Origin of the sequence: Candidatus Tisiphia endosymbiont of Oplodontha viridula (assembly GCF_964264865.1) — a bacterium.
Taxonomy (GTDB): domain Bacteria; phylum Pseudomonadota; class Alphaproteobacteria; order Rickettsiales; family Rickettsiaceae; genus Tisiphia.
In genome coordinates, this window is the sequence record NZ_OZ183486.1 from 1,211,102 (window position 1) to 1,441,787 (window position 230,686).

209 protein-coding genes, 5 tRNA genes, 2 rRNA genes, 1 other RNA gene and 2 pseudogenes (2 of these 219 cut by a window edge) are annotated in these 230,686 nt (G+C 32.6%); 116 read left to right on the forward strand and 103 right to left on the reverse strand.

From position 1 onward, the window contains the following. From ACFEL1_RS05900 to ACFEL1_RS05910, 3 genes are all read left to right on the forward strand, one after another. Positions 1–773 carry the 3' portion of a ComEC/Rec2 family competence protein gene (locus tag ACFEL1_RS05900; protein WP_375330798.1) on the forward strand. 322 nt of this gene lie to the left of the window's left edge, so 773 of the gene's 1,095 nt are visible here — the last part of the coding sequence; its start codon lies off the left edge, out of view; it ends in the stop codon at positions 771–773. Between the two features lie 30 nt (positions 774–803). After that, entirely contained in the window at positions 804–1,646 is an 843-nt protein-coding gene (locus tag ACFEL1_RS05905; RefSeq protein WP_375330799.1) for a hypothetical protein, read from the forward strand. 159 nt (positions 1,647–1,805) lie between these two features. Next, positions 1,806–2,396 (forward strand): ribonuclease HII, encoded by a 591-nt coding sequence (locus ACFEL1_RS05910; protein ID WP_341762847.1) that lies wholly within the window; start codon positions 1,806–1,808, stop codon positions 2,394–2,396. A gap of 136 nt (positions 2,397–2,532) precedes the next feature. Here the strand turns inward: ACFEL1_RS05910 and ACFEL1_RS05915 are convergent, their stop codons facing one another. The 13 genes and pseudogenes from ACFEL1_RS05915 to odhB form a co-directional block, all read right to left on the reverse strand. Next, positions 2,533–3,861, reverse strand: a complete 1,329-nt coding sequence (locus tag ACFEL1_RS05915) for a DUF2748 family protein (RefSeq protein ID WP_375330800.1) — start codon at positions 3,859–3,861, stop codon at positions 2,533–2,535. Positions 3,862–3,879: 18 nt separating this feature from the next. Beyond that, positions 3,880–4,503 carry a lipoyl(octanoyl) transferase LipB gene (gene lipB / locus ACFEL1_RS05920; protein ID WP_341761903.1) on the reverse strand — a complete coding sequence of 208 codons (624 nt, stop codon included), beginning with the start codon at positions 4,501–4,503 and terminating at the stop codon, positions 3,880–3,882. A gap of 791 nt (positions 4,504–5,294) precedes the next feature. Further along, positions 5,295–5,672: pseudogene (locus ACFEL1_RS05925) on the reverse strand (IS110 family transposase); the annotation flags it as partial. Positions 5,673–5,723: 51 nt separating this feature from the next. Then, positions 5,724–7,331 (reverse strand): IS1634 family transposase, encoded by a 1,608-nt coding sequence (locus tag ACFEL1_RS05930; protein ID WP_375330801.1) that lies wholly within the window; start codon positions 7,329–7,331, stop codon positions 5,724–5,726. A 224-nt stretch (positions 7,332–7,555) separates the two neighbouring features. Continuing rightward, complete coding sequence (gene dnaQ / locus ACFEL1_RS05935; protein ID WP_375330802.1) at positions 7,556–8,251, reverse strand: DNA polymerase III subunit epsilon; 696 nt, start codon at positions 8,249–8,251, stop codon at positions 7,556–7,558. Next, on the reverse strand, positions 8,239–8,814 hold the full coding sequence (gene coaE, locus ACFEL1_RS05940) for a dephospho-CoA kinase (protein ID WP_375330803.1): 576 nt from the start codon (positions 8,812–8,814) through the stop codon (positions 8,239–8,241). Before coaE ends, dnaQ begins: the two co-directional genes overlap by 13 nt. A gap of 52 nt (positions 8,815–8,866) precedes the next feature. Beyond that, complete coding sequence (locus ACFEL1_RS05945) at positions 8,867–9,589, reverse strand: hypothetical protein (protein ID WP_375330804.1); 723 nt, start codon at positions 9,587–9,589, stop codon at positions 8,867–8,869. 2 nt (positions 9,590–9,591) lie between these two features. Further along, on the reverse strand, positions 9,592–10,530 hold the full coding sequence (locus tag ACFEL1_RS05950) for a DNA cytosine methyltransferase (RefSeq protein WP_375330805.1): 939 nt from the start codon (positions 10,528–10,530) through the stop codon (positions 9,592–9,594). Between the two features lie 502 nt (positions 10,531–11,032). After that, on the reverse strand, positions 11,033–11,605 hold the full coding sequence (locus ACFEL1_RS05955) for a VUT family protein (protein ID WP_375330806.1): 573 nt from the start codon (positions 11,603–11,605) through the stop codon (positions 11,033–11,035). A gap of 301 nt (positions 11,606–11,906) precedes the next feature. Then, positions 11,907–12,021: ribosomal RNA gene (gene rrf, locus ACFEL1_RS05960) — 5S ribosomal RNA — on the reverse strand. A 155-nt stretch (positions 12,022–12,176) separates the two neighbouring features. After that, positions 12,177–14,955: ribosomal RNA gene (locus tag ACFEL1_RS05965) — 23S ribosomal RNA — on the reverse strand. Between the two features lie 198 nt (positions 14,956–15,153). Further along, on the reverse strand, positions 15,154–19,608 hold the full coding sequence (locus tag ACFEL1_RS05970; RefSeq protein ID WP_375330807.1) for a pentapeptide repeat-containing protein: 4,455 nt from the start codon (positions 19,606–19,608) through the stop codon (positions 15,154–15,156). Between the two features lie 21 nt (positions 19,609–19,629). Next, positions 19,630–20,829 carry a 2-oxoglutarate dehydrogenase complex dihydrolipoyllysine-residue succinyltransferase gene (gene odhB, locus ACFEL1_RS05975; protein WP_375330808.1) on the reverse strand — a complete coding sequence of 400 codons (1,200 nt, stop codon included), beginning with the start codon at positions 20,827–20,829 and terminating at the stop codon, positions 19,630–19,632. 193 nt (positions 20,830–21,022) lie between these two features. Here odhB and ACFEL1_RS05980 point away from each other — a divergent pair, with 193 nt between their 5' ends. Next, positions 21,023–21,796 carry a hypothetical protein gene (locus ACFEL1_RS05980; protein WP_375330809.1) on the forward strand — a complete coding sequence of 258 codons (774 nt, stop codon included), beginning with the start codon at positions 21,023–21,025 and terminating at the stop codon, positions 21,794–21,796. Here ACFEL1_RS05980 and ACFEL1_RS05985 read toward each other — a convergent pair. From ACFEL1_RS05985 to fabD, 3 genes are all read right to left on the reverse strand, one after another. Next, positions 21,793–22,785: a ribonucleotide-diphosphate reductase subunit beta gene (locus ACFEL1_RS05985; protein ID WP_342278953.1), complete on the reverse strand. Its 993-nt coding sequence runs from the start codon at positions 22,783–22,785 to the stop codon at positions 21,793–21,795. The two genes, ACFEL1_RS05980 and ACFEL1_RS05985, sit on opposite strands and share 4 nt — an antisense overlap. 344 nt (positions 22,786–23,129) lie before the next feature. Continuing rightward, positions 23,130–24,959, reverse strand: coding sequence for a ribonucleoside-diphosphate reductase subunit alpha (locus ACFEL1_RS05990; protein WP_375330810.1), 1,830 nt, complete (start codon positions 24,957–24,959; stop codon positions 23,130–23,132). Positions 24,960–25,030: 71 nt separating this feature from the next. Further along, the gene (gene fabD, locus ACFEL1_RS05995) at positions 25,031–25,960 is read right to left on the reverse strand and encodes an ACP S-malonyltransferase (protein WP_375330811.1); all 930 of its coding nucleotides are present in this window, start codon (positions 25,958–25,960) and stop codon (positions 25,031–25,033) included. A 35-nt stretch (positions 25,961–25,995) separates the two neighbouring features. On the opposite strand from fabD, the gene ACFEL1_RS06000 reads away from it, so the two are divergent. The 4 genes from ACFEL1_RS06000 to ACFEL1_RS06015 all read left to right on the forward strand — a co-directional run bounded on the left by ACFEL1_RS06000 (position 25,996) and on the right by ACFEL1_RS06015 (position 31,218). Next, positions 25,996–27,957 carry a lytic transglycosylase domain-containing protein gene (locus tag ACFEL1_RS06000; protein WP_375331562.1) on the forward strand — a complete coding sequence of 654 codons (1,962 nt, stop codon included), beginning with the start codon at positions 25,996–25,998 and terminating at the stop codon, positions 27,955–27,957. 93 nt (positions 27,958–28,050) lie between these two features. Continuing rightward, the gene (gene rpmH / locus ACFEL1_RS06005; protein ID WP_341748129.1) at positions 28,051–28,185 is read left to right on the forward strand and encodes a 50S ribosomal protein L34; all 135 of its coding nucleotides are present in this window, start codon (positions 28,051–28,053) and stop codon (positions 28,183–28,185) included. 3 nt (positions 28,186–28,188) lie between these two features. After that, positions 28,189–28,599 carry a ribonuclease P protein component gene (gene rnpA / locus ACFEL1_RS06010; protein ID WP_342278950.1) on the forward strand — a complete coding sequence of 137 codons (411 nt, stop codon included), beginning with the start codon at positions 28,189–28,191 and terminating at the stop codon, positions 28,597–28,599. Between the two features lie 372 nt (positions 28,600–28,971). Further along, positions 28,972–31,218 carry a tetratricopeptide repeat protein gene (locus ACFEL1_RS06015; protein ID WP_375330812.1) on the forward strand — a complete coding sequence of 749 codons (2,247 nt, stop codon included), beginning with the start codon at positions 28,972–28,974 and terminating at the stop codon, positions 31,216–31,218. A gap of 202 nt (positions 31,219–31,420) precedes the next feature. Here ACFEL1_RS06015 and ACFEL1_RS06020 read toward each other — a convergent pair whose 3' ends face one another. The 6 genes from ACFEL1_RS06020 to sdhC are packed head-to-tail and all read right to left on the reverse strand — an operon-like array spanning position 31,421 to position 35,601. Further along, a complete protein-coding gene (locus ACFEL1_RS06020; RefSeq protein WP_375330813.1) occupies positions 31,421–32,065 on the reverse strand; it encodes a histidine phosphotransferase family protein in 645 nt (214 codons plus the stop codon). Positions 32,066–32,069: 4 nt separating this feature from the next. After that, positions 32,070–33,860 (reverse strand): succinate dehydrogenase flavoprotein subunit, encoded by a 1,791-nt coding sequence (gene sdhA / locus ACFEL1_RS06025; protein WP_375330814.1) that lies wholly within the window; start codon positions 33,858–33,860, stop codon positions 32,070–32,072. A gap of 38 nt (positions 33,861–33,898) precedes the next feature. Beyond that, a complete protein-coding gene (locus ACFEL1_RS06030; RefSeq protein WP_375330815.1) occupies positions 33,899–34,489 on the reverse strand; it encodes a HEPN domain-containing protein in 591 nt (196 codons plus the stop codon). A gap of 9 nt (positions 34,490–34,498) precedes the next feature. Further along, positions 34,499–34,792, reverse strand: a complete 294-nt coding sequence (locus ACFEL1_RS06035; RefSeq protein WP_375330816.1) for a nucleotidyltransferase domain-containing protein — start codon at positions 34,790–34,792, stop codon at positions 34,499–34,501. A gap of 21 nt (positions 34,793–34,813) precedes the next feature. Continuing rightward, entirely contained in the window at positions 34,814–35,197 is a 384-nt protein-coding gene (sdhD, locus tag ACFEL1_RS06040; RefSeq protein ID WP_375330817.1) for a succinate dehydrogenase, hydrophobic membrane anchor protein, read from the reverse strand. A 14-nt stretch (positions 35,198–35,211) separates the two neighbouring features. After that, entirely contained in the window at positions 35,212–35,601 is a 390-nt protein-coding gene (gene sdhC, locus ACFEL1_RS06045; RefSeq protein WP_375330818.1) for a succinate dehydrogenase, cytochrome b556 subunit, read from the reverse strand. A 337-nt stretch (positions 35,602–35,938) separates the two neighbouring features. On the opposite strand from sdhC, the gene ACFEL1_RS06055 reads away from it, so the two are divergent. After that, positions 35,939–36,151 (forward strand): hypothetical protein, encoded by a 213-nt coding sequence (locus tag ACFEL1_RS06055; RefSeq protein ID WP_341748051.1) that lies wholly within the window; start codon positions 35,939–35,941, stop codon positions 36,149–36,151. After that, positions 36,132–36,479, forward strand: a complete 348-nt coding sequence (locus ACFEL1_RS06060) for a type II toxin-antitoxin system PemK/MazF family toxin (RefSeq protein ID WP_341748052.1) — start codon at positions 36,132–36,134, stop codon at positions 36,477–36,479. The genes ACFEL1_RS06055 and ACFEL1_RS06060 overlap by 20 nt, the downstream gene beginning before the upstream one ends. A gap of 213 nt (positions 36,480–36,692) precedes the next feature. Here ACFEL1_RS06060 and ACFEL1_RS06065 read toward each other — a convergent pair whose 3' ends face one another. Continuing rightward, entirely contained in the window at positions 36,693–39,263 is a 2,571-nt protein-coding gene (locus ACFEL1_RS06065) for a transporter AmpG 3 (protein WP_375330819.1), read from the reverse strand. 54 nt (positions 39,264–39,317) lie between these two features. Between ACFEL1_RS06065 and ACFEL1_RS06070 the strand changes: the two genes are divergently transcribed. Together ACFEL1_RS06070 and dnaE are read left to right on the forward strand one after the other, a co-directional pair. Next, a complete protein-coding gene (locus tag ACFEL1_RS06070) occupies positions 39,318–40,622 on the forward strand; it encodes a UDP-glucose dehydrogenase family protein (RefSeq protein ID WP_375331563.1) in 1,305 nt (434 codons plus the stop codon). After that, a complete protein-coding gene (gene dnaE, locus ACFEL1_RS06075; protein ID WP_375330820.1) occupies positions 40,612–44,196 on the forward strand; it encodes a DNA polymerase III subunit alpha in 3,585 nt (1,194 codons plus the stop codon). The genes ACFEL1_RS06070 and dnaE overlap by 11 nt, the downstream gene beginning before the upstream one ends. Positions 44,197–44,606: 410 nt before the next feature. Here dnaE and ACFEL1_RS06085 read toward each other — a convergent pair whose 3' ends face one another. Genes ACFEL1_RS06085 through coxB form a run of 5 tightly spaced genes read right to left on the reverse strand, consistent with a single transcriptional unit; the run spans position 44,607 to position 48,871 of the window. After that, positions 44,607–45,368 (reverse strand): gamma-glutamyl-gamma-aminobutyrate hydrolase family protein, encoded by a 762-nt coding sequence (locus ACFEL1_RS06085; protein ID WP_375331565.1) that lies wholly within the window; start codon positions 45,366–45,368, stop codon positions 44,607–44,609. 10 nt (positions 45,369–45,378) lie between these two features. Next, positions 45,379–45,804: an RDD family protein gene (locus tag ACFEL1_RS06090; RefSeq protein WP_375330821.1), complete on the reverse strand. Its 426-nt coding sequence runs from the start codon at positions 45,802–45,804 to the stop codon at positions 45,379–45,381. A gap of 4 nt (positions 45,805–45,808) precedes the next feature. Further along, positions 45,809–47,425, reverse strand: a complete 1,617-nt coding sequence (gene ctaD, locus ACFEL1_RS06095; protein ID WP_375330822.1) for a cytochrome c oxidase subunit I — start codon at positions 47,423–47,425, stop codon at positions 45,809–45,811. Positions 47,426–47,433: 8 nt separating this feature from the next. Further along, positions 47,434–48,051 (reverse strand): CatB-related O-acetyltransferase, encoded by a 618-nt coding sequence (locus ACFEL1_RS06100; protein WP_341762834.1) that lies wholly within the window; start codon positions 48,049–48,051, stop codon positions 47,434–47,436. Between the two features lie 10 nt (positions 48,052–48,061). Further along, positions 48,062–48,871: a cytochrome c oxidase subunit II gene (coxB, locus tag ACFEL1_RS06105; RefSeq protein ID WP_342278909.1), complete on the reverse strand. Its 810-nt coding sequence runs from the start codon at positions 48,869–48,871 to the stop codon at positions 48,062–48,064. Positions 48,872–49,055: 184 nt separating this feature from the next. Between coxB and ACFEL1_RS06110 the strand changes: the two genes are divergently transcribed. The 3 genes from ACFEL1_RS06110 to ACFEL1_RS06120 all read left to right on the forward strand — a co-directional run bounded on the left by ACFEL1_RS06110 (position 49,056) and on the right by ACFEL1_RS06120 (position 51,207). Beyond that, the gene (locus ACFEL1_RS06110) at positions 49,056–49,808 is read left to right on the forward strand and encodes a YebC/PmpR family DNA-binding transcriptional regulator (protein ID WP_341762836.1); all 753 of its coding nucleotides are present in this window, start codon (positions 49,056–49,058) and stop codon (positions 49,806–49,808) included. Position 49,809: 1 nt separating this feature from the next. Continuing rightward, positions 49,810–50,544: a sugar phosphate nucleotidyltransferase gene (locus ACFEL1_RS06115; protein ID WP_342278910.1), complete on the forward strand. Its 735-nt coding sequence runs from the start codon at positions 49,810–49,812 to the stop codon at positions 50,542–50,544. Positions 50,545–50,901: 357 nt separating this feature from the next. After that, positions 50,902–51,207, forward strand: a complete 306-nt coding sequence (locus tag ACFEL1_RS06120) for a hypothetical protein (protein ID WP_341761934.1) — start codon at positions 50,902–50,904, stop codon at positions 51,205–51,207. Between the two features lie 46 nt (positions 51,208–51,253). On the opposite strand, the gene ACFEL1_RS06125 is transcribed toward ACFEL1_RS06120, so the two are convergent. From ACFEL1_RS06125 to ACFEL1_RS06145, 5 genes are all read right to left on the reverse strand, one after another. Continuing rightward, positions 51,254–51,481 carry an HU family DNA-binding protein gene (locus ACFEL1_RS06125; protein WP_341761935.1) on the reverse strand — a complete coding sequence of 76 codons (228 nt, stop codon included), beginning with the start codon at positions 51,479–51,481 and terminating at the stop codon, positions 51,254–51,256. Between the two features lie 3 nt (positions 51,482–51,484). Then, a complete protein-coding gene (gene sppA, locus ACFEL1_RS06130) occupies positions 51,485–52,399 on the reverse strand; it encodes a signal peptide peptidase SppA (protein WP_341761936.1) in 915 nt (304 codons plus the stop codon). Positions 52,400–52,466: 67 nt separating this feature from the next. Further along, positions 52,467–52,925, reverse strand: coding sequence for an SsrA-binding protein SmpB (gene smpB / locus ACFEL1_RS06135; RefSeq protein ID WP_341758213.1), 459 nt, complete (start codon positions 52,923–52,925; stop codon positions 52,467–52,469). Next, positions 52,912–53,808: a 4-hydroxy-tetrahydrodipicolinate synthase gene (gene dapA / locus ACFEL1_RS06140; RefSeq protein ID WP_375330823.1), complete on the reverse strand. Its 897-nt coding sequence runs from the start codon at positions 53,806–53,808 to the stop codon at positions 52,912–52,914. Before dapA ends, smpB begins: the two co-directional genes overlap by 14 nt. 25 nt (positions 53,809–53,833) lie before the next feature. Further along, positions 53,834–54,736 carry a branched-chain amino acid transaminase gene (locus tag ACFEL1_RS06145; protein ID WP_342278913.1) on the reverse strand — a complete coding sequence of 301 codons (903 nt, stop codon included), beginning with the start codon at positions 54,734–54,736 and terminating at the stop codon, positions 53,834–53,836. Between the two features lie 62 nt (positions 54,737–54,798). Here ACFEL1_RS06145 and ACFEL1_RS06150 point away from each other — a divergent pair, with 62 nt between their 5' ends. The 6 genes and pseudogenes from ACFEL1_RS06150 to ACFEL1_RS06175 all read left to right on the forward strand — a co-directional run bounded on the left by ACFEL1_RS06150 (position 54,799) and on the right by ACFEL1_RS06175 (position 61,012). After that, positions 54,799–55,479 carry a response regulator transcription factor gene (locus ACFEL1_RS06150; RefSeq protein WP_341762841.1) on the forward strand — a complete coding sequence of 227 codons (681 nt, stop codon included), beginning with the start codon at positions 54,799–54,801 and terminating at the stop codon, positions 55,477–55,479. Continuing rightward, a complete protein-coding gene (locus ACFEL1_RS06155; RefSeq protein WP_342278914.1) occupies positions 55,463–56,764 on the forward strand; it encodes a sensor histidine kinase in 1,302 nt (433 codons plus the stop codon). Before ACFEL1_RS06150 ends, ACFEL1_RS06155 begins: the two co-directional genes overlap by 17 nt. A gap of 76 nt (positions 56,765–56,840) precedes the next feature. Beyond that, a pseudogene (locus tag ACFEL1_RS06160) lies at positions 56,841–57,682 on the forward strand (IS5 family transposase). A 335-nt stretch (positions 57,683–58,017) separates the two neighbouring features. After that, positions 58,018–58,905: a HEPN domain-containing protein gene (locus ACFEL1_RS06165; RefSeq protein ID WP_375330824.1), complete on the forward strand. Its 888-nt coding sequence runs from the start codon at positions 58,018–58,020 to the stop codon at positions 58,903–58,905. 749 nt (positions 58,906–59,654) lie between these two features. Then, positions 59,655–60,722 carry a recombinase family protein gene (locus ACFEL1_RS06170; RefSeq protein ID WP_375330825.1) on the forward strand — a complete coding sequence of 356 codons (1,068 nt, stop codon included), beginning with the start codon at positions 59,655–59,657 and terminating at the stop codon, positions 60,720–60,722. After that, positions 60,716–61,012, forward strand: a complete 297-nt coding sequence (locus ACFEL1_RS06175) for a hypothetical protein (RefSeq protein ID WP_375330826.1) — start codon at positions 60,716–60,718, stop codon at positions 61,010–61,012. Before ACFEL1_RS06170 ends, ACFEL1_RS06175 begins: the two co-directional genes overlap by 7 nt. A 144-nt stretch (positions 61,013–61,156) precedes the next feature. Here ACFEL1_RS06175 and ACFEL1_RS06180 read toward each other — a convergent pair. Next, positions 61,157–61,244, reverse strand: a tRNA-Ser gene (locus tag ACFEL1_RS06180). Between the two features lie 202 nt (positions 61,245–61,446). Then, positions 61,447–62,085 (reverse strand): endonuclease III, encoded by a 639-nt coding sequence (nth, locus tag ACFEL1_RS06185; RefSeq protein WP_341761944.1) that lies wholly within the window; start codon positions 62,083–62,085, stop codon positions 61,447–61,449. A gap of 50 nt (positions 62,086–62,135) precedes the next feature. Here nth and grxD point away from each other — a divergent pair, with 50 nt between their 5' ends. Then, entirely contained in the window at positions 62,136–62,468 is a 333-nt protein-coding gene (gene grxD, locus ACFEL1_RS06190) for a Grx4 family monothiol glutaredoxin (RefSeq protein ID WP_341747650.1), read from the forward strand. Between the two features lie 79 nt (positions 62,469–62,547). Here grxD and ACFEL1_RS06195 read toward each other — a convergent pair whose 3' ends face one another. The 5 genes from ACFEL1_RS06195 to ACFEL1_RS06215 form a co-directional block, all read right to left on the reverse strand. Further along, positions 62,548–62,949: a response regulator gene (locus ACFEL1_RS06195; RefSeq protein ID WP_341762987.1), complete on the reverse strand. Its 402-nt coding sequence runs from the start codon at positions 62,947–62,949 to the stop codon at positions 62,548–62,550. A 1-nt stretch (position 62,950) separates the two neighbouring features. Then, positions 62,951–63,727 (reverse strand): sensor histidine kinase, encoded by a 777-nt coding sequence (locus ACFEL1_RS06200; protein ID WP_342278918.1) that lies wholly within the window; start codon positions 63,725–63,727, stop codon positions 62,951–62,953. A gap of 278 nt (positions 63,728–64,005) precedes the next feature. Further along, entirely contained in the window at positions 64,006–64,605 is a 600-nt protein-coding gene (gene recR, locus ACFEL1_RS06205; RefSeq protein WP_375330827.1) for a recombination mediator RecR, read from the reverse strand. A gap of 30 nt (positions 64,606–64,635) precedes the next feature. After that, the gene (locus tag ACFEL1_RS06210; protein WP_341762989.1) at positions 64,636–65,121 is read right to left on the reverse strand and encodes an RDD family protein; all 486 of its coding nucleotides are present in this window, start codon (positions 65,119–65,121) and stop codon (positions 64,636–64,638) included. A 103-nt stretch (positions 65,122–65,224) separates the two neighbouring features. Then, entirely contained in the window at positions 65,225–65,875 is a 651-nt protein-coding gene (locus ACFEL1_RS06215; protein ID WP_375330828.1) for an MJ0042-type zinc finger domain-containing protein, read from the reverse strand. Between the two features lie 95 nt (positions 65,876–65,970). Between ACFEL1_RS06215 and dapD the strand changes: the two genes are divergently transcribed. The 6 genes from dapD (at position 65,971) to ACFEL1_RS06245 (ending at position 71,453) form a co-directional block, all read left to right on the forward strand. After that, entirely contained in the window at positions 65,971–66,792 is an 822-nt protein-coding gene (gene dapD, locus ACFEL1_RS06220; RefSeq protein WP_375330829.1) for a 2,3,4,5-tetrahydropyridine-2,6-dicarboxylate N-succinyltransferase, read from the forward strand. 122 nt (positions 66,793–66,914) lie between these two features. Beyond that, on the forward strand, positions 66,915–67,604 hold the full coding sequence (gene uppS, locus ACFEL1_RS06225; protein WP_375330830.1) for a polyprenyl diphosphate synthase: 690 nt from the start codon (positions 66,915–66,917) through the stop codon (positions 67,602–67,604). Beyond that, positions 67,591–68,253: a phosphatidate cytidylyltransferase gene (locus ACFEL1_RS06230; protein ID WP_375330831.1), complete on the forward strand. Its 663-nt coding sequence runs from the start codon at positions 67,591–67,593 to the stop codon at positions 68,251–68,253. Before uppS ends, ACFEL1_RS06230 begins: the two co-directional genes overlap by 14 nt. Next, positions 68,250–68,567: an FtsB family cell division protein gene (locus ACFEL1_RS06235; protein WP_342278924.1), complete on the forward strand. Its 318-nt coding sequence runs from the start codon at positions 68,250–68,252 to the stop codon at positions 68,565–68,567. Before ACFEL1_RS06230 ends, ACFEL1_RS06235 begins: the two co-directional genes overlap by 4 nt. A 14-nt stretch (positions 68,568–68,581) precedes the next feature. Then, entirely contained in the window at positions 68,582–69,193 is a 612-nt protein-coding gene (locus ACFEL1_RS06240) for a ribonuclease D (protein WP_341762199.1), read from the forward strand. Positions 69,194–69,227: 34 nt separating this feature from the next. Next, on the forward strand, positions 69,228–71,453 hold the full coding sequence (locus ACFEL1_RS06245) for an N-6 DNA methylase (RefSeq protein WP_375330832.1): 2,226 nt from the start codon (positions 69,228–69,230) through the stop codon (positions 71,451–71,453). 132 nt (positions 71,454–71,585) lie between these two features. Here ACFEL1_RS06245 and ACFEL1_RS06250 read toward each other — a convergent pair whose 3' ends face one another. Next, positions 71,586–71,747 carry a hypothetical protein gene (locus ACFEL1_RS06250; protein ID WP_375330734.1) on the reverse strand — a complete coding sequence of 54 codons (162 nt, stop codon included), beginning with the start codon at positions 71,745–71,747 and terminating at the stop codon, positions 71,586–71,588. A gap of 15 nt (positions 71,748–71,762) precedes the next feature. Between ACFEL1_RS06250 and ACFEL1_RS06255 the strand changes: the two genes are divergently transcribed. Further along, positions 71,763–72,140: a restriction endonuclease subunit S gene (locus ACFEL1_RS06255; protein ID WP_375330833.1), complete on the forward strand. Its 378-nt coding sequence runs from the start codon at positions 71,763–71,765 to the stop codon at positions 72,138–72,140. A gap of 12 nt (positions 72,141–72,152) precedes the next feature. Further along, positions 72,153–74,228 carry an ATP-dependent DNA helicase RecG gene (locus ACFEL1_RS06260; RefSeq protein ID WP_342278927.1) on the forward strand — a complete coding sequence of 692 codons (2,076 nt, stop codon included), beginning with the start codon at positions 72,153–72,155 and terminating at the stop codon, positions 74,226–74,228. Positions 74,229–74,394: 166 nt separating this feature from the next. Here the strand turns inward: ACFEL1_RS06260 and ACFEL1_RS06265 are convergent, their stop codons facing one another. Further along, positions 74,395–76,038, reverse strand: coding sequence for a hypothetical protein (locus ACFEL1_RS06265; RefSeq protein ID WP_375330834.1), 1,644 nt, complete (start codon positions 76,036–76,038; stop codon positions 74,395–74,397). Between the two features lie 191 nt (positions 76,039–76,229). Here ACFEL1_RS06265 and ACFEL1_RS06270 point away from each other — a divergent pair, with 191 nt between their 5' ends. The 4 genes from ACFEL1_RS06270 to ACFEL1_RS06285 all read left to right on the forward strand — a co-directional run bounded on the left by ACFEL1_RS06270 (position 76,230) and on the right by ACFEL1_RS06285 (position 80,079). Continuing rightward, a complete protein-coding gene (locus tag ACFEL1_RS06270; RefSeq protein WP_341761957.1) occupies positions 76,230–76,952 on the forward strand; it encodes an alpha/beta hydrolase in 723 nt (240 codons plus the stop codon). A gap of 43 nt (positions 76,953–76,995) precedes the next feature. Further along, positions 76,996–79,077: a hypothetical protein gene (locus ACFEL1_RS06275; RefSeq protein WP_375330835.1), complete on the forward strand. Its 2,082-nt coding sequence runs from the start codon at positions 76,996–76,998 to the stop codon at positions 79,075–79,077. A 129-nt stretch (positions 79,078–79,206) separates the two neighbouring features. Next, positions 79,207–79,512: a portal protein gene (locus ACFEL1_RS06280; protein WP_342278947.1), complete on the forward strand. Its 306-nt coding sequence runs from the start codon at positions 79,207–79,209 to the stop codon at positions 79,510–79,512. A 168-nt stretch (positions 79,513–79,680) separates the two neighbouring features. Beyond that, positions 79,681–80,079 carry a hypothetical protein gene (locus tag ACFEL1_RS06285; RefSeq protein ID WP_341761960.1) on the forward strand — a complete coding sequence of 133 codons (399 nt, stop codon included), beginning with the start codon at positions 79,681–79,683 and terminating at the stop codon, positions 80,077–80,079. 85 nt (positions 80,080–80,164) lie between these two features. On the opposite strand, the gene ACFEL1_RS06290 is transcribed toward ACFEL1_RS06285, so the two are convergent. Continuing rightward, on the reverse strand, positions 80,165–81,070 hold the full coding sequence (locus ACFEL1_RS06290; protein ID WP_375330836.1) for an Rpn family recombination-promoting nuclease/putative transposase: 906 nt from the start codon (positions 81,068–81,070) through the stop codon (positions 80,165–80,167). 299 nt (positions 81,071–81,369) lie between these two features. Between ACFEL1_RS06290 and ACFEL1_RS06295 the strand changes: the two genes are divergently transcribed. Beyond that, positions 81,370–81,846, forward strand: coding sequence for a hypothetical protein (locus tag ACFEL1_RS06295; RefSeq protein ID WP_342278945.1), 477 nt, complete (start codon positions 81,370–81,372; stop codon positions 81,844–81,846). A 57-nt stretch (positions 81,847–81,903) separates the two neighbouring features. Here ACFEL1_RS06295 and ACFEL1_RS06300 read toward each other — a convergent pair whose 3' ends face one another. Further along, positions 81,904–83,037 (reverse strand): RNA-guided endonuclease TnpB family protein, encoded by a 1,134-nt coding sequence (locus tag ACFEL1_RS06300; RefSeq protein WP_342278944.1) that lies wholly within the window; start codon positions 83,035–83,037, stop codon positions 81,904–81,906. 50 nt (positions 83,038–83,087) lie between these two features. Here ACFEL1_RS06300 and tnpA point away from each other — a divergent pair, with 50 nt between their 5' ends. The 3 genes from tnpA to ACFEL1_RS06315 all read left to right on the forward strand — a co-directional run bounded on the left by tnpA (position 83,088) and on the right by ACFEL1_RS06315 (position 85,359). Next, complete coding sequence (gene tnpA, locus ACFEL1_RS06305; protein WP_375330837.1) at positions 83,088–83,483, forward strand: IS200/IS605 family transposase; 396 nt, start codon at positions 83,088–83,090, stop codon at positions 83,481–83,483. Positions 83,484–83,511: 28 nt separating this feature from the next. Then, positions 83,512–83,934, forward strand: coding sequence for a hypothetical protein (locus ACFEL1_RS06310; protein ID WP_342278942.1), 423 nt, complete (start codon positions 83,512–83,514; stop codon positions 83,932–83,934). Positions 83,935–84,030: 96 nt separating this feature from the next. After that, complete coding sequence (locus tag ACFEL1_RS06315) at positions 84,031–85,359, forward strand: MFS transporter (protein WP_375330838.1); 1,329 nt, start codon at positions 84,031–84,033, stop codon at positions 85,357–85,359. Here ACFEL1_RS06315 and ACFEL1_RS06320 read toward each other — a convergent pair. The 4 genes from ACFEL1_RS06320 to ACFEL1_RS06335 are packed head-to-tail and all read right to left on the reverse strand — an operon-like array spanning position 85,339 to position 86,700. Beyond that, entirely contained in the window at positions 85,339–86,004 is a 666-nt protein-coding gene (locus ACFEL1_RS06320) for an HD domain-containing protein (protein WP_342278940.1), read from the reverse strand. The genes ACFEL1_RS06315 and ACFEL1_RS06320 overlap by 21 nt on opposite strands. Positions 86,005–86,040: 36 nt before the next feature. Beyond that, positions 86,041–86,262: a hypothetical protein gene (locus ACFEL1_RS06325; protein WP_342278939.1), complete on the reverse strand. Its 222-nt coding sequence runs from the start codon at positions 86,260–86,262 to the stop codon at positions 86,041–86,043. Next, a complete protein-coding gene (locus ACFEL1_RS06330; RefSeq protein ID WP_341763002.1) occupies positions 86,231–86,407 on the reverse strand; it encodes a hypothetical protein in 177 nt (58 codons plus the stop codon). Before ACFEL1_RS06330 ends, ACFEL1_RS06325 begins: the two co-directional genes overlap by 32 nt. Before the next feature lie 23 nt (positions 86,408–86,430). After that, positions 86,431–86,700, reverse strand: coding sequence for a hypothetical protein (locus tag ACFEL1_RS06335; RefSeq protein WP_341761970.1), 270 nt, complete (start codon positions 86,698–86,700; stop codon positions 86,431–86,433). Positions 86,701–87,543: 843 nt separating this feature from the next. Between ACFEL1_RS06335 and hflK the strand changes: the two genes are divergently transcribed. Genes hflK through ACFEL1_RS06355 form a run of 4 tightly spaced genes read left to right on the forward strand, consistent with a single transcriptional unit; the run spans position 87,544 to position 91,844 of the window. Further along, entirely contained in the window at positions 87,544–88,611 is a 1,068-nt protein-coding gene (gene hflK, locus ACFEL1_RS06340) for an FtsH protease activity modulator HflK (protein WP_341763004.1), read from the forward strand. Positions 88,612–88,617: 6 nt separating this feature from the next. Next, positions 88,618–89,475 carry a protease modulator HflC gene (gene hflC, locus ACFEL1_RS06345; protein ID WP_341755183.1) on the forward strand — a complete coding sequence of 286 codons (858 nt, stop codon included), beginning with the start codon at positions 88,618–88,620 and terminating at the stop codon, positions 89,473–89,475. 25 nt (positions 89,476–89,500) lie between these two features. After that, positions 89,501–91,069 (forward strand): Do family serine endopeptidase, encoded by a 1,569-nt coding sequence (locus ACFEL1_RS06350; RefSeq protein WP_375330839.1) that lies wholly within the window; start codon positions 89,501–89,503, stop codon positions 91,067–91,069. 16 nt (positions 91,070–91,085) lie between these two features. Then, the gene (locus tag ACFEL1_RS06355) at positions 91,086–91,844 is read left to right on the forward strand and encodes a rhodanese-like domain-containing protein (RefSeq protein WP_342278938.1); all 759 of its coding nucleotides are present in this window, start codon (positions 91,086–91,088) and stop codon (positions 91,842–91,844) included. 368 nt (positions 91,845–92,212) lie between these two features. Here the strand turns inward: ACFEL1_RS06355 and ACFEL1_RS06365 are convergent, their stop codons facing one another. The 4 genes from ACFEL1_RS06365 to ACFEL1_RS06380 all read right to left on the reverse strand — a co-directional run bounded on the left by ACFEL1_RS06365 (position 92,213) and on the right by ACFEL1_RS06380 (position 97,169). Further along, positions 92,213–93,883 (reverse strand): IS1634 family transposase, encoded by a 1,671-nt coding sequence (locus tag ACFEL1_RS06365; protein ID WP_375330840.1) that lies wholly within the window; start codon positions 93,881–93,883, stop codon positions 92,213–92,215. A gap of 321 nt (positions 93,884–94,204) precedes the next feature. Next, complete coding sequence (rpsD, locus tag ACFEL1_RS06370; protein WP_375330841.1) at positions 94,205–94,822, reverse strand: 30S ribosomal protein S4; 618 nt, start codon at positions 94,820–94,822, stop codon at positions 94,205–94,207. Between the two features lie 275 nt (positions 94,823–95,097). Beyond that, positions 95,098–96,387, reverse strand: a complete 1,290-nt coding sequence (locus ACFEL1_RS06375) for a DNA recombination protein RmuC (RefSeq protein ID WP_375330842.1) — start codon at positions 96,385–96,387, stop codon at positions 95,098–95,100. A gap of 8 nt (positions 96,388–96,395) precedes the next feature. Further along, complete coding sequence (locus ACFEL1_RS06380) at positions 96,396–97,169, reverse strand: LicD family protein (RefSeq protein WP_341763007.1); 774 nt, start codon at positions 97,167–97,169, stop codon at positions 96,396–96,398. Positions 97,170–97,257: 88 nt separating this feature from the next. Between ACFEL1_RS06380 and ACFEL1_RS06385 the strand changes: the two genes are divergently transcribed. The 3 genes from ACFEL1_RS06385 to ACFEL1_RS06395 all read left to right on the forward strand — a co-directional run bounded on the left by ACFEL1_RS06385 (position 97,258) and on the right by ACFEL1_RS06395 (position 99,423). Continuing rightward, positions 97,258–98,313, forward strand: coding sequence for a mannose-1-phosphate guanylyltransferase (locus ACFEL1_RS06385; RefSeq protein WP_375330843.1), 1,056 nt, complete (start codon positions 97,258–97,260; stop codon positions 98,311–98,313). After that, positions 98,310–98,846 (forward strand): NUDIX hydrolase, encoded by a 537-nt coding sequence (locus ACFEL1_RS06390; RefSeq protein ID WP_341761978.1) that lies wholly within the window; start codon positions 98,310–98,312, stop codon positions 98,844–98,846. Before ACFEL1_RS06385 ends, ACFEL1_RS06390 begins: the two co-directional genes overlap by 4 nt. 283 nt (positions 98,847–99,129) lie before the next feature. Beyond that, complete coding sequence (locus ACFEL1_RS06395) at positions 99,130–99,423, forward strand: transposase (RefSeq protein ID WP_342278933.1); 294 nt, start codon at positions 99,130–99,132, stop codon at positions 99,421–99,423. 211 nt (positions 99,424–99,634) lie between these two features. On the opposite strand, the gene ACFEL1_RS06400 is transcribed toward ACFEL1_RS06395, so the two are convergent. Continuing rightward, positions 99,635–100,288 carry a nucleoside 2-deoxyribosyltransferase gene (locus ACFEL1_RS06400; protein ID WP_341761982.1) on the reverse strand — a complete coding sequence of 218 codons (654 nt, stop codon included), beginning with the start codon at positions 100,286–100,288 and terminating at the stop codon, positions 99,635–99,637. A gap of 633 nt (positions 100,289–100,921) precedes the next feature. On the opposite strand from ACFEL1_RS06400, the gene ACFEL1_RS06405 reads away from it, so the two are divergent. The 4 genes from ACFEL1_RS06405 to fabG all read left to right on the forward strand — a co-directional run bounded on the left by ACFEL1_RS06405 (position 100,922) and on the right by fabG (position 105,097). Beyond that, positions 100,922–102,715, forward strand: a complete 1,794-nt coding sequence (locus ACFEL1_RS06405) for a tetratricopeptide repeat protein (protein WP_375330844.1) — start codon at positions 100,922–100,924, stop codon at positions 102,713–102,715. Between the two features lie 2 nt (positions 102,716–102,717). After that, complete coding sequence (locus ACFEL1_RS06410; RefSeq protein WP_375330845.1) at positions 102,718–103,158, forward strand: hypothetical protein; 441 nt, start codon at positions 102,718–102,720, stop codon at positions 103,156–103,158. 170 nt (positions 103,159–103,328) lie between these two features. Continuing rightward, a complete protein-coding gene (gene recA / locus ACFEL1_RS06415; RefSeq protein ID WP_375330846.1) occupies positions 103,329–104,369 on the forward strand; it encodes a recombinase RecA in 1,041 nt (346 codons plus the stop codon). A gap of 2 nt (positions 104,370–104,371) precedes the next feature. Beyond that, complete coding sequence (gene fabG / locus ACFEL1_RS06420; protein ID WP_342278895.1) at positions 104,372–105,097, forward strand: 3-oxoacyl-ACP reductase FabG; 726 nt, start codon at positions 104,372–104,374, stop codon at positions 105,095–105,097. 171 nt (positions 105,098–105,268) lie between these two features. Here the strand turns inward: fabG and ACFEL1_RS06425 are convergent, their stop codons facing one another. After that, positions 105,269–106,087 (reverse strand): YihY/virulence factor BrkB family protein, encoded by an 819-nt coding sequence (locus ACFEL1_RS06425; protein ID WP_342278894.1) that lies wholly within the window; start codon positions 106,085–106,087, stop codon positions 105,269–105,271. 451 nt (positions 106,088–106,538) lie between these two features. Between ACFEL1_RS06425 and ACFEL1_RS06430 the strand changes: the two genes are divergently transcribed. The 15 genes from ACFEL1_RS06430 (at position 106,539) to rpoC (ending at position 125,492) form a co-directional block, all read left to right on the forward strand. Continuing rightward, positions 106,539–106,913 carry a helix-turn-helix domain-containing protein gene (locus ACFEL1_RS06430; RefSeq protein WP_341747243.1) on the forward strand — a complete coding sequence of 125 codons (375 nt, stop codon included), beginning with the start codon at positions 106,539–106,541 and terminating at the stop codon, positions 106,911–106,913. Between the two features lie 139 nt (positions 106,914–107,052). After that, a complete protein-coding gene (locus ACFEL1_RS06435) occupies positions 107,053–107,742 on the forward strand; it encodes an RNA methyltransferase (RefSeq protein ID WP_375330847.1) in 690 nt (229 codons plus the stop codon). Between the two features lie 431 nt (positions 107,743–108,173). Further along, the gene (gene rpsL / locus ACFEL1_RS06440) at positions 108,174–108,557 is read left to right on the forward strand and encodes a 30S ribosomal protein S12 (RefSeq protein ID WP_341747241.1); all 384 of its coding nucleotides are present in this window, start codon (positions 108,174–108,176) and stop codon (positions 108,555–108,557) included. A gap of 19 nt (positions 108,558–108,576) precedes the next feature. Then, positions 108,577–109,065: a 30S ribosomal protein S7 gene (gene rpsG / locus ACFEL1_RS06445; RefSeq protein ID WP_341747240.1), complete on the forward strand. Its 489-nt coding sequence runs from the start codon at positions 108,577–108,579 to the stop codon at positions 109,063–109,065. A gap of 9 nt (positions 109,066–109,074) precedes the next feature. After that, complete coding sequence (gene fusA, locus ACFEL1_RS06450) at positions 109,075–111,150, forward strand: elongation factor G (RefSeq protein WP_375330848.1); 2,076 nt, start codon at positions 109,075–109,077, stop codon at positions 111,148–111,150. 85 nt (positions 111,151–111,235) lie between these two features. Further along, positions 111,236–111,847: a palindromic element RPE1 domain-containing protein gene (locus ACFEL1_RS06455; RefSeq protein WP_341761987.1), complete on the forward strand. Its 612-nt coding sequence runs from the start codon at positions 111,236–111,238 to the stop codon at positions 111,845–111,847. A gap of 209 nt (positions 111,848–112,056) precedes the next feature. Continuing rightward, positions 112,057–112,132 (forward strand) — tRNA-Trp (locus ACFEL1_RS06460). A 21-nt stretch (positions 112,133–112,153) separates the two neighbouring features. Beyond that, entirely contained in the window at positions 112,154–112,354 is a 201-nt protein-coding gene (gene secE / locus ACFEL1_RS06465; RefSeq protein WP_341748453.1) for a preprotein translocase subunit SecE, read from the forward strand. Positions 112,355–112,376: 22 nt separating this feature from the next. Further along, positions 112,377–112,907: a transcription termination/antitermination protein NusG gene (gene nusG / locus ACFEL1_RS06470; protein WP_341761988.1), complete on the forward strand. Its 531-nt coding sequence runs from the start codon at positions 112,377–112,379 to the stop codon at positions 112,905–112,907. 766 nt (positions 112,908–113,673) lie between these two features. Beyond that, complete coding sequence (gene rplK / locus ACFEL1_RS06475) at positions 113,674–114,108, forward strand: 50S ribosomal protein L11 (protein WP_341758590.1); 435 nt, start codon at positions 113,674–113,676, stop codon at positions 114,106–114,108. A 3-nt stretch (positions 114,109–114,111) separates the two neighbouring features. Further along, a complete protein-coding gene (rplA, locus tag ACFEL1_RS06480; protein WP_375330849.1) occupies positions 114,112–114,819 on the forward strand; it encodes a 50S ribosomal protein L1 in 708 nt (235 codons plus the stop codon). Positions 114,820–114,840: 21 nt separating this feature from the next. Beyond that, positions 114,841–115,350 (forward strand): 50S ribosomal protein L10, encoded by a 510-nt coding sequence (gene rplJ, locus ACFEL1_RS06485; protein WP_341761990.1) that lies wholly within the window; start codon positions 114,841–114,843, stop codon positions 115,348–115,350. A gap of 32 nt (positions 115,351–115,382) precedes the next feature. Then, positions 115,383–115,751 carry a 50S ribosomal protein L7/L12 gene (rplL, locus tag ACFEL1_RS06490; RefSeq protein ID WP_341763019.1) on the forward strand — a complete coding sequence of 123 codons (369 nt, stop codon included), beginning with the start codon at positions 115,383–115,385 and terminating at the stop codon, positions 115,749–115,751. 1,405 nt (positions 115,752–117,156) lie between these two features. Continuing rightward, positions 117,157–121,263, forward strand: coding sequence for a DNA-directed RNA polymerase subunit beta (gene rpoB, locus ACFEL1_RS06495; protein WP_375330850.1), 4,107 nt, complete (start codon positions 117,157–117,159; stop codon positions 121,261–121,263). Positions 121,264–121,358: 95 nt separating this feature from the next. Next, positions 121,359–125,492, forward strand: a complete 4,134-nt coding sequence (rpoC, locus tag ACFEL1_RS06500) for a DNA-directed RNA polymerase subunit beta' (RefSeq protein ID WP_375330851.1) — start codon at positions 121,359–121,361, stop codon at positions 125,490–125,492. 493 nt (positions 125,493–125,985) lie between these two features. On the opposite strand, the gene ACFEL1_RS06505 is transcribed toward rpoC, so the two are convergent. The 5 genes from ACFEL1_RS06505 to ACFEL1_RS06525 form a co-directional block, all read right to left on the reverse strand. Next, on the reverse strand, positions 125,986–127,047 hold the full coding sequence (locus ACFEL1_RS06505) for an IS110 family transposase (protein WP_342278263.1): 1,062 nt from the start codon (positions 127,045–127,047) through the stop codon (positions 125,986–125,988). A gap of 138 nt (positions 127,048–127,185) precedes the next feature. Continuing rightward, positions 127,186–127,347, reverse strand: coding sequence for a hypothetical protein (locus ACFEL1_RS06510; RefSeq protein WP_341761148.1), 162 nt, complete (start codon positions 127,345–127,347; stop codon positions 127,186–127,188). Between the two features lie 210 nt (positions 127,348–127,557). Next, positions 127,558–128,307 carry a 4-hydroxy-tetrahydrodipicolinate reductase gene (dapB, locus tag ACFEL1_RS06515; protein ID WP_375330852.1) on the reverse strand — a complete coding sequence of 250 codons (750 nt, stop codon included), beginning with the start codon at positions 128,305–128,307 and terminating at the stop codon, positions 127,558–127,560. Further along, a complete protein-coding gene (locus ACFEL1_RS06520; RefSeq protein ID WP_375330853.1) occupies positions 128,304–128,786 on the reverse strand; it encodes a flavin reductase family protein in 483 nt (160 codons plus the stop codon). The genes dapB and ACFEL1_RS06520 overlap by 4 nt, the downstream gene beginning before the upstream one ends. Then, complete coding sequence (locus ACFEL1_RS06525) at positions 128,771–129,508, reverse strand: ABC transporter substrate-binding protein (protein ID WP_342278886.1); 738 nt, start codon at positions 129,506–129,508, stop codon at positions 128,771–128,773. Before ACFEL1_RS06525 ends, ACFEL1_RS06520 begins: the two co-directional genes overlap by 16 nt. Before the next feature lie 220 nt (positions 129,509–129,728). Here ACFEL1_RS06525 and ssrA point away from each other — a divergent pair. Beyond that, positions 129,729–130,086: a transfer-messenger RNA gene (gene ssrA, locus ACFEL1_RS06530) on the forward strand. Between the two features lie 246 nt (positions 130,087–130,332). Beyond that, on the forward strand, positions 130,333–130,815 hold the full coding sequence (locus ACFEL1_RS06535) for a ClpXP protease specificity-enhancing factor SspB (protein ID WP_341762000.1): 483 nt from the start codon (positions 130,333–130,335) through the stop codon (positions 130,813–130,815). 97 nt (positions 130,816–130,912) lie between these two features. On the opposite strand, the gene htpG is transcribed toward ACFEL1_RS06535, so the two are convergent. Genes htpG through metK form a run of 3 tightly spaced genes read right to left on the reverse strand, consistent with a single transcriptional unit; the run spans position 130,913 to position 134,293 of the window. Next, positions 130,913–132,772 carry a molecular chaperone HtpG gene (gene htpG / locus ACFEL1_RS06540; protein ID WP_341762001.1) on the reverse strand — a complete coding sequence of 620 codons (1,860 nt, stop codon included), beginning with the start codon at positions 132,770–132,772 and terminating at the stop codon, positions 130,913–130,915. Between the two features lie 33 nt (positions 132,773–132,805). Then, a complete protein-coding gene (locus ACFEL1_RS06545; RefSeq protein WP_341762002.1) occupies positions 132,806–133,126 on the reverse strand; it encodes a DUF167 family protein in 321 nt (106 codons plus the stop codon). 21 nt (positions 133,127–133,147) lie between these two features. After that, on the reverse strand, positions 133,148–134,293 hold the full coding sequence (gene metK, locus ACFEL1_RS06550) for a methionine adenosyltransferase (RefSeq protein ID WP_341763054.1): 1,146 nt from the start codon (positions 134,291–134,293) through the stop codon (positions 133,148–133,150). A gap of 205 nt (positions 134,294–134,498) precedes the next feature. On the opposite strand from metK, the gene ACFEL1_RS06555 reads away from it, so the two are divergent. The 5 genes from ACFEL1_RS06555 (at position 134,499) to ACFEL1_RS06575 (ending at position 139,731) form a co-directional block, all read left to right on the forward strand. After that, positions 134,499–135,668, forward strand: a complete 1,170-nt coding sequence (locus tag ACFEL1_RS06555) for an MFS transporter (protein ID WP_342278884.1) — start codon at positions 134,499–134,501, stop codon at positions 135,666–135,668. Then, positions 135,669–136,916: a lipoprotein-releasing ABC transporter permease subunit gene (locus ACFEL1_RS06560; RefSeq protein ID WP_342278883.1), complete on the forward strand. Its 1,248-nt coding sequence runs from the start codon at positions 135,669–135,671 to the stop codon at positions 136,914–136,916. Then, positions 136,909–137,574 (forward strand): ABC transporter ATP-binding protein, encoded by a 666-nt coding sequence (locus tag ACFEL1_RS06565; protein ID WP_341753776.1) that lies wholly within the window; start codon positions 136,909–136,911, stop codon positions 137,572–137,574. The genes ACFEL1_RS06560 and ACFEL1_RS06565 overlap by 8 nt, the downstream gene beginning before the upstream one ends. Positions 137,575–137,589: 15 nt before the next feature. Continuing rightward, positions 137,590–138,345: a tRNA pseudouridine(38-40) synthase TruA gene (truA, locus tag ACFEL1_RS06570; protein WP_341763058.1), complete on the forward strand. Its 756-nt coding sequence runs from the start codon at positions 137,590–137,592 to the stop codon at positions 138,343–138,345. Between the two features lie 345 nt (positions 138,346–138,690). Further along, positions 138,691–139,731: an HlyD family secretion protein gene (locus ACFEL1_RS06575; RefSeq protein ID WP_375330854.1), complete on the forward strand. Its 1,041-nt coding sequence runs from the start codon at positions 138,691–138,693 to the stop codon at positions 139,729–139,731. Positions 139,732–140,027: 296 nt separating this feature from the next. Here ACFEL1_RS06575 and ACFEL1_RS06580 read toward each other — a convergent pair whose 3' ends face one another. The 13 genes from ACFEL1_RS06580 to ACFEL1_RS06640 all read right to left on the reverse strand — a co-directional run bounded on the left by ACFEL1_RS06580 (position 140,028) and on the right by ACFEL1_RS06640 (position 151,327). Beyond that, on the reverse strand, positions 140,028–140,585 hold the full coding sequence (locus ACFEL1_RS06580) for a phospholipase D family protein (RefSeq protein WP_341762010.1): 558 nt from the start codon (positions 140,583–140,585) through the stop codon (positions 140,028–140,030). 9 nt (positions 140,586–140,594) lie between these two features. Further along, a complete protein-coding gene (gene lipA / locus ACFEL1_RS06585; protein WP_342278881.1) occupies positions 140,595–141,506 on the reverse strand; it encodes a lipoyl synthase in 912 nt (303 codons plus the stop codon). Positions 141,507–141,572: 66 nt separating this feature from the next. Further along, positions 141,573–142,568 carry an Mrp/NBP35 family ATP-binding protein gene (locus ACFEL1_RS06590; protein WP_375330855.1) on the reverse strand — a complete coding sequence of 332 codons (996 nt, stop codon included), beginning with the start codon at positions 142,566–142,568 and terminating at the stop codon, positions 141,573–141,575. Between the two features lie 89 nt (positions 142,569–142,657). Beyond that, positions 142,658–143,389 (reverse strand): coenzyme F420-0:L-glutamate ligase, encoded by a 732-nt coding sequence (locus tag ACFEL1_RS06595; protein ID WP_342278879.1) that lies wholly within the window; start codon positions 143,387–143,389, stop codon positions 142,658–142,660. Then, a complete protein-coding gene (locus ACFEL1_RS06600; protein WP_375330856.1) occupies positions 143,370–143,999 on the reverse strand; it encodes a CADD family putative folate metabolism protein in 630 nt (209 codons plus the stop codon). The genes ACFEL1_RS06595 and ACFEL1_RS06600 overlap by 20 nt, the downstream gene beginning before the upstream one ends. A gap of 17 nt (positions 144,000–144,016) precedes the next feature. Further along, the gene (locus tag ACFEL1_RS06605) at positions 144,017–144,538 is read right to left on the reverse strand and encodes a dihydrofolate reductase (RefSeq protein ID WP_375330857.1); all 522 of its coding nucleotides are present in this window, start codon (positions 144,536–144,538) and stop codon (positions 144,017–144,019) included. Positions 144,539–144,542: 4 nt separating this feature from the next. Next, positions 144,543–145,811: a dihydropteroate synthase gene (gene folP, locus ACFEL1_RS06610; RefSeq protein ID WP_375330858.1), complete on the reverse strand. Its 1,269-nt coding sequence runs from the start codon at positions 145,809–145,811 to the stop codon at positions 144,543–144,545. Then, positions 145,811–146,362: a dihydroneopterin aldolase gene (locus ACFEL1_RS06615; RefSeq protein ID WP_341762202.1), complete on the reverse strand. Its 552-nt coding sequence runs from the start codon at positions 146,360–146,362 to the stop codon at positions 145,811–145,813. The genes folP and ACFEL1_RS06615 overlap by 1 nt, the downstream gene beginning before the upstream one ends. Before the next feature lie 411 nt (positions 146,363–146,773). After that, on the reverse strand, positions 146,774–148,957 hold the full coding sequence (locus ACFEL1_RS06620) for a hypothetical protein (RefSeq protein WP_375330859.1): 2,184 nt from the start codon (positions 148,955–148,957) through the stop codon (positions 146,774–146,776). Beyond that, positions 148,954–149,418: a hypothetical protein gene (locus ACFEL1_RS06625; RefSeq protein WP_375330860.1), complete on the reverse strand. Its 465-nt coding sequence runs from the start codon at positions 149,416–149,418 to the stop codon at positions 148,954–148,956. Before ACFEL1_RS06625 ends, ACFEL1_RS06620 begins: the two co-directional genes overlap by 4 nt. Positions 149,419–149,420: 2 nt before the next feature. Continuing rightward, positions 149,421–149,726, reverse strand: a complete 306-nt coding sequence (locus ACFEL1_RS06630) for a hypothetical protein (protein ID WP_375330861.1) — start codon at positions 149,724–149,726, stop codon at positions 149,421–149,423. A gap of 61 nt (positions 149,727–149,787) precedes the next feature. Further along, entirely contained in the window at positions 149,788–149,964 is a 177-nt protein-coding gene (locus ACFEL1_RS06635) for a hypothetical protein (protein WP_375330862.1), read from the reverse strand. 313 nt (positions 149,965–150,277) lie between these two features. Next, complete coding sequence (locus ACFEL1_RS06640) at positions 150,278–151,327, reverse strand: IS110 family transposase (RefSeq protein ID WP_341760906.1); 1,050 nt, start codon at positions 151,325–151,327, stop codon at positions 150,278–150,280. Between the two features lie 686 nt (positions 151,328–152,013). On the opposite strand from ACFEL1_RS06640, the gene ACFEL1_RS06645 reads away from it, so the two are divergent. The 8 genes from ACFEL1_RS06645 to ACFEL1_RS06680 all read left to right on the forward strand — a co-directional run bounded on the left by ACFEL1_RS06645 (position 152,014) and on the right by ACFEL1_RS06680 (position 159,237). Further along, positions 152,014–153,516, forward strand: a complete 1,503-nt coding sequence (locus tag ACFEL1_RS06645; protein ID WP_341762021.1) for an NTP/NDP exchange transporter — start codon at positions 152,014–152,016, stop codon at positions 153,514–153,516. Between the two features lie 97 nt (positions 153,517–153,613). After that, positions 153,614–153,689 (forward strand) — tRNA-Phe (locus ACFEL1_RS06650). A 157-nt stretch (positions 153,690–153,846) separates the two neighbouring features. Further along, entirely contained in the window at positions 153,847–154,875 is a 1,029-nt protein-coding gene (gene lpxD / locus ACFEL1_RS06655) for a UDP-3-O-(3-hydroxymyristoyl)glucosamine N-acyltransferase (protein WP_342278871.1), read from the forward strand. 123 nt (positions 154,876–154,998) lie between these two features. Further along, on the forward strand, positions 154,999–155,433 hold the full coding sequence (fabZ, locus tag ACFEL1_RS06660; protein WP_341762023.1) for a 3-hydroxyacyl-ACP dehydratase FabZ: 435 nt from the start codon (positions 154,999–155,001) through the stop codon (positions 155,431–155,433). Between the two features lie 2 nt (positions 155,434–155,435). After that, complete coding sequence (lpxA, locus tag ACFEL1_RS06665; protein WP_375330863.1) at positions 155,436–156,254, forward strand: acyl-ACP--UDP-N-acetylglucosamine O-acyltransferase; 819 nt, start codon at positions 155,436–155,438, stop codon at positions 156,252–156,254. Position 156,255: 1 nt separating this feature from the next. After that, positions 156,256–157,083 carry an LpxI family protein gene (locus ACFEL1_RS06670; protein WP_341762025.1) on the forward strand — a complete coding sequence of 276 codons (828 nt, stop codon included), beginning with the start codon at positions 156,256–156,258 and terminating at the stop codon, positions 157,081–157,083. A gap of 187 nt (positions 157,084–157,270) precedes the next feature. Continuing rightward, positions 157,271–158,629, forward strand: a complete 1,359-nt coding sequence (locus tag ACFEL1_RS06675) for a PleD family two-component system response regulator (protein ID WP_375330864.1) — start codon at positions 157,271–157,273, stop codon at positions 158,627–158,629. 104 nt (positions 158,630–158,733) lie between these two features. Further along, positions 158,734–159,237: an RNA pyrophosphohydrolase gene (locus ACFEL1_RS06680; protein ID WP_341762027.1), complete on the forward strand. Its 504-nt coding sequence runs from the start codon at positions 158,734–158,736 to the stop codon at positions 159,235–159,237. Between the two features lie 67 nt (positions 159,238–159,304). Here the strand turns inward: ACFEL1_RS06680 and ACFEL1_RS06685 are convergent, their stop codons facing one another. Beyond that, on the reverse strand, positions 159,305–159,808 hold the full coding sequence (locus ACFEL1_RS06685) for a Na+/H+ antiporter subunit E (protein WP_375330865.1): 504 nt from the start codon (positions 159,806–159,808) through the stop codon (positions 159,305–159,307). Continuing rightward, positions 159,795–161,351 (reverse strand): DHA2 family efflux MFS transporter permease subunit, encoded by a 1,557-nt coding sequence (locus ACFEL1_RS06690; protein ID WP_375330866.1) that lies wholly within the window; start codon positions 161,349–161,351, stop codon positions 159,795–159,797. Before ACFEL1_RS06690 ends, ACFEL1_RS06685 begins: the two co-directional genes overlap by 14 nt. 159 nt (positions 161,352–161,510) lie before the next feature. Between ACFEL1_RS06690 and ACFEL1_RS06695 the strand changes: the two genes are divergently transcribed. Then, complete coding sequence (locus tag ACFEL1_RS06695; protein ID WP_375330867.1) at positions 161,511–162,455, forward strand: hypothetical protein; 945 nt, start codon at positions 161,511–161,513, stop codon at positions 162,453–162,455. Positions 162,456–162,560: 105 nt separating this feature from the next. Here the strand turns inward: ACFEL1_RS06695 and ACFEL1_RS06700 are convergent, their stop codons facing one another. The 3 genes from ACFEL1_RS06700 to ACFEL1_RS06710 all read right to left on the reverse strand — a co-directional run bounded on the left by ACFEL1_RS06700 (position 162,561) and on the right by ACFEL1_RS06710 (position 166,110). Further along, positions 162,561–164,183, reverse strand: coding sequence for a hypothetical protein (locus ACFEL1_RS06700; RefSeq protein WP_342278868.1), 1,623 nt, complete (start codon positions 164,181–164,183; stop codon positions 162,561–162,563). A 141-nt stretch (positions 164,184–164,324) separates the two neighbouring features. After that, positions 164,325–165,746, reverse strand: coding sequence for a DASS family sodium-coupled anion symporter (locus ACFEL1_RS06705; RefSeq protein WP_375330868.1), 1,422 nt, complete (start codon positions 165,744–165,746; stop codon positions 164,325–164,327). 97 nt (positions 165,747–165,843) lie between these two features. Next, positions 165,844–166,110 carry a BolA family protein gene (locus ACFEL1_RS06710; protein ID WP_342278866.1) on the reverse strand — a complete coding sequence of 89 codons (267 nt, stop codon included), beginning with the start codon at positions 166,108–166,110 and terminating at the stop codon, positions 165,844–165,846. An 80-nt stretch (positions 166,111–166,190) separates the two neighbouring features. Here ACFEL1_RS06710 and ACFEL1_RS06715 point away from each other — a divergent pair, with 80 nt between their 5' ends. Continuing rightward, entirely contained in the window at positions 166,191–167,405 is a 1,215-nt protein-coding gene (locus ACFEL1_RS06715) for an EAL domain-containing protein (protein ID WP_341763078.1), read from the forward strand. A gap of 274 nt (positions 167,406–167,679) precedes the next feature. Here the strand turns inward: ACFEL1_RS06715 and ACFEL1_RS06720 are convergent, their stop codons facing one another. Together ACFEL1_RS06720 and ACFEL1_RS06725 are read right to left on the reverse strand one after the other, a co-directional pair. After that, positions 167,680–167,952, reverse strand: a complete 273-nt coding sequence (locus ACFEL1_RS06720) for a hypothetical protein (protein WP_375330869.1) — start codon at positions 167,950–167,952, stop codon at positions 167,680–167,682. A 299-nt stretch (positions 167,953–168,251) separates the two neighbouring features. After that, positions 168,252–168,899: an HD domain-containing protein gene (locus ACFEL1_RS06725; RefSeq protein ID WP_375330870.1), complete on the reverse strand. Its 648-nt coding sequence runs from the start codon at positions 168,897–168,899 to the stop codon at positions 168,252–168,254. Positions 168,900–169,081: 182 nt separating this feature from the next. Between ACFEL1_RS06725 and ACFEL1_RS06730 the strand changes: the two genes are divergently transcribed. The 3 genes from ACFEL1_RS06730 to ACFEL1_RS06740 all read left to right on the forward strand — a co-directional run bounded on the left by ACFEL1_RS06730 (position 169,082) and on the right by ACFEL1_RS06740 (position 172,570). Beyond that, positions 169,082–169,825, forward strand: a complete 744-nt coding sequence (locus tag ACFEL1_RS06730) for a class I SAM-dependent methyltransferase (RefSeq protein ID WP_375330871.1) — start codon at positions 169,082–169,084, stop codon at positions 169,823–169,825. 109 nt (positions 169,826–169,934) lie between these two features. Then, a complete protein-coding gene (locus ACFEL1_RS06735) occupies positions 169,935–171,251 on the forward strand; it encodes a hypothetical protein (protein ID WP_375330872.1) in 1,317 nt (438 codons plus the stop codon). 17 nt (positions 171,252–171,268) lie between these two features. After that, positions 171,269–172,570 (forward strand): NAD(P)-dependent oxidoreductase, encoded by a 1,302-nt coding sequence (locus ACFEL1_RS06740; RefSeq protein WP_375330873.1) that lies wholly within the window; start codon positions 171,269–171,271, stop codon positions 172,568–172,570. Positions 172,571–172,618: 48 nt separating this feature from the next. Here the strand turns inward: ACFEL1_RS06740 and ACFEL1_RS06745 are convergent, their stop codons facing one another. The 6 genes from ACFEL1_RS06745 to ACFEL1_RS06770 all read right to left on the reverse strand — a co-directional run bounded on the left by ACFEL1_RS06745 (position 172,619) and on the right by ACFEL1_RS06770 (position 180,312). Further along, positions 172,619–173,101, reverse strand: coding sequence for a transposase DNA-binding-containing protein (locus tag ACFEL1_RS06745; RefSeq protein WP_375330874.1), 483 nt, complete (start codon positions 173,099–173,101; stop codon positions 172,619–172,621). A 270-nt stretch (positions 173,102–173,371) separates the two neighbouring features. After that, positions 173,372–174,316, reverse strand: a complete 945-nt coding sequence (locus ACFEL1_RS06750; RefSeq protein WP_375330875.1) for a hypothetical protein — start codon at positions 174,314–174,316, stop codon at positions 173,372–173,374. 122 nt (positions 174,317–174,438) lie between these two features. Further along, the gene (locus ACFEL1_RS06755) at positions 174,439–175,191 is read right to left on the reverse strand and encodes a YaaA family protein (protein WP_375330876.1); all 753 of its coding nucleotides are present in this window, start codon (positions 175,189–175,191) and stop codon (positions 174,439–174,441) included. Positions 175,192–175,212: 21 nt separating this feature from the next. Continuing rightward, positions 175,213–176,160, reverse strand: a complete 948-nt coding sequence (gene mdh, locus ACFEL1_RS06760) for a malate dehydrogenase (RefSeq protein WP_341762044.1) — start codon at positions 176,158–176,160, stop codon at positions 175,213–175,215. 20 nt (positions 176,161–176,180) lie between these two features. Further along, positions 176,181–177,533: a transcription termination factor Rho gene (rho, locus tag ACFEL1_RS06765; protein WP_341762045.1), complete on the reverse strand. Its 1,353-nt coding sequence runs from the start codon at positions 177,531–177,533 to the stop codon at positions 176,181–176,183. Positions 177,534–178,281: 748 nt separating this feature from the next. Next, positions 178,282–180,312, reverse strand: coding sequence for a hypothetical protein (locus ACFEL1_RS06770; RefSeq protein ID WP_342278853.1), 2,031 nt, complete (start codon positions 180,310–180,312; stop codon positions 178,282–178,284). 636 nt (positions 180,313–180,948) lie between these two features. On the opposite strand from ACFEL1_RS06770, the gene nuoF reads away from it, so the two are divergent. The 7 genes from nuoF (at position 180,949) to ACFEL1_RS06805 (ending at position 188,190) form a co-directional block, all read left to right on the forward strand. Further along, positions 180,949–182,214, forward strand: coding sequence for an NADH-quinone oxidoreductase subunit NuoF (gene nuoF, locus ACFEL1_RS06775; protein ID WP_375330877.1), 1,266 nt, complete (start codon positions 180,949–180,951; stop codon positions 182,212–182,214). A 42-nt stretch (positions 182,215–182,256) separates the two neighbouring features. After that, positions 182,257–182,694, forward strand: coding sequence for a hypothetical protein (locus tag ACFEL1_RS06780; protein ID WP_375330878.1), 438 nt, complete (start codon positions 182,257–182,259; stop codon positions 182,692–182,694). A 42-nt stretch (positions 182,695–182,736) separates the two neighbouring features. Then, positions 182,737–183,243 (forward strand): hypothetical protein, encoded by a 507-nt coding sequence (locus ACFEL1_RS06785; RefSeq protein WP_375330879.1) that lies wholly within the window; start codon positions 182,737–182,739, stop codon positions 183,241–183,243. A 63-nt stretch (positions 183,244–183,306) separates the two neighbouring features. After that, a complete protein-coding gene (locus ACFEL1_RS06790; protein WP_342278850.1) occupies positions 183,307–183,573 on the forward strand; it encodes a type II toxin-antitoxin system Phd/YefM family antitoxin in 267 nt (88 codons plus the stop codon). Further along, complete coding sequence (locus ACFEL1_RS06795; protein ID WP_375330880.1) at positions 183,560–183,874, forward strand: type II toxin-antitoxin system RelE/ParE family toxin; 315 nt, start codon at positions 183,560–183,562, stop codon at positions 183,872–183,874. The genes ACFEL1_RS06790 and ACFEL1_RS06795 overlap by 14 nt, the downstream gene beginning before the upstream one ends. An 81-nt stretch (positions 183,875–183,955) precedes the next feature. Beyond that, on the forward strand, positions 183,956–185,293 hold the full coding sequence (gene miaB, locus ACFEL1_RS06800) for a tRNA (N6-isopentenyl adenosine(37)-C2)-methylthiotransferase MiaB (protein WP_375330881.1): 1,338 nt from the start codon (positions 183,956–183,958) through the stop codon (positions 185,291–185,293). 527 nt (positions 185,294–185,820) lie between these two features. After that, the gene (locus ACFEL1_RS06805; protein ID WP_342279234.1) at positions 185,821–188,190 is read left to right on the forward strand and encodes a penicillin-binding protein 1A; all 2,370 of its coding nucleotides are present in this window, start codon (positions 185,821–185,823) and stop codon (positions 188,188–188,190) included. Positions 188,191–188,192: 2 nt separating this feature from the next. On the opposite strand, the gene ACFEL1_RS06810 is transcribed toward ACFEL1_RS06805, so the two are convergent. From ACFEL1_RS06810 to ACFEL1_RS06835, 6 genes are all read right to left on the reverse strand, one after another. Then, on the reverse strand, positions 188,193–189,260 hold the full coding sequence (locus ACFEL1_RS06810) for a tetratricopeptide repeat protein (RefSeq protein WP_342278847.1): 1,068 nt from the start codon (positions 189,258–189,260) through the stop codon (positions 188,193–188,195). Positions 189,261–189,264: 4 nt separating this feature from the next. Further along, a complete protein-coding gene (locus ACFEL1_RS06815) occupies positions 189,265–189,879 on the reverse strand; it encodes a hypothetical protein (RefSeq protein WP_342278846.1) in 615 nt (204 codons plus the stop codon). Next, positions 189,860–190,555, reverse strand: coding sequence for a uroporphyrinogen-III synthase (locus ACFEL1_RS06820; protein WP_342278845.1), 696 nt, complete (start codon positions 190,553–190,555; stop codon positions 189,860–189,862). Before ACFEL1_RS06820 ends, ACFEL1_RS06815 begins: the two co-directional genes overlap by 20 nt. Next, positions 190,552–191,814: a M16 family metallopeptidase gene (locus ACFEL1_RS06825; RefSeq protein WP_375330882.1), complete on the reverse strand. Its 1,263-nt coding sequence runs from the start codon at positions 191,812–191,814 to the stop codon at positions 190,552–190,554. The genes ACFEL1_RS06820 and ACFEL1_RS06825 overlap by 4 nt, the downstream gene beginning before the upstream one ends. Positions 191,815–191,996: 182 nt before the next feature. Continuing rightward, a complete protein-coding gene (locus ACFEL1_RS06830) occupies positions 191,997–192,530 on the reverse strand; it encodes a DUF1543 domain-containing protein (protein WP_341763098.1) in 534 nt (177 codons plus the stop codon). Between the two features lie 238 nt (positions 192,531–192,768). Further along, entirely contained in the window at positions 192,769–192,942 is a 174-nt protein-coding gene (locus ACFEL1_RS06835) for a palindromic element RPE1 domain-containing protein (RefSeq protein ID WP_375330883.1), read from the reverse strand. A 70-nt stretch (positions 192,943–193,012) separates the two neighbouring features. Here ACFEL1_RS06835 and dapF point away from each other — a divergent pair, with 70 nt between their 5' ends. The 7 genes from dapF (at position 193,013) to ACFEL1_RS06880 (ending at position 201,121) form a co-directional block, all read left to right on the forward strand. Next, positions 193,013–193,969, forward strand: a complete 957-nt coding sequence (gene dapF / locus ACFEL1_RS06850; protein WP_410521686.1) for a diaminopimelate epimerase — start codon at positions 193,013–193,015, stop codon at positions 193,967–193,969. Next, entirely contained in the window at positions 193,962–195,209 is a 1,248-nt protein-coding gene (gene mtaB / locus ACFEL1_RS06855) for a tRNA (N(6)-L-threonylcarbamoyladenosine(37)-C(2))-methylthiotransferase MtaB (RefSeq protein WP_375330884.1), read from the forward strand. Before dapF ends, mtaB begins: the two co-directional genes overlap by 8 nt. Next, the gene (locus tag ACFEL1_RS06860; RefSeq protein ID WP_375330885.1) at positions 195,206–196,162 is read left to right on the forward strand and encodes an NAD(P)H-dependent glycerol-3-phosphate dehydrogenase; all 957 of its coding nucleotides are present in this window, start codon (positions 195,206–195,208) and stop codon (positions 196,160–196,162) included. The genes mtaB and ACFEL1_RS06860 overlap by 4 nt, the downstream gene beginning before the upstream one ends. Beyond that, positions 196,159–196,665, forward strand: a complete 507-nt coding sequence (locus tag ACFEL1_RS06865; protein WP_341763101.1) for a hypothetical protein — start codon at positions 196,159–196,161, stop codon at positions 196,663–196,665. The genes ACFEL1_RS06860 and ACFEL1_RS06865 overlap by 4 nt, the downstream gene beginning before the upstream one ends. Further along, on the forward strand, positions 196,655–198,451 hold the full coding sequence (gene mrdA / locus ACFEL1_RS06870) for a penicillin-binding protein 2 (RefSeq protein WP_375330886.1): 1,797 nt from the start codon (positions 196,655–196,657) through the stop codon (positions 198,449–198,451). The genes ACFEL1_RS06865 and mrdA overlap by 11 nt, the downstream gene beginning before the upstream one ends. A 366-nt stretch (positions 198,452–198,817) precedes the next feature. Next, positions 198,818–200,275: an NADH-quinone oxidoreductase subunit NuoN gene (gene nuoN, locus ACFEL1_RS06875; RefSeq protein WP_375330887.1), complete on the forward strand. Its 1,458-nt coding sequence runs from the start codon at positions 198,818–198,820 to the stop codon at positions 200,273–200,275. A gap of 105 nt (positions 200,276–200,380) precedes the next feature. Then, positions 200,381–201,121, forward strand: coding sequence for a biotin--[acetyl-CoA-carboxylase] ligase (locus ACFEL1_RS06880; protein WP_375330888.1), 741 nt, complete (start codon positions 200,381–200,383; stop codon positions 201,119–201,121). A gap of 255 nt (positions 201,122–201,376) precedes the next feature. Here the strand turns inward: ACFEL1_RS06880 and ACFEL1_RS06885 are convergent, their stop codons facing one another. Next, the gene (locus ACFEL1_RS06885) at positions 201,377–202,105 is read right to left on the reverse strand and encodes a 3-deoxy-manno-octulosonate cytidylyltransferase (RefSeq protein WP_342259988.1); all 729 of its coding nucleotides are present in this window, start codon (positions 202,103–202,105) and stop codon (positions 201,377–201,379) included. 160 nt (positions 202,106–202,265) lie between these two features. Here ACFEL1_RS06885 and ACFEL1_RS06890 point away from each other — a divergent pair. The 10 genes from ACFEL1_RS06890 to ACFEL1_RS06935 all read left to right on the forward strand — a co-directional run bounded on the left by ACFEL1_RS06890 (position 202,266) and on the right by ACFEL1_RS06935 (position 209,878). Continuing rightward, positions 202,266–202,341, forward strand: a tRNA-Lys gene (locus tag ACFEL1_RS06890). A 125-nt stretch (positions 202,342–202,466) separates the two neighbouring features. After that, positions 202,467–202,543, forward strand: a tRNA-Ile gene (locus ACFEL1_RS06895). Positions 202,544–202,559: 16 nt separating this feature from the next. After that, positions 202,560–203,924, forward strand: a complete 1,365-nt coding sequence (locus ACFEL1_RS06900; protein WP_375330889.1) for a hypothetical protein — start codon at positions 202,560–202,562, stop codon at positions 203,922–203,924. 23 nt (positions 203,925–203,947) lie between these two features. Next, positions 203,948–204,520, forward strand: a complete 573-nt coding sequence (folE, locus tag ACFEL1_RS06905) for a GTP cyclohydrolase I FolE (RefSeq protein WP_341762203.1) — start codon at positions 203,948–203,950, stop codon at positions 204,518–204,520. 15 nt (positions 204,521–204,535) lie between these two features. Next, positions 204,536–205,846 (forward strand): proline--tRNA ligase, encoded by a 1,311-nt coding sequence (gene proS / locus ACFEL1_RS06910; protein WP_375330890.1) that lies wholly within the window; start codon positions 204,536–204,538, stop codon positions 205,844–205,846. Between the two features lie 221 nt (positions 205,847–206,067). Beyond that, complete coding sequence (locus tag ACFEL1_RS06915) at positions 206,068–206,754, forward strand: hypothetical protein (protein ID WP_375330891.1); 687 nt, start codon at positions 206,068–206,070, stop codon at positions 206,752–206,754. Between the two features lie 39 nt (positions 206,755–206,793). Then, positions 206,794–207,807 (forward strand): COX15/CtaA family protein, encoded by a 1,014-nt coding sequence (locus ACFEL1_RS06920; protein WP_342278834.1) that lies wholly within the window; start codon positions 206,794–206,796, stop codon positions 207,805–207,807. A 211-nt stretch (positions 207,808–208,018) separates the two neighbouring features. Next, entirely contained in the window at positions 208,019–208,345 is a 327-nt protein-coding gene (locus ACFEL1_RS06925; protein WP_342278833.1) for a transcriptional regulator, read from the forward strand. Next, the gene (locus tag ACFEL1_RS06930; RefSeq protein WP_341755153.1) at positions 208,342–208,620 is read left to right on the forward strand and encodes a helix-turn-helix domain-containing protein; all 279 of its coding nucleotides are present in this window, start codon (positions 208,342–208,344) and stop codon (positions 208,618–208,620) included. The genes ACFEL1_RS06925 and ACFEL1_RS06930 overlap by 4 nt, the downstream gene beginning before the upstream one ends. A 148-nt stretch (positions 208,621–208,768) precedes the next feature. Continuing rightward, entirely contained in the window at positions 208,769–209,878 is a 1,110-nt protein-coding gene (locus ACFEL1_RS06935; protein ID WP_342278832.1) for an RluA family pseudouridine synthase, read from the forward strand. Here the strand turns inward: ACFEL1_RS06935 and ppdK are convergent. Together ppdK and ACFEL1_RS06945 are read right to left on the reverse strand one after the other, a co-directional pair. Further along, positions 209,851–212,496 carry a pyruvate, phosphate dikinase gene (gene ppdK / locus ACFEL1_RS06940; protein ID WP_375330892.1) on the reverse strand — a complete coding sequence of 882 codons (2,646 nt, stop codon included), beginning with the start codon at positions 212,494–212,496 and terminating at the stop codon, positions 209,851–209,853. The genes ACFEL1_RS06935 and ppdK overlap by 28 nt on opposite strands. 329 nt (positions 212,497–212,825) lie before the next feature. Next, a complete protein-coding gene (locus ACFEL1_RS06945; protein ID WP_342278830.1) occupies positions 212,826–214,307 on the reverse strand; it encodes a hypothetical protein in 1,482 nt (493 codons plus the stop codon). A 292-nt stretch (positions 214,308–214,599) separates the two neighbouring features. Here ACFEL1_RS06945 and truB point away from each other — a divergent pair, with 292 nt between their 5' ends. The 4 genes from truB (at position 214,600) to ACFEL1_RS06965 (ending at position 219,317) form a co-directional block, all read left to right on the forward strand. Next, positions 214,600–215,520, forward strand: coding sequence for a tRNA pseudouridine(55) synthase TruB (gene truB, locus ACFEL1_RS06950; protein ID WP_341763111.1), 921 nt, complete (start codon positions 214,600–214,602; stop codon positions 215,518–215,520). A 256-nt stretch (positions 215,521–215,776) separates the two neighbouring features. Next, the gene (gene rpsO / locus ACFEL1_RS06955) at positions 215,777–216,046 is read left to right on the forward strand and encodes a 30S ribosomal protein S15 (RefSeq protein ID WP_341758004.1); all 270 of its coding nucleotides are present in this window, start codon (positions 215,777–215,779) and stop codon (positions 216,044–216,046) included. Positions 216,047–216,112: 66 nt separating this feature from the next. After that, the gene (gene pnp, locus ACFEL1_RS06960; protein ID WP_375330893.1) at positions 216,113–218,359 is read left to right on the forward strand and encodes a polyribonucleotide nucleotidyltransferase; all 2,247 of its coding nucleotides are present in this window, start codon (positions 216,113–216,115) and stop codon (positions 218,357–218,359) included. Positions 218,360–218,519: 160 nt separating this feature from the next. Then, positions 218,520–219,317 carry an N-acetylmuramoyl-L-alanine amidase gene (locus ACFEL1_RS06965; protein WP_375330894.1) on the forward strand — a complete coding sequence of 266 codons (798 nt, stop codon included), beginning with the start codon at positions 218,520–218,522 and terminating at the stop codon, positions 219,315–219,317. 448 nt (positions 219,318–219,765) lie between these two features. Here ACFEL1_RS06965 and ACFEL1_RS06970 read toward each other — a convergent pair whose 3' ends face one another. Continuing rightward, complete coding sequence (locus ACFEL1_RS06970) at positions 219,766–220,509, reverse strand: lysophospholipid acyltransferase family protein (RefSeq protein ID WP_341762076.1); 744 nt, start codon at positions 220,507–220,509, stop codon at positions 219,766–219,768. Positions 220,510–220,604: 95 nt separating this feature from the next. Between ACFEL1_RS06970 and trpS the strand changes: the two genes are divergently transcribed. Beyond that, entirely contained in the window at positions 220,605–221,597 is a 993-nt protein-coding gene (gene trpS, locus ACFEL1_RS06975; RefSeq protein WP_375330895.1) for a tryptophan--tRNA ligase, read from the forward strand. Positions 221,598–221,848: 251 nt separating this feature from the next. On the opposite strand, the gene lpdA is transcribed toward trpS, so the two are convergent. The 5 genes from lpdA to ACFEL1_RS07000 form a co-directional block, all read right to left on the reverse strand. Beyond that, a complete protein-coding gene (gene lpdA / locus ACFEL1_RS06980; RefSeq protein ID WP_375330896.1) occupies positions 221,849–223,246 on the reverse strand; it encodes a dihydrolipoyl dehydrogenase in 1,398 nt (465 codons plus the stop codon). A gap of 94 nt (positions 223,247–223,340) precedes the next feature. Beyond that, positions 223,341–223,739 (reverse strand): PIN domain-containing protein, encoded by a 399-nt coding sequence (locus tag ACFEL1_RS06985; protein ID WP_375330897.1) that lies wholly within the window; start codon positions 223,737–223,739, stop codon positions 223,341–223,343. After that, positions 223,726–223,968 carry an AbrB/MazE/SpoVT family DNA-binding domain-containing protein gene (locus ACFEL1_RS06990; protein WP_375330898.1) on the reverse strand — a complete coding sequence of 81 codons (243 nt, stop codon included), beginning with the start codon at positions 223,966–223,968 and terminating at the stop codon, positions 223,726–223,728. The genes ACFEL1_RS06985 and ACFEL1_RS06990 overlap by 14 nt, the downstream gene beginning before the upstream one ends. A 303-nt stretch (positions 223,969–224,271) precedes the next feature. Beyond that, positions 224,272–225,018, reverse strand: coding sequence for a methyltransferase domain-containing protein (locus ACFEL1_RS06995; protein WP_410521704.1), 747 nt, complete (start codon positions 225,016–225,018; stop codon positions 224,272–224,274). A gap of 62 nt (positions 225,019–225,080) precedes the next feature. Next, on the reverse strand, positions 225,081–225,806 hold the full coding sequence (locus ACFEL1_RS07000; RefSeq protein ID WP_341762082.1) for a lytic transglycosylase domain-containing protein: 726 nt from the start codon (positions 225,804–225,806) through the stop codon (positions 225,081–225,083). 482 nt (positions 225,807–226,288) lie between these two features. Here ACFEL1_RS07000 and ACFEL1_RS07005 point away from each other — a divergent pair, with 482 nt between their 5' ends. The 3 genes from ACFEL1_RS07005 to ACFEL1_RS07015 form a co-directional block, all read left to right on the forward strand. Next, positions 226,289–227,791 (forward strand): Npt1/Npt2 family nucleotide transporter, encoded by a 1,503-nt coding sequence (locus ACFEL1_RS07005; protein ID WP_375330899.1) that lies wholly within the window; start codon positions 226,289–226,291, stop codon positions 227,789–227,791. Between the two features lies 1 nt (position 227,792). Next, positions 227,793–229,460 (forward strand): hypothetical protein, encoded by a 1,668-nt coding sequence (locus ACFEL1_RS07010; protein WP_375330900.1) that lies wholly within the window; start codon positions 227,793–227,795, stop codon positions 229,458–229,460. Positions 229,461–229,733: 273 nt separating this feature from the next. Further along, on the forward strand, positions 229,734–230,686 hold the 5' portion of the coding sequence (locus tag ACFEL1_RS07015; RefSeq protein ID WP_375330901.1) for a polyprenyl synthetase family protein. 31 nt of this gene lie beyond the right edge of the window; only the first 953 of its 984 coding nucleotides appear in the window; the start codon lies at positions 229,734–229,736; its stop codon lies off the right edge, out of view.

Here is a 230,686-nt window from a genome sequence, read left to right on the forward strand (position 1 = left end):
CTGCTCCTGTAGTAATAAACCAATTTTATACATTTCCTACTTATTCTATTCCCATGAACCTTATTGCTGTACCTATAATGTCTTTCTTTCTGATGCCGTTATCTATTATCTCATTATTCTTAATGATATTTGGTATAGATCAATATTGTTTAAAATTAATAGGTTTTTTCATTGATATAATTATTGCAGCAGTGAAATTTACTAATACCTTACCATTATCAGTATGGTATTTTGGTTATATAACCAAAATTAGTTTAATTACTTTCTTATTTGGATTTTTTTGGACTTGTTTATGGAGAACAAAGTGGCATTTCTTAGGTCTGATTATAATGATTATATCTGTAATCTTAATGCTAAATTCTCCTAAACCTAATTTCATATTTGATATAAATTTAAATGCTATTGGTATAAAAAATAACAATGGTGAACTTGACATTTATGTGAATGAGATACCAGAGTTTAAGCGTATATATTGGGCCAACTGGTTTGGTCAACAGGATGCTAAAATATTCCCTATAGAAAAAAATATTTTTACTTCCGATGGATACACAATTTTGATAAACTATAAGCCAATTGTTCCAAATAAAATATGTGAAAATGTCGATATATATATTAACATGTCGAGTAGAAACCAATGTAAAGGTAACAAAATTACTATTACTAAAGAATTTCTAAGAGAGTTTGAAGTAATAATGATATTTTGTAATCAGCACGAATGTACAATTAAAACAAATAATAAAAAAAGATGGCAGGGTAACTGCAAGAGTTTTTAGTGATTGCTAACATTAATTAAAGATATTTTTATGCCCAAGTTAGAGAAGTTTAAATCAGATATAGCTAATATTGTTGGTGAACCAAAGGAAGGCTTTGTACAGGATATAGATAGATTCAAAAGTCTATTCAACTTTAGCTTTGATTCGAAATATACTCCTGAACTTGCTGAAGCTATGGAAAGCATGGGAATAGAGAAAGAAGTAAAAATACAGGTGTCGTTGGATGATGACACAACAAATGTACTTTCACAAACTGTTGAAGCTACTAGCCAAAAATTTGGTGAATTTAAAGGCAATATTAGCACCACCCTTAATGCTCATGGTGAACTTGCTAAAGGATATTCTGCCGAATATGTTAAAGGACAACCTAATTTAGATAAATTCGGTCAACAAGCTAAACAAATGGATACATTGATAGAAGAGTTTCCACATAAATCCTTACAGAAAACTGAACAAATTGATACAATTGCAACTATAGGAGCTGGTACAGAAAAAATGTATTCGGCATTGGAATTTTCACCAGCTGATCCAATGCATGTCAGAACCATTACAGATTTAGGTGCAAAACTGAGGCATTATATTAAATCATTTGTTAAATCACCTGAGGAACAGAAAGAGGCTTTTATTGAAAATGGTGCTGGGACAATCCAAGCTATTGATAAAGCAAATAGAAGTGATGGATTGCAAACTAGTAAGACTGCATTAGAAAAGATATTAAGCAAACTTGAGGGTACAGCCGGATCTCAAATATATCACCGTCTGAGAAAGACTCTCAATAAAAACGATATATCTATGGGAGATGGTAGTAGTACTATTAAACCTAATACCACCCCTTCTAACACAAAGCATTCTAATAAAGATAAGGGACGGTAGATCCCCGCCGTAGCCGTAACTCATGGGTGTCAATTTAAGCATTTTAAGTAACCTGATTTTTTTATTTTGAGTTCATAATGTCTGTTACTACAGTAACAATAGATGATAGCGATGATGAAGAGCTATATATAAGGCGGAAGTACATAGAGTGTCATTTTTATGGGAGGCATGATGTTTAAATTAGAACAAAAATATTCAGGATTAGTAGCTGGAGTAGATGAAGCCGGCAGAGGACCGCTAGTTGGTCCTGTAGTAGCTGCATCTGTTATCATTGATCAAACAAAAATCATACATGGTATCAAAGATTCTAAAAAACTTACTAAAACAATGAGGGAGTTGTTATATAAACAAATAACCCAAAATTATATTTGGTCTGTTGGTATAGTGCATCATGATGAGATAGATATAATTAATATCCTTGAAGCAACTAAAAAAGCTTGTACTATATCAGTAGCAAATCTTGCTGTTAAACCGGATACGGTATTAATAGATGGTAATATGAAATTTCACGATCCAAGATTTATTAGTATAATAAATGGCGATAATTTATCAATTTCTATTGGAGCAGCATCTATTATTGCGAAAGTTACTAGAGATCGCTTAATGCTTGAATATGCCAAAGAATTTCCGGAATATATGTGGCACAAAAACTCCGGTTATGGTACTAAAGAACATCTAAATGCTATAAGCCTTCACGGTCTTTCGCCTTATCATAGAAAAAGTTTTAAGATAAGAAGTTCTACATTATAGGCTATAGAAGGGCTATTTAAAAAAACTTGATTATACTCTTCTGCTCCTACGAATTGTTTTTTGAAAATATCATGGAAAGGAAAAATGCATTCTTACAGCGGTTTTGCGAATGCATTTTAAACCTTTTTAAAGCTAATTATACTTCTCTGATTTGTTTAAATATTAATTTTTTTTTACTAAATATGTTTATTTTACGAAAGAAATTAGTTAGATATCTTGGCTTTGACATATCACGTTTATAGCTTTGCTTAGTCATTAATACATAGTTAGAAATTAAGGAAGGTATAACTTCGGAATAATATACTTTATATAATCCTTGCATTGTTGCCATAGTCGTTAAATATCCCCATTTCATCACCTGTTGGGGTACTCTTGCTAGAGCTTCTATACAGGCAATTGTTTCTTCGATCTCAGGGTCACTATTTTTATAAACATCTGCGACTGGTGCTAAATTAAACTTCATATCTTCAATCATAGCTCTAATCATCAGCCCCATATATTGCTCTTTTATGAATCTCTTAATAAAAAACAATTTTCTTCTATTAACGAAAAATAAAAATTTCTGTTTATATATAAAGCCAAGTAATCTTGCCCAATAAGCCCTTATACCCCGCACCTTGTTTTTATTATAAAATTTTACCTTTTCTTCATAAGTAATCATTTGCCTCATCCCTATAGAGAGAAGCTTGGCTAATAGTTTATCACAATTAATAATATCATCTATTCTAGCCTGTCTTACATGGGGGGTTGCTTTTGTTCCAGAAAAATTTGCTGAATGACGACTAATTTGACTGCCACTTGCATCTCTTTTAATATCAGCAAAATGCCCAAGTTCTTGCCCAGCTATAATTTGCAATCTAGCAGCTGCTGCCCATCCATCACCATAAGTTGGGTGATTTTTATCATTTTCAGCAAATGGATTTCCACCGCAGGAAACAAAGACTGCTACATTCTTACCGTCAGTACTTTGCATACCACTATTAGAACCCGAACGTTGCCAATCAACTATATCCATCATATCACCGATATTATGGGAATAAGTAATAAATACCTGAACCTTATCATGCAATAACCACCTAATAACTATAGGATGGGCTGACTGAACAAAAAGCCTTGTTAATTTTTCAGTAACGGATTGGTCAACTGGTTGTAATTTCTGAATTTGTTTTTTCAAATCTGTATAAATCGATGCCAGTTTTTTATCTGATATAGAAGATTTGTATAGAGATCTTAATAACTGATTAGTTTGTTCAATTAAATTTGGCTCGGTTATTTCCTCTTTACTTATCATCAAACTAATATTGAACTTTGGATCAGAAAATCTTGCAAAATTACAACTATTATCGGTATCTATCCTAAGTTTTCCTGATTTGATTAATTGCTGAGCTAATTGTTCATATTCTATTTGCATGTCCTCAGGATAAATAGCAGGAATCTTATCAAGTATATGATAAATTGAACTCATAGGGGTATACTGAATATTTTAAAAAACCTCAAAGACTTTATCCTTAATAACTTCATCAAACTGATCTAACGTTATATCAATACCAAGTTTCTTAAACGAGGTCACAGGCATATCTCTCAAACCACAAGCAATAATTCCGGAGAACATATCAAGATTTGTTGAAATATTTACAGCAACACCATGATATGTAACCCATTTTTTAACTCTAATACCTATTGATGCAATCTTTGCGGGTACACCGTTTTCTTTTACCCATATCCCCACTATACCACTTATAGTAAAAGCTTTAATCCCAAAATATAACAGGCTATTTATAATCCATTCTTCTAATAGTTTAATATATAGTTTTAAATCCTTTTGCCTTCGTTCTGAGGCTAAATCAAGAATGGGATATATTACTCTTTGTCCGCTACCGTGGTAGGTAAACTTCCCCCCCCTACCAGTATAAATTACCGGTATATCTCTAGGATTTAACAATTCATTTGCCTTAAAACTAGTACCTGCGGTATAAATATCCTTATATTCAACTAAATAAACAATCTCTTGTGAAGATTTATTGATTAAACTTGTAACCTTATCTTCCATCAACTTTATTGTGTCTTCATATTCTGAAAAGCCTGATAAGGTAACAAATTGAACCATAATATTAACCAAGGGTGAGCGAACGCAAGCAGTACATGAAGTACATAAGTACGCGAAATCCCCGCAATTATTTGCAAAAACCAATTCTTCAAAGCAGAAGAGTATATTATAATAACCTAAGTTCGATATAAGCACCAAACAAAATGCTACGCATTATGTAAAAACATAAACAAACTATTAGAACAGTTTGTTAGAAGAATTATTAATTCTTCTATAGAACTGGCTTTGTCATAAGGAAAAATGCACTCTTGAAGCAATTCTGCGGGTGCATTTTAACTTTTTTCATCATTCAATATGTGATTTTAATTATTAAAATCACATATTGAATGGCTCAGTACAGGACAAAGAGATTAAGGAGAGAATAAAAAATAGTAGATAACGCGTAGACAAAGCTCTATTAGTTAGGTTGTTAAAGACTTAAGAGGCAAGAGAATGATTACAGCGTTATAACAATTAATAGGAGACTACTTTTTTAATAGTTTTGCAAGTATAAAATTAATAGAACAAATAATATTAGGATTACTGCAAGTGAGAGATGTAAATCTTACACAACTTGCCTTAACGATAAAAGGAGACAAGCAAGAATCACGCTATAAGAAATTACAGAGATTTTTTGCCAAATGTGAATTTCATACACATCCTTAGCCAAGTTACTGGTTAGGTTGGCTGGAATTGATGCTGAACAATGGTTATTAGTGCTTGATCGGACAAATTGGAAATTTGGTAAGCTTGACATCAATATTTTAGTATTATCTATTTGCCATAAAGGCATTGCTATACCAATTATGTGGTAGACCCCTAATTTCATTAGCAAGGGCAGTACGATTTTTTACCAATCTCTCTCTTACTCGATGAATTGATAAAATATCTTGTTGTTCTACAGTTCTAATTGGTACAAACCTCATATTTGGTCTTGTTACCGCTTCACATATAGCTTCTGCATCAGCTTGATCATTTTTATTAGTTTTAACATACGGTTTGACAAATTGTGCTGCCATTAGTTTTACTGTATGCCCCAATTTAGTTATTTCTCTTGCCCAGTAACTAGCTCCGCCGCAAGCTTCCATCCCTACCAAACATTTTGGTAAATTAGCCATAAATGTTAAAACTTGATCTCTCATTAATTTTTTCTTTAATACCGTCTTACCATTTTTATCTACACCATGAATTTAGCAACTGCTTTTCATTCTGTATATCAGGAGGTCCATACCATTATTTTATCATTTTGCAGATTTTGTCATTTGGGGCATCGTTAAATCAAATAAATTGAATAAATTTTGTTGAAACTCGCTTAATTTTGGTAATCTTGCAACTTTGCAACCCTTGATTGTGTAATATAAAAAACATACTTTATCCAGCTCTCTTAATGCTTCCTCAATGGTCACATTATATTTACCATCCTTGGTTACGCCACAACCTTGTTTCAACTTATTTTTCATATAGTGCCATATTTTTAATGCCAACATACAAACAAATACATGTCCCTTCGTTCTGTTGCTTTTCCTTAAAAAGATCGGTCTTACCTCGAGTAATCCTGTCTTCATACTGCTAAAATTCAATTCTACTTCATGTAAATTATGGTAAGCTTTATCAACCAATTCTTTACTCATCAGTTTAATTTCAATCTGTGTTTCAATCGCATAACAACCATCAAGAGCAAACAACTCTTTTTTCTTATCTTGATCAATTTCAACCACTATTTGGTTGCCATCTAATTTTAGGTTGATAAATTTATCTATCCGCCATTCTTTGGTAATTTTTTGAATATTATTTAAACCAAGTTCTAGCTTTGCTTTCTTATGGGTTGATACATATATATTACGCTCTTCAATCTTTGCAACCAATTTTTCAACTCGGTTATTCCTATCAAACTCAACTTTTCGGGCTATAGAACCATTCTTCCTTAAAATATATCTTTTGCCATTATTGGTTACTTCGCATAGCTGTTCTTCAAAAAAACTATATTGCAAAACTCCGCTTTTCTTTAAGCTTTCAATCTCAACTTTACTTAAGGTTGTAATATAGTCCCATCCTTCTTTGCTCAGGGCTTCTTTGCCTGTCCTCTTAATCATTCCTTTATCACCAACAAAGACGATATTCTTAATACCAAAATTAGATTTTACTAGCTCAATCTGCTCATAAATGGTAGAAGGATCAGCACTATTACCCTTAAAAACTCTAACAGCCAAAGGTTCGCCATGATCATCAGTTAATAGACCAATCACTATTTGCTTTTTACCCTTCTTTTTATCCCGATTGTACCCATATTCCGCAAGTTCATTCTCTGTTCCTTCGAAATAGCTGGAAGTGACGTCATATAAAAGCATAACAGGCGGCTTGTTATTTTTCTTTTGATAAGTTTTAAATAATTTTAATTCGATCTTTTCTTGGTTCTCTTCTAACCATTCTAGAGCCTGATATAAATGGTTTTCATCAAATGAATCGACAGATAATACATCAGATATCGCATGCGATTTCGCCCATTTCACGCTGGAAAGTCTAGACCCTTGGTGAGCAAAGCGTGCTAAAACCAAAAATAGACTCAATAAAGCTTCTTTGCTTCTAGTACCAAGAGCCTTAGTAATACCAATTTCATCAGCAATTCTTTTTAGTAGAAAAATAGTCCCAAAACTTTCACCAACCTCAGGAACACCATCTAAACCATCAAATTCACCTTTAAGCATCTTCTTAAAAGCCTCAATGCGTAAATCATCCCAGTTAGTTAAGTTAGCTAGGGTTTTATTTAATACTTTCCCGTCTTCGCGATAAGAGGTACGAAGCAATATTGCAGGACGAGAATTTCTATTTGGAACAGTTGTAATATACATGAAAGAGATTATATCTCTAAATTCCAGCATTGTCAAATAAAAAATATCATTTACATGACTACAAATCTTATAGCAAAATCCTTATAAACCTTATTCTTTAGGTGTTTTAAGCACTTTTTTGTCTAGAAGATGAGACGTGAGTACGCGAATACCACGCAGTTTTGCGAAACCAATTCTTCAAAGCAGAAGAGTATATATGTCATTCTCACTTTCACACACTGGTTCTACAACCAAATTGGAGAAAGAATTTTTGACAAAAACTCTTTATGTTTTTGTAACTCTTCCTTAGTTGGTTTGATAACTATAGTATTCTTTTTATTTGCCATAGTAGTTTGAACCAATAACTCGTCTATATTTTGTGCCTTTTGGCTATTAATATTGAAACTTATCTGCCTACCTCCAGTAAGTTCAACATAAACTTCTGCCAGTAATGCCGCATCTTTAAGTGCCCCATGCAACTTACGTGAGGAATTGTCAATTTTATATCTTTTACATAATGCGTCAAGATTAGCTTTCATTCCAGGAAACATCTTCCGAGCTAAAGCAAGAGTATCGATAATATTGGAAAGTTCTAAATACTCTGTAGAAGGTCTTTTGAGCAGAGATAACTCATAATTAATAAACTTAATATCGAATGCTGCATTATGTATAATAAGCCTGCTATTGCTAATAAACCCTAAGAACTCGTCAACAATTTCTTCAAAAGGTGGTTTGTCTTTTAAAAATTCTCCCGATATGCCATGTATTCGATAAGCTTCCGTCGGCATATCTCGCTTTGGATTAATATAAAAATGAAAATGTTTGCCGGTTAAAACTTTATTAACCATCTCAATAGCACCAATCTCAACAATTCGGTGACCATCTTTAGGGTCTAAACCAGTTGTTTCAGTATCTAAAATTACTTCTCTTAATTGCTGCATTTTAATTTTTCTATTAGTTGAGTTATTTGTTTATCTAAATCTACTAGATTAACATCAGTATTAATAACAAAATCTGCTTTTTCTATTTTAATCTGTTGTGGCAATTGAATTTGTGCTATTTTATTATAAGATGTTAAATTAAAAGCCTCTCTAGACATTGCACGTTTTAATCTAGATTCTTCTGAGCAGAATGTTGTAACATAAAAATCAAAATATTGATCAAATCCAGCTTCAAAAAGTAATGGTATCTCAGCAAATGTAATCTCTGATTTACTATTTTGCTGTTTAAAAAGAAACAAACTTTCCACTACAAATGGATGAATAAAATTTTGCAGTTTGTTTCTTGCTGAATCATTAGCATAGATTAGCTCTGCAATTTTTCTTTTATCAAAGCTTTTTAGATCAGGTAGTAAGTTAAGAACCATATTTTGTATTTCTGACTCTTCGTATAGGTTCTTAACATATTCGTCAGCAGAAAAAGTTATAAATCCTAGATTAGCTAAATAATTTAAGACAAAAGTTTTCCCTGAAGCATAACTACCGGTGATTCCTACCGCGATCATTCTAATAAATATTTTATTTTTTCTAAGTAATTTTCACTTTAAGGGATTTAATTTAGATAACGTAATTACCTAACTCATAATTTTTCATTTCTTTTATAAATTCATACATTCTCAATTGCAATTGAATGTTATTACTTGGGTGAGTTGGGTCGGTTTTTATTTTATGCGAACATAATTTACCATTCCCACCTTTTCTTTTAAAAGTTATCAAATTCCCCATAAGCAAATTACCACCTTTAAGTGTAAAAGGTATGTCATATTTTAAATGTTTTAAAATATTTTTCATTGAATAAATATGCATGACTCTTTCTTTTCTATCGTATAGTACTAGTATTTCTCGAGCTTTCTTATAAGATATAGACCATTCCACTATATCTTTTAAAATAGGTTTAAATATTAATACTGCTTTCTCTTTTTCACTTTTTGGAAAAAAATCATATTTTGTAGCTCCTCTTTTGGCTTTTTCAACAAGTAGATTTTGCAACCACGTTAAGCAATCCAAATTAAATTTTTCGCAGAACTTTTCAGGTGTGGTTCTTGTTAGTTGATTTAAACCAGTCTTAAAAGCCTTTATATTGGCATCAATATTTCTCCCACAAGAAAATTCCATTTTTACATCTACTTTTTCATTATGTACTCCGCTACAAATCGCAGTTATGAAGTTTCCTTGTATTTTAAAGTTTTCTTGAATTTTTTGTATGATTTTCTGATGATCTCCTATGCTATTTTTAAACAGAACCTCAACATTTTTTCCTATATAAGCATTTCTATTCATAATTATGATATTCCAATTGAATCATAAATATTACTAATCATCTTTGGTATAACAGCATTACCAAGCTGTTGATAACCTTTTATCCCTTCTATAACATGGTGATTTTTTGGAAATCCCATTAAGTTTTTACATTCATTAATTGATAATCGTCTAATTCTATTATTAATTAAATATAAACCTGTTCTTGCACCTACTCTTCCACCAAAAGCGGAAAGAGTTATTGCATATCCCAAGGGGCTATAGATTCTTTCTCCTTGACCGCCTTTATTAACATAACCAATTCTTAGAGGTCTTAAATTTCTTTCAATTTCTTTATTGCCATCTATTACTATGTCATCTCTTTTAATATATAAACTATCATCAACTTTTTCTTCTAAAATATCATCCAAATAAACTTTTGCAAAAGTTTCTTTTGGCGGTAAATATTTAAATTTTAGATCATTATCGTAATCTTTACGTAAACAAACAAAATAAACCCTTTCTCTTGATTGAGGTATACCAAAAAAAGAAGAATTTAGAATATGCCTATAAACTTTATAACCAATTTCATCCAATTTTATATCTATTGTTTTAATTACCGATCCATTATCAATATTAATTATATTTTTGACGTTCTCAAGCAATAAAACATATGGTTTATGATATTGGGCGATTCTAATTATTTCATAAAATAATCTTCCGTTACTGCCTTCTAATCCCAATTGCTTATCAGAAATACTAAAGGGTTGACAAGGAAAACCTGCACATAGAATATCGTGTTTTGGTATTTTTTTTTCTGAGATTTCATTTAAATCGCCATAAGGTCTTTCTCCGAAATTTTTTACATAAGTTTCTTGAATATCCTTATCTATATCTGAAGAAAAAACACACTCCATTCCTTTTCCTTCTAAAGCAATCCTAAATCCACCAATACCGCAAAACAAGTCTATAAATTTATACACATTATTCCTGTTTAAATAAGTTATGATATAGTTAATTCCGTTAGATTTGATCAGGGCAATTTAAGAACCGTACCAATAGTTGGTATAAATATAATCTTAACTACTATCGATGTCATTCCTGCAAAAGTGGAAATGACATCGCTTTTAGCTAAGAGATCATTGGGTTAGGTATATAGGATGTTAGCAAAGTCATATAAATGCTATATAAAGCAAATTTTTAAGTAATTCTTTAGTTAAATTGCCAACAAAATAAGTAAAAAAGTAAAATTATATAATATATTCTCAAAATATGACGATAATTTTACTTTATTACTACTTTGCCAACACCCTTTAATATCATTTGAGTATATATACTCTAGAATAGAAATCAAGAATTGCGTCATCATTATCTAGCGGTACTCACCAACCTAGTCCCTCGGTAATTCCCGCTACTATCATGATTTTGATTACATCGTCTACCAACTCTTGAAATCATAGCAGTATACTCAGCTATATTTCTTACTCAAAAATTCTTCAGTTCGCGGGTACTCCTATTATTGCAATATATTTTTTGGACTAAAAATGATCCTAAAAATATACATATATAAACTGTTAATGAATATGCACATTTAAATAATACTTCTTTTAAAAACATCGACAAAACTCTACTTGTAGAGAATATATTTACAAAAAATCCTGACATCACAATGCCATCTACAACCGCACCCATCATTAAACCAGCAAAATTTCTTGTATTCAAAGAACATGTTGACTTGAGTAGTACAAATACACTTGTACTACAATATGTTGATAACAATATAGATACAAAAGATACAAGTATAATTCCATTAATAACACGACCATGAATATAATAATTGAAGTCCCATAACAAACAAAAGCTTACTATTATACACAACGTTACAGCAATCCAAGCTTTTTTCCTACCATATAGTTCAGATATGATATTTGCAGTTACAGCTAAAAACACAAATACTAAAGAACACTGAGATATTTTATTAAAAAGATTTAATGAATAAGTGAATATACCAAGTAGTATTACTAGTAGTATGTAAAACTTAGTGTTAATATTGTTCATATTACCTCCTTCTTTTTGTTCTAATTTTATCAAATAATATGGATTATTGTTAGTAGATAATTTAGTTGATTTTTTAAAACTTACTTTTTAAAAGACTTGCTTGCAAGGGTAGTTAAATGATTTGGAGAATTGGAACACAAAACAAATGTCTAATGACAATTTGTATACTCTTATGCTTTTAAGAATTGTTTTTTAAAAACATCAGGAACTCACGTATTACTTTAGTTTACCCCTCATTTTCAAATCCAATTCGTAGAATCATTTGAGTGTATATGGTCTTCATAAAAAATTTGCATTGCAAGCTTGGCAGCAACTTACTCTCCCATGCCTCAGGGCATAGTACCATCAGCACTACGAGGTTTCACGTTCGAGTTCGGTATGGGATCGGGTGTTTCACTCGTGCTATAACCACCAAGCTAGCAATACAAATTTTTTTGTATAATAGACTTTTTTAGACATTTATTCATAGAACTCTAATTTCAAAATAGGTCTAAAATTTGAGTTGTTGATAAAACTGAAAACCTTTTTATGTTTCTTGCAGAATTAATGCTGTACACAAGTACAACCTCAGCAAAGTAAAACAATCGAGCTATTAGTACCAGTTAGCTACACACGTTACCGTGCTTCCACACCTGGCCTATCAACGTGGTGGTCTTCCACGGCTCTGATAGGGAAGTCTAGTTTTGAGGTGGGTTTCCCGCTTAGATGCATTCAGCGGTTATCCCTTCCGTACTTAGCTACCCAGCTATGCCGCTGGCGCGACAACTGGTCCACCAGAGGTACGTCCACCTCGGTCCTCTCGTACTAAAGGCAGATCCTCTCAAACTTCCTACACCCACGGCAGATAGGGACCAAACTGTCTCACGACGTTCTAAACCCAGCTCACGTACCACTTTAATCGGCGAACAGCCGAACCCTTGGGACCTTCTCCAGCCCCAGGATGTGATGAGCCGACATCGAGGTGCCAAACGATTTCGTCGCTATGGACGCTTGGAAATCATCAGCCTGTTATCCCCGGAGTACCTTTTATTCGTTGAGCGATGGCCCTTCCACTCGGGACCACCGGATCACTATGACCGACTTTCGTCTCTGCTCGTCTTGTCAGACTCGCAGTCAGGCTAGCTTATGCCATTGCACTCTAATAGTTGATTTCCGACCAACCTGAGCTAACCATCGCGCGCCTCCGTTACTCTTTGGGAGGCGACCGCCCCAGTCAAACTACCCACCATGCATTGTCTCGGATCCTGATTCAAGGATCGCGGTTAGATATCAAGAATCAAAAGGGTGGTATCTCAAGGATGACTCCACAGTGGCTTGTGCCACCACTTCATAGTCTCCCACCTATCCTGCACATCTAATTCCTAATACCAGTGCAAAGCTATAGTAAAGGTTCACGGGGTCTTTCCGTCTAACCGCGGGAACTCCGCATCTTCACGGAGAATTCAATTTCGCTGAGTCGATACTGGAGACAGCGGGAAAATCGTTACGCCATTCGTGCGGGTCGGAACTTACCCGACAAGGAATTTCGCTACCTTAGGACCGTCATAGTTACGGCCGCCGTTCACTGGGACTTCAATTCAGAGCTTGCACCCCTCCTCTTAATCTTCCAGCACTGGGCAGGCGTCAGACCCTATACTTCGTCTATTGACTTTGCAGAGCCCTGTGTTTTTAATAAACAGTCGCTACCCCCTAGTTTGTGCCACCTATAAATGGTTGCCCATTTACAGGTCATCCTTCTCCCGAAGTTACAGATGCAATTTGCCTAGTTCCTTCAGCATCGTTCTCTCAAGCGCCTAGGTATACTCTACCTGTCCACCTGTGTCGGTTTAGGGTACGGTCTTTAATGAGGGTGTTATTTCCTGGAAAATATTCACTGCACACGCAATCCAATAAGCGTATACAATTTACTATCTCCGTCACATCCCTCAGGTTCAGGAATATTAACCTGATTCCCATCGATTACGCCTTTCAGCCTCACCTTAGGGGCCGACTAAGCCTGCGCAGATTAACTTTACGCAGAAACCCTTGGACTTTCGGCGAGAATGTTTCTCACATTCTTTATCGCTACTTATGTCAGCATTCTCACTTCCGATACCTCCAGCAAACTTCACAGTTCACCTTCACAGGCCTACGGAACGCTCCGCTACCATTTGCACTATTAAAGTGCAAATCCGCATCTTCGGTACATGACTTGAGCCCCGTTACATTGTTGGCGCAAGAAAACTTATTTAGACTAGTGAGCTATTACGCTTTCTTTAAATGATGGCTGCTTCTAAGCCAACATCCTAGTTGTTTTGGTTTTCTCACATCCTTTAACACTTAGTCATGATTTAGGGACCTTAGATGGCGGTCTGGGCTTTTTCCCTCTCGACTATGGACCTTAGCACCCACAGTCTGTCTGCTATGCTGTACTCGTCGACATTCGGAGTTTGGTTGAGTTTGGTAAGTCTGTAGGACCCCCTAGCTCATCCAGTGCTCTACCTTCGACGGTAATCGCTATAACGCTCTACCTAAATAGATTTCGCGGAGAACCAGCTATATCCGAGTTTGATTGGCCTTTCACCCCTAGCCACAACTCATCCCCTACTTTTTCAACAGTAGTGGGTTCGGTCCTTCAGCGGATATTACTCCACCTTCAACCTGGCCATGGCTAGATCACTCGGTTTCGGGTCTAATTCATCTAACTAAAGTCGCCCTATTCAGACTCGCTTTCGCTACGCCTACACCTAACGGCTTAAGCTTGCTAGATAAACTAAGTCGCTGACCCATTATACAAAAGGTACGCCGTCACAGAACATATAAACGAGCTTTAAAACTCAATGTCTGCTCCGACTGCTTGTAAGCATTCGGTTTCAGGTCTATTTCACTCCCCTTATCGGGGTTCTTTTCACCTTTCCCTCACGGTACTTGTTCACTATCGGTCACTAGAGAGTACTTAGGCTTAGAGGGTGGTCCCCCTATGTTCAAACAGGATTTCACGTGTCCCGCCTTACTCAAGGACTCCAAAACTTTTTACCTATAAGGGGCTATCACCCTCTATGGCCAACCTTTCCATGTTGTTCTAGTTTTTATTCTGAAGCCACTGGCCTAGTCCGCGTTCGCTCGTCACTACTAACGGAGTCTCGGTTGATGTCCTTTCCTCCAGCTACTGAGATATTTCAGTTCACTGGGTTTGCTTCGCATAGCTATGTATTCACTATACGATACCTGCTAAGCAGGTGGGTTTCCCCATTCGGAAATCTTCGGATCAAAGCTTATTCGCAGCTCCCCGAAGCTTATCGCAGCGTATTACGTCCTTCATCGCCTTCTAGTGCCAAGGCATCCACCAAATGCTCTTATTTTATTTACTTTGATTCTTTTAAAGCTTGAGATTGTACGATGTGTACAGAACTAATTCTGCTATTTTACAGTATCCACTCACGATCATAAATTTTTATTATCGTAGTAGGTATTTAGTTTTCAGTTTTATCAACTTTTCAAACAGCTACAGGATTTTTGCCCTGTGTGAAGTTTTATACCGATTATTCAGAACAATGTCAAACATTATTTTATCTGATTAACAGATTTGTTTGTCTTTCTTTGTTAGCATTTCTATCATATCTTTCTCTATGTTCATTTGACGATATTGTTTGACTTGCTTTAGGTACTGGTGGAACAACTTCTATTTTTTTTATAGTAGCTTTATGCAAATCTACATTTTTTAGCAAAGGATTTGATTTAACTTCTTCGCTTATATTCCCAACAACTCTTATATTATCTAAATTCATTGTTTTTTCCGGATGTTTTTTATTATATTTTTTAATTTCCGGAAGAAGTGTAGTTAAAGTATTACCATCAATGGTAGCTCCTTCAAAGTCTATATGTTCTTTAAAAGTAACTCTCTTAAAAGAGCATTCTTTCAATTCAGCATTTTTCAGAGAACATTTTCCTAATGTCACTTCATTAAAATTAAATCCTTTAATTTCAAAATCATCTAATTTCATATCTACTTTTTCAAAAGATAATCCTCTCAAATCTTTATTATTTAAGGAATAATCAAGTATCGGTGAATAGTCAGATGAATTATTTCGACTATATTTCTCAGCCTGCTCCTGAAAGATGGAAGATAAATCTATTTTCTTGTCCGACTTAGCTATCACAAGAGGATTTGGCAAGACATCTTCAATAATTTGGTTCATTTTTTCACCAATTACTTTTTCACGTGTTGAATTAGACACAAAATGTTTTTGAAAATTATACTTCCAAAGGTTAACAGTAGCTCCTACAGCTAAACTTAGAACTTTTGTATCAGATAACAAATTAATCAATGGACGAACCATTGCACTATATTCTCCCTTCTTATATGAAGCCGTTATTGTTCCTACTTCCTTAGCATGATCCCCTAGCGTTTTAACAATTGCTTCACCTTTTAGTTTTAGTTTTTTACCCATCTCGGTTTCGTTTAAAAATTTCTCAACCACAGGACCAAGGTCTTTAGCATGTTTTATTAAAAGCTCAGGTATTTTTTCTTGTAAAACTTCTTTAACCTTAGGATTATCCTTATTAAACTTAATAAGAGAGTTTACTAATTTACCAACTTTTTCTGCTTGTTTGGATTCAGGTACGTTCATAACATCTTTAGTTTGCTCAATGATTCGCTCTAACCCCTCTTTGTCTGCTAAACAATTTTCAGTAAGTTCTGCTATTATCGGTAAAACATCAACAATAAATGGAATAGTTGCTGCTGTTGCATCACGTACAAATTTAGGATTCAGACCAAGATATCTTATATTTTGCTGCACTTCTGTTTTATCCAAAAATTCTAAAATATTCTTTTTATTATCAGCAAAATATTGTGGTAGAGTTGATTTTAAGGCAGGAGCTATATCTTGAACAACCTTACTAGTATTATCTAAAATAGACAATATCATGGCTTTTTGCGTTCCTATTATTTCTTCTTTTCGAGTTGGAGATAAATTTTTATTAGTCAATAATTCCAAGCCCAAATCTTGATGTTTCATATAGAACTCATAGATCATGACCATTTCAGGAGTATGCTCTAATATCGTGCTACTTGCATTAGTTGCCAGTGATACAGTATCCCTAAAAAATTCTTTTGACACAAATCTAGTAAATTTATCGTCTAGAACATTCTCAGCAATTTTAGTAATTTCCTTTTGATTAGCTGGATCACGTAAAAACTCAACTAAATCTTTCTTAACTACTTCTGCTACTTTAGGGTTAATGAAGATTTCCAAAGCATTTTTAATGATATCACGCCCTGAATTTTTGTTAGAAATTATTAGATTCTTATAAATTTCTTGTACTTTTTTATTTGATTCTCCTTCTAATATGCCACCTCCTAATTTTAGCACCAACGGCACTATCCTTCTAATAAAATTTTTATCTACTCCATCAAATATATCAGGATTAACTCTACTAGCTTCTGTAGGTGAAATCATTGGAGCGGGATTTAACACAGCTCCTAAAACTGGCAACAAAACACGCTGAGCGATCTGATCTTTTAATAGATCAGATCGTGCTTCATTCAGAGCAGGAATATATATATCAACCACTGAACCAGCTCCTTTGATTAGATTAGATACATGCTCTACTTGTTCTTTTTGTAATTTTTGCCTTTCTTCAATTAGCAACTTATCACTTAATAATTTTTCACTCACTTCTTGAAATTTCAGGAAATCAGCATATAGCTCATCATATAATAGCTTCTTTGTATCCAGCGGATTCCTAATAGCTGAAGGTACTATAGTAGCAATATCAAGAAGAAATGTTCCTGTCTCTTTTAATAAACCTACAGCGATGTGAGGTAAATTCTCTAATGTTAATTCTAATTGCTCCTCTTTTTTTACTTGCTCCAATTGTTTTTGCTCTTCTTGAAACTTCTGCGGGATAATTTCTTGACCATTCTGAATGAATGTGCCTTGTAAACCAATCAAATTTACGTCCACAATATCAGTATCAATATCGACCATAGCTTTAGACAAATCAGCCTCAGCTAACTTTGCCGCACGTAAATTAACTCCTTCTAACTTAACCTTTTCTGCTTGTACTTTTTCCAATATCGCTTGCTGCAATTTTGATTTTGTAAGATCACCATTCATGAATATTACTTCGGTAAAATCACCTTCCTGAGCGTCAATACTCCTCATTATACTATTCGAGAAATCAGCCTTTTGTGCATGAACTTTTTTTAGTATACTATAACTTGCATTGATTCCTTTAGCCTTCGCTCCTTCCAAAACCGCCTCTGTTAAGTTAGCAAATTTGACCTCTACTCCTTCTAAAATTGCATTTCTGAAATTCGCCTTTTGTGCTTCCACCATATTTAGATTGGCATTAATAAAATTCACTCCTTCAGCATTAATCCTTCTTAGAATAGCTGCTTCTAAATTCGCTCCATCCAGCTTAGTCAAACCACTTAACTCAGCATCCGACAAATCTAATCCTTTTGCTTCTATGTTCTGCAATATAGTATCTTTAAATTTTGCTTTATGTGCTTCAGCCTTTTCCATCAAAGCATTAGATAAATCACTCTCTATAATTTGACACTCTGTTAAAACAGCTTTATCTAATATTGCATGCTGCATTTGTATTCTTCGTAAATCTGCTGAGATTAAAGAAATACCTTGCAAATCTGCCTGATTAAATGTTGAATCAGTCAATTTTGCGTTATTCCATTTACCATTTTTTATATTCGCATAATCAAAGTTGGAGTTATTTATCACAACCTCTTGACCATTAGAACGAGCCATAAAAGCATGTGTAAACTGACTATTATCAACGACTGCCTGACTTAAATTACTATTAAAAAAATTCGCGTTATCTGCTTTAGAGCCTAAAAAATTAGCTCCTACAAGTTCTGCACTCTCAAAACTCGCTTCACTAATATTAGCTTCCTTAAAAATAGCTCTAGATAAATCAGCTCCTGCAAATACAGCACCCCGCAAGTCTGCTCCTGAGAAATCTAAACCAGATAAATCAACTCTGCCAGGCAATGCATTATTGTTAACAACAGCTCCCCTCATGAAAGAAGCACTAACTTTAGGTGAACAATCTGCAACAATTCTTGCTGTTAATTTTATCTTCGATGGCTCTAATTTGGTTTTAGCAAAATCATTTAAACTTAAATCCTTATTGCTTTTCCTTATTTCTAAATACTCCACTACATCATTGCGAGTAAGACGCACATATTGTACTTCTCCATCTCTCTGACTCTTAGTTGACCCACGTATGTAAGCTGGATCAAAACTACACCTACTACCAAAAATATTCTTAAATGTTTCGTGCATTGGATTATCTTTTTTAGGAAATGTCTTTTTCTCAGTCATTAACGTTAGTTCTTCTTGTAACCTATCATATTCCTGGTTTTTAGTTTTAAATCCCGCCTTAACCAATATAGCTTGTGGATAACTCAAGCTCTTATATGCATTGTCTAATTCTGTTTTTTTATTATCTATAAGATCTTGTTGTTCTTTTTCTCGTACCGAAGTACTTTTTATATCAGCATATTTCCTACCTAAAACATGAGTAGTACTAAATTTTATACCATCAATATCTTTCGATTTATCTGTTTGAGAGTATCCTTTATAGCTATCAGAAAACCTACAATTAGCAAGGTCAGCTCCTCTGAAATCTACGCTTCTTAAGACAGTATCTTCGAAATAAGCATTGTCAAAATCAACATCACAAAACACCGCATCAGCTAAATTACATCCTGTAAAAGTAGTATTTTTAAATATACAACCAGTAAAATCTCCTCCGCTTAGGTCTATTACATTATCAGATATACTAAAAGTCCTATCTGATAAATCTGCTACTACTACTACATTATTATCTGAAAAATATTTTTCCTTTAAATACTGGTTAAGGCTTAAACCTCCCTTGGGATCATCTGCTAAAACTGCATGCTGAGCTGTGATATAATCCTTTATATCCTCGCTAGTAGGACGAAATTTTTCAATCTTAACAGCGAGATCATAGAAAACAGGTTTATTTTTCACCATAACTTATACTCCTTCTTTGTATTAAAGATTTAATAACAATTTCTCAGGATTCTCAATCAATCCCTTTATTTTTACAAGAAAAGTAACTGCTTCTTTGCCATCAATAATACGATGATCATAAGATAAAGCAATGTACATCATGGGACGTATTTCTATCTTACCATTAACCACTACTGGTCTTTCTTCGGTCTTGTGAAGGCCTAAAATACCGGATTGAGGAGGGTTAATAATCGGAGTTGATAATAGTGATCCATAAACACCGCCATTTGAAATGGTAAATGTTCCACCTGATAAATCAGACATAGATAATTTTCCTTCTCTAGCCTTTTTACCCAAACCAGCAATTTCTTTCTCAACCTTAGCAAAACTCAATTTGTCAGCCTGCCTAACTATTGGCACTACTAGACCTTGCTCTGTCCCTACTGCAACACCAATATCATAATAATTCTTATACAAAATCTCATCCCCTTCTATCTCGGCGTTTACCGATGGAACTGCTTTAAGAGCTTCAATAGTAGCTTTTACAAAAAATGACATAAATCCCAGCTTAACGCCATGCTTCTTCTCAAACTCTTCACGATACTGCATACGCAAATTAATAACTTTCAACATATCAATTTCATTAAAAGTAGTTAGAATAGCTGCAGTATTTTGTGATTGTTTCAAACGATCTGCTATAGTTTTACGAAGACGTGACATTTTAACACGCTCAACCATCCCTTCATTTGCCCGTACAACATTGGCTATAACATTGTTTATAACAGGTAATTCTGTTTCTTTTGCAGGCGGGGTATTTATGAACTCTAGTACATCTCCCTTGGTCACTCTGCCTTCTCGACCAGTACCTTTTATGTCAGCTAATTGCAGTTTATTTTCGCTCACTAATCTTTGCACCGAGGGCGGAACATCAATCTTGTTTATACTTGCAGGTTGCTGTTGTATCTCTTTGTCTAGTGTACTAGGTGAAGCTACACTAGAAACTGCTCCTTCGGTAATTTGTCCTACGCTCTCACCCATATATACTGTATCGCCCTCATTCTTAAGTATTTTGCTTATTACACCAGAGGAAAGTGCATGTACTGCTAACGTAACTTTCTCTGTCTCAAGTTCTAAAAGTAGCTCATCCACTTTTACTACATCTCCTTGTTTTTTATGCCATTTAGCAATAGCCGCTTCTGATACAGACTCTCCAAGAGATGGAACTATAATTTCAATACTCATAATTATTTTATTCTCCCAATTATATTCTATTATACTATTATTTATATCTTGCACTAATAACAAAAATTGTTTTAACACTCAAATGATGTTAAAAACATCTATCTATAAAACATTTATTTTTTTGCAGTCATTTTAATATACTATTATTTTATTTACCACTAATATATATCCATAGAATATTATAGGGAATGAAATGAAAGATCGGAAAGAAATTGAGCCATACATGGTATATAAGCCTACTCAGGTATATAATGTCTTGAAAGATTTATCTAGAAAGCAAGGATATACACTATCAGCAGAGACGTATGAAAATCCGGGTAATCCTGAGAATAAAATCAATTATTATCTTAAAAATGACAATAATTATATCACTGTCCCATCTCATGATGCTCAAAAAGGTAGTACGCTTACAACAACTGCAGCCCCATTAAAGGATACACTTGGAGTATTAAACCAAAATCCTAACTGGAAGAAAGCAATAATTCCTATTTGTCAGTCTAACAAATATTTTTTTGGACTTCTGACAAGGAAACACTTCACATATTTAGAACTTAATAAAGATAATGCTGGCAATATAACATCTCATCATCAGGATTCCAAAGGATGGCTTAGCCGTTTCTACCCACTAAAACCAATTAGAGACTCACTAGAAGAAACATTTGGAAAAGATAGAGTTACCTTTAAATCATCATATCTAGGTCATCAAAAAATAGCTGATAATATAAATTGCGGTCGATTCATCCTGTCTTATATAAAAAACGTTATTACTGGTGATCCTGCTAAAAATAAAATAAATCCTCAAACTCAGACAAGTTTATTTAGCGATTTTGACACAACAATTAACAAACCACCTAAGGAGGAAAAGATTTTACCTAAAGCTAAAGTCCCAACACCAAAACCCCCAAATATGGTAGACCACGTATCACGCATTAGTAGAAAACCTAATAATCCAGCAAGAACACATTAAGAAGTCGTACCACTCTTCCTATCATCCATCTCAGCAAATACATCTTCCCACGATCCAGTAGTTGCAGCTTTGGTATATTCGGTCACCCTTCCTTCAAAGAAATTAGTATGTTCAGCACCGTTTAAGATTTCATCAAGCCAAGGCAACGGATTAGTATCAATTAAATAAATCTCTTTAAGTCCAAGCTGCATTAATCTGCGATCGGCAATATAACGAATATATTGTCTTACTTCTCTAGCTGTCAGCCCTTCAATACCACCAACTTCAAACGCCAGTTCAATAAAGGCATCTTCAAAATGCACAATAGTAGCACACGCTTCATAAAGACGGCTACGAAGCTCTTCAGTCCATACTTCAGGGTTTTCTCTAATAAAAGTTTTAAATAACATAATGATAGAATCAGTATGTAACGTCTCATCCCTTACTGACCAACTAATAATTTGCCCCATACCTTTCATTTTATTAAAACGAGGAAAATTAAGTAAAATAACAAATGAAGCAAATAGTTGTAATCCTTCAGTAAATGCCCCAAATACTGCTAAAGTAGTAGCAATATCTTCTTTAGTTTCTACACCGAAACGCTGCATATAGTCGTATTTATCTTTCATTTCTCTATATTTGAGAAATGCTGAATATTCAGTTTCTGGCATACCTACGGTATCAAGCAGATGAGAATAAGCAGCAATATGAATTGTTTCCATATTAGAAAACGCTGATAACATCATCAGTACTTCCGTTGGCTTAAATACCCTGGAGTAATGTTTCATATAACAATTATTTACTTCAATATCAGCTTGAGTAAAGAAACGAAATATTTGAGTTAATAAATGTTTTTCTCCTGGACTTAAATTATATTTCCAGTCTTTTAGATCATCAGCTAGCGGCACTTCCTCTGGTAACCAATGAATTCGTTGTTGAATATGCCACGCTTCATAAGCCCATGGATAAGAAAATGGTTTGTAGATTGGACTGGCATTAAGTAAAGACATATTATATTTCCTTTTTAAGTATACTACTATAAAACGTCTATTAGCGAGGAGACCGTAGCACAACTGTTGAAAGTTAGTAAATACAGCTTTCCTATGCGTCTATTAGCGAGGAGGCTGTAAGGCCGACGAAGCAATCCAGTAACATCATTTATCTATAGATTGTTTCCTAGATTGCTTCGCTTACGCTCGCAATGACGGTTTAAGCCTTACAACAGTGCTTCGCTAATAGACGATTTTTTAACTTTCAACAGTTGTGAAGACCGTAGGTCGACGAAGCAATCTATAATTTCACCGAATTTGGGATAAGAATTGACAAATTCTTATCCCGAATTCGCGTATATTCATTACTGACAGGATAAACATTCATCATAAGACACAACTTCTTTTTCTTGTTTTTTCTTATTATCTCTTTCAATATCTTGAAAATCCGCTTTCTTGACATCGTGTGATACTTTATCAGCTCTTTGAATTGAGGTTGATCTACAATAATATAAACTCTTAACCCCTTTTTTCCAAGCTCTAAAATGGATATTATTTAAATACATCTTACTTACATTACCTGCTAAGAAAACATTTAGAGATTGAGATTGTGAAATATGTGGTGTCCTATCTGCTGCTAGATCAATAAGCCAATTTTGATCAATCTCATAAGCAGTTCTGAAAACATCTTTTTCATGGTTGGATAAAAAGGTTAGATGTTGAACTGAGCCTTCATGAGTTGCAATTGATGACCAAACCTGCTCATTATTAAAACCTTTGGTGCTTAACAGCTTTTCTAAATATTTGTTACGTACATTAAAAGATCCAGTAAGAGTCTTTTGGACAAAACTATTAGCAGCAAATGGTTCAATTCCAGGCGAACTATTGCCAGCAATAATAGAGATTGATGCCGTAGGAGCAATAGCTGTTTTATTACTAAACCGTTCGTTAATACCTACTTCAGCTGCATCGAGGCAAGCACCACGTTCATCAGATAGAACTACTGAAGCTTTATCAACTTCTTTATGAATATGTTCAAATATTTGATTATTCCAAACCTTTGCCATTACCGACTCTATTGGTACATCCTTTAATTGTAGGAATGAGTGAAAACCCATAACACCTAACCCTACGCTACGTTCACGCATTGCTGAATATTTAGCTCGCTCCATGGTACTAGGTGCTTTAGTAATAAAATCTTCAAGTACATTATCTAAAAAACGCATTACAGTAGGAATAAACTCGGGGTCATTTTGCCAATCATCAAAATATTCCAAATTTACAGAAGACAAACAACACACAGCGGTTCTAACCTTACCCAAATGATCAATGCCAGTTGGCAGGGTAATCTCGCTACAAAGATTAGAAGTTTTTACCTGTAACCCAAGTTTTTTATGATGCTGCGGAATATATTTATTGACAGTATCAATAAATAAAATATAGGGTTCTCCAGTTTCTATTCTAGTAGTTAGTAACTTAACCCACAAATCTCTAGCCTTAACTTCACGTACAACTTTTTTAGTAGCAGGGCTGATTAATGGAAAATTTTCATCACTCTCAACTGCTTGCATAAATGCATCTGTTACAGCTATGCCGTGATGCATGTTTAAAGCTTTACGATTAGTATCACCACCAGTATGGCGTCTTAAGTCTATGAATTCCTCAATTTCAGGGTGATCAATTGGTAAATATATAGCAGCACTGCCACGTCTAATTGACCCTTGAGAAATAGCTAAAGTCATAGAATCAACAACCTTGACAAATGGAATAATGCCAGAAGAAGTACCTTTGCCTTTAATTGCCTCATTAATAGAACGAACATTGCCCCAATAGCTTCCTATACCACCACCACGTGAGGCTAACCAAACATTCTCCGTCCAAAGATCTACAATACCTTCTAAACTATCATCTGTTTCATTTAAAAAACAAGAGATAGGCATCCCTCTGTCAGTTCCACCGTTACTAAGAACCGGTGTAGCTGGCATAAACCACAACTTGCTTATGTACTCATATAATTGCTGGGCTGACTCTGCATTATCAGCATAATAGCTAGCTACTCTAGCAAATAGATCTTGAAACCCCTCTCCGGCTAGTAAGTACCTATCTTTTAGCACTGCTTTGCCAAAATTAGTCAGTAAATCATCTCGTTTCTTATCAATCTTTATAGGAAATTTAGTATTAGCTTGCGTTGCCATTATTATATTATCTTATTTTTTTAATTTAATTGAGATCATAGCAGATTTTTGTCTTAGCACTAATACCATAATCACATAATTTTTAAAAATTTTTCTAATTCTACAAGACTCGAAATATTAATCAAATCAAATTTATGGTCAGTTTTTTTTAGCATATTAGTTAGAACCTTACCTGCACCTATTTCAACTATTTGCTCTATTTTCAGATTTTCCAATTCGTTTAAGGTTTGACGCCACCTCACTCTACCGCAAATCTGTGAGATTAAGTTTTGTTCTATCTCTATAGGGTTAGTGGTTGGTTTGGCTGTAACATTTTGTACCACCGGAACAAATGGTTTATTAATTACTACTTTGTCTAAAGCCTTTGCCATTTGCTCTTCTGCTGGCTTCATCAAACTACAATGAAAAGGACTACTTACATTCAATTTAATAGCTTTATAGCCCAAATCTTTTACGATAGATATTACCTGCTCCACTGCTATAGTTTCACCACTGATGACTATTTGTCCGTCTATATTATCGTTGGCTATATCAAGGTTAGTAAACTCTTTTACGATCTTTTCAAGCTTTTCTAGAGGAATACCTATACACGCCGCCATTGAACCTTCACCTACTGGATAAGCCTCTTGCATAGACTTACTACGTATTGCTAGCAATTGTGTAGCTACTTGTAGATTGATACTTTCCGCTGCACATAATGCACTATATTCTCCTAAAGAATGACCTGCAACATATAAACACAGGTTAGTAATATTTCTATTTGTTTGTTGTTTAATGACATTCAATATTGCCATAGACACTGCCATTAGTGCTGGTTGAGCATTGATAGTCAAAGTTAAATCTTCACTTGGTCCATTAAAAACAATATGACTTAATTTTCTTCCAAGAGTATTATCAACAATTTCAAATGTTTCTTTTGCCACCTGAAAGTTATCGTAGAATTCTTTTCCCATACCAACTATTTGTGACCCTTGACCTGGAAAGACAAATGCTCTATTCATAATAATACCATAATAATTTAATTTATCCACTGCCGATTATGAGAATTCCAACAATACTGTCAATAGTTTTAATCATTCTAAATTTATTAATATCAGAGTCAATGGCATTAGACTGTATTAAAGAAACTTTTATACATTTAGACAAAAAAGCATGGCAAGATTGTGAGAAGATGGCAAAGTCTTCAAAAGATAAAGCCTTAATCAAAATTATTATGTCTCAAAGATTCTTAGACCCGAATTATAAGAAAAATAGCTTTGAAGAGATAATAAAATTTATACAAAACAATCCCCACTGGCCACAAGTCGATAAACTAAAAGAGATGGCAGAACAATATTTAAACTATGACACAGACCAAGCTTTAATTGTAAACTGGTTTAGTGAAAACGAACCAATTACTGCCTTAGGCTACAAATTTTATGCTTTAGCCAGTAGAAAATTAATAAAAGATCCACAAAAATTAACAAAGATTATAAAAAGTGGTTGGATTTATGGGGTCTTCACGCAAGCAGAAGAAAGCAACTATTTGAGTAATTTCAAAAATATATTGTGTGAAGAAGATCATGTAAAAAAAATGGATGAATATTTATGGGCAGGGAACACGTGTAGTGCAAAAAAATATATGCATTATGTGAGTAATGGCTATAAACAAAATTTTATTGCTCAAATTGCTATATTAAATAAATCCAGTGATAGTGAGAAACTGTTTCAAGAAGTATCAGAAAAATATTATACCCCAGCTTTATTATTTCACTATTTGGATTCCAAGAAACAACAGGTTCCTACCAGCCAAACTATTGCTCTATTTAAAAAAGTAAAGCAAGATAAAATACATTCCGCCTGTTGGGCTCGTGTGCAATCTTATTATGCTAGAGAATTTATTGATCAGAAAGATTTTGCTAGTAGTTATAAGATAATTAGCATGCCAATTACTGTTGATCCCGAACATGTAAGAGAAGCAGAATGGCTTAGTGGCTGGCTTGCCCTTAGATTTTTGCATAAGCCTGACATTGCTTTAAGTCATTTTAACAAATTTATGAAAGTTGCAGCCAAGCCATTAAGCGTATCAAGGGGGCAATATTGGTTAGCTAGAACCTACGAAGCCAAAGGGGATAAAGAGCAAGCGAATAAATTTTATCATATGGCGAGTAAATATTCTTATACTTTTTATGGGCAATTGGCTAATATAGAAATTAACAGGCATCACCCTATTTTACCACAAAAGCCTACCTCCACTAAGCATAATAATGAAAATAGTGAAATTATTAGAGCCATAAAATATCTAATTAAATATGGTAAGCATGATTTAGCTCTGTTATATGCTAAAACGGCTATTGAAAAATCATCAAAACCCTCTGAGATTTTATTAATTACCGATATAATTAGTACAAGGGGCAATACTTATCATACAGTAGAGGTAGCAAAAACTGCTTGTCAATATCATACTTTTATTAAGGATTATGCTTTCCCTACCCCTTATACTAAGGCAGTAAAAAATAGCCCCCTAGAACCAGCTTTAACATACAGTATTATGAGACAGGAATCGGTTTTTAATCAATACGTAATTAGTACAGCCAACGCTAAGGGTCTAATGCAAGTTTTAGAAAGACAAACTTGTGATATTGCTAAATCTATTGGCTGTAAATGTCATATTAAAAAATTAACTACTGACCCTAAATATAATATTATGCTAGGTACTAATCATTTTAAAGAATACTTACAACTATATAATGGTAATTATCTTTTAGCCATTGCAGCTTATAATGCTGGTCCTTGTAGAATCACAAGATGGATTAATCTGTTTGGTGATCCTCGTGATTTTAAAAATTTACGACAAATAATTGATTGGATTGAACTAATACCATATTATGAAACTAGAAATTATGCTCAACGTGTTTTGGAAAATCTGCAAGTTTATAGATCTATTATTAGTAAAAATAATAACTTAAAATTAAAACAAGATCTTTTAAAGACTAAAGATAATAAGAGAGAAATATAGCTATACCCTAGTTTTAAATAATGTTATTTAAGTTGACAGTTTAACATTATCTGACTATAAAGAAATATATTATTTCGTATTGGATATGAATTTATGAAACGTACATTTCAACCTAGCAATTTAGTAAGAAAAAGAAGACATGGATTTAGGGCAAGAATGGCGACTGTCGGCGGTAGAGAAATTTTAAGGAAACGCCGAGCAAAAGGCAGAAAAAAATTATCAGCGTAGTAAGTGCTTATCTCATCCCTAAAAAATCAGAAAGAATTTGACCTAGTTAATAAGTTAGGAAAAAAGTTCCATAGTCCTTATTTTATCACAATAATAGCAAAGAATTCTACTAAACTCTTTGCAAAACTAAATGTAAAAGGTAATATTGACAACCTATGTAAGAAATCTAGTGAGATTTTATATAATTCGTCAAATACATTACTCTTTGGCATGAAAGTCGGAAAAAAGTTAGGAAACGCTGTTATTCGTAATAAAATCAAAAGACGCATTAGGCATTTAGTTAGACTGCTAAGCAAGGAATCAAAATTCAAACAAAATAGTTGGGCAATGATAGTCATCCCTAGGAAAGGTTTTGAGCAAATTGAATTTGCAACTTTATTCAGTGAACTATACAAGATAGTCTCACAGGTGTAATCCTTACTGCATAAATTACCTCCTGCAATCAAAAGTTATCATTCGTATAAAAATATCATCCTAGCCTTGATGCGGAATCTAGCCCTTATTCAACCACCATCAAGTTACCCCAATTAGGGATAAGAATTAGTTAATTCTTATCCCTAATTCGCGTAAGTTAAGTTGAAAATAATTTAGATTGCATAATACTGATACTAGGCTAGTGGAATTTAGGTTCAGAATTAGCAAACAAACTTTCCTACTTTTTAATGATTTTTATTATTAATATTCAAACTTAAGTTGCGTTATTTTTGCTTATTCTTTATAGTTATTCGTATAATATGTTTTATACGTACCGTTAGGGCATAATTTATTTTTCGACAGTTTCATTATATGAAAAAATTTTTAACATTATTCATATTACTAATTATTTATAGTAATACTTTTGCTCAAAAACAAGTATCTAATTTAATCACCCCAGTTAGTTATTTTGTCAATCATGAGCAACAACTTAAAATCCTTGATGAACATTTAAGTAAATATAGACAAGCAAGTATAGTTGGTATTAGTGGTATAGGTAAAACTCAACTGATTAGGATGTATAGTTATGAGAATAAAAATAATTATGATCTAATTTGGTTTTTTGATTGTAACCTTGATTTTGATGAACAATTTGTTAAATTAGCAAAACAACTCAATATGGTTAAACAAACTAATATATCTGAAGAAGTTGCTTTAGCAAAAAAAGAAGTAATATCATATTTAACTGCTACTAATAAGTGGTTATTGGTGTTTGATAATTTAAAAGTTAATGAAAATAAGAAAGTGCAAGATTTAATTGATTGGGAGCATAATGGTCAGGTCGTGTTTTGTTCGCAAGATAATGAAAAGTTATCTAATATTATAGCAATGCCCCTACTTGATGTGTCTACTATTGTAGCTTTAGCTAATAACTTATTAGACAATAAAAATAACAATAATATCGAATTTTTAACGCAATCTTTTAGTGGTTATCCAATATTGATAGTGCAAGGAGCTCAATTACTTAACAAAGTTAAAGGTTTAGATAAAGAGGAATATAAAAAGAAAATTTATCAATCGACTGATAAAATAGCAACGAATATTAACATGGTTATTCAAGAATTAAAACCAAGTGCAATAAAGTTGTTGAATAAAATAGCTTTATTAAATAACCAAAGCTTCTTGAAACAGCTTCTTAGCACCATTACTGATCATAAAGATACTTTAGATGATGATATATATCAATTATCTAAATCTATGCTAATCAGTAATATTGATCCTAACAAAGATAACCCTATTTTTGAAATGCATGATATAGTTAGCAATAAAATAATGGAACTAAATGGTGATAATAATAAAATATATTTAGAAAATATGATTAGCAAATTACCTAAATTTAAAGGGTCTTACTCAGGATATGTGTGGAAAAGAGCCAAGACTATACTAGAAAACTTAGAAATTCTTTTAAAAAACTCTGAGAAATATAATATTAATCTATACTCAATACTTACCTTAAAGGCTGAGTTATTCTCTCTGTATATCAACCTTCATAATGCCAGCAAAGCACAACAAATGTTTGATTGGTTTAATCAAAAAGATAAAGAATTTAAATTGTGGAAAATGTCTGAAACTCAAAAATTTTATTATGCTAAGTACTTAGGACTAATAGGAGTGTGTCATATTGTGATATTCAGGAATTTTGAAACAGCGATTTCTTATATTACTAAATCATTAAATATTTTAGACAAGCTTGATAACGATGAAGCTACTTATTCCTGTAAATTTAATTTTTTTGTTTATACATCTACAGCTTATATATTTTTAGGTGAAATAAAACTAGCTAAAGAATTTCTTAAAGAGATGGAAAAATTAGCAAAACAAGGAATAATACAAGAAGCTGATATGTCTGCAATAGATTATATAAAAAGTGTATTATGTTGGCTACAAGGCAAATATAAAGAATCTTTAGACTTGGAAGGTGAAGCTACTGCACTACTTATAAAAAATGGATTGCATATTGATGACCTACTCATTATGGAGCTATATATATATAAAATAAATATATTGAATTATCTTGGTAGATATCAAGAAGCTTATACTCAAGCTCAACAGCTATATGATATACATAAGCCCCTAAAGCATAAGGATAATAAAATATTTGCAGATATTTATATAGAAATGGCAAGAAGTCAATTAGGTTTAGGTAAAATAGATAAAGCTTATGAATACATTAATAATGCTATTTCTATATTGTTAGTACAGGAAAACTTAACCCCTGAGAGAACAAATTATTCTAAAAATCCGAGCTTAGCAGTAAGTTACGTAGTACAAGGTGATATCTTGTTTGCCCAAGATAGCCTTAAGCAAGCAATAGAATCTTATAAAAAAGCGTTTGTTATATATCATTATTTATATGGAACTAGAAGTAAAAATGTTGCTCAAGTAAGTTATTTGTATAATCATGGAGCAAGAGCTGGCTGTAAAAGTAAAGATTTATATAATTATAAATTTTTTGGCAAGCCACAAATTAAGGAGTTTGGCATACACCATCCTAATACCGTTGATATGCTTGAATATTGTAAACAATATGACATGTATCTGTGGATCAAGAACAATTAAGCATTAAGGTTCTTAAATCGTTGGAATTTTATATTAAGTGGCAGCTCATCGCAACTACCTTAACACTGGTTCTATCTATGTAATTGCTAATAGAGATTTCCAACGAGTATACTCTTCTGCTTTGAAGAATTGTTTTTTGAAAATATCATAGATTCGCATGCTCACGTACTATATGTACGCTCCGCTTGCTCACCATTCATTTTCAAATCCAATTCTTCAAATCATTTGAGTATATATACTCCACTGAATCGGTTGATGGAGTAATAGCTAATTTATAACCATATTCCGTAATTAAGTAGTAAGTGTAATATTCATGAACATTTTCTATACTTACATCATCAATAGTTCTGTTTCCAAGCAAAACATCTGCTCTACCCTGATCAAGCCTGAGGTTTGGAGCTGTTACTACAATTTTTATACCAGTAAAATTGTCATTTTGCATCTCTAGTTCAACCTTAATAACAGCATCTCTATATATATTGCTAGATGCTGTAACAATTAAACACATAATAATCTGAGCTATATTGTCATCGATATTTGTGCTGATTAACCTTGTGAACACTAGTTCAATATTATGATTTTTTGATTTTAAAAAATCAGTACTTAATCTATTAATTTCTGCAATAGCAATTTTGTTCCCCTCAGAAGGTAGAGAGTATACATAACGATGAAACTTTAAATAGCTCATGATTCTATTTGTACTATCCTGAACCAGTTTAGTAGCTTTCTCTTGATACTCTATAGTTTTTATTAACCCAATGGCGTTATCTATAGCACCTATTGATCCTGCAAAATCATGACATATTTTTTCATTTAAAGCTTGGCATAATTTTAGTGAATTTAGCATATTCTTAATAAACTCGTTTAGCTGGCACAATGCTATCTACTTCATCTGTCAAAGTTGTAAGAGTTACAGGTTTGTAATCTAACTTCACCTTACCTTGCTCATCAATCCAAGCAAGTGTATGTTTCATCCATTCTTCATCATTACGCTCTGGGTAATCTTCCCTAGAATGAGCCCCCCTACTTTCTTTTCTAGCCGCTGCAGAATGTACAGTAATTACCGCTTGATCTAATAAATTAGCTAGTTCTAATGCTTCAACCAAGTCGCTGTTCCATATTAATGATCTATCATTAACCTGAATATTTGCATATTCCTTTCTTACCTGGTCAATCATTTCTATTCCTTCATCTAAAACCTCTTGAGTTCTAAATACCGCTGCATGATTTTGCATGATTTTTTGCATTTTAAGTCTTAAGTCAGCTACTGGTAGGCCTCCTTTAGCATGACGTATATTATCAAATCTGCTAATTATTTTATCTAATATAGATTCCGGCAAGCTTTTATGCTTTTGCCCTACTTTAACAATTTCAGCAGCTTTTTGTGCTGCGGCTCTACCAAATACTACTAAATCAAGCAGAGAGTTTGATCCTAACCGATTGGCCCCGTGTACTGAAACACAAGCAGCTTCACCGATTGACATTAACCCAGGAATAATCTTATTATGATTATCCTGACCTTTATCAATCACCTGACCATGATAATTTGTTGGTATTCCCCCCATATTATAATGCACTGTTGGTAATACAGGTATTGGCTGAAGGGTTACATCAATACCAGCAAAAATTTTAGCCGTCTCTGAAATACCGGGCAAACGTTCGTGAAGAATTTCCGGCGGTAAATGATCTAAATGTAAGAATATATGATCTTTATGCTCACCTACCCCCCTACCATCTCTGATTTCCATGGTAATAGCCCTTGATACTACATCTCTTGAAGCAAGGTCTTTAGCAGCGGGAGCATATCGTTCCATAAATCGCTCTCCATTAGAATTTACCAAATACCCACCTTCTCCTCTAGCACCTTCGGTAATTAAGCAACCAGCACCATATATACCAGTTGGGTGGAATTGGACAAATTCCATATCTTGCAAGGCAATAGAACTTCTTGCCGCCATGCCACCTCCATCACCAGTACAAGTATGAGCACTTGTCGCAGAAAAATAAGCTCTACCATACCCGCCAGTAGCTAGTACCACTAAGTGAGCATGGAAACAGTGAATTGTTCCGTCATCAAGATTCCAAGCAACTACCCCTACACATTCTCCATTATTCATTAATAAATCAAGGGCAAAATATTCGATAAAAAATTGGGCTTTATTTTTTAAAGCCTGTTGATATAAAGTATGTAATATTGCATGACCAGTACGATCTGCTGCAGCACAAGTCCTTTGAGCTGCTTGTCCCTTACCATAATTTGTTGTCATGCCACCAAAGGGGCGTTGATAAATTTTGCCTTCTTCTGTTCGAGAAAAAGGTACTCCATAATGCTCAAGCTCTAGCACTGCTGCAGCTGCATGTTTACACATATACTCAATTGCGTCTTGATCACCCAACCAATCCGAACCTTTTACTGTATCGTACATATGCCAACGCCAATCATCTTGCCCCATATTACCAAGAGAAGCACTAATGCCACCTTGGGCAGCCACAGTATGACTCCTAGTTGGGAAAACCTTGCTAATGCAAGCAGTATTTAAGCCCTCTTTTGCCATACCAAAAGTAGCTCTAAGACCAGCTCCACCTGCTCCAACTACCACTACATCAAATTCATGGTGGATAATATTATAAGATTTAGACATTTATATAAATTCCTTTTGTTACAGAATATATCATATATTTATTCTTGACTAAGCTTTTCCAAACAAATTTTTTCAGTAATTTTTTGCAATTGCTCTACTCGACCAATTAAATAAAGCAACTGCTCCTTAGTAATCCTGTAATGTTTGTCATATCTTGCTCTAACATAAGCATCACGAAGTAATGTAAAACATTCTTTTTGCTCTTCACTTTCATATGGAAATATTCGACAAAGGTCATGATAAAAAATCCGTGCGCTTTGGTTTAGTTCTAATAAATCATGTAATTTAGGTTTATAACCATCAAATACTAACAAAATAGCATTATAAAAACTCTCAGTAGCTTGATGAAGCAAAAAAGCTGATTCGCGATAATTGTCATCTTCAAAAAAAGCCTTGATTCCAATAAATAGTTTTTTTCCTCTACCAAACCAATTTTCATATTCTTCTGCAGCTATTGGTCTGCGATCGTGCCATGGCAAGTCCTTAGCTTCCGATAGTACAAATTCATCACTATCATATAGTAGAATTCCTTCTGTTCTAATATCACGAAAAAAATACTTACCTTTTTCAAGTTGGTCATTTACAAAGTGGATAGACTCAACTATTAGTGTCACGGATGGTTGTGTCATGGTCACTAATCAGTCTGTATTAATATCTATTGGGAATTTTCTTTCTAATCTTTTTTCTATATTATGTTTTAAGTTAATAGCTTGATATCCAGCATATTTTCTTTTCTTTAAGACCAATAACAGATCTATATCACTCTGATAATACTCCCTTGAGGATAGATCTTGTACCCAATCACCTCTAGCATAGGAGCCAAATAAAATTATCATTGCTATTTTTGATCTTCCAGAAGCTAGAATTTCTTGGACAATAATGTCTAATCTTTCTTTAATAACTAATGAACGTTTAGGTAATGTGGTTTTCATAAGATTATTTTTATTAATCCATCAGATTACTATAACATAAAATAATGCTACCACTAAGAATGCAATCGTTATAATGCAAAATATTTTAAGTAATATAATTAACCCTGTGCGGAGCTTAATACAACTAATATAATCTTCAATTACCACACACATACCAAGCATTGAATGATAGAAAGCGGTAATAAGCAATATTCCTAAAGGGACAATATTGTAAGGTCTTTGTAAAGTACTAACAAAATGAGTAAAACCCTCTCTAGTAGTATATTTAATAAAAAATATTAGCCAAATAGAACAAATTGCCAAAATAATAGCTGTTATTCTTTGATGCAACCAGTGACTCGAACCACTTTTTGCCGAACCAACCCCTTTAGCTTTCGCCAAATCTGTCCTTAAATTATTATTCATATAGAGGCCATAAGTTAAATTAACAACCAAAAAACTAACGTCATCAATATCGAAGCTACTACCACAAACCAACCTGTGAAGTTAATAGCCCTTATTGAAAAGCAATGCCCACTATCCCAAATTAAGTGACGCACTCCATTACATAAATGATAAAACCATGCAAAACTTATGAATATTAGAGGAATTCTAAGTAAATTACATTTAAAGCACTGTAAATATTCAGGATCAAATTTGCTAAAAGCTAATAAAATAAAGCACCACGACAATATTGATAGTCCAAAAAATAAGCCTATCCCCGTTATACGATGCAAAATAGACAAAACGGAGCTTATCTGCTTTTTATATATCGTCAAATGAGGAGAAGTAGGCCTACTATTATAAATTTCCTGCTTTGTTTTTATCATAAGTTTCTGTCATAAATTATCTATAGGTGTAATAGACTTCTTTCGAAACTCGCTTATGCTGAGGGATTTGAAGGAGACGCGGAACGCAGAACCGCAGCGTACTCTAATGTACGTGAGGATTCGAGTACCGCATCGACGTACAAATCACCAGCAGAAGTAGAGTTTCGAAAGAAGTCTAATCTATATCCTGAAATAAATTCAGGATGAAGCCCCTATAACTCTAAATAGCAACAGTATAAACGCTAGTTAGAAAATACTCAAGTTTTCATATTGTATTGTGTTGTATTGTATTGTACAATAACTATTATACAATAATGAAGTTAATTTTATGAGAACGATGAGTATTAGTTTAAACGAGACCTTATATGATAAATTAAAATATATGATTCCTTCTAAAAAAATTAGTAACTTTGTAAGCAATGCTATTGCTAAAGAATTAGAAAAAAAGGAACTGGAACTTACTTTGGCATATAAAGATGCAGAGCAAGATAATGAACGTCAAAATTTGCTAAAAGAGTGGGATGCAATAGATGACATTAGTAAAAAATAAAGAAATAATACGAGGCAATATTTATTGGGTAAATCTTGATCCAACAATTGGAACTGAAATTCAAAAAACAAGACCTGCAATAGTTATATCTAATAATATTCAGAATAAAATATCTAGTAGAGTAATAATTATCCCCATTACCTCAAATATTAATAATATTTTTCCTTTTGAAGTAAGAGTTACAGTTAACAACAAAACTGCAAAAGCGTTAACTGATCAAATTAGAACCATAGATAAATCTAGATTGGGAGAGTTTATAGAACAGTTGAATAAAACTGAGATTATTAATATTGAAAAAGCTATTAAAGTTACTTTAAGTTTGACTTAAGTAATACCATTTCCCAAAACTAAATTGCTACTCGGAGTACGAGTGTCGAACACCGGAGCGTATACTGCTATGATTCCAAGAATTGGGTAGACGATAGTATAACTTCAAGAAGAGCTAGGAGTGTCAAAGTCGAGCTGCTAGGCGTACATTAGTACGTGAGCAGCACAGATATTTGGTCGCGGGAACGCCAATTCTTGAAGTTCACCGAGTATATTACTCCTTATACTTCATCTCCATAGAGTAAGGCACAACCTTTGAAAATATTTTACCAATTATTGGTACTTTAGTGATAACGTTACTTGCAAAAAAGAAAGAAGGTATTACATTACCTTTAAGCTTCATTTGATGTTTACTAGTATCAATTGTACCTTGCATTGTAAAATCAAAAAATGGTCCGGTAGCTGATGTATCAGCAATATTTATGGTATTACCTATATAACTAAATCTACCTGTCATGTTCCTAAACATAATATCCTTATTATTTAATATAAAACTCATAAAACCTGGGAAAGAAACAACCGATACCATTCTAGTAAGAAAAGGCACATCGGTAGTAACAAAGTGCTTGATATCAAATGTTCCATCTACGATTGGTATCACTTCTCCCTTTTTGGCATCATATCTTTTTGTATCAAGTGTCAGATTTATAATACCAGATTTCATTTTATTATACATACCAATACCTCTAAATAAAGCTCCAGCATTATCACAGGTAACTATCCATTGTTCTAGATCTTTTTTATCTGTAAGTAGCATTTTAAAAGATCTAGTGCCAATTTTTGAATTTAAAGAACCAGAAAAACATTTTATTTTATTACAATCAATTTGTAAATTAAGCTTATCAAGCATTATATTATTTTTTAACCTTACCCTATCTACATCAACTGTTAAATGAATATTTTTTGCATCTCCTTCTTTCTCTAAGAATTGCATCATATTAGATTCAGACAAATCTAGTTGTCTTCCCTGAATTTTAGCATTCAAGCTATCTTTACCTAAAAGCAAATTCCCCACTAGATCAGTCGTATTATACTTTATTACAGGTAAAGTAACATCATACTTATCTTCTGCTACTTTAACCTTACCAACTATTTTTAAGTTATTTTCTCCCGAAAGATTAAAATCAATATCACCATTTAGGTTATTATATAACTTGCCAGTTAAAGTAAAGTTAGCTTCACTACCAAGTTTTTTATGTATAGATATTTTATCAATATAAAATTCTAAGTTTTTGAGGTTAGTGTTGGCTTTAATTAAGCTTTTCCCATCTTTTTGCTCTTTATATTCAAAATCTAGGACACTATTACCTGAGATTAACTTTAATATACCAACCTTTTGGTTATTACCCACAATGGTAGTTTTTACTTTTAATAGATTCTGATAATCATCTTGGTTATTATCAGTGACATTAACATCGATAAGTAAATTACTGTCATAGCCATTAATTTTACCTATACCGATCAAATTTACCTTATCGCCATTAAATGTTCCAGTTATTTTAGCATTTTTTAATATGACATTGTCACTAAATGCTTTGCTATTTACTCCCGTTATTATTGTAGAAATGTCATAAGTATTCTTGATAACTGGGCTAATCGGTATTATTATGCCAATTTTTGAATTAGCAATTCCAGTAATCTTTTTAAGATCGATCCCTTGTTTTTTTACCTTGTTATAATCCTCACTTGATATGAAATCAATTAAATCGTTAACACTCCCCTTAGCATTAGCATTAACGATAAAATTTGATTTATCCATCCCTTGCCAATCAAAAGTTATCCCACCCGAAATAAGACTATTACTACTATATGCTTGATTTAATATGAACTTAACAGATAGCCCAAATATAGTAACATCAGTATCAATTTTTCGTAAAGGGGGATAGTCCTTATCATATTGATATTCAAGATCTACAACATGCAGCTTGGCCTTCAATGCAGTTTCTAGGGAAATATTCTTTTCTAAAGAATTTTTATCAAAATTAAAATTAAATTCTCCATTTCTAATATAACCACCTTTCATATATTCCTGTAGAAATAAAATTACTTGATTATCAGGAATAATTTTCTCAACAATTTGATAAATCATTATAGGAATATTCTGAGCATTACCAGTTGCTTGAATTATGCTACCATCCAATACACTATTGAATAATAGATAGGCTTTATCACCAAACTCTAGTTTGCAATTGATCGATTTCTTAGAAGCTCTAGAAATTTTACTGTTATAGGAACAAAATCCTTCACCATCAGGTAATTTTTCACCATAACTATCAAGCAAAGAAATATTTTTTATAGGACCTAAGTTTAACTGTGTTTCAATCTTATTTTTAAAAAAATCCACAATGGATCTAGCAGATATTTGAGCATTTATTACTGGTTGATTATCTTTAGAGATTAAGGAAAAACTATCTATATCAATAGTACTAAGAATTAAAGGCTTGGTTGTTATATCATCAATAATAAAACTGATTTTGAAATTAGTAATTTCACCTTGGGCGTTATTTGCTAAATCCATAAAGATTTTATCGATTGATAGAATATTATTTCTTACTTGTAAATTCTTAATCCGTATTTTCATAGCTTTTTTATCAAGGTAAAATTCTATTACCTTCTTAATTGGCTTATCTAAATATCCCTTACTACTACTTAATATTAATAAAGTTAAAATTACTACAATTGTGCAAACTATTATGCTTAGGTTAATAAAAAATCTTTTAATGAGCATCATCTTGTTATTTAGTACTTGATCAGTTAATATATACTTTGCAGCAATATAGCACAACAAACTTGTTGCACTAAGTATATACTGAAAAAAATTTGAAAATTATTTATGAATATTAGACTTCATTTTATAGGTACTGGTTACGTTGGATTAGTATCTGGCGTAATGATGAGTTACCTAGGACACGACGTTACTTGCTTAGATACCGATATTTCTAAAATCGATCAGCTTAAAAAAAATATTTTACCAATTTATGAACCAAAATTAGCGAAGTACCTACCGCCATTAGTAAAGTCTAGTAAGTTGAAGTTTACAGCCAGCTACTCGGCTGAATTAAGAAATGCCCAAGCGGTATTTATTACAGTAGGAACACCACCACTACCTTCAGGGGAGGTAGATTTACAATATATTTTTACTGCTATAGATAATTTATGTGAATGGATCAACGATGATTGTTTGATTGTTATTAAATCAACTGTACCTCCAAAAACATGTAACCAAATTATTGATTATTTAAAAAAAAGAAATCTTAAATTTCCTGTTGCCTCAAATCCTGAATTTCTTAGAGAAGGTACTGCTGTAGATGACTTTTTAAACCCTGATAGAATATTAATTGGCACAAATAATAAACACGCAGAAGATTTATTAAAAAAGATATACTTGCCTTTGACTACAAAGAATATATCTCTTATATGTACTGATTTGGTTACTGCAGAACTTACCAAATATGCCTCAAATGCTTTCTTAGCAACAAAGATTGCTTTTATTAATGAAATGGCAAATTTATGTGAGAGAACTGGGGCAAATATCAAAGAACTTTCGATTGCTATGGGACTCGACAAGAGAATAGGTAAAGAATGTTTAAATGCTGGACCTGGATTTGGTGGTTCATGTTTTCCTAAGGATCTCTTAGCACTTTCACAAATAGCAGGGCATTATCAATGTAACTTACAAATAGTTAATTCTGTTATAAGTAGTAATGATCAGAGGGTCTATGACATGGCGGATAGGATTCATTATATCATAAATGATAATTTGACTAATAAAAATATTACTGTATTGGGTCTTACTTATAAGGCTGGTACAGATGATATTAGAAGCAGCCCTGCCATTAAAATCATCAAAATCCTAGTTGATAAAGGAGCTAATATCAGGGCATTCGATCCAATAGGTATGGATAATGCTAAAAAAGAGCTAAAAAATATATTTTTTGCCGATTCAGCACTTAGTGCTTGCCAAAATAGTGATATAATTGTAGTGGCAACCGAATGGTCGGAGTTTAAAGATTTAGATTGGTCGCTTGTTCGCCATCAAGTTAAATCTCCTATAATTATTGATTTCAGGCATATTCTTAACGGAGATATGCTAAAATCTCTTGGGTTTAAATATTATACTATTGGTACGCAATATGAAGTTTGATTTTATTCACTTAAGAGTACAAAGCTCATACTCATTTCTTGAGAGTGCCTTAACAATTGATCGTATAGTAGAACTAGCACAATTACACAAAATGCCAGCGATTTGTTTAGCAGATAAGGGTAACTTATTTGGCTCACTAGAGTTTGCTTTGAGTAGCTGCAGGGCGGGGGTGCAACCTATAAATGGGGCAATTGTAAACGTTGCTTTTACTAAAGATAACTTTTGTGAAATGGTGCTGATGGCTAAAGATGAGGTAGGTTACAAAAATTTACTAAAAGCAGTTAGTGCTAGTTTCACTGAAAATGATCGCAAAATTTGTAATCATATTACTTTTGATGATTTAGTTAAGTACCATGAAGGTCTTATTATCTTATCTGGTTATACTGATGGGATAATTGGCAAAAGCCTGATTGATGGAAACGAAGAATTAGCCATTTTTTGGGCCACTAAGCTACAAAGCATTTTTGGTGATCGTTTCTATTTTGAGATTATGCGGCATAATTTAGCAATAGAACAATCTATAGAAGCAAATTATATAAAAATAGCCGATGACCTTGGTATTCCACTAATTGCTACCAACAAAGTATTGTTTAGCGATGTTAACATGCATGATGCACATGATGTATTATTATGTATATCTGCTGGTGTTAGCAAAGAAGAGGAGAATCGTAAAAAGGTTAGTACTGGATGTTATTTTAAATCACCAAAAGAAATGCTAGAACTTTTTAGTGATTTACCTAATGCTGTACAAAATACCGTCCATTTAGCCCAAAGATGCCACTTTATGGCACATGCTAATCCACTAATGTTACCAAATTTCTCTAGTCTAGATATTAATGAAATAGATCTAATTAAGCAAAACTCCACAGCAGGGTTACTATCAAGACTTGATACAAAATTTAAATGGGAGAATATTGCCATAGATAAACAGCAAGATATTAAACAACAATATCTAACTCGTCTTAATTATGAACTAGATATTATTTGTCGAATGGATTTTGCTGGCTATTTTCTTATAGTCTCTGACTTCATAAAATGGAGTAAAGAGCAAGGTATTATGGTAGGACCTGGTAGAGGCTCCGGGGCGGGATCAATAGTTGCTTGGAGTCTTCTTATCACTGATCTTGATCCTATTAAATTTGGTCTACTATTTGAGCGTTTTTTGAACCCTGAACGTATATCAATGCCAGATTTTGATATTGATTTTTGTCAAGAACGACGAGAAGAAGTTATTAATTATGTACGTTCTAAATACGGGGATAATAAAGTTGGTCAAATCATCACTTTTGGTAAGATGCAGGCAAAAGCCGTTATCAAAGATGTATCACGAGTTCTTGGCTTGCCTTATAAATATGCCGAATATCTAACTGAGCTTGTGCCATTTAATGCTGTTACTCCCGTTACATTAAATCAGGCTATAAAGGAAGTAAAGGAGTTGAAAAACGCCGCCCATGGCAACGGTCTATATAATTTAGATGGTCAAGATGAGCTAATAAAACAAGTATTGGATACATCCTTAGTGCTTGAGGGACTTAACAGGCATGCTTCTACACATGCAGCGGGAATCGTTATAGCTGGCAAAGATTTAGTAGAAATATTACCAGTTTATAAAGACCTAAATTCGGATATGTTGGTAGTACAATATTCCATGAAATATGCTGAGATTGCTGGTTTAATTAAATTTGATTTTTTAGGTCTGCAAACTCTGACTGTTATTACTAAATGTCTAGAATTATTAAAACAGCAAGACATAAATATTGATTTTAGTAATATGCTATTTGATGATCAAAAAACTTATGAACTGCTGTGTAGTGGTAGAGCTACCGGTGTTTTCCAGTTTGAAAGTAGTGGAATGCAGGATGCTTTAAGACGTCTTAAACCTGACTCCATCCAAGATATAATAGCGTTAGGAGCATTATATCGCCCTGGTCCTATGGATAATATCCCAACTTATATTGCTTGTAAGCACGGTTTGCAGCTACCAGATTACTTGCATGAGATGCTTAAACCAATTTTAGAAGAGACTTATGGAGTTGTTATATATCAGGAACAGGTCTTAGAAATTGCCAAAGTAATTGCTGGCTATAGCTTAGGTGGAGCAGATTTACTTCGTAAAGCCATGGGCAAAAAAATAAAATCTGAAATGGCAGAGCAAGAAGAAACTTTTATTAAAGGTGCGATAGCTAACAATATTTCACGCCAGCAAGCAGAGTCTATTTTTACAACAGTGGCTAAATTTGCTAGCTATGGCTTTAATAAAGCACACGCATCAGCTTATGGTGTAATATCTTATCAAACCGCCTATCTGAAAGCAAATTTTCCAGCCGAATTTTTGGTAGCTTGCTTAAATCTTGAATTAAATAATCATGATAAAATCAATCTATTCATGCAAGAAGCTAGAAATAACAACATTACTATTATTCCTCCTAATATCAATCTTTCCACTGGTTATTTTAGTACTACTCATGAAGAAGGAAAGACATTTATCATCTATGCCCTAGGTGCTATCAAAAGTGTCACAGCTACTTTTGGCAAAATATTAGCAGAAGAAAGAGTTAAAAATGGTAAGTTTAAAAATATTATAGATTTTATTGAGAGGCTACCGCTTAAATCTATTAATCGAAAATTATTAGAGAATCTTATTAAAGCCGGGTGTTTTGATACGTTACATTCTAATCGTAATCAGTTACTGTTAAGTATCGCTAAACTTTTAGCTTATGCCTCTTCCTATCATGCAGAAAAAGTTTCTGATCAATTTAGCCTGATTAAAGTAAATTCTGCAAGTCAACAAGTGTTAATTGAAGCAGAACCACTTGATAATAATACTGTCTCTTCTTATGAATTTGAAGTATTAGGACTATTCATTACGCTACATCCATTATCAAGATATCAAGATTTGCTAGCTAGGCTTAATATTGCAACATCACTTGACTTACAAAATGATAGTGGTTCTACTTCTAGTAGGCAGATAAGGATAGCTGGGGTAATACAAAAAAAAGATTCACGTATGTCATCTCGTGGAAGGTTTGTAACCTTACAACTATCCGATCAATTTGGTATTTTCGAATTAACTATTTATAGTGAAGAAATACTTAAAAATTTCGTTCACTTACTTGACATTCAATGTTTAGTTGTAGCACACTGTGATTTGTTTAAGGATGCTGGGGGAACAAGGTTAATCGCTAAAAGCTTCACAACTATTGACGATATAATGAATGAAGAACGACTAGAGATAAAACTCTATCCACAAAATCATTATGAACTATGTCAAATCGTTGATTTGCTTAAAAAGCGTATTAGCCCTGAACGTAGTAATACAAGAATAATTTTATTGTTTAAAGTAAGTATACAAGATGAATTTCAAGAGTTGGCTAGGTGTACGAGTGGTGAGCGGACTAGACGTAGTCAAACCGTTGTTCCTACGCGAAGTCCCATCGTGCCACAACGCCAACACTTGAAAGGCAAAGGGTATATAAATAATAACTTTACTGCTCGAGTCCATTTACCAGAAATTTTATGTCTAGAAACTGAAGATTTTGAATTTTTAAATCGGTTTATGCTAGGTTCTAGTTAATTCCCTAGATTTTACCTCATTCTATGTAAGAGATCATTAGACTTCTTTCGAAACTCGCTTATGCTGAGGGATTTGAAGGAGACGCGGAACCTCGACCCGCAGCGTACTCTAATGTACGTGAGGATTCGAGTACAGACGTCGCGTACAAATCACCAGCAGAAGTAGAGTTTCGAAAGAAGTCTATTTTAACAGTCTCGATGTCATCCCATAACTGTTGAAAGTTAAAAAATCGTCTATTAGCGAAATGCTGTTGTAATGCTTAAACCGTCATTGCAAGAAGCGGTGACGTGGCAATCTTGTGAAGTAGTACTCAAATCACCTAGAGGCTGCCTAACAAAGGCAGATATTACTTCATGAGATTGCCACGTCTGCGATTTCATCGTCTCCCCCGCTAATAAACGGTTCTTTGGCTAAAACTTTTTCGGCTTAGCTGTAGCTTCGATCAATCCTTTAAATAAATTTAAATCTAAATCATTAGGGTTTAAATATTCAGGATGCCATTCTACTCCTATAACAAATTTGTGATTTATTGACTCAATTGCTTCAATTATCCCGTCCGGTGCTGTCGCTGCAACTCGGAGTCCCTCGCCTATTTTTCCTACTGCTTGATGGTGGCTCGAATTAACCATACAAGTTTGCTTATTTCCCGATAAGTTTGCAAGAATAGTGTTTGGTTCTATCGTTATAGAATGCGATAATGTATGTTTGGGGGCAGGTTGCTCGTGGTTAATAGCCGTAGCTACTCCTGCTTGTGACTTTATGTAATCAGGTATATGCTGGATAAGGTTGCCACCGCATACTACATTTAACATCTGCATACCACGACATATTCCAAGGAAGGGCATATTCTTTTCTAGAGCTTTTTGGGTAAGTAGTAACTCAAAATTATCCCGTTGGTCGTTGGTAGCTGTTCTATCACAAGTGAATTCTTGACCATAAAATTTAGGGTGAATATCCTCATCGCCACCGGGAATAATTAGTCCATCGATAATTGACAGCATCACTTCAATTGTATCATATTGATAGGGTAGCATTAAGGGGATTCCCCCAACTTTTATCACGCTATCTGCATAATTTTGCCTAACTGCATACCAAGGAAAAGCAGCATAGGCATATTTTTCAGAATTATTAGCCAAATCTAGTGTTATTCCTATTACTGGTTTTTTTTGTATCATACTAACCTTATCTTTTTACCATCCGAGTACCAAAAATCATGTCATGTAGAAACTTTTTCTTATCAGTACATATCACGCAGAAAACACTTATAATCCCTAATATTACAGTACTACTTATTAGTGCTAATATAATAAATCTAATCAACGCTTTTAAAAAGCTTATTCGTGTACCATCCTCGTTTATGATCTTCATGCCCAATATATAACCGCCAAGAGTTGCTTGCATTGAAGATGACTGAAATATTGGATCATATAGTATTGTTAATGATAGTATTATTAATGTCGAAATGAAAGAATCGGATAGTGTATCGGCTAGTGTAGGATTACTTACTAGTATCATAATTATACAAATTAGAAAAAAAATAATTAAAATTCGATCCAAAACTACAGCAATAGATCTTCGCCAAAAGCCACAATAGATACATTCATTCATAAAATTATTTTCCTTTATGTGATGTTTCAAAAGTATGAAATGGTGGTGGAGAGGAGATTGTCCATTCAAGAGTATCAGCCCCATCACCCCAAGGATTATTTGGGCATTTCTTCCCATATTTCAAAGTATAAATAACAATGAATACAAAATAAAGAGCTGCAATAAATGAAATACTAGCTCCGATAGATGAAACCATATTCCAACCGGCAAAAGCATCAGGATAATCCGGTATTCTTCTTGGCATTCCAGCTAATCCCAAAAAATGCTGAGGGAAAAATGTCAAATTAACACCAATAAAGGTAACCCAAAAATGAATTTTGCCCATCATCTCAGGATATTGCCGCCCGGACATTTTACCAAACCAATAATAGAACCCAGCAAATGCAGTAAATAACGCCCCAAGCGACATAGTGTAATGGAAATGTGCTACAACATAATATGTATCATGTAAAATTCTGTCGATTGCTGAATTTGATAATATTATGCCAGTAACTCCGCCAATAGTAAATAGCAAGATAAACCCTATGGAAAATAACATAGGAGTTTCAAAAGTAATTGATCCTCCCCACATTGTGGCAATCCAGCTAAAGATTTTGATACCAGTAGGTACAGCTATAATCATAGTACCAGCAGTAAAATAGATTAATGCATTGTACGAAAGCCCAACCGTAAACATATGATGAGCCCAAACTATAAAACCAACAAATCCGATAATTACCATAGCTACCACCATACCAAAATAACCGAATATTGGCTTACGGGAGAAAGTAGAGATGACCTGACTGACTATACCAAATCCCGGCAATACTACAATATATACTTCTGGATGACCAAAAAACCAAAATAAATGCTGAAATAATACTGGATCTCCGCCACCATCAGGCTTAAAAAAAGTAGTACCAAAATTTCGATCAGTCAGTAACATGGTTATTGCCCCCCCTAACACAGGAATTGCCAGTATCAACAAGAAGGCAGTAACCAAAATTGACCAAACAAATAAGGGCATTTCAAATAACCCCATACCATCAGTTCTCATATTAAAGATAGTGACAATCATATTAATTGAACCAAGAATGGAGGAAAGCCCTGTAAGATGTAAACTTAAAATAGCCATATCCACAGCAGCCCCAGGATGTCCTACTAGACTACTTAGAGGAGGATAAAATGTCCAACCAGTACCAGCTCCTCCATCAACCAAACCTGACAACATTAACAATATAAAAGCAGGGACAAGTAGCCAAAAACTTATATTATTTAGCCTAGGAAAAGCCATATCCGGGGCACCTATTAAAATTGGTATGAAGTAATTACCAAATCCGCCAAATAAAGCTGGCATAATCATGAAAAATACCATAATTATAGCATGAGCGGTAATTAATACATTGTATAGCTGATAATTACCACCTAGTAGATGCCCGCCGGGTACTGCTAGTTCTAACCTAAAAATAACAGAAAATAATCCACCAACAAGCCCAGCAAATATGGCAAATATAATATACATTACGCCAATATCTTTGTGATTAGTAGAAAAAATCCATCTTTGTAACCCCTTAGGGGTTTCGTGATGATCAGATATTACTTCTGCAAGAGGTCTAGTAGAGGCTTGATCTTTAAGTGTCATAATGGTTACTATTTACATTCTTTAAGTTGATTAATATCTGCCCCTACTATGACCTTGATATTTCTAGTAATTTTATCATAATCCCAATCCCACCATTTTATTTGTACTAACTCATTGATTATATCATCGGAGAATCTTTTTCTAATAATTTTACTAGGATTACCTGCAACGATAGAGTAGGGGGGTACATCCTTGGTAACCACTGCATATGCTCCGATAATTGCTCCATCTCCTATTGTTACTCCTGGCATAATGACTGCATTCGTACCAAACCACACATCATTACCAACTACGGTATTTCTTCTTTTATCAAGAGTTGGCGTATAATTGTTCCAATTCTCGAAAATAAAAAATGGATAAGTAGAAAAGCCATCCATTGGGTGATTCACATCATCCATGATGAAAATGGTTCTCATGGCGATAGAACAAAACTTACCGATAATTAATTTACATTCATGGCATCCTATGATATTATTACGCTCAAAATATTCTGGGTGCTGGTTATCATGATAGTAAGTATAATCACCTACCATTATGTTGGGATTGTGAATAAAATGTTTTAAAAATACGGTTTCTTTAACCTGTTTTGCGTAAAGATGTGGATAATGCTTGTTGAAATGTACCATAGTAACTCTTTTATTTAATTGATTTTAAGGCTAATTTTTTGTTAGTCTTCATATTCATAGAAAATTTTGATTTTGCCATAATCAACCAGTTTTGAAATTCTTCCTTACTTACCACTTCAATGGCAATCGGCATAAAACCGTGATTAACACCGCAAAGTTCTGAACATTGACCATAATACACGCCTTTTTTGCTAATTTTAGTCCAAGTTTCATTGATTCTTCCAGGAACCGCATCGATCTTTATACCTAACGCTGGTACTGCAAAACTATGTATGACGTCTCCCGCCGTAATTAGAAATTTCACAGTAGTATTTTCTGGTATGATAATACGGTTATCGACATCTAATAAGCGTTTTTGACCAAGTTTTAATTTTTCATCGGTAATTAAATAACTATCAAATTCGATATTATCGTGATCAGGGTATATATAATGCCAATACCACTGATAGCCCACGACCTTAACAGTCATATCTATTTCAGGAATTTTTTCTGCAAAACGTAAAATACGAAATGATGGTATGGCAATAATAACTAAAATTATTATAGGGATTATCGTCCAAATAACTTCAATTAAGATATTATGAGAAAATTTTGCTGGAATAGGGTTGGCTTTTGCATTAAATCTAATACAAACATAGACTAGTAAAATGGTAATAAAGACAACTATTCCTCCTGATATTAACAGTAGGAAATTGTGAAACCCGTGAAGCTCTTCCATCAGAGGGCTTGCTGGAGTTTGTAACAACATTTGCCACGCCTGAGGTTCTGAGGCTAAGCAATTGTGAGCAAATAAAAGATATAAAATTACAAATTTTTTCATATTTGGTATTAGTGGGTTTGATTCTATATGCTATAGTTAGACAATATAAGGCGATATATAGTTTTATTAAAGTAAAAAATAGGGTATAGTGCAAAAACTTGAGGAATTTATCATTGACTTTAAGATGCCTTCTGATACGATTCGACCTACTAATAAGTATACTCAAATGATTTAAGATTACAATATGGCAGGTCATTCAAAATTTAAAAATATTCAGCATCGAAAAGGTACGCAAGATAAGAAAAGGGCGAAAGTTTTTACTAAGCTAATTAGAGAAATTATCACTGCTGCTAAAATGGGAACTGATGTAAGCAATAATCCACGCCTGCGGAGTAGCATAGCTGCAGCACGCAGTCAGAATTTGCCAAAGGATCGAATAGATAAGGCAATAAGTGCAGCAAGTGATTCGAATAATAACGAACATTATACAGAGATTAGATATGAAGGCTTTGCTCCGGGTGGTATTGCAATAATAGTAGAGGCTTTAACTGATAATAAAAATCGCACAGCTGCTGAAATTAGGTCGGCTTTTACTAAATTTGGTGGTAATTTAGGTGAGACTGGAAGTAGCAGTTATATGTTTGACCATCTTGGAGTAATACAATACCCAGTGGAATTAACATCGGCAGAATCTATATTGGAAAGTAGCCTAGAGGCTGGGGCAAAAGATGTGATTTCTGAAGAAGATGCGTATTTAATCTATACAGATATTGAGGATTTTGTACAAACTCTTGAATCTTTGACTAATAAATATGGACCTCCTGAGGAATCCTATATCGGTTGGATTCCTCAGAATATCATGATTATAGAAGATAAAGATAAGGCAGAGAAGCTATTAAAATTAGTGGATCTTTTAGAAGAAAGCGATGACGTACAAAAAGTTTTTGGTAATTATGAATTATCTGATGCAATTTATCAAGCTATGAAGGATATTTAATATGGATTGCCAAATTATTGTTCTAGCTGCTGGTAATGGTAGAAGAATGGAATCTTCGTTACCAAAAGTAATGCATGAAGTTGGTGGTAGACCTATGCTTGATAGGGTGCTAACAAATGCCAAAAAAGTGACTAACGATGTTATCTTAGTTCACTCATTGCAATTAGAAAAATATATTTCTTCTTATAAAGAGGTTTGTAAATTTGCATTGCAGATAGAACGATTGGGTACTGCTCATGCGGTATATACTGCTTTAGACTTAGTTGATGACAATAAAATTGTAGCAGTGCTTTACGGAGATAATCCTTTAATCACCGCAAATATTATTAACGATTTATTAGACCACCTAATTTCTACAAATTCAGCCATTACAACGTTATGCTTTAGACGTGATAACCCGGGACAATATGGACGAATAGTTACTGATGAACTAGGAAATTTTTTAAAAATTGTGGAATTTAAAGAGGCAACGAGTGAAGAACAAGCTATAACAATTTGTAATTCTGGTATTATGGCTTTTGAAGCTGGTATATTAAAAAAATATTTACCTACTATTTTTTTAGGTAAGGTTGATAGATCAAAAGAGTTATATTTGACCGCCCTTGTAAAAATAGCTAAGGATAGCGGAGAAAAAGTATCATATTTGCTATCTTCAGACCACGACATAGTGCTTGGAGTAAATACTAAACAGGAGCTAGAAGAAGCTAATAAAACTATTGCTAAGTTAATGGGCTAGGTAATACACACAAAATTCTTCAACGTCATTGTGAGGAGTCGTGAAAAAGCGGCGACGCGGCAATCTAGGATACGCGAAGCGTATTAGAAAAAACAGCTTCTTGTTTACTTGGATCGCCACGGCATCTAACGGTGTCTTGCGATGACGGTTATACAAAAAATGTAGGGTACTATGCCATGTGAGACGCGATACTAAAACATTTTCAATACAAACATATTTCTAAAAAATATAGTTTTTATTGAGTGTTTTAATGTTACAAATTAACCTCAAACGTTAAATTAATTGGCAACTTGGGTTAAAGAATTAGATGTAGACGTTGATTACAGCCTAATTTGAGTAAGTAAAAAGTCAAAAAATATGCCAAACCCAATAACTTACACAATAGAAAACTTAAGCGATGCACGAGAGTTCTTATCCAAATTCCATAATCCGGTTATTTTAACTAACAAAAGTGGTAGCACGAGATATTACGGTATGCTAGTGTGGGATTATATTTTTAAAAAACTAATTGAAGAATTTCCCCAAATCGTAAAAATTATTGTTAATGTAGGAAACGATCACGCAGCTTTATTTACCGCTATCAAACTTAATTACCAAAATATAGTTTATACTGGTAAATCAGCAGAGGCTAGGAAGTTGGCTTTGGCTAATAGTATAACATGAGAACGCGAATTCGGGATAAGAATTATTCCCTCCCTTTTCCAAAAGCCTAGCGATGTCCACGATAATAGACAGTTTTATATGACCGCTCACTATTGGGAAATTTCCGCTCCCTAATTGAGAAGCTACCGAAGCCTCTAATTTCAATACGATTTTGCTCAGCGAGGCTAGACTGTAAATAATCAAATACCAAATCTATAGAATCTTTTATATCTTCCTTAGAAAGATAATTAAGTTCCTTAGATATTTTATCCACTAAATCAGACTTTCTTGCCATAAATTAAAAAATTGCTTTTATCCCTTGAAATTTATTTTTAAAAAAACTTGGTAAAACACTATCAAAATCCTCCATAATAATTTCAAGAAATTTTGATTTCGGTTTTATTTTAAATTCTTTTACCTTCAAATCTTTATTAATTTTTTTGACTTCCTGTAACCATTTAATCGCATCATCCTCAGAACCCAGAGCATCAACAAGTTTTAGTTTCAAAGCTTGGCGACCAGAATATATCCGACCATCAGCTATTTTTTTAACTTCTTCAATTGCTAATCCCCTTCTTAAAGCAACGAGTTCAATAAAATAATCATAAGTATCCTGTACATTAGACATTATAGCCTGACGAACAGCTTCTGTAACTTTCTCAGTAGGATTAGGAGCGGCTTTTAATTCCCCGGATTTAAAATTATTGAAGGTAATACCTAGTGTCTTTGCTAAATCTGTGACTTCTAGAGTTTGGAGAATCACACCAATTGAGCCAGTAATCGTTCCATTATGACTAATTATGTAATCCCCTCCTAATGATATCAAATATCCTCCACTCGCTGCCAATGTACCCATAACAATCACTACCGGTTTTTTTGCTGATATTTTTCTGAGTATATTGTAAATTTTCTCTGATCCAACCACAGTTCCACCAGGAGAATTGACATTAACAATTAGAGCATTAATCTTATCATCATCAATGATTTTCTCCAATCTTTTATCACGTTTTGTATCCTCAAAAATTATATCTTCTATTGAAACTGCAGCTATATAGTTACTATTAGTAGTTACATATTCAGAACTTGACAAATCAAATTTCTTAATCATCACAACAATTAAAACTATAAACATTAAAATTGTTGCTAACTTCCACAGCCTTAATTTTAATTTATTTTGCTTTCTTTCAATTATGTAGTCAGGAGTTATTGTCATTAACTTTACCTATTTGTTTATATGGAAGTATAATGGGTGCTTTAGGCTCTAAGAAGTCAATTTTATCCTACTTCGCACGCATAATCCGTCCCTGATCCCTCTTCCAATCTTGTTCTTTAATAGATTGTCTTTTATCATGTAATTTTTTACCTTTTGCTATACCTAACTCAACTTTTACTTTATTTTTTTTATTGAAATATAAAGAAAGAGCAACAAGAGTGTAGCCCTTTAGGCGAATTTTACCAATTATTTTCTTTATTTCACTAGAATTAAGAAGCAACTTACGAGTCCTTCTAGTCGAATGATTAAATCTGTTAGCTTTGTCATATTCCGCAATATGGCAATTATATAAAAACACTTCATTTGCAGAATTTTCTGCATGACTATCTTCTATACTAGCTTTTCCTTGACGCAGCGATTTAACTTCACTCCCGGTTAATATTATGCCAGCTTCAATTTTTTCTTCAATAAAGTAATTGAAATATGCTTTTTTATTTTGTGCTATTATTTTCTTATATTCCGACATAGTCCATAGCTTTATTTACTTTTTCCTCAGTAACTTTCAACGCTGAAGTTAAAGGAAGCCTTAACTCGTTAGAACATAATCCTAATCTGCACGCTGCATATTTCACTGGTATTGGGTTTGTTTCTGCAAATAATGCTTTATATAAGGGTAGTAACTGCTGCTCTATTCGCAGAGCTTCTTTATAATTACCAGCATGACAATTATCCTGTAATTTCTTGCACAAACTAGGTGCTATATTAGAGGCAACAGAAACGCACCCTACTCCTGATTGAGCATTATAAGATAACGCTATTCCATCATTACCACACAATAAGTTAAAATCTTTGCTTACAGCAGCCTTAATTCTCAAAGGACGTTCTAAATCATTACCTGCATCTTTAAAAGCTACAATACGTGGTAGTTTACTGAGCCTAACTATCGTGTCATCTGAAAAGTCAACCACAGTTCTACTAGGTACTGAATACAGCATTATGGGCAAATTACTTGCCCTATCTATAGAAGCATTATGTATAGCTGCAAAATGTAAATAAATTCCTTCTTGCATGGGTTTTACGTAAGAAGGAATACTACACATAAGCCCATCAACAGGAATTTTTGTACATATTTTTATCATATCTATAGCTATACTGGTAGTAATAGCGGAACAACCTGCTATTATTTGGGTACGGTTTTTAGTAATTTCTACAGCCATTTCTAACAAAGATTGATATTCCTGTAAACTTAAGCTAGGCCCTTCACCAGTAGAACCAGCAATCACTACTCCATCAACTTTATTATCAATTTGATAGTTAAGTATTTTCTCCAAAGAAACAAAATCTAATTTATTATCCTTAAACGGGGTTATAATGGCTGTAATAAGACCTTTAAATATATTATTGTTCATCGCATCAATTCCATTATATCACTATTTATTTACGTACTAAGCTATTATATTCTTTTTTTAACAAATTAGTAATTTTACTATCTTCAAAGATAATATTTTGATCACCACGGTTAATCGATTTAATCCCCTTAACTTCTGCAGCTGTACCAGTCATAAAACATTCATTAAACTCCCCTAACCTATCTAGAGTTATGTACTCTTCCTTAACCTCAAGATTTAACTCTTTAGCAAGTTTTATAACTGTTTGACGCGTTATGCCATTTAAAAAACTATCAGCTATCGGTGTAAATAATTGCTCTCCTTTTACAAAAAAGATATTTGTAGTAGTACATTCAGCAATAAATCCTCGCCAATCTAATAGAACTGCATCACTATAACCCAAAGACTTAGCTTCTTTTTGGCATACTATCATCATATTGTAATGTCCTGATGATTTACACTGTGGCGGCAGTGAGTTTGGATGGCATTTCCGCCAACGTGCAATATGCAAACTTAAATCATCAGAAGGTCTAGGAGTTGATGGAACAGCAGCAATTAATAAATTAACCGATAAATTTACATTAGTTAGATTAAGAGATTCACTACCATACCAAATTAAAGGACGAACATACGCATCTTTAATATTATTTTTTTCTATAAGTAAGTGATGAGCTTTTATAATATCTTCAAAACTATATGGTATTTCCATAGCTAAAGTTTGTGCCGATTCTATCAAACGCTGTGTATGTTCTTCTAATTTAAAAATTTTTCCATCATAGGCTTTTTCTCCCTCAAAAACTCCACCAGAATAATGTAAACTATGAGTAAGAACATGTATGTTAGCTTCTTGCCAAGCAATAAAATTACCATTAATCCAAATATAACCTGATAATTGTTTAAGGTTTCTAGGTCGCTCTTCTACAATTATATTTTCTTGTGTTATTATCATTGTCAACCTTCCATTATTAAGTTAATATATTTTCACTACTTATAAATACCGAAACTTTATTTATGCAAAGCCCTAAGCCTCACATTCTTGTAGTCGATGATGATACTAGAATACAAAAACTTTTAAAACAGTTTTTGTATAAAAACGATTTTTTAGTATCAACAGCAGCTTCTGTCCAAGAAGCTGAGGAACTATTAAAATCCTCTATCTATGACTTAATTATTCTAGACGTTATGTTGCCGAATGTTACAGGACTTGATTTTGCCCATACTATAAGATCAAGTAAAAACCTTATACCAATTGTTATGCTAACTGCACTATCACAACCAAGTGATCGTATCAAGGGATTAGAATCCGGTGCATCTGATTATCTGACCAAACCTTTCGAACCGAAAGAATTATTACTCAGGATTAATAACCTATTAAATAGCTATAATAATTATAAAAAACAAGATAAAATCAAGCGATTCGGCAATAATTATTATAATTTAGAATCAAAGGAATTTATAAAAAATAATCAACCTGTACAATTGAGTTCTACAGAACAAAAATTGCTAGAAGTATTATTAAAACACAATGGACAAGAAATGAAACGTGATGAGTTGTCAAAAATAATGGGAGGGCTTAGCCCTCGTTCTATCGACGTACAAATTGTCAGAATAAGAAGTAAGATTGAAGATGACCCTAAAGAACCAAAATATCTAAAAACCATACGGAATAGCGGTTATGCTATTTATACATAAACTTATACCACAAACTTTACTGGCTAGATTTGTTCTCATTATTATTGTTCCAACATTAATAGGACAAATTCTAGCAGTGTTTTTGTTCTATGATCGTCACTGGTATAATGTTTCTTATTATACTAGCAATATTATTGCTAATGAAATTATTTCCCTTCTTGAACAAAACGACAATAATCTATTAGAAAAAAACACAACAGAGACAAATTATTTAAATTTGTCGTATCAGTTTCATCAAGAATTAAACTTGCCACGCAAACAACCTAGAATTAGTGAAGAATTAGAGATTTTTAAAAATATTATTAACGTAAAAATTAATAAGAAAAATATAGTAAAGATTAATGATTCAAAAAGAATTGAAGTATTACTCCAATTAACCGATGGTTTACTAAAAATAACTTTCCCCGCAAAATTATTGATGAATCCAACTGCTTACATTTTTGTTCTATGGTTAATCTTCTTAACTATTTTACTACTTTCTGTTTCCTTAATCTTCTCTAAAAAGCAAATTAACTCAATTTTAACTCTTGCAGATGCTGCTGATCAATTCGGACAAGGAATTACAAGATTACCAACATTTAAACCTTCTGGTGCAAAAGAAATTAAAAAGGCTGGTATTGCTTTTCTTAAAATGAAAGAACGAATTGAAAAACAAATCACTAAAAGAACTAGAATGTTAGCTATGATTTCACATGATTTATGTACTCCTTTAACTAGAATGAAATTACAACTGGAGTTAATGAACAAATCTGAAGAAACAGAAGGTCTTAAGGAAGATATACTTACCATGCAACAAATGATAAAATCATACCTTGACTTTGCTAAGGGTGAAAATGGTGAAGAAGCTCAAATAATTGAGTTATCTTCTTGGCTGTCTACTATCATAAATAAATGGTCTGTTGCCAATATTGAGCTGCTTGCAACAGAGCAGATAATAGCACAAATCAAGCCTATCAACTTTGAACGTGCAATATCTAACGTAATAAGTAATGCTATAAAATATTCTACAAAAATAAGAATTACTGTATATTCTAGTTCTACTAATGCCATAATAAAAATTGAAGATAATGGTATTGGCATAAAGGATGCAGAAAAATTATTAGTGTTTAAAGCATTTTATCGTTCAGATAAGTCACGCCCACTTAATAATTCAGGTAATGTTGGACTTGGTCTTGCTATTACTAAAGAAATAATCATTGATCATAATGGAACAATATCCTTGCAGGATAGTAAAAATTTAGGTGGTTTATTGGTTGAAATTTCGCTACCTAACCTCAAGTGTTGATGTAAGAGCTTGTCCTCAAACTAAAATTAAGGTATGATGAAGTGAACAAAGTATTATTAGTAAGAAGTATAGAAGAATGAGCAGAAAAAATTATCCAACAGATTTAACAGATGAAGAATGGTTAAGGATAGAGGGGTTGTTTCAAGTATCGTATGTAAAGGGAGGTAGACCTTTAAAACATAGCAAAAGAGAGATTTTGAATGCAATTTTTTATGTATTACGTACTGGGTGTCAGTGGAGATATATGCCGCATGACTTTCCAATTTGGAAGACAGTATATGAACAATTTAGAAGATGGAAGAAGCAAGGTGTATTTGAACGTATGAACCATGAACTTATCAAGGATGTTAGAAGAAAATTAGGTAGAAATGAGTATCCTAGTGCTTGCATAATAGATAGTCAGTCTGTCAAGACAACAGAAGAAGGGGAGCTAAAGGTTATGATGGAGCTAAGAAAATTAAGGGCAGAAAGAGGCATATTATTACCGATACACAAGGCTTTGTGTTAGGTTGTTATGTCGGTTCTGCGAATGAGAATGATCGATACGGAGCTACAGTGCTACTCAGTAACATGCAAAAAGAGTACACTACTATTAAACAAATGTGGTCTGATATGGGGTATCAGTCTAAAGATTTAAAGGATCTCATTAAGGAAAAGTATAACATAGATTTAGAAATTGTTAAACGACCAGTGTGCAGATTTTGGATACCAAAAAATACACCACTAGAACTATTGCCAACAAGGGAAGTTGGGTTTAAAGTACAGCCAAGGTGATGGGTTGTTGAGAGAACCTTTGCTTGGATAAATAGAAATAGAAGGCTCTCCAAGGAGTATGATTTTCTTACTGATTCTAGTGAAAATATAATTTTTTTGGCTATGAGTCGATTACTTCTTCGTAGGATTACTTCTATTACTTAGTTTGCGGACAAGCTCTTAATACAAGTAGCGATACCGCGGAAAAATGCATGTACTATTGTTGGTGAGAACTATGAAGTATATGATTCATAAGGGAGTTTGGGCTTGTGTAATTCATAGACTTTGTTACAAAATAGTAAATATATTAATGTGGTTAAAAAGGTATCTATTACACTAGAAAAGAGCATGTTTTGCTTGCAACAATATCACGGTACTCAAATGCAATCTTAAATGTTATAGAAAAGATTTCTTGTATATAGGTGAATTTGCAAAATTCTTTTTGCAATATCTATGCCGATTGTAGTAATCTACATTATAGATAGCTGCATTACAAATATATGAAAACTGTTTTACCTGAACGCTCCCTGATAATTCAAGAAAGACTTGATAATATCGTCAAAGAAATTCTCGCTGTATCAAAGAACAAGATTGCGATGATTATTTTATTTGGCTCTTATGCTAGAGGAGATTGGGTACAAGATGAGTATAAAAAAGGTCACATTACCTACAGTTATCAAAGTGATCTCGATATTATGTTAGTCATGAAGAAAGGCAAACATGCCGGTCTTGCAGGGTTATCCATAGAAGATAAAATAGAAAAAAGGTTAGAAAAAAAATCATTAAGAAGTCCTTTTGAATTATGGGTAACTTTGGTGCTAGAATCAATTAAGACGGTAAATAGTCAGTTAGAGAAGGGGCATTATTTCTTTTCCGATATAAAAAAAGAAGGAATTCTCTTATATGATAGCGGTGAATTTCAGCTGGCGGAAGCTAAAAACTTACCCTGGGGAGAAAGAAGACAAATAGCTAAAGAGGATTATGAGTATTGGTTTGAAAGAGGTGTAGAGTGTATAGATGCAAGTAATATATTTTTACAAAGAAATAGCCTTAATAAGTGTGCTTTTGAGTTACACCAAGCTACTGAGTGTTTTTATAATGCTATCCTGTTAGTCTTTTCTGGCTATAAACCTAAACTACACGATATAAGAAAATTAGGTAGTATAGCCGGAAATTACAATGAAGAATTATGGCAGATATTTCCTCATTCTAGCGTTGAGCAAAGGCAATGTTTTAGATTACTTGAACAGGCTTATGTTGAGGCTCGCTATAACAAAGATTATAGAATAACTAAAGAACAGCTACTTTACCTTATTGATAGAGTTAAAAAATTAAAAACAGTGACGGAAAAAATTTGCTTGGAAAGGATTAATAAAGAGATAATTTAAGCTCCTTAATATAGACAAAGTAAGTCTATAAACGCGATGACCTATAAGTTTAAGATATTGGGGTGTTAGATGTAGTAGTTTTGTTTATTATTATTTCCAAGTGTCCGTATGACTAACCCATTCCTCAGTATTACCTATCCTTTCATCTGCTAATTTAGCTAATATTTTATCCTCTTGAAGTTCCAAACTAGTTATAATAAGATATTTTGCTACTTATAGATAAGAACTCTTTGTTGATTTTAGCAAGACCTGCAATTTCATCAAATATTTTTTTGTCAAGATCACTCCAATTTATTTGTTATGACTCAATTGTATCATATCTGATACAGAATATCAATAAGGTGATCGATGTAAACAGTGGCATTCGGTTAAGTTTTTAACTTATCTATTTTAAAGCAAACCCATATAAATAAAAAAGCCCATATTTAGACTTGGAGAGTAATAATCAAAAGTACTCCAAAATACGCAAGAATACTAAAAAGCGTTGTGCGAGCCTTGAAATAGCTAAATAAGGGTATCTATGATAAACCACTTCATAAAGTTACTCCTGCTACGAGTTAAAACAATTATTTTTACAATAACCAAAAATTATTAATGCTAAATAAATGTTACACTTGGCTCTAATACTGAAGGAGATGGGGTAATTTAATAATAATTCAACTTGACTTGTGCGGTGCTTGATATATCTCTGCTCTTTGAGTACATACTACTTTCTAATTAAAGCAAAATTTATTATCTAAGGAGAAAATATGACAGACAAAGCAACAAAATCAATAATTTTAGTTCGTGTTTCAACAAGGGAGCAAGAAGAAGGGTATTCAATTGAAGCTCAAAAATATAGATTAGTAGAATATTGCCAACGTAAAAATCTTGAAGTTATCGAAACTTTTGAAATTATCGAATCTTCAAGCAGAGGTGATCGCAAACAATTTAAAGAGATGATCAAATTTGCTAAAAGCCATAGAGAAACAATTGCTATAGTTGCTGATAAAGTAGATCGAGTACAAAGAAGAATCTCAGAAATTTCATTACTAGAAGAACCAATAAAAGCTGGTAAGATAGAATTACATTTTAGAACAGAAGGTTACATAATAGATAAAGATTCTCAGTCTCATGCAAAGCTAATGTGGGGAATGAACGTATTGATGGCACAATCTTACGTTGATAGTTTAAGTGATAACGTTAAAAGAAGCCTAGATCATAAATTGCGTAAAGGAGAGTGGATAGGACCAGCTCCTCTTGGTTACCTAAATAGTCGAGATGAAAGAGGAAACAGTATAGTAATTCTCGATCCTGTAAGAGGTTCTATCATAAAAAAACTCTTTGAAGAATATGCAACAGGAATGTATACTCTTAATTATTTGACTGAAAAAGCTAAGGATCTTGGTCTTAGAAGCAAAAACAATTGCTACGTCAATAAAACAGTAGTGCATCGCATGATCCAACAACCATTTTATTACGGTGAAATGAGAGTAAAAGGAGAGATGTGGTCACATGGTTACCAAGCAATTATAACAAAAGAGACTTTTATGGCATGTAAAGATGTACGTTTAGGGTGGAAGAAGAAGCCTTTTAAATATGGTGGTAAGGATTTTCTTTTTAGAGGATTAATCACCTGTGCAGTAACTGGTAAAGTTGTAACAGCTGAAACTCACAGCAAAACATATTCAGATGGCAAAGTGGACGAATGGACTTATTTAGGTACATGGGATCCAAAGAATCCAAACAAAAAGATTTATGTAAGAGAAGATGAGGTTTTAAAGCAGGTAGAAGAGGTTTTTAAAAGAATAGGTATAAGGGAGAGCCAGAAATGCTAAAAGAGACTCTAGCCTATTTAAAAAACACAAATGAGCTAAAGAAAGATGAGCATGGGCAAGCAACAGCTGCTTTAAAGAAAGAACATACCGAAAATGAGAATAGATTAAATTCATTAATAGATTTGCGACTCAATGGAGAACTTAGTACAGAAGAATTTCAAAGAAAAAAACAACAATTAAAAGATCGCCAATATGAAATCGCTCGTTTAATTAAAGTTTATGAGGAAGCAGACGATAAATTTACTGATACCGCTACAACGCTAATAACTCTAGCATCGCAAGGCCTATGAAACTTTTAAAGGTTCTGAAAGCCCTCAAAAACGCAAAATGATAAATTTCGTATTTCAGAACCTTAAACGTCAGGGGCAAAAAACTTGAGACCTCTCTACGTTTTCCGTTCGATATTTTTGAAAAAACGACGACTTGTACCACAGTGGCGGAGAGGAGGGGATTTGAACCCCTGACACGTTACCGTGAACACGCTTTCCAGGCGAGCGCCTTAAACCACTCGGCCACCTCTCCATCTATAGGAATTCAGAATAACAAGTTACATCAGATTCGGTTAACTACGTAAACAATAGGTTTGGTATACTATTCGTCTTTAAAGTGTTAGCATTGTCTTACTATCGGGACTTTGCGTACTCACATACTAAATATACGATTAGTTAACTTGCCACTCGTACTCCTAGCCAATTCTTTAAAGCAGAAGTGTATCTACAGTTTGCTACTTCAGAAAATTATTAGCATAATACTCACAATATTCTTTAACTGGGCAAGCAGGGCAATTTGGTACTCGTGCTTTGCAAATATACCTACCAAGTAATATCAACCAGTGATGAGCATGTTGTAACCATTTTATATCGATAACTTTAACTAATTCAAGTTCTACTTTTTTGGGAGTATTACTATTTGCCAGTCCTAATCTTTTAGAAACTCTAAATACATGTGTATCAACTGCGATAGTTGACTTACCAAAGAGGCAATTCAATACTACATTAGCAGTTTTTCTTCCGACACCTGGCAATTTAATTAAGTCATCAAAATTGTTAGGTACTTTGCTGTCATACTTATCTATCAAAATTCGACAAAGTGCAACAATATTTTTTGCTTTGGTTATAAATAAACCTATTGATCTTATATAAGTTCTTACCCCTTCTTCCCCGAGTTCTAATATTTTTTCTGGTGTATTATACTTCACAAACAATAATCTAGTTGCTTTATTAACTGAAACATCAGTTGCTTGTGCGGATAATATCACCGCTACTAATAGAGTAAAATTATTAACATATTCTAGTTCCGTTCGGGGAGTAGGATTATTTTGGCTTAAAATTTCAAAAATTTTATCAACTATTTGAGCTTGCATAATATAACATTTAAGAGTAAAAGAAGTTATAATTTTTATCAGGTTTAGGAATGTTAGAGAATAGAAATTTTGATTTTATAAAAAATGAAATTGCTAATCATGATATTGTATTATTTATGAAAGGCACTGCCAATTTTCCTCAATGTGGTTTTTCTGCTACCGTTGTTTCTATCTTAAAAAAACTTGGCGTAGAATTTCGTGATATTAATGTTTTAACCAATCCTAGCTTACGTGAAGATATCAAATCTTTCAGTGATTGGCCTACTATACCACAGCTTTATATAAAAGGGGAATTGATAGGTGGCTGCGATATAGTACGTGAGATGTATGAAAATGGTGATCTTGTTTCATTATTAAAAAATAAACATATAATATCTAAGTAACCTCAATTAGATATAAGAATATTTATCTTATATCTAATTGCTTTATAAATGAGTATACTCTTCTACTTTGAGTATATATCTAGTTATGGAACTGCCTTATGGTTTCAAGTAGTTCTTCGTTTTTATAAGGTTTATGAATTAGGTATGTTGTTTGTTCTTGTAAGAATTCTTGCATTTCTTGGTGATTGCTAGAAAAACCAGTTTGAAAAATTATAGGAATATGTGCAAGGTTATCATCACTTCTTATCTGCTTATGTACTTCATAACCTGTCATATCAGGAAGAGAAATATCAAGAAATATTAACTCTATTATATTAGCATATATTTTAAATAAATTAACTGCTTCTTGTCCGGAATAAGCACTGATAATTTTATATTTTTGTTCATAATGTAGCACTAAATTTATTGCGTCATGGCAAATTGGTTCGTCATCAACAAAAAGTATAGTAAATACTTTTGCAATATTATCCTTTGTAAGCATTTTATGTCTCTTTTTTATCATATACAGGAATCATAAATTCTAATTTTGTTCCTCTTTTATGGTTATTTTCGGCATAAATATAACCATTATGAGCCAGTACAATTTCTCGGCAAATAGATAAACCAACACCTGTACCAAGAAAATTATTATTAGTTCGTGAACTACGAGTAAATACTTCAAAAATAGTCTCAAGTTCTGAGTCTGGAATTCCTATACCTGTATCGATTAGGCTAAAGCACCAATAAGGAATATTATCATGATTTTTTAAATCAATTACCGCTATAATTAATCCTTCCTTAGTATATTTGAGTGCATTATTAAATAAATTATTTAATAATTGGTTAATCCTAATTTTATCTCCATTAATCATTGCTTTTGTAATACTATGATCAATAAGAATAATATTAACTCGATCGTTAATTATGTTTAATTCTGTAAGTTGTTGCACGGTCTCTTTTATAGAAGATAATAGATCCATAGCAACAAAATTAAACTGCATTTTTCCGGTACTAAACTTAGATAGGTCTAGTAGGTCATTAATTAATTTTATAAGACGCTGATTATTTTTAGCTATTATACTGACATACTTTACGTGTTCTTGCTCATCCATTTTATCCCAATTTTCATATAAAAACTGAGCTATACTACTTCCCCCATGTATCGAAGTCCTAATTTCGTGAGTAACGTGATTTAAAATATTATCTTGCTCTGATATCTTTTGTTCTAATTCTAATATTTTAGTTTTTGAATTATTTCTTAAATTAAACCACGAAAACATCTTGTACCTGCAAATATAAAGAACTACAGGAATCAAAAATATGACTAAAATAGTCCAAAAAAGTTGGTACATATGCTTACTTTACTTAAAATAATTATATGCAAGATAAAATATAAAATAACTAATGAAAATATCTAAAAATTTCAAATTAACATTTCATATAAATAATTCTAATTTAGTAATCTTTGATAATTTATTAACAAAATTTAATATAATATATAACCAACAGCTTATATATTATATTAAATTTTTCAACACAATAAATAATTTTTAATAAATTAGTCAAAAGGCTGTCTTAAGGTTATTGCAGCTGATAAAGTTCCTTCATCTAAATAGTCTAGTTCTCCACCTATTGGAATGCCGCTAGCTAATCTTGATATTTTGATAGTATAATCTTTAAAATATTCAGTAATGAAATAAGCTGTAGTTTGACCTTCTAAGGTGGAATTAGTTGCAATAATTATTTCATTAATGTTATTCTCTTGGCATCTAGCTAGTAATTCTGGTAGTCTTAATGCTTTAGAATTATGGCTACTTGCAGTTGATAAATTATGTCCTAGTACATGATAATATCCATTAAAAATACCACTACGCTCTATTGCCCACAATTCTGTCACTATTTCAACAATTGCTATAATAGATTTGTTGCGATCATCAGATGAACATACTCTACAAATATGATGAGAATCTATGTTGCCACAAATATCGCACTTAACAACATTATTATCTACGTAAGAAAGAGCTGAAATTAAACCTTTTAACCTAACGTCTTTTTCTTGTAAAAGATGCAGGACTATACGCCTTGCTGATCTTTGACCAAGACTAGGTAGTTTGGAGAAAAGATAGATCAACTGATCTATTTCATTTAGTTTATTCATTTTAGCATACCTTTACTACTTATAACTGCTTTAACTCTTAATAACCACTGTTCCAGCAATTTTATCATGCAAAGCTTGGCGTTGTTTAGAAAAGAGTATAAACCAAATACCAACTAGCACTAATACATATCCACAAAATCTTTTAATTAATTGCCATTTACTAGGTTTTCCAAGAGTTATTGCATCTACTATTTTCATATGCATAATCATTTTTCCTGGAGTAGCACCAAAATAAATCCAAAAACCAATAAAATATGTTGCAGCTAGGGCAAAATTAATTATAAACATTAAAATAAATAATGTAAGAACACTACTAGCAGTTATATTTTGAACTAACTCCGGTTTCGTGCTACCCATTATTAGTATGTCCGCTATACTAGCTTTAAAAAAAAATAAAGACAGTTTAGATAACATAAAGTGGGTGATCGGAGTTGTAAAAATTGACAACAAAAACGAATCTAGGCAAGAAGCAAAGAGCCTAGGAATTAGTTTAGGGTATATAATTTGTTTATTCATTTTTTTCTATATATATCACGGAAGTTCGATGTAACTGTTACATCGAATTCAGGTTATGTTATGGGAGTATTCGAACTGATTATAAATCTCTTTCAGAAGAAGTCTAATGTAATATGAAATCCAAACTATTACCAAGCATAATATTTAACACCTCACTTGAACGAGGAACTACATCAAGATACGTAGTAATGTCGATATGTTGCTTGGGGGACAGTTTAATATTTTTTTGATTCATTATATAGGATTTTACTGTTACATATTTTTTATTGAGCAATCTAACCCGAATAAGTGGTATTGTCACATCATGGTCGGAAGTATTACTTATCCTGTAGGAAACTTTCATTTGTCCCATTTCTTTATTTTGTTCAACATGTATATTTCTTATAGTTAATATATTATTATTCTCTTTATACAGAGCTGGTATATTAAACTTCTCGTGAAATAACATTAATAATAAGAAGACAATTAAACTAAGCCACAATAATATAGATAAAATATGCGATTGTTCAGGAATTTTAGTTGGTAATAAAGCCGGTAAGTTAGTACCTTTGGTTAAATATATTTTATTATTTTCATTAGTGCTAGCGTTTTTTGTGGTATTATCTGATATAATAGGAGGTTCTTGCTGATCAAACTCTGCCCTTTGATACCATATATGGTGGCATTTTGAACATTTGACCTTCCTACCAGTCATACCTATTTGTTCTCTTGAAACTATAAAGGTAGTGTTACAATTTGGGCAAGCAATACTCATTTACGTGATCTAATTTGTATACTCAAATTTGAGTATATAGGTTGACTTAAAAATAAAGTAAATTATGATTTTTTTAATAGTTTAGCAAGGACGTTATGCAAAAACACATCAATACTATAGAAGAATTGTGGCAAATACGCGATAAATTAACCAAGGATTCAGAAAAAACTAACTACGCCAAACAAATATTGAATAATATTATTGATGGTTTAAATCAAGGATTAATTAGGGTTTGTGAAAAAGAAGGGGCTGGTTGGCGAGTTAATCTTTGGGTGAAAAAAGCAATCTTATTACATTTTATTGTAACTGATTCGCAAATCCATTCTGGCGATTGTATGAAATGGTATGATAAAATTGCTCCCAAATTTTCTACAAATCATAATGAAGAATTATTTAGAACCCACGGCTGTCGTATCGTTCCCGGAGCATTTATAAGAACGGGGGCATATTTAGCTAAAAACGTTATTGTTATGCCTTCTTTTATTAATATAGGTGCATATATAGGAGAAGGAACAATGATTGATACTTGGGCCACCGTAGGATCATGTGCGCAAATAGGGAGGAATTGTCATATTTCCGGCGGGACAGGTATTGGTGGGGTACTAGAGCCAATACAAAATACCCCGGTAATAATTGAAGATAATTGTTTTATAGGTGCAAGATCAGAAATAGCAGAAGGGGTTTTAGTAGAAGAGGGAAGTGTAATTAGTATGGGAGTATTTATTGGTGCTTCTACCAAGATAGTAGATAGGGAAAGTGGAAAGATAATTTATGGTAGAGTTCCGGCCTACTCAGTTGTAGTACCTGGCAGCCTGCCTGCTGATTCGGGAAAACCAAGTTTATATTGTGCAGTAATCGTTAAACAGGTGGATAAAGGAACTAGAAGTAAAGTATCTATAAATGATCTATTACGGTGAAAATTTCCTATAACTGACCGCAAATATATGTCCATTAATGGCATTTCTGTGTTATTATATAGCTAACCTGAGCAATAGTAATTGTGATAACTTCGAGTCATTCCAGCGTATATACAATAAATATGAGTACAATCAACAAAGTAAATCATTTAGCCATTATCATGGACGGTAATGCAAGGTGGGCTTTAGAAAAAGGTTTACCAAAATCTGAGGGACATAGAGCAGGTGCTAATAGAGTAAAGAAACTATTACCAGATTTTATAGAACTTAATATACCTTACGTGACACTTTATACTTTCTCATCAGAAAATTGGTGTAGGTCAAAGACTGAAGTGACCTTTTTACTAAAATTATTACGTTATTATCTAAAAAATGAGACTACACTACTACACGAAAACGGAGTCAAAATAAAAGTTATCGGTAGATTGGATATGTTAGATAATATGTTACAAAAACAAATCCATGATGCTATAGAATTAACAAAACATAATAATAACATAACTCTTTGTATTGCTTTTAGTTACGGCGGGCGAGCAGAGATTGTTGATGCATGTCAGAAAATCATCAATTCTAGTAAAACACAAATTAGCGAGAATGAGTTTGGTAATTATCTATATGATCCAGGAATGCCTGATGTAGATTTGTTAATTCGTACTGGTGGTCTATGTAGAATCAGTAATTTTCTACTATGGCAAGCTGCCTATGCTGAACTATATTTTTTACCTAAATACTGGCCTGACTTTAACAAACAAGATATACTAGAAGCGTTAAACGATTATTCAAAAAGAAAAAGGAATTTTGGTGCCAGATAAGAGGCTTAATATAGTAGTAAGAATATTATCAGCCCTAGTAATAGGACCAGTATTTATTATAGCGATAATGTTTATTAAGTCATTATTTTATATAGTTATGTTATTAATTGCCATAATTATGTTATATGAATGGTATCAAATGACAAAATCGTCCTTTTTTCATATATTACTGGGCTTTATTATTATTCCCATTCCTACTATATCTTTAATAATAATTGCTACTGAAGATAAAAATCGATGGCTATTATTACTATATTTCATTATAATATGGTCAGTTGATATATTTGCTATGATTGGTGGGAAGAATATAGGCGGACCTAAACTGGCCTCCAAGATTAGTCCTAACAAAACTTGGAGTGGATTAATCATAGGGGTATTAGCTAGTGGGCTTACAGCGTTTTTATTAAGTTTAGTACCTAGCTTTGACTTACCAACTGACTATTTATTAAACAAACAGCACTTAATTATAGCAGCTATTTGTTTAGCACTAATAGCACAAATGAGCGATTTATTTATTTCATATTTTAAGCGTAAATTTGCTATAAAAGATACTGGCACTATAATACCAGGTCATGGCGGTGTTCTAGACCGGTTTGATAGCATAATTCTTACCGCCCCAATATTATTTTTTATTATTAAAATATTATGAATTATCGATATTTTATTGATTCAGTTAAAAACTCCAAAAAGATAATATTTAATGTTTTGCTATCTTTATTATTAGCTTATTTTGTCTTCCATTCTATTTGTGGTAATAGAGGGATTATTGCTTATTTTACATTAAATCAACGACTCGAAAAAACCTATAGTGAACTAGAAAATTTAAGGGCAGAACGCATTGAACTTGAACATAAAGTAAAACTACTTAGACCAGAATCTCTAGATAGAGATATGCTTGACCAAGAAGCAAGAAGAGTTTTAGGGGTAGCGTTGCCAAAAGAACAGGTTTTTACCATAAAATAACTTAGGAGGTTATTATCAGTATTATAGTTTTTCAGAATGATCTCCCGGAAGATTTTAATATTGCAGGAGACCTAGCAATCGATACAGAAACGATGGGATTAAACTTACATAGGGATAGGTTATGCCTTTTGCAACTGAGTAATGGAGATGGTAAGGCTTACTTAGTAAACTTTATTGACAAGAATTACGTAGCACCTAATTTAAAAAAACTATTACTTGATAAGAATCGATGCAAAATATTTCACTATGCTAGATTTGATTTAGCAGCAATAAAAAAATATCTTGGAATAGATTTGGAGAACATATTCTGTACAAAAATATCTTCTAAACTGGTTAGAACCTATACTGACAGTCATGGTTTAAAGGACTTATGCCGCGAACTACTTTCAGTCCAAATTTCTAAACAACAACAATCTTCCTATTGGGGAAGGTTGGATCTTACAGCTGAACAAAAAGAATATGCCGCCAAAGACGTCCTTTACCTACATCAACTTCGTGCTATCTTGCAAGATATGTTACTAGCCGAAAATAGGTTAGATATTGCAAAACAGATTTTTAAGTTTTTACCTATTAGAGCTAACTTAGACCTAGTAGGATGGAACGATATTGATATTTTTATGCACTAAGCTCTAGATGCTGCGAACAAATATAGTTACTATTATGAGTGAAGAATTACTGCAACGCAACTTAATTAAAAATCCTCAGAAAATAGGAACTTGGAATTTTTATAATATTGGTGCAACAACTATTAGTGCTTTGAAAAAATATGATATAATAAGAAGTATAGATTATGGAAGTGTTGAACGTAGAAAAGTTGATGCAATTATTGTAAAGCAAAAGGAAGTTATAGCAATAGTTGAATATAAACATCCTAAGCAATTTAATACAGTTGACAAGAAAAATCAGGCTATTTTACAAGGAATTGAAGTTGCAAAGAAGTTAAAAACCAAGCTAATAATTGCAACTGATACTCAAGAAACGCTTTGGATTAATGTTGCAACTGGAAATAATATTAAAGATGCGAATGGTAATGCTTTTAAATATAAATTTAATCCAATAGATGAGAATTTACAAAAAATTATTACAGAAATAATACAATCGATAAATGAAAAAAATGATAGGATTTTACCTAAAAAACTAGTCAATCCAACAGATCTTTCCAAACAAATTTGGCAAGATATTTGGAGTGTAAGTGGTGCAACTCCTGAAAATTGCTTATATAGTTTTGTTGAGTTGTTTATATTCAAATATTTGAGCGATTTAAATATATTAACTGGTACTTATTCGTTTGATAAATTAATAGATATGTACAAATATGATGAATATAACGATGTACTACAACATTATGCAAATATTATAAGACCCAAAATAAAAGAGTTATTTCCAGAAAATCCTATAGATAAAACAACGATTATAAATTGCACTATATTTGTAAGTGAAGATCAAAAAGCCATTACTGGATACGGAACTGTCTTTAAAAAAGTTTTAGAAAAGTTTAGAAACTATGGTAAACTTGAACATATTGATCATGATTTTAAAAGCAAATTATTTGAAAGTTTTTTAAAGGCAAGTACCAGTAAAAAGCACTTGGGACAATTTTTTACACCGATCAAAGTGGTGCGTGCAGTGAATGAAATGGCAGAAGGTACATTAAAAGAAGGCATGACAATTTGTGACCCTGCTTGTGGTGTCGGAAAATTTCCTTTGGAATTTATAAAAGATAAACTTGATAAATTATTCACTATTGAAAATGGTGAAATAAAACAAAAGGTAAAAATAGTTGGTTTTGATAAAGGTTTTGATAAAGATGCACAAAGAATAATTATCTTAGCAAAGGCAAATATGCTGATTTATTTTTGTGACCTTATAAAAGATAATGCAGGGCTTACAAAAGGATTTGCTAATATATTCAATGAAAGCTTTATTTTAAAGAGGGAATCAATACTAGGTACATTATCAGAAATTGTTGAAAACCAGTATGATCTAATTCTGACAAATCCTCCTTATTTTAGTGATGGAAGTAGTAATTTTAAGGAAGAAATTGCCAAAACGAACCTAAAAAACCATTACAAAATCAATGCAATGGGTGTTGAAGGTTTGTTTGTGGAATGGATTATAAAAGCTTTAAAACTAGATGGCAAGGCTTTTATAATTGTACCTGAAGGAATGTTTAACAGGCAAAATGATAAAAATTTAAGACAATATATTTTAGATATTTGCTATATTGATGCAATAATTTCATTGCCTGTTAAAACATTTTTTACAATTAGTAAAAAAACATACATTTTAGCATTAACAAAGAAGAATAATACTACTGAAATACAAACTGACCCAGTATTTACTTATTTAGTAAGTGAAATTGGAGAGAGTAGAGATATTTATAGATTTGATATTGAGCAAGATGATCTAAAAGAGGCAGTCAATTTATACAATGCTTTTAAAGGAAATAAAAAATATTTTGCTAAAATTAATCATGATAAGAGATGCAAAATACTGGAAGTTGAATGGTTTAAAAATAATTTAAGAGATTGGAATATTGATTGCAATTGGAGTGAAGAGGAAAGGATAGAACTTGGAGCAATAGATAAGTTTAATCTAATTTCTACAATAGAGTTTAGCTCTATACTTGAAGACACATCTCAATCATTAAATAATGCATCTATAGAAATAAAGGATGAATTTCATATAGAGACCTACTCTCCTCTTTATAAAGAACTGTCAATAGCTAATATTTTTAAAATTAAAAAAGGGTTAGCAAAATATACAAATATTTTTGTCAAAAATCATAAAGGTGATTATCCCCTATATTCAGCACAAACAATTGATCGAGGTATTATTGGTTACATTGATAGCTATGACTATGATTGCGACTCATCTTCGAGATAAATATGAGCAGAAATTATGCTATAGAACGTGAGTATTATGCGACGAGTGGAGTGTAGAATTAAATTCTCGTTACTGACTACATTTTTTCACCTGTGGAATTTTATAATAAAGAAATACTGATAAAAGTGTACTTTAATGACAAGAGTTTTTATTTGAAACAAAACAATGGTAATACACATAAGAAGCATTATGTTGACTAATTTTTAGTATGTCAAGTAGAAAAGTGATGTTTACATGACTACAAACTTCATACCAAAACCACTGCGAACCTGATTCTTTAGACGTTTCAAGCACTTTTTCGTCTCGAAGATGAGTTGCGAATGCTTAACGTGGACAACAGACGGAATTTATGCTGGCACAGTATTTGTGCGTAACGGTAAATTTTCCATGACAACACATTGCGGAGCATTAATAACCAAAATACCAAATATTTCTTTAGAATATGTATATTCCTATTTGACTGAAAACCTAAAAACTTATGCAAAAGGTACTGATAATAAAAGAGTTACTGTTGAAATTATCAAAAATGTTAAAGTCAAAATCCCAATAACTCAATCAGGAGAATTTGATCTACAGAAACAAAAAGAAATAGCAGAAAAATATCGTAAAATTGAAGAAGTAAAAAGAAATCTGAAAGCAGAGCTAGAAAAAATTGAAAATATTAAAGTTGATATAGGATTATACTAATTAAAAAAATATATGTTAACTATCAGTAAGTTTTTTTTCTTACCAATTAAATCACGTATTAACGTTAGTGATAATATAATTATTGGACTTAAAAGATTGGGAATAATCAATTTAAGAGATTTGTTATTTTATAGTCCTACTTCTTATCAAGTTAAAATAATTTCACCAAATTTATCTTCACTAAAAAATGGTCAGTTAATTCAAACTGAAATAACAATTGAAGAAGTTCTTGTGCCTAAGAACAAAAAACAGCCTTTGAAAATTTTAGGATATAATGAAACTGGCTCAATTCTGCTGATATTTTTTAATAGACCCTCTTATTTTATCCTAAGTAAACTTACAATAGGCAGTAAACATACAATTAATGGTAAGGTACAAGTTTTTTCTAGCTTACCTCAAATATCCCACCCAATATTTATTTTGGATCAAAAACTTACCAGCCCCCTAGAACCAATATATCCTTTGACCTATGGGATAATTAATAAGCAACTTTATTCCTATATAATAAAGGGGCTTGATTTGTTTGAAAAAGAGTGGTGCTGTATTCCTGAGAGTTTTCAAGAAGTAAAGGACTATACTAAATCATTATTAGAAGATTTAAAAACTTTACATTTATATCAGGTTAAAACTAAGAAATTAGAAGAATTACATACTCAAGCCTTAAGACGATTGGCAGAAAAAGAACTTTTTGCTAATCAAATTTCATTACAATATCTCCGCCAGCAAACAAAATTAAAACAAGGTAATTCATTTACAGGGTCTAGTCAGCTACAACAATCAATACTTAAGACATTAGGCTTTGAACTCACACTAGACCAAAAAAAAGTAATCGAAGCAATTGAAAAACATCAATTATCTCCTACAGAAATGATGTGTTTACTCCAAGGCGATGTTGGCTCTGGTAAAACCTTAGTAGCTTTATTGACAATGGTCACTGTAGCATACCATAAATTTCAAGCTGCACTAATGGCTCCTACCGATTTATTAGCAAACCAGCATTACCAATTCTTCGTTAAAGCCTTAAGTGAAACTGGAATAAGGCTTGGTTTACTTACTGGAAAAATATCTAGCAAAGAACGAAACAAAGTTCTATCAAGTCTAGAAAACGGAGATATTGATATATTAATTGGTACTCATGCATTATTTCAAGAAAAAGTAAACTTTAAAAATTTAGGTTATATCGTCATTGATGAACAGCATAAATTTGGTGTACAACAACGGTTGGATTTAATTAACAAAGCCTCGCATCCCGATGTTTTGGTGATGACCGCAACCCCTATTCCTAGAAGTCTTACTTTGACCATGTTTGGAGATATGGATATTGCTAAATTAACAAGCAAACCAAAAAATCGACTACCAATTATTACTAGCATATTGCCAAAGACCAAGCTAAATGATGTAATTTCAGTTTTGGATAAAAAGCTAAAATTTGGAGAGAAAATTTACTGGATATGTCCCCTTATCGATCAAAATGATGAAGAGTTAACAACACAGGCAAAAAATACAGGATTAATCGACATCAATACTAGACTAGTTACCATTGAGAATGCCTACCCTAGCATTACAGGTACTATACATGGTAAAATGAAAAATGAGCAAAAAGATATGATTATGCACCAATTTAAGAATGGTAATATTAAAATCTTGGTTGCTACAACTGTAATTGAAGTGGGTATCGATGTACCAGAAGCAACCTTAATCGTAATAGAAAATGCTGAACAGTTTGGTTTAGCTCAGTTACATCAGATAAGAGGTAGAGTTGGACGTGGAACTTTACAATCTCATTGTATTCTTCTATATGATCCTCAAAAATTAAGTATGGTTGCAAAATCTAGATTTGAAGTGATGAGAAACAGCAATGATGGTTTTTATATAGCAGAGCAAGATCTACTCTTAAGAGGTAGCGGAGAAATATTAGGAACAAAGCAAAGTGGTGAAATAAGATTCTTTTTTGCTGATCTAGCTAGAGATTTAGACCTTTTAACTAAAGCCAATAAATTAGCAGAAGAAGGTTCAAAAGATCATTCTGAACTCTCTCTACTTCAAACAAAATTATTTGCTAGAGTAGAGTTTAATGAATTGAACTAACAGTTCAACCTTTATTCATTCTGAAGTTATATACTTAGGTAGAACTTCAAGAATTGGCGTTGTCGTGTCTAAAGATCGAAGCTGCTCCGTTACTCATGTACGCTCTGCTGCTCGACTTTGCTACTGCCTAGCTCTTCTTGAAGTTATACTATCGTCTATCAACTCTTCATTTACGAGCAGTATATTTAGCAGAATATTCCCACATAGGATTCCAATAGGTTTCCAATAATATTTTACTAGCTTCTATACTATCTACAATAATGCCAAATTGTTGTAATGATGTTGGGTAAAAATTATGACTACCAAAATAAAAAACTTTGTCATCTACTATCCAAAACTTATTATGGCTTCTTGCATTGGTATTAATACTATGATTATAACTTATATAAGCAAGATGGAGATGCTGTTTTAATTCTTGTTCGGCTACTTTACTCTCAACATGATAGTCAGAAACTATCGTATTAAGTATATAATCATATAAATATTGTAAATCTACATGATCTGAGTAATTAAATCTGAATAAGTTGCTGGTCACTATATATGTATCTACTGCATTATTATGTATAGCATATGCTATTGCTTGAATAATATTGCCATTAACAGTACTAATTGGTGGCAGTACTTTATCTAGCAGTGGATAATTACTCTCTTTAAAAAATAGGGCTTGTTGGCTAATTTTGATAGAGCGAGTAGCATTTTTTAGAGCAAATACCCTTGCAATTTCTGATTGATCAGCATCATCACCAATGCCAACTCCATTGTTCAATTTACTAATAAACATTGCCTGTACAGGTAATGAACTATTAATATTAAATTCGTTATTTAAGGAAATAGCTTTAGCACATTTTGTTGAAATATACCCCTTCTTATATGTATAACAACGGTTTACTGCTATATCTCGATGATGTTGTACATATTTCCATAATATATTAGCATAAGTTGTTGCCCCATTTACAACAGGTCCAAATATTTTAATATTGGCATCATTAACTGGCTCTGCTTGAGTGTAATCCTGACCAAATAAATTTTCTCCACCAGTGATTAATGTATTACCATCCACCGCAATAATTTTGCCATGATTCCAAGAGAAATCAAGAGAGATATCATGTTGTTTCTCTTGATTTCCACAATTGGATTTAAATGTACATGACCTAATATTAGCAATTGATATAATTAGTTTATTATTGGCTGGTAATTTAGAAATAATATTATTTAAATAGCTTTTCATCCATTCAGGTGGGACTTCTTTATACGTACCATATAATAAGCGTATAGTTATAAGATGAGGAGAATTAATGCTTTTTTTACCTAGCGTTATTATAGCATTTTTCAACATAGCAGTAAATGCTCCTGAACTAAAGTAATTTCTATCAAGAGTTGTAATATCTACAGATGTAGTAGCATTAATAATTGTATTATACATAGTGTTTAACACATTATATGCATTTGTTAAACATAATGTTCTATTATCCAAAGTAAAATCAGCAGTCCGACAAGTACTGATTCCACGACAATCTGATTGAGTACGGCATGTTGGGACAAAAAATTGTGCATCTATCACGTTATCTGCAACTGACGTAAGCCCTTCTCCATATTCTTCTAAAGCAGCACCCCAAATATTTGGCGTTTGCAGCAACCAATGATTTGGTACTAAATAATTGGTTGAAGGTTTATTATAAGTGATATTATTGTATTTTGGAGATGTTACTAATAAATTTTGATATATGCTATCAATTGACAATGGCTGTGCCAAAGCGGTTTTAATCGTAAATAATAAAAGTAATAGTTTAATAATTAATATATTCTTCATGGTTATTTAAACGTACAAATTTGCATAATAAGAACCTAGCGGAAATACTAATTGATATCTAGGAGAATTTAAAAGTCGGTCTTGTAACATTACTAATATATAGTTATCTTGAAATCTATAAAATGGCATGTTATAATTTTATTTTTTGGTCTTAGTGATCGATATAAATTGATATATTATATGTTATAATTATGGCTAACGTTTTTTTTAATGGTCCTGCCGGTCGGATCGAAGGGCTTTATACTAAATCTAGTAATCCTAAAGCTCCCCTTGCTTTATTATTACATCCGCATCCGCTTTACGGTGGCACTATGAATAGCAAAGTGGTTTATAATGTCTATAAATCATTAGTAGCTAATGGATTCACAGTACTCAGAATTAATTTTAGGGGCGTTGGACGTTCCCAAGGAGAGTTTGATAATGGTATTGGCGAAATGACTGATGCTGCAACAGCACTTGATTGGCTGCAACTTAACAATCCTACTAGCAGTCTAAATTTGATAGCGGGGTTTTCTTTTGGAGCATGGATAGCCATGCAACTTATCATGAGAAGACCAGAGATTAATAATTTTATTGCGATATCTCCGCCAGTGAATAAATATGATTTTTCGTTCTTGTCTCAATGTCCTATTTCTGGCTTTGTAATACAAGGTGACAATGATAGTATTGTATCTGAAGAATCAGTGCTTGAACTAGTAGATAAATTATCTAAGCAGAAACATATAACTGTCGACTATAAGATTATCCAAGGAGCCGATCATTTTTTTCGGAACAAACTTGGTGAATTTACCCAAGCAATTAATGATTATTTACAATTAAGATTATTGAATAATCAGGTTACGCATTTAAAGAAGGATTTTTTAACTGAAGAAAATTTAGCAAATAAACCGCTACAAAAGGTTTTTTTAGATTAACTGCAGTTAACAATTAATTATAAATTATAAAAATTGGATCTTTATGGCAAAAAATCAAGAAGAACTTAAACAATCTTTACATACTCAATTATTTACAACTTTAATAACACTTGCAAAGTCAAAAGGCGAAGATTCAGATATAAATACTAGAATCTCTAAAAAATGTGAAGAGCTTGCTAGTAGCGTGATAGCACTTGCTCAAAAGCCATCAGAATCCAATATTGATTTGTATAGAAAGAAAATGCGGAAACTTACACATTCTAAATACATTGTAGGTGAAGCATTAAAGGTAATAAAAGAAACTTTTCCTGGAGATCAAAACCAATCACTAAGAGAACTAATAGATATTCCGCTTATGGATGCATTAGCTAAAGAAAATAAGCCAGTATTAGCAAAAAAGTTAGAAAAATCAAGAAGGATACCGCTCGAAACTATGCTACGAGATAGAACAAAAGCTCAACAGGGGGATTTTTTACCAAAGGGACATAAGCAAGCTGGTGTATCTGCTGGATATGTTGCTGAAGAAAAAGAAACACAGAATATTTTCATGTTAAAAAGTTTCTATAAACAGCATGATAATTGTTTCAACCTACAAACAAACGAACAGCAAAAGCAAGCTTTAGCAGATCGGAATGATGGTGTGCGGGAGTTAATCGGTTCTTCTATGTATCAGTTTTTATTATATGATCGTACCCCTAAAGAGGCATTAGTAGTATATGATCAGGTCAAGTCACCATTCATTGCTATACGTTCTAAATTTTTTGATAACGTGGTACAGCTTGCAGAATTTGCTAAGGGTACTTATACTACTAGCATTGGAAAAAATGATCAAAAATTAAAAGAATTAGAAGGGTTTGAAAAGGTTATTGCTGCTTGTCATATGTTAGGGGAATTGGATTATCATGCCGGTAATTTGATGGTGCAGGATGGGAAGACTGTAACTAAAATAGATCACGGTAGATCTTTTGCAATGTTTCACCAAGATTTTGGTGCTATGATTGAGGCAACACATAAAATGTTTTCACATAAGGGAGTTAACTATACTGAAGCTATTAAGGCAGGTAATTTATCATTTAACATTGAAAAATATAGTGAAGCATTAAAGCAAATGATAGGTCAGTTAGATGATCAGCAGATAGATGCTATAATTGATCAAAAAGTTGATGAATTGAAAAAACATGGGTTCTCTCCAAAAGGTCTCGTTGTAACAGCTAGATTTGAAGGTGATAAATTTGAAGAAAAGCAAATTAATGATTTTAATGAATTAAGCACATTTTATAAAGAACATATCAAGGAAAACCTCAATAATATGAAAGAGGTAGCAAGAGCAGCAGACATAGTGGCTAAATTTAGTGATGTATCGCCTGAATTTAAAAACGGTCAGTGGTTAGAAACTTTTGCTAAATCTCTTATTAAAGACCCGGTAGCCTATGCAGCTCACTATAATATTAAAATTGAAGGAAAAAGTGCTTTACAGTGGGCTAGCGAACATGATTATCAAATTAAAGTGCCTGCTCAACCTGTAACAACAACTGTTCAAGAACAACAATGGCAAAAGAGTCAAGATGGTAAATGGCAAGAGGTAGAAGTCTCGGTGTCGAAGGTTCAAAAAAGTGTAACAAGTTTGAACCCAACAGAATATGTTGCAGATATAGACAAACGTCTTGAATCTTTTGGAAAGAAAGTTGAGGATTTCATAAAAGAAACAGTAACAGCAAGTAACGAGAATGTTATGGCAAAACTAAAGAATTTTTATGACAAATTATTGACCCATCTTAAAAAAGAAAATTACCTTACTGATGAAGATGTTAAGAAAATAAAGCAAGATCCATATTATCTTAGGGATGTTGCAGAGACAGTTCAACTAATGGTAATGACGACCCCTAATTTAACTAATGTAGAGAAGATATGTTATAAGGCAGCAAATTTTTGTGAAAAAATAGGACTCCCTAGTTTATCGAAGCATTTGATGCATAAAATTACTCCTGAAAAATTGGCTAAGATAGATGACACAGAAAAGGTTGTAGCTGAAAGCCTAAAAATTAAAGAAATATTGTTAGAACCTATAGTAAAACCTGTAGCAGTAAAACCTATACCAACAGCTAGAATGGGTAAAGTAAGATAAACAAAAGACCTTGCAGGGTATACTCGATGAAAATCAAGAATTGCGTTGTCGTCTTCAGGAATCGTAGGTCAGAGCTGTCGAAAGTTCAAAGAGGCAGCGGTTTTAGAATTCATCATGACAGTTTAAAAGTTGCAGAAAAATAACCAAGGTCATTGCGAGGAGGCGATTCCATCGCCTCCTCTGGGTAGTGTTAACTTTTACCATAATGGCATGGCGGATAAAATAATGCCCCTAACTGGTATGGAAAATCTTATACCTACTGAGATAGAACAAAATCAATGTCGCGATGCCATATATAAGGCATTCTATATCGATATATTTAGGATGCAGAAGGAAAATAAAGAAATGACTGCCACTGAGGTGCAAATTAGAACGGAGGAGCAATACCGGTTAATGTCACCAATGGTTGGTAGAATTGAGACGGAATTTCTTTGATTAGGAATTATGAATAAAATACAAGGGTTGTATCATGTATATATAACTCCATTTATTTGTTTGTTCAATATTATGCTTGCAAAACTCTTAAAAAAATAGTTTCCTATTACTTGTAATAATGTTGATATCATTTTTCTATTCCTTAAAGAAATTAAAAATATAAGTACTATGTTTGGTTTTTTAGAAGTAGGTAGAGGAATCCAAGTACTCTATGAATACGCAAAAGCAGAGATATTAGAATCAGATTTTTTTGATCTCCAGCCTAAAGACTATCAAAAATTGGAAGAATCTGAGCGAGACCAAAAATGGTATATGCTTAATCCCGAAAAGCTTAACAAAAAGTATTTTGAGGAAAAGGCTGCTTTTGTTGTAAATGAAAGAGAAAAATATATTTTGCTAAAAGCCGTCCACTTTATTAATAAAACTACTGCAACAATGCCGGTGGAGTCCTCGTTTTTAGAAAGGTTGCTTTATACCAAGAACTTTATACCTTCATGTTTTTTCTCTAGTAAACCAAAAACAATAAATAACGATTCTCGCATTATACAGCTACATGACAAAGTCTAAATTGAATTTTATAGTTTCAATTTAACAAATATTGATTACCTACCAAGTAGCTTCTATCCTTCTAAGGCATTTTTTATTGTTTCTATTATTTCGGACTTTCCCCTTGAATATCCATTTTTAATAGCTCGTTAATTTTACTGATAGGTAAGCCAGTCATTGCAGCTATTTCATTAACAGACCTTCCTTTACTCATTAACATTCTTATTAATTTAGCTTCTCCTATTTGTTCCCAATGTTGTGCCAAACTATCCATAAGACTTGTACCTGTTTCCTGATTTAACTTACTTGTTAATAGCTTTTCTAATTCTAGTTTATCCTCTTTATTTATTCTTGTCAACGTATAGCATAGTAGCAGCTCTATATAGTTATAGCCAATACTTACCTTGACTAGTTCAGGTAACATATCGGCTATTTCTTGCCATCTTGTAAGTAGATCGCGTTCTCTTATATGTTTTGCAAAAAACTCAAATATCCCAGACCACACCCTTTGCTTTAACTGCTCATCAGGAATATCATTAACATTAACTATTTGATAATCATTTGTCCAAATCTCTTTAGCTAGTAGGTTATCTTCAAAAAGTTCCCACAAATTACGAGAGGCATTATAATTCCCCGCACCATTAAAAAATATTAGTGGGTATATTAATGGCAAAGACTTTGCCTTAGAATTTGTAGTTAAATATCTATCACAGATATTTACCATATATCGTAACAAACGGAATGCCATAAAATGATCAGCCGAACTTTGATGCTCAACAAGGCAAAACAGATAACCGTCCTTACCATCAAACTTAGCAGAAAATAACACATCAGAGATAGAATCTCTTAGATTTTGCTCTATAAAACTGGTGTTTTCAAATTTTAAACTAGGAAAATCTATCAGAGCTTTAATATGTTTAGGCAAATGAGCGTTTAAGAATTCATGTGCTACTAGTGGATTTTCCATTACTTTGCGAAAAATTTGGTCATGCTTCAAATGTTTAGTAGTCATTTTACCTACCTAATTTTAGAGAGTTCCTTAATGTGTTTTGACATAAAAACCTTTAACAGGCAACAGTTTTTTTGTTTTGTTATATAGTTTTTGAGTAACAAATATTTGCTAAGTTAAGTTGAAAAACAATTTAACTTATATTAGTGAAAATATGATGTAAAAATATCACAACACTTAATGCAAATTGTGATTTTTTATGATATAATAATTACCCTACAATACAGATACTACAGGGGATTATATGCAAAAAATACGAAAAATTACTGTCAAATTTAACAAGTCATAAGATATCGAAAATCATGAAAAATGTTTACTCAAGTAATAGTGATCATTTACCGGATATCGCTAAATTTCACTTAGGCGATAAGATTTTCATACCGAATCAGGTAGAAAAAGCAGAACTGCATATAATCACTGCGAGCGGCACTGAAATTATAGAATTTTCTAAAGCAGCACTAAGCTTTTATTTGGGTACTGGGCATCCTTTCACTAAAATAGCCATGAGTTCTGAGGACGAGGGTAATTATATAGTCTTGCCTTGGAACTTAGGTAGCCGAGTTGGTAGAGATAATCTGAAGAACCTAATAAAAAGAATTACTTATAATGTTAGAAAGCTAAAATACATCATCTCTGTTAATAGTTCTGACAAACTAAGTAGTCTTGAGAGCAGTAAAGATTTAAGCCAAAGCCTAACCTCGCTAGCTAGTTTGCACCTATCAGATATTACGGCAGAAGATGAAACCGAAAGTTTGCTTAGTGAATTACCAAACGGCTAAAGACCATTTGGCTTCTTGCTTCAATGCTCCTTGTTAGAACGGGCAGCTCCCCAAGCTTTAGACGGTAATCCCTACCGCCTGTAAATTGTTTAGACCTTGATTTAGTATATTTATTGATGCGTTTAAATCCCGGTCTAATTGAGTACCACAACTTGGACAATTCCATGTTCTATCATTTAACATCAGTTGATCATTAACAAAATTACAAAAACTGCACATTTTGCTAGAAGGAAAAAACCGATCTATTATATGATAGGCTCTACCATTCCACTTACTTTTATATTCAAGTTGTCTATGTATCTCATGCCACGCTACATCGCTAATTGCTTTAGCTAACTTATGGTTTCGCATCATACCTTTAACATGTAGATCTTCTGCAATTATTACTTGGTTTTCGTTGATAATTGCTTTAGTAATTTTATGAATATAATCGCTTCTAGTATTTTTAATTTTCTCGTGAACAATAGCCACTTTATGCTTAGCTTTTTTTCTGTTATTGCTTCCTTTTACTTTTTTTGATAATTGTTTTTGCTTATATCTTAACTTGTCCTCTAAATTAGATAATGATCTGATATTGTGATACTTCTTACCGTCAGAACAAATTATTAGGTCTTTTATTCCTAAATCGATACCTATTGATTTTTCTATTAACGAAGAGGTTTGTATTTCTTTCTCAACAATGATAGAAATGTAATACTTATTTGTAGTGCTTTTAGATAATGTTGCTACTACAAATTTACCTTGTAATTTTCTATGTTCTTCAACTTTTATTCCCTCATTAAATTTAGGAAAGTGTATTTTATTATCCTCTAATTTAAAATGTTGTGGAATTGTAAAAGACTGCTTAGCATCTTTATCCTTAAAATTAGGAAAAGCATGAGTCTTCCTAAAGAACATTCTATAAGCACTATCAAGATGCTTTAAGGTTGCTTGTAGACTTTGAGAATTACAATCTCTTAACCACTCTTTTTCTCGTTTTAGCAAGGTTAGTTGTTTGGCATTATCGTAATAATTTAAATTACCTTTTATCCTTTTTGCTTCTATTTCTTCTTTATTTTTTAAATAGTGTTCCTTTCTTTCGTTTAAAAAATAATTCCATACAAAACGCACGCAACCAAAGTGTTTAGAGAGTAATTGCTTTTGCTCTTTAGTCGGATATATTCGATATTTGTAAGCGAAATTAGTTTGCATTATTATTAAATTATACTATCATAGCATATAGTATAATAATTTGTGGTATGATGTCAAACTATATTTCAAAAAACAGATGTAAATACAGCATAAAAATACACTTAATATTTGTTTGTAAATATAGAAAAAAGCTTTTGTCCAAAGCGATTTCAGATAATATTAAACAAATTATTTTTGAGGTATCTAAAAACTCTTCTTTCTCGATCGACATCATCGAAACTGACCAAGATCATATTTATATATTCACTCCTCAATTTGCCATTAGTTCTATTGTTAATCGCTTAAAATCAATATCTACATACAGAATATGGAAGTTACACTATGAATATTTAAAACAACAATTTTGGAAAGAAAATACTTTTTGGTCGGATGGTTATTTTGTTTGCTCGATTGGCGAAGCTAATGCCGATACAATTAGACGATATATTGAAACTCAAGGTAAGTAACGCCTTACATCCCACACGCTAAAGACATATGGGTTTTACGGCGTTCTTTATAAAACAGACTTCCACTACCCCTGAGGTAATACCACAAACTGTGTCCCAAACTATGCCCCAAACTGTTGAGCAGGCAAGGAAACACTACGCTATTTCTAGCAATAATGTTGATAGCCAAAATATTATTGAAGCAAATGATGCAATAGCTGAAAAAGTAAAAGAGCTGAATCAGCTGGAAGAGATACATCAACAGCTACTCTGCAAGGAAGATAGCTTAAAGTTAGAAGTGATGAATTATATGCAATTCCATGTTTACCTAAAAAAAGGTGATCATATTCTTGTATCGTGGAAGCATGCTACCCACAAAACCTTTGACCTACCAAAGTTCAAAGGTGATTATCCTGAAATATATAGTGAATATGTCAAAGAGGTATCTCCTAGACTATTTAGGCTTTATTAAATATTCGGTGATATTGTCAACTGAAAATTATTATTTCACTTTTAATATTATTTTTTCTTGCTATCATTAATAGTCAAGCTATTGATGGTAAGAAAAATGATAGGGTATCCTCAAGAACAAAGAAGTTTAAACAAAGAACAAAAAGAAGCTGTGAGGTTACTATCAATAGGCACATTCCTTGAATATTTTGATTTGATGATTTACGTTCATATGGCAGGGGTTCTTAATGAATTATTTTTTCCCAAAACTGATCCACACACTACTGCTTTGTATTCTGCAGGTGCTTTTTGTACAACTTACCTACTTAGACCATTAGGGGCTTTAATATTTGGATGGATAGGTGATAATATAGGGCGTAAATCAACAGTTATCATCACAACTTTCATGATGTCATCTGCTTGCGTTGTTATGGCTAATCTTCCTACTTACGAACAAGTAGGAATCGTAGCGGTTTGGATAGCGATTATCTGCCGGGCTGTTCAAGGTATGTCTTCTATGGGCGAAATAGTAGGGGCAGAACTTTATTTAACTGAAATGCTTGCGCCCCCAATACAATATGCAAGTGTTGGATTGATAGGGGCTTGTGCTGTCCTAGGAACAGTAGGAGCTTTGGCAATTTCTTCACTTGTTGTTTGTTATGGTATTAATTGGCGTATAGCATTTTGGATTGGTGCAATAATTGCATTTGTTGGTTCTGTTGCAAGAAAAAAACTTAGAGAAGCCCCAGAATTTGCCGATGCCAAACGTCGAATAAAGAAAGTTTTTAAAACAACTAATACAGATATAAATATTTTAAAAAACGATCCTATTTGGCAAGAAAAAGTTAATAACAAAACTGTAATAGCTTTCTTTTTACTACAATGTGCCTTACCGGTATGTGTTTATTTTATTTATATATATTGTGGTAATATTTTAAAAACTAGCTTTGGTTACACAGTACCCGAAATTATTAAGCATAATTTTATTGTTTGTATAATGGAGTTGTTAATCACATTAATATTATGGTATTTAAGTTTAAAAGTATATCCATTATTAATCATAAAAATTACACTGCTAATATTTTCTATTTTTATGATATTTTGTCCGTATTTATTGAATAATGTTAATTCTCCTTATCAGTTATTTTTTATTCAATTTTTTATAGTCTTATGGAAACAATGCTTAAACCCTGCTACTCCTATTTGTTTAAAAAGCTTTCCTATATTTAAACGTTTTACCTATGCTAGCATGACATTTTCTGTATCTCGTGCTATGATATATGTTATTAGTGCTTTTGGTTTTGTCTACCTTGTTGAGTGTTTTGGCAATTGGGGAATATGGTTTATTATAATTCCTATAATCATTGGTTTTACTTACGGATTATTGCATTTTGAAAACCTGACGAAAATAGCTAAAATCATCCACTCAAAAAACTGTATAGTCTAGAGCCGGTATGGAGTTAATAGGCAAATTTTTGTAACATAGATTTACTAATTGTTGCTCGGCTGTTGGTATTTCTAAGCGAATACAAAGAGTTATAAAATATCCTATAGTTTCCTTAACTACCTTCAGTGCCTTTTCAGGTGATCTAGCTCCTAGAGTTTGTAAGTTGTGAATGCGATCAAAAATTTTAATCAATGCTACATCATATTTTTCTTGTTGAATTAATAAATCTAGAGTCTCTTTAGCACTAATCTTGCCATAAGGCTTGATTCTTGTTAGAGCTTCCACTTGGCTAGCAATTAGACTCCCAAAAATTTGAGTAATCATCTCTTCGGTAAGTTTTGTATCTTCGATCGTGTCGTGTAGTAAACTGGTAACGATCATGTTAGTGTTAAACAATTGGTGAACTGCTTGAGCTGTATAGCTAGCAAACATATAAGCTACTTCAATCGGGTGTGAGTAACATGGTTCACCTGATTGCCGCATTTGACTACCATGATATTTCTTAGCATAATAGATAGCTTTGATAATTTCTCTGATATCTACTGGGTGAGTTACTTTTTCATTTAGTGAAATCAATTTACTAAGTAACTTAGCAGAATATTCGCAAGATTTAAACTTTATCTGCCAATTTTCAATATCTTCCATAAAATGCCTCTTTCGTTATTTTAATTCTACATTAAATTAAATAAAATATTTTCTACCCCTAGTTTTGTTATGGCTTTCTAGAGTCTCAGTTAACAGCTCTTCTACTTGATAACTAATATTTTCATTGTCATAATCTGTGAACTCTATTATTATTTTGCTTGTAATTTTATTATTAAACTCTAGAAGTCTCACCAGTGTTATTACTCCTTTATCAGTAATATTATTGCTACCAATATCCACTTGCTTTACAATTTTCATTATTTGTTAGAACTCCTGCCAGTATATCCGCCCCTTCATCACCAATATCATTGCCTATAAGACTTATTTGCTTTATGGTTTTATCACTTGCTAGAAATTCAGCTAGTATGATTAGCCCCTGAACACCTAATATTATTAAACCCAATATCTATATTAATCACACTATGATTATTCTCTAACGGTTTGAAGCATAGTTAGTTCCTCAAGGTCAATATCGTTGTTGCAAAGACGTATTGCGGTTATAAGCTTATTATCTTCTAAAACTTTGCTAAGTATTTCAATTCCTTCTAAACCTATACGAACTGCGATAAATTCTATATAAGTTATATTATTGCTCTGCAAAACTCCTTTAAATATTTGTGCCGCAATATTAATGATATTATTTATTTTTTCATTTGTAAAATTATTTTGTGGTTGATTTTTAACATCGTTAGTCATAAAATTAACTCCTGTTTTTTGTTTTGCGAAAAATAGACACTGAGGTTAGATTGTAATTTGTTCGATTGTCTTCTAACCTCGGTGCTGAACACCACACCACGTAGTATCATCTTGCATGAATACAATTATTTTTCCGCAGAGTAAAGGGAATTTTTTAAGTTTTTTAGAATAATGTTAATCTAGTAACAGTCGCTAAAATTGTTATTATAGTTTTTGATGGTTAATATTTTTGTTGTTCTGAACTTTCAGTGGAGTAGTTTTGGTTATTGTATTTTTAGGAAGATGAAATGAACTGGTGTCATATATCTAGGCTCTGAACAAAATTTAAATTACTCTATTTTAACTTTTTAGCTGCAAATTATAAGATTTTTTTGAAATAGGATTAACTATTATGGCAAAAATCTTACTAACTTTCGACAGTTATGCACTCCGGTGTTCGACACTCGTACTCCGAGTAGCAATTTAGTTTTGGGAAATGGTATAAGTTCATAGTTTAATCCCCACAATCCATACCTCATCAGGGTTTTACTATTGCAAGAGGTAGGTCAGATGTGATTACAATAGAGGATCAAACACTGCTTACAATTTACACTCTACTTACTTCAGGAGTAATTTTAGCATTAATCTAGTAGTAGGTTCATGTAGTTCTAGTACTTCTATATTTTCATAAGCCTCAGATGCTAGAAATGTTATAATACAGGTGTTGATTTTTTAGTAACGAGCCTTGACGCGGTTAGATATACAAGATATAATATATGTACTAAATTTTTTTATCAAATAGTATTAGTGCTAACTATATTTAGTGATATAGTATACAAATTAACAAAATAGCAATAGCAGAAAATGTTTAATCGAATATATACTCAAGTTCTAAAAAAATCCCCTTGGGGAGATTCTGAAGAGGAAGAAAAAAGTGAATATAATATATTTACTAGACCAAGGAAAAAAAATAAGTTTAACCTTAATGATTTCTATAATAAGTTTGGCTTCAACAATAACATAATGGTGTTAGTTTTGTTGTCGTTAGTTGCTGTTTGGTTTGCCTCCGGAGTTTATGAAGTTAAGGAAGGAGAGGAAGCTGCAGTAATGAGGTTTGGTAAGTTCGTTCGTAAAGGATTCCCTGGTTTGAATTATCACCTTCCCTTACCGTTTGAACAGGTAGTAGTTGAGAAGGTAAACCAGTCTCGCCGAATTGAGATCGGCTATAGATCAACAAGTAGCCTTAGGTCTAATATGGACAACACCAAAGCTGTGGCTGCTGAAAGTACTATGCTTACTGGCGATGAGAATATTGTTGCACTAAATTGTGATATAATGTGGCATATTACTGATTTAGAAAAATATATTTTTAATATTGTTAATCCAGAAGATTCTGTAAAAACAGCTGCTGAAAGTGCTATAAGAGAAGTTATAGGCAATACTCCTATCTCTTCGATATTATCAGACCAAAAACAAGAAATCACTAATAAGATTGAAGCTTTAACACAGAAAATACTTGATCATTATAATGCTGGTGTTGGTATTGAGAAAGTGCAGTTACTAAAAGCTGAACCGCCAGCTGAAGTAATTGATGCTTACAGGGATGTACAAACTTCTAAAGCTGATAAAGAACGTGAGATAAATCAAGCACAATCCTATAATAATGATATTTTACCTAAAGCTAGAGGGCAGGCGGCTAAAATTGTTCAAGAAGCAGAAGGTTACAGACAAGAGGTTATCTCAAGAGCTGAAGGAGACAGCAAAAGGTTTGCTGCTGTATATACACAATATGTTGCTAATAAGTCAATAACTAAGGATCGCCTTTACTTAGAAGCTATAGAAAATATTCTAACGGATACCAGCAAAGTTATTATGGGTACTAATGGTGTTTTGCCACATATGGCAATTCAGCAAAATAAAATTAAGGAGTAGTGCTGGATGAAGACAATTTATTATATAAGTTTCGTAGTTTTCGGATTATTATTATCAGTTACCAGTGCTTTATTTACTGTTGATCAACGCCATTCCGCTGTGGTATTTCAATTTGGTGAGGCAATGAGGACCATTGAAAGTCCAGGATTAAATATAAAGATTCCATTTATTCAAAATGTTGAATTTTTTGATAAACGTATCTTAAATGTAGAGGCAGAAGCAAAAGAGCTAACTGCTTCTGATGGAAAAAGGGTAATCGTAGATGCTTTTGCCAAATTTCGTATTGTTGATCCTGTGATGTTTTACAAAACTGTACATAACTACCAAGGTGTTAAAATTAGACTTAATAAAAACCTAGAATCTTCAATGAGAAAAGTTATAGGTAGATTACCTTTGACTAGTCTTCTTACAAGTGCAAGGTCTGACATAATGTCAAATATCTTAAATCAGGTTAATGAGGAAGCAAAGAATTTTGGACTTGATGTAATTGACGTTAGAATCTTAAGAGCTGATTTACCGAAGGAGAATAGTGCAGCAATTTATCGCCGCATGCAAACTGCTCGTGAAAAAGAAGCTACCCAAATAAGAGCTGAAGGCCAAGAAGAAGGGGCTCGCATAAGATCAAGAGCTGACAAAGAAAGTAAAATATTACTTGCTGAAGCTTATATGCAATCTCAAATCATAAAAGGTGATGGTGACATGGAGGCAGCTAAGATATATAATCTTGCTTATTCTGTTGATCCAGAATTCTATAAATTTTATAGATCCTTGGAAGTATATAAAAATACTTTAAAGAAAGATGATACTTCTTTTGTGTTGTCTCCGGAAGCAGAGCTATTTAAATATCTAAATTTGGGTAAATAGGATGACTAGTAATTAGGTAGATGATATGGTTCAAAATATTTGTAAGTTTAACAATTTACTAAGGTATTTAATTAAGTATTTAATTGCCACTTTTCTGATGACTATGTGGTTGGCATCTTCTGTTTTTGCTAAAGATATTCAGTCAAGCAAAATTACTCCTGAGGAATCTAGTAATTTACAGTCAGTGCCAATAAAGATACCTGAATCCCATAATTATAGTTTTGCAGACATTGTTGAGCCACTTATTCCAGCTGTGGTAAATGTGTATACAGTACAATATAACCAAAAATCAGAAGATTCTCATAAAAAGTCTTTCGAGCGTTTTCCATTTGATCATTTTAATGAACTTTTGGAGCGTTTTAATCTACCTTTTGATTTTGATGAGATGTATTCCAATCCTAAATCTGTTCCCCTTGGCTCTGGTTTTATTATAGATCCTACAGGTTTTATTGTTACCAACCATCATGTAGTTGCAAATACAGATGAGATTCACATAAAATTAACGGATAATAGGGAGCTATCAGCTAAATTGGTAGGTAGTGATAAAAAAACTGATCTTGCTCTTTTAAAAATTGAGATTGAAACTCCTTTGCCTTTTGTAAAATTCGGTGATTCCAGTAAAGCTAGGGTAGGAGATCAGGTTATTGCTATTGGTAATCCTTTTGGTAGACTTGGAGGAACAGTAACTGCTGGTATTATATCTTCAAAGGGACGTGATATTGATAACACTAACGGTATAGTAGATGATTTTATACAGACTGATGCGGCTATTAATAATGGTAATTCCGGTGGACCAATGTTCAATATTAATGGTGAAGTTATAGGAGTCAATACAGCAATATTTTCACCTTCTGGGACTAGTATTGGTATTGGATTTGCTATTCCATCTAATACTGCTAAATCAATTATTGACCAACTAAGGCAAAATGGAAAAATTAATCGCGGTAGGCTTGGGGTAGTAATTCAAGAAGTAACTAATGAAATAGCTGAAGGGTTTGAGTTAAAAGAAGCTTCGGGAGCGTTAGTAGTGGAAGTACAAAAAGATGGTCCAGCTGATAAATTTGGTATAAAACCTGGGGATGTGATAATAGAATTTGCTGGACAACCGGTAAAAAATTCTAGGAGATTGCAGGTAATGGTTGCTGAAACTACCGTGGATCAAGAGGTAAAAATTATCGTTGTACGCGATGGCAAAAATCAAGAATTAAGTGGCAAGATTAGTAGTGAAGAGGATATAGAAGCTAAAAAAGTAAACGACAAGGTAAGCGATAAAACTTCTGATAATAAATTTTCTGTTGTGAAAAATAATGTTACTTTTAGCAATTTAACAGATAATCTTAAACGAAAATTTGCCATTAAAAGTAAAGTTGAGGGCATTATTGTAACTGATATCGCAAAAGATGGAAAAAATTATGGTTTTAAAATTGGTGATTTAGTAATAGCGAGCAATCAACAACCTATAGCTTCTATAGATCAATTAAATGTATTGTATGACAATGCCCAATCTATTAAAAAGCAAAATATAATCTTGTTGGTACAGAGACGGGGTGTTTCTATGTTTATAGCCTTGCCAGTTACCAAATCTGAAAATTAGTAGTAATGAAGTCAGTATGGATAATGATTTTAAAATAGCAGTATTAAGTTTTTATAGTTTTACTAACCTAGAAAACCTTGAGATTTTGCTGCCAAAGATTTTACTTATTGGTAAAAAAAGAAGAATTAGGGGTACTATTCTTTTAGCTCCAGAAGGATTTAATGGTTCAATTTCTGGGACAAAAGAAGAGGTAAATTTTTTAGTAGATGAAATTATAAAACTTACATCTGCGGAAGATGTAAATATTAAAATAAATTATTGTGATATCCATCCTTTTCAAAAATTAAAAGTAAAGCTGAAAAAAGAAATTATTGCTATGACAGTTGGGGATCTTGATATTGCAAATCTTAAAGGAGAGTATATTGAACCAAAGGACTGGGACAAGTTTATTAGCCAAAATAATGTGGTATTAGTAGACACTAGAAATGACTATGAGGTTTGTGTAGGTACTTTTAAAGGGGCTATAGATCCGAAGACAGAAACGTTTAAGCAGTTTCCCAAATGGGTAGAGCAGAATAAAGAATTACTTGCTGGAAAAAAAGTAGCAATGTTTTGTACTGGTGGGATTAGATGCGAGAAATCAACAGCCTATTTGAAGAAACTGGGTTTTAATGATGTGTACCATCTTAAAGGTGGTATTTTACAATATTTAGAAGTGACCCATAATCGTAATAGGTTATGGCAAGGAGAATGTTTTGTATTTGATGACAGAAGAGCTGTGGCAAGTGACTTGTCACCAGCTGAAGGGCATTGGTTGGAACGTGGTAATCAATAGATATCTTTGGCAAACTCTACTTCTGTTGGTAATTTATTCATGCTCCCGGTACTCTGCTCCTCACGCACATTTGAGTACGCTGCGGGTCGAGGTTTCGTGGCTTCTTTAAATCCTTGCGCATAAGCGAGTTTCGAAAGATATCTAATAAGCTATTATAGGCAGGATCAGATTTTAATATGAATTGTCATCCCAACATAGGCTAATATCTAAAAAAATAGCCTAGAAGGATGTGTTAAGTATTATAGCCCCCTGCCTACATGGTGATAACATGGCGAGTAAGCTCCCGACTTCCGCATTTTTTAATAAGGCATAAGCTTAGAAGGCTCATAGTGCTAGGATTTTTAAAATTTAGGCACAACATTATTTTGTTATTTTAAATATATTTCAGCATGGTCTGAACGCTTGATGTTAAAGGTTTTATAGATTTTTCTAGCTTCGTTTTTTATTGCACTTGGTAGTCTATAAAGATCACCAGTCTTTGTATGTCTTAAGATTGAAGCCTGTACTGATATTAATAATTCAACGATGTTAGTTACACTGATCTTTTGGGTCAGAGCAACCTTGTATTCTATAGTCTTAAGCACTGCAAAACTCATATAACACATCGCTATGTGTGCTTCTATCCTTTGTTTAGTCCAGTGAAAAATTGGACGCATTTGTAAATTATGTTTATTGATTCTAAATTGCTCTTCAATTACCCATAATCTAGCATATTTTGCTATTGCTTCATGTGGAGTTATAGTCTGGTCATTGGTGATTACCCCATGCATGCCATCCCACAACGCATCCTGCTCTATCTTCTCTGCGTCAATATAGCTCTTGCCATTTTCACTAGAAGTATATTTTTTTACTCCACTATTAGATATAAGTTTTTTAGTACTACCAGACTCACCAATAGTCTTATTAATTTTATCTAAAATTTTTTGTCGCTCCTGTGCATCATTAATAGCCCTTTTAGATTTATAACTGGTAATTAGACGTTTACCATCATGCTCTAGATCGGCAATCCAAGTAAGATCATTGCCTATAACAGTAGGCTTATAGTTTTCCTCTGATAATATTTCTTCTTTCTTTTCTTTCTTGAGTGTTTTAAGCTTTGCTGCCACAATATAACGATAACCACCTTCATCGAGAGCTTGCAAGTTAGCTTTACTAAACATTGCACGATCAGCAATAAAACAGACATCTTTAACTTTAAGATACGCTTGCCAGCTGTTAATTGATTTAATTAAGGTGCTAACTTCTGCGGTATTACCACTAAACAGCTCATAGCCAAGTGGTAATCCATCCTCATTAGTTGCTAGGGCAAGAACTAGTTGGGTAGTATTAAAGCGATGATCTTTACTATAGCCAAAGGCTCTTAGCTCATCTATTTCTACTGATTCAAAGTATAGTGTAGTAACATCAAAAAATACTAGGCTAATCTCTTTATTAGGAATCAGGGTTAGGGTGTTTTTAAAGCATAATTCTTTAATTTTAGGTATTTGCTCATGTAATTTGTCCATCATCCGATAAGTAGCATCTAGATCATGATGCTGGTCAAATTGATCGCTTAAATACTCAACTATCCCTTTTTTACTATCTGGCCTTACCATGCGGGCTAACACTAAATCCTTCAGCATCCCAGCGTCACGTTTCCTTGCTAGTAACTGGTTAAAATGCATTTGATCATAAACATGCCCTCCTATTTGATGCACTCCTTCAACAACTCGCTTGACTTCTACAACCTCATTTAGTTTTACTTCATTAACAGGTAGAATATCTTTTAACTGCTTGTTAGTTGGACGACCTCTTTTAACCTTGTTAGTATCATCAGTAAACAAATTCCCCTGCCCAGTTGCAGCTTCTCTCTCAGCTTTAATCTTGGCAATCAAATCTTGTGCTAGGGCAACTAATTTAGCTTCTTCTACTTCATCTACGAAGACTCCTAAATGACGTACTATACGCTGTTTGACGTTACCTTTACTATCACGATAACCTTCCACTATTTGAATAGATTGCCTTGGACTATTAGGAGTTTTTTTACGACGTATGTACATATTAGCCTATAAAATATGGTGCTATATTCAATTAATTAAATAATAAACAACATCGCAGTTAAAGTCAATAATAAAATATCTACTAGGCACAACAGAACGAGAGTACCACTTCACCTCCTTACTAATGCCACTTATAACAACTAATATCAAAAAATCTGCGGAAGGCAGGATCAGATTTTAATATGAATTGTCATCCCAACATAGGCTAATATCTAAAAAAATAGCCTAGAAGGATGTGTTAAGTATTATAGCCCCCTGCCTACATGGTGATAACATGGCGAGTAAGCTGCACCGAAGCAGGGATGATATTTAGTCTCTTAATTATCTTGAATAGAGTTCAACTACTAAATGTACTTCTGGTTCAAATGGGTACGGAACATCAGAAATTACTGGGATTCTGACAAACTGACCAGACAATGAATTGGAATCAAAAGTTAAATAGCTTGGTACAATTTTTCCTTGTTTACTAGCTGTCTCGAGTATTACAGGGATTTGTTTTGCTGATTCCTTTAGCTCGATGACATCTCCTTCTTTTAGTCTTATACTTGGGATATTAACCTTTTTACCATTCACTTTAATGTGACCATGGGTAACAAATTGTCTTGCAGCAAAAATCGTTGGTGCAATATTCATTCTGTATATAACAGCGTCAAGCCTTCTTTCCAACAGGGCTATAAAATTTTCACCCGTATTGCCTTTCATTTTTTGTGCGAGAGTAAAAGTATTTCTAAATTGCTTCTCGTTAATTCTACCATAATGGCATTTAAGTTTTTGTTTAGCCTTCAAATGTATACCATAATCAGAAGTTTTAACCATACTATTCTGACCATGTTGACCAGGACGATAATTTCTTGTATTGAAGGCATCTTTACTATCGCCCCACAGGCTTACACCAAGTCTTCTGCTAGCCTTATATTTAGAATTAATAATTTTTGTCACGCTCTATGTCTCATAATTTTGATATCATACTGACGTCATTATGACGTTAATTTAAGTATACTCTTCTGCTTTGAAAAATTGTTTTTTGAAAATATCATGGATTCGCATGCGTAACTATACTATATGTACGCCTAACATGCTCACCATTCATTTTCAAATCCAATTCTTCAAATCATTTAAGTATATACATTTTAACAATTAAAGTCAATTCCTCATTTTTTGAAATTATGGAAGTGTCTGCGAATTCCTCAACATAAGCAAATTATACAAGAGGTCTATTCTAATTCCTTGATTTTATCGGATGATTCGAGCAACTGGGCATCAATAATTTCAGATTTTGATGAAACAAGCTGATAACGCTCTATAGGATGCTGAATTGTTTTGTTACCAATATCTATGCCTAATTTTTGAATATTCCTAGCCTTAGATAAAAAATGTCGATTAAAAGAAGCGGCAAATTTATCATAATTATTGACTATATGCTGAATATTATTGCCAAGTTTCTGCGAATGCTCCGCTAACGAAGCAATAGAGGTCAATAATTTTCTTACCTCTTCTATAATTAATTTGTGATTTTCTGACCGTCTATAATCTGAAATTTGGAATTTAGCAAATGATAGTATATTCATAAGTCCTGCTGGACCAACTGGGAAAATATTGCTTTTCCAAGCCTTGTATAAAAAATTATTATCTGCAATCAGAATTTTTTCAATTGCTTGTTCAGTAGGGACAAACATCAAAGTAACTATATTAGAAAAATGTTCTTTTTTATCTTGGAAACTAACTAAAATATTTTCCGCGTAATCTTTACTATTTAAGGATTTTAAATGATTATTCATGGTTTTACTAAGATTAGAACTATCTGGCTCTAAATCTACTAAAAACTTTGAAGCTTTTGCATCTATAACCATTAAGTTACCAGAAGGTAAGAAAACTAGGGCATCTGGTCTAAGTTTTAAATTATCGGTAGTTGTCACAGAATATTGTATGATAAAGTCTAAATTAGAACGTAGACCTGATGATTTTAGAATGTTCTCAAGAGTAATTTCAGCAAGTAATCCAGCTCCAGATGGAGAAAGAAGGGATTGTTTAATAATGTCTACTGTTCCTTTAGATTGTTCGATATCCCTACTTAATGACCCAACCATGTTTATTAAACGTTCAAACTCGTTATTAAATTTGCTTGTTGCCCCCGAAATATTTTTTTCTGATAATTCCCTTGCTTCTTGATTTTCCCGTCTATGAATTTCAATTAATTGTTTAGACAATTCATTACCAAGATCAAATAAAGCATTTTTTGCCGATGCATATGACTCCTGTCTTGCTTTATCTGCTTCAGTTATCAATTGATTCTGATAGTCTACTTTACTAGATAATTGCTCAATTTTTTGGATATAAGAAATTTTCTCTTGCTGCAAAATTTGATTCTGCTTATTTGCTTCTAAATAGTTATTTGATAGAAAGCCTAATTCTGCATTTAATTTGGTTGTCTTATGATAAAACCAAGCAAATAAACCAAATAAAACAACAAGTCCGGTAGTAAGCAATAATGGAATATAACTCATTGATAAGTTTACTCTTTAGTTAGTAATTTCGGAATTACCCGGTCTTCTAAAGGACCAGTTGGCATAGCTGGCTTTAATAATTTGGGAGTTAAAATGAATTTAGTCTTTTGTTCAATAGGCGAAAGAGTAACAAAATAACTATGCGGTTGCTGAATTATCCCGTATTTATCCCATTCTGGATATTGCCTATCTAGGTTAGCTTTAAATTCATGAGGACCATAAACTTCAATCTCACCAAATTGATATTTCCTCAGTGGAAATACTTCGTTAATATAAAAGAAATCATTAGGAAATCTACGTAACGTTCTGAAATTAGCATATATAAACATGTTGTCTTTTGGGCGAAAAATAAAAATATCTATACATACCTTGTTGCATATAGTGTAAAAATCTTGATGAGAAGTTTTATAACCCAACTCGACAAAATCTGTTAGTATATCTTGTAACCTTATTTCATCAGCGTGCATTACGCCAATATCTAAGTCATCATCAAAAGGTATGATGCCTTTATGCCTTGCTGCCCCAAGAAGTGTACCACTTGTAATCCAATATGGTATGTTATGTTTAGTCAATATCTCATGAGTATCTTTCATTAATTGGTACAATCTTAGGGCTTTGTTTTCACTAATTGTATATTTCTGTACTTGTTGGTCGGTAGGAGTTACATATCTCCATTTGTGATCATAAAACTCTACATAGCCTAGGTAAAAACCATAAGTAATTATAAGTACTCCAGCTATTTTAAAGAAAAGCTTATTAGTTTTTTTATGATTTTTGTGCATATATATTTCCCATGTTTATTTTAGTAGACTTTTTTAAAGTTATAAACTATAAGTTGCTTTAGTTAGATAATTATATAATTAATAATATATGAAAGTAAAAGCAGTAATTATGGCTGGTGGTCTAGGAACTAGATTATGGCCATTATCACGACAGATGCAACCAAAACAATTTATAAAAATATTTAATAATTTGAGTTTAATACAAAAAACTTTGATTACAAACAGAACTTTAGGCAAACCAACTTTAATAATTGCTAAGGAATATGAATTAATAGCAAAAGAGCAACTTAGAGAGCTAAATATAGAAGCAGACTTAATAATAGAACCTATACCTAAAAATACAGCTTCATGTGCAATTATATCAGCTATTCAAGCAAAGAATAACGGTTATGATACGATCATACTCCTGCCTTCTGATCATTATATACATGATATTGATAAGTACCTAATTACTATTAATGAATCTTTGAATTATGTCGCAAAATTTGGTATTTGTACTATAGGGGTTAAGCCTAGTTTTGCAAATACCGAATATGGTTATATTAAAATAAATAAGTTATTAGCAGATAGAACTTACAACACCCAACAATTTGTGGAAAAACCTACTTTTCAACAAGCACAAAATTATCTAGCAAATGGCAAATATTTTTGGAATTCAGGAATTTTTATTTTTAATATAGATTTTATTTTAGAGCAAGCTAAATTATGGCAAAAAGCACTCTTTAAACATGCGTATGATGCATATTATTTTGCAACCAAAGATTATAATAATATAACACTTGCTTTAGAACCATACCTACATATTACCCCAATTTCTTTAGACTATGCTATAATCGAAAACATTAGTCAAATGATTATGATAGAAGCCAATTTTAGTTGGAATGATATTGGCAATTGGCATTCTTTATGGCAAATACAAAAAGAAGATATAACGAATAATTACTGCGAAGGCGATGTTATAAACATTGATAGTACAAATTCATATATTAGTTCTAATAATAAGCTTACTGCTGTAATAGGAGTTGATAATATAATAATTATTAATACTGAGGATGCTTTACTGATCGTAAATAAATCAAGAGTTGAGAAAATAAAGCAGCTTGTAATGGAAATGACAGAGATGGGACGAAAAGAGGTATTATGAACTTACATGAAAATATAAAGAATTATGTCAGCAATTTTCAAGAAGAATATGAATATAAAGAAAGGATGTTGGACTTTCTAGATAATTGTAAAAATCCATTTAGTAGGGAGACAAAAGAAGGACATTTTACCGGTTCAGGATTCTTGCTTAATTCTAATAAAACAAAATTCTTACTGATGCATCATCGTAAGTTGGATAAATGGTTGCAACCAGGAGGACATTGTGATGGTAATAATGACATTTTGGCTGTAGCAATTAAAGAGGCACAGGAAGAATCCGGTATTTTAGAGATTGAACCGGTTTCTAGACAGATTTATGATATAGATGTTCATCTAATTCCTAGTAATTCTATAGACCAAGAACATTATCATTATGATGTGAGATTTTTATTAAAAACCGTTTGCAACGACTATTTTGTAAAAAATTCTGAATCAAACGAATTACGATGGATAGAATTTGCTTCTAATTATCAAGAACTTGTGCTAGATAATTCAGTAGAAAGGATGATAAAAAAGTACACTCTTATGCTTTGAAGAATTGGCTTCGTAAATATATACTGCTATGATTTCAAGAGTTGGTAGACGATAGTATAACTTCAAGAAGAGCTAGGAATGTCAAAGTTGAGCAGCGGAGCGTACATGAGTAACGGAGCAGCGGAGATATTTAGACACGACGACGCCAATTCTTGAAGTTCACCGAGTATACTCTAGATTTTGACCATTAAGAAAGATTGAGTCTATAATAGGATTTGTGTAAGTTGCAAAAAAAGCAGTAAGAGATTACTGTAAAAAGAAGTAAATAAAACAAAGGAAAATTATGGCTAAAGAAATAGATAAAGATAAAGAAAAATTAAACATAAATAATCAGCTAGTAGAAGAGTTGTTAGCAAAAGCAAATCCGTCAGAAGTATTTGGTCGGGATGGATTATTCCAAAAATTCAAAAAACAAATAGTCGAAAAAATATTGGCAAGTGAGTTGTATCATGAATTGGGCTACTTAAAACATAGTAAAGTAGAAAAAGTAGATAATAATCGTCGTAATGGTAGCTATGAGAAGACAGTAATTGATGATGATTTAGGTCGACATTCCATCTCCATAGTGTTAGATTAGGTACTTTATCATATTTAAAAAGAAAAACTTTAGTTAATGGGAATATTAAAATAATTACCAAATTCTTATATGATAAATTTGGTATATATCGAACTATAAGTTCTAAGGCTCTTAACAGCAATTATCTTTTTAAAAAAATTAAATATTTTTATCTGTATTTTATATCAATAAAAAATATTATTGTTATACTATTTTCAATAGTCCGTCTTGACTAGTACATATCTAAATCATTAAGTATATGAAAGTACTTATCTAGCATTTTCTTATCTAAGTTATCAGGCAGCACTAATGGCGGTGTAGCAAATGCTTCATCTAATGCCTTAATAATAGACTGAACCATAAAAAGAGATAATGCTTTGGATATACTGTGTGCATCACCTGAATGTTGCTTATATAAATCTTGGTATTTTGGCACTATATCCTCAATTATGACAACTTTAGTACGCGGATAATTTGACATCATCAGATTCCAAGGATCACCCTGGGTTCTTTTATGATCTCCCCCCAACCTAATATCACTTCTATATAATACTGCAGGTTTATTTAAAAATTTACTATGAATAAATTCCACTACTGTACCAGAATCTGGATCTGAACCGTCAAAACTAAATATGCCTCCATCAGCTTCTTTTACAGATTTTAAATCATTATTTTTTATGTGTTGAGCATGGATATCCCTTTGTTCTAAATTTTGAGGTAATATACATTTATACTTACCACTAGATGCCTCCTCTAGGGCTAAAGCCAAATATAAATTACCTATAAGATCCTTATTAGTAAATAAGGGACCTGCGAAATACAAATCATAAGATTTTTTAGTTACATTTTCCTTAGAAGATGCTACTGAATTCACATGATTGATCATATATTAAAGTCCTATGTTAGTTATGAATAAAAAACAATTTATGATCTAGACTGATTTGTCAAGATAAAATTTCCAGTAATTTTTTCAGGGCAGTTTAAAAGTCCCGACTAAAGTTATGACTTTTAAACTGCCCTGTAATTTTTTCCTATTGCATTTGATAGTTTATAACTTACTATAACAATTTACAAGCTGTTAATTGTATCATATATGTTGTAAATATATTCCATCAATTTCAATGTGATAAATTGTACAGCAAGTTTGCAAATCAGAATGCCCTCGTTAAATGAGGAGTTTGACGATGTCATTTACACTCCTGATAAATAATACTGCTCAAATCACTAGTTACGTTGGGATAAGGTTATAATTTAGAGGTCTATCGGCGTTATACATGTCAAAAATCACCATAAGGGATTATTTATACGAACTTTGAGATTGTAAAGATGCTCTACTGATACTAGGCTAGTGGAATTTAGGTTCAGAATTAGCAAACAAACTTTCCTACTTTTTAATGATTTTTATTATTAATATTCAAATTTAAGTTGAGTTATTTTTGCTTATTCTTTATAGTTATTCGTAATAATATGTTTTATACGTACCGTTAGGGCATAATTTATTTTTCAACAGTTTCATTATATGAAAAAATTTTTAACATTATTCATATTACTAATTATTTATAGTAATACTTTTGCTCAAGAACAAGTATCTAATTTAATCACTCCAGTTAGTTATTTTGTCAATCATGAGCAACAACTTAAAATCCTTGATGAGCATTTAAATAAATATAGACAAGCAAGTATAGTTGGTACTAGTGGTATAGGTAAAACTCAGTTAATTAGGATGTATAGTTATGAGAATAAAAATAATTATGATCTAATTTGGTTTTTTGATTGTAACCTAGACCTTAATGAACAATTTGTTAAATTAGCAAAACAACTCAATATGGTTAAACAAACTAATATATCTGAAGAAGTTGCTTTAGCAAAAAAAGAAGTAATATCATATTTAACTGCTACTAATAAATGGTTATTGGTGTTTGATAATTTAAAAGTTAATGAAAATAAGAAAGTGCAAGATTTAATTGATTGGGAGCATAATGGTCAGGTCGTGTTTTGTTCGCAAGATAATGAAAAGTTATCTAATATTATAGCAATGCCCCTACTTGATGTGTCTACTATTGTAGCTTTAGCTAATAACTTATTAGACAATAAAAATAACAATAATATCGAATTTTTAACGCAATCTTTTAGTGGTTATCCAATATTGATAGTGCAAGGAGCTCAATTACTTAACAAAGTTAAAGGTTTAGATAAAGAGGAATATAAAAAGAAAATTTATCAATCGACTGATAAAATAGCAACAAATATTAGCATGGCTATTCAACAATTAAATCCTAGTGCAGTAAAATTACTTAATAAAATAGCTTTACTAAATAACCAAAGCTTCTCGAAACAGCTTCTTAGCACCATTACTGATCATAAAGATACTTTAGATGATGATATATATCAATTATCTAAATCTATGCTAATCAGTAATATTGATCCTAACAAAGATAACCCTATTTTTGAAATGCATGATATAGTTAGCAATAAAATAATGGAACTAAATGGTGATAATAATAAAATATATTTAGAAAATATTATTGCCAAATTACCTAAATTTAAAGGGTCTTATTCAGGATATTTATGGAAAACCTCACAGACTATACTAGAAAATTTAGAAATTCTTCTCAAAAATGCCGAGAAATATAATATTAACATACATGAGATGCTTAGTTTAAGAAGTGAATTATTTTCTCTATATGTAAACATTTGTAATATTAGCAAAGCCGAGCAAATGCTTGATTGGTTTAATCAAAAAGATAAAGAATTTAAATTGTGGCAAATGTCTGAATCCCAAAAATTGTGTTATGCTAGGTATTTAGGAATAATAGGAGCATATTATCATAGAATATTAAAAAATTTTGAAACCTCTATTATTTATTATACTAAATCGTTAAAGGTTTTAGATAAACTTGGTGAAGAAGTGAATTATTATATTAAATTGAATGTTCTCTATAATATATCTATGGCTTATATAGTTTTAGGTGAAATTAAATTAGCTGAAGAATTTCTTAAAACGATAGAAAAACTAGTAAAATTAGGAGGAGTAATACAAGAAGATGAAATATATACAATATATACTGTAAAAGGTATATTATTTGGAAGGCAAGGTCAATATAAAGAAGCTTTAAAGTGGATAGATAAAGTTATTGAAATGTTTATAAAAAATGGATTGCATATTAATGACCCATATGCTGTAACAATTTATGTGTATAGAACAGAGATATTGAGTTTTCTTGGTAGATATCAAGAAGCTTATACTCAAGCCCAACAGATATATGATATGTATAAACCTCTCAAGCATAAGGATAATGAAGTATTTACATAGAAATGGCAAGAAGTGCATTAGGTTTAGATAAAGTAGATAAAGCTTCTGAATACATCAATAAACCTATCCACATGTTGTTAGCACTGGAAAACATAACCCCTGAGAAAACAAATTATTCTAAAAATCCAAGCCTAGCAGCTGGTTATATAGTACAAGGTGATATTTTGTTTGCTCAAGATAGGTTTGAACAAGCCATAGAATCTTATAAAAAAGCGTTTGTTACATATCATTATTTATATGGGGATAGAAGTAAAAATATTGCTCAAGTAAGTACGTTATACAATAAAGGAGCAAAGGCTGCTTGTAAAAGTAAAGATTTATATAATTATAAATTCTTTGGTAAGCCACAAATTAAGGAGTTTGGCATACATCATCCTAATACCGTTGATATGCTTGAATATTGTAAACAATATAACATGGATTTGTGGGTCAAGAACAATTAAACATTAAGGTTGCTGTTGACAGATCAGCTTTAGGTTAAAGAATAGATTCTTTTAATTTTTAGTTGCAATTTTTAAATCACTATGATATTAATATTTGTAATTATTTTACTGGATTTTCCTCGTATGTTACTTTATAAATTTAATTTAATTTTATTAAGCTGATTCTAGAAATGAACGTTATAGACAAAGAAAGAGCATTGCTTGCTGCACTTAGCCAGATTGAAAAAAGTTACGGCAAAGGTTCTGTCATGAAACTTGGTCAACGCCCTGCTGTAGACGTTGAGGCAATACCAACAGGATCTCTAGGGCTTGATTTGGCACTCGGTATAGGTGGTTTACCTAAGGGAAGAATTATTGAAATTTTTGGACCGGAAAGTTCAGGAAAGACCACTTTAACTCTACATGTAATTGCTGAAGCACAGAAGAAAGGTGGTACTTGTGCTTTTATTGATGCAGAACATGCTTTAGACCCAGCATATGCCAAAAAACTTGGCATAAATATTGACGAGCTTATTATTTCTCAACCAGATACTGGAGAGCAGGCACTTGAAATAACTGATACTCTAGTACGTTCTGGAGCTATTGATATGGTCGTTATAGATAGTGTTGCTGCTCTTGTGCCTAAAGCAGAGATTGAAGGGGAAATGGGTGACTCTCATATGGGGTTACAAGCTAGATTAATGAGCCAAGCACTTAGAAAACTCACTGCATCAATTTCAAGAACTAATTGTATAATTATTTTTATTAACCAAATTAGAATGAAAATAGGCGTTATGTTTGGTAGTCCAAAAACTACCACAGGTGGTAATGCTTTAAAATTTTATGCCTCAGTAAGGCTAGATATTAGAAGAATTTCAACAATCAAGGATAAAGAAGATCTAGTAGGAAGCCAAACTAAGATTAAAGTTGTTAAAAATAAAGTCTCTCCACCGTTTAAAACGGCAGAATTTGATATAATGTATGGTAGTGGTATTTCTAGAGAAAGCGAGATAATTGATCTTGGTGTTAAATTTGAAATAATAGAAAAATCAGGTTCTTGGTTTTCATATAATGACACTCGTATAGGTCAAGGTAGAGAAAATGTCAAACATTACCTAAGAGAACACCCTGCTATCTGCTCTGAAATAGAACAACTAATTCGTCAAAAGTCTTCTCATAATACTAGTGTTACTTTTGATAGCGAAACGATAACTATAGAAGAGGAAGAATAGAAATGATAGATTTAACTGCTAAAAAATCTCTAATTACTGGAGCATCTGGGACAATTGGTGGTAGCATTGCTAAGCTATTCCACTCTCTTGGTAGTCATGTGATAATTAGTGGTAGTAACCAAGAGAAATTACAAGAACTTGCAAATAACTTAAAAGATAATTATACGATAGTACCATGTAATCTAGCAAATATTGATGAATGTACTAACTTGGTGTCTAGTCTTGAACAAATCGACATTTTAGTTTGTAATGCCGGAATCACTAAAGATATGCTGGCAATAAAAATGTCCAATGAAATGTTTGATCAAGTTATAGATATAAACTTAAAAGCTAGCTTTATTCTAAATCGTGAAGCGATAAAGAAAATGATGAAAACTCGTTATGGTAGAATAATTAACATATCATCTGTGGTTGCAGTTTCTGGTAATCCAGGACAGGCAAATTATTGTGCTTCCAAAGCTGGTTTGATCGGTATGACAAAGTCTCTAGCAATTGAGGTAGCAAGTAGGGGTATCACAATTAATGTAGTTTCTCCTGGTTTTATTAAATCAAACATGACTGATAAATTAAACGAAGCTCAAAAAGAGGCTATAATGCAAAAAATTCCTCTTAGAACTTTCGGAGAAGCCGAAGATGTTGCAAACGTAGTAGCTTTCCTAGCAAGCGACAAAGCTTCCTACATCACCGGTCAAACTATCCATGTTAATGGTGGAATGTTGATGATATAATTGAAGAAGTGAAATTATGAAATGGAGCGATGCCTATTGTAATAGGCGAGCGAAGACGATGCTACCTACTTCTCATCAATTGACTATAGTAGTAAACTATTGTTCGTGCATGCACGCCTCAAAGTTTTGCGATAGCTTTTCTTGAAAGCGGAAGAGTATACTCTTCTGCTTTCAAGGATATTCTCTTAGTAGGTAATTAAATTCTGCACCATATATAAAAATCATGTTAATAATATAAAAAAATATTAAAGTCACTATTATACTACCAAGTGAACCATATATTATACTTAATTGGTTATAATATATTATATAGGTAGATAATAAATATCCACTTATCACCCATAAAATTACCGTTAATAAAGCTCCAGGAACTACGTCTGTAAAATTTAATTTTGCATTAGGGATTATATAATATAGTGATGAGGAGGTAATAAATAATGAGCAGAAAATGATAACATATCGAAAAAGGGTTAAAGTGTGCTTATGTTCTTCTATCATTTGTAAAATAATCGGTAGTTTTGTTAATATTATTGGTACTATAATGAGAATAAGCATGGCAAAGGTAATGAATATACTGATTACTAAAAACTGTGCTATGCTAAGTAATCTTCGCCTTATGTAGGTAGGAGGAGATTTTATCTCATATACCCTATTTAAAATTGTTCTTAAACATTCAACAAAAGATGAAGCCGTCCAAATACTTCCCATTATCGCTAAGGTCATTAGACTTTGAGGAGGAGTTTTTCCAAGTTCGTTTATCCTAGTTTTTATTGAGTCAGTAGCCAGTTCTGGCATACTCTCAAGAAGAATAGTAATAAAATTCTTTCCCAGTTCTGATGCTCCAACAAAACTTGTTAGTGCTAATAAAAAAACTAAAAAAGGAAAGATTGTTAGGAGTACCATAAATGACATATACCCTGAATGTTCAACACCATCATGTTCAATTGTTCTAAAGGCTGCCTGATATAGGCATTTTATAATTCTTTTCATCAAGTAACTTTCTTTTGTTTTATATAATCATTCAAGTATATATATAAAATTCAACATTATCACTTTTTATATTAAGTATATTTTTTAACATTCTGCAATAATTCTTTAAATATCCTAGTTAATTCTATGATTTTAATTTTTTAGTCTTATTCTATCTAGAATAGTAAAAAAAGGTTAAAAAAATACGATAAAAATGAAATTATAATTTACAAGGTTGCTAAGTATCTATAAGATCAGTATAATTATATAATAGTTAAAAAATATTAAGCACTACTTGTACATAAACAAAAAATATAATCAATACTTACTGATAGTAGACAGTTTACATGTGGGTATTCCTATGTGAATTGTTGGCTTTCTAGGTTATATAATATATGACAGTAATCTTTTTATTTGTTAATAATCTATTATATTCTTAAAATTTAATAGTTCATGCATAAGGGAGTTAATTATGGTACGAAGAAATGACTATATACAAAAAGTTGATCAGTTTATAGGTGGGAAAATCTATTCTCTAAGGCTTGCCAAGGGGTTGTCACGTCAACAACTTGCAGAGGTAATAGAGGTAACACATCAGCAGTTACAAAAATATGAAAAGGGTATTAATAGAATATCAATAGGTAGGTTGGTTCTTATTGCTAAAGCATTAGATAAAAATATCGATTATTTCTATCAAGGTTTAGAAGATGCTGACAATGTCGAGCCTGTACTTACTCAACATCAGCGTATGTGTATAGAAGTGTCAAGGAATTTTATGAAAATTCGTAACTCAGAACATCAGCAAGCAGTTAATGCATTGATACGTTCTTTGATTAAAGAAGATTAGATAAAATAAAAAAATCATTGGCTCATTATGAAACTAATAGTTGACAGAGATGAAAGAGTATAGTAATTATATACGAGTAGTTAGTAGGAATTAAGTAGCTATTTAGAAGAAAATAATTACATATTAATCAAAGATATTTATGCCAATTATTATTTTAGTAGCACCTCAAATGGGTGAGAATATTGGTGCTGCTGCTAGAGCAATGAAGAATTTTGATGTTTCAGAGTTGAGAATCGTTTCACCTAGAGATGGTTGGCCGAATGAACAGGCACGTAATATGGCGGTATCAGCGGTAAATATCATAGATAATGCTAAGATTTATGATAGTTTGGAAGCAAGTATAGAGGATATTGATTATTTATATGCAACAAGTTCAGCAACACGTAATATCAATAAAAACTATGTTCTATCAGAGCATTTAAGTCAGGATTATCCTACAGGTCTTAAAGTTGCCATCATGTTTGGTCGTGAAAATTGTGGTTTGCGAAATAGAGAAATTACTTATGCCCATAAAATTATTAACATTAATACAGGGGGGTTTAGTTCTCTTAACATTGCACAGTCAGTAATTATTATATGTTATGAGCTATTTCGTAATAAACAGCTGAGAATAAATGTTAGTAATGAACAGGACGTAGTATCAAAAGGAGAGTTAGGATATTTCTTTGAACATTTGTTTACTGAATTAAACAAAAAGAATTTCTTTAAAGTGCCTGAGAAAAAATTACACATGACTCAAAATATTATGAATATTTTTACTCGTATAGATAAATTATCTAGTACAGAACTACAAACTTTAAGGGGAATAATTACAACCCTAAGTTCATAAAAATAACTAATCTAGTCAATGTTGTTAAAAACTCGTTGCTTTTATAAAAAAAATAGCTATAGTTCCACTTGTTGCTGCTTAATAGTGAAAGTACCCCAATTCGGGATAAGAATTAGTTAATTCTTATTCCGAATTGACTTTAATAAAGGAAAAATGCATTCATTAAAGCGGTTTTACGAATGCATTTTAAACCTTTCTAAAGCTAAAAACATGATTTTAAAAGATTAAAATTATGTTTTTAGTAAAATATTAATTTAACAATCAGATGCAGAGTCGTCTCAAATCTGATTGTTTCGATAATTTCACCGAATTTGGGATAAGAATTAACTAATTCTTATCCCAAATTCGCGTAAAGTGGTACAGTATATAGTTTCCCCTATAGCTTTAAGGGTTGATAGATAAATATCAAAAGGAAAAATTTGGAGTATTGAATGCCAACAAACAATCAGTTAGTACGTTTTGGAAGACAGTCGAAGATTCGTAGGACAAAATCCCCAGCTTTGGAATCTAATCCATTTTTGAAAGGTGTTTGTGTAATAGTGAAAACTGTTACTCCTAAGAAACCTAATTCTGCTCTTCGTAAAATGGCACGTGTTCGCTTAAGTAATGGGCAGTACGTGAATGCTTATATACCTGGTGAAGGGCATAATTTACAAGAACACTCTACGGTGTTGGTAAGGGGCGGAAGAGTTCCTGATCTTCCAGGTGTTAAGTACCATATAGTACGCGGTGCTTATGATACTCAGGGTGTAAAAAATCGTAAGCAAGGACGCTCACGTTATGGTACATCAGCGAAGCAAGCTGTAAAAAAATAATTTGAAATAGAGAGATAAAATGTCACGTCGTCATGCCGCAGAGAAAAGGGTTATCTTGCCTGATATGAAATATAATAGCCCTCTGCTTGCTAGGTTTATTAATAATATCATGAAGGAAGGGAAAAAAGCTCTAGCCGAAAAGATAGTATATTCTGCTTTTAGTAAAATAGAAAAAAAACATAGGGTAGATCCTTATGAAACTTTCAATAATGCTATGAATAATGTAAAGCCATATCTTGAGGTTACCTCAGTGCGTGTGGGAGGTGCAAATTATCAGGTTCCTTCCCCTGTTGATGAAAGAAGAGGGTATGCACTTGCGTCACGTTGGATTATCAATGCAGCAAATAAACGTTCTGAAAAAATGATGATTGATAAGTTGGCGGAGGAATTATTTGAAGCATCAAATAATAGAGGAGTTGCTATTAAAAAAAGAGAGGACACTCATAAAATGGCTGAAGCTAACAAAGCTTTTGCTCATTTTAGTCCCAAAAAATCGCAACCAAGGTAATTAAATCATATGGCGATTACAGAATTTTCTCTTGCTAATACTCGTAATATAGGTATTTGTGCTCATATTGACGCTGGTAAAACTACTACAACCGAGCGTATTCTCTTTTATACAGGAAAATCACATAAAATTGGTGAAGTTCATGAAGGCGGTGCCACTATGGATTGGATGGCACAAGAACAAGAACGTGGTATCACTATTACTTCTGCTGCTACTACCTGTTACTGGAAAAATATAAGGATTAACATTATTGATACCCCAGGTCACGTGGATTTTACAATAGAAGTAGAAAGGTCTTTACGTGTTTTAGATGGAGCAGTGGCGGTATTTGATGGTGTGGCCGGTGTTGAACCTCAGTCAGAAATAGTTTGGAGACAAGCTGATAAATATAAAGTACCTAGAATGTGCTTTGTCAATAAAATGGACAGAATGGGTGCTAATTTCTACAAATGTGTAGAAATGATTAAAGATCGTCTTGGTGCAAAACCTCTAGTAATTCAGTTGCCAGTTGGTATTGAAGAGAATTTCAAAGGAGTTATTGATTTAATCAAGATGCAGGCAATAATTTGGAAGGATGAATCTCTTGGAGCTGAATATTCGTACCAAGAAATCCCTGCTGATATGTTAGAAAAGGCTGAGGAATACCGTGCTTTGCTAATTGAAATGGTTGCTGAGAATGATGATCATTTGATGGAGAAATATTTATCAGGTGAAGAATTTACTGAGGAAGAAATTCAAGTAGTAATAAGGAAAGGAACGATTGACCGAGTCTTTTTTCCTGTGTTATGTGGTAGTGCCTTTAAAAATAAAGGTGTGCAACCTTTGCTAGATGCAGTTGTTGACTACTTACCTTCACCAATCGATATTGGAATAGTCAAGGGAATAGATATTAATTTTGGAGAAGAAAAAGATTTTAAAATATCAGCATCTGAACCTTTCTCTGCTTTAGCTTTTAAGGTAATGACCGATCCATTTGTTGGATCTCTTACATTTATCAGGATTTACTCTGGTAAGATTAGTTCAGGTGCTACTGTCATTAATACGGTAAAAGACCAAAAAGAACGAGTAGGTAGGATGCTTCTGATGCATGCTAATGAAAGAGAAGATATTAAGGAAGCTTTTGCAGGAGATATTGTTGCTTTAGCTGGTCTTAAAAATACCACTACTGGTGATACTTTGTGTGATCCGGATAAGCAGGTTATTTTGGAGAGAATGGAATTTCCTGAACCGGTTATTGAATTAGCTGTAGAGCCAAAATCAACTGCTGATCAAGAAAAAATGGGAATGGCATTGTCTAGGTTAGCTGCTGAAGATCCATCTTTTAGAGTATCAACTGATCAGGAAAGCGGTCAAACTGTTATTAAAGGTATGGGTGAACTGCATCTAGAGATTATGGTTGATCGTATGAAACGTGAGTTTAAAGTTGAGGCTAACATTGGAGCACCACAAGTAGCTTATCGGGAGACAATTACCAAGCCTTGTGAAATTGATTATACTCATAAAAAGCAATCTGGTGGAGCTGGACAATTTGCACGGGTTAAAATAATATTTGAACCTCAAGAAGCTGGAACAGGATTTACTTTTGAAAGCAAAATTGTTGGAGGAGCTATACCTAAAGAATTTATTCCTGGTGTTGAAAAGGGTCTAAATAATATTAAAGATACAGGTGTAGTTGCCGGCTATCCAATGATTGATTTTAAAGCAACTTTGATAGATGGAGCATTCCACGATGTAGATTCAAGTGTACTTGCATTTGAGATTGCTGCAAAAGCTGCTTTTAGAGAAGGTATGCCAAAAGGTAATCCAAAATTACTTGAGCCAATTATGAAAGTTGAAGTAATTACTCCTAATGAGTATATGGGGGATATTATTGGTGATCTAAACAGTCGTAGAGGACAAATGCAAAGTATGGATCCAAGAGGTAATGCACAAGTTATAACTGCAAATGTGCCGTTGGCCGAGATGTTTGGGTATGTTAGTACTTTGAGATCTTTATCACAAGGTAGATCTCAATATAGTATGGTTTTCTCTCATTATGAGCAAGTACCATTACAGGTGGCCGAAACTATTAAAGCTAAGAAATAAAAAAATTATTAAGATAGCTATTAGTGTATCATATATAATATGCTATAATGTTATTTTTTGTGAATAAATAATATAAGGCGTGAAAATGGCTAAGATGTCGTATGTTGAGGAATTTGTAGGAGACACGGAACGCAAAGCCGCAGCGTACTCAGACGTACGTGAGAATTCAAGTACCGTATCGATGTCCGAATCATCGGTAAAAGTAGAATTTTGCAAAATGTCTAATGAATTATTGCAATTAGTTAAGGGTGATATTGACTTGTATGGCAACTGGGTTTATTCAAAATTAAATTTGATGATGGAAGATATTAACGGAGATATTAATAACCGTGATGAGTTGCAAGAGCTACAAAAAGAACTCTTATATAAGGCGGCATGCCTTAGTAAAAATACTAAAATAATGGATTATTTACTAAGTAGTGTTGCCATACAGAAAGATGAGTATGATACAGTGTTATTTTTGGCAGAAAGCTTTAGTAATAGTGAGATGGAAAAATGTTTACTAGACTACGCAAAGATTAGAGATAAGACATTAAAACAAGAACTAATTTCCGGTGATAGTAAAGATAGTTCTGATGAGACAATATCAGATACGTTATCTAACGTAACATTAACTGATTCAGAACAAGAACAGTTCGAGGAAGTAACTACTATAGGGGATGGGTCAGAAGAAATTACAAATATACTAAGTGTGTAAGTTTAAGTAAGTATAATAGTTCTAAAGGTTGATGTCATTCCCGCGTAGGCGGGAATCTAAAAAATACTATGGATAATGTTGTTAGATATTTTATATCCCGCACCAAAGCGGGGATGACACCGAGGTTACTTAAGTTAATAAAACTTGCACACTTGGTAAATATAGAACTTTATTAAAAAAATAGTTTGATTTTTTAGTAAAAATATGATAGGAGTGTAGCTCAATTGGTAGAGCGTCGGTCTCCAAAACCGAAGGTTGCGGGTTCGATTCCTGTCGCTCCTGCCAACTGTAATGAGTTCGTATAATATGTTAAAGGAAAATAGAGTCTACAAATTTTATGAGCAAGTAAAGCAAGAAGTTTATAAAATTGTTTGGCTTGGTAAGAAAGAGCTGATAACTTCAACTCTTATAGTAGTGGTGGCTGTATTTATTTTTAGTATAATTTGTTTGGTGTTAGACTACGGTATACATAGCATAATGCAGGTTTTACTTAATATTGGGAAGTAAAGAATAGGTTTAGGGAAAAGTTGTGGTACAGTGGTACGTTATTCATACATTATCAGGCTCAGAAAAGCGTGTAAAGCAAATGATTCTCGATCAAATTGCTAAGCAGGGTATGTCGGAGTTTTTTGAGGATATCGTTGTTCCGGTTATTGAAGTACCTGAAGTTAAACGTGGTAAAAACGTTAAGACAGAGAAGAAATTTATGCCTGGTTATATTCTGATTAAAATGAATATGACAGATGATTCTTGGCATTTGGTAAAAAGTGTAACTAAGGTTACAGGTTTTTTAGGTAGTAAAAGTACTCCACAAGCCCTTAGCGAAAAAGAAATACAAAATATTTTTAGTAAACTGGAATCTGAAACCAAAGATGCTAGGATTTCAAAATTATATGAAATTGGTGAGGCAGTAATTGTTACTGATGGTCCATTTGAGACTTTTACAGGGGTTATAGAAGAAATTGATTATGACAAAAATAGATTGCGTGTGTCTATATCTATTTTTGGTAAAGCAACTCCTATAGAACTAAATTTTACGCAGGTTAAGAAAAATAATTAGGGTTTGTTTAGAGTAGGGTGTGTACTCAAATGATCCTATGAATTGGATTTGAAAATGAATGGTGAGAAAGCGTAGCGTACATATAGTATAGTTACACATGCGAATCCATGATATTTTCAAAAAACAATTCGTAGGAGCAGAAGAGTATGCAGTTTATTGTCTCTACCATCCTAGCTAAATGTATGATTGTCAACTTAATGTCATCCCAGCGTAATTTGGGGTCTAAAAAGAGCCTTCTAGGTTGTTTAGACTCTGCCTACGTAGGGGGTAGGGATAATACTAAGCCTAGTATTAATTTGTTACATCGATACTTGAGGTTAAGTTGAATTCGATATAATATTTGTCGTTGATGTCATCCCAACGTAAGTTAGGGTTTAATAGCCTTTACAGGTTATTTTTTGGATTTTCGCTTTTAGCTAGGAATGACCTCGTTTTTGGTTCTGTAAGTACCATTACTTACGTTGGCTTTTTGATCCACGCGTGGGTAATGCCATAACTGTTGAAAGTTAAAAAACCGTTATTGCGAAGTGCCGTTAGGTGCTGTGCAATCTTCGTGGAGTAAGGTATCCTTCACAAGATTGCCACGTTGCCGCTTGCGGCGGCTTTTCGCAATGACGGTTTAAGCCTTACAACAGTGCTTTGCTAATAGACGATTTTTAACTTTCAACAGTTGTGGGCAATGCCTACATGGTAATGACATCGAGAGTGTATTGACAAGGCTCACGTGAATAATGCTATTAATTAAATAAGTAAGGATAAGATTATAATGGCAAAAAAAATAACCGCTTATATTAAGTTAACTGTGCCAGCAGGTAAGGCTAATCCATCCCCACCTATTGGTCCTGCACTTGGTCAGAAGAAACTTAATATTATGGAGTTTTGTAAGGCGTTTAACGCAGCAACTAGTGCTATTGAACCAGGTACTCCTATCCCAGTCGTGATTACTGCTTATGAAGACAATAGTTTTACTTTTGTAACTAAGACTTCTCCAGCATCGTATTACTTAAAACAATTTGCTAAAATTCCTAAAGGTTCTAGTGCTACTAAAAAAGAAGCATTTGTTGGTAAGGTTACCATGTCAGATTGCATTGAAATTGCAAAAATTAAAATGGTAGATCTTAATACTGATAATTTAATAGCTGCCGCTAAAATTATTCGTGGTACTGCTGAATCTATGGGTCTTGAAGTGGTAGGAGATTAATATATGTTAGTTGATAAAAAATTAGTTGGTGGCAAAAAGATTAGAGAAGCAAGAAAAAAAGTAGCTCTAGTTGGCAACCGCACTTTAGCAGAAGGAATAGAGTTGCTTAAGTCTGTGTCTTATACTAAATTTGACTCTACTTTGGAAGTGGTGATGAAATTAGGGATAGATCCTAAGCACTCAGATCAAATGGTGCGTGGTGTTGTCGCATTACCAGCTGGTACGGGTAAAGTTAGTAGAGTTGCAGTGATTTGTAAGGATGAAAAGATAGAAGAAGCTAAAGAAGCTGGAGCAGATATTGCTGGTTCTACAGAAATTATCGATGATATTAAAGCAGGAAAAATTAATTTTGACGTTTGTATTGCAACACCAAATATGATGTCAGCAATAGGTGCAGTGGCAAGAATTTTAGGTCCAAAGGGCTTAATGCCAAATCCAAAACTTGGGACTGTAACTACCGATATTGTAACGGCAATTAAAAATGCCACAAGTGGTCAAGTAGAGTATAGGGTTGAAAAGGCAGGTATTATTCATGCTGGAGTTGGTAAATTATCATTTTCTAAACAAGATTTGCTAGATAATGCATCAACTTTGATATCTGCTGTAGTTAAAGCAAAGCCTTCTGGTGCTAAAGGAAATTATTTAAAAGCAATATATCTATCTTCTACTATGAGTCCATCAGTAAAAATAGATTTAGCAAGTATATCGTAAAATACGACAAGGAGAATTAAGGTGTTAAGATCAGAGAAACATGAATTTGTCGTAGAACTTGAAGAGGTGTATAAACGGTCAAATTCCGTGATAATTACTCATTATCATGGGCTTACTGTTAGTCAAGTAACTCTACTGCGTAGGTCTCTTAAAGCAAAAAATGCGGGGTTCAAAGTAGTTAAAAATACTTTGTCAAAAATAGCAGCAAATAAGGCTGGTATTGGTGATATAGTACATTTGCTTGTTGGTCCGACAGCCTTTGCATATTCTGAAGACCCTGTTGAGGCTGCGAAAGTTGTCGTAGAATTTGCTAAAACTAATGAATGTTTGAAAGTAGTTGGTGGTTTAGTAAATAATCAAATATTAGATGCGAATTCTGTACAACAACTTGCAAAATTGCCTTCATTAAATGAGCTTAGAGGGAAAATTATTGGTGTGGTGCAAGCTCCTGCAACTAAAATTGCTGGTGTGGTGCAAGCTCCTGCAGCCAAGCTTGCTAGAGTTTTTCAAGCTTATGCAAATAAAGAATAATTTAATAAAAAAGTTTTAAGAGGAAGAAAATTATGACAGACCTAGTAAAAATCGTAGATCAATTGTCAACACTTACAGTAATTCAAGCAGCAGAGCTTGCAAAAATGCTAGAAGAAAAATGGGGTGTAACAGCCGCAGCTCCTGTAGCACAGGCGGTGGGTTCTGTAGCATCAGAAGCAGTAGCTGAAAAGACAGCATTTGAAGTTGTTTTAGTCAGTAGTGGTGATAAAAAAATAGAGGTAATTAAGGTAACTAGAGAACTTACTGGTCTTGGTTTAAAAGAGGCTAAAGAGTTAGTAGATGCTGCCCCAAAAACTATTAAATCTGGTGTAAATAAAGAAGATGCTGAAAGTTTTAAAGCAAAATTAGAAGCAGTTGGAGCAAAAATTGAATTAAAATAATTGAGTGTACCATCGGGTAGAAAAAGCCTAGAGTTTACTTTGGGGGTGTATTAAATAGCTTGTTTGTGTAAGTTCATATTAATTAGGCTCTGTGAAGGTTGTTAGGATAACTTTCTAAGTTAATTATAGAGTGTAGTGATCAAAGAATAGGGACAAAGGGATAAAGGATTAAGCGTACATTTGTAAGTATGTGAATCCCCAGCAGTTTTTATGGGTATTAACTTAAGCACAGGGTTTTGTTATTGTTGAGCAGTATTTTAACAAAAAAGATGTCATTCCCGTGTAGGCAGGAATGACATTAACCGTCACAGGGATGATATACTCGAATGATTTGGAGAATTGGATTTAAAAATGAGGGGCGAGTGAATGGAGCGTACATAAGGTACGTGAGTACACGAGTCCCTGATATTTTCAAAAAATAATTTTTCAAAGCAGACAGATTATACTTAGGCTGCTTAAGTTATACCCATGTAGTAGTTTTGTGATAGCCTTTCTTTATAAAGCAAAACAATAATAAATATATGTATACTCGAATGTGATTCCGAATTATTTTTTGAGAATATCAGGGACTCGCGTACTCACGTACCTTATGTACGCCTAGTCTGCTCGCCCCTCATTTTCAAATCCAATTCGGAGTCACATTCGAGTATACCGCAAGATTTAGAATATACATAGATTGGTAGAAACATTTTGGGACTAAATCTAGGTTTGTATTGTTAATAATGGAAATGAACTTGTTGTGTGATATTCTATTTGGTTTACGAGTTATGTTGCTAAATATGTTATCATACCCGTATAAACTATTACATTTTGTACAAAAACTTATAAAACTTTTAAGACAAAGTTCTTTTGCTTTAAGAGGTCTTTGTATTTATTTATCCAAAATTCTGAATCAGATGAAGATAAGAAACAGATTTGTACATTTTAGTATATTTTTCTACTTTAAAGAATTGGTGTGGCAAAATTTCGGGTATTTGTGTATTTACGTACTAGATGTACGCCTAGTTCGCTTAGCCCTTGTTTATTGTCCCCATTCTTCAGATCATTCGAGTATAACAATTTAGTTTATGTTAAGGTAAAGAAATTGGTAATTAAAGTTTAATTTTGAATTAAATAACCTGAATTTGATGTAACAAGTTAGTAGCAAATTTAATGTTATCTTTGTTAGGGTTGATGTTATCCGAGCTATGATACAGGGATAAACAAACTCTATATTATCCCAGCGTGGGTAGTGGAATCTAAAAAAGTAGCCTTCTAGGCTTTTTCTAGACCTTGCTACTTTCGTAGGGGGACATTGAAGGGAATGACATTGAGACTATTGTAATATGTGAGATTCCAAGTTTGAAGTAGATTTTTACTTGGTTTCAAAATAAAAAATTATTAAAAGCATTAATCGGGAGATTATATGACAACGCAATCCTTATCAATTGGCAAACGCGTAAGAAAAAATTTTGGTCACATAAATTTGGTAGCGTCTATACCAAATTTGATAGAGGTTCAGAAAAATTCTTATAAAAAAGGTTTTTTACAATTAGGAGTTAAAGATTCTGAGCGAGAAAACAGAGGATTACAATCAGTATTAAGTTCAATTTTTCCGATTCATGATCCCTCTAATGTTGCATATTTAGAATTTGCTAAATATGAATTTGATAATCCTAAATATGATGTCGAAGAATGTACTCAAAGAGGTCTTAGTTATGCTGCTCCTCTTAAAGTCACATTGCGATTAAGTATTTGGGATATTGATGAAGACACTGGAGCAAAAGAAATCAAAGGTATTAAAGAACAAGAAGTTTATATGGGGGATATTCCCCTAATGACAAAGAATGGTACTTTTATTATTAATGGTACAGAAAGAGTGGTGGTATCACAGATGCATAGGTCACCTGGCGTATTTTTCTATCATGATGATGGGAAAATTCATTCTTCAGGGAAGTTTCTATATTCTGCTAGAGTTATACCTTATAGAGGATCATGGCTAGATTTTGAATTTGATGCTAAAGATATTGTTTACTTTAGAATAGATAGGAAAAGAAAGCTTTATGCTACTACTCTTCTTAGAGCCATTGGAATGTCTACCAATGAAATTATAAAATTCTATTATGATACGGTAACATGTTTTACCAAAAATGCAAGCTGGGCAACAAAGTTTATACCTGAGTCTATAACTGCTCATAGGCTAGTTAATGACTTAGTGGATGCGGATACCGGCAATGTGATACTTGCATTTGGTCAGAAGATTACTCCTCGTTTGGCTAAAAAATTTGCTAAAGATGGAGTGAAAAATATTTTGGTAGAACGTGAATATTTAGTAGGCAAATATTTAGCACAAGATCTTGTTAATCCGGATAATGGTGAGGTACTAGCCGAAATTGGTGAAATGATCACAATGGATATGCTGGACTCTATTATGACTCTTGAAATTCCGTCTGTCGATGTACTTGCTATAAATCCACAATCAAGTCCTTACATAAGGAACACCTTATTTGCTGATAAAAATCAAAATTATGAATCAGCATTGATAGACATATTTAGGGTATTAAGACCAGGAGAACCAGCTAATATTGAAGCTGCTAAAACATTATTTAACAACTTGTTCTTTGACCATGAAAGATATGATCTTTCAGAAGTTGGTCGTATTAAAATGAATGCAAGATTGGAACTTAATATACCAGAATCTACAGCTATTTTAACTATTGAAGATATTAAAAATATTCTTAAAGTTTTAGTAGAGCTAAAAGATGGTAAAGGTTCGATAGATGATATTGATCACCTTGGTAACAGAAGAGTTAGGTCAGTTGGTGAACTAATTGAGAATCAGTTCAGAATTGGTCTTGTTCGTATAGAGAAATCAGTACTTGAAAGAATGTCGGTGGTTGATCTTGATGCCGTTATGCCTCATGATTTAGTAAATTCAAAAGTTTTGGTTTCTGTAGTAAAAGAATTTTTTAGTACTTCACAACTTTCTCAATTTATGGATCAAACTAATCCATTATCAGAAATAACTCATAAAAGAAGATTATCAGCTTTAGGGCCTGGTGGACTTAGCAGGGAGAGAGCAGGGTTTGAAGTGAGGGACGTCCACCCTACTCATTATGGGAGGATATGTCCAATTGAAACACCAGAAGGACAGAACATAGGTTTGATTAATTCCATGGCTACTTATGCTAGAGTTAATAAGCATGGCTTCATTGAGACACCTTATCGAAAAGTCGTGGATGGTCATGTAACTGACGAAGTTGTTTACTTGTCAGCTATTGAAGAAGGAAAATATAAAGTTGCTCAAGCTAATGCAGTTGTCGATCAAAAAGGTTTGTTACAAGAAGAATTAATTAACTGTCGAACTGAAGGTGGTAATTTTGTTATGGTTACCCCTCTAGAAGTGGATTACATTGACGTTACCCCGATGCAGGTTGTTTCCGTTGCTGCATCACTTATTCCATTTTTAGAAAATGACGATGCTAATAGAGCCTTGATGGGGTCAAACATGCAACGTCAGGCTGTACCGCTTATTAGAAGTGATGCCCCTTTAGTTGGTACTGGTATTGAAGGAATTGTTGCACAAGATTCTGGGGTTTCAGTTGTAGCCTTGCATGATGGGATAGTAAAGCAAGTTGATTCAACTAGAATAGTTGTAAGGACTAAGGAGCAGAAAACAGATGGATCACCTAGTGTGGACATTTATAATTTATTAAAATTTCAAAGATCTAACCATAATACTTGTATTAATCAAAAGCCGTTGATTAACGTTGGTGATTATGTAAAAAAAGGTGAAGTAATTGCTGATGGACCAAGTACAGATAATGGTGAAATAGCTCTTGGTAGAAATGTGCTAGTAGCTTTTTTACCATGGAATGGTTATAATTTTGAAGATTCGATTTTAATATCAGAACGTATTGTAAAAGATGATATTTATACCTCAATTCATATTGAAGAATTTGAAATAATTGCTAGAGATACAAGACTTGGCCCCGAAGAAATTACTCGCGATATTCCAAATGTTAGTGATGAAAGTTTACGCCATCTTGACGAAGTTGGTATAGTATATGTTGGTGCAGAAATAAAACCAGGCGATATCTTGGTGGGTAAGGTTACCCCTAAAAGTGAGTCACCTATGACTCCAGAAGAGAAATTACTCAGAGCTATTTTTGGAGAAAAAGCTTCAGATGTTCGGGATTCATCTTTACGTGTTCCTACTGGGATCACTGGTACAGTGGTAGAAGTACGAGTGTTTTCTCGTAGGGGAATAGAAAAGGATGAGCGTGCTATAGCTATTGAAAAACAACAAATTGAAAAATTATCAAAAGATAGGGATGATGAACTTCGAATCATAGAGCATTTTGTTTTTATGCGTTTAGAGAAGATTTTAACAGGACAAATAATTGTTAGCGGCCCTAAATCCGTAAAATCCGGTCAATTGATTAGTGATCAAACTCTTAAGTCATTATCAAAAGGACAATTTTGGCAACTGATTGTTGAAGATGCTAATGTAATGAATGAAATTGAGCAAATTAAACGTCATTATGATGAAAAGCAAGAGAAGCTTAATAAGTGTTTTACTAGCAAAGTAGAGAAATTACAAAGTGGTGATGACTTACCACAAGGTGCTCTTAAAGTTGTAAAAGTATTCATTGCTACTAAACATAAGTTACAACCTGGAGATAAAATGGCCGGAAGACACGGAAATAAGGGTGTTATCTCTCGTATTATGCCAGAAGAAGATATGCCATTTTTAGAAGATGGCACAGTAGTTGATATAGTTCTTAACCCACTTGGCTTACCTTCACGTATGAATGTAGGGCAGATTTTAGAGACTCATCTTGGTTGGGCGGCAGTAAATCTTGGTAAAAAAATATCTTCTATGTTGGATCAAGTTCATAACAACAAAATTGATGTAGAAGAGCTTAAATCTTTTGTTTCCGAGGTATATGGGCATAACTCAACGACAAGAAATATAAAGAAAATGTCCAATCAAGAGATTATTGAGTTTTGTAATAATATCGATAAGGGGGTATATTTTTCAACCCCAGTTTTTGATGGTGCAAAGGTTGAGAATGTAAAAGAAATGCTAGTCCTTGCAGATCAAGACCCATCAGGTCAAATTAGGTTGATTGATGGTAGAACAGGAGAGTATTTTGATCGTGCCGTTACAGTTGGCTATAAATATTTCCTAAAATTACATCATTTGGCTGATGATAAAATTCATGCTCGTTCTATCGGTCCTTATAGTTTGGTAACTCAGCAACCATTAGGTGGTAAGTCGCATTTTGGAGGTCAAAGATTTGGTGAGATGGAGTGTTGGGCACTGCAAGCTTATGGTGCTGCTTATACGTTACAAGAAATGTTAACTGTAAAATCAGACGATGTGGTTGGTAGAATTAAAATTTATGAATCTATTGTCCGAGGTGATAATAATTTTGAATCGGGTATTCCTGAGTCGTTTAACGTGATGATCAAAGAATTCAGGTCCTTGTGCTTAAATGTAAAGCTTGAGGATACTACCACAGATTAAAGATATTTTTTGCAATTGCTACAGAAGTTCCAAGAGGCTTTTTACTAAACTATATCTGAAAAATTTTTTAAGGAAGAATCTTTATGACAACAGGGATGACAAATTTTTACGGACAATTAAGCAGTACTCAGCAATTTGATCAAATAAGAATTAATATTGCTAGTCCTGATCAAGTGCGTTCATGGTCTTTTGGTGAGGTAATGAAACCTGAGACAATAAATTACCGTACTTTCAAGCCAGAGAAAGAAGGACTATTTTGTGCTAGAATTTTTGGACCCGTGAAGGACTATGAGTGTCTTTGTGGTAAATATAAACGTATGAAATATCGTGGCATCACTTGTGAGAAATGTGGTGTTGAAGTTACTACATCTAGAGTCCGAAGAGAAAGAATGGGGCATATTGAGCTAGCAGCACCAGTTGCCCATATATGGTTCTTGAAATCTTTACCATCAAGGATTAGTACATTGCTAGATATGACTATGAAGGATCTAGAAAAAGTTCTATATTTTGAAAGTTATGTTGTTGTTGATCCTGGGTTATCTGCTCTGCAAAAAGGTGACCTTTTATCGGAAGACGGTTTGCAAAAGGCACAAGATGAGTACGGAGAAGATAGTTTTACTGCTTCTATTGGGGCTGAAGTAATTCAGCAGATGCTTACAGAACTTGATTTACCTGAATTAAAGAAGAGTTTGCAAGAAGATTTATTAAATACATCTTCAGAAGTTAAAAAGAAGAAGATTGTTAAAAGACTTAAGTTAGTTGAAGATTTTCTTGAATCTGAGAATAAGCCAGAATGGATGATTATGACTGTTCTGCCAGTTATCCCACCTGAAATTAGACCATTAGTTATGCTTGATGGAGGAAGGTTTGCAACTTCTGATCTTAACGAACTTTATAGAAGGGTTATTAATAGAAATAATAGATTAAAAAGACTACTTGAACTAAAAGCACCGGATATTATCATCAGAAATGAAAAAAGGATGTTACAAGAATCGGTCGATGCATTATTTGATAATGGTCGTCGTGGTAAAGTAGTGAAAAATACTAATAAACGTCCATTTAAGTCACTTAGTGATATGCTAAAAGGTAAACAAGGTCGTTTTCGTCAGAATTTGCTTGGTAAACGAGTGGATTATTCTGGTCGTTCTGTTATCGTTGTGGGACCAGAGCTTAAGTTACACCAATGTGGTTTACCAAAGACGATGGCGTTGGAATTATTCAAGCCATTTATTTATTCAAAGCTTGAATTATATGGAATTGCTACCACTATAAAAGCCGCTAAGAAAATGGTTGAAGCTGAGAAATCAGAAGTATGGGATATTTTAGAAGAAGTTATACGTGAACATCCAGTATTGCTGAATAGAGCACCAACTTTGCATCGTTTAGGTATCCAAGCTTTTGAACCTTTACTGATAGAAGGGAAAGCTATCCAGCTACATCCTTTAGTCTGTGCTGCGTTCAATGCTGATTTTGATGGTGATCAGATGGCAGTGCATATCCCTCTTTCAATTGAAGCTCAGCTTGAGGCAAGAGTACTTATGATGTCAACAAACAACATATTGAGTCCGGCAAATGGTCGTCCGATTATCGTCCCTGATAAGGACATAGTACTAGGTCTTTATTATTTAACAATGGTTTTTGACAATGAACCTAGTGAAGGGATGAGTTTTGCTAGCATGTCGGAGATTGAACATGCTTTGTATAATAAGGTAATAACTATTCACTCAAAGATAAAATTTCGTCGCGATGTGCTTAATGTTGAAGGGGAGGTTGTATCAACTATAGTGGATACTAGCTTTGGTAGGTTAATTATAGGAGAATTATTACCACGTAATCATAATGTTGGATTTAAGTTCGTAAATAAATCCATGACTAAAAAGGATATATCTGCGGTTATTGATTTGGTGTATCGCCACTGTGGACAAAAGGCTACAGTGATCTTTGCTGATCAACTAATGAAACTTGGATTTAAATATGCTTGTTCCTCAGGCATTTCTTTTGGTATGGACGACATGGTTGTACCAAAATCAAAAGATAGTCATATTGATTCAACATTGACTGAGGTAAAAGAATTTGAACAACAATATTCTGATGGTCTAATTACTTACGGTGAAAAATACAATAAAGTGATTGATGCTTGGTCTAAATGTACGGATAAAGTAGCAAATGACATGATGAAAGAAATTGCTATGACACCTGTTAATAATAAGCCTAATCATCAGAAAGTAAATTCGATATATATGATGGCTACTTCGGGAGCAAGGGGATCAGCAGCACAGATTAAGCAATTAGCTGGTATGCGTGGTTTGATGGCTAAACCATCAAGTGAGATTATTGAAACCCCGATTATTTCTAATTTTCGAGAAGGTCTTACTGTTCTTGAATATTTTAATTCTACACATGGTGCACGTAAAGGTCTTGCAGATACAGCGTTGAAAACAGCTAATTCTGGGTATTTAACCCGTAGATTAGTTGATGTTGCTCAAGATTGTATAATTACTGATGAAGATTGTAAAACTACAAAAGGCATAGAAGTTAGAAGTATTATCGATGGTGGTGAAGTTATTGTATCGCTCGCAGAGCAAATTTTAGGTAGAACAGTTGCGATTAACGTATATCACCCAGTTACTAATGCATTATTACTATCAGCCGGTGAATTAATTAATGAAGCAAAATTAGAAGAAATCGAATCTTCTGGTTTGGATGTGGTAATGGTAAGATCTGTTCTAACATGTGAGGTTGTTGATGGAATATGTGTAAGATGTTATGGTAGAGATCTAGCCACTGGTTCTTTAGTATCAGTCGGAGAAGCAGTAGGAGTGATTGCTGCCCAGTCAATTGGTGAGCCAGGTACCCAGCTGACCATGAGAACTTTCCATATTGGAGGAGCTGCAACGAAAGGTGTTGAAATATCTTCAATAGAAGCCTCTCATGATGCAAAAGTGAAGATTTTAGGTCGTAATGTGGTTGTTGATTCTGAGGGACGTAAGATCGTAATGGGTCGTTCATGTGAGTTATTATTATTGGATGCTAATAATAATGAGAAGGCAAGACATAAAGTACCGTATGGTGCAAGATTAATAGCTGATGATTCAGATAAGGTAAAAAAAGGACAAAAATTAGTAGAGAGGGATCCGTACACTATTCCGATTATTACCGAGAAATCTGGAAAGGTTGTATTTAAGGATATGGTAGAAGGAGTGTCAATTCGTGATATCACTGATGAAACAACTGGTATTTCTAGCAAAGTTATAATTGAATCAAAACAATATTCACGCGGAGCAGAGTTACGTCCTCGTATTCAATTAGTTGATGAGAATGGAGAAACTATTATGCTATCCAATGGTTTGGAGGCTAGATATTACATGCCAGTGAATGCTATTTTAAATGTTGAAGATGGTGCTAAGGTGTCAGTAGGTGATATTTTATCACGTATTCCAAGGGAATCAACTAAAACAAAAGATATTACTGGGGGTCTTCCACGAGTAGCTGAACTTGTTGAGGCTAGACGTCCAAAAGATCATGCTGTTATTGCAGAAGTAGATGGTAGAGTTGAATTTGGCAAAGACTATAAGTCAAAAAGGCGTATTGTTATTCAGCCAAGTGATAACACTACACCAATTGAATATATGGTACCAAAAGGCAAACATGTTGTTGTTAATGAAGGTGATTTTGTTAAAAAAGGCGATATGTTAATTGATGGCAATCCAGTTCTACAGGATATTTTAAAGGTAATGGGAGTGGAAGCTCTTACAAGCTACATGGTGGGAGAAATCCAAGCAGTTTACCGTTTACAGGGCGTAAAAATTGACGATAAGCACATTGAGGTAATAATTCGCCAAATGTTACAAAAAGTAGAGGTAACCCATTCTGGGGATACGACATTAATGGTTGATGAGAAGATAGATCATCGTGAATTTGCTGAAATTAATAAAAAAGCTATAGATAACGGTTTAAGACCGGCTGAAGCCCAACCAATCCTACAAGGTATTACTAAGGCATCGTTGCAAACTAGATCATTTATTTCTGCTGCTTCTTTCCAAGAAACAACAAGAGTTCTAACGGAGTCTGCTATAGCTGGAAAAATTGATAAATTGCGTGGGTTGAAAGAAAATGTCATAGTTGGTAGATTAGTACCAGCAGGAACAGGCTTTTACATGAATAGGATGCGTAAACTTGCAGCTAAACTGGACCAGGAAGAGGTCAATTATCAGAAAACTTTAGGATAGATTCTCTTTAATAGGGAGTGTACTCTTCTGCTCCTACGAATTGTTTTTTGAGAATATCAAGGATTCGCGTCTTATCTTCGAGATAAATATGAGCAGAAATTATGCTATAGAACGTGAGTATTATGCGACGAGTGGAGTGTAGAATTAAATTCTCGTTACTGACTACATGTATGAACCTCCTGTAAAATGCAAGAAAAAAATAACATCTAATAGCAAAAATGCAAATGCATACATGTATCCGGCTTATAGTTAATAAATTATGTGTAATTTATCCTACAGCCCTGATGGAATTCGCTGGCTTACAAATTTACTATATACTTATCATTTTATCGGCTTCAAAGAGCCATTGTAGTCATCAGTTTTTTTGTAAGCTAAGGTTTGTCTTATTTACCATCAATATTATTATCTCACGCATATTCCGGGTTGGAATCTTTTACATATTCTTTGTTTACCTATTAATTAATAAACCACTATTTATTTTATTTTATGTTAATTATAATAGCTCTGTGCTACAAACTTTACTCTCTACATAATCATCCCCTGACCTTAGTACTGCAAACACCACTCTTGCCAGTTTATTAGCTACAGCAACTACTGTTTTATTATGTCCATTTCGCTCAGATAAATTAAACATCCACTGCGTAAATTTGCTAAAATCTTTTTTAGATTTTTGTTCTTCCAATGTAAATCTTATCTTGGCATTTAGTACAGCTCTAGCTCCTTGGATCAATAGAGTACGCAAGTAAACATCACCTCGCTTGCTAATTCCAAGCAACTTATCTTTCCCTCCACTGGAATGCTGCCTTGGCACTAATCCAAACCATGCCGATAATTGCCTACCATTCTCAAAACTTGTAGCATTACCTATTGATGCTATTAAAGCAGTAGCAGTAATTAAACCAAGACCAGGTATAGCTGTTAATCGTTGATATTGAGTTAAGTTGCTAGCTATTATTTTTAATCTTTTTTCTATCTCTTTTATTTTTTTGTCATTATCCAAAAATTCCTCTTTCAGTTCACTAAATGTTTGATAACCCAGCTGGCTTAAATTTCCTTCATCTAAAATCTCGGTTAATTTTGTCATAACCTTATTGATCCCTTGAGGAATAATAAAACCAAATTCATGTAGTAGACCCCTAATTTCATTAGCAAGGGCAGTACGATTTTTTACCAATCTCTCTCTTACTCGATGAATTGATAAAATATCTTGTTGTTCTACAGTTCTAATTGGTACAAACCTCATATTTGGTCTTGTTACCGCTTCACATATAGCTTCTGCATCAGCTTGATCATTTTTATTAGTTTTAACATACGGTTTGACAAATTGTGCTGCCATTAGTTTTACTGTATGCCCCAATTTAGTTATTTCTCTTGCCCAGTAACTAGCTCCGCCGCAAGCTTCCATCCCTACCAAACATTTTGGTAAATTAGCCATAAATGTTAAAACTTGATCTCTCATTAATTTTTTCTTTAATACCGTCTTACCATTTTTATCTACACCATGAATTTGGAAAATTCTTTTTGCAATATCTATACCAATTGTGGTAACTTCCATCTTAGCCTCCTGATTGTTATTTTAATATTAACTTTAGAAGATTAGCAACTGCTTTTCATTCTGTATATCAGGAGGTTCATACCATTATTTTTTCACCTGTGGAATTTTATAATAAAGAAATACTGATAAAAGTGTACTTTAATGACAAGAGTTTTTATTTGAAACAAAACAATGGTAATACACATAAGAAGCATTATGTTGACTAATTTTTAGTATGTCAAGTAGAAAAGTGATGTTTACATGACTACAAACTTCATGCCAAAACCACTGCAAACCTGATTCTTTAGACGTTTTAAGCACTTTTTTGTCTCGAAGATGAGTCGCGATAAGAGGTACGAAGCAATATTGCAGGACGAGAATTTCTGTTTGGAACAGTTGTAATATACATGAAAGAGATTATATCTCTAAATTCTAGCATTGTCAAATAAAAAATATCATTTACATGACTACAAATCTTATGGCAAAATCCTTATAAACCTTATTCTTTAGGTGTTTTAAGCACTTTTTCGTCTAGAAGATGAGTAGCGAGAACATATCACGCATTGAATAAAGACCGGCTGGTTTATCAAATAACCAAATGGCAGCCTGAATTGCACCATCAGCAAAGGATTCTTTACTTAATGCTTGATGTTTTATACTAAGAACTTGGTTATTACCTAAAAATAACACTTCATGTTCCCCATGTACCTGTCCTCCCCTAATAGAACTAATACCAATTTCATCAGGCTGTCTTTGACCTTTTTGACTACGATCAAATACTGCATATTCATCAAAATCTAAATTTCTAGCCTTAGCTACAGCCTTACCCAACATTATAGCTGTACCAGAAGGGGCGTCTTTCTTCATACGATGGTGACAATCTAGAATCTCTATATCGTAAGTATTATCTAGAATTTTTGCTGCCTTTTCTGCCAGTACTGTAAGTAAGTTCGCACCTAAACTCATATTAGCTGAATATAATATAGCCAAGCTTTTGGAAGCTGCGTTTAAGTGATCAAGCTGATATTGAGTTAGGTCAGTAGTGCCAATCACTAATTTATTGTTGTAGCTAATAGCATAATCAAGTAATTTTTCTAATATTTCACTGCTAGAAAAGTCGATAATTACATCAGAATTCTGACAAAACTTAGCAAGATCATCTATGCTATTTTTTCTAGTAAATGTTGTAGAAAGTGTACAAGCATTAAATCCATTCATTCTTTGAATTATCATCTGCCCCATTTTACCAGTTGCACCACAAACACCTATACAAACAGTCATTTTAATCCTCTATATTGTCTTAAACAATGTACTAGAGGGTTTAAGTTACTGTTCACTATAGTATTTATCACCTCACCAATCAGTATAACATGATCTCCTGCTTCATATTGACTAAACTTGTTGCATTCAATATGGCAAACTGCTCCCTCAATCAAAGGACAATTAGTAGTACACCCTAAATTATACGAAATACCCGCAAATTTATCAGTGTTAAACTTAGAAAAATGCCTAGAAATATCTTCTTGATCCTCAGCTAGAATACTAACAGCAAAATACTCGCTACTAGTAAAAGCACTCATGCTAAAAGCTTGTTTATCAAGACAAAACGATACCAAAGGTGGTAACAAAGAAACTGAGGTAAAGGAATCTGCAGTAAAACCAAATAGCTTATTATTGTATAAAGTAGTGATAATAGTAACCCCTGTAGGCAAAGTACTAAGAGCTTGTTTAAATCGTTCGGAATTCACTGTTGAAGCCATCTTTTAGTAATACGGCTAATTGTTCCATCTTCTGTCAATTCAACAATAGCTTTATTAACACTCTCAATAAGTTTAGAATTTTTTGGCATAGCGATAGCTAGTTCAGATGAAAACTCTGTTAAACTGAAGCTAGCAAGATCAGGATTATTCTCAATAAATTTCTTAGATTGGGATGCCTCTAGTACCACCGCATCTATAACTTTTGACTTTAACTCTTCGACTAGCATTAAATTATTTGATAAATAATTTATTCTAATATTAAACTGCTTAGCTAAATCCTGAACTATTACCGCCCATGTTGTACCAAGTTGTACACCCACAGCTTTATTATCCAAATCTCCAGTATTCTTTAAATTATCTGCTGATCTATACAATATTGACACATTCGTTGATACATAAGGAACTGAGAAGCTAATATGTTTTTTACGCTCTTCGGTTACTGATAACCCAGCTATCACTATATCAACATTCTCAGTAGTCAAGGATGCAAGTAAACCATTAAAATCAAAATTTTTAATTATAACTTTTTTCCCTATTTGTTCTCCTATAGCATTAATAATATCAATATCAAATCCTACTATTTGACCATTTTGGATAAATTCGTAAGGGGGGTTATCTGCAGAAGTTGCAACTATTAAATTTTGTTCCTTAGATTGATTATCACAACCAGTCATCAAAAAGGAACAACATATAACAAGGAAGAATAGCTTTATTAGTTTCATAAAAATCAAATAACTGTTTTAATTAATCTGAGTTACCCGAATTTGGGATAAGAGTTGACTAATTCTTATCCCAAATTCGCGTGAGTTCGATGTAATAATTATCCTTCTATACTGGGTATAATGCCTACGCGGGAATGACATCGAGGGAATTAGAATCGAACTCATGTTAATTGATTATCGCACTTCTTATAAGTATATACAATAGACTTTTTTAAAATTTGCCCTTTACATCCTATTATAATTGTTGTAGCATAAAATTGCTGATTTTGTAGCTATAGTAATAAACGTGATTTAGAATAGAGGTTGCGGACTCGGGGGCGGTACCCGACGCTTCCACCAAATTAAGTTGTGATAGAAGGATACTACAGGTTTTATCCATAAGCTTTCATGGGGGCGAAATAGGATCGACGTGCTTAATAAAAAAATTATCTTTACTCGGTATAATTCCGCCGGACCTTGTGTCGTTGGGTTAAAAAAAAGAAACGCAAATGATAATGAACGTTTCGTAGGAACTACAGCACTAGCTGCTTAGTCCTACGCGGTTGGGGGCTTAACCGGGCAACAGAAAAAGCCCCGCTAGAATTTTATCTTGCATAACTAGAGATATACTAAACCTCATGTGAATAAGGCTTGAACTAAGACTATTAAAATTTTGTTCAGCCTATAGCTAACCTGAAAAGGTTTTAGTTATAATGTGACCTAGCTAGAAGCTATGTCATTCCTGTTTTTAGCTAGGAATGACATCAAGGTTGTTACTATGGATCAAACATTTTCGGATTAGCTATATCGAGTTTTGTGTTATTTTCTTTGTTTAGTTTATAACTATGAAGACCCCATATCAACAATTTCTTAACGAATGTATGTTGGAATTTGTAAAAAAGATTCTTTCAAAAATTCGTACCGATAAGTTGCAGCTGAATCAACTCTTGTATATTTCTTACAAAACTGATAATCCTGCCGTAGTTTTATCTTCTAGGATAAAAGAGCGTTATCCCAAAGAAATAACTATAGTAATACAATATCAATTTGAAGATTTAACTGTAGGGCTCAATGGCTTTTCTGTAACAATTAGTTTTGATGGTATCAAAGAAACTATCTATGTACCATTTGATTCGCTTATCAGCTTTGTTGATCCTAATAATGGTTACAGCCTAAAGTTTAAGTTAGAAACAATCAAATCTAATGAATTGCCTAACGAGAAGAAAAGAGAAACAATTAAGGTGTCTAGCGATTCTAAAAGTAAATCTAATTCAGCAGATAATATAATAGTTTTGGACAAATTTCGGAAACCCAGTAAACCCGTATAACGCGAATTTGAGATAAGAATTTGTCAATTCTTATCCCAAATCGGTGAAATTATAGAAACAATCAGATTTGAGACGTCTCTGCATATGATTGTTAAGTTTATAAGATAGCTTTTTGCATAATATCATTAAGTCTTTTTGCAAATCCGCCAGTATTATTGACTGGCTCACCTTCTACAATACAGGCTTGGTCATACATTAATCTAACCAATTCTTCATTAGCATAGTCCTTATTATTTGAGATTACATCAGCGTTAATTTTCTCAATAATTTTATGCTTAGGGTTTAGCTCAAGTATTTTAGCAGATGCTGCTATTAATTGTTTTTGTTCAATTAAGAATCTTTCCATACGAATATCCATAGCTCCGTCTCCAACGGCGAGACAAGCTGGGCTTGAAGTAAGTTTTTTAGAAATCCTTACATCTTTTACTAAATCACCTAATATTTCTTTAAAATATTCCGTTAATTTTATATATTCATCATTTTCGTCTTTTACATCTTCTATTTTCTGCTCAGATTTCTCTAAATCAATATCACTTCTAGTAACTGATTTAATGGCATAACCCTTGTAGCTACTATTGACATTAACCCAAAAATCATCAACTGTATCAGTAAAAAGAAGTACATCTATGTTTTTACTTAAAAATCCTTCTATTTGAGGACTAGAAAGTAATTTTGCTGGATCATCACCACTAAGATAATATATAGTGTCTTGCCCTTCTTTAAAGTTGCTAATATAGTCATCAAGACTAATCATCTTATTTAAAAGGCTACTGCTAAATATACATGTCTCAAGTAATTTGTCATGATCACTAGTTGCTTCACACAGTCCTTCTTTTAAAGCAGCTCCAAAATTGGACCAAAATTTGCTGTATTCCTCTATAGACTCGTCTTTTTTCTTTTTAAGTTCACTCAAGACTCTTTTAGTTATAGCTGCTTTAATCTTTTCTAAAGTACTATTATGCTGCAAAGATTCACGACTAATATTTAGAGGTAAATCTTCTGAATCTACTACTCCTCTTAAAAATCTTAGGTAAGAAGGTATTAAATCTATATTTTCATCAGAAATAAAAACTCTTTTGATGTATAATTTTACTCTTCTCTTACGGTCAGGGTGGAATAAATCAAAAGTCTTGGTTGACGGAATAAATAATAAATTAGTAAATTCAACTGTACCCTCATTTTTATTATGAATAGTTAACCAAGGGTCATCAAGCGAATAAGACAGAGTTTTATAAAATTCTTTATATTGCTCAAAAGTCAAATCAGACTTAGGTCTTGTCCACAATGCTGAAGCTGAATTAAGCTGTATTTCATTAGCAGTTGACTCATCAATAAAATATATAGGTATGGCTATATGATCAGAATAACTTTTAACTATATGCTTCAATCTAAAATGATCAATATAACTATCTTCATCTTGCTTGACATGAATAACCACCTCAGTTCCCCTTGTAAAATCATGGTCTAGATCATCTACAGTATATTCTCCAAGACCATCTGACTGCCAAACATAAGCTTTTGTTTCTCCTGCTTTTCTTGAGGTAACGGTGATGCTATCGGCAATCATAAAAGCTGAATAAAACCCAACCCCGAACTGTCCTATTAACATACTGTCTTTTTTAGCATCTCCAGACAGATTGTTTAAGAAATTTCCTGTACCAGACCTTGCGATAGTTCCTAGATTATCAATCAAATCTTCTCGGTTCATACCAATACCGTTATCTCTAACAATAATCTGCCTTTTATCTTTATCAATTCTGACGGTAATTTTAAAGTGAGGATCATCTGCAATAAGCTTTGCGTCACTTTGTGATAAATATCTTAATCTATCACAAGCATCAGAAGAATTAGATATTAATTCACGCATAAAAATCTCTTTATTACTATAAAGAGAGTGAATCATTAAGTTTAAAATCTTACCAACTTCAGCGTCAAACTTCTTTTTTTCTTGGGTCATATAAGTCCTATAAAATACTATACTTCAATGTTATTAGTTATGTATATAATGCTTTAAATGTAAATTTAAATAGTCTAATTCAATATTTTTTATTGCTAAGAGTTTTATACTATTAGTGTGACCTAATATTATCTCAAAATTATTTTTACAAATTTTCCATTCTTTGGATAGAAAATTGACAATAGCATCGTTAGCCTTACCATCCTTTGGAACTGCTTTTATAGATAATTTTAGATGATATTGATTATTAATTATGACAAACTCACTTATCTTATTTGTCTTTGCGTTAGCTTTAACCTTAAGAGCAATAATGGCTAATTTCTTATTGGGGTTATAGTTAAAAATCTTACTCATATACTGCATTATCAACTTATTTTATAGTCCCATTATATTATCTATTCTTTCCCAAGGAAAATCTTGATCTTCCCGTCCAAAATGCCCATATGATGCTGTCTTAAGATAGATTGGATTATATAAAGATAGTTTTTTTATAATACCGCCTGGGCTTAAATCATAATTATTCTTTATTAATTCAATTATTGCTGATTCACTCATTTTGCTAGTGCCAAACGTTTCAATACTTATAGACACTGGCTGGGCAACTCCAATAGCATAAGAAATTTGAATTTCACAACGCTGTGCAACACCTGCTGCTACAATATTTTTTGCTATATATCTTGCTGCATAAGATGCAGATCTATCGATTTTTGTTGGATCCTTACCAGAAAAGCATCCGCCACCGTGGCGTGCTATTCCGCCGTAAGTGTCAACTATTATTTTTCTTCCTGTAAGTCCACAGTCTCCTAAAGGTCCTCCAATTACGAACCTTCCTGTTGGATTCACAAGATATTTAGTATTTTTATCAATCCATTCATCTGGTAACACAGGCTTAATGATTTCTTCAATTACTGCTTCTACTAAATCAGCATGAGAAATATCAGGGTGATGCTGCGTAGAAAGCACAACGGTGTCTATACCAACTGGTTTATTCTCAACATATTTAAAAGTGACTTGGCTTTTAGCATCTGGTCTTAACCAAGGCAAGATGCCCTTTTTTCTGAGTTCAGCTTGTCTCATAACTAATTTATGAGCATAGATAATTGGTGCAGGCATAAATGTAGGAGTCTCATTCGTTGCGTACCCAAACACCAAACCTTGATCACCAGCACCTATTTCATGATCTTCACGATTATCTACACCTAATGCAATATCCGGAGATTGATTGCTTATTGAAGTAATCACACTACAAGAGTCTGCGTCAAAACCTATATCAGAGCTAGTATAGCCTATATCTCTTATAATATTGCGTACTATTTGATCAATGTTAACCCAAGCATCTGTTGTAATTTCTCCAGCTATAAATACTAGTCCAGTCTTTATAAGTGTTTCGCATGCTACCCGGCTCTTTTTTGGATCCTCCTTAAGAATTGCATCCAGTATAGAATCTGAAATTTGGTCAGCCATCTTATCTGGATGTCCCTCAGAGACAGACTCAGAAGTAAATAAATGATAATTCTTCATAATATTATTTCCTAAATTTAGTATTGAGCATTAAGGAGTTATAGAGTATGTATTACAAATTGTGAAGTTTAAGTATATAATGGACTGGAAAAATTAGATAAAAAAGCAGGTAGTTTTGCTTATGTTTATATTAACTGTTGATTATGACGTTTAAATTGCCTTGTTGTTTATCAACTATTCATTTGCAAGGAGTATATATTTTTTTATGAATTTGTTTATTACTATTTTAATTATGGAGGTTTTATGCGGAGCAGAGGTAGATTTATTTGTCCCTAGTTTTCCAGATTTACAAGATACCTTTAATCTTTCTACTTTTAAGGTAGAATTTTTATTAGGAATAAATCTCATAGCCCACTGTGTTACTTCTCTGATTGTAGGAAATTTAGGGGACAGGTTTGGCAGGAAGTTAATTATCATTATAGGTCTTATAATATTTATTATTGGTAGTAGCTTTTGTACTTTTGCCCCCAATTATTACGTGTTACTATTTGGTAGATTTCTGCAAGGGGTAGGTATATCTGGGGTAGCAGTATTAGGCTATGTAGTACTGGCTGATTTATATTCGGTTAAACAACAACAAAAAATGGCGGGAACTTTAAATGGTGCAATTACTTTAGCCATGGCTTTTGCACCGGTAGTAGGAAGTTATGTAAATTTTTTGCTTAGTTGGCGAGGTAATTTTGCTATACTGTTAATATTCGGGATATTTTGTTTGATAACAGGCCTATTATTTATTCCCAAAGGGCAGATAAATTATAATATTAACATATCTTTAAAAGGCTATAGCGTAGTATTTAAATCTAGAAAAGCTGTCTATCATATAGTAACCATGCTTTTTATTATGCAGGGTTATTGGGTTTTTATTGCTATCTCTCCCATTTTGTACATGCGAGATTTAGGAGTGTCTATTCAGCAGTTTGGTTTTTATCAGGGAGCAATGGCTGCAGTATTCTCGGCTGTAAGTTTTAGCAGTGGTTATTTATTGAAGAATTTTGGACAAAAAAAATGTTTTTTCTTTAGTATTTTAGCACTTGTAGCTTTTATAATTGCCGCTATAGTTTTGGTGATATGCAAGACTAATGACCCATTAACTATAACAATAGTAACACAATTAGTGGCTATTGGCATGATATTCCCTTGTAATATTTTATGGCCTTTGGCATTAGAGAGTATACCAAATGCTAAAGGCAGGATTACTGCTATATTGGTATCAGGAAGATTGATTGTTACCGCATTATGTTTGCAGCTAGTTAGTTATTTTTATCAGGGTACTTTTAAGCAATTAGCAATTGTTATGTGCATCACTATAGTTATAGCATTGATTGGTTGTTATAAATTATTGCAAGTAGATAGAATATTTGATGAACCTAAATAAATGATAAAAGATAATTTTATTCTAAAAGTAGCAGATCGATATTTTAGAGCTAAGAAGAATGAGCGATTTGTTTCTATTATTGCTGGTGTTTCTTTGATGGGTGTAACTATCGGTGTTGCTGCATTGATAGTGGTTATGTCCGTTATGAACGGTTTTCATTATGAACTGACTAAAAACATTATTGGTCTTAATGGTGACATTAGCATAACACCAGTATCACGTTCTATCGCAAATTATGATGAAATTAACAAAAAATTAATTAGTCAGAATTATATAAAACATATTTCTCCAAGCATTGTCGGTCAAGCTCTTGCACTAGGTAAAAGAATGAATAGTGGTGCTATAATTAAAGGTATAGATTTAACTGAACTCAAATATAAAAATCAAATTTTACAGAATGTTAATACTGGAGATTTTACCGATTTTTTTGGTACAGATGTGGTAGCAGTTGGTAATGAACTTGCTCGTAACCTAGGAGTTCAAGCAGGTGCAAAAATAAAATTAATTTCTCCCAATTCAATTTCTACTGCTTTTGGTAGTATGCCTAGATCTAAAGAATTCAGGGTTGTGGCTACTTTCACTAGCGGTATGTATGATTATGATTCAGCAACTATTTTAATGCCACTTATTGCTGCCCAAAATTTTCTGTCTTTCAAGGAAGTTATTAATCTAATTGAGGTAACAACCATAGAACCGAATAAAGCAGAAAATTTTGCTTGGGAGATACAAAATCTTTTAGGATTAAGGTTAAAAGTAACAAGTTGGCAGAAATCACATTTACAGTTTCTAAATGCTTTAGCTGTTGAAAGGATAGCAATGTTTACTATTCTCTCTTTGATTATTATGGTAGCAGCCTTTAACATCGTGTCTAGCTTATTTATGTTAGTTAAAGACAAGACTTCGGATATTGCAGTACTGCGTACTATTGGTGCAAGTACTAGGCAGATTATGCTTATTTTTATTTGTAATGGCATGTTTATAGGTTTGCTCGGTACGATTTTAGGTATCATATTGGGTACAAGCTTTGCTTATAATATCCAGTCTATTAGAAATATTTTGGAGAAAGTAACTGGTACTAAAATTTTTGAAGCAGCGATTTATTTTTTATATACTCTACCATCAGAGGTAAGATTAGAAGATGTTATATTAGTATCAACTATCTCTATAGTTCTATGTTTTTGTGCAACAATTTATCCTTCATATAAAGCTGCTAAGTTGAATCCTGTGGATGCCTTGCGTTATGAATAAAGCCGTATTAATGTTAAAAAATATTTCTAAAAAATATAAGCAGGGAAAATCTATTATTGAAGTATTAAGTAATGTTAACTTAACTGTAATGCAAGGAGAGCTAGTCGCCATAATAGGCTCTTCTGGTAGCGGTAAATCAACTTTACTGCATATAGCTGGTCTACTTGATACCCCAAATAGTGGAGAGGTGCAGATAGAGTCAACAAACTATTGCCAAAATCACGCTCATATAATAAGACTGCGTAATATAGGTTTTGTCTATCAACAACATCATTTACTCAAAGATTTTACTGCCTTAGAGAATGTAGCAATGCCAAAATTAATTGCTGGTGATAGTTATAAATTAGCTCTTAAGAAGGCAGAAGAGCTATTAGCAGAGTTAGGGCTAGCTAATAAAATACATAATATGCCGGGTGAGCTATCTGGCGGTGAGCAACAAAGAGTAGCTATCGCTCGTAGCCTAATTAATAATCCTCAAATTATTTTAGCTGATGAACCTACTGGTAATCTAGATCCTAATACTGCTAATGAGGTTTTTAACTTATTACTTAAAACTGCTAAACAACAAAATACCTCTATTATTGTGGTAACTCATAATCATGAAATGGCACATAAGATGCATAGAGTGTATGAATTGCAGTATGGAGAGCTGAAATAGGCGGTAAATAAATTGATGAATCAAATACTTGATTTTTATAGATATAAGATTACCATTGAATATTTAGGAACTGCTTTTGTTGGTTGGCAGAGACAGTGTAATGCTATATCTATTCAACAAATACTGGAAGATGGGATCTACAAATTTACCGGTGAAAAAGCCGTAATTTACGGAGCTGGCAGGACTGATGCAGGGGTTCATGCTTTAGGGCAAGTAGCACATTTCGATTTAGTGAAATATATGCAACCCTATAAAGTTATGCAGGCTATCAACTATTTTGTAAGATCTCATAATATAGGGGTAGTTGATTGTGTTCTAGTCGACGGAGATTTTCATGCAAGATTTTCTGCTGTAGAACGTCATTATGTATATAGAATTATTAATAGACCTAGTCAAGTTATAATAGATTTAAATCGTGCTTGGTGGATAAAACAACCTCTTGATGTTGAAGCAATGAAATATGGAGCTTTCTATCTCATAGGAAATCATGATTTTAGCTCATTTAGAGGTAAATATTGCCAAGCAAAGTCACCTATAAAAACCTTATCTAAGTTAGTTATTACACAAGAAAACAACGATATAAAAATATATGTTTCTGCTCGATCTTTTTTACATCATATGGTTCGAAATATTGTTGGTAGTTTAGTATTAGTTGGACGTAATATATGGCAGGCAGGTGATATACAAAAAGCTTTGGATGCTAAAAAAAGAGAGGCAGCAGGTATAAAAGCTCCAGCATGTGGGTTGTATTTTCTTAGAGTTGACTATTAACTTATGTATGGAGCTTCTGTAAAATGCAAGAAAAAAATAACGTCAATAGCAAAAAAGCAAATGCAGTCATGTATCCGGCTTATAGCAAAGTGAATTTTATTAATATTTTCAATAATACAGATAAAATTTACTCTACAGCCCTGATGGAATTCGCTGGCTTACAATTGCTTTGCTTACGCTCGCAATGACGCTGTGGTATAGGTATTTGTAAACTTTCAACAGTTGTGCTACGGTCTCCTCGCTAATAGACGGTTTTTTAACTTTCAACAGTTGTGGACATCCCCCCTAATGGCGATGATTACTTGAGCTTACTATTAATTTATTACGTAAAACTGAGGTTAATTTATGTTAAAAATCTTTGAACAATATAAGTCTCATCCATTTGCTAAATATTTTCTGATTTTGTTTGGTGTAATAGTCGTTTACCTAGCTTATCATATTTATATTTGGAGTCATACAGAATCGACTGATAATGCGTATATTGAGGCTGACATATCCAGCGTTAGCTCTGAGATTAGTGGAGTGATTAAAAATGTATTTATTTCAGATAATATGAGGGTAAAAAAAGGTGATCTTATTGCTGAGATCGATGATCAGGATTATAAGTCACGTCTTGCTTCACTGGAAGCTTCTATTAAGGCATCTATTAAAAATATAGAAATCATAGAACAAAAGACTTTAATAGCTCAAATTAGTTTAGAGCTTTGTCAAGAGGTTGTTGATTCTGCTAGTACTAATTTGGAGATTAACTCAGTTGATTATATAAGAACTCAAGAGCTTAACAAAGAGAAATTTGCTAGTAAAAAAACATTAGATGAATCTAAAATGTCTTTTACTAAAGCAAAGACTGATTATAATCAGGCAAAGTTAAACTTGCAAATTGCACAGCAGAACTTACTACTTTTAGCTTTACAGAAAACTGCTGAGGAAGAAAAAATGAAAGGGTTACTGGAAGATAAAAATATAGTAGCTAGAAGTTTAGTAAATACCCAAATTATAGCCCCAGTTGACGGAATAGTAGCAAATAGTAGCTTGCAGGTAGGTAATTTTATTAATCTAGGGAGAGTATTATTTTTTGTTGTGCAGGATGAACAAATGTATGTGAAAGCTAATTTTAAAGAGACGCAAATTGCAAAATTGCAACCAAAGCAAAAAGTTAAATTACAGTTTGATTCTTTACCAAAAAAGATCATATACGGCAGAATACGTAATATATCACCAGCTACCGGCTCAAAATTTAGTCTAATTCCGACTGATAATGCAACTGGTAATTTTACTAAGATTGTTCAACGGATTCCTGTGCTAATAGATTTTGAGACTCCTAAAGATATTACTAGTAATTTGATACCAGGAATGTCTGCTATAGTTTCGGTCAGGACTAATTAACCCCAATTCGTATGATTATTCGAGTATACCTCAATTAACCTGAATTCTATGTAACAAGTTACATCGAATTCAGTATTATATATAGAAACAATCAGGTTTGAAGCGGCTGCCCACCTGATTGTTAAAATATAATACTCCATTCAATATGTGATTTTAATAATTAAAATCACATATTGAATGATGAAAAAAGTTAAAATGCACCCGCGTCAGCCGCTTCAAGAGTGCATTTTTCCTTATAACAAAGCCAGTTCGATATAAGAATTAATAATTCTTATATCGAACTGAGGTTCAATTAATTAATTTTTTGCTCTACGACTAAACCAGCTTTGCAAATAAGTTTCTGCAATATCGCTATTCTCTATTAATAAGACGTTTTCGGCATTTCTATTATCAGCTGCATTGGTAAAATTAAAGCTACCAGTAATCACCTTACTTTTATCAATGATCATAACTTTGTTGTGAGCAATACCTGGTACTTTATCTATTGAGACATCAATACCAGCCCGTTTTAATTCATGCATTTTAGAATATCTATCGTGTAAGTTACTACGATCCAATAATACCCTTATTTGAACACCGTTTTGCTTAGCTTTAATTAGTTGATCCACTATATTTTGCGAAGTTAAACCAAATGCTTGAACATAAATGCTATCCTTAGCCTTGGATATTTCTTTTGCTATTAATGATCCGCAGCCGGATGGTGGGGTAAAACAAACATTTAAATTATCAGTTTCGGTATGAAAACTATGCCAAGAAGCTGTTTCTCGTACTTCATTATATCCTATCCCGGTAGTAATGCCGAGTAAGAACGATATTATTACGGGTAGATTAAGCTTTTTAGGTAGTTTTTTCATTTTCTTATACTATGCCGAAACCGAGGCCTTAGCACCCTTTAATTTTTGGAAATCGTCACCAGCATGATAAGAAGAACGGGTTAATGGACTGGCGGAAACCATCAAAAACCCTTTAACCCTTGCTACTCTTTCAAAATATTTAAATTCTTCTGGGGGAACATATCTAGCAACTACTGCATGGTTTTTGGTTGGCTGTAAATATTGTCCTATAGTTAGAAAATCAACTTTAGCTTCCCTTAAATCGTCCATTACTTGCATAATTTCATCGTTTGTTTCTCCAAGACCAACCATCATACCTGATTTAGTAAAAATATCAGAGTCTAATTTTTTTACGTTATGCAAAAGACTTAATGAATTATAGTATCTCGCTCCTGGTCTGATAGTTTTGTATAGAGAAGGCACTGTCTCTACATTATGATTATAAACGTCAGGTTTTGCTAATACCACTATTTCAGCTGCCCCATCTTTCTTAAGAAAATCTGGGGTTAGAACTTCAATTGTGGTATTAGGTGCAACTAATCTTATTTCCTTTATACAATTGGCAAAATGCTCAGCCCCACCATCATCTAAGTCATCTCGATCAACTGAAGTAATTACCACATGTTCAAGCCCTAATTTCATTACGGCTTGTGCTAGTCTCTGTGGCTCGTGAGGATCGAGTAAATCGGGACGACCAGTTTTAACATTACAAAATCTACAAGCACGAGTACAGACAGATCCTAAAATCATAACTGTAGCATGTTTTTTTGCCCAACATTCCCCTATATTAGGGCAAGCAGCTTCTTGACAGACTGTATTTAATTTTAAACTCTCAATTAGTTTTCTTGTATCATGATATTGATATGAATTTGGTGCTTTAACCTTTATCCAATCAGGTCTTTTAAGGGTTTGAGCTTCTTCTATCTTGATTATGTTTGACATATAATCCTACTTTGTTTATGGCCTGCTTTTTTATGAGTTTTATATTCAAATCATTTGAGTATATCATTAAACAAAATTTTTTATTGGTAGTTTAACTATATCTGTAAGTCTAGTGCTGTTATCACAGTTGTAAGATAATTTGGGTTCAATAGGAATCTTACAGATTAAGGGTATATTATATTCTTTGGCAAAATTTTCTCCACTATTACCGTTAAATATGTGAATTGTCTTTCCCGAACTTGGTTCAACTAGATAGCTCATATTTTCTATAATACCTAAAATTGGTAGGTTAAATTTTCTATATAAATCAATCGATCTAACGACGTCTATTGCAGCCATTTTTTGTGGAGTAGTTACTATTATTACTCCGTCTAGTTGGTAATTTTCTAAAATACTTAAGTGAATATCACCAGTACCAGGGGGCATGTCAATAATTAAATAATCTAACTCCTGCCAATGGGTGAGAGATAATAGTTGATAAATGGTCTTGCTGGCCATTGGACCACGCCAAACAATGGCTGAATTATCCTTAATAAGAAATCCGATAGAAATAATTTCAATACCCCGCGATTTTAAAGGGGTCATTTTATTATACACTATTTCAGGTACACCACTAATACCAAATATTTGTGGAATTGACGGACCATAAATATCAGCATCCACTATTCCCACCCTATACCCTTCAAGATTTAATTGCTCCGCTATCAATGCTGTTATAGTAGATTTACCAACTCCCCCTTTACCGGATGCCACCAATATTATCTTCTTTACTCCGTCAATGAAATGTTTAACTTTTGGATTAGTTGATTTTTTAGCTACACCTTTGCTACTAGTTAAAACTATAGTTATTTTCCCAATATTAGGTATTTCATTTAATTTATTAATAGCTTTAATTTTTATTTCATCGATTTCCTTGGAATCTTTACCAAGAATATCAATGGCAAACCCAATATTTTTATCCTTAATTATAATATTAGATATAATACTGACTAATTTTGTATTGTCACTAAAAGTGATATCTGAAATTTTATTTAGTATTTGTTGCTGGTTTATATCAATCATCGTTTTTAAGTAAAATGAAGCTCTTACCGTTAATAATCTTATTTTTCAACGCACATTAACCCATTTACTAGGTCATTATTGCACGCTTTTTAACTCACCCATTTCGCCGATTTTAATAATGGACCATATAAATCTTCTTCCATACTAATGACAATGCTAAGTTTTTCCTCTTCCGATGGAGGTCTGTCAAGAAAGGTTAGACGGGGAGCATCCTTAATAATAGTTATAGGGGTTTGTTCATTGCCTTCCCCCATAACAAAAACAGCTGCTCCTGCTAATGAATCTAATATATTAATTTGTGTGACATTTAAAGATTGATTATAAATATCATGCTTACCAATATAGGAATATAAGGGGCTAAAACCACACCAACCAAGAGCAATTCCAGTTACACCTCGTCTCATAATAGTTGTATGACTATCGGTTATAACAATTCCTAGATCGCAGATATTATGTGTACTGCACAAATATTGCCAAATCCAATAGGCTGTTTTCTGAACATCTTGAGGATATAATACATAAACACCATCGGCATTAGATTCATCAATACCCGCAGATGGAATTAGTAAGCCATTTTTTAGAGTTAAATAAATATTATATCTATTTTCTTCTGTCTCTAATATTTGATCTGCCTCTTGTAGAATTAATGTATATTTATCAATATCACCTTTTTTAACAAACCTTCCCTCTAATACACTAATTACTTTTGAAGTTATAGCTACAACATCACCTTCTTTTAAATCCGCAATATATTGAGTCAATATAGTTTGTAATGACTCACCATATTGGATTTTATGAGTCTTAATAGCATGAATTTGCATATAACTCCATCCCATCAAGAAATTGCCAAAGTAATTTAGCCCCCTTCACAGCTCCATAATGTACTTGTTTTTGTTCTATGTTATTAAGTTTGTTAATCAGCTTAATAAGTTCATTGGTATGCCATATATCAGTTTTTGCATGAACAGCGAAAAATTCTAAGGTTCTTTGATTGTGAATATTATAATGTTTTTTCAGACCATCAATCTTGACTTTTGATACTGTTGGAGTTTGTCTTTCATAAGCATATAAGGCTCCAAGTCCAGTAGGATAATCTGTTTGAGTTAACTCAAAAAAACCATTAACCAATCTTTTTGTTGACTCAAATTTGGGATTCTTATCATTATCTCGAGAAACACCTAATCCTTCGATAAAACGTAACCATAGCTCCGGATGATTATTGTCACCTTGTTCTTCATCAACCAAATTCTCTAATAAGACTTGTCTGGCCTGGATATCAACACATAAAGCGTGAATCTGACTGATATATCTAGGAAAAGCAGCAACATGATTATAATATTCTTGAGCATAAACGTTCAGTGTATTCTTGTCCAAGATACCATTATTCCAAGCTTGATAAAATGGATGTTTAAGTAAAGACCATTTTTCCAATGTATCGTCCAAATTATTTATAAACTCCATGAAACCTCCTCAGGGTTTTTTAATAGATAAATTGTATAATTACTTGATTTCTTTAGAGTATATCTTGTCCATCTTCTGAAATACCGAAGATCCAAATATACATCACCAGAATATAATTTATGTATTTCTGTAAGAATAAAGGAAGAAATTAAATTATGTTCTAGAAATAAATGAGCTATTTGTCCACCTCCGATCATAAAAATCTTATCATTAGTTTTCGATTTTTTAAGATGTTCTAAACATTTTTGTAGAGAGGTAAAAACCTTAGTGCCATTCAATTGCAAGCTGTTATCATTAGATAAAACAAAGGTCTGCCTGTCTATAAATAGTGTTTTCGGCATAGATTGATAAGTATTACGCCCCATAATAACTATACTGTTGTGGGTAATAGCTCTAAAATGCTTGATTTCATCTGGATAATACCATGGTAAGGCATTATTACGTCCTATGACCCCATCTTTTGTTGCTGCCATGATTCCTATAATAGATATAGATTGTTTGCTTATCATGTCATTACTCGTTATTAGATGAGTGATATGCAACCAAAGCCTTCATATGATCTTTCACATTATGTACTCGTAAAAAATCTACTTTATCTTTAATAGCCAAGGAAGCTCCAATTGTTTCTATGTCTCTAGCATAAGCATGGGGTTCTTTAGAAAAAGCATGAATATATGATTTTCTAGAATGGCCTATCATTATCAAAGAACCTAAGCTTTTAAGCTGATCTATACTTCTTAATATTTCAATATTTTGATAAGCTGTCTTGCCAAACCCTATACCAGGATCTAGAACGATATTCTCTAGAGTAAATCCAAGCTTAGTAAGCCTTTGTATAGCACCCTTACCCCATTGAATCAGATAATCAATTGGTTTGACGTTTAAGGGTATAATCTGATTTTTGCTTGGTGGAATAGTAATAGAATGCATAAGACAAAATTTACAACCAGCTTTTGCTATAGCCCTTAATGTATTATCATCAAACCCTCCACCAACATCATTAATCCATCTTATATGATATTTTTCTATAAGATTTACAGCAATAAAAGGATGTAATGTATCAATACTTATATCGATCTTTTTATCAGTAATAATAGGGGCTAGTTCCTCTAACACTTCATCTAACTTAGCGTATTCAGATTCAATAGGTTGAATAGTTGCATTAGGTCTTGTTGATTGAGCACCAATTTCAATAACGCTAGCTCCATCTTCTACAAGCTTTATCACTTGTTTTATAGCTTTATTTGTTTCATAAAAATTTCCGCCATCTGAAAAAGAATCCTTAGTTATATTAACGATTCCTACCAACCGAGGATTTAAGACAGAGCTTTTTATAAAAGAGTTCTCTATACTTGGTTGGAATTTCCATGGCTCTTTACCCATTAATGCTAATAGATGTTTGAGAAAATCACGATTCTCCAGTTTAGGGTGGGGAATAACAAGATACTTTGTGTTTATAATTAGATCGTTATAAAACAAAATATCTAAATCAATAATACGTGGGGTCCATAGTTCATGCTTTCTAGGACGTCCTATGGTTATTTCTATATTTTGCAATGATTGCAATAATTCTGTTGGTGATAAGTTTGTCTCTCCAGCAACTATCATATTTAAAAATGGCTTATCCCAGTCAGTAGAAGCACTGCATGGTAAAATTGCCTTAGTTTCAAGGATGATAGAACATCTAATATTTGATAAACAATATTGCCTAATTAAGTTAACAGATTCCCATAAATTATCGAGGCGATTACCTAAATTTGATCCCAAGCTTATATAAATCATCACGCATCCTCATTAGACCTCTTGCGTAATTCTACTTCTGCTGGTAATTTGTGCGTGATACCGGTACTCTGCTCCTCACGTACATTTGAGTACGCTGCGGGTCGAGATTCCGTGTCTCCTACAAATTCCCTAGCATAAGCGAATTTCGCAAGAGGTCTATTAATAAAATTAATGTAATGCGTCCAACTAATACCCCCATGAATGTTGGGTACAGGAGGAGAAACTTTACGAGTCTCAATTTTAATTGATTGGATTAGATGTTGGAATGAATTTAAATAATCAAAAATTGCCTTATAAATAGATTCTGTCAAATGCTCAACAACATTAAAGCACTTTCCTTGACAAAAAACGGTAATTAACTCAACTATCTTAAGATAACAAACAACATCCTTTAGCTTATCTGTATAAGCACCTTGAGGACACACCTTAAAACACAAGTCAATATTGAAACTAATCATTTGGGGATGAACCTTCTCTTCCTCAGTACATCCAAGATGAAGCCAAATACGAAAATCTATAATAGAAAGCTTAAAAACATTTTTATTGAATATAACCTCATTTTACTGATTAAATGTATTATGAAAAAATTGATCTGTCAACAGTTTTCCGGACAGTTAATACGAGACAATATTAACAGAAAGATTAACAGAAAGGAAGTACAAAAATGACTAATTTATTCGGTCGAATTTAAAGAATCAGCAGTCAAATTGGCAATTGGAGACCATTCAAAAGTAGGGGCAAAGCTAAATTTGAATTAGAAATCTACGCCAAATCATTAGACTTATATCTTTAAAATGTACTTTAAATTGGTAAATCTTAGTATTGTCAGACATATAAAAGCAATTTATCAGTTACTATAAAAAGCTAGGCATATTTTTAGCAAAATTTAGCTTTCCCCCTGCTTTTGAAGGGTCTCCACTCCGTATCAACTAATACATGTAACTGGAGTAGGTTACTCGACTTTATTTTGGCTTTACATAATAATTATAAGGAGTTAATAGAGTATATTTATTATTTTTATAATATTTATGCAACATGATAAAAGCTTCATAAGATGATTTTGGGGCATTATGACATTTTTTACTCATCTTTACACATAAATGCAGCATTTCAGGAATAAAATCTTTATTTTTAAATTTATTGTAACTATCAATACTTGAATGACAAAAATAATCCACTTTATTAGGAAGATTTTTTTTGAAAAAAGACCATTCTTTTTTAGCTAGTTCTTTATCTTCTTTTGTTAAAAATTCCCCATAATTATTTAGCTCAAAATTTTCTAAATCTTGGTCATTCCACCAATTCTCACTATTCATACTCAATTCTGTTAAATTTAGATCCTTTTGATAATAAGAATCGTTGCGCCATAAATATGATTTGATAAATATATTTAAACCAGGAGAACGCATTATAATCAGGTGAGCTAATTTCTGTTTAACTTCTAAATTTTTCTCAGATAAAAATCCATTAATAACATCATTTAATTCCGGATTTAATTTCACCAAAAGAGAAGATATATTTTCAGCTTCTGATATTTCTCCCAATAATATATAGCGTGTCCAAGCACTAGCAATTAGGCGTTTCTTTAACCATTTTGGTATATTACAATCTAGGGATTCAGTAAGCATTTTAGTAGGGACATTTTCAATGAGATTGTTGCTCTGTCCTATTATATCCATAATTTTTCCTGAGATATCATTCGCATATTCTATTGAGGAATCAGTATACATATATAACACAGGTTGTACTATGTAAGTTAAATACTCATGGTAATTTTTTGCAGCATATGAACGTAAGTAATTAAATAAATTTACTTCATAAGGTGCTAAATTAGGAATTTTTAAAACTTTTGTTGTAATATCATCCAATAGTTTGTAATTTTTTTCAGATAAGGCAAGTTTGGCTAAATAATATTGAGTTAATATGTATCCTTGCGTATTTTCAGTAATTTCTTGTGCTTTTTGGATAACTTTTTGAGCTTCCTGCGATTTAATATCTGATAATTTGATCTTTTTTAAAGATAGTATCAGCCAAGGTAATGAATTATAGTTTTGCCATTTTTTATATGTATCTAAAAAATTATCTTGAATATAAAAATAATTTGCCCATTCTAAAAATGGGTGGTTAGTAATCAGCCCATTTTTTATAGTATGATCATTATAATCTGATACTAAATATCTAAAATCATTATAATCTTCTGACCTTATCTCTTTGGAGATTAATTGTTCAGTGAGTTGTATTACTTCTTTATTTATATCTTGTTTAATTATAAAATATTTTAATAATTTATCTATTTCAGCTTTAAAAGGTGATGTATTAATTAAAGGTTGTAATTTTTTATATAATACAAAAAAATCATTATTATCTTTATTTTGATATTTTATTTGCCTAAAAAGAGAACGAAATATTAAATAAAGAGCTAAATCTTTATATTGAGAATCACTCTCTGATATTTTGGTAAATAATTCACTACTAGTATCATAATGCATAGCATAGAAATAAGCTGAAGCAAGTTGGTAGTTATAATCATCTAATTCTTCTTTTGTTGCATTTTCTGACAAAATAGTAGGTAGTATTAATACGTTCTGATCACAGTTATTAAATACTTTATTTTGGTTAGATACCCATTGTTTTATTTGAGAAGCATTATATTTCTTGCTTTTATCATTAAATAATTCTACAGCAAAGGTAAAAGCATTGTTCAAGCAATTCTCAAAATAGAAACTAGTTTGCACCTGATTTTCTTTGTTGCTAACTGATTTATATGACGAAAGATAGTTTTCTTCATTAACTATTTTATTGCTATTTTCTCGCCATATATTTTGTGAGTTAATTTCTTCATTTATTGGTTTAGATAAGTTATCTAGGTTTTCTGTAGTAGGTGGATTATTTGATAAATAACGATATGCTAGAATTAGCCCTAGCAGATTAGTTTTATCAGGCAATATTGCTATGGAACCTCTAGCAAAGGTCTTTAATATTCCTTCTTGTCTTAAAGGTATGGTTATATCGAAGATATCTTCTTCATACGGGAAAGACCTTGTTTCGATTGTAGTCATACAAGCTAAGCTAATATGCATGAAAAAGGTGATTAATATTAGAGTACCTGCATAAATCAGTTTAGTTGGTGTGTTCTTAGATTTCATAATTGAACATTTTTTATAATTTTATAATATGTTTCTTTATTCCATTTATCTTTATTAAATACAAAGACTTTAAAGCTTGTTGGTACAGTAAGCACATCACCTGCCATAAGGCCAATATAATTTTGACATTTTTTGCTACGCCAATTTTTATTATCAGTAAAAAATTTTTTTACTCGTCTTATATCTTGATTTTCTTTTCTGCCTTGATACACCATTGGCACGGCATATTCTATTGAAAGTTTATCTATCCAATTATCAAACATACACCATGAAGATAAGGCAGTAATAGAAATTTTCCTATTGTTTTTTACTAATGTTTCAATTAGTTGAGAGTAAATTTTTCTTTGATTATAAGTGGCATCAAAATCTAATTGTATCAGTTGTCCAGGTTTAGATGCAGATAAAATAATATTACTTAGATCAGTTAAACTTTTTGCGTCTAATTTTCCTTTTGCTTTCATTTCTAAACGAAAAACTGGAATAATAAAACTATTAGCTGAGGTTGTAAGAGTATTTGTTCTTGGTATAATTTTATCTTATCTAGGTCTATATAGATGGTAGCTATTAAGGATGCAACGGCTGTATTATTATCAATAAATAATAAGTCATCTGATCTATGCCAACTCCATAGTGTTAAATTAGGTACTTTATTAGAAAGAAAAATTTTATAATACAAAGCTATAGTTAATGGGAATATTAAAATAATTACCAAATTCTTATATGATAAATTTGGTATATATCGAACTATAAGTTCTAAGGCTCTTAGCATAGCAATTATCTTTTAAAAAAAATTAAATATTTTTATCTGTATTTTATATCAATAAAAAATATTATTGATTAACAACAAATAAGCGTTTTTGTTGAATAAGCTTATGACAAACTTCAAGTAATTTACACATACAAGCTACAATTAGCTTAACTTTTTGCTCTTTTATTAAGTTTATAAATTCTTCATGACCTGATTGCTCATTTAAAAAACAGTGATATATTGGTTTATTATTTAGCATGTATGGACCTACCCAACAATGCAAGAAAAAAATAATATATAACAGCAAAAAAATCGAATGCAGTCATGTATCCGGCTTATAGACAATAAATCAAGCAATTTACCCTATAGCCCTGATGGAATTCGCTGGCTTACAAACTTATACTTATCATATATTCGACTTCTAAAGAGCCATTGCTAAATTCAGTTTTTTCGTAAGCTAAGGTTCGTCTTATTTACCATCAATATTATCATTCTTCGCATATTCCGGATTGGAATTTGTTAAACTTTTATTACCTATAATGTCATTTCATCAATTATTTGGAGCAGTTTTTTTAACTACAAACTTTACTCTCGGTATAATCATTACCTGAACTGAGTAATGCAAATACCACCCTTGCTAGCTTATTAGCTACCGCGACAACTGTTTTATTATGACTGTTTCTCTCAGATAAATTAAACATCCACTCAGTAAACTTGCTATAATCTTTTTTAGATTTTTGTTCTTCCGTGGTAAATCTTATCTTGCTATTCAGAACGGCTCTTGCTCCTTGAATTAACAAAGTACGTAAATAAATATCACCTCTTTTACTAATACCAAGCAACTTATCTTTACCACCACTAGAATGTTGCCTTGGCACTAATCCCAGCCATGCTGATAATTGCCTACCATTTTCAAAACAACTAGCATTCCCTATTGAGGCTATTAAGGCTGTGGCAGTTATTAAACCTATACCTGGTATCGTCATTAGTTGTTGGTGATTACTATACTGGCTAGCTATGATTTTTAATCGTTGTTCTAGCTCTTTTATTTTTTTATCATTTTCTACAAATTCTTCTTTTAACTCACTAAACGTTTGATAGCTTAGCTGGCTTAAAGCCCCTGCATCTAAAATCTCAGTTAATTTTGTCATAATCTTATTGATTCCTTGCGGAATAACAAAACCAAATTCATGTAATAATCCCCTGATCTCATTAGCAAGAGCAGTACGGTTTTTTACCAATCGTTGCCTTACTCTATGAATAAATAAAATTTCTTGTTGCTCTACAGTTTTGATAGGTACAAACCTCATATTAGGTCTTGCTACTGCCTCACATATTGCTTCTGCATCAGCTTGATCATTTTTATTAGTTTTAACATAAGGTTTAACAAACTGCGGGGCCATTAATTTTACTTTATGACCTAATTTTGTTAATTCTCTTGCCCAATAGCTAGCTCCACCGCAAGCTTCCATGCCTACTAGACATTTTGGTACGTTAGCCATAAAAGTTAAAATCTGCTCTCTCGTTAATTTTTTCTTCAATACTGTCTTGCCATTTTTATCTACACCGTGAATTTGAAAAATTCTTTTTGCAATATCTATACCAATTGTGGTAACTTCCATATGGATCTCCTTATTATTGTTTAGGATTCATTTCCTATCCTAGAAGATTAGCATACGCTTCTCATTCTGTATATAGGGTAGGTCCATACCATTATATATACACATATATCAAGCCATTTTTTACTTACACCTAGACCTATTATTTTATTCATAGTATAATTTCCTTCATCTTATTGTACAAGGCTACTGCATTGCAGCATCTTCTACAATTTGTTCAAAGCAAACTTAACGATAAGAGGGTACTTATTCTATGCACGACTATTTCAGTCTAGCTCTTATCAAGTCACCCTCTTATAACTACTTATAATAACCTGAATTCGATGTAACAAGTTACATCGAATTCAGTATTATATATAGAAACAATCAGGTTTGAAGCGGCTGCCCACCTGATTGTTAAAATATAACACTCCATTCAATATGTGATTTTAACAATTAAAATCACATATTGAATGATGAAAAAAGTTAAAATGCACCCGCGTCAGCCGCTTCAAGAGTGCATTTTTCCTTATAACAAAGCAAGTATCGATATAAGAATTATTAATTCTTATATCGAACTGAGGTTATAATATGTTTTTAAGATATAAGAACCTATAATTAGACTTATCTAGCAAAAGGTAATCATTTCGTTTGACTTTTCTTGTATATATCTGTATAAGTCCACTGACTTATAATAATAATAAAATAGTATGAATAAGGTAGAAAATAATAGTTATTTCTCAGAAATGAGAAGAGTAGTTTGGCCAATTGAATGGCATGAAAATAAGAAATTCTTACCTATGGCTGGCATGATGTTTTGTATTTTGCTCAACTATTCCACTCTTAGATCGATAAAAGATGGATTTGTGGTAACAGCTATTGGTCCTGAAGCAATAAGTTTTGTAAAAACCTATGTTGTTTTACCAATGGCAGTACTACTTATGGTTGCTTACGTAAAGCTTTGTGATATTTTAAAACAAGAAAATGTTTTTTATGCTGTAACTAGTTTTTTTCTTGCATATTTTGTCCTATTCACTTTTGTCTTATATCCTTACCCAGAGTTGGTGCATCCCAATCCTGAAACAATTGATACATTAAGTATTGCATATCCAAATTTTAAGTGGTTCATTAGGGTAGTTGGTAAGTGGAGCTTTGCAATCTTTTATGCTATATCAGAACTTTGGGGAAGTATGATGCTTAGCTTATTATTTTGGCAATTTGCTAACCAAATTACTAAGACTGAAGAGGCAAAGCGTTTTTATTCTATGTTTGGTATGTTAGCAAATTTATCTTTACCAGTTACTGCATTAATACTTGGCTATTTTTTAAGCAAAGAAACTCAAATAGTTTCAGAAGAACTGAAATTTACGCCACTATTTGTTATTATGATGAGTAGTGCTGTAGTTATCATGTTATTATATAGATGGATGAATCAGCATGTTTTAACCGATCCTACTTTATATGACTCAACAAGTAAAGCAAACAAGAAAGGCAAGGTTAAGTTATCTCTCATAGAAAGCTTCAAAATGATTTTTAGCTCAAAATATTTAGGACTTATTGCCTTACTAATTATATGTTATGGTGTGTCAGTAAATCTTGTAGAAGGTGTATGGAAATCAAAAATTCAGCAGCTATATCCAACTAAAGAAGAATATACCATGTATATGGGGCAATTTCAGGCTTGGCAAGGTGTGACAGCTATATTATTCATGATTGTTGGTTCTAACATTTTAAGAAGGGTTTCTTGGTTCACCGCCGCTATGATTACTCCTGTGATGATGTTAATTACTGGTATTGCTTTTTTTGTTTTCATTTTCTTTGATAGTACTATTGCGATGTATGTTACTGGTCTATTCACTTCTGGACCTTTGGCAGTAGCAGTGATGATTGGGATGATTCAGAATATTTTAAGTAAGGCAACAAAATATTCACTATTTGATGCTACCAAGAATATGGCATATATTCCTCTTGATAAGGATCTTAGAACAAAAGGTCAAGCGGCAGTAGAAGTTATAGGTGGTAGGTTCGGTAAATCTGGTGGTGGTATTATCCAGTCAACATTCTTTATCTTGCTCCCTGCTTTTACCTTCACTGAAGCTACACCTTATTTTGCTGGTGTGTTTTTTGTTATTGTAATATTGTGGCTATACGCGATCAAAGCACTTAATAAGGAATATCAAGTTCAGATATCTGATGTCAAATCCGAAAGTTAGTTGTAACGAAGTTAGATTGATGGGGCTACAACGCGAATTCGGGATAAGAATTTGTCAATTCTTATCCCGAATTGGGGTACAATAGGTCTGTTCATGCGGCTAGATAGCTCAGTTGGTAGAGCAAAGGACTGAAAATCCTTGTGTCGCCGGTTCGATCCCGGCTCTAGCCACCATCTCTATGATAAATCTCTTATACTATACTTCTAAATTGTATAATAACTATTATACAATAATGAACAATATTCTGAAATATAAATTATTGTAAGAAAACTTGAGTATTTTCTAACTGGCGTTTATACTGTTGCCATTATTTTGTAAAATTAAATAACCATGATAAACTCACGTTTTTATAAAAAATCTGCTCCTTATAAATTATCAGAAATTGTAAAATTAATAGATGCTAAGATAGTATACTCAAATGATTTGTTAATCCATAATGTTAAGTCATTAGAAGAGGCTGATGTTGGTGATATAAGTTTTTTAATTCATAACAAATATATTATTCAATTCCAAAACACTAAAGCTTCATGCTGCATAGTCCCAGAGGATTTTTCGCACGAATCTAATAATGGAACAATTTTATTAAAAACAAAAAATCCGTATTTTGCTTATGCAAAATTAGTAGATTTATTTTATAGTAAAGCAAAAACTTATCCTAACAAAATTATGCCTTCTAGCTATATTGCAGATTCTGCTATTATAGGAAAGAATTGTTATATAGGACATAATGTTGTTATTGAAGATCATGTTATAATAGGAGATAATTGCATTATAGAATCTGGGACGAGTATAGATTTTGGAGTAGTAATAGGTAATAGAGCGTTAATACACTCAAATGTTTCAGTAAGTTACAGTATAATAGGTGATGATGTGGTAATATTAGCGGGAGCGAGAATTGGACAAGATGGATTCGGTTTTGCAACAGATAAAGGAATTCATAAGAAAATTTTGCACACTGGTATGGTAAAAATAGGGAATAATGTTGAAATAGGTAGTAATACTACTATTGATAGAGGATCGATAAATGATACAATAATAGAAGATTTTTGTAGAATAGATAACTTAGTGCAGATAGGACATAATGCTATAATAGGACGGGGGTCAGTTATTGTTGCCCAAGTAGGTATAGCAGGTAGTACTAAGGTAGGAGCATATTGTGCTTTAGGTGGGCAGTCAGGCATATCCGGACATATAGTACTAGGCGATAAAGTCCAAGTAGCAGCCAAATCTGGCGTGATAAAAGATGTTGCACTAGGAGCTACAGTTGGTGGATATCCTGCAGTACCAATTAGAGATTGGCATAAACAATCAGTAATTATGAAGCAACTTGTAAACAAAAAAATGAGTTTAGATAACTAAAAAATCTATGTTTTAAGAATTTAAGATAATAGCATGTCGTCCTTTAAATGATTACAAGCTCGATTTAAGATTTGCTGACCTAAAAATGAAATAGCTTACAGATAAGAAAGAGGAATGTATATAATGACAATTAATATTATAGAAATAATGGAAATGCTACCTCATCGTTATCCATTTTTATTAATAGATAAGGTACTAGAATTTAAGCTTCATGAGTCTATTGTTGGTATCAAGAATGTTACTTTTAATGAGCCGCAATTTACTGGTCATTTTCCTACAAAACCAGTAATGCCTGGTGTACTAATTATTGAGGCTATGGCTCAACTATCTGCTATTTTAGTAGCCAAATCAATGGACTTCAAAGATAAAGATGTTTTCTTTATGACTATTGAAGAGGCAAAATTTCGTAAAGTTGTTGAGCCAGGTGATACATTACATATTTATGCTAAAATAGAACAAAATAGAGGCTCTGTTTGGAAATTTTCAAGTAACAGCAAAGTTAATGATCATATAGTTGCAGAGAGCAAATTTACTGCAATGGTTAAAAATAGGAATTAACAATGACCTTATCAGCTATACACGCAACTGCCATAATAGATACAAAGGCTTCGATTGGTAAAAATGTCAGAGTCGGTCCTTTTTGTACTGTTGGGCCGAATGTGGTTTTGGCGGATAATATTGAGTTAAAATCGCACGTAGTTATAGAGGGAAAAACAAAAATTGGTGCTAATACAGTTATATATCCATTTGCTTCTATTGGTCAGCCCCCTCAAATACTTAAGTATGAGGGAGAAGAGTCAGAGGTTATCATAGGTAATAATAATACTATTAGAGAATATGTAACTATTCAAGCCGGTAGTAAAGGTGGTGGTATGGTTACCTCTGTAGGTAATAACTGTTTATTGATGGTTGGAGTGCATATAGCACATGATTGTATTGTGGGTAATAATGTAATTCTTGCTAACTATGTTAGCCTAGCTGGTCATGTTAAAGTTGATGATTATGCCATTATAGGAGGTCTTTCTGCTGTTCTGCAATTCGTACGTATAGGACAACATTCGATGGTGGGTGGTATGTCTGCAGTGAGCAAAGATGTGATTCCATTTGGGCTAGCTACAAATGAAAGGGCATTTCTTGAAGGAATAAACTTAGTTGGGATGAAAAGACGTGGCTTTGATAATCAGGAAACGCTTGATACTATAAAAGCCGTAGATGAGATTTTTATTGGCGAAGGTATTTTTACTGATAGAATTGAGATAGTTTTAAAGCAATATAAAGGTAATCCTGTTGTAGAACAAATTATCACTTTTATAAAACAGGATCTTAGTAGAGCATTTTGCCAGCCAAGACAAGTTGAACATGATAAGGTAAGTAAATAAAATGTTGCAAATATACCCTTTAAAGCAAAAGAGTATAGTTGGAATTATAGCAGGAAATGGCTTATTGCCAATTTCACTCGCCAATAGTTTCATTAAGCAAGGCGGGCAATGTTATATCGCAGCTTTGGAGGGAGAAGCAAATCCGGTATTGTATAAGGATTTTACCCACCAATTTTTTAAAATCGGTATGGTTAAGCCAATAATTGAATATTTTCGTAAGTATGATGTAAAAAATATAATTCTTGCTGGTAGTGTAAATCGTCCTAATTTGCGATCAATTAAAGTAGATTTAATGGGATCAAGGTTACTTGCACGCATATTGAAACAAAAATTTTTAGGAGATGATAAACTTCTTAGTATAGTGACAGATTTCCTAGAAGAAAAAGGGTTTAAAGTAATTTCTAGTTATGAAATATTAAGAACAAATAATGATGTTATGACCATAGCTGTTCCATCTAAAATAGATAACACAGATATTGAACTGGGGATAAAGCTATTAGATAGTATAGGATATCTTGATGTAGGACAGTCAGTAATTGTTGATAATGGGTATATTATAGGTATTGAAGCGGCTGAGGGTACAGATAATTTAATAGAAAGATGTTCATATTTACGTAAAAATTCTATAGGTGGTGTACTTATTAAAATGATGAAGAAAGATCAAGATACTAGAATTGATATACCTACAATAGGAGCAGAGACAATAAGTAACTTAGCTAATTATGGTTATAAAGGATTAGCCATACAGAAAGATAAAGTGATTATTCTAGAGATAGAAAGAACTATTGGACTCGCTAATGAATGCGGACTTTTTATTAAACTTATTTAGTGTATCTAAAGAATTAGGGCAATTGATCTTTGAAACATCTTCTTCAAATTATTTGAGTAATATTACTTAGTGCTATGAAAAATTCATGCTACAATAAAAAAAATTTTTTTCCAAGAAACATGAGACCTATTACAAAATTCACTTATGTGTAAGGATTTGAAGAGTCTGTAGAAAAATATATTACTTTATGACAGCCAATGTACTAGTAGTTGATGATATAGAATCAAATGTTAAATTACTGGAAGCTAAACTTTTAGGAGAATATTATACAGTCTTTACTGCCAATAACGGCAAAGATGCATTGAATGTTCTTGCCCTTAATAGAATTGATATAGTATTACTTGACGCCATGATGCCTAATATAGATGGATTTGAAACCTGCAAACGAATTAAGTCTAATCCTTACACTATTCATATACCAGTGATTATGGTTACGGCTCTTTCTGATACTGAGGATCGCATAAAAGGTCTTGAAGCTGGAGCTGATGAATTCTTAACAAAACCTATTGATGACACTGCTCTTTTTGCAAGGGTACGATCTCTTGCTAGAATGAAGGCGGTTATTGATGAACTCAAGCTTAGAAACACTACTAATGCTGAATTAGGTGGTGACGTCATAGAGGTAAAAGATAATTTTTCAGATAGTAAAATACTTTTAGTTAACGATGATATAGTGCAGGCAAGAAACATAAATAAAACGCTTCTCAGCCTTACCCCCAATATCAAAATAATATCTGATATCAATGAATTGAAGAAAGATAGCGAATATACCCCGGATTTAGTAATTATCAGCTGCCAATTAGAGCAAGGAGATCCTTTAAGAATAAGCGTAATGCTACGGTCTGATGCTAAATTCCATGATACGGTACTCATATTACAAGCTGAAGAAGAAAATACATCGATAGTTATCAAAGGTTTAGAGCTGGGTATTAATGATTATTTTACATACCCAGTAGATAAAAACGAGCTATTAGCTAGAATCAGAACTCAATTGAAAAGAAAACATTACCAAGATACTTTACGCAATGATTTAGAGTTAAGCGTAAATTTGTCGATCAAAGATGGTTTGACAGGCATATTTAATCGTCACTATTTTGATACACACATAAAGCAAATGGTAAAAAAATCTACTGATAGTAAAAGACCTTTATGCTTACTTATGTGTGATATTGATCATTTTAAGCAAGTTAATGACACTTATGGTCATCAAGCAGGAGACATAGTGCTAAAAACCATTGCTAATGTTTTGAAGAGCATTTTTAGGGTTACAGACTTGGTTGCTAGATATGGCGGAGAGGAATTTGCTATCCTTTTAAATGACATAACGATTGACGAAGCTATGTATATAGCGCAGCGGGCAAGAACAAGAGTGGAGTCTATCGATTTTAAAGTTAAAACGCAGAAAGATCCTATTAAGAAAACTATCTCCATAGGAGTAACTGAATACAAAATTGGGGAATCTATTAGTGATTTTATAGAACGTACCGATAAAGCTCTGTATCAAGCAAAGGAGGACGGAAGAAATAAAGTGATAAGAATAATTTAGATACACAAATGAAGATTCATCAGGTATACTAGACTTATTGTAAAACTAGCTTATGAGAGGGTAATTCTTAAAGAAGTCTACCTTTCATATAAAAACCTAAAATCATGAAAAATGAAACTATTTGTAAATGTTATCGTGAATTGCCATATAGACCAAGTGTAGGCATGATGATAATAGATAGTGCTAATAGAGTATTTGTTGGTAAAAGAATAGATACCAAAATACCAGCTTGGCAAATGCCTCAAGGTGGTATAGATCTAGGAGAAACGCCTAGTGTTGCTGCCCTTAGAGAAATGTTCGAAGAGATAGGTTGTAATAAAGGTTATATTATTGCAGAAAGCAAATATTGGTATAGTTATGATGTACCTAAAATTTTAATACCTAAATTATGGGGTGGTAATTTCCGAGGTCAAAAACAAAAATGGTTTCTAATTAGGTTTACCGGTACTAACGAAGATATTAATATTAATACTCGTAACCCAGAGTTTGAGGAATGGCGTTGGGCTAAGTTTGATGAGTTATTATCAATTATAATTCCCTTTAAACGCAAGCTTTATAAAGCTGTAGTTAAGGAATTTGCCCCTATCGTTCATGATATAGTCAATTGATGAGAATTTGGTGATGTCGTCTTCGATCGCTCGCCTATTATCTATAGGCTTCGCTCCATCGTTCCTGCTATCCAATTCTCCTGAATTGACTATAGTCGTTCTTTGAAATGTGCTGAATTCTTTTACTCATAGTAAAATTACCAAATTTTAGATTGTCGATTGATGATTGTTCTAGAGCATGAACTAATAACATACCATTTGATATGTTAAGTGTTACAGTTCCTGGTGTAAGAGTAATAGAATTACTATATATTACAAGACTTGTATCGTTTTTTTGTTCTGAATTAATCCACTCAAAGACTGGCTGTAGATTAAGATTTCTACGCCATATAATCTTCATTACTCCTAAGCTAGATACAACTATTTCTTTAATTAACCAAATAAAATATAATATAGAACGATAATTTAAATAAATCCTATCAGGGATCAAATTGAGTTTTATTGTTACAAGATAAGATATACTGGGGATAATTAAGGAAAACAATAATGCAAAAATATCAGTAGGTACTCCTGTTAAACCAAACAACACCAATAACAACATAATTAAAGTAAAGATTTTAGTGTGCATCATACTTTCCTCCACCTTTAACAGTTGATGTAAACGGTAGAAAGATCATTACCACAAAAAATAATGCACTTATAATACCAAAAATGCTATTTATCGCAATTACAAATGCTTCCTTATTTATATTACTGGCTAACCAAAAATACGAAGCCTTTTCTGGATCAACCACTTTACCATCCAATAATTGTCCTAGAAATTGTAATTTCATTAGAATAGAGGGTGAAGTGGAAGAAATATTCTCATTTAAATATTGGCTAAAAATCTTAGTTTTATCTGTAAGAAGTAGGCTAATAACTGCAAGACCAACAGCTCCACCAAGATTACGAGTAAGATTATATAACCCACTAGCATTCCCTACTTTATCTTTACTCATGCTATCTAAAGCAATATTATTAGTAGGTAAAAAGCAAAACATTAAAGCAAGCCCCCTAATAAATTGTGGTAAAAAAAACTCGGCAAATTTAGCATCTGATGTTAAAAAACTATTTAGGTAGCAACCTAAACTAAACGTAGCTAGACCGATAGCCAGCATAATTCTTAAATCTAGTCCAGAGCCAAGCATTTTTCCTGCAAGTGGAGCTGACAGAAATTGTGCCATACCAGTAACCATCATAGTAAAACCAATTTGCACAGTATTAAAACCAGCTATTGTAAATAAAAATAAAGGTAATAAATAGACTGCACCATATAGCCCTATACCTATGACAAAAGAGTAGATACAACCAAAAGTAAAATTTTTGTTAGCAAAAGTTGTTATATCTAAGATTGGATTAATAAATGTCAGTTCTCTAATAACTAACATAATAAATCCAACAACAATTAGTATGATAAGGAATAATATCAAATTATCTTCTATCCAGCCTTTCTTATTTCCTTCTTCTAAAACATATTGCAAAGAAGCAAGAGTAACAGTCAGTAAAATAATGCCAACAAAATCAAAGTTCTTAAGTAAATTGTAATTAGGTTGATCAAAATCAGCGTATAAATATACGACCACACAAACAAAAATACCAGGTATTACATTGAGTAAAAACATAAAATGCCAAGATAAGTTTTCAGTAATGTAACCACCCAGTGTTGGTCCAAGTGTTGGGGCTATTGTTACGACTAATCCTACTATCACAGTAACTACTGGGCGTTTTGAAGCAGGAAAAATTATAAATACTGTGCTAAAGACAGTTGGTATCATTGCTCCACCAAAAAATCCTTGTAAAGCTCTAAAAATAATCATTGCTTCTATATTGCTGGCTAGCGAACATAGAATACTCATAACGGTAAAACCAAGAGCAGCAATAAAATAAGAAATTCTAGTGGAGAGAAGCTTGGCTGTAAAACCGGTTATTGGTATTATAATCACTTCTGCTATAAGATATGATGTTTGAACCCAAGATAATTCATCACTAGAAGCAGAAAGACCGGCTGCAATGACTGATAAAGAACTGGCAACAATTTGAATATCCAACACTGCCATAAACATTCCTACTATCATTGCAAAGAATGCAAGTAACTGCTTATTTGATAGTGGGGGAGGGTCAAGATCTTGTTGCATAGAAAATGAAACCTAATTATAGCATATCACTTATATCACAAAAGTAACAATCTTACAAGCAAATATCCTCAAAAAATATATATTTGATAAAATTATTTAGTAGTATCTAATAGAATAAACTATAATAACTTATGTATTTAAATAGCGGGTTAGTTACATATGTCCAAGAAAAAATCTAATGATTTGAGTAAGAAAATACAAAATATTGATGAAAAATTTGAGAAAACACTTGGCGAGTTAGATAAGAAATTGTTTGAATCCGAGGTGGTGACAGGTATGATTAATGACTCATTAGATAGAATGGGTGGTTCTGTTTCTTCTTCGGAAGTAGATAAGTTGATGGAAGAAATACAATCTGAAGTTAATTTAGATAATAAATATGCTGAATTAGGTAAACGAAAAGATCGAGAAATAGAAGATAGACTTAAGGCTCTAAAAGATTCAAGACCTAAGGAAGAAACATTAAAGAATTCTGCAACTCCAACTGTGGAAGGTCCAATTCCAACTGTAGACGATTTGCGAGAAACACTGAAAAAATTAAAAGAAGATGAGAAAAAAATACTTCAGTCAACAAAACCAATAGGTAAAGTAGCCCCACGCCCAAGGAATAATAGCCCAAGGAATAATAATTTAGCAGCTAATTCTCGTAGGGTACAGGAGCAGAAACCATCTAAGCCACCAAAAATTAACAATAATAATAGACGACACGATGTTCCAAAGGAAAACGCTATTTTGGATGATATAAAGCCGGAAAAAAGCTGGTTTGCAAAGATTATAGATAAGGTTGTTGATATTGTTAAAGAACTCTTGAACAATTCACAAAATCAAGATACTCCATCTCCTAAACAACAAGATCTACAGGAGTTCAGGCAGAAAAGACAAGAAATATTAGCACCAGTAATACAGGCACAAAAGAAAGCAAAATTATTAAAAGAAGAACAAAAAGTGAGCAGAGAAGTATCCAAGGCAAAAAAACTAAGGAATAGTTTCGCAAAGCATGATAATAATAAACCTTTGCGTTCTAGTACTTCATCTATTATTTCACCACCTAGTACTCCTCCAGTAAAACCACCAGTAAATAAGAACGATAGGGGTGGTAGGTAACTTACATCTTTTAAAAGCCATACACTTTGAAGATATCGATGTCATCCTAAACTTGTTTCAGGATGACGTCCCACGAGTCCAAAGATGTGGGTAATGGTAGGTGAGTTACATTGAATGTTGATTGTTATCTATAGAATTACTTCTCTGCAGTTTTTTCCGATGAAGAAAGCGTTCTTCTTCTTGTAATAAATTTGGTACAGATTTACTTTTTCGTAACTGTGCTATAACCTCAGGTGTTACGATCTCTTTAGCAGATTTTTTAGCAGCCTCCATAGCTTTCGTTAATGGGCTATAATCCCTTATTACCTTAGGTTGTTTATAAAAAGGATTATGTGTCCTACCTAGATCTTTTAAAAGGCTTAGTGTACCTTTTGCAGCTGCTGTCAGTATATTATTACTTTTGTTCTTTTCTTTAGTTTCAGGTTCAGTTGCTTTTTCATTAGGTTTTTCTTCAAATTTATTGACTGCTGTATGAAGTGTAGCTCGTTTTTGCTCATCGGTTAACTTGTTATAATTTTTGTCAAACATCAGTTCAGTTAAAGCTTGTTGATATATATCAAATTTATTTTGTTTTTGCTCATCGGTTAACTTAAAATAATCTTTATCTTGTATTAATTCAGCCAAAGCTGCAGTTTGGATATGTTGTTTTTGGGTGATCTCACGTAGCTCTCGTAAATTCCTATAATAGGCAACATCATCCTTACGGAGTTCATCATTAATATTGATTTTAAATGCTGTAGTAAGGTTAGCTGAGTCCTTTTCAGTTACACCTGAGCCAATTATAGAAATAGCTGAAAGTGTACCACTTTTTAGTGCTGTAAGAATCTTAACAGGATTCCCACTAGTAGCAGCAGTTATGTTAGACGCTAAATTAGCGGCATTTTGAAGATTATCAACTATGAATTTGCTTGCACTAAATGCCATTTCTACTTTGGGATCTACATAGTGGTAATGTTTATCTTTGCCATTTGGAACATGATTATTTGGGACATGTAATTTCTTTTCCAATGCCTTGGCTAATTTGGGATCGAGTAGTAGTAAGTATTGTTGCTTGTCTATGTCCCCTCGATTTTGCATCAATAGGTCATTTTCTTGTGCAAGTTTACGGAGTCTTCTTGTTTTGATAACATCAGCTACTATTTCGCTAGTTACTCCAGCTAATGCTATTGCAGCCGCGGTCAAAGCTGCTGGAGGGGAGACCCCGGCTAGTGTTACTATTGCAAGTGCAATTGTAACAGTACGACCTATAGCACTACCAAATAGCACCTTCGCCAATTTTGTATCTAACAGCCACTCTATACCCTTGAAAAGTCTTGTACTCTTTGTCCAATCCCCAACAGCTTTAATTTTATTTAAAAATCTCTTAAATTTTGATTCTGTCTTTGGTTCTGTACTTTCCTGTTCTAAAGATTTTGCAAATTCATCTGAAATTTTAACTTCATTTGTTTTAACCGATTTTAATCTTTCACTTTTCTCTTGCTCAATTATATGTAAATCATCTTTACTTTTTACAGATTTTTGAGAGGGAGTACGTTTTAACTTATTTTCACGTTCAAGCTCCATATCATCAAAGCTTTTGGAAAGCTCTGCTTTTCTTTGCTTGGGTTGCACTGTTTGATTGTCTAACGTATTAGCTATTTCTATCTCTTTAGGTACAATTGTAGTACTATCTATCTCAGAACTTTCAAGGTTTTCAAACGGCGTAGATTCTTTTTTGTCATCTGTCATAATATACTACCTATTGGTATTAGACTCCTATCATATTTAATCTTAAAAGAGAGTCTAACAGCAAATTATACAAGATTAAAGACTAATTCTATAATAAATAAAATTATTCAGCAATGATTGCTATATATTCTAGTAGCAATTCTACCACAAACCTAGTGTTTTCCACCACATACCGCCTATAAAAATCCATATAATGCCATATACTAGACTCAAAACTAAACCAAGATACCACCATGTTCTGATCTTCATATATCCTGTCTCAAAATATATTGGAGCACTGCTGAGTCCATAATGAGTAAGACCCGAAGATAATATTGATAAAAAACTAAGTAGCAATGCAGATAGTAAACCAGGCATTTTAGCATGTATAAATAACGCTAGAAAAGTAGGAAAAAGTATAGCAATATGGGTTGTAGTACTGGCAAAAAAGTAATGTATATAAAAATATATTATAGAAAGTATAATTATACCAATCATTGGAGAGAAAAAACATAATAAATTATATCTAAGTTTATCACTAACCCATGATATTAAACCAAAATCAGACAAAAAACTTGAAATCATAACTAAAGTGCCATACCAAATAAAGGTATGCCATGCCCCTTTATCTGCAAGAGTATCTTCAAATTTAATTACTTTGCATAATAATAAAATACATACGCCCAATAGTGCAACTGTAGTAGCTGATAATCCCCATTTGCTGCCAAGCATCCATAAAAAAATTAAAATTACAAAAGTTATTAGCATAATAATCTCTTGCAATGATATATCACCTATTTCTTGCAATTTTGCCCTAGCTATTTGTATAGCAGATGGATCGTATTTAATTGAGGGTGGATGTAAATAATAAAGAATAAGAGGCATGACAGCAAGAGAAATCACGCCTGGCACTATAGCTGCTATTGCCCAGTCACTCCATGAAATTATAATCCCAGCATCAGCTGCGAACTTAACAGCTAAAGGATTAGCGGCCATAGAGGTAATAAACATAGCACTAGTTATCACATTTGATTGAAAGACTACTTTCATGAGAAATCCACCGTTTGAAACGGATGTTTCGTAATTTGTTTTATTAGAGTAAGCAGTGCAGAGTGACTGAGCGATAGGAAAAATTATCCCTCCTCCCCTAGCACATACACTAGGAATGAAAGGTGCGAGTATAAAATCAACAATTACTAGAGCATATGAAAGACCAAGGGTACTTTGTCCGACAAGTAGAATGATGTGATAAGCTATCCGCTCCCCAAAGCCTGTTTTTATAAAACCCTGAGCAATAAAAAAAGCAAGCAGCACCAGCCATATAATGCTATGACTAAACCCGGATAGACTTTGTTCTAAGGAAAGGGTTTGGGTCAGAATACAACAGAGTATGCTAAATAAGGCTATAGCACCCATAGGTAAAGGATTAAGAATTATAGCTGCAATAGTGGTAATAAATATAATAGAAAGATGCCACACCTTAACATCAAGTCCTTCAGGGGCCGGTATATACCATATTACACAAGCTAAAATAACAAGAATTAGAATAGGTAAATTTTTGTTCCAATTACACATATTAGGCATAATAAATTTATTTCAAGATCGAGTAAAAGCTTATTTGAATGAACCTTGTCCATTCTTATGTAATATAATTGATTGTCAAGAAAAAAAGAAGAGTTTATTAATCAGTAGGTGAGTGGGGGTTTTTCGTATCAATTGATAATGCGTGTAGTCCGCTAGCTAGTTCATCTGCTAAAAGATTGTTAATTATTTTATGCTGTTCTAGCAAACTTTTTCCTATAAAAGCTGCTGCAAAAATTTTGATCTTAAGATGACTTTCAGTAATGCCACCATTATGGCTGGCGTGCTTGTAACTTTCGTCAACTATTTCGCAATAATGTGGTTTTAACACATCTAGTTTTCTTTTTATTCTATTTATTTTGGTCATAGTTATATATATATAAAACTTTTACTTGTATCAAGTCTACTGGGATTTTAGTATTTAGTAAATATTATATTTAGTTGGTTATGGCAAAATTAGATACAAAAATTAGAAATTTGCAATCTGAACTTGATAAAGCCGGGCATGGGTATTGTATCTCTTTTAAGTTATTAAATTACGACGAATTGAATGCTATGATGGGAGGAGATATTTATATAATTGACAAACTTAATAAAATTATTTCTGAAGTTTGTAATAAATTAATTACTGCTCCTTCTATATCAGTTTATAAACAAATTGAGCATGATAGAATATTGTTGGTTTTACCCACACTAGACCAAAATCTAGCTAAGGAAGTTGTCCTAAAAATACATTTATTATCTCAACTTTATGTCGATGATCTGTTACCTGCAGTTTATATGAATTGCAGTAGTGCTAGCATAGAGTTTCCCAAGTTTACCAATCAAGCTAAAGAAGTATATAATCTATTAAATTGGCTAGTTTCTTATCAAGGTGACCAAAGTTATTATCGTGAGTATGACCATAAATATTATAATATAGAGTTTGTTAAAGAGTCCAATAAGCAGCTGAATCTCTTAAGAAAAGCTTTATTAAACAAAACAATGGTTTTTGCTTATCAGCCAGTTATTGACCGTAAAACAATGAAGATTCATTACTATGAATGTTTACTAAGGATTCCTGACACAAATAATAATCTATTTTCTGTAGGTGCAATAATTCCAGAAGCTGAAAAGAAAGGTTTAATTTTTATAATAGATCAAATAGTGCTAGAAATGGCAATTAAAGAACTAGATGCTAACCCTAGCTTAGTGCTTGCAGTTAACATTTCAAATATTGGTATATTAGATGTTTCTCTCCTAGAGATAGCAGAAAAACTATTACAAACATATGATGTTTCAGGAAGATTAATTATTGAGATTACTGAGACTACCCTTAATCAGCATTACCAACAAATAAAATTCTTTATGCACAGATTAAGAAAATTTAGTTGTAAATTTGCTTTGGATGATTTTGGAGCTGGGTTTACTTCATTTAAACAATTACAAAATCTACCGATAGATATTATTAAAATTGATGGTAGTTATGTACGTAACATCACTAGCGATATACAAAGTCAAGATTTCATTAAACGGTTAATTAAAATTTCTGAAAATTTAGGTGTTCAAACTGTAGCAGAATTTGTTGAAAATGGGGAAATAGCCAATTTTTTAATCAACTTAAAAATCGATAATATGCAAGGCGATTTCTTCTCACCGGCATCGGTTAACAGAATAAAATAATCATCAGCACGATGTCCCCACAACTGTTGAAGGTTAGAAAAGGGAGCGGTTTTAAAGCTCATCATGGCAGTTTAAAAGTTGCAGAAAAATAACCAAGGTCATTACGAGGAGGCTGTAAGGTCGACGAAGCAGTCCAGTAACATCATTTATCTATAGATTGTTTCCTAGATTACTTCGCTTACGCTCGCTAATAGACGCTGTAGTATAGGTATTTGTAAACTTTCAACAGTTGTACACCGGAGCGTACAACTAGTCACACTACTGAACGAAAAGGTTATATTGGTTGTGCAAAGTGTAACTTAAGCAATTTTATGACTAAGGAATCAAAAAATTGCTTAGAACGACTATAAGCTTGTTTAATTGATCTTATACCTAACTGTAGTACAGAATAACTCCTGCATCCTAACGTTTTCTTCATTTTTATCGGTTGCTCTTGCTCTCCAATTGCTCCTATTTTTATTGCTATTGCATATGCTACAAATAAACATTTTATAAAATTCTCTAATCGTACTTTACTCTTTATATGCGTATTCCATTCTAAAACCATTACTTTTGCACTCTTTAAAGGCAGCTTCAATATCCCATCTCTTGAACGTATTTAGTCTTGAATCTTTCATCTAAAAATGCTTAGGTAGTAATTCGGCTAGTAACATAGAGTTCCACAGATTTTTTTGTATTCAATCTAAAATACTCTATTTTCTAGCTCTTGCAACCACTCCATTTCTTTTGTCCAGTAGTGTGACAACTAGTACGTGAGGAGCGGAGATCATGAAGTACGACGACGTGATGATTAGTTTTCGGAAATGGTATTAGGTGGTTAATTTTTATTAGAGGGTCAAACACTGCTTACAATTTACAGTTACGACCTAATAGGTATTTTAAAGATATATTAATTAATTCGTTTGCTATATCATTCATATTAAGATGCATAGCAAGTGGTACAAAATAACATAAAGTTTCATTAACTGTTTTATCAATTTTTTCAGAGGATTTTGCGTAAAGAGTTCTCATATTATGCAAACGATCAAAAATTTTAATAATCAGTATATCTGACTTTCCTTGAATAAATAAAGAATTAATCATTTCCACGACACTAATCTTTTTTTCTGGTTTTATTCTAGTTAAGTCTTGAACTTGATTAGCAACTTTACTACCAAAGATAATATTAATCGTTTCTTCAGTTATATTTGTATCTTCAAGGCAGTCATGAAGTAATGAGGTAACTATCATGTCTGTTCTAAAAAATCGTGGACGTGTTTGAGCCGTGTAAGTAGCAACTATGTAAGCTACCTCTATTGGATGTGAGTAATATGGCTCTCCTGATTGTCTTTTTTGGTCAGCATGATATTTCCTAGCATAATATATTGCTTTCTTAATTTCAATAATATCCACCTTGTCTTTAATATGTTCATTTAATATTAAAAGCTGGTTTAACAATCTTTTTGAGTATTGACACATTTTGAATTTTATTTGCCAATAATCCTGATCTCTCATAAAGTCTCGTATTTTTATAATAAGTATAAAGAAACCATATATAAACACACTTGGTAAGACTGAAAATAGGGGGCAAGAATAGCATGCTAAAATTATGCTATTGTAATTTAGTGCTTTTTAATTTTAATTCTTATTGTTAAAATAATAAAAAGCAGTTCCTCTAATTGTTCAATGGTAAAATTATGAATAACTGGAAATTAAAAACTATTATTGATTCTTATAGAGAAACTAAGGAATTTAGATTTAATAATTATATTATTAACCCACACGTAAAAAATATTATAGGAAATGTAAGAGACAAGGCTCTATTAGAGATAGGTTGTGGATTTGGTAGATATTTAGAAATTTTCTATGCTGAGAATCCACTGAAATTAGTAGGGTGTGACATTTCTCCTTATCAAGTAGAGCTATGTAAAGAAAATATCAAAAATAGTAATATTGAGTTACATGTATTAGATTTTTCTGATGTTGAAAGTTCTGCAATTTTGGGACAACATGAATACGATATTGTATATAATATCTTTGTGATTTTATATATAGATGTTTTAAGTAAATTAGAAATATTTATCAAAAATTGTTATGAATGCTTAAAACAAGGAGGAAAAGTTGTAATATGCACTTTAGATATTATAAGCGCATATTCTTATCTAGAGGTTTTTGATATATTAAAACTTCCCACGAGGTTTTTGAAAGATGAGTACACGGATGGTTGCCCCATAGAAATTAGTATTACAAATGATTGTGTTGTAACGTGCTATCATATGGATTTTGATACTATAAAGAGATTAATGGAAAAATTGGGCTTCAAGAATGTAAGGAAACATAACTTGTTTTTAAAAGAAAATGCTTTACAGAGATTTACAGAACAAGAATTTAACCTTATAAAAGAATCTAATATACTCTTATTAATAGAGGCAGAGAAATAAATATAATAGACTTATTGCAGAATTCGCTTCTGCAATAAGTCTATTATATTTATTTAGACTCAACAATTTTAATCACTTTCAAGTTCATTTAATTATACGAGAATCTAGTATGGGAGAAGATTTGAATTTTAGTGTTGAAGAAGTCAAATGGTCTGAAGTTAAGGATGAAGTTTATAAGGTTAATCCTGAACTGGCAGAAAAATGTGATAATGTTAATCAATGCGGAAAATATTCTTTATTCAAAATAAAATATCCTTATGGAGCATATATTGTCAATAGGGGGGAGTTTCATCTACCAACTAAAGATGGTAAACTAATTCCTATAAATGACTCAAGAATTCCAGAATTTCTAAAAAAGAAGTTGAGATATAGTCATATTCCCTTATCCTTAATTATTAATAGTTTGAGTGAAGTATTTGTTCAGATACAAAATAGAATTGTTTCTCTTAATGTTCTTTTGACTGGTGAACTTTTTGGTCTATTTGAATTAATGCATATGTTAAACCAAACATCTTCACTAGACATGCCTATTTGGAATGTGTCAGCCGGAGCTCGCTCTACTGTTATGATTCCAAGTATTTCTGATACAGTGGGTCATAATAGAATTAAAAAAAAATTAGGGGTTGATATCTATGCTCCCTATAGTTTGTCAGATCATTGGCAGACATTTGTAGATATTAATAAGTATTCTCATAATTCAAATTGGAATAATAGCATTTTAGTATTTTCTAATGAGTGGTTTCTTCAACCAAATGATCTTGGATATAGTGGTTTTTATAATTATCTAGTTAATCAATGTTGGAAACAATTTCAATTGTTAGAAGATTTTACAGATTTTAGTTTATTATGGTCATTTTTTATTCATGCAATTAATCTACGTAATTTAAAACCACGATCATATTTAATAGACACTGTTAGACATTTAATTTTGATTTCTAAAGGTTCTGCTATAGCGTTTAAGCCATCCACGGATGATACAGGTTTGCCAATGAATTTAATACAGCAAATATATGTAAATGATTATAATCTAAAAGATTATATACCAAATATTATGCAACCAGCAAAATTTACTAAAAATAGTAAAGTCTATTATTCTCTTAGCTTTCCTACTCTATTTAATAGCTCTCCTTATTGTAGAAATCCTCCAAGTATAATTGAAGATCAAAGAGAGATTAAAAGATTATTAGATATTTTAATAAATACTATTCACCAAATTGAGAATCATAGTGTCAACTCACTTAAAAACATAAAATTTGAGTTATTTCATTCTGGAAACGATCCATTTGGTCAGATATTATCTAGTAAAATTATATCTGAAGATGATGCTAGATTTTTAGAGTATAATAGTAATGGTAAGGAAGCAAGAGTATTTTGCTCCTCATCTAGTTTTTTTAATGGTTGTATTGCTATATGCAATGACGAGTAATTTTTTGAGTTTATATTATGAGTAATTTAAATACACCCATATTAGCAACTCTACAAAGTATAATAGATAAATTAAAAGGATGTAAGGATCTTAATTTAAAAAATGTTACCTTTGTTTGTGTACAACATTTGTTATTTACAACAATAGATTTAATAAAATCTCTTATCAAATTAGGTGCTAAGCCGAATAATATTCATATAATGGGTAAAATATACTCAAATTGTCCTATAGTAATTGCCCAACTTATAGAAATGGGAGTAAATTACTACCCTAGTTCCCAACCGCAACAATTTGGCTATTTTAACTATTATTTTAATATAGATATAGCTAATATGTGGGCTAATGTTGCTACTACCATAATGAATGTAAAATCTGACACTATTATCATACTAGATGATGGTAGTAAATGTACAACAAATATTCCAAAGTTACTAAGTGATAATTACAAAGTCTTTGCTGTAGAGCAAACATCATCCGGTGTTGTTAATATTACTAAAAAGAATAATACCACGTTACCTTTTATTGACGTTGCTTATTCTGCTACAAAGCAGATATTAGAACCTCCAATGATTGCTCAGGCCGTCATACAAAAACTTGATAAAATTTTGCCTTTACAATCTCATAGCCTTATTTGTGGAGTAGTAGGTCTTGGAGCTATAGGAAGGGCTGTCGCCCGGAAACTATTATCTTTAAATCATAAAGTAATAATATATGATAAATCTGACAGTAAGTATAATCTTATGAAGAAGATTAAAACTGCAAATAATATTCTATCTTTATTTCAGAAATCTGAGTATATTTTTGGTTGTACAGGAGAAGATATTACTTTATCTCTTGACGTCAATAAAATACGAGGAACAAAGAATCTAATTAGTTGCTCATCACAAGATATAGAATTTCAGTCATTATTGCATATTATTCAAGATAATTCTTCTATTAATACCTCTAACGTATTGGATAATATAGAATATTCTACAGATAGTGCAACGTTCAATATTTTTAGAGGAGGATACCCTGTAAATTTGGATAATTATGGAGAATCTGTGCCAGCCAATGATATACAACTTACTCGAGGATTATTACTTGGTGGAATCGTGCAAGCAGTATTTCATTTAGTTCAAGAGGTTAATCAAAAGCCACAACAATATATGTTACATCCTAAAATACAAAAATTAATAGTGAAAGAATTAGTATATAATCAAAAGTACAAATTTTCTAATGATTTAGTAGTTATGAATTTTTTAGATGAAGAGTGGATTAAAAATAATTCTAGCGGAGAATATGTAAGTAATGATATTATCTCACGATATTTTCTATAAACCTAAATTTCCGATTAAGAGTAAATAAAAAGTTGATGGAAATGAGGTTTAGTTTTCCCACACGCCGCATGATAATCCACTTCTATAGCATAATTTTTGCTCATATTTATCTCGAAGATGAGGAGCGAAGCCTATAGATAATAGGCGAGCGACGACGTCACCAAATTCTCCTGAATTGACTATACCAATGTCAATCTTGGCTTTGTGGTTAGTAAAGTTAAGATACGTACTGTCTTGTATCACTAGCAATAAATTATCATTATTATTGTTAATTCTATCAGTAGTTTGCCTAAAATGCGGCTCTATTAAATGATCATTGTTAACTTTGCTATTAACAAAAAAATCATAAGCTTGTCTTTGATCTTGCGGATTATCAAAAAGATTCTTAATACAGATTGTAAATTTTGCCATTAGGGCTGTAAAAATCTTTAAAGCTTTTGATTTAAGACGTTGATCTTTTAAAACTAAACTTTCAAATTCTGATTCAAAAAATAACTTATTACTTCCTTCTCCTAGTCCCAAACTACCCAATTGCTTACCTCAAATTTTAAAAAATAAAATTTAATATTATCTTATTTCTTTTTAATCCTTGCAATTAAAACTTAAGGCTAACTGTTAGATTTGGTTTCGGCTCGGCGGATGTTTCGCTGTCTACGCTTTACTACTGTGTCGTTACCTTCAGCTGCACAAGACTCGCTATATGGTGGAGCTAGCTACTCCTTCCATAACAGGACTTTCACCTGTAAGATTAATGCACCTTATCTTGACGTACACACAATCAGTTGGACAGAGCCTAGAGCCTTAATAATTCATATTTTTCCAGTCGGAGCGTTTAGTTTCTCCGGTTTTATAAAAAGAAGTTACTTCTTTTATAAAATGTTCAAAATCCGAATTTTCTTTAACTAGCCTATTAGCCATATTCCAATCAATCTCTAATCTTTCTTTAGCAGGAATTAGTATTCGACCTTTTTCGGATTCGTTTATGTTTAATAAAATAAATCCTATACCGTGCCTAGCAGAAAGAATTTCCAGTTCACGAGAAGTGTTACTATCCTTGCTTTCTACTAGAGAGAAAGCTACTAAATATCCATAGTGAGCCCATGAAGAATTTGATAGTGCTTGAAAAAAAGATTCTCGTACATTGGAGTGATTAATTTTTACTTTCACCTCAAAAGACCAAAGTTTAGCTTTTATATCCGCATATTGTTTGACGCAATCTTTGATCGGCTCTGCCCAACCTTTCGTCATAGCCTCCATTCCCACTAGGTCGGGATATAACCATTTATTAGCATTAGTACCACTACGATTTGAAGAACGTTTATCATTAATAGTCATGTTATAAATATTAAGCTCATCCCAAAGAAATTCTGAAAGCTTTAGATACACCTCTTTTTCTTTTATGTTTGACCATTTTTCAGCTTCTTCTATCTCCGCTTGATCAGTTTTTTTAGTAAAATAGTATTTACGTGGACACTCTTGTGTTATTTTAATACCAGGCTCTTGTTTTTGTATGGCTTCATTACGTTCTTTAGTCATTTCTCCACTAAAGAGTACTATAATAATTTGAGCTATTTTTGCTGGATCAGTTACATTGAGTATTGATTTGCATTTACTGTTCTCCGCTTTTCTCTTGACTTCCTCAGGATAAGTTTTTACTAGCCATGCAGCTATTTCTCTAGAAGTAAATTTCTGACCTTCATTGGCTTTAAGGAAACTAATAATTGCTCTGTTACGGTTAAATTGCATAGATACTACTATTTTATAAACTACTAATAAATAATAATCAGAATAGTAAAGAATTTAAAGAACACTAATATATAATTCCAAGTTATTATCTTTAAATTTAAATGTAGTTGTAATATTACAACTTATTCATTTTTAACAAATACCCAATCTTTGTTGGAAGACTCAGTTTCACTATAGTAATAGTTTTGTTTAGAGAACTGTTTTAATTTTTCAGGTACGTCTATAAGATTTTCTGCAATAAAGTTAAGCATGCTGCCCCTAGCTTTCTTGGCGTTTATAGCTATTATTTGTAATTTATTATTTCTTTTTTCTTTAAAATATATATTAATTATTGGATATTTAAGATCATTTTGATTTATGGCAGAGGAATATTCATTAGAGGCTAGGTTGATTAGATATTTATTTTGATGAGTTGCTAATATTTGATTTAGATAATTGGTAATATCAATTTGCCAAAAATTGGATAATTTTTCTAAATTTGGCAATTTTGTTGACATTTCTAGCCTATAGGGTTTTATTTTATCTAAAACTCTTAGTGGTCCATATAAACCTGATATAATTAACGTGTGTCCCTGCAAGAAATCCCATTGCTCTTTAGAGAAACTTCGTCTATCAATATTATCATAAACATCCCCATCATAGGCAAATATCGCTTGCTTTTGGGGATAGTTATCGAAATCTTGAAATCTATAATAATTAAGCTCAGCCAGTTTGCTACTTACATTCATTACCTGCTTGATCTGATTTTGTGATAGGCTTTTACATATCTGTAAGAGATACTGCATTTTAGTAAGGAAATGTGGCTGCGTACATGGTAAATCCGGTATTTCCGAGATGAAATCCTGAGTCTTAGCTGGTGAAATTATACTTAGCATATCTGTAATCTAATAAGAAATTTACAACTTAACTGATTCAATTAATTTTCTAACTCCATCTACTGATTTATTAAATAGATATTGTTCTTCATCATTTAATTTTATTTCCACTATTTTTTCTACACCATTTTTACCAATAATAACTGGCACTCCGACATACATATCTTTTACTCCATATTCCCCTTGAAGATAAGCAGCACAACTTAATATTTTACGTTTATCTTTTAGATAACTCTCTAACATTTCAATAGCAGAAGTTGCTGGAGCGTAATAGGCAGAACCATTTTTAAGTAGTGAAACAATTTCTCCACCACCATTTTTTGTGCGATCTATTATCGCATTAATACGTTCTTTCGTTGACCACCCCATTTCTACTAAATCTAAAACTGGTATGCCGTTAATTGTCGAATATCTAACCAAAGGAACCATTGAGTCACCATGACCTCCAAGTACAAAACTACTAACATTTTCTACGGAAACATTAAATTCATTGGCTAAGAAAAAGTTAAATCTTGATGAGTCAAGTACCCCAGCCATACCAACCACCATATTGCTAGCTAGTCCACTTTCCTTTAACATTACGTAAACCATAGCGTCAAGTGGATTGGTTATAACAATGACAAAAGCGTTCGGTGCATATTGCTTAATGTTGCTAGCCACAGTTTTTATAACAGTAGTATTAACATTAATTAAATCATCCCGACTCATTCCGGGTGAGCGTGGTACTCCAGCTGTAACAATTATAGCATCTGAACCTTCTATGTCTTTATAATCGTTAGTACCTTTGGCAATTATATCTGATCCGGTAATTGTCCCAGCTTGTGATATATCTAAAGTCTTACCCTGCGAAGGACCTTCAGATAAATCAAACATAACTATATCAGCAAGTTCTTTAAAGGCTATCAAATGTGCAAGTGTTCCGCCAATCTTTCCTCCACCAATTAAAGCAATTTTTGTTCTTTTAGCCATACTTCCTCCTGAAAAACATTTTATGAATTCATTGAATCAAAAAATTCTGTGTTAGTTTTAGTGTTTTTAAGTTTATCAATTAAAAATTCTGCTGCATCGATAGTTCCCATTGGGTTAATGATTCTACGAAGAATCCACATTTTGGTTAAAATGGCTTTATCAACCAATAGCTCCTCTTTACGTGTACCAGATTTAGTAATATCAATCGCAGGGTAAACGCGCTTATCAGCTATTTTGCGATCGAGGACTATTTCAGAATTGCCAGTACCTTTAAATTCTTCAAAGATTACCTCGTCCATACGAGAACCGGTTTCAATTAAAGCAGTTCCTATTATAGTCAATGAACCACCACTCTCAATATTTCTTGCCGCTCCAAAGAATCTTTTTGGACGTTGCAGGGCATTTGCATCAACTCCCCCAGTAAGAACCTTACCAGACGAGGGTACAACAGTGTTATAAGCTCTTGCAAGTCTTGTTATTGCGTCAACCAATATTACTACATCTCTTTTATGCTCGACCAACCTTTTAGCTTTCTCAATAACCATTTCAGCAAGCTGAACGTGTCTAATAGCGGGTTCATCAAAAGTTGAGCTAACTACTTCACCACGCACTGAACGTTGCATATCAGTAACTTCTTCTGGGCGTTCATCAATTAACAAAACAATTAAAAATACTTCGGGGTTATTGGTGGTAATAGCATGAGCTATATTTTGCAATAGAACAGTTTTTCCCGTTCTTGGTGGAGCAACAATCAACGCACGTTGTCCTTTACCCATAGGAGCAACCAATTCAATTATTCTTGTACTAAAATCCTTACTATTATCTTCTAGCTCTAGGGATAATTTTTCTTCAGGATAAAGTGGCGTTAAATTATCGAAATGTACTCTATGATAGGCCTTAGAAGGGTCTTCAAAATTAACTTTGTTTACTTTTAACAAGGCAAAATAACGTTCTCCTGGTTTTGGAGCTCTAATTTGCCCTTCTACCGTGTCCCCTGTACGTAGTCCAAAACGACGAATCTGACTTGGGGAAATATAAATATCATCAGGACCGGCTAAGTAATTTACTTCTGGAGATCTAAGGAAGCCAAACCCATCAGGTAAAATTTCAAGTACGCCTTCTCCTGAAATCAAATCACCCTGCTCAACAGATTTCTTGAGTATAGCAAAGACTAGCTCTTGTTTTAGCAAAGCACTAGAATTTTCAATATTAAGATTTTCTGCCTGTATTTGCAATTCTTCAGGTGACTTACGTTTTAATTGTTTAAGATTGATGATAACAATACCATCTTTATTAGGATTATCATACTTGGTACTATTATTATAATAAATATCAGGTGATTCCTTATTGTTAGTAACTGTATTTTGGGTCATACCTATTTTTTTTAGATTAGTTAAGATCAGACTTTTCTAGAAACTTTATTCTTTCTAGGTCATTTTGTTGTTAGAATCAATCGAAGGAATTCTCATGTACACTAGTACTACTTACGATTTTTTGATTAATTTTTTAGTAAAAATTCCTTTCATAGCTAGTTTTGAAATAGGTCTATTGCTTTAAAAACTGGGAGAATCACGAAACCTACGAAAGTCAAGTTACTTAAAGATTAAGGTTAGACTACTACTCGAATGATTAGACTTCTTGCATAATTCTACTTTTGTTGGTAATTTATTCGTCGTGCCTAGGCTCAAATCCGTAACGGAATTTGAGTGTGCTGCAAGTCGAGATTTCGTGGCTTCCTTAAATCCTTGCACATAAGCGAACTCTGCAAGAAATTTATTGAAATTAGCATCACAAAATTTTGACAGCTCAGCTAGACTATGTGAACCTAGAGAGCATTCGTATTTCCGAGTAACTAACTTAATTTGGGAATTGGTATTAATACTAACTTAATTATTTATATTTATCAAATTATTTTGCGGTTGTCAAACAAATTACACATGGTAGGGTAATTTATAGCTAACCCGAAAAGGTTTTAGGTATAGTAATGGTGAAGCCTTGATGTCTCGCGTAGGTAGCGAAATCTAAATACAATTTTACGATGTCATCCCAGCGAAAGCTGGTATCGAAAAAAATAGACAGGAAGGGTACTATACTAGCTTCTATACGACAAAATTGACCAATTTACCATAACCTTCCTTTATTTACTGCTTTAAGAGCAGGTTTAGTAGGTTTAGTAGATGTTGTTAGTTCTCTTTTAATTGTTTCTACATGCCTTAACGTTTTTTTTACTTGTTGAATTTCTATTTTAACATTAGTACTAATAATACTAGACATGCTTGGATTATTTTGTGGCTTCATTGATGATAATTTATCTGTTTGAGTTTCCTGAACTATGGAGGCTTTTGTAGGCATTTCTTCTACCTTTGGGTTGGGTAGACCAGCAGTATCTTCAGCTAGCTCTTGAGATATAGATTTGTCCATCTGAGCTATCGAATTGCTCTGTAACTTATCCACCAAGACTCTGTTATCTAGTTGGTCCGTAGTTAACTCATTTAATCTGTGTGCTTCTATATTTTCTAACTTAGCTTCTGTTGGTGTTGATACCACAAAATTAGAACTACTAGGTTCGGGTATTTGTTTTGTTTCTATGCTAGAATGTTGAGTAAGAGGAGGTGGTGGTGTGGACACTGAAGTTGACATGGTTGGTGCAGTTTGATTGCTATATTTGTCTGTAAGGTGTGTAGCAATATCCTGTAAATTATTTGTAGAAATAGGTAATTTTTTAATCACAGAAGAATACCAAGATTTATCTGCTGCAATTTTATTTGTTATGTCAGATATTATCTCGTCTTTGTGATTTCTTAGTTGCTCAGAACCAAGTTCTATTAAAGTTGGAGATAATTGTTCCGAGATTTTATTATTTTGTTGTTCTGTAATCTTTATATCTGTTTTATTTTGAATTCTGTTAATAGATTCTTTAAGGATTGGTTTTGAGACTAATTCTGCATCTTTATCTTTAATAATTGGATTAATAGAATCGGCAAATCGTTTGATATTTTCTTCTGTAATTTTTGTCTCATCTAAGGTTAGAAACGAAGAATTTTTTTGAGCATTATCTACACTAAAAAATTTCTGAGCTTCCTTGCCAATTAAGCTATGTAATTCTGTTGGTTTCCACTCTTCAAATAACTCAGTTGCTAATTCACTCGGCATATGGACATAAGGTAGCAGCTGTTTACAAAAAGCCTCTTGTCTACTCTTTTGTTCTTCCATAGGACCAGTATCCTGTATCTTTATACTAAGAGTCAATAAAAGCCTTTTGGTTTCATTTGCTCTATAATTAACAAACTCTGGACTTAACCCATTATTCCTACTATCTACTAATTCTTTTATAAAAGAATTAGTAGATTCATTAACTGCATTAGAAAGAGCTGTACGTTCTGTCTTATTAAGTTTTGTGAATTCTTTAGCAAATTTAACAGTTTTATTTCCTTGGCTAATAGTTTTATTAAAAATATTAAGTTGCTCGGTACTAAAATGTCTTGTATCTGCTTGTAAACTTTCCATAGTTTTGTTAATTACTGTACTGGCATAATCTGATTTAGGAATTGCTTGACCTTTTAATTCTAATATTACTTTTTTAACAGCTTCAAGAGCGATCTTATCCTCATCATTGTTACTTTTAATATCATTTAATACAAATCCCTTTAAACTAGCTTCTAAGTTTGCAAATTGCCTATCTGCTTTTGCCTTGTCATTGTCGTTCATAAGCCTTTTAGAACGTTCTATATTTAAACTAAAATTATCAAGAAGTTCTTCTGTCTTTTTATCAGATAAATTACAGTAAAAACTTTCTGTTGCTAATCCAGTCATTGCACTCATAAATGATTCGTTAGTACCAATGAGTACTCCATTAGCTATAAATTCTTTTGATAATTGTGGAGTTGGTTGTTTTAGAAATTTAAGTTTATATGTGTATGCCCTTCCTATTAATTTATTTATATTTTCAATCTCGTTTTTAGTGTTAACTCTAATAATATAATCTTGTTTATCTGCTAAATGGCTATCACTTTCGTACCCAGAATCAACAGATCTTACCGATATATTATCATCTTGATTCGTACTATATTCAGAATGAATAGACTCCTTATCACTCTCAAAATTAGATATATTTAAATTACTGGATTCTATAGTTGCTCTATTGTCTGACATAAAAACCTTTCATTATATACTCGATGAAAATCAACAATTGCGTTGTCATTGTCCAAGACCTGCGGTACTCACGTACTAATGTACGCTGTACTCCTCGGCTTGGACACTCCTAGCACTTGTTGATTTTGATTCTATCGTCTATCAACTCTTCATTTACGAGCAGTATATTAACCACAAAATTGGAAGACATATAATACCTATTGCAAAAGAGTCTCTATTGAATTGATGATTCTTGCAAGCATTTTGATATAGAATAAATATACTTAACGCATTTCAGAGTTGGCGTTGTTGTATTTTTGTAAAAAACCCTGCTAACCTCAGTTTTGGATTAAAATTAAAAATTTTAATCCAAAAATGGCTAGAATATCAAAAAAATGCATTCTTGAAGCGGCTGGTACGAATGCATTTTAATCTATTATCGCTAATAATCTTATTTTTATTGGTACAAAAATAAGATTATTAGCAAATGAAATATTTAACAATCAGGCGTCAAACCGCTTTAAGCCTGATTGTTTACTTTCTCATTCCAATTTCGGATTAATGAAATTAATCCGAAATTGAGGTTGCTAATATTTATTCTTCACAATTGTTTGCCTTCAGCTATAATATCATGTGTAGATATTCTAAGAGTTAATTATGTTACAAATTAGCGATAAAATTTTTTCTAATCTTAGTGGGCAGGAAAAATATGATATAATAAGTAGTAAGCAACGTGGAGATTGGGATAATACAAAAGATTTTATTATTAAAGGTAAAGAATGGATAATTGATGAAGTAAAAAAATCAGGTCTGCGAGGACGGGGTGGTGCTGGATTTTCGACTGGCACCAAATGGTCGTTCATGCCTAAAGACCATCCAAAGCCTAGTTACCTAGTGGTTAATGCTGATGAATCAGAACCTGGTACGTGCAAGGATCGTGATATTTTGAGGTATGAGCCACATAAATTAATTGAAGGTTGTTTGCTCGCCGGCTTTGCTATTAACGCACATACTTGTTACATATATATTCGTGGTGAATTTTATAACGAATCCTCCAATGTACAGCGTGCTATAGATGAGGCTTATGATGCCGGTTTTATAGGCAGTAATGCTTGTGGTACAGGGTATCATCTTGACATTCATTTGCATAGAGGGGCTGGGGCGTATATTTGCGGTGAGGAAACAGCTCTGCTCGAGAGCTTAGAGGGCAACAAGGGCTTCCCTAGATTAAAGCCACCATTCCCGGCTAATTTCGGCTTATATGGTTGTCCAACAACTATTAATAATGTTGAATCAATTGCCGTTGTGCCTACTATACTTCGGCGTGGAGCTGATTGGTTTGCTGGAATCGGTAAGCCTAATAATACCGGAACAAAGATTTTCTGTATTTCTGGTCATGTAAATAAGCCATGTAATGTTGAAGAAGCCATGGGCGTACCTTTAAAGGAGTTGATTGAGAGATATGCCGGGGGTGTACGGGGTGGATGGAGTAATCTGAAAGCTATTATCCCAGGTGGTTCATCAGTACCGTTGCTACCAAAGTCATTATGTCAGGATGTTGCAATGGATTTTGATAGTTTAAGAGCAGCTGGTTCGGCACTCGGGACTGGTGGAATTATTGTTATGGATAATTATACGGATATTATTTACGCTATTGCTAGGCTTAGTAAATTCTACATGCATGAGTCTTGCGGTCAGTGTAGCCCCTGTCGAGAAGGTACAGGCTGGATGTGGCGAGTTATGATGCGACTGGTACGCGGTCAGGCAAAAATAGATGAAATAGATCAATTATTGGACGTTACAAAAATGATCGAAGGACGTACTATTTGTGCCCTTGGAGACGCTGCTGCTTGGCCTATTCAAGGGTTAATTCGTCATTTCCGTCATGAGATTGAAGAAAGACTAGCTAGGCAAGGGGTTTAGTTTAGATTGCTCTGTTATTGTTAGCAAATTAGTATCATATAAATGAAGAAAATAATAAGTCTGAACATAAGTAGAAAATCTCAATTTATTATTGCATTTGCTATAATGGGGTTATTATTGCTTATATCATATCGTAGTCGTTCATCTTGTATTATTTACATGTTGCCATCGGAATATTTAAATAATGGAAATTTAGCATATTTCCAATTTAATAATCATAATAAACTACAAGAATTACTTCCTAAAAATATTAGATATATTGAACAATATAATATAATTGCCAGTGGACAATTTAGTGTCAACCAATTTAAAAATGCTATTGGATCTAAAACAGATATTATTGATGTTGATTTAAGGAATGAGTATCATGGATTCAACGACCTAAACCCAGTGTCCTTTATCAGTTTACCATATGATGACGTCAACGCTAATAAATCTCAAGAGGAAATTATAGTACGGGAGCAATATCTTTTTGGTTAAATATTACCAACTTACAAGCAACTTAGTATATATGTAAATAATTTGAAGACTACGCCAACAAAGAAGGATCCGGCAATCTGTATACCTATTTCTACTAAGACTGAAGCTGATATAATGGCAGGTTTGAATATTGATTATTATAGAATTACCACATTAGATCATCGAGAGCCCAATCGTGATAATTTAGATAAAATGGTAGCACTTTTTGATCAAAAATTAAAATTAAATCCAAGTCGATGGGTTTATTTACATTGCTTAGGTGGAGATGGTCGTACCACGGCAGCTACAGCTGAGCTTATGATGTTAAAACAACAAGAAGCTGGCGAGTTACAACCATTCGATGATTTGGTAACATATGTAGAATCAGTTAGTAATGGTTATAAGTTAATACCAAGTTGTAAGCCTAGTGTTCAAAATTATCGCTGTCAATGGAAGTTGGATCGTTATAATACCTTAAAAATATTCTATAATTTTGTGCGAACAAGAACTGAGAATCAAACTTTTAGTGATTGGCATAATGTAATGTTCCAAAAGAAAAAGACATTGTAATTAACTTGATTATATTAATAATTTATGTTTTAATTAATCATATTAATTAAAATAATTATTATCATGGAAGAATTAAATGCAACTGAAGCAAAACGTGAGTTTGGTGAATTACTTATCAAAGTGCAAACAGAACCTATCAGCATTAGTAGAAATGGCAAGCCTATAGCTGTAATAGTTTCTGATAAAGAGTTTCATGAATTAGAATCTTTTAAAGAACAAGTATTAAAACTTGCAATTTCTGAAGGATTAGATGACTTAGCAAAAAATAAAATACACTCTCATAAGGTTGTTTTTGATAACTTAAAAATAAAGCTTAATGATTCAGTGTAAATTTACAAATAGTGCGAAACGTGATCTTGAAGATATTACAGATTACACACTAAAACATTGGGGAAGGCAGCAAACTATAAAATATTTAGATGAGATACATAACAAAGCTATTGCTTTAAGTCTTAATCCTAATATAGGTACTTTACGAAATGATATATATCCTACCTTATTGAGCTTCCCTACAAAAAAACATATATTGTATTATCTAAAACAAGAGTATGGTATTATTATAGTTAGAGTATTACACAAACATATGTGCTATAAGCTTCATAACTTTCCAAACCTCAATAACCTCAAATAAAATCATTCCCAAAAAAATATGTCATCTTTTTTACAGTATTATATATAATACAACCTAATTTATTTTTGTTAAGTAAAAAACATGGGAAAAAAGCTTTTTATTAAAACTTATGGATGTCAAATGAATGTATATGACTCCATCAAAATGCAGGATTTGCTAGAGCCATTTGGTTATCAGCCAACTGATTCTATGCACCAAGCTGATATGATTATTTTAAATACTTGTCATATTAGGGAGAAAGCTGCAGAAAGAATGTATTCCGAGCTTGGTCGTATCAAACAAATTAAAGATGATAGAAAGTCAAAGGGAGCAGGTAATGTAATCGTTACTGTTGCTGGATGTGTTGCACAAGCTGAAGGTGATGAAATTTTTAGAAGAGCTAGTTATGTAGATATAGTAGTAGGCCCACAATCTTACTACGATTTACCAGAGCTGATAGCAAAGATTGCTAGACATGAAAAACATGTAATTAAATTAGATTTTGTTGAAGAAGCTAAATTTGATAAGTTACCTGAACAATCTAATATACAAGGAGTAAGTAGCCTTATTTCAGTTCAGGAAGGTTGTGACAAATTTTGTACTTTCTGTGTTGTCCCTTATACTCGGGGTGCAGAATTCTCAAGAAATCTAGAACAAATATACAGAGAAATTATAAAATCCGTTTCAAACGGAGCGAAAGAAGTAATCTTGCTAGGTCAGAATGTTAATGCTTATCATGGAAAAACTATTGAAGGCAAAGAATGTAGTTTAGCAGATATAATCAGCTACATAGCAGAAATAGCAAATCTTGAGCGTATTAGATACGTTACTTCTCATCCTATTGATATGACAGAAGATTTAATTCTGTTACATGGGTCGGAATCAAAATTGATGCCGTTTTTACACTTGCCAGTACAGTCAGGTTCTAACAAAATTTTAAAATCAATGAATCGTAAACATAACAGAGATTATTATTTCGATATTATTAATCGTTTAAGAAATGCGAGAAGAGATATAGTCTTTTCATCTGACTTTATTGTAGGATTCCCCGGAGAAACGGATGAAGACTTTGCTGACACTTTAGATTTAGTAAAGAAGGTTGGTTATGGTCAGTGTTATTCTTTTAAATATAGTCCAAGACCTGGTACACCTGCTGCGGTTAAAGAGCAAGTGCCTGAACATATCAAATCTAGGCGTTTAGCAATTTTACAGCAAGAAATATCTCGCCAACAATTATTGTTTAATGAAAGTTGTATTGGCAAAATAATGCCAGTATTGTTTGATCGTGACGGTAAATTGGACAATCAACTGATAGGAAAAACATGTTATATGCAGTCGGTGCATGTAATAAACCCTGCAAAAGATTTGTTTGGTCAGATTATCGATGTAAAAATTACCGAGGCTGGGGCAAGTAGTTTGAGCGGAGAAATGGTGCTGTGACCTGATAATCAGGTTTTTATTGAGTTATATAATTCAGGACAGTTTAAAAGTCATGAAAAGAAGCTGAGAAGATGTCATTCCCGTGTAGGCATTGCCCGCGTGGATCACTAATATGTCATTCCTGCGTAGGCACATAGGCGTCAACTTAAGAGCGTAATGATTGAACATGTATAAACAAATTAAACACAGTCGTCATAGCAAGGCTCGTTAGATGCCGTGGCGATCCAGATAAACAGCGAAGCTGTTTTTTAGAGTAACGCTTCGCGTATCTTAGATTGCCGCGTCGCCGCTTGCAGCGGCTTCTCGCTAATAGACGTTTAGGTTTGATTTACTTATACATGCTCAATCATTACGCTCTTAAGTTGACACCTATGCGCGTAGGCGGGAATGACATAAACTGCCATGAATTGTAGTCTTCAGAAGAAAACTTGATTATCGAGTATTACGTTAGACAAAAAGCTGGTAGCAGAAATATTATCTAAGATAAAACTTTTACTTGAATAAATGTGAGAAATACTTTGTCAAAAATGCTCAAATTTTTTTATATATTTTTTAAATTATTTATAATATCAGGCATAATAGCTCTTAGTGCTTGTATATATTTGTTGTATCATTACTCTAAAGATCTACCTGACTATTCTCAACTTGCCGATTATCATCCACCATCGGTAACAAGAGTTTATGCACAAAATGGAAAATTAATGGAGGAATATGCTTTGGAACGTAGAGTTTTTGTACCTATTAGTAGTGTACCACGTTCTCTTATAGAAGCGTTTATTTCAGCAGAAGATAAGAATTTTTTTGAACATCCAGGAGTTGATGTTATAAGTATAATCAGAGCAGCCATATTCAATATCTCTAATATTTTGCATCATCGTAGAGTAGAAGGAGGGTCAACTATTACTCAACAAGTAGTTAAGAATTTTTTATTAACCTCTGAAGTATCAATAGAACGTAAGATCAAAGAAGCAATTTTATCCTATAGGGTCTCAAAAACCTTTACTAAAGATCAAATTTTGGAGTTATATCTTAATCAAACATTTTTTGGTAGGGGAGCTTATGGAGTTGCCATGGCTGCTCAGAATTATTTTAATAAGTCTATTGAAGATTTAACTGTTGCCGAATCAGCTTTTATCGCTGGCCTACCAAAAGCACCATCAAATTTTAATCCGGAGAGAAATTATGCTAGGGTGAAAGATCGTAGAGATTATGTTATTATGAGAATGTTGGAAGATGGTTATATAACGCAAGAGACAGCAAAAGAAGCAGTAGATACCCCTATTACTTTGCAAAAGCGGGATCGTAACGAAACCGTTACAGCCGGTTATTATGCTGAGCAAGTACGGGAAGAAGTCATTAGTAAAATTGGCAGTAAAGAATATTTCTATACTGGAGGGTTAACGGTTATTACTTCACTTGATGCTGGTTATCAGCAAGCTGCAGAAAATGCTCTTAGGCAAGGCATAAGAGCATATGATAGGAAGCATGGTTTTAGAGGAGTTATAACTAATATTGATTTAAATAACTGGCAAGATAATTTAAATAAAGTAGCAAAACCTCCAGCTATTTTAGAATATCAATTAGCTGTTGTGTTAAATGTTTCAGATAATCAAGCGGAAATTGGTCTTTGTGACTTGAGTAAGTCAAAAATAGTTTTATCAGAAATGAAGTGGGCAAAAAATGATCTTAAATCAGTAAAAACTCTTTTACAAAAGGGTGATGTTATAGTAGTCGAAAAAGTAAATGCTAATTACGGATTAAGGCAAATTCCTACCGTTAATGGTGCGATTATAGTGATGAATCCTACAACAGGTCAGGTACTTGCCAGCGTTGGTGGATATGATTTCACAGTTAGTAAATTTGATCGTGCTACTCAGGCGTTGCGACAACCAGGATCACTCAGTAAAACTTTTGTTTATCTTGCTGCTTTAGAAAACGCAATCCAGCCAAATAGAATTTTTGAAGATGGTCCAGTAGAGATTCCGCAAGGTCCTGGCATGCCAGTTTGGCGACCAAAAAATTATAAAGGAAATTTTCTAGGTTCAATTACTATGCGTATAGGGCTTGAGAAATCACGAAACCTTGTTACTGTTAGGGTAGCACAAGCTATAGGACTAAGCAAAGTTGCTGAGATAATCAAGCGATTTGGTATTAATAATGAGCCGAAGAGATTTTATTCTATGGTGCTTGGTTCGCTCGAAACTACACTAGAAAAAATGACCAATGCTTATGCAATAATTGCTAATTCAGGGAAAAAAGTTACACCGCATTTCGTAGAACTAATTAAAGATCGTAATGGTAAAATAATTTATCGTAGAGACAATAGGGAATGTAAAAATTGTAATGTATCTGATTCCCAGCTTACTGATAACGTATCACTCCCTATCCTACCTCAACCCGACTATCGGATGATTACCGATGAAGCAAGTGATTATCAGATTATCTCATTTCTCACTGGAGCAGTTGAAAGAGGTACGGCAACCGCTGCAAAAAAACTTGGTAAAGTTATAGCTGGCAAAAGTGGTACTACCAACGATAGTATGGATACTTGGTTTATTGGTTTTACTCCAAAAATAGTTGTCGGAACATATATTGGTTATGATACGCCAAAAACACTAGGAAAAACTGCAACAGGCTCAAGTGTTGCCTTACCTATATTTATTGATTTTATGGAGAAGGCTTATTCTGATATTCCATCACTGGCATTTAAAGTACCAGAATCAATTAAATTGTTACCAATAGATCCAACAACTGGTAAAGTTACTTCTGCTAGTAGTATTATGGAAGCATTCAAAATTCATGATATACCAGTATTAGATTATCAGAACCAAGGTCAAGATAATGATGCTTTCCATAATATTCCTCCCGAAAAAGATCCTTCTCAGGAGATATATTAAGCTCAAATATCATGAAAAGGTAATAGTTCAGGTTCATTTTTAAGATTTTTAATCTTTTCCGGTAAGCCTAAATAAGCGGCTATAGCTAAAAATAGCCCTAAATATTGTTTAGGGTTTACTAACATTACTAGATCTTCATAAATTCTTAAAGGGGGTACAGAAGAAAATTGCTTATATAATTCTACAATCTCAAAAGAAGGGTTATTTGCGAAGGCAGCTTTTAATATTTCAATGTTTTTATTATTCCAGCTAGAAGAATTTAGAGGTAGATAGAGATTTAATGCGGAGATATGTGAAGGTATAAGTTTAATAGCTGATTCTAAATAATGGATAGCATCTTTTGTCTCATTAGCTTCTAGCATATTTTTGGCAGCGTCAACATAATAATCAGCTATTTTGTTCTTTATAGACTCTAGTTTTTGTGCGTCAACTCTGTTAAGTTTGGATACCACAAAGATAAATTTTGTCCACAGAGAAAGTTTAGCATAACAATCAAGTAAAATTTCTAAAGTTTCACTATCAAATTCATTTAGGTTAAATGATCTAACAGCATAATTCTCAGCTGTTTCATACATATTATTTTGATAAAATATTTGTGCAAGTCTTTTGGTAACAAAGGCACTATAATGTTTAGATTGCTCTAATTCCTGAAAATATTTTATTCTTATTGAAGTATCTAATTCTGCTTCTGCTAAAAGTAAAGTATGAAATACCTTGTTTTCTTTAGTTAAACGATGAGCTATTTTTTGACTAGTTGCTACTGACTTTGATTTTTCACCAGCAATATATTCTGCCATAGCCTTCATCAGTAGGTAATTATCAGTAGTAGCTCTTTTGGAAAAGAAAATATCTTTTAAATTAGCAGGTAGGTCAATAATTAGAAATATTATTTTTAAAAAAATAGCACTAAAAAGTGTAAATAATATATATAAAATAATGAAAGTAAAAAAGGAGGTTTCTATATAATAATCATATAAATTTAAGGTTAATGTTGAGTCAAGCTGATTTAAGACAGAAAAACCTAAATATAATAACAAAAATGTAATACAAATTATTAATAATCTTATCATTATTTTACTCTACAAATTCTTGTTGTAATTCTTCTGAATAAAAGAAATTAATAAAAAAATCTAGATTGCCTATTATTCTCAACTTTAGTTTTTCTTTATCTTTGGTAAAACTAGATTTTCTTTCAATCTTAATAAATTTCTCAATCCAACAATTTGCTTGTGGAAATATCTTGATTAAACCTAAACTGTTATTAAGTAAATAATTTTCATTATAATTATGTAGGTCTAGCAAAGTATTTTTTATTCTTGTAGGTAACTCTATAGTTTCAATTTGACGAATTTGCTGTGTATAATCTTTATCTTGTAAAAAATTCATCACTAAAAGATTAACGCTAAGTAAATAAATGCTATAATTAAGGGGGGTCTTAGATGGTTCGGGTTGGTGGTTTAATGAGACTTCTTCTTGTTTTGGACTATTATCTTCTTGAATTACATCATGTTCTAACATAGAGTCTGTTTTAGAAATAGTTGTATTATTGGGTAATTCAGAATCGACCTTTTTATTATTGAAAAAAGTCATGTAACCTATTGATATGGCAAATAACACAATTAGAATAATTGTGAGAATAATAGGATTATTACTACGAACTTTTATTATATTAGTTTCTGATTTTTGCATTATAAATTAATAACTCTAACATTTGTTGCGGCTGTCCATTATCACAATAAACCACATTTTTGGCAAAATATCTAATAATATTTGCTACCTTTTCACTTATAGTAATTACTAAACTATTATCTAGTAGTTTTAGCAAATTATTTTTTATTAATAATTCAATAAAAGTCTTAGTGCTGTTCTGTGAATATAGTAAAATAAAATTGATGCCCTTTTCAATCTCTGCTATTTGGTATAGCTGGGTCGCGTATTTTACCCGATAAATAATGTGTCTTTTTATTTTTTGAGGCAAATCTTGAGTAATTTCATTTGACGATAAATATATGGTTTGCTCATATATTTCTTGAGGGATGTTTTCTAGTAGATCTTGAATATTTGTAGCAACATATCGTACTACAAAATTTTTTTGTTCTAGAATTAACTTTGATGAATTGCCGACTATCCATAAATTCTTTTGTTCTAGCTCTTGATGTCCAGCAAGGATTCTAGCAGCAACTTTACTGGTGACAATTATATTAACATAATTATGCAAAATATTATGCAAAGTAGTGCTATTTAATGGCAAAGCTTGATATTCTACTAAAGGAGAACAGATATATTTAAAACTACAATTTTTCTCCAATTCTCTAATGATTTCATCATTATCCTCTAAACTTCTAGTTAATAGCACCGATTTCATAGAGCTAGCTTATGGCATAATTCTTGATAATCTATGGCAAGTGGTTTAGGACCAATAATAGATAAAGTAGGTTTTGTAACAAATATTTTGTTAGCAATATTTATTATATCTTGTTTTGTTATATTCATAATATATTCAATAGTTTGTTTAGTAGGTATATATTTGCCAAAAACAGCAAAATTCTTACCAATTTCTTCTGATTTATAAGAAGATTCTTCTTGAGCTATATAGATACTAGTTTTTAGTTGTACTTTAGCCCTATCAATTTCTGAGTCTTTGATGTCTGTAGAAATTTTTTTTATTTCATTAACTAATTGTTCTGCAAGGAATGGTAGTTTATCGTGATTAGTGGAGGCATATATGCCAAAAATCCCACTATCATAGTAGGAGTTATTATAGCTACCAATTGAATAAACCAGTCCAAGTTTTTCCCTGATTTGTTGAAATAATCTTGATGACATACCACTGCCAAGTATTAGTGAAAGAACTTGCGTATGATATAATTGTTGTATGTTAAAATACGGCACACTCTCGAAACCTAGAACTAGGGTAGTTTGCTCAAGGTCTTTGGTGATAAAGCTATGTCCCCCTGTATATCTAACTTTCTCAAAATGACTATTTTGTTTATTTTTTAATGAACAAAATAATTTTTTGGCAAATTCTACAACTTGCTCATGGGAAATATTTCCTGCTACTGATAAGTAAATATTTTCGGCATTATAATGTTTGTCAACGTAATTACTAAAATGTTCTCTATCAAATTTAGCCAAACTGTCGTGAGTTCCTAGAATTGACCTGCCAAGTGCTTGATTCTCATAAGCACTACTATAAAATTTTTCGTGGATAAGTTCATCAGGGTTATCTTGAACATGAGCAATTTCTTGTAGAATCACCTGATATTCTTTGGCTATTTCTTCCTTTGAAAAAACTGAATTTTGTATGATATCCGCCAGTATTTCTAAAGCTTTATAGCAGTTTTCATTCAATATTTTTGAATAATAAACAGTTTGTTCATGCGAGGTATATGCATTAAAATGTCCTCCTATAGAGTCAAATTCTTCAGCAATTTGTTTAGCAGACCTAGTTTTTGTGCCTTTAAATGCCATATGTTCAAGAAAATGGGATATGCCTATTTCTGAAGATTGTTCATAGCGACTCCCTACATTGACAATGACATTAATAGCTACAGAATTTACATTAGACATATTATAGGTAAGAATAGTTAGACCATTTTTAAGTTTGCTTGAGTTAAAAGTCATTTTATCACTTATTTAGATTCCAATGACCTTAAAATAACTCTTTACAACTAGTTATGCAAGGAGTCATTTCCTATCAAAACAAAGTATACTCGGTGAACTTCAAGAATTAAGGTCGTCGTGTCTAAAGCACAACTCTTGAAATCATAGAAGTATATATGACCTTAATTTAATATTATAACTATTTATTTGAGTTGCTGATAACCATTGATTATACTTAACTTCTTTTTTATGCCAGTATATTCAAGTGCAATATGGTAATTATCAACTTCAGTAATTCTAATGCATTCATCTATATCATAGATATTGTCAGTATGTAACATTTCTGTACCCTTAGACACTTCTCTTCTTGCTTGTTCAATGGCTTGGCTTCTCGATTGTGCAACAACAAAAGTGATAAAATGATTTTCTCCAAATAAGTTTTTCTTATAAGAACCAAGGTTAACAAAATATAAATGATTGGTACTAGATTGAGGTTTTATTTCCGTAATTTTAACATCAAAACCGTTAAGACTAGCTAGTATGAACCAAGAATCAACATGTAAAGATGTTTTTATACCACACCATTTGCTTTTAATTTTTTGAGAAATTTCAATATCAGATTTCCCGACTGCAAATACAACATCATGCATTTCTATATTGCAACCTTCAACTTTTCCTCCTAAATAGAAAACACATAACATAGGTGAGTCAAATACAAATTTTTGCAAATAAGGCATATAAAGCTCTTTTAATTTTTGGCTAACTCAATAAATATCTTAGGAAACATTACCCATGTAGTGGTTTGCATACTTTTGGTTTCGATCACTATTAAATAACTTTACTTCATAGATGATTATCATGTTATACTACTAAGAAAATATTTCATGCATTTATTATGTCAATGGTGCTTGGTAATTTTTGTCATTTTATCTCTATAAAAGTAGGTTTACTAGATATATTTTTAATAGTTATTAGTTAGTTGTTAATATCATTAGACTTCTTGCATAATTCTACTTCTGCTGGTAATTTGGGCGTCGATCCGGTGCTCAAATCCTCACGTACACTAGAGTACGCTGCGGTTTTCCGTTCCGTGTCTCCTATAAATGCCTCAACAGCAGCGAATTCTGCAAGAAGTCTAGATACTAACAAGGAGTCTATTATTTTCTACATAAATTTCATATATTTGGTATAATAACCTCAAACAACTAAAGATATTTCTGTGTCCCAAAAAATCAATTTCGCTAAAATGCATGGATTAGGTAACGATTTTGTGATTATCAACCAGCGTGATTTACCTAAAAATTGTGATTTGCAACAATTATCTCTAAAGATTGCCAATCGCCATACTGGTATTGGTTGTGATCAGTTTATTATTTATGATAAAAAACCAAATTACTATGAGATGATTATATATAACCAAGATGGATCAAGTGCCAAATTATGTGGTAATGCTTCAAGATGTCTTGCCAAGCTGGTATATCTTGATTTAGGGATAAAGGAAATCACTTTGAGGATAGACCCCTTACATAATTCTACTTCTGCTGGTAATTTGTGTGTCGATCCGGTACTCGAATCCTCACGTACACTAGAGTACGCTCCGGTTCTCCGTTCCGTGTCTCCTACAAATTCCTCAGCAGAAGCGAATCCTGCAAGAGGTCTAATATATGGAAAAGAATTATCTTGTAAGATACTGAATGAGCACGAGATTGAAGTAGATAGTGGGATAGTTAGTTTCGAGGAAGATTGGATGCCTTCATCCGAAAAAATTTGGCCGGTTGTAGAGCGTTATATGATCGACATCAAGGAAGTTATCTGTGCCGATATTGGTAATCCACATTTTGTTATTTTTAGTGATCTCGCTATTGAAGATAAAGAAATAATAGGAGAGAAATTACAGGAAAAAGAATTATTTGCTGATGGTGTTAACGTTAATTTTGCTTCAATCAAGGATAATAAAATTTATTTATCGGTTTGGGAAAGAGGTACAGGCTTAACTCTTGCTTGTGGTAGTGGAGCATGTGCTAGTTTTGCTTCTGCGGTCAAGCTAGGATTTATTAGCTCTCCTTGTCAAGTAGTATTTCAATTGGGTAGTCTACAAATGTCAAAGCAAGGTGAGAATATAATAATGACTGGTCCTGCTACTTTAGTTTCACGTGGGGAGTTTTTTTATGACTAAATCACAAGAAGTTGTAACTTTTGGCTGCAGATTAAATATTTATGAAAGTGAAGTGATCAAAAATAATCTAGCTCTTTCTGGTCTTGAGAATGTCATAGTATTTAATACTTGTGCGGTCACTAAGGAAGCTGAAAAACAATCACGTCAAGCAATTCGTAAGGCTAAAAGAAATAATCCTGATGTAAGAATTATTGTTACTGGTTGTGCTGCTCAGAATAACCCAGCTATTTTTGCTAATATGGTTGAGGTTGATAAAGTACTTGGTAATGAAGAAAAGTTAATAGCTGCCCATTATCAATTTACCGAAGAAAAAGTGGTGGTAAATGATATAATGTCGGTTACTGAAACTGTTAATCATATGGTGAGTAGTTTTGATGGTAGGTCTCGTGCCTTCATTCAGGTGCAAAATGGTTGTAATCATCGTTGTACATTTTGTATGATACCTTATGGTAGAGGTAATAGTAGGTCAGTACCGATGGGTGTTATAGTACGACAGTTAAGGGCATTAGTAGAAAATGGTTACAATGAAGTAGTATTTACAGGTGTTGATGTGACGGCTTATGGACCAGATTTGCCAGGAGCTCCAACTTTTGCTCAGATGATTAGACGAATTATTGGCTTGGTTCCAGAACTAAAGAGGCTTAGATTATCTTCAATTGATGTAGCTGAGATCGATGACGATTTGTTCGATCTTATGGCTTATATACCAAAGATTATGCCGCATTTTCATATTAGTTTACAAGCTGGTGATGATATGATACTTAAGCGTATGAAACGTCGCCATAATCGTCAAAATATTATTGATTTTTGTCATAAGTTGCGTAATTTAAGACCAAATGTATCATTTGGTGCAGACATTATAGCTGGTTTTCCGACGGAAACTGATGCAATGTTTGATAATACAAAAAGACTGATCTCTGAGGCAGATTTACAATATTTACACGTTTTCCCATATTCTGAACGTGATGAAACTCCGGCTGCAAGAATGCCGCAAATAGCAAAATCGATTAGAAAAGTAAGAGCAGAAATTCTAAGAACTGCCGGGGAACAACAATTACAAAAATTTTTCCAAAGGAATATAGGGCAGGAAGTAGAGCTACTTGTAGAACAAAATAACATAGCTCATACAGAAAATTTTATTCCGGTAAAGCTTGAAGGTAATTTTGATGTAGGACAAATTGTTAAGGCTCGGCTAGTTGCTATAGAAGATAATCATATGATTTCAGAAATTTTGGTATGAAAAAATTTAAAAATATTGCTGTTTATGGTGGCGGTAGTTGGGGAACTGCACTAGCCTGTCAGGTGGCAAGGTGCTATGATGCTGCTCCCATATTTTTACGTGATAATAATATTGTTGAAGAAATAAAAAATAGTAAAACCAATAGCAAATATTTGGGTAGTGATGTTACATTACCAAGTAATATAGTGCCTTATAGTGAGTTGGCAGCTATTTTAGATCAAGAAGTAATAATTATTGCTGTACCATCTTTTGCTTTTCATGATACTCTGAATATATTAAAAGATACTGGGATATCTAAGGATGTGGCGTTATTAGTTGCAACTAAGGGCTTTTCTAGAGATCCTACAGAACTACTATCCGATAAAGTAAAAAAGATATTACCAAATAATCCGTTGGCGTTTATCGCTGGACCTAACCTAGCTAAAGAAGTTGCCCAAAATTTATTAAGTTCGGTAACTATTGCTTCTGTAGACATTGACCTTGCAAGAAGATTGGCAGTTAGTTTAATATCACAACAATTTAAGGTTACTATAACTGACTATGTGGTAGCAATGCAAGTGGCATCTGCTGTTAAAAATATTGTAGCGATAAAAAGTGGGTGGTATGAGGCAAAAGGTTATGGACAGAATGCTAAAGCAGGTCTGATAACGGGGGGGCTTCAAGAAATAAAAATTTTATCTGAGGCCATTGACGGAGAATTAGAGGATAGCTCTATTTTATATGCTCCAGGTGTATTAGGGGATTTGGTGCTAACTTGTTACTCTAAAGAATCACGAAATAGTAGATTTGGTTATGAATTAGGGAAGCATTCAGATGTTAATAAATTTTTAAATGAAAATTTATACTTAGTGGAGGGTCGAGAATCTGCTAAACTGGTATTGGATCTCATAAGAAAATATGATCTAACATTACCGATTATTTCATCAGTAATTAAAGAACTAAAATTAGTATGAAGTTTTTTGGCAATTTATCACAAATATTTGGTAAAATAATATTATTAGAATTATGTTTGTTATTATTAATTTTTCCGTTAGAAAATTTTAGAATTAATGGAGAATCTATTATTTTCCCAGCTTTTGAAGTTAGTTTACTCTACTATTTTTCCACATTCTATCATATTGGTTTTTGGCTAATATTTTTAGCAGGAATAATTTTTGACCAGTTATATTCCATGCCAATTGGTACAAATTCTTTGGTTCTGATAATTGCTCACATAATTTTAGAATTCACAGGAAAATTTTTTGTACTTAGAAGTTATTTAACAAATTTTATCGTCTTTTGTTTCTATTATTTCTTTATATTACATTTTAGATATTTGCTAATTTTAAGCAAAGGCTTATCTTCGGAGGGGTATTTTATGATGTTAATGCAGTATCTAACTACTATATTCTCATATAATTTGCTACGAATTCCACTTGATAAAGCATTAGAATATTTTAGAAAACATGCTAAATAGTAAAATATTATATAGCCAGTTAATATCAAGAAGGGCTTTTCTCATAGGTTCAGGAAAACTGACATTGCTTTCGTTATTGGCTGGAAGAATGTTTTTTATGGAGTTGCTTGAAAATGATAAATATCGTACTTTATCTGATAAAAATCGTATAAGTTTTATTCTAATTCCACCTTTTAGAGGGCAAATTTATGATATCAACGGTAACATTATGGCTACAAACCAAACTTGTTTTAGGTTGTTACTTGACATACATAATGGCAATGATTACAAAAACGAATTAGCTCTAGTTGCCAATATCCTAGAATTATCCGAAGAAGAACAAAATTACATTAAGCAAAAAATAAAAAAAGCCAATAAACATATTCCTTTGGTTATACTAGATAATCTTAGCTGGCAACAAATGTCACTTATTGAAGAACAAAAGTTAAATTTAAGTTCTATTTTTGTAGATGCTAGTTATGCAAGATTTTACCATTTTTCAGAAGCGACTTGTCATGTGATAGGGTACATTGGACAGATTAATGAGCAAGAAAAACAAGATTTACAAATTAACAATTTAGGGGATTTTAATATTGGAAAATTTGGTGTAGAAAAATATTATGAAGACAAGTTACGTGGGAAATTTGGTTATAAGCAGATAGAAGTAAATGCTTTGGGCAAACAAGTAAGAGAAATCACCAATATTCAAAGCCAGCAAGGTGAGGACTTACATCTAAATATTGACGTGGAACTACAACAAAGAGTGCAACCATACTTAAATAAACAAGGTTGCTCTGCAATAGTTATCGATACCACTAATGGTAATGTGCTAGTGCTGGCTATGTCACCAGTATTTGAGGCTAATAATTTTATAAAATTATCCCAAGATTACTGGCAAAGTTTAGTCAATGATCCCTATAAGCCGTTGATTAATAAGACTATACAAAGTACTTACCCACTTGGATCTATTTTTAAAATTATTACAATTTTAGCTGGATTAGAGAATGGCATTAAACCGACTAAAACTGTTAATTGTACTGGGGCTTCAGTATTAGGTAATAATAGCGCTAGGTGCTGGAATCGTCATGGTCATGGCATCGTTGATATGTATAATGCTATCAAATATTCTTGTAATTCTTATATGTATGAAATAGCTCGCTTAATAGGTCATAAAAGAATATTAGATATGGCCAGAAATTTTGGTTTTGGTACAAAAACTGGCATTGATTTAACTGGAGAAGCATCAGGTTTTGTTCCTTCAGAAGAGTGGAAAATGAAAAAATTTAACTCTAAATGGACGATTGGTGATACTCTTAATTTATCGATAGGGCAGGGGTTCTTATCAGCTACTCCAATCCAGTTAGCTAGATTTGTAACGGCAATTGCCAATAATGGGAAATTGTATAATCCTAAAATTGCTAAAGATATATCAGTAAAAGATGGGTCAGTATTTGATCAGGTTAATATAAATCAACAATATCTAGATATTTTAAAAGAAGGCATGTATAGAGCAGTTAATACGCAAGGTGGGACTGCCTATTATAGTAGAATTTTGACAGAAGGGCATCAATTAGCTGGTAAAACAGGTACGGCACAAGTGCAATCAAAGGCTAATATCAATGATGATTTAAATAGAGAGTCAATTGCTTGGGAAAGGCGTAACCACGCTATATTCGCTGGGTTTGCTCCTTACCTACAACCTCGTTACTCTATTTTAGTTTTTGTAGATCATGGTGGAGGCGGAGGCAGGGCAGCAGCCCCTATAGCTAGTAAGATTATGGCTATGGTACTTGATAAATATAGCTAACCCGTTAAGGTTCTAGATAGCCCCTCCGTCATTGCACATAGGCGTCAACTTAAGAGCGTAATGGTTGAACATGTATAAACAAATTAAACACATTCGTCATAGCAAGGCTCGTTAGATGCCGTGGCGATCTAGATAAACAGCGAAGCTGTTTTTTAGAGTAACGCTTCGCGTATCTTAGATTGCCGCGTCGCCGCTTGCAGCGGCTTCTCGCAATGACGTTTTTTTGGCTAAAACCTTTCCAGTTTAGCTATAATATCAGGAACTTACTAGGGAGCTATATAATTGAATATTTTTTACTATTCGTACTTAGTGCTAGCGATTTTATAGTATATATTAGATTTATATAAAAACTTAGAAGCTCGCAATATGACAGACCCAATTTTTAAACAATTTGTAATTATTTTACCTGAGATAATGCTGACCTTACTAGCTTTGTTTACTCAAACATATGCAGTGTTATTTAGTACAAAAACTAAAACCATTAGCAATACTCAGATATTACTATCGGCAATATTACTTATTGTTGCTTTTCAACAGTTGCAGTATCTTGCTTTACAAGGTTCAGATAATGATATAATAGCTTTTCATAATTCTTTTGTCGTTAATCATTTTACTGTTGCTTTTAAATTCTTTGTTTTATTATTTTCAATAATGACCATGATGATTTATCAGGCATATTGTAAAATCACTAAGGAGGAGTTTAAAACAGAATTTATAACCTTAGTGCTGCTTTCTACTGTTGGTGTTTTTATTACTATATCAGCCCGTAATTTTTTACTTTTATTTGTTGCTATGGAGTTACAGGCACTGGTAGCCTATGTATTAGCTGGCTTTAATCTGAATAATATTAAAGCATCAGAAGGAGCGTTAAAATATTTTATCCTTGGGTCTTTGATTAGCTGCCTAACGTTATTTGGTATTTCCTTTATTTATGGATTTGGCGGTAGTTTAGATTATAGTAATATTTTTGAGAAATTGAATCATTCACCGCAGCCAAATATTGGTTTAATAGTGGGCTTAGTGCTTTTTTTAAGTGGTATCTTATTTAAATTATCAGCTGCTCCTTTGCATAGTTGGACGCTAGATGTATATGAAGGGTCTCCCATTCCTTCAATTACCTATTTCTCTGCTGCCACAAAAATTGGTAATGTGGTGGTATTATTAAATATAATGACTATGGTAATTGGAGATTATAAGCAAATTTCAGTTGATCTAATAAAAATCACTGCGATTTTGTCTATGCTTATTGGGGCAGCTGGTGCTATTAGACAAACCTCCCTCAAAAGGCTAATGGGTTACAGCACTATTCTAAATATTGGCTATGTGTTAATGGCTATTTCTTTTCATACTCCTTACGGTGATAGAGTAGCCTTACTATATATGGTTATTTATGCTGCTTCTGTCACTGGCTTTTTTGCTTGCCTAATTAATCTGCTAGGTAAAAAATCAGATTCGGCAACTTTTGATGATATTAAAGGTCTTGCTTCTACCCGTAAGGCGTTAGCTGCTGGGATTGCGATTATCATGTTCTCTATGATAGGCATTCCACCACTGGCAGGATTTCTTGCGAAATACAGCGTTTTCTATCAGGCTATTATAGAGAAACAATTTACTCTAGCATTTATAGCTATTGGCACAAGTGTTGTAGCGGCTTATTATTATCTGAAAATAGTTAAGTTTATGTATTTTTTTGAGGCGGATAAAAGTTTGAAACGAGTTTTAGTACCAACACCTAAGAGCTTAAAATTTATATGCTATTTGATTATTGGAGTTTTATTGCTACTGTGTGTTTTTATCCAGCCATTTGCTGATATACTCAAATGATTTGAAGAATTGGATTTGAAAATGAATGGTGAGCATGCGAATCCATGATATTTTCAAAAAACAATTCTTCAAAGCAGAAGAGTATACTATGGATGGTTTATAGCTATGTCGTGGCAGGAAAAATATAATCTACTAATTTTTGATGAGATAGATAGTACCAGTTCTGAAGCTATTAGGATGGCTAAGGATTGTCCTGATAAAAATTATGTAATATTGGCAAAAAATCAGACAAAATCGCGTGGAAGAAATAGTAGAATTTGGCATTCTAGTCTAGGGAATTTGCATGTTAGTATATTATTAAATCATAAGATTAATCTTAGCTATATTCCGCAATTATCTTTTGTTATGGCTATTGTTGTTTATAAAACTATCAATTCTTTGACCACTAGATCAGAAAATTCTATTAAATTAAAATGGCCCAATGATGTTTTGATAAATGACAAGAAAGTATCGGGTGTATTGCTTGAGTCTATTAGTATAAATGATAATAATTATCTCATTATAGGTATTGGCATAAACGTTAAGAGAAGCCCTTTAAATATTGATCAATTGGCAACCAATTTATCCAATGAGAATATAGAAGTAAAAGATCTAGAATATTTATTAGAGCTTCTCATGATTAACTTTGAAAAATATTTTAATAGATGGAAACAAGAAGGGTTTAGTAAAATAAGACAATATTGGCTTAAAAGAGCTTATAAGTTAGGTAAGATGGTTACTGTAAATGATGGAAACACAAAAATTTCAGGAATTTTTAAAGACATAGATGAGAACGGGAGCATAAGGATTCAGTTTGCCTCAGGGCAGGTTTGTTGTGTTAATTATGCTACGGAAATAATTTATTAACTGAACCTCAGTTCGATATAAGAATTATTAATTCTTATATCGATACTTGCTTTGTTATAAGGAAAAATGAACTCTTGAAGCGGCTGACGCGGGTGCATTTTAACTTTTTTCATCATTCAATATGTGATTTTAATAATTAAAATCACATATTGAATGGAGTATTATATTTTAACAATCAGGTGGGCAGCCGCTTCAAACCTGATTGTTTCTATATATAATACTGAATTCGATGTAACTTGTTACATCGAATTCAGGTTAACTGATATTTTTTTGATAAAACTCTATAGCCTTGTTTAAATCCTCTATTGTATCAACAGAGATAGGAATATTGTTAACATAACATACCCCTATGGACATGTTATTTTGTAATGCTCTTAGTTGTTCAAGTTTTTCGCTTAATTCTAAAGTTGAAACAGGTAAGTTTATGAATTTAGTTAATGCTTCTTTGCGAAACCCATACATTCCTACATGATATAGAAATTCTTCTGCACCGTGTGGAATGAGATTACGAGAAAAATACAAAGCCTTATCATTATGGTCAGTAATAACTTTGACATTACTATGACCATTTACGGCATCTATACCAACTTTTACTACTGGGGTCATAATATCATGGCTACTGGACTTTAGGCTTTCAATAACTTTGATAATTGATTCCGGTTCAACAAAAGGCATATCACCCTGTACATTCAGGATATAATTAATATGGTGATTGTTAGGGATTAGCTGAAATGCTTCGTATACACGTTCGGTACCAGTTTGACATTCTTGGTTTGTCATAATAAATTGTCCACCGCAATCAGTAACTTTTTTAGCTATAGTTTCTGAATCAGTTGCCACATAAATATTTTTTAGTTTGGTTAAATATACTTGCCTAAGAACACGCTCAATTATTGAGATTCCCCCTACAAGTTGTAGAGGTTTTTTGGGAAGTCTTACAGAATCAAGTCTTGAAGGGATAATAATTGCAACATCAGAATGCATAAGCTACCATATGACTATATTTACTAAAATTTAAGTGTTGACAACACAAAATAATTGTTGACAACATAACCTTTTTAAACGATAAAGTAAAGCTTATTATATATGGCTCTTAAGCATGGACTCCCGCTTTTAGCTAGGAATGACATCGAGAGCGTATTTAGGGCTCGTAGCTCAGCTGGTAGAGCACTTGACTTTTAATCAGGTTGTCCCGGGTTCGAATCCCGGCGAGCCCACCACTTTAGGGTACTTAAAACCATAAACATATCTGCGTATGTTGGGTTTATAATCCCAAGTGAAGCCAGCTAAAAAAGTATATCTGATGCATGACACTGCTAACACTTGAAATGCTAAGGGTATTAATGGGTTTGTAGCTCAGCTGGTTAGAGCACACGCCTGATAAGCGTGAGGTCGGAAGTTCAAGTCTTCTCAAACCCACCATTCGTAAGTATTCTTTATGAATCTTGAGAATATAATTCCACAATTAAGCCGTAATAAGTTAGCTATTTACTGGCTTGGAAATGGTATATTTTCGCTTGCTCTTGCTGGGGTGTATTCAATAATATTGGTAATGCTCCGCACTCCAATGTTAATTAACTTATTTTCAAATACAGAAATTTTTCGTTCAGCTTTGGTTATTCATGTTAATTTATCAATCCTAGTTTGGTTGATGTCAGTTACAGCATGTGTTTGGAGCTATAATTTAGAGTCAACTACTTTCAGCATAGCATGTGTAATAATAGCATTTATTTCTACTGCACTAATAGCTTTATCACCATTTTTTGGTCAAAATTTTCCTGTAATGAACAATTACATACCAATGTTGGAGAATATAATATTTATTCTCGGAATTAGTTTGTTTGGTGTATCTGTATTGTTATTTGCCTTATATACATTATGGAACTGTTGCAAAATATCTTACTTTAACTCCCTCATTAATTTTACTATCCTTTCTACCGTAATAATATGGGTGTTAGTATGGGTATGTTTTATTTGGTCTTATTGCCAATTACAAGAAATTATTAAACTTGTACCAGTCGATATAGAATTTTATTATGAATTGCTTTTTTGGAGTGGTGGGCATTTATTACAATTTATTTACACGCAAATTTTGATATTAGTAATGACAGTGTTATTCCATGCTTGGATAGGTAAGGAATTAAGATTTAAAAAGCTGTACCTTGCACTATTATATTTAAATTTTATTATAAGTATTGCAGCTATTAGTGGACACTTATTATATGATATTATAGATGCTGAATTCAAAGAATATTACACTAAACAAATGAAATATGGGGGAGGAATAGCACCGGTTTTATCTTTGATAGTAATGTTTTATGAGGTAAAATGGTTTCATTCCCGCGAAAGCGGAAATGACATAAAGGGAAGCAAGGACATCAGGGAAGTGCAAATGAGTTTGGTGAAGACAACCATAATTTGCTCCAGTATATTATTTCTGTCCGGGGGATTTATTGGTATATTAATTACAGGCATGAATGTTACTATTCCTGCACACTATCACGGTTCAATTGTTGGGATTAGTGTAGCTTTTATGGGTTTCTGCTTTCTTCTATGTGACGATAAACAGCAGAAGAACTCATATTTCACAACAGCAATTATAACGATAACTATAGGGCAGATGTTACATATTATAGCTCTGCTCTTTGCTGGTGGGTATGGAGTACTACGAAAAACACCTTGGGTAGAAATGCCGGTTACCAATAAGTTACTGATGGGCATCATGGGTGGTGGAGGCGGGATTGCTATTGTTGGTGGCTTGATGTTTGTTATTATTTGTGGTAGAAGGATGTTATTTAAATAATTAGTATAATAAAAATAATGGACTTGCAAAAACCTACTGTAGAAGAAGCCAAAGAGGCAGTTAAAACTTTATTACGATTTATTGGTGAAGATCCAAATAGGGAAGGACTACTAAAAACTCCTGATAGAGTAATAAAAACTTACCAAGAAGTGTTTTCTGGGTATGATAGAGATGTGGAAGAAATATTAACGACTAAATTTTACGATACTTGTAACTTTCAGGATTTCATAGTGCTAAAAGACATACATTTTAATTCATTTTGTGAACATCATATGTTACCGATAACTGGTACGGTAAATATAGCTTATATACCTGATAATTGTATAATAGGTATCAGCAAGCTCGCTAGGATAGTTGATGTTTTTGCTAGGAGACTACAGATTCAAGAAAAGATGACTGTACAAATTGCTGAAACATTACAGAAATATATTAAGCCCCTAGGTGTTGCGGTTAAGATTTCTGCATTACATAGCTGTATGACCCTTAGAGGAGTTATGCAAAATGATAGTATTATGAATACTATGCATTATACAGGTATATATATAGAGCAGCAGAAATATCGCCACGAATTCCTAAATATTATTTCCAAAAAATAATCCAAGGTAAACTTTATGTTACTATCAAAATATTTTTTACCTGTGCTGAAGGAAGAACCAGTGGAGGCACAAGTGGTTTCTCATCGGTTGATGCTTAGAAGCGGTATGATAAGACAGCAATCTGCTGGGATTTATAGCTGGTTGCCGATAGGCTTAAAAGCCCTTAAAAATGTTGAAAATATCGTTCGACTTAATATGAACAAGGTAGGGGCTATTGAAATATTAATGCCTTGTATTCAACCAGCATCTTTATGGGTGGAATCTGGAAGATTTGAGAATTATGGCAAAGAAATGCTAAAATTCCAAGATCGCCATGATAATACGTTATTGTTTGGGCCTACTAATGAAGACATGGTTACTGATATTTTTAGAAATAATATTCAGTCCTATAAGGATTTGCCAAAAAACTTATATCATATTCAATGGAAATTTAGGGATGAAATTAGACCTCGCTTTGGGGTTATGCGTGGTAGAGAATTCTTAATGAAAGATGCATATACTTTTGATATAGATCAAATAAGTGCTGTAAAAACCTATAATCAGATGTATCTAGCCTATATGCAAACATTTCGTGATATAGGTTTAACTGTAATCCCAGTACTTGCTGATAATGGTCCAATTGGTGGCAATTTAAGCCACGAGTTCCATATTCTTGCTGATAATGGTGAGAGTACAATTTTTTATGATAAAAAATTCCTATCTTTAACAGATCAGGAAAGTTTAGATATTGAAAAATTACAAACCTTATATGCGGCAGCAGAAGAAAAACATGACCCTGATAAATGCCTGTTATCAGAACATGATCTTGCCAGTAGTAAGGGTATTGAAGTTGGGCATATTTTTTATATTGGCACAAAATATGCCAAAGCCATGAATGCTTTAGTAAATAGTAATAATGGTAATCTTGTGCCAGTGGAAATGAGTTCTTACGGTATTGGTATTTCAAGACTTCTAGCCGCCATAATCGAATCAAGTCACGATGATAAAGGGATTATATGGCCTACAAATATTGCTCCTTTTCTAGTATCATTAATAAATTTGAACATAAATGATAATTACTGTAATAGCTTATCTAGAAGCATATATGATAAACTAACAGCAAATAATATAGAAGTGTTATACGACGATACTAGTGAACGAGCTGGTAGCAAATTTGCCACTCATGATCTTATAGGATCACCATACCAAATAATCGTTGGTCCTAAAAAAGCTGAAAATAATGTGGCTGAACTGAAAAGTCGTAAAACTGGGAAAATAGAAGATTTGTTTATAGATGCAATTTGTGATAAAATAATATACTCAAATGATCCTACGAATTGGATTTGAAAATGAATGGTGAGAAGGCGTAGCGTACATATAATATAGTTACGCATGCGAATCCATGATATTTTCAAAAAACAATTCTTTAAAGCAGAAGAGTAGATATCCTGATTAAAAATAGGAATTAGTTATGGATAAAATTTTTTAAAAAATAATGAGTATCAGTATTAGTGGGCTAAAAAAATCTGCTATACTAATAAATTATTATTAATTTAATAAGGTACAATATGACAGTCCAAAATTCATCCAATAATCTAATGAATTTTATAAAAGAACATCAGGTTAAAGATTTTACTCTAGAACAATATACATTCCGTTTTACAAACAAATTTGAATCCTATGTTATTTATTGGTATGGTATTCCAGTAGGGAATGCAAAAAATGGCTTATGTGGTGGTATGTCTTTAGCATCAATCTTATACTATAAGTATAAAATTGTAACACCTAAAAACAACATTACTCCAAGTATAAAAACTGATCCTCAACTATTTACCTTTGTAAAAAATTGTCAGGTGGCTAGTCTCACCGTAAAAGCTTTGTTTAATTATTTTAGATTTATGTTTACTGCCAAAAGTACTGATGCAAAAGAATTAAGTAATCAGTATCCTATTATTATGCAAACAATTGATACAGATACTCCTGTCTTAGTTGGATTAATTAGAGCAAAAGCAAGTTTTTTTAATCCTAAAACATGGTTAAATATAATCCAACACCATCAAGTAGTAGCATATAAATATATATTACAAGAAAAAACGATAACTTTTCATATATATGACCCAGATAGTCCTGGATCTGATATGACAATTACCATAGATAGAGATAACTTAGACATCACAGCTATTGGTTGGCTTAACCCAATTTACACCTTATTTGCGATTAGTTTTAATTATAATAAAAAACCGCCTGTTGTATAATAGTCTTCAAAATTATACAGAGCATTGAGTTTATGTTTTATGTCACAAATACTAGTAAAGCGTTGGTTGGTGGTATGCTGCTGCATGGTAATATTTATGATTTTTTTAGGAGGTCTCACTAGGCTTACTGATGCTGGTTTATCAATTGTTGAATGGAAACCGGTTTCAGGTGTCGTTCCCCCGCTGGGTAATGCTGACTGGCAGGATGAGTTTGCTAAATATCAACAATCTGTCGAATATAAGCAAAAAAATACTAATATGACTCTTTCAGAGTTTAAATTTATTTTTTGGCTTGAATTTATTCACCGTTTTGCTGGCAGAGTAGCAGGTTTGTTGTATCTAGTACCATTACTGTATTTTTTTGTACGTGGACGGATTGATACAAGGTTACTGCCTGTATATTTGGCGATATTGTTATTATTTGCAGTCCAAGGATTTATGGGATGGTATATGGTGAAAAGTGGTCTAATTTTGCAGCCATATGTAAGTCATTTCCGTTTAGCTTGTCATTTGGTTATTGCAGTTATTATCTATAATTTACTGTTCTATCAGTTGATGAAAAATAGCTTTGATATTTTACTAGTTGAACGGACAATAAGTTTAAATTTAGCAAAATTCTTTTGTATATTAACTATTATTATAGTTTATATACAGATTTTTCTAGGTGGTCTAGTTGCAGGTCTTGATGCAGGGCTTGTATATAATAGCTTTCCGTTAATGGGGAATAGTTTTATACCTCAAGAAATAGCTTTTAAACTACTGAGTAGAGATAGTTTAAGTGATGCTGTTTTTGTTCAGTTTATCCATAGAATTGGAGCGTATATTGTTTGTACTAGTGTTGGTTTGTTAGTGTTGAGTCTAATAAAAACCAAGCATCCTAAATTAAACAAAGTCGCTTATTATATTGTTGGTGTACTGATATTACAAATGTTAGCTGGCATAATTACCATTTTATATTCAGTACCTATATTAATGGCCTTAGTGCATCAGATTTTTGCTATTATACTATTATCATGTATATTATGGGGGTATTTTTTGTTAAAGAGTGCATAGACCTATTACATAATTCTACTTTTGCTAATAATACCATTTCCGAAAACTAATCATCACGTCGTCGTACTTCATGATCTCCGCTCCTCACGTACTAGTATGTACGCTCCGGTGCTCGACACTCGTACTCCTAGTGCTAATTTAGTTTTGGGAAATGGTATAACTTGGGGTTCAACCTAGCATTTGCTAATAAAATAATTGATTTTATACGGCAATGACGTATTATATAGTGATGGAATATATTGAATCCCCTTTATTTAGTAAGTTATTAAGGTCCTATTTTACTGATGATCAATATGCTGCATTTCAATGGGAATTATCTCTACATCCAAAAGCAGGCGATTTGATACCTAGAAGTGGAGGACTTAGAAAGATACGATGGTCTACTAAAGATAGTGGTAAACGAAGTGGAGTTAGGATTATTTATTATTATAAAATGGAAGAAGAGCAAATATGGTTATTAACCATTTATGCAAAAAATGAAACTGAAAACATATCAATTGGTATTTTAAGAAAAATTAAGGAAGAATTAGAATTATGAAAGCAAAAAAAAGGGATATAGGAGCAGAACTTTTATCAGCTATCAAAGATATAAAAAAAGGAAAAGGTACAATAAAGACAATAAAAAGTAATAATGAGATAATAAATATTAGGAAACAATTATGTTATTCACAAAAAGAATTCTCAGAATTAATGTGCATTAATTTAAGAACATTACAGGAATGGGAACAAGGAAGACGTAAACCCCGTGGTTCAGCTATATCTTTATTAAGAATAGTACAAAAACATCCTGAAATTTTTCTTGATTTAAACTAAGGAGAAGGGAGTGTACTCGTTTAACCATACGCCTCAATTATGTTCGTAAAGCTAATAAATAAAAGGTTATTAAATAGTAGGGTATTAGCTGGTAGAGCGACCAGTTACCTAAATCGCCCTGATTAAATAGCGTATTAATGTTCTCATTATGGCAATATTAAATGTAGATATAGAACTGCCTTGTAGGTTGGATCGTTACTTGAAGAAGTTATATCCTAGCCTTACCCAAGGGATGGTTGAGCGTGCCTTAAGGTTTAAACAGATAATGGTTAATTCTTGTAAGGTAGCGGCAAATTTGCGAATAAAGGCCGGTGATCAAATTTTTATAGAGGATAGTTTAAATTTAGAACCTCAAAAAGCTTCTGATAGGGTTTTTTCGAGTTCGGCAGTTATACTAGCCGGTAAGTTAATGAAGGATTACCTAGTTTATCAGGATGAGTGGCTTATAGCAATTAATAAGCCGGTAGGTCTTGCAACCCAAGGTGGTAGTAAAATAAGCCTATCTATAGATGATGCACTACAATATTTAAATAGCCAAGGGGCAGATTTAAAACTAGTACATAGGTTAGATAAAGATACTTCAGGTATATTACTAATCGCGAAAAATTATGCGAGTAGTATAAAATTAATGAAAGCCTTTAAGGAAAAGAATATTCAGAAAACCTATATTGCCGTAGTTTTAGGTAACCTTCCGCAACATGAAGGAGAAATTAGTGGTATGATAGGGAAGAATAGGGGAGGGGTGTATGAGACTGTGCAAAATGATGAGGAACATGGCAAATTAGCCGTAACTCGCTATAAGGTGCTTAAGAATTTAAATATAGCTAACCCGACTAATATTACTCCCAATTCACAGACGTCATTGCGAGAAGCTACTTTAGTAGCGACGAAGCAATCTAGGAAAGTGATTAGAAATGGATTGCTTCGTCGACTTACGTCTCCTCGCAATGACGCCAGTTTATTATGGCTAAATGCTAATCGGGTTAGCTGTAATGGTTTGACCAATAAGGATTTAATGCTGGTTGAGTTCACTCCTCTTACTGGTAGGATGCATCAACTTCGATTTCATGCGAAAATGCTGGGTTGTCCCATAATAGGTGATACAAAATATGGCACTCAAGAAGCAATAGCTTTATCCAAGGAAATGCTACTACATGCCAAAAGAATAATCTTACCGGAGAAAATATTTGGTAAAGAAATAATAATTAATATAGATTTACCTGGATATTTTTACCCACATCTCTTTATTCCCGCTTGAGCTGCAGCAATCCTTGCGATAGGAATACGGTATGGTGAACATGATATATAATGCAAACCAATTTTATGAAAAAACTCTATAGAATCAGGATTGCCCGCATGTTCTCCACATACGCCAAGTTTTAATGTAGGGTTGTTTTTTAGCCCACGTTTTATAGCAATTTCTATTAACTCACCAACCCCTTCCTCATCCAATTTACTAAAAGGATCAAATGCAAGGATTTTTTTTTCCAAATAGTCTGGAAAAAATGACGCTACATCATCTCTAGAAATGCCGTAAGTTGTTTGGGTTAAATCGTTGGTACCAAAGCTAAAGTAATTTACCTGCTTGGCAATTTCTCCAGCTTTTAAAGCAGCTCTTGGTAGCTCGATCATAGTACCAAGAGTAAAATCAAACTTATATTGGTTAGTATTCTCCATGTCAATGATCACATCTTGTATATGTATCTTTAAAGCTTTTAGCTCATTAACATCACTGATTAAAGGAATCATTAACTCTAGAACAATATTTATATTTTCTTCAATTTGCAATTCTCTGATAGCAGTAAAAATTGCCATTATTTGCATTTGATAAATCTCAGGATAAGAAATACCTAGGCGACATCCTCTATGTCCAAGCATGGGGTTCACTTCATATAATGCATGCAAACGTTGTTCCACAACAGATAAAGGTAGATTCATAATATCTGCTAAGCTTCTTTTATCAATCTCTGTTGTTGGCAAAAATTCATGTAAAGGAGGGTCAAGCAGTCTTATATTTACGGCTTTACCATGCATAATTCGAAATAATGCCTTAAAATCTCGAATTTGCAAGGGCAATAATTTATTTATCGCATGTTTTCTCCGTTCTATATCAGGAGCAATTATCATTTCTCGTACTAATGGAATTTTATCAGGGTCAAAAAACATATGTTCTGTTCTGCATAGTCCAATTCCACATGCTCCAAATTTCATGGAAACACCAGCGTCTAAAATAGTTTCAGCATTGGCTCTAACTTTTAAAGTAGCAAATTCATCTGCCCAATCTAGAATTGTTTGAAATTCCTTAGTAAAACTAGGCTGAATAAGTGGTACTTCCCCTAAAAAGATTTTTCCTGTTCCACCATCTACAGTTATTAAGTCACCATAATTAATAATAGTTTCCCCTATTTTAAAGAGCTGTTTTTTTTCATCTATTACCACATCACTTGCCCCGCAAACACATGGTTTTCCTAATCCTCTAGCGACTACAGCCGCATGTGATGTCATTCCACCTCTAGCTGTAAGAATACCGGCTGAAACATACATACCATTTATATCTTCAGGACTAGTATCATGGCGTACCAAAATCACTTTATGGTGATGCGACATTTTCTCTGCATCATATGGAGAAAAAACTACTATACCAGTAGCAGCCCCAGGAGATGCTGGTAGTCCCTTAGCAATGGGGCTTAGAGTATTGCTATAATCAATAGCCGTGTGCAAAAGCTGAGTTAGCGATTCCGGATCTACACGCATTATTGCTTGTTGTTTAGTAATCAGTCCTTCTTGTACCATATCCGTGGCAATTTTAATACTGGCTAAAGCTGTTCTTTTAGCAGTACGTGTTTGCAAGATATAGAATTTACCGTCTTCCACGGTGAATTCTATATCTTGTATATCTAAGTAATGTAGTTCTAACTTCTTACAAATTCCCTGTAATTGCTCAAATATTTGTGGCATAACTGTTTGCATTGAGCAGTCAAGATTATGATCGTTTGACATAATAGGGCTTGGGGTTCTTGTCCCTGACACTACATCTTCACCTTGGGCGTTTACTAAATATTCGCCAAAAAGCTTATTTTCACCAGTTGCAGGGCAACGTGAAAATACTACACCTGTTGCAGAATTATTGTTTTGATTACCAAAAACCATTGACTGTACATTAATCGCTGTACCCCAATCATTGGGTATATTATGTAGCTTTCTATAAGTTATTGCTCTATCACTTGTCCAAGATTTTAATACGGCTTTTATTGATTCTTCTAGTTGTGTATATGGATCAAAAAACGATTCACCACAATGATTAAAGATTATCTTTTTAAATTCTTCAACTATTATTCTTAGGAAATCCCCAGTAATTTCATTTTCTTGATAAATATTACATTTGCTCTTATGCATTTCAAATGCATTCTTAAATAATCCGTTTGAAACGGATAATACTGTTGATCCGTACATTTCTAAGAATCTTCGGTAGCTGTCAAGAGCAAAAATTTCATTTCCAGTACTGGATAGCACATCGCAAACTTGATCATTATACCCAAGATTAAGTATAGTATCCATCATGCCGGGCATAGAAGCTCTTGAGCCTGAACGGACGGATAGTAGTAGTGGATTTTTATGATCCCCAAAAATTTTACCAGTAGTATTTTCTAAATTTTTAACAGCTACCGCTAAGTCCTTATTAAAATTTTTAGGCAAATTGTAATTATTTTTATAAAAATAATTACAAAGTTCTGTAGTAATAGTAAAACCATCGGGAATAGGTAAATTTAAGTTAGACATTTCAGCAAGACCAGCTCCTTTACTACCGAGTATGTCTTTCATTTGGGCATTGCCTTCCCCGCCGTTAGTACCAAAATAATAGATCCATTTGTTCATAAATACCGAAACAATTTCTAATATATACTCAAATGATTTGGAGAATTGGATTTGAAAATGAATGGTGAGCAAGCGGAACGTACATAATAGTATAGTTACGCATGCGAATCCATGATATTTTCAAAAAACAATTTTTCAAAGCAGAAGAGTATAGCTATTATATAATATGGCTAGATAAGCTGCAATGTTTAAATGCCCTGTACTAGAAGATATCTCATCACTCAAGTCTTTTCCCTCACTCTCTTGATTTCTAGTTGAACAAATTTTGTACCACTCAATAATAATTCATTAAAATCAAGTTTCTGTTTTTTAGCTTTTGGTAATCCTGCCTACTTATAAATACTGGTATATTCAGGAATTTTTATTAATTTCTTTTTAGCATAATATTTTATTAATCTTCCATTAATTAGTTCAATGGTTATTTCCGCTATAGCTTCTTGATTTTCTTGTGAAATATGAATTTTCTTGAATTTATCATTATTACGTAGCCCAGCTTTATATGCTGCACTATCCTTTTTTAAGTTGCTAACTATCTTCTGAAAATTTGTAATATCAAACCCATAATCATTTATGGCAATTTTTTTATAATGTAATTTTGAGTTATTTAAGAAATTACTTAAATCAAAATTACCATATTGTACAAATTTATTAACTGTACGTTTCAAGTTACTTTTGGTAATATTGTTAATATATTGCATCATAATTGTGGTAGTGAATTTCTCTTTTTTATTATGAGTATGATTTGCCACTATTGTTTTTATAAGATTATCCAAACTAAACTGAGTATTAGTTAGGTTTTGTATTTTTAGATCTAGTACAGATGCTATTATATAGCCTCTGTCATATGGTAACTCGCTAGCTAGAGCATTATCCCAATATAATTTTGATATAGTTTCATTATCAAATAATAAGTAAGGAGAGGTATAATATTTTTGTAAAATCTTGTTATAGTTCCCTAAATATTCTTCAAATGTTACAATTCCATTAGTTAAATTAATCTTGTCAGTAAAATACTGTGTAAATCCTTCTGTAAACCACTTATATAGTGTTTCCTCTTTTTCCTTTATCAGAGTATTGCCTATCCACTTATGCAAATTTTCATGTGCCAGTAGGTGCTTAATATTAAAATCATTTACATTAAACTTCTCAGGTAATAGATACAGAACAGTATTACCGCCAATTAAAGTACCATAGAAACTATTATGTTTTCTATGGTTATTTATGAATACAAACAAATTATCATTATTCTTTGTTTCAAAGAATCTCTCTTGAGCATTTATTATTTCATACAAAAGTTTTGTTAAGCTTTCCTGTGATTTGGTATCTATACTAAAAAATATTATGTTGTTACCCTTATAATTTACATTTTGTAAGATACTATGGTTTCCAGATATAGCAAATCCCTTTGAAATTAAGCTATCTGCAGTAAGATTAAGCTTTTGTATTTTATTAGCAGCAATATTGCCAAAATTAGTAAATACATCATTATGACTAGCAAATTTAATATCTACATCTATACTTTCGCCGTTTGTATATAATTTGGGGCATATTAAGGCAAACTTATATAAAAAATAAAATCCTTGGTCGATTATGTAAGTATAATAATTTGATCCAAGTTTTTCTTGAGTATTCAATATATCATACCATACAATAATCTTTTGATTGGGTTTATGCGTTATTTTATTAGCATTTTTTATAAAAACACCATTTTCTACATGAATATTTTTTATTTGATTAGACAAATCATGTCCCCAAACTTGATGAGGAATATATAATTCTGTTTGATTTGAATTAGGAGAAGTAAATTCCAACTTAATTCTAAGCTTCTTATCCTTAGGAAAATGATAAACCTCATATGATAAGCTACCAAAAGCTTTGCTAATAAAAAAAACAAAGATGCATATTGCAAGTATCTTTAAGTTTATGTTTAATATATAGTTAGCCTATCATTTCTATTTTATCATAACATTCTATATATACAATATATATTTTGATATACAAAGTGCTTTTTTGTAAGAAAATATAGTGTTTTTTTCATAGGATAGGATTATTCTAAGATTTAAATTACTCTTATGCTAACAATATTCGTAAATAACCGAACAAATGACGTTTCACCTTAATAATTGCTGGCTTAATATTTATAAACCTAAAGGCATAAGTTCAGCAAAGCTTGTTTCTATCATTAAGAAAAACCTTTTAGGGGCTAAAGTTGGTCATTGTGGGACTTTGGATGTTGAAGCTGAAGGTGTATTACCTTTGGCAATTGGTGAAGCAACAAAATTAGTGCGAGTTCTAGTAGATGCAAAGAAAACTTACATTTTCACGGTGCAGTTTGGTAGGCAAACTGATACAGCAGATGCTGCAGGTAAAATAATAAAGGTTACTGATAATATTCCCACTTCAATTGATTGCCATAATATATGTAAAAAATTCATAGGTACAATAAAACAACGTCCTCCTGCCTTTTCTGCTATAAAAGTTAACGGTATTAGATCTTATAAATTAGCACGAGAAGATTTGGCAGTAGAATTAACTCCTCGAAATATTGAAATATATAATTTAGAATGTCTTAATTTCAACCACCAAAATAATCAAGCTAGCTATAAGGTTGAATGCTCTAAAGGGACTTATGTAAGGACTCTAGCAGAAGATATTGCTTTATCCTTGCAAAGTTTAGGATTTGTGGTAGAATTACAGCGTACTAAAGTTGGAATATTTACAGCATGCAATGCTATTAAATTAACAGAACTTGATATACAAAAGCAAGAAATGCAACAGTTTCTTGCAGAAAAAGCTATAAAGATTGAAGCAGTACTGGACGACATCCTGGTGCTTGATGCTACTATTGACCAAGCTAAGAAAATCATTCATGGTCAGAAATGCTATTTTGATTATCCTGAAAATATTGAATTAATTTGGATTCGATATCATGGCTCTCTCTTAGCAATTGGTAGCTTAAGTGAAAATTGCTTTAATTCTTTTCGAGTATTTAACCTAACATCAGTTCGATATAAGAATTATTAATTCTTATATCGATACTTGCTTTGTTATAAGGAAAAATGCACTCTTGAAGCGGTTCTGCAAGTGCATTTTAACTTTTTTCATCATTCAATATGTGATTTTAATAATTAAAATCACATATTGAATGGAGTGTTATATTTTAACAATCAGGTGGGCAGCCGCTTCAAACCTGATTGTTTCTATATATAATACTGAATTCGATGTAACTTGTTACATCGAATTCAGGTTAACCTAATAAAAATAAACATGGAGATTAATGATGTCGATTACAGCACAGCGTAAGCAGCAATTAATTACAGAATATGCTACTAAAGAAAACGATACTGGTTCTAGTGAAGTGCAATGTGCAATTCTAACCGAAAGAATCAATAACTTAACAGGGCATTTTAAAACTAATCACAAAGATTTTTCTTCGAGAAGAGGATTATTGATGTTAGTTGGTCGTAGGCGTCGATTGTTGGATTATATCAAGAAGCAAAGTCTAAGCAGATATTTGTCGTTGATTAATAAACTAGGAATAAGAAAGTAAAATAAAGCCCGGTTAAAAAATCAAAAATTTTAGCCGGGTTTTTTGTTCATTAAATAAGGAATAAGAATGTTTGAAGAAATAACTAAAACGATAGAATTAGGTGGGAAACTACTAGAATTAACTACTGGTAAAATTGCTCGTCAAGCTGATGGAGCAGTTATGGTAAAAATGGGAGGAAGTGTCTTATTATGTACTGCCGTGAGTAGCAAAGAAGTAAAAGAAGGGATAGGATTCTTTCCTCTTACTGTACACTACAAAGAAATGGCATTTGCTGCTGGTAAAATACCTGGAGGATTTTTTAAAAGAGAAGGTAAAGGGTCAGAAAAAGAAGTATTAGTCTCACGCTTGATCGACAGACCGATTAGGCCATTATTCCACCCAGCCTTTCTTAATGAAACGCAAGTAATCTGTACTGTTCTTTCATACGATCCTGAATGTAATACGGATATATTAGCAATTATCGGAGCATCGGCTGCATTGGCTTTGTCTAGCGCCCCCTATCAAGATATAGTAGCAGCTAGCAGAGTTGGCTTGATAAATGATCAATTCATATTAAACCCTTCATTTAGCCAATTAAAGACTAGTAAATTAGACTTAGTAGTGGCAGGCACTAAGACGTCAGTTATGATGGTTGAATCTGAAGCCGATCTATTGTCCGAAGAAAAAATGTTGGAAGCTATTGAGTTTGGTCACAAGGCATTACAGCCTGTAATTGAATTGATTAATGATTTAGTAAAAAGTGCTGGGAAACCTAAATTACAGCTTGCCGATTTATTCCCTACTAGCTTAAAGGAACAAATTAGAAGCATCGCATCAGAAGATATTCAGCATGCTTTTTCTATTAAATCAAAACAAGAAAGGGTCTTAGCGGTAAAACATGTTTCTGATATAATTAAGCGACATTTTGCCGAAGATATTGCTAATAATAATCTTACTAATGCTCAGGTTGAGTTCGCTCTTAAAGAAGTAGAATCAGAAATATTACGGCAAAACGTATTAAAGAGCAATATTCGTATCGATGGTAGAAAACCGGAAGATATAAGAAACATAGCTTGTGAAGTGGCTTTGTTGCCAAAAACACATGGTTCAAGCTTGTTTACTAGAGGGGAAACACAAAGTTTAGTAGTTGCAACACTAGGTACTGGTCAAGATGAACAAATTGTTGATAGTTTAGACGAGGAATATAAAGAGCGTTTTATGCTTAACTATATTTTCCCTCCTTATTCAGTAAGCGAAGCAACCCCAGTAAGAGCTCCTGGACGTAGAGAAATAGGGCATGGTAAACTAGCATGGAGAGCCATTAACCGCATGCTGCCAACTAAAGAACAATTCCCTTATTCTATTAGAGTAGTGTCAGAAATTACCTCCTGTAATGGTTCGTCATCTATGGCTACTATTTGTGGTAGTTCAATGGCTCTAATGGATGCTGGAGTACCCATCACAACTCCTATAGCAGGTATTGCTATGGGTTTGATAAAAGAAGGTGATAAGTTTGTAGTATTATCCGATATTATGGGGGATGAAGATCATCTTGGAGATATGGATTTTAAAGTGGCTGGTGGTAAACACGGCATAACCGCATTACAAATGGATATAAAAATATCTGGAGTAACGTTTGAAATAATGAAGCATGTTTTAGTTCAAGCAAAGCTTGGTCTTGTTCATATTTTACAAGAAATGGATAAGACTATTAATAAAACCAATAACCATATTAGCCAGTATGCACCTTGTATTCAAAGTTTTAAAATTGATAAAGATAAAATTAGAGACGTCATAGGACCGGGTGGCAAAGTAATACGCGAAATTTGTGATATGACATCGGCTAAAATTGACATAAGCGACGATGGCAATGTAACTGTTTCGACTATAGGCAAAGAGAAGCTAGATATGGCTGTCGAAAAAATTAAGTCAATTGCTTTTGACCCTGAAATTGGTGGCATATTCAATGGAACTGTTGTTAAAATATTAGACTCTGGAGCGTTTATCAATTATTTAGGTAATCGTGATGGATTTATACATATTAGTGAGATTTCAAAAGAACGTATTGAATCTGTATCTAGTGTTTTAAAACATGGAGATATAGTAAAAGTTAAACTTATTGGTTTTGACAATAAAGGCAAAGCAAAATTAACCATAAAAAATATCGATGCTAAAGTTACTCAGGACGTTATAACTAATCAAAAATCTGAGTCTTATAAAGATAACAGCGATAATAATGGTAATAAACGCGAATCTGCAAAGAAATGGCAAAATAACAAAACAGCCTCCTCTAATGAAGATGAAGTTGTAACTGAGCGTAAGTATTTCAACTGATTAAGGTATTGACTCAATAAAAATACAATGCTACAAATATTAAGTACTAGGTTGTTATATCTAGATATAACAACCTAGTGAGTATACACTAAACAATTTGGCTATATATTATTGTTCAGCGTAAATATAATTAGGTTAAAATTATTTAATGGAGGTCGTAATGAGTAAAAATAATGGTGTTAGCACTACTAATGATAGTAAATTTTTTGCACCTAGAGAACCGGGGGTAGAGCCAAGTTGTGTAGTACTAACCTATTCCGTTTGTAATACATTAAATTCTGCAATAGATACTATGCAATATAATGGAACAAGCGTACATTACATAATAGATAAAGAACCAAATGCTAAGAATGAGCAACAATATCAATACCATAATGATTCAAAAGAAAAAGCCTTTTATGCTGGAAAGAGTAGTTGGAAAGGGCAAGAAAAGGTTAATGACCTTGGCATAGGCATCATGTTTATTAATGATGCAAAAAGTGCTTTTACAGATTCTCAAATAACTAAAGTAATAAAATTACTTGAAGATATTAAAGTTAGATACCCAAATTGGGATAATAAGGACAATCTTGTAGGGCTGGGTGAAGTCGCTGAAAGGCACATAGCACCCGGAAAATTTTTCCCTTGGAAACAACTTGCAGATGCTGGGTTTGGTAAATTTATACCTACTACGAAAGAACAAGCAGAACACATATTAATACGAAAAGATGATGAAGGTCAAAAAGTCTCTCATGTTCAAACACAGTTAAAAGAGCATGGTTATGGTATTGAAGTTGATGGAAAATGTGGTGACAAAACCGCAACTTGGTTTGAAAAATTTAATACACGTTATGTTCCAGAGCAATCCCCTCCAAATGAATGGAGTGAGGCGAGTCAACTTGTTTTAGATGGACTTTACCCTAATCATGTAACTTTAGCAGGTGCTGTTGAGTTAGTAAGTGGCCTTGAACATGCTTAATCAGAATTGCTGTAATAAAAAAAGGTGTTCTTAGAGGACACCACCCCATAACTGTTGAAAGTTTACAAGTACCTATACCACAGCGTCTATTAGCGAGCGTAAGCGAAGCAATCTAGGAAACAATCTATAGATAAATGATGTTACTGGATTGCTTCGTCAACCTTACGGTTTCCTCGCTAATAGACGTATAGAGAAGCTGTGTTTACTAACTTTCAACAGTTGTGACCGTAGGTCGACGAAGCAATTGTAAGTTAAAAGTATCTATATGACAAGCTTCATGGATTGCCACGCTCACGTACGTTCGCTCGCAATGACGGTTTAAGCCTTACAATAGTGCTTCGCTAATAGACGGTTTTTAACTTTCAACAGTTGTGGGTGTCATCCCTGTTCCTTCGGAAGTATATTCTTCTGCTTGCTTGCCCCTCATTTTCAAATCCAATTCTTTAAATCATTTGAGTATACCAGCTTGTTCAAATAATATTTGCTTTTCGGTATTGATTACCTGTTCTATCTTGCTTGTCAATTCTCGAACATCAGATTGTTCTATTTCCTCTACAGGAATAACATTAATAATCTTTACTTGGATTACCCCTGGTTTCTTAATCCAAAAACCTTTTGGCCAGTATACCCCTGCGTTGTGAGCCATCATCACGATCGGTACTTTTGCTAGTGATGCTAATTTTACTGCACTAGGTTTAAATTTAGCATTTTGTTCTGGTCTAAATCTAGTAGATTCAGGAAAAATAACCAACCATAAACCATCTTTTATCTTTTCCTGTCCTTCTCTTAAAATTTGACTAACCGAGATATTAACATTACGGTCTACGGCAATTGGCTTAACCATTTGCAGACCCCAACCGAATAAGGGGATATTAAATAACTCTTTTTTTAATACCCAAGAATGTTCAGGTATAATTAATTGTATAAATACTTGTTCCCAACATGATTGGTGATTAGACAATACTAAAGAAGGAACAGAAGGTAATTTATCTAGACCAGAAACTTGGTATTTTAAACCACAAAAGATTCTAGCCAACCAAATAAATACATAGGAAAAAATAACTCCAATCCTATAACGTATATAATAGTTGACATTAAAAAATGTTACGGGTATGTAACATATAAGGAAGAATGTAATGGTAAATATAGCAAGTAATGCATAAAATGTTAATACTCTTAAACGCCAAAACATGGTTGGTTAATCTTAGTTGTTGATAATTAACGGGTACAATAGCATAAAATTACGTCTACATATAGATATAATTAGTAATTATTTGGGGAAATTAAATGAAAAAAACAGCTCTATCTGGAGTTCAAGTGACAGGGGCTTTGCATTTAGGAAACTATCTTGGTTCAATATCTAATTGGCTTAAGATTCAAGATGAGTACAATTGCTTATTCTTTTTAGCTGATTTGCATTCTATTACTATAGATCGCTTACCTCTTGAGCTAAACTCATCCATATTGCAAACTGTTGCTATGTATATAGCAACAGGACTTTTGCCGGAGAAAACCACTATATTTGCACAAAGTATGGTGAAGGAACATGCTGAACTTGCTTGGATATTAAATTGCGTTACCCCACTTGGTTGGCTTAAACGCATGACTCAGTTTAAAGACAAAGCTGGAAAAGACCAAGAAAGTGCTGGTTTAGGATTATTGTCTTATCCAGTATTAATGGCAGCTGATATATTATTATATAATGCTGATTGCGTCCCTGTTGGTGATGATCAAAAACAGCATTTAGAACTTACTAGAGATATTGCGGCTATTATTAATAGAAAGTTTAATCAAGAAGTTCTAAAATTACCTGAGCCATTAATTCAAAGCTCAGGAGCAAGAATAATGAGTTTAAAAGATGGTCGTAAAAAAATGAGTAAATCTGATCCATCTGATTTATCTCGTATTAATTTAAATGATAGCCGGGATCAAATTTACCAAAAAATTAAAAAAGCTAAAACAGATCATTTAGCTGAAATCAGTTATGATCGTCAAAATAGACCAGAAATCAGCAATTTAATTGACATTTATTGCAGTTTATCTGGTATTAATGTTGAGACAATAGTTGAACAATACCAAAATACTGGTTTTGCTAAATTTAAGGATGATCTAGCTGATATTATCATCACAACTCTGACTCCCATTAATATTCAATATATAGAGCTAATGAAAAACCAAGATTATCTAGTAACTACACTACATGAAGGAGCGGATAAAGCTAGAATTATTGCTTCTAAAACTCTTACTGAAATCAAAAAATTATTTGGTTTTGTTGTGTAAAAACCAATTTACCCCACAATTGTTGAAAGTTAAAAAATCGTCTATTAGCGAGAAGACCGTAGGTCGACGAAGCAATTGTATGACAAGCTTCATGGATTGCCACGCTCACGTACGTTCGCTCGCTAATAGACGCTTTAAGCCTTACAACAGTACTTCGCTAATAGACGATTTTTTAACTTTCAACAGTTATGGGGTAACATTGAAGGCGTAAGGGCAACATCTTTTTTACCATGTAAGCTAAAGTAAAAATCCTAAAAATTAATAGCCCTCTTATCTACAGCTAGAGCCGCCTCTTTTATAGCTTCACTTAGGGTAGGATGGGCATGGCAAGTTCTCGCTATATCTTCTGAAGAAGCACCAAATTCCATAAATGCTACAAGTTCTGCAATCATAGTTCCAGCGCAAGGTCCTATTATATGTGCCCCAAGTACTTTATCAGTTATGCTATCAGCTAATATCTTCACCATCCCATCAGTAGAACCTGTGCTTCTCGCCCGACTATTTGCCAAAAATGGAAATTTACCAACTTTGTAATCAATCTTGGCTTCTTTTAGTTGTTCTTCAGTTAAACCAACACTTGCTACTTCCGGCCAAGTATAAATTACACTTGGAATAAGATTATAATTAACATGACCAGCTAGACCCGCCATAATTTCGACGGCAGCGACAGCTTCTTCTTCTGCTTTATGAGCAAGCATAGGTCCTGCAATTACATCACCAACGGCATAAATATTAGGGATTATTGTTTGGAATTGGCTATTCACCGTAATTCTGTTTTGTTTGTCCGTTTGAATTGCTAATTTATCTAGACCTAAATTTGTTGTATGGGCTTTTCTGCCGACAGCTAATAAAACTATATCAACAGTAATTTGCTCTACTAAGGAAGCAGATGTTTGTTGTATATTTAAAGTAACTTTTCCTGCTTTTTTTTCAGCAGATAGTACTTTACTATTCAGTCGCAATTCAATGGATTGTTTTTGTAGGATTTTAGTAAATTGATTAATAATTTCTTTATCTAAAGCTGGGACAATGCTATCAGCATATTCAATAACCGTTACTTTAGAACCAAGCCTATTCCATACCGAACCAAGCTCTAAACCTATATAACCACCGCCAATTACTACCATAGTTTCTGGAACTTTAGGAAGGCTCAAAGCTCCCGTTGATGAAACTATATATTCCTCATCTACAACAATATTGGGTATTTCAATAATATCAGAGCCAGTAGCAATTAAAATATTCTTAGCCGAAATCGACTCAACTGTTTTACCGTTAGTAATTTCCACAAGATTGGCTGAAATAAACTTGGCACTTCCACTAAATTTAGTGATTTTATTTTTTATAAACAAACTTTCTATACCCTTGCATAAGTCTGACACTACTTGACTTTTTTTAGTCATCATTTTTTGTAAATCAAGTTTGGTTGAGGTCATAATACCAATATCAGCACAATGGTTTGATACCTCATTAAATTTTTCAGAAAAATTTAGTAATAGTTTTGAAGGAATACATCCAACATTTAGGCAAGTACCACCAAGCGTTGACCTTTTTTCTATGCATGCAACTTTCATACCCAGCTGTGCTGCTCTTATTGCCCCTGTATAACCAGCTGGACCACTACCAATTACTATTAAATCAAATTCTTGCATATATTTTCCCTTACTTATAATAATTAATGGTATTATAAACCATAAATATACGAACACTAATAGCTAATTTGAATTTAATTTAATTATTTTTTGATTATTTTATTGTAGTAAATATTGGCAGAGTTGATGCTTTATGGTCAAAAGTGAAACTAGTACTACAACCACTTAGTTCATTTAGTTTACCTATTAAAATATCAGCAAAATCTGTATTACAGTTCTCATATTCTCTAACAGTTAGCGATAAAGTTTTGTGATCCTCAAAGCGGAATTCTATAGTAGCAAATATTTCTTTTAGTACATTTATTATTTGGTTTTTTGAATATTTATAACCTCGCCCTAAAACCCAAATTATTTCACAAACTACTATGTTATTAATAAATATAGAATCACTAACACCTGAATATTGCTCAATTAGTTTTGTAGCTTTGCTACTCTGTACTTCGTCATCTTGGATCAAATAACGAATTAAAACATTAGTATCAATTCCGATCATATCCGCTCTTAATGGCTTCATTCATATCTTCGATACTTAATGGTGTTTTTGGTTTGGGTAGTATTCCTTTTAAATTTTTAACTGGCTTATTAATTAGCACTACTATAAAAGAGTCATCTTGCATAATGAACTCTAATTTACTACCAGAAGATAAGTGTAGCTTGTTTCTAATATATGATGGGATAGTAACTTGTCCCTTACTTGTAACTGTTGAACAGTGTGCTTTCATAAGATACCATAATTCCTCAATTTCGGATTAATTTCATTAATCCGAAATTGGAATGAGAAAGTAAACAATCAGGCTTAAAGCGGTTTGACGCCTGATTGTTAAATATTTCATTTGCTAATAATCTTATTTTAAAATAAGATTATTAGCGATAATAGATTAAAATGCATTCGTAGAAGCGCTTCAAGAATGCATTTTTCTGATATTCTAGCCAGTTTTGGATTAAAATTAAAAATTTTAATCCAAAACTGAGGTTTATAATAATGTAAGGAGAAAGTAAGAGCAAGCTATAAATACTTATTTTTCCTACTGTTTTAAATTACGAGTTATTTTTATACTATTCTTACTCGGAGAGGCAATGAAGCTGATTATATTAATTTGTTCGGTAAAAGTGTTAGTATCATTGCTTAGAATAGAAAGCATTTGCTTCGATATTATGTTATGAGAGTTTTTTAATAATGCTCCAGATTCTCCAATATTCTTTAGTTCTCTAATGAAATCTAAAGGGCTTTTATAGCTCAGCTGAATATTTTCATAATCAACGATAATTTCTGTGAATCCTGTCTGTCCTAGTAAAGGTGTTACGTGATCAAAATGGATGAAAGGGGAAACATGTTGGAAGTGAGGGCGACTTAATGCTATTTCAGCTTCAATGAATTTCATTCGTAGTTCTTTTAGGCTGTTACCACCGATAAAATTACCAATAAATAGACCATTTGGTTTTAAAATACGTTTTATCTGTAACAGAAAATTTTGTACATCATTGATCCAGTGTAGACCTAAGGAAAAAGTTATTAGGTCAAAACTAGCTGCTTTAAATGGTAAGTTTTCTTCATCAATTAGTAATTTGGGAGTATGGTCAAACGATTGTAACATAGCATTTGATGTACTAGCCGCTACAATTATAGCATAGTTATAGTTCTGCACTAATAGTTTAGTTAGTATACCAGTACGACATTCTAAATCTAAAATATCAGGAAATTCTTTATCAATAATATTTAGACGCTCAATAATATCGAATGCTGCATATTTAAAAAACGCACACTCAGCGATATTATCCACCACTTTGTCACGATTAGATTTTAACTTCTCACGATCAAATATAATTGTTACCTCTAGCTAGCTCTTGGTAATACTACCATAATATTACTCTTATATTTCCTAATATTACTTTCAAATGAAGCTCTCTGTTTATTCCTCAAAAGCATGTTTGTTGGCAGAGTAGGTGTATTATTATAATAATTGTACCCACTATACATGTTAATAGAGTTTTTATACAAATCCATATTGTTAGCAATTTTGATAACATCTTGTTTATATCTATAGCCAAACTCATGGGTGGCTGAATGGTAATGAGCAATTGCTTTGTGCCAACTACCTAACTGATCATATTTAGCTTTTAGGAATTTAGCAGCATAGGCGACATTTTTCTTAGGATTGAAAGCTTGATTTAAAGAGTTAAATGCATTTAAATGATGTTTTAAGTTGATTTGCATACATCCTACATCAATATTTTCTTTGCCTTGAATAATTTGTTTTTTTACAAATGATATTGCCTCTTTTTTAGTATTAAAATAATAGCCTTTACCTTCAATATTGACAGTCCAAGGCCAAACTACTTTAATTTTATATTCAGTATGTTTTTTGCCCGATTCTTTTAAAGCTATCGAGTGTAACGTATTAGGAGGAATTTTATGTATCTTTTCAAAGTAAGGAAACATCCTTGAGCATTTATGTGATTCAGCAATTTCTACGTCTATATTAGCATATGCCACATTAACATATAAATATAACGGAAAAAGAAACAATAAATATATGGCTAATATTGACCTAATGGACATAACATTATCATTTTACTTTATCTTTTACGCGAATTCGGGATAACAAGTTATCCCAAATTCGGCTGTATATATAGAAACAATCAGGTTTGAAGCGGTTCTACACCTGATTGTTAAAATATAATTTGCATTCAATAGATGATTTTAATAATTAAAATCATCTATTGAACGGTAAAAAAGTTAAAATGTACTCGCAGAACCGCTTCAAGAGTACATTTTTCTTTATATCACAGCTAATTCGGGATAAGAATTATAATTCTTATCCCGAATTAGGGTCTTTTGTAGCATATTAAAAATTTTCCTACAAGGCAAGTTATGTCTCGTTGTCCTATAATTTTGTCACATAAATATTTTGTTAATAGAAAAATATGTTTATTTTCATTGACTTTATTTGCATAGAGCTTTAAAAGGTTTAGTTCGACTTCCATTACGTATCTATGTTAAATAGATAGTGTTAGTTTTTAGGTAATTTTTTGTATAAAATAATGTTACCATTCAAAAGTATTTTTACTAAAATTCAGGAAATCATTTGGCCTATAGAAAGAGAGGAATTGAAACTTTTTTTGCCTATGGCATTAATGATGCTGTGTATTCTTTTTAATTTTGGAACACTTAGATCCGTTAAAGACGGATTGGTCATACCATCAATAGGAGCAGAAGTCATTAGTTTTCTAAAACTTTGGTTTGTTCTTCCTTCCTCTATATTATTTACTATAATATATGTAAAACTTAGTAATCACATACGTTTTGAATATATTTTTTATATAGTAATTTCGAGTTTTTTGCTTTTTTTCCTGATATTTGCTTATATCATTTACCCTAATCAGGACTTTTATCATCCAAATGCTGAGCAGGTAGAACATTTAGTATCATTGTATCCTAATTTTCGATGGTTTATCAAGATAATGGGTAAGTGGAGTTATGCTCTCATGTATATCTGTTCAGAATTATGGAGTGCAGTAATTATTAATCTAATGTTTTGGCAATTTGCTAATAATATTTTTGATACCAGTAAAGCGAAACGTTTCTATCCAATTTTAGGAATGGTAGGTAATGTTGGTTTGATTTTAGCTGGCAATGTATTAGTAGCTTTCTCAAATGTACGAGGGGTAGTCGATGCTCAAGTTATAATAAATGAAGATTTGCAATATAAGTCAGAACTAATGCTACAACCTGTTATTTCTATAATAGTGTTTGCCGGTATAATTTCCATGGTATTATTTAGGTTAATTAATTATTTTATTTTGAATGACAAGGTGCTAAAGGCTGATTTCCAAATAGTTCAAATACAGGCAAAAACTTCCTTATCGCTTATGGATAGTATAAGGTTGGTTATTAACTCAAAATATATTGGACGCATTGCTTTATTGATAATTTGTTATGCACTACTAATTAATATAGTAGAAGGTCCGTGGAAAGCTAAGGTAAGGGAGCTTAATCCCAATACGTTAGATTATATACATTTTATGGGTAGGTTTAATATTTGGATGGGAATTTCTAGCGTTACTTTTATGATAGTTGGTAGTAATGTGATTAGGAAATTTACTTGGTTAATTTCAGCATTATTAACACCCTTAATGCTTTTTATAACTGGCTTAATGTTTTTTATCTTTGTTATTTTCTCAGAATATATAAGTTTTGGTATAAAGGACTTTAATCCAATTTATGCGGCTGTAATTATCGGAGGAGTACAAAATATTCTAAGTAAATCAACTAAATATTCGTTATTTGATTCAACAAAGGAAATGGCATATATTCCTTTATCATTAGAACTTCGAACAAAAGGTAAAGCTGCTGTTGAGGTTATTGGTATTAAATTTGGTAAGTCCTTAGGAGCTTTTATCCAGTCTTTTATATTTATTATAGTGCCTACTGCCACATGTGATTCAATAGTAGTTTATTTACTAACAATTTTTATTATTATAGTTATTTTGTGGTTTTGGAATATAGTACAACTAAATCGTGAATATGTGAAGTTATGTAATTAGCATGCGAAAAACGTTAATATATATATCAGTTATAATTGCTGTAATCCTATTGATTTATACCATCTCATGGTTGGTAATTGTTACTTCTGTAGCTAATAAGATTAATGGGCAATATAGTAACCGTTATATCGCTGTTAATTCAATAGATAGTGAACAAAGATATTGCATTAAGTTTAATAAAGTTGCTCTCTATGGTTTTCCGTTTAAAATTGCCTTGCAAGTAATTGGTTGGCATGAAGAGGGAGAAAATAGTATAATTGAATTTAATTCCCCGATTTATATAGGTTATGATTTACTGAAACAGGCTTGCTTTGTTAGTTATTTTGGTAACGCAACAGGTCGCTATAAACCTATTGATTTGGGATTTGGTACAAGATTCGAAAGTGGTAATTATTCTTTTATAGCAAAAATTCCTTTAAGCTTTAAGTTACTTAAGATTTTTATACAAAAAAAAGATCCGTTTGAAATTATAAATTTTATAAAAGAATTGGAATTAACATCTGACAAGACAAAAATTTTTGATTTAGTTGACGGGCAAAAACTATATGATGAAGATCATACAATTATTTCATTTTCACTAGAAAAGAATAAATACTATACTGATATAGAAGATTTTAAAAATAATGTGCCACAAAAATTAAATATCGCTTATTCAACAAAAATATTAGAAAGTAATATTATAAACAGAAGAATACCAGCTGGTCTTTTATTATATAGATTTGCTTGGCCGATGCCTTTTAGTTTTGAAGGTAAGTTTTATATAAAAACTAATAAATCTTTATATAGTGAGTTTGCTAAAGATTTAGAAATAAAAATGATATCAAGCAAGTTCTCAAGTAGTATTCAAGAATCCTTGACTACTTTATTGTATCAAAGTAAAGTAGAAGAAGGTAGCAATGATAGTCATCTTAAGGTTGAATCAAAAATTGATTTGAAGCCAGGATTTTCCGATAATATATTGAATTCTATACAGTACTTATTGTCATATATATCGCTACTTCCTAATAGTTCATCTTTAATAGAAGAATTACAATATATTAACAGTAATAAAGATAAATTCAGCTTGACTGAGTTAGAGGATCATCAATATATTTTTGATTTAGATATAGATTTTCTTGCTAGAAAACAAGATATGATGAGAGCTCAAATAAATAATCTTAGTTTGTTTTCTAATAATACCGGATTTCGATTATCAAGCGAATGCAGGCTAGATGCATTTAGCAAATTTGATATTAAGGGACTTGTTGTCTTTAATAATTATTTAAAGGCAACGGATATTATAACCAATTATTTCTTTAACTTGGGTAGGTTTAAAACATTCTCAGAAGATAGTCGTATTGTATACAAAGAAGGTACGAAGTATTTTTTAAAAACCATATCAGATCATCCTGATTCTAACTCAGGTGACATAAGTTTTGAGTATAAATTAGATTCAAGTAATATAGAAAAAGGCAAAATAGGTTCCGTAGACTTTAATAAATTTTTGCCATTATATTATCTAGCATTATACAAAAAAGCCTCGGAAAAAATACATATTGGTGATAATGTAACAAAAAGGATACAAGAACTAGTACCTGATTTTAATGAGCATCATTCATTGTTAAAACAATTAATGATCCAGCCTTTTTTGGAGGTTGATAGTGATGTTTGGCAGGAAATCATAAAATAACCTCAGTTCTATATAAGAATTAATAATTTTTATATAGAACTGGCTTTGTTATAAGGAAAAATGCACTCTTGAAGTAGTTGACGCGGGTGCATTTTAACTTTTTTCATCATTCAATATGTGATTTTAATTATTAAAATCACATATTGAATGGAGTATTATATTTTAACAATCAGGTGTAGAACCGCTTCAAACCTGATTGTTTCTATATATAATACTGAATTCGATGTAACTTGTTACATCGAATTCAGGTTAAAATAGCATTAGAGATGTAAATTGGATACTATAAAAATAATACATAAAGATTTAGCAGTAGAACTGTCTAGCTTAAATAAACTTATTCTGACCCACTTAGCTGCCAAAGAACCACTAGTTGGCGTAGTAGGTAAATATTTATTGGAATTTGGTGGAAAGAGAATACGGCCATTACTAACAATTTTAACTAGTAAAATGTTTGGTTATGTCGGTGAAGATAATATAAAACTTGCTGGAGCTGTAGAATTTATTCATGCAGCAACTTTACTTCATGACGATGTAGTAGATGAAAGTACAATGAGAAGATCCAAACCTACTGCTAACGTTGTTTGGGGGAGTAAGGCTAGTATTCTAGTTGGAGATTTTTTATTTAGTCAATCATTTCAGCTAATGGTAGATACCAAATCTGTTAAAGCTATGAAATCTTTATCAAGAGCTTCAGCAATTATATCAGAAGGTGAAGTTTCTCAGCTTGTGAAATTGAATCAGCGGAGAATTATTGACGAAACAGAATATAATGAAATAATTATGGCTAAAACGGCAGAGTTATTTGGAGTATCTTGTGAAGTAGGAGCAATTATTTCTAGTCAATCTAACGAGATTTGTGAAAATTTACAAAAATTTGGTAGATATTTAGGAAATATTTTCCAAATTATTGATGATTTATTTGATTATTTAGGAAATAGTCATGATATGGGCAAGAATATAGGTGATGATTTTTTAGAAGGAAAAATAACTCTACCCCTAATCTTTTTATATAAGAAGCTTGATGATACCGGGCAATTAACAGTTCAGAAAATGATTAAGGCGGATAATAGATCTGAGAGTGAATTTGAGATAATACGAAGTTTGATGATACAACATGGTATTAAGCAACAAATTATCGACCATCTAGCAAACATTAAGAATGAGGCTAGTAATTTATTGGAGCAAATCCCTATACAGAATATTTATAAAGATCATTTAGCTTCTTT

Bases quoted from the DNA above. Each gene is read 5' to 3' on its own strand.
- ACFEL1_RS05905 (WP_375330799.1), top strand. From the start codon at position 804: ATGCCCAAGTTAGAGAAGTTTAAATCAGATATAGCTAATATTGTTGGT.
- ACFEL1_RS05910 (WP_341762847.1), top strand. From the start codon at position 1,806: ATGGGAGGCATGATGTTTAAATTAGAACAAAAATATTCAGGATTAGTA.
- ACFEL1_RS05915 (WP_375330800.1), bottom strand. From the start codon at position 3,861: ATGAGTTCAATTTATCATATACTTGATAAGATTCCTGCTATTTATCCT.
- lipB (WP_341761903.1), bottom strand. From the start codon at position 4,503: ATGGTTCAATTTGTTACCTTATCAGGCTTTTCAGAATATGAAGACACA.
- ACFEL1_RS05930 (WP_375330801.1), bottom strand. From the start codon at position 7,331: ATGTATATTACAACTGTTCCAAATAGAAATTCTCGTCCTGCAATATTG.
- dnaQ (WP_375330802.1), bottom strand. From the start codon at position 8,251: ATGCAGCAATTAAGAGAAGTAATTTTAGATACTGAAACAACTGGTTTA.
- coaE (WP_375330803.1), bottom strand. From the start codon at position 8,814: ATGATCGCGGTAGGAATCACCGGTAGTTATGCTTCAGGGAAAACTTTT.
- ACFEL1_RS05945 (WP_375330804.1), bottom strand. From the start codon at position 9,589: ATGAATAGAAATGCTTATATAGGAAAAAATGTTGAGGTTCTGTTTAAA.
- ACFEL1_RS05955 (WP_375330806.1), bottom strand. From the start codon at position 11,605: ATGAACAATATTAACACTAAGTTTTACATACTACTAGTAATACTACTT.
- ACFEL1_RS05970 (WP_375330807.1), bottom strand. From the start codon at position 19,608: ATGGTGAAAAATAAACCTGTTTTCTATGATCTCGCTGTTAAGATTGAA.
- odhB (WP_375330808.1), bottom strand. From the start codon at position 20,829: ATGAGTATTGAAATTATAGTTCCATCTCTTGGAGAGTCTGTATCAGAA.
- ACFEL1_RS05980 (WP_375330809.1), top strand. From the start codon at position 21,023: ATGAAAGATCGGAAAGAAATTGAGCCATACATGGTATATAAGCCTACT.
- ACFEL1_RS05985 (WP_342278953.1), bottom strand. From the start codon at position 22,785: ATGTCTTTACTTAATGCCAGTCCAATCTACAAACCATTTTCTTATCCA.
- ACFEL1_RS05990 (WP_375330810.1), bottom strand. From the start codon at position 24,959: ATGGCAACGCAAGCTAATACTAAATTTCCTATAAAGATTGATAAGAAA.
- fabD (WP_375330811.1), bottom strand. From the start codon at position 25,960: ATGAATAGAGCATTTGTCTTTCCAGGTCAAGGGTCACAAATAGTTGGT.
- rpmH (WP_341748129.1), top strand. From the start codon at position 28,051: ATGAAACGTACATTTCAACCTAGCAATTTAGTAAGAAAAAGAAGACAT.
- ACFEL1_RS06015 (WP_375330812.1), top strand. From the start codon at position 28,972: ATGAAAAAATTTTTAACATTATTCATATTACTAATTATTTATAGTAAT.
- ACFEL1_RS06020 (WP_375330813.1), bottom strand. From the start codon at position 32,065: ATGCTAAATTCACTAAAATTATGCCAAGCTTTAAATGAAAAAATATGT.
- sdhA (WP_375330814.1), bottom strand. From the start codon at position 33,860: ATGTCTAAATCTTATAATATTATCCACCATGAATTTGATGTAGTGGTA.
- ACFEL1_RS06030 (WP_375330815.1), bottom strand. From the start codon at position 34,489: ATGACACAACCATCCGTGACACTAATAGTTGAGTCTATCCACTTTGTA.
- ACFEL1_RS06035 (WP_375330816.1), bottom strand. From the start codon at position 34,792: ATGAAAACCACATTACCTAAACGTTCATTAGTTATTAAAGAAAGATTA.
- sdhD (WP_375330817.1), bottom strand. From the start codon at position 35,197: ATGAATAATAATTTAAGGACAGATTTGGCGAAAGCTAAAGGGGTTGGT.
- sdhC (WP_375330818.1), bottom strand. From the start codon at position 35,601: ATGATAAAAACAAAGCAGGAAATTTATAATAGTAGGCCTACTTCTCCT.
- ACFEL1_RS06055 (WP_341748051.1), top strand. From the start codon at position 35,939: ATGAGTATTAGTTTAAACGAGACCTTATATGATAAATTAAAATATATG.
- ACFEL1_RS06060 (WP_341748052.1), top strand. From the start codon at position 36,132: ATGACATTAGTAAAAAATAAAGAAATAATACGAGGCAATATTTATTGG.
- dnaE (WP_375330820.1), top strand. From the start codon at position 40,612: ATGAAGTTTGATTTTATTCACTTAAGAGTACAAAGCTCATACTCATTT.
- ACFEL1_RS06090 (WP_375330821.1), bottom strand. From the start codon at position 45,804: ATGAATGAATGTATCTATTGTGGCTTTTGGCGAAGATCTATTGCTGTA.
- ctaD (WP_375330822.1), bottom strand. From the start codon at position 47,425: ATGACACTTAAAGATCAAGCCTCTACTAGACCTCTTGCAGAAGTAATA.
- ACFEL1_RS06100 (WP_341762834.1), bottom strand. From the start codon at position 48,051: ATGGTACATTTCAACAAGCATTATCCACATCTTTACGCAAAACAGGTT.
- coxB (WP_342278909.1), bottom strand. From the start codon at position 48,871: ATGAAAAAATTTGTAATTTTATATCTTTTATTTGCTCACAATTGCTTA.
- ACFEL1_RS06110 (WP_341762836.1), top strand. From the start codon at position 49,056: ATGGCAGGTCATTCAAAATTTAAAAATATTCAGCATCGAAAAGGTACG.
- ACFEL1_RS06115 (WP_342278910.1), top strand. From the start codon at position 49,810: ATGGATTGCCAAATTATTGTTCTAGCTGCTGGTAATGGTAGAAGAATG.
- ACFEL1_RS06120 (WP_341761934.1), top strand. From the start codon at position 50,902: ATGCCAAACCCAATAACTTACACAATAGAAAACTTAAGCGATGCACGA.
- ACFEL1_RS06125 (WP_341761935.1), bottom strand. From the start codon at position 51,481: ATGGCAAGAAAGTCTGATTTAGTGGATAAAATATCTAAGGAACTTAAT.
- sppA (WP_341761936.1), bottom strand. From the start codon at position 52,399: ATGACAATAACTCCTGACTACATAATTGAAAGAAAGCAAAATAAATTA.
- smpB (WP_341758213.1), bottom strand. From the start codon at position 52,925: ATGTCGGAATATAAGAAAATAATAGCACAAAATAAAAAAGCATATTTC.
- dapA (WP_375330823.1), bottom strand. From the start codon at position 53,808: ATGAACAATAATATATTTAAAGGTCTTATTACAGCCATTATAACCCCG.
- ACFEL1_RS06145 (WP_342278913.1), bottom strand. From the start codon at position 54,736: ATGATAATAACACAAGAAAATATAATTGTAGAAGAGCGACCTAGAAAC.
- ACFEL1_RS06150 (WP_341762841.1), top strand. From the start codon at position 54,799: ATGCAAAGCCCTAAGCCTCACATTCTTGTAGTCGATGATGATACTAGA.
- ACFEL1_RS06155 (WP_342278914.1), top strand. From the start codon at position 55,463: ATGCTATTTATACATAAACTTATACCACAAACTTTACTGGCTAGATTT.
- ACFEL1_RS06165 (WP_375330824.1), top strand. From the start codon at position 58,018: ATGAAAACTGTTTTACCTGAACGCTCCCTGATAATTCAAGAAAGACTT.
- ACFEL1_RS06170 (WP_375330825.1), top strand. From the start codon at position 59,655: ATGACAGACAAAGCAACAAAATCAATAATTTTAGTTCGTGTTTCAACA.
- ACFEL1_RS06175 (WP_375330826.1), top strand. From the start codon at position 60,716: ATGCTAAAAGAGACTCTAGCCTATTTAAAAAACACAAATGAGCTAAAG.
- nth (WP_341761944.1), bottom strand. From the start codon at position 62,085: ATGCAAGCTCAAATAGTTGATAAAATTTTTGAAATTTTAAGCCAAAAT.
- grxD (WP_341747650.1), top strand. From the start codon at position 62,136: ATGTTAGAGAATAGAAATTTTGATTTTATAAAAAATGAAATTGCTAAT.
- ACFEL1_RS06195 (WP_341762987.1), bottom strand. From the start codon at position 62,949: ATGCTTACAAAGGATAATATTGCAAAAGTATTTACTATACTTTTTGTT.
- ACFEL1_RS06200 (WP_342278918.1), bottom strand. From the start codon at position 63,727: ATGTTTTCGTGGTTTAATTTAAGAAATAATTCAAAAACTAAAATATTA.
- recR (WP_375330827.1), bottom strand. From the start codon at position 64,605: ATGAATAAACTAAATGAAATAGATCAGTTGATCTATCTTTTCTCCAAA.
- ACFEL1_RS06210 (WP_341762989.1), bottom strand. From the start codon at position 65,121: ATGAATAAACAAATTATATACCCTAAACTAATTCCTAGGCTCTTTGCT.
- ACFEL1_RS06215 (WP_375330828.1), bottom strand. From the start codon at position 65,875: ATGAGTATTGCTTGCCCAAATTGTAACACTACCTTTATAGTTTCAAGA.
- dapD (WP_375330829.1), top strand. From the start codon at position 65,971: ATGCAAAAACACATCAATACTATAGAAGAATTGTGGCAAATACGCGAT.
- uppS (WP_375330830.1), top strand. From the start codon at position 66,915: ATGAGTACAATCAACAAAGTAAATCATTTAGCCATTATCATGGACGGT.
- ACFEL1_RS06235 (WP_342278924.1), top strand. From the start codon at position 68,250: ATGAATTATCGATATTTTATTGATTCAGTTAAAAACTCCAAAAAGATA.
- ACFEL1_RS06245 (WP_375330832.1), top strand. From the start codon at position 69,228: ATGAGTGAAGAATTACTGCAACGCAACTTAATTAAAAATCCTCAGAAA.
- ACFEL1_RS06255 (WP_375330833.1), top strand. From the start codon at position 71,763: ATGAGTTGCGAATGCTTAACGTGGACAACAGACGGAATTTATGCTGGC.
- ACFEL1_RS06260 (WP_342278927.1), top strand. From the start codon at position 72,153: ATGTTAACTATCAGTAAGTTTTTTTTCTTACCAATTAAATCACGTATT.
- ACFEL1_RS06265 (WP_375330834.1), bottom strand. From the start codon at position 76,038: ATGAAGAATATATTAATTATTAAACTATTACTTTTATTATTTACGATT.
- ACFEL1_RS06270 (WP_341761957.1), top strand. From the start codon at position 76,230: ATGGCTAACGTTTTTTTTAATGGTCCTGCCGGTCGGATCGAAGGGCTT.
- ACFEL1_RS06275 (WP_375330835.1), top strand. From the start codon at position 76,996: ATGGCAAAAAATCAAGAAGAACTTAAACAATCTTTACATACTCAATTA.
- ACFEL1_RS06285 (WP_341761960.1), top strand. From the start codon at position 79,681: ATGTTTGGTTTTTTAGAAGTAGGTAGAGGAATCCAAGTACTCTATGAA.
- ACFEL1_RS06290 (WP_375330836.1), bottom strand. From the start codon at position 81,070: ATGACTACTAAACATTTGAAGCATGACCAAATTTTTCGCAAAGTAATG.
- ACFEL1_RS06295 (WP_342278945.1), top strand. From the start codon at position 81,370: ATGAAAAATGTTTACTCAAGTAATAGTGATCATTTACCGGATATCGCT.
- ACFEL1_RS06300 (WP_342278944.1), bottom strand. From the start codon at position 83,037: ATGCAAACTAATTTCGCTTACAAATATCGAATATATCCGACTAAAGAG.
- tnpA (WP_375330837.1), top strand. From the start codon at position 83,088: ATGTCAAACTATATTTCAAAAAACAGATGTAAATACAGCATAAAAATA.
- ACFEL1_RS06310 (WP_342278942.1), top strand. From the start codon at position 83,512: ATGGGTTTTACGGCGTTCTTTATAAAACAGACTTCCACTACCCCTGAG.
- ACFEL1_RS06315 (WP_375330838.1), top strand. From the start codon at position 84,031: ATGATAGGGTATCCTCAAGAACAAAGAAGTTTAAACAAAGAACAAAAA.
- ACFEL1_RS06320 (WP_342278940.1), bottom strand. From the start codon at position 86,004: ATGGAAGATATTGAAAATTGGCAGATAAAGTTTAAATCTTGCGAATAT.
- ACFEL1_RS06325 (WP_342278939.1), bottom strand. From the start codon at position 86,262: ATGAAAATTGTAAAGCAAGTGGATATTGGTAGCAATAATATTACTGAT.
- ACFEL1_RS06335 (WP_341761970.1), bottom strand. From the start codon at position 86,700: ATGACTAACGATGTTAAAAATCAACCACAAAATAATTTTACAAATGAA.
- hflK (WP_341763004.1), top strand. From the start codon at position 87,544: ATGTTTAATCGAATATATACTCAAGTTCTAAAAAAATCCCCTTGGGGA.
- hflC (WP_341755183.1), top strand. From the start codon at position 88,618: ATGAAGACAATTTATTATATAAGTTTCGTAGTTTTCGGATTATTATTA.
- ACFEL1_RS06350 (WP_375330839.1), top strand. From the start codon at position 89,501: ATGGTTCAAAATATTTGTAAGTTTAACAATTTACTAAGGTATTTAATT.
- ACFEL1_RS06355 (WP_342278938.1), top strand. From the start codon at position 91,086: ATGGATAATGATTTTAAAATAGCAGTATTAAGTTTTTATAGTTTTACT.
- ACFEL1_RS06365 (WP_375330840.1), bottom strand. From the start codon at position 93,883: ATGTACATACGTCGTAAAAAAACTCCTAATAGTCCAAGGCAATCTATT.
- ACFEL1_RS06375 (WP_375330842.1), bottom strand. From the start codon at position 96,387: ATGAGTTATATTCCATTATTGCTTACTACCGGACTTGTTGTTTTATTT.
- ACFEL1_RS06380 (WP_341763007.1), bottom strand. From the start codon at position 97,169: ATGCACAAAAATCATAAAAAAACTAATAAGCTTTTCTTTAAAATAGCT.
- ACFEL1_RS06385 (WP_375330843.1), top strand. From the start codon at position 97,258: ATGAAAGTAAAAGCAGTAATTATGGCTGGTGGTCTAGGAACTAGATTA.
- ACFEL1_RS06390 (WP_341761978.1), top strand. From the start codon at position 98,310: ATGAACTTACATGAAAATATAAAGAATTATGTCAGCAATTTTCAAGAA.
- ACFEL1_RS06395 (WP_342278933.1), top strand. From the start codon at position 99,130: ATGGCTAAAGAAATAGATAAAGATAAAGAAAAATTAAACATAAATAAT.
- ACFEL1_RS06400 (WP_341761982.1), bottom strand. From the start codon at position 100,288: ATGATCAATCATGTGAATTCAGTAGCATCTTCTAAGGAAAATGTAACT.
- ACFEL1_RS06405 (WP_375330844.1), top strand. From the start codon at position 100,922: ATGAAAAAATTTTTAACATTATTCATATTACTAATTATTTATAGTAAT.
- ACFEL1_RS06410 (WP_375330845.1), top strand. From the start codon at position 102,718: ATGGCAAGAAGTGCATTAGGTTTAGATAAAGTAGATAAAGCTTCTGAA.
- recA (WP_375330846.1), top strand. From the start codon at position 103,329: ATGAACGTTATAGACAAAGAAAGAGCATTGCTTGCTGCACTTAGCCAG.
- fabG (WP_342278895.1), top strand. From the start codon at position 104,372: ATGATAGATTTAACTGCTAAAAAATCTCTAATTACTGGAGCATCTGGG.
- ACFEL1_RS06425 (WP_342278894.1), bottom strand. From the start codon at position 106,087: ATGAAAAGAATTATAAAATGCCTATATCAGGCAGCCTTTAGAACAATT.
- ACFEL1_RS06430 (WP_341747243.1), top strand. From the start codon at position 106,539: ATGGTACGAAGAAATGACTATATACAAAAAGTTGATCAGTTTATAGGT.
- ACFEL1_RS06435 (WP_375330847.1), top strand. From the start codon at position 107,053: ATGCCAATTATTATTTTAGTAGCACCTCAAATGGGTGAGAATATTGGT.
- rpsL (WP_341747241.1), top strand. From the start codon at position 108,174: ATGCCAACAAACAATCAGTTAGTACGTTTTGGAAGACAGTCGAAGATT.
- rpsG (WP_341747240.1), top strand. From the start codon at position 108,577: ATGTCACGTCGTCATGCCGCAGAGAAAAGGGTTATCTTGCCTGATATG.
- fusA (WP_375330848.1), top strand. From the start codon at position 109,075: ATGGCGATTACAGAATTTTCTCTTGCTAATACTCGTAATATAGGTATT.
- ACFEL1_RS06455 (WP_341761987.1), top strand. From the start codon at position 111,236: ATGGCTAAGATGTCGTATGTTGAGGAATTTGTAGGAGACACGGAACGC.
- secE (WP_341748453.1), top strand. From the start codon at position 112,154: ATGTTAAAGGAAAATAGAGTCTACAAATTTTATGAGCAAGTAAAGCAA.
- rplK (WP_341758590.1), top strand. From the start codon at position 113,674: ATGGCAAAAAAAATAACCGCTTATATTAAGTTAACTGTGCCAGCAGGT.
- rplA (WP_375330849.1), top strand. From the start codon at position 114,112: ATGTTAGTTGATAAAAAATTAGTTGGTGGCAAAAAGATTAGAGAAGCA.
- rplL (WP_341763019.1), top strand. From the start codon at position 115,383: ATGACAGACCTAGTAAAAATCGTAGATCAATTGTCAACACTTACAGTA.
- rpoB (WP_375330850.1), top strand. From the start codon at position 117,157: ATGACAACGCAATCCTTATCAATTGGCAAACGCGTAAGAAAAAATTTT.
- rpoC (WP_375330851.1), top strand. From the start codon at position 121,359: ATGACAAATTTTTACGGACAATTAAGCAGTACTCAGCAATTTGATCAA.
- ACFEL1_RS06505 (WP_342278263.1), bottom strand. From the start codon at position 127,047: ATGGAAGTTACCACAATTGGTATAGATATTGCAAAAAGAATTTTCCAA.
- dapB (WP_375330852.1), bottom strand. From the start codon at position 128,307: ATGACTGTTTGTATAGGTGTTTGTGGTGCAACTGGTAAAATGGGGCAG.
- ACFEL1_RS06520 (WP_375330853.1), bottom strand. From the start codon at position 128,786: ATGGCTTCAACAGTGAATTCCGAACGATTTAAACAAGCTCTTAGTACT.
- ACFEL1_RS06525 (WP_342278886.1), bottom strand. From the start codon at position 129,508: ATGAAACTAATAAAGCTATTCTTCCTTGTTATATGTTGTTCCTTTTTG.
- ACFEL1_RS06535 (WP_341762000.1), top strand. From the start codon at position 130,333: ATGAAGACCCCATATCAACAATTTCTTAACGAATGTATGTTGGAATTT.
- htpG (WP_341762001.1), bottom strand. From the start codon at position 132,772: ATGACCCAAGAAAAAAAGAAGTTTGACGCTGAAGTTGGTAAGATTTTA.
- ACFEL1_RS06545 (WP_341762002.1), bottom strand. From the start codon at position 133,126: ATGAGTAAGATTTTTAACTATAACCCCAATAAGAAATTAGCCATTATT.
- metK (WP_341763054.1), bottom strand. From the start codon at position 134,293: ATGAAGAATTATCATTTATTTACTTCTGAGTCTGTCTCTGAGGGACAT.
- ACFEL1_RS06555 (WP_342278884.1), top strand. From the start codon at position 134,499: ATGAATTTGTTTATTACTATTTTAATTATGGAGGTTTTATGCGGAGCA.
- ACFEL1_RS06560 (WP_342278883.1), top strand. From the start codon at position 135,669: ATGATAAAAGATAATTTTATTCTAAAAGTAGCAGATCGATATTTTAGA.
- ACFEL1_RS06565 (WP_341753776.1), top strand. From the start codon at position 136,909: ATGAATAAAGCCGTATTAATGTTAAAAAATATTTCTAAAAAATATAAG.
- truA (WP_341763058.1), top strand. From the start codon at position 137,590: ATGAATCAAATACTTGATTTTTATAGATATAAGATTACCATTGAATAT.
- ACFEL1_RS06575 (WP_375330854.1), top strand. From the start codon at position 138,691: ATGTTAAAAATCTTTGAACAATATAAGTCTCATCCATTTGCTAAATAT.
- ACFEL1_RS06580 (WP_341762010.1), bottom strand. From the start codon at position 140,585: ATGAAAAAACTACCTAAAAAGCTTAATCTACCCGTAATAATATCGTTC.
- lipA (WP_342278881.1), bottom strand. From the start codon at position 141,506: ATGTCAAACATAATCAAGATAGAAGAAGCTCAAACCCTTAAAAGACCT.
- ACFEL1_RS06590 (WP_375330855.1), bottom strand. From the start codon at position 142,568: ATGATTGATATAAACCAGCAACAAATACTAAATAAAATTTCAGATATC.
- ACFEL1_RS06595 (WP_342278879.1), bottom strand. From the start codon at position 143,389: ATGCAAATTCATGCTATTAAGACTCATAAAATCCAATATGGTGAGTCA.
- ACFEL1_RS06605 (WP_375330857.1), bottom strand. From the start codon at position 144,538: ATGATAAGCAAACAATCTATATCTATTATAGGAATCATGGCAGCAACA.
- folP (WP_375330858.1), bottom strand. From the start codon at position 145,811: ATGATTTATATAAGCTTGGGATCAAATTTAGGTAATCGCCTCGATAAT.
- ACFEL1_RS06620 (WP_375330859.1), bottom strand. From the start codon at position 148,957: ATGAAATCTAAGAACACACCAACTAAACTGATTTATGCAGGTACTCTA.
- ACFEL1_RS06625 (WP_375330860.1), bottom strand. From the start codon at position 149,418: ATGAAAGCAAAAGGAAAATTAGACGCAAAAAGTTTAACTGATCTAAGT.
- ACFEL1_RS06630 (WP_375330861.1), bottom strand. From the start codon at position 149,726: ATGCTAAGAGCCTTAGAACTTATAGTTCGATATATACCAAATTTATCA.
- ACFEL1_RS06635 (WP_375330862.1), bottom strand. From the start codon at position 149,964: ATGCTAAATAATAAACCAATATATCACTGTTTTTTAAATGAGCAATCA.
- ACFEL1_RS06640 (WP_341760906.1), bottom strand. From the start codon at position 151,327: ATGGAAGTTACCACAATTGGTATAGATATTGCAAAAAGAATTTTTCAA.
- ACFEL1_RS06645 (WP_341762021.1), top strand. From the start codon at position 152,014: ATGAATAAGGTAGAAAATAATAGTTATTTCTCAGAAATGAGAAGAGTA.
- lpxD (WP_342278871.1), top strand. From the start codon at position 153,847: ATGATAAACTCACGTTTTTATAAAAAATCTGCTCCTTATAAATTATCA.
- fabZ (WP_341762023.1), top strand. From the start codon at position 154,999: ATGACAATTAATATTATAGAAATAATGGAAATGCTACCTCATCGTTAT.
- lpxA (WP_375330863.1), top strand. From the start codon at position 155,436: ATGACCTTATCAGCTATACACGCAACTGCCATAATAGATACAAAGGCT.
- ACFEL1_RS06670 (WP_341762025.1), top strand. From the start codon at position 156,256: ATGTTGCAAATATACCCTTTAAAGCAAAAGAGTATAGTTGGAATTATA.
- ACFEL1_RS06675 (WP_375330864.1), top strand. From the start codon at position 157,271: ATGACAGCCAATGTACTAGTAGTTGATGATATAGAATCAAATGTTAAA.
- ACFEL1_RS06680 (WP_341762027.1), top strand. From the start codon at position 158,734: ATGAAAAATGAAACTATTTGTAAATGTTATCGTGAATTGCCATATAGA.
- ACFEL1_RS06685 (WP_375330865.1), bottom strand. From the start codon at position 159,808: ATGATGCACACTAAAATCTTTACTTTAATTATGTTGTTATTGGTGTTG.
- ACFEL1_RS06690 (WP_375330866.1), bottom strand. From the start codon at position 161,351: ATGCAACAAGATCTTGACCCTCCCCCACTATCAAATAAGCAGTTACTT.
- ACFEL1_RS06695 (WP_375330867.1), top strand. From the start codon at position 161,511: ATGTCCAAGAAAAAATCTAATGATTTGAGTAAGAAAATACAAAATATT.
- ACFEL1_RS06700 (WP_342278868.1), bottom strand. From the start codon at position 164,183: ATGACAGATGACAAAAAAGAATCTACGCCGTTTGAAAACCTTGAAAGT.
- ACFEL1_RS06705 (WP_375330868.1), bottom strand. From the start codon at position 165,746: ATGCCTAATATGTGTAATTGGAACAAAAATTTACCTATTCTAATTCTT.
- ACFEL1_RS06710 (WP_342278866.1), bottom strand. From the start codon at position 166,110: ATGACCAAAATAAATAGAATAAAAAGAAAACTAGATGTGTTAAAACCA.
- ACFEL1_RS06715 (WP_341763078.1), top strand. From the start codon at position 166,191: ATGGCAAAATTAGATACAAAAATTAGAAATTTGCAATCTGAACTTGAT.
- ACFEL1_RS06720 (WP_375330869.1), bottom strand. From the start codon at position 167,952: ATGGTTTTAGAATGGAATACGCATATAAAGAGTAAAGTACGATTAGAG.
- ACFEL1_RS06725 (WP_375330870.1), bottom strand. From the start codon at position 168,899: ATGAGAGATCAGGATTATTGGCAAATAAAATTCAAAATGTGTCAATAC.
- ACFEL1_RS06730 (WP_375330871.1), top strand. From the start codon at position 169,082: ATGAATAACTGGAAATTAAAAACTATTATTGATTCTTATAGAGAAACT.
- ACFEL1_RS06735 (WP_375330872.1), top strand. From the start codon at position 169,935: ATGGGAGAAGATTTGAATTTTAGTGTTGAAGAAGTCAAATGGTCTGAA.
- ACFEL1_RS06740 (WP_375330873.1), top strand. From the start codon at position 171,269: ATGAGTAATTTAAATACACCCATATTAGCAACTCTACAAAGTATAATA.
- ACFEL1_RS06750 (WP_375330875.1), bottom strand. From the start codon at position 174,316: ATGCAATTTAACCGTAACAGAGCAATTATTAGTTTCCTTAAAGCCAAT.
- ACFEL1_RS06755 (WP_375330876.1), bottom strand. From the start codon at position 175,191: ATGCTAAGTATAATTTCACCAGCTAAGACTCAGGATTTCATCTCGGAA.
- mdh (WP_341762044.1), bottom strand. From the start codon at position 176,160: ATGGCTAAAAGAACAAAAATTGCTTTAATTGGTGGAGGAAAGATTGGC.
- rho (WP_341762045.1), bottom strand. From the start codon at position 177,533: ATGACCCAAAATACAGTTACTAACAATAAGGAATCACCTGATATTTAT.
- ACFEL1_RS06770 (WP_342278853.1), bottom strand. From the start codon at position 180,312: ATGTCAGACAATAGAGCAACTATAGAATCCAGTAATTTAAATATATCT.
- nuoF (WP_375330877.1), top strand. From the start codon at position 180,949: ATGTTACAAATTAGCGATAAAATTTTTTCTAATCTTAGTGGGCAGGAA.
- ACFEL1_RS06780 (WP_375330878.1), top strand. From the start codon at position 182,257: ATGAAGAAAATAATAAGTCTGAACATAAGTAGAAAATCTCAATTTATT.
- ACFEL1_RS06790 (WP_342278850.1), top strand. From the start codon at position 183,307: ATGGAAGAATTAAATGCAACTGAAGCAAAACGTGAGTTTGGTGAATTA.
- ACFEL1_RS06795 (WP_375330880.1), top strand. From the start codon at position 183,560: ATGATTCAGTGTAAATTTACAAATAGTGCGAAACGTGATCTTGAAGAT.
- miaB (WP_375330881.1), top strand. From the start codon at position 183,956: ATGGGAAAAAAGCTTTTTATTAAAACTTATGGATGTCAAATGAATGTA.
- ACFEL1_RS06805 (WP_342279234.1), top strand. From the start codon at position 185,821: ATGCTCAAATTTTTTTATATATTTTTTAAATTATTTATAATATCAGGC.
- ACFEL1_RS06810 (WP_342278847.1), bottom strand. From the start codon at position 189,260: ATGATAAGATTATTAATAATTTGTATTACATTTTTGTTATTATATTTA.
- ACFEL1_RS06815 (WP_342278846.1), bottom strand. From the start codon at position 189,879: ATGCAAAAATCAGAAACTAATATAATAAAAGTTCGTAGTAATAATCCT.
- ACFEL1_RS06820 (WP_342278845.1), bottom strand. From the start codon at position 190,555: ATGAAATCGGTGCTATTAACTAGAAGTTTAGAGGATAATGATGAAATC.
- ACFEL1_RS06825 (WP_375330882.1), bottom strand. From the start codon at position 191,814: ATGACTTTTAACTCAAGCAAACTTAAAAATGGTCTAACTATTCTTACC.
- ACFEL1_RS06830 (WP_341763098.1), bottom strand. From the start codon at position 192,530: ATGCCTTATTTGCAAAAATTTGTATTTGACTCACCTATGTTATGTGTT.
- mtaB (WP_375330884.1), top strand. From the start codon at position 193,962: ATGACTAAATCACAAGAAGTTGTAACTTTTGGCTGCAGATTAAATATT.
- ACFEL1_RS06860 (WP_375330885.1), top strand. From the start codon at position 195,206: ATGAAAAAATTTAAAAATATTGCTGTTTATGGTGGCGGTAGTTGGGGA.
- ACFEL1_RS06865 (WP_341763101.1), top strand. From the start codon at position 196,159: ATGAAGTTTTTTGGCAATTTATCACAAATATTTGGTAAAATAATATTA.
- mrdA (WP_375330886.1), top strand. From the start codon at position 196,655: ATGCTAAATAGTAAAATATTATATAGCCAGTTAATATCAAGAAGGGCT.
- nuoN (WP_375330887.1), top strand. From the start codon at position 198,818: ATGACAGACCCAATTTTTAAACAATTTGTAATTATTTTACCTGAGATA.
- ACFEL1_RS06880 (WP_375330888.1), top strand. From the start codon at position 200,381: ATGTCGTGGCAGGAAAAATATAATCTACTAATTTTTGATGAGATAGAT.
- ACFEL1_RS06885 (WP_342259988.1), bottom strand. From the start codon at position 202,105: ATGCATTCTGATGTTGCAATTATTATCCCTTCAAGACTTGATTCTGTA.
- ACFEL1_RS06900 (WP_375330889.1), top strand. From the start codon at position 202,560: ATGAATCTTGAGAATATAATTCCACAATTAAGCCGTAATAAGTTAGCT.
- proS (WP_375330890.1), top strand. From the start codon at position 204,536: ATGTTACTATCAAAATATTTTTTACCTGTGCTGAAGGAAGAACCAGTG.
- ACFEL1_RS06915 (WP_375330891.1), top strand. From the start codon at position 206,068: ATGACAGTCCAAAATTCATCCAATAATCTAATGAATTTTATAAAAGAA.
- ACFEL1_RS06920 (WP_342278834.1), top strand. From the start codon at position 206,794: ATGTCACAAATACTAGTAAAGCGTTGGTTGGTGGTATGCTGCTGCATG.
- ACFEL1_RS06925 (WP_342278833.1), top strand. From the start codon at position 208,019: ATGACGTATTATATAGTGATGGAATATATTGAATCCCCTTTATTTAGT.
- ACFEL1_RS06930 (WP_341755153.1), top strand. From the start codon at position 208,342: ATGAAAGCAAAAAAAAGGGATATAGGAGCAGAACTTTTATCAGCTATC.
- ACFEL1_RS06935 (WP_342278832.1), top strand. From the start codon at position 208,769: ATGGCAATATTAAATGTAGATATAGAACTGCCTTGTAGGTTGGATCGT.
- ppdK (WP_375330892.1), bottom strand. From the start codon at position 212,496: ATGAACAAATGGATCTATTATTTTGGTACTAACGGCGGGGAAGGCAAT.
- truB (WP_341763111.1), top strand. From the start codon at position 214,600: ATGACGTTTCACCTTAATAATTGCTGGCTTAATATTTATAAACCTAAA.
- rpsO (WP_341758004.1), top strand. From the start codon at position 215,777: ATGTCGATTACAGCACAGCGTAAGCAGCAATTAATTACAGAATATGCT.
- pnp (WP_375330893.1), top strand. From the start codon at position 216,113: ATGTTTGAAGAAATAACTAAAACGATAGAATTAGGTGGGAAACTACTA.
- ACFEL1_RS06965 (WP_375330894.1), top strand. From the start codon at position 218,520: ATGAGTAAAAATAATGGTGTTAGCACTACTAATGATAGTAAATTTTTT.
- ACFEL1_RS06970 (WP_341762076.1), bottom strand. From the start codon at position 220,509: ATGTTTTGGCGTTTAAGAGTATTAACATTTTATGCATTACTTGCTATA.
- trpS (WP_375330895.1), top strand. From the start codon at position 220,605: ATGAAAAAAACAGCTCTATCTGGAGTTCAAGTGACAGGGGCTTTGCAT.
- lpdA (WP_375330896.1), bottom strand. From the start codon at position 223,246: ATGCAAGAATTTGATTTAATAGTAATTGGTAGTGGTCCAGCTGGTTAT.
- ACFEL1_RS06985 (WP_375330897.1), bottom strand. From the start codon at position 223,739: ATGATCGGAATTGATACTAATGTTTTAATTCGTTATTTGATCCAAGAT.
- ACFEL1_RS06990 (WP_375330898.1), bottom strand. From the start codon at position 223,968: ATGAAAGCACACTGTTCAACAGTTACAAGTAAGGGACAAGTTACTATC.
- ACFEL1_RS07000 (WP_341762082.1), bottom strand. From the start codon at position 225,806: ATGTCCATTAGGTCAATATTAGCCATATATTTATTGTTTCTTTTTCCG.
- ACFEL1_RS07005 (WP_375330899.1), top strand. From the start codon at position 226,289: ATGTTACCATTCAAAAGTATTTTTACTAAAATTCAGGAAATCATTTGG.
- ACFEL1_RS07010 (WP_375330900.1), top strand. From the start codon at position 227,793: ATGCGAAAAACGTTAATATATATATCAGTTATAATTGCTGTAATCCTA.